A 230,686-nucleotide genomic window follows, 5' to 3' on the forward strand; every position below is an offset into this window, starting at 1 on the left:
TACACCGGCATAACGGGCTTCGAACGCGATCGCCTGGACTCGGTCAAGCTGTACGATTCGGCCGGCGCGATCATGGACAAGTGGCGCCCGGCGCAGATCGCCAAGATCGTGCACTCGCGCAACATCAAGAAGTCGGGTAACGGCAAGGATGCCGAGATCCGCTTCGACGTGGTGGTCGAGATCAAGGATGACGGCGGCGTGAGGAAGGGCACCTGGAACGGCACCATGACCGGCTCCTATGACGGCAGCCCCTTCAAGAGCGGTACGATAACCAATGTGGTCCGGGCGTGGGACAGCGGGCACTTCGGCTTCCCCGAATCCGGCACCATCGAGATCGACCGTCCGGTTCTGCACCTCTTGGCCGAGTTCTTGGGGGACGGCAAAGCCAAGGTGACCATTACCAACAAGGTGACCGGCAAGATCCGCATCCTGTACCTGGATGCGAACTATAAGGAGAGCGCGAACCCTTAAGGGACGGAATGAGTGCATGGGAGCAGCCCGCGGGCTGCTCCGGCCGGGCCCGGAATGGGCCCTTTTTTATTTCCTCCGTTTTGGGATTAATGTCAGTTTAGTCTGATAAAACCGAGGCACGCCAAAAAAACAGCCTTCAAGGCATTCTTTGTTTTCCGTTTGGAAACGCTTCATGCCCCGACATCAAGAACCACCAACCCAAATTCTCCCAGGGAGAATAATATCCAGGTTAAATGGGAGCCGGGAGGGAAATGGGAAAAGTAGGACACGGTAGCGCCATGGGCCTTATTTTATGCCATCGGGAGGAAGCCACTAACATGAAAACCACTTCGAAGCATCGCAGCCTCGCCCTGGGCCTGGGCTTATTGGCCGCATCCCTATTGGCCGTTAAGGGGTTTTCGCAAGATCCCAACTTCTATATCTTCCTGGCCTTCGGCCAATCCAACATGGAAGGATACCCGGGCCAGCAACAGCATCAGGATTCGGTCGGGCTGTCCTCCCGCTTCCAAACCATGCCCGCCGTGGACTGGCCGGATGGAAGCCGTAAAAAGGGGACTTGGACCCCCGCGCTTCCGCCCCTCTGCCGCAACAGCACCGGCCTATGCCCCTGCGATTATTTCGGCCGGACCTTGACGGACAGCCTGCCCGCGAACATCAAGATCGGGATCATCAACGTGGCCGTGGCCGGGTGCGCGATCGAAATGTTCGACCCGGCCAAATACCAAAGCTACGCCTCCGGCCAGGCCTCGTGGCTGCAGGATATCGTCAAGCTCTACGGCGGCAGCCCTTATGCGCGCTTGGTTGAGGTGGCCAAGTTGGCCCAGAAGGACGGGGTGATCAAAGGCATTATCATGCATCAGGGGGAGTCCGGATCTTCGACGGGGAACTGGAACGGCGAGGTCAAGATCGTATACAACAATCTGGTCAAGGATCTCGGCTTGGATTCCAACAAGACGCCTTTCCTGGCCGGGGATTTCACCAATCCCAATGGTCAGAATTCCATTGTCTGGGGCCTCCCCAAGGTCATGAAGCAGGCCTACGCGGTTTCTTCGAAGGGGGACGAGGCGAATAGCACCGGCATCCATTTCAGCGCCGCGGGATATCGCGCCTTAGGGAAGAGCTATGCCGACACCATGCTCATCGCCATGCGCAAGCTGGGCATTGGGCCGACGGGACTCTTCGCAAGCAGATCCCGGTCCGGGGCTTATACCATCCGGAGCTTGGCGAATACCGATGCCGGGACATTGCTGTCGTTCGGCATTCCGGAGCGCGCCTTTATCACGCTTAGCGCCTATACCGTGGGCGGCAGGCAGATTGCGCAATTGGCCCGTGGCGAGTATGCGGCCGGGGAGCACTCCATTTCCTTCGGCGGGGAAGCGATGCCGGCGGGCGCCATCGTACTCAAGTTAAACTCGGGTTCCAATACCACGGCCCGGACGCTCGTCATGTCCACGGCCCCTTAAGAGTCCCTGACATGATGGATGCCGGGCGGCGGCCGGCGCGGGTCCTATTGACTCCGCGCGGCCCAGGGCCGGAGCCCCGAAGACGCCTATCTGTCCTTATTGTTTCGAAAGAATGACCGAACCGTTATTCTGATCATAAGGAATGGGAATCGTCAGCTTGTTTCCCGAGAGGGTTCCGGTTACGGAATCGGGCGTGGGCGGCGGGACGCCTTCCGGAGAGATGCCCGGCGAAGAAAGCAGGCTGCTCGCGTACTTTAAAGAAATCGTATTTCCGGTCAGTTTATACTTCCCTGCCAGGGTATAGGTTCCATACGACAGAGGCAAGGTCCCTGCAAAAGCCGTATCGGCCGTGAAGACCAGGATCATGGTGGAGTCCGGCGCCTTGCCCTTCCAGGTTCCGGCCACGGCGTTGGACGTCCCTGAATCAGTAGAGCTATCGCACCCCAGCAGAATGAAGGCGCCGAGCAAGGAGCCGATCAAAACGGTTTTGAATCTTGCGCTCATGAATACCCCGATGAATTGGATGTGAATGAACCCCTAAGTTAAACAGCCTATGCGGTTTCCGCCTAGAGGGATTTTTTCGCGCGGATACTGAAAACGGGCCAGGGGCTGGATAGTTCCTTCTCCCCGATGGGCCAGCTGAAGTTCACGTGGTTCACCACCTTCTGGGTGGATTTGCTGGCCCCCAGGCGCACGCCGAAGCCCACTGAATAATGAAGTTTGTCCCAATCGAAATCGCGGTAAGCGGGAAAGGTATTGCCGGCGTTGGCGAAGACCGCCAGGGCGGGCACCACGGTGCCGATCTCGAAGGTGGGAAACAGGCGTTGCTCGGCCTCGATGAGGATGCGCGCCTGGCCCGCGTAGTAGAAACTGGGGTAGCCGTTGAGCCCGTTGTCCTCGCCCAGCAGCACTTGCTGCGATTGCTCCGAGGCGAAAAAATGGTTCCAGGTCACCGCCAGGAAGGACGAGGTGAGGTAGACGGGTTTCCATTGCATCTCGCCGAAGGCGGAGGCGTATCCGTCGTCGAAGCCGCTCGGGCCCACGAAGTAGTGCATGGAAGCGCTGGTGTTCATGAAGAAGGAGTCCCACCAGGCATCGTTGAAAACGGCCGTATGGCTCAGGTACCAATCGTCGTTGCGGGCGCCGAGCCAAGATTGGTCCTTGGCCGCCTTGGTGGTCAGGCGCCAGCCCGTTTCCAAGGTCTCGCTCCATTTCAGGTTGTTGAAGTTCTGCACGGTCTTGTAGTCATATTGGTAAACCGAAAGCGAGAGGCCCAGCAGGTAATCATGGCGTTCGTAAGGATAAAGCCCCGAGAGCGGCTCGCGTCCTGGGTGACCACGTGCTTGAATTGCGATTGGACGTGGTAGTCCCCGCCCAAATCCTTTGCCAAAGTATCAGGCAAGGAGGACAGCCGATTGGCGTCGAAGTACACGTATTCCGAAGTCTTATCGGCGGAGAAGGAGGATGAAAACGACCAGCGGCTGGTGCGCGATTCCAGCGGCTTGGACAAGGAGAAGAGGGTGGAGTAGCCGTCGGAAAGCCAGGCCGCATGGCTAGCGAAGCGCAAGCGGGCCGGGGTCAACGCGTTGTTGGCATAGTCCAGCCAACGCGTGTCCCGTATCTGATCATGCCCGACGAAAAAACCGAGCCTTTGCCCGGTCCCGAATAGATTGCTTTCCACCGGGCCCACCCAGTAGATCCATTCGCGTCCCAAGCGGTTGATGCTGAAGCCGGGCACCGTGGTCCATTGATCATAAGTGGTGACGATGATATGCGCGGTGCCGTCCTGCCAGCGCATCACTTCGATGATGGCATCGGCCAGGAATTCCTCTTGGCGCAGGGACTTCTCGGTCTCGAGCAATAGGCCCTTGGTAATCGTGTCCCCTTCCTTGAACAACAAGCGCCGCCTTATGGTTCCGGGCCGGCTTTCGATATGCAGCTTGTTGCCTACGTCATAGACCCATTGCTCGGCGTCGCTATGGGTGGCGCTGCCCTCGAAAGCGTCCTTGATGGACAATTGGATGGACCGCACCTGGGCGCTGAAGGTATCGGGAAGATCCTTCGCGCGGGTGAAGCCCTCGGCGGGCTGGAAGAAGCGATTGCTTTGGGCGGAGGCGGTCGGGGCGAAAAGGGCGAGGAGGGTTAACAACAGAAGGAAGGGCATTGCGCAGGAAGATAAAAAGTTGTGCCTCGGCGCGGCCGCCTATGTCGATCGGATCGGGGGAAGCGGGCCTATAAGCCGGGTTCTGTCTCAAGCGATCGGGCAAGCCCGATCGCTTGGGATGGCCATCCATCTGGGTCGGCGGTTGCCCGCCGCCTCGAGCGACCTACCCGGTGGCCGGCCGGAGCGGACCGCTCCAGGGACGGCGATCTTGCGAAAGCCCTCCTCGGCCACCCTATTTGGTCTTGCACCGGATGGGGTTTGCCCTGCCGTCCCCGTCGCCGGGAACGCGGTGAGCTCTTACCTCGCCATTTCACCCTTACTCGGGAACGGCCTTGCGGCCTTTTCCGAGCGGTATATTTTCTGTGGCACTTTCCGTCGCGTCGCCGCGCCTGGCCGTTAGCCAGCATCCCGTCCTATGGTGCCCGGACTTTCCTCCAGGATCAAACGGCGCGAGCCGAAGATCCCAGCGGCCATCCGGCCCGCTTCCCGATCCGATCAGGAGGGCGGACAAGATAGCAACTAGTTGCCGGGGACCTTCCCGGGGCCGGTCTTGCGACAAGGTTCCGACCGGATCGGTGCTACGTCCGGATCAGAGGTGTTCGGCGCCGAGGGGCGCGGGATTCGGCGCCGACTTCTTGAGGAGGGATTGGTACTGCTTGTCCGCCTTGAGGGCCTTCTCCAACGCCTTGCGCCGCTTTTCCTCGCCCGTCAGGCATTGCTTGGCGCGAGGCTGGGTGGCATAGCGATCATCGCAGGCCTTCTCGGCCGCGAACTTCTTTTCCATCAACGCCTGCACGGAAGGGTCGTTCATGTCGGCCCCATGCAGCTTGGCATCGTTCAGTTCGCGGTCCACGCGGGCGTAGGCCGAATCGGAGCGGCATTCCTTAAGGAACTTCGTCTTCTCCCGATCGCAGGCGCGGATCTCCTTCTTGTCGGAATCCGAAAGGATACGCCGCTGGATCACGCGCTGCAGGGAGTCGAGGCTATTGAGCACGGAAGGATCGACCGGGGTCGCCGTAGGCTGGGCGATGGCCGGAGCGGCGCAGAGAACGGCGCCGAGGGCGGAGAAGGCTAAGGCACACGCTAAGCGAAGGCGCATCGGATCTCCAAGGGAAGTTGACCGCAATATACTCGTCCCCGTATCAAAGCACCTTGGGAAACCGCCGCCGCGCCGCCAAGAAGCAAGCAGCCGACGCAGCCAGCAAAGCGGCCAGGGCCGAGGCCAAGACCAACGTCGAGCCGAAAAAAGCCGGCGAGAAAGCGGCCGCCAGGAAAAACAGTCCCAGCATGGCCAGGCTGGAGAGCTGCGCCGCGCCGCGTACCGACTCGGCGATGAGGGAAAGCAAGGTGGACAAGGCGCAGAGGAACAGGGCCAACGCCGGGGTCAAAACCATGGCCTTGATCAGGAGCGCGCCGAAACCGGGATAGGCGTAGCCTTGGGAAGCCAGCATGGCTCCCAGCGCCCCCTGCCCCAGCCAACCTACCAGCACGGGGAACGGCAAGATGCCGAGGATCTTCCCCCAGAACAACGGGCCGATGCCCACCGGCAGGCACATGAGTATCTCCAAGGTGTTGCGCTCTTTCTCGCCGGCGAAAGTATCGGCGCCGAGGGGAACGGCGGCGCTGGGGGCCAGTACGGCCAACATCAGCAACAGCGATCGGGCCAGCTCCAGGGTTTCCCGGGGCGAGCCTATGCGACCCCAAAGGGTAGCCGCTTGCAGTCCAAGCAAGATGAGAGGCGTAAGCAGGAAAGGCAGCAGGAAGCGCGGCTCCTTGAGGACGAGGCGCCACTCATGCCGGGCCATGCGCAATGCGTCGCCCATCAGGCCGCCCCCGTGAAACGCGCGTACGCATCGGCCAGGGTAGGACGGATCGGTTCCGCCGAGGCCAAGAGGAGACCGCGCTCCACCACCGCGCGCAACAGGGCGGGCATGCGATCGAAAAGGCCCTCGGCTTCCGCTTCCAGGGCCAGGGCATCGCCCGGGACGGTCGTAACGCGGGCGGAGAAGGCGGTCTCCATCCAGGCCCGGTCCGCCGCTTGGGCGGGGGCCGCGAAGCCCAGGCGGACCCGGGCAGGCCCCCCCGCGGCGCCCAGGATGGCCGCGCGTTCGCCGGCCGCCCGTAAAGCTCCCTGCGCCAGGAAACCGAAATGGGTCGCCACCGCTTCCATCTGCTCCAGGCGATGGGTGGCGACCAAGGCGGTGGCTCCGGCCTCCGCGAGGTAACGCCCAAGATACCCCAGCACCTCGCGCTGGGAATCGGGATCGAGATGATCCGTAGGCTCATCCCACAGGAGCAGCTCTGGCCGATGCAACAGGCTGCGCGCCAAGTGCAGCTTCTGGCGATTGCCTTGGGACAGTTTCCCGCAAGGCTTGCCATCGAGGGGAATGCCGAACTCCCGGCAAATCCCGTCGATGCGATCCCCGGCATCGGCCAAGCCGTAGAAGGAAGCGAAGAAGGACAAGTACTCGCGCGCGCTCAGGCGGCCGTACACGCCCGGGTTCTCGATCAACACCCCGAGGCGGGCCAAGCGGGAACGATCGCCCCCGTCCGACGACCCGAGTACGGCTATCGACCCGGAGGTCGGCTTCACCAAGCCGGTGATGCAACGCATCAAAGTGGTCTTCCCCGCCCCGTTCGGCCCGAGCAATACGAACAGGGAGCCCTTGGGAATGTCCAAATCCACGCCCCCCAAAGCCTCCACCGGCCCGGTCTTCCCAGGGAAGGTCACATGCAGGTTACGGCAGGAAACGGCCCCCGCGCCTATGCCGATCGCGGGAGCGGTCGTTCGGGGCTCGATCAGCGAAGTAGGGGTCATCGACCCCAAAGATAGATTTCGCGTGGGGCGCTGGTTTCCGTATGCTGGGTCCGGCGGGCCCGGGGGCGCGTGGGCGGCTCAGAGGAAGCGGGTCGATGCGTGGGGCTTTCCGGCGGCCTGGGAAAGGGGTTCGCCCGCGCATTTGAAGAGCGCGGGCTGGCCTTACTTCGAGTGCGTACCCTTTCCCAGGCCCGCCGTCCGCTTCCATGCGCCGCCCACGCACCCCCGGTCCCGCCGTCTCCGCCGACCGAACCCGCGACCGGCGCTCTTTGGACTGGAACGATTGGGTTGGGCCGGATTGAGAAGTGACGCCCATCGTGGATGCCCACCGTGGACGCCCCTCCCCGCGATCCGCAAAAAAGGAAAGCGATTCCCGTCCCGGGAGAGCGTCCGCGGGGCCCGCCGGAGGCGAAGCGGGCGGGACTGGGCTTGCGGGGCGGCGAGTCAAAGCGGACGACATCCTGGGAAGGAGATCGATCCACTCCTAAGGCAAGCCCGCGCTCTTCAAATGCGCGGGCGTCCGTCCCTTCCCAGGAGGTCGGGGAGCCTCAACTCAACGATCCGCTTTGTCCGAGCCGCACCGCATGCACAGGCACGCCAGACCCACCTCAGGCGGGACTCAAAGCAGCGATCACCCAGAGACGTGCATCGACTCCACCAGCATATCGGGAACCTTCACCGAAGAAAAGGAATCCGAATACTCGCCGGAGAATCCGCGGATGGCCATGAGCAGTTCGAAAAAGTTGGAGTTCAGGGTGATCTTGTCCACGGGCCGGATGCGTTTTCCTTGCTCGTACCAGAAGCCCTGGGCGCCGATGGAAATTTCCCCAGAGATGGCCGAACAACCCGAGCCGCCCTCCAGCTTGGTCACGAACAGGCACTTGGGGTGGGCCGATAGGAGTTCGTCCAGGGACTTGTCCCCTTTGGGCACGATGTAGTTCGAGAATCCCGTACCCGCCTTGCCGGAGTAACCCCGGGAGCCGCTGCCGGTGGGCGCTACGCCCGCCTTCTTGGCCGACTCCAGGTTGTAGAGATAAGTCTGCAGGACGCCGCCCTTGACCACTTCCAAGCGCGAGGTCGCCACGCCTTCGCCGTCGAAAAGATGCGACCCGGGCGCGCCGGGGATATGCGGCTCGCTGAATATGTTCAGCAAAGGAACGGCGATGGCCTGGCCGACCTTTCCCGCCAAACGCGATTGTCCCTTCTGCACCGCCTCGGCGAAGAAGGGGGAACCGAACATCGACATGATGGAGGGCGCCACGCGATTGCTGAACACCACCGGATAGCTTCCGGAAGGAACCGATTCGGCGCCCAAGAGCTCCGTCGCGCGTTCCACCGCCTTGGCGGCCATGAACTTCGGGTCGAAGGCGAAGTCGCGTCCCCCGTTGGAATACACCCCCATCTTCTTATGCTCGCCCTGCTTGGCCACCACGCCGATGCCGGCCGAAACCACGTTGGAGCGCGAATGGTAGTCGATGCCGTTCGAATTGCGCACGATGGACATGCCCGATGAGCGGCTGGCCCCCAGGTAAGGCACGTTGTCGATGCGCGGATCCGCCCCGCGGGCGATGGCCTCCAGCTCCAGCCCCAGGGCCTTGAGCTGATCGAGGGTGACCTCTTCCAGGGCCGGATTGTATTGCTTGAGATCGAGGTCCGGCAGGGGCCGGGGCTGGGGCAGATCGATGTCCACCGGATCGGTGAGCTTGGTATGCGCCAAGGCGTCCTTCACGGTCTGCGCGATGGCCTCATAGGACATCTTCTCGGTGAAGGCGAAGCCGGGACGGTTGTCTTTGAAGATACGGATGCCGATGCCGCGGGAATTGGAGATCTCCGTGCTCTTGACCTTGCCTTCGAAAAGCTCCAGGCCCATGCTGTCCGATTCGCCCGCCACGCAATCGAAATGATCGGCGCCCTGCCGGCGCGCCTCTTCGCACATGCAATCGAGGGCCTCGGCCGGAGCCAGGGATTCGGAACCGGGATTGCCCGCCTTCTGGATCATCTTCCCCCCACCAGGATGTTGTCGACTTTGATGCTCGGCTGGCCCACCATCACCGGGATCGAGCCGGAGGATGCGCCGCACATGCCGGCGGCCAATTCCAGATCGTCGCCCACCATGGAGATGAGCGGTAGGATTTCCGGGCCCTTGCCGATCAAGGTGGCCCCGCGCAGGGGTTCGCCGATACGGCCGTTCTCGATCTTATAGGCTTCTTCCACCGCGAAGTTGAATTCGCCGGTGGCCGGGTTGACCGAGCCGCCGCCCATCTTCTTGGCGTAGATGCCGTTGTCGATGCTGGCGATCATCTGGGCCAGGGTCGAGTTCCCTTTGTCTATATAAGTGTTGCGCATGCGCGAGACGGGGGCGTACTGGTAGGACTCGCGGCGCGAGCTGCCGGTGATGCCCGCCCCCACTTCCTTGCCGCCCACGCGGTCGCTCATGTAAGCCTGCAAGCGCCCGTCCTTGATCAATACGGTCTTCTGCACCGGATTGCCTTCATCATCGATGTTCTGCGATCCCCAGGCGTTGCGCAGGGTGCCGTCGTCGACGGCCGTCACCGCGGGATGGGCGATCAATTCTCCGACCTTGCCCGCGAAGGGCGTGGCCTTGCGCCGCACCGCCTCGGTCTCGAGCAAATGCCCGCAGGCTTCGTGGAAAATCACGCCGCCGAAGCCGTTGCCCATGACGACCGGCATCTTGCCGCCCTTCACGTAGCCGGCGTTCAGCATCAGCACGGCGCGTTCGGCGGCGAGCTTCGAATAATGGGAGATATCCAGGCCTTCGAAGAATTCGAATCCGCGCATGGCCCCGGGGGCTTCGCTTGCGGTGAAGATCTCGCCCCCCGACTCCGCGGTCACGTTCACGGTGAAGCGGCTGCGGGTGCGCGTATCCTCCGCCCACAGGCCCTCGCTATTGCAGATGAGCACTTGGCTCACCACGTCGCCGGCGCGGGCGTTGACCTGGATGATCTTGTCCGAATAGCCGCGCGCGATGTGGTCGGCGAGCTTGACGAGATCGAGCTTCCTGTCCTGCCCGATCTCGCGGGGATCCTTGGTGATCTTATGCTGGTTCTCGAACACCATGCCCACCAGCTTCACCGTCGGCTCGGAAGTGCCGGGATGGATAATGCCGCGGCTGCGGGCGAGGTTGTCGATCAGCCGGACGATATGATCTTCGCTCTCGTTGCTGGTGTGGGCGTAGAGGATCTCGGTGCCGTAAACCAGGCGGATGCCCAGCCCGTAGTCGGTGCCGGCCGAGGCCGATTCCACCTTGCGATCGCGGAAGGAAACGGACGCGTTACGCGTCTCTTCCTCGAAAAGTTCCACGAAGTCCGCCTTGCGGTCGAGGCCGGCCTGGATCAGGCGGGCCGCTTTGTTCTTATCCATGTTTTTTTCGTCCTGGTGGTATCTTCCCATTATAACAATTTGGCCGATCGCGATCCCGGATGCGATGCGTAGGTCCGGTATTCGCAAGACGCCTGGGCCGGGGGGCTGGATATGTCCCCTTTTCCCCTGTTTCGGGCCATGGGCCCCGGCCTCGCTTTCCTATTGACCACCGGTCTTTGCGCGACCATGCGAACGGCATCCGCGCAAGGTGATGGCTGGCGGGATCTAGGGCTTCCCCAGGACGCGCAGGTAATGCGATTGGCGCTTGGTCATGCACGGGCTTCTGGCGCCGCATCGATGAGGGCGAACTACCATAAATCCGGGCCGATTTTCCGCCGGCCGCGATGAAGCAACGGGGGTTATCTTAGGGATAATCTTCGCCCGGGAGATCCCATGCATCCTTCCGCCGGACCCGCCGCTTCGTTGGCGTTGTCCGCTACCTTGCTCTTCGCGTCGCCCGCTTTCACGGCCGATTGGAAGGATGCCGGCCTTCCCGGCGGGGGGTGGGTATCGAACCTCGCCCGCCTCCCGGCCACGTCGCAAAGCCCGGCGGCCCTGATCGCCGGAACCGAACCAGGGGCAATCTATCGGTCCCTTGACGGAGGCGTCCAATGGGAACGCGTGCTTCCCGATGCGGGAGAGCCCATCCGCAGCCTGCTGGTCGATGGGGACATCGTGCTGGCCGCGGCGGGAACGCGAGCCGATATCGGCCTTTGGGATTGCTTCGGGCCCTACGGCTCCTGCCCCAGTCCCTGGGCCAATGGCGGAATGTTCCGTTCCACCGATCGGGGAGGAACCTGGCAACGGGTAAAGGCGGACAGCTTGGATGGCGCGGTCCTGGGCTTGGCCCGGACGAACGCAGCCTGGTATGCCGCCGGAGGTTCCTGGCTTTGGTCGTCGGCGGACAAAGGCGCAACCTGGAAACGCGTGCCCCCGGATACGGGCTGGGTCCCTTATTCCTCGGCCATGTCCGCCTTCGTCTCCGATGGCGTCCGATTGTATGCCGTCGCCAGGCAAGGCCTCTACTCCGCCCAGCTCGATGCCCCGAGAGGCGTGGCTTGGAAACGGGAACCGGGTTTAATCCTGGCATTGGCCGCGGGCCCGGACAGGATCTACCTATCCGCTAAGCCCGACGTGAATCCCGTCCAGGGCGGTTTCAACGCGGACGGCATTTACAGCCGCAGATCTTTCGACCTTACTTGGCGGCTGCTGTCGCCGGATACGGCCGCGGCCCTGGCCGTGGATGGCGATACCGTGCTCGCCGGCTCGGCGGCAGCCATGCGCGTCAGCCGTAATGTGGGCGCCAGTTGGAATCCTTTCGCGATGCCATTGCCCAACCTGGGTCGTACCGGAACTTTGCTGGTCGACGGCGCCTATGCTTTCGCGGGCGGCGGCGATTCCCTAGGCATCCGCAAGGCGGCTTTCGCTTCGGGTGGCTGGACTTACCTGAGCCCGGGACTGCGGGATTATTCCGCGTACGCCCGCTTCGCGGGCGGAGTCCTCTTCTCCAACGACGCTTACGGCGATCTCCTACGCCAAGGCGACCAAAATACCTGGTCTAAATTCCCCTTGGGGATTTCCAATTACATCGAATCCACCCGAAAGCTTCTCATCAGCCAGATGGGCCGCTATGCCCTGATCGGGGCGAACTCGGGGTTCTACTCCCTCGATCCCGCCGGAACTTGGAATCGCCTCGATAACGTGCAAGTGGACGGAATCGCGCGCGGGGAAGGTTGGGTGGCGACCTTCCAGGAAGCCGGTTGGTATTTACGGAGTTGCGTCGCCAATGACTATCTGGTCTGCGCTCCGTCGCATCTGACGGGCTTCCCTTCCAAAGGGCCTTATGCCGGCACCACGCCGCTGCGGCATTTCCGAGGCATGACCGCACGCGGCGACTCCCTGTACCTCGGCATCGATAGCATCCTGTACCGGTCGGGGGATCGGGGCGACTCCTGGCAGGCGGCCGGCAAGCTGCCCGACTGGATCTTTTCGCTAGGTTTCGCGGGAGACCGGCTGTACGGGATGCCTCCCTCGGGCGGTTCGCCGCTCGGGTCGAAGCTGCTCAGCGCGTGGGATGATGCGGCGCGGGCCTGGCAGCCGCAGGACCTGGCCGGCGTACGCGGCGCCTTCCGGGAAGCGGCCTTCCGCGGGCAGGAACTCTACCTCGCCACGGACTCGGGCCTTTTCGCCCGGGCGGCGGGCGGAACGGATTGGGTGGATTTATCCGGCGGGCTTCCGCAAGCGGACCTCCGCTCCGTGGCGGTGCAAGGGGATACGTTGGCCGTGGGGCTGATGCAAGGCGGGCTCTTCACGCGGAAATTGGGGCCCGAGACCACTGGGATGCGGGGCCAGTCGCGCCCCCTGCGCATCGCCCGGCCGAGGGGTATATGGACGCGGGAATACCGCGCCGACGGGCGACTGCGCCCGAGGTAACGCGCCGGTTACTGAGGCTAGCCCTCGCCGGGGAAGATCGAGTCGATGCGATCCGAAACCTGCTGCCCGCGGTCGGGCTCGAGATCGGGCATCATCTCCGCCACGCCGTTCTTGCGGACGTCCAACAGCACCGTCCCCAGCTTGGATTTGGCTTGGGCGGCGATCATCTTCACCAGGCCCAGATTGGTGCGATCGTCGAAGATCAACACCATGATCACGTCCTCGTCCACCAGGGAGATGTGGATGTTCTCCTTTTCGCCTTGATGGAACATGACCGAGAATTCGGTCTCGCCGATGAGCGTGGCGATGGCCTTGGTGGAAGCGAAGCTGCCGGCCGCCAGGGCGGCCAGGCTGGTCACGTTGATGTTCGGGTTGAAGCCGACCTGGGAGATCAGGTTCCCGTCCTTATTGATGAGGAGCACGTATGACGAGGCGGATTCGGTGATGAGATGCGACAGGATCTTGTTGATCCGATCGATGTCTTCCTTGTACACGACGAAGTCGCCCATGCGGCGCCTACTTATCCTTCCGGAATAGGCCGTCGAAGAAGCCTTTCTTTTTCTCGTTGGGATGCGGCAGCTTCTTGGTCTTGAAGGAATCGTCCTTCTGGAGATCCTCGAAGGTGGTCACGATCCCGCTGTTATCCCCGAAGCCCCCGGCGTTACGGGACGATCCCGGCCCGCCTTGATCCGGATTGGGGAAAGGCGTGGAACCCATGGGCGCTTGCCCGGGAGGGGCGAAGGAGGATCCCGGCCCTTCGAATGCCGGACCGCCGAAACCGGCGCCCGGCGGATTGTTTTGTCCGCCGAAGCCGCCCGCCGGCGGAAAGCCCGGTCCCGGCCCGCCGGGAGCCGAAGCATGCCCACCGGGGTTTCCCGGAAAAGGGGTCGCGAAGTTTCCGCCGCGAGGGGCGGATCCGGGGGAAGCGGGAGGCGTGCCGAAGCCGGGCATGGGCTGCATTTGCTTCGGGGGCGCCGCGAAAGGATTGAGTCCGGGCGGAGCGCCCACGCCGGGGAATCCGCCGGTAGGCGCGCCGAAGCCGCCGGCCGCCGGAGGCGCGCCGGAAGGGCCCGCAGGCGGCGCCGCGTTGGGACGTCCTTGGCCGAAGGTTTCGACGAAGGGGGAAACCGGAATTCCGGGCGGGGGTTGGAAACCTGGCGGCTGGAAGCCGGGATTGCCCGTGGATTGGGGCCCGGGAGCTTGCGGGCCGGGCCCTCCCGGTCCGGCCTGTTTGGGAGGATAAGGCGGGAAGCCCCCCGGGCCGCCCGGAAAACCGGCTTTGGGCGCGGCGGGAGGATTACCGGCGAAGGGGTTGGGCGATGCCATGCCGAAGCCGGTATTGGGCGCCTGATTTCCGAAGGGCGAAGTCGGCGGGGCGCCGAAGCCGGGCGCGCCCGGAGCGCCTTGCGGAGCGGGTTTGGGCGCGGCCGGCATGGAGCCGGGAAATCCCGACGAGCCGGGCATACCGGAAGGCGGAGACATGAAAGGATTCCCGCCGGCGGGGGCGGTCGATCCGAATCCGCCGGGAGCCGGCGCGGCCGGGCGAGGGCCGGGCTGGGGAGGAGCGCCGAAGTTTCCCGGAAACTGCTGCGGTCCGGGCGGACGCGGAGGCGTACCCGCGAACGGGTTGGGCGCGCCGGGGGCGCCGAAGCCGGGCGCGCCTTGCGGCGCCGGCGCGGCAGGACGTTGGGGGGCGGAGGGTGCCGCGGGCGATCCGGGGGCGGCGGGCCGTTGCGGCGCGCCGGGGGCGGCCGGGCGGCGGGTCCCCTGGAAGCCGGCGTACTTGGCGTTGAACTTGTCGATGACAGACTTTCCGATCGCCTTCAGGGTGGTGAATACGCCCACTCCGGTCGCGGCTACGGCCTCGTAGAACGGCAGGTTGTGCTTGTTCAAGAGCGCGTTGAGCTGCTGCACCGGATAGACGTTAGGCAGATCGCGTTTATTGAACTGCAACACCAGCGGGATGTTCTCGATGGAATGGCCGTACTCCCGCAGGTTCTCCTGGAGGTTGGCGAAGCTTTCCAGATTCTCCTGGAGCTTGTCCACCTGGGAATCCACCACGAACACCACGCCGTCCACGCCGCGCAACACCAGCTTGCGGGTCGCGTTGTAGTAGACCTGGCCGGGCACGGTGTAGAGCTGGAACTTGGTGGAAAAACCCTTGATGGATCCCAAGTCCAAGGGGAGGAAATCGAAGAAGAGGGTGCGATCGGTTTCGGTCGCGAGCGATACCATTTCGCTCTTATCCTTGTCCGGGATCTTCCTATGGATGATCTGGAGGTTGGTGGTCTTGCCGCTCAAGCCCGGACCGTAGTAGACGATCTTGCAGCTGATCTCCCTCGTCGCGTAATTGATGGATGCCACGGGAACTTCCTTGGTTACTTGATTAAGGGGCTCACTTGGGCGATTTCGACACGGATCAGCCCGGTGTTGGCCTGGCTGTCCGCCAACACGACGAGGTATCCGAGTTCGACCACCTGCACGAAGAACTTCCCTTCGCTGGCCTCGATCATGGTTTGCATAAGCGCCCCCGCATGGGCGTTGGCGACGATCTTGCTGGCCACTTGCTGCACCGACACGATCAGGGCGCTGATGAAGTCCGATGGGACGGGGGTCCTGAAATGGGACACGATCTCGATCCCGTCCGGGCTCACGATGCTGGAGCCCTTGACGCCTTTGATCTGATTTATCCGTTCCAATATAGTCAACATCCCATTCAACCCCGTAGATAGCCGCGCGCATGCAGCAGTTGCGCGACGGCGTGGGCCCCGCGTTCGATCCTGAACTTGAACAACTCATAACTGCCCCGGTTCCCCGAGACGATGAGCAGGAACCGATCCGCCAACTCCAGGTTGAGGATCAGGTGGAAGCGGCCTTGCGTGAAGGTCACCACTTGATCCAATGGACCCAGCCCCAACATCCGGCAGCGCTCCAGGTTTTCCAGGAAGCTGGAAACGAAGTACGGGCCCTCGATGAACAGGCTCTCGTGGGAATCCTGCCCCCACGCCATCACCAGCCCCTCGCGGTTGTACAAGATAACGCCGTGGATGCCGTTGACCAGGCTAAGGTAGCCGAGGCATCCGTCCAGATCGCGCGACTCCACCAACTTGTTGATTTGCATCGCGCCCGATTCGGTCTTGCTCATGGCTGGGCCCCGGAAGCGGCCGTGCCGCCGGTCGCGGGAAGCCCGCCCATGCCCGCCGGCCCGCCATGGGCGGCGGGACCGCCAGGAACGGTCTTCTTGAAAGTGTTCTCGGCGCGCACGATGGAGAGCAGGTTCTGGTTGAGAGGGCCGGTGACATGCGCCATGCCTTCCCCGCCCGCATGGAAGGTAGAGACGGTGAGATGCTGGAAGGAAAAACAGATCTTATGGATCGGTCCCGCTTCGAGAGCGCCGCAAGCGTCCTGCAAGGACCCGGGCAATTCCCGCATCAGCATCGCCATCAGGGGTTCGAGCTCGGGCGACCGGCAAAAGATCTTCGGCCGCTGCTTGCCCCATAGGCCCAAGGCCTGGGTATTCGGATCATTGGCGATGCCCTGGGACAAGCCCATGTCCGCATCCCCGGACGCGCCCGCGCGATGGCCGCGGGAACCATCGCGGCCGAGGGCGACCGCCGGCGCCGGGGCCGAGGGAAGGGAAGCCAGGGCGACTTCGATGAAGCCCGGCCGAACGGCCTTGGCCGGACGGGCCGGAGAAGCCTGGACGGCCGGCGCGACTAGGGTAACCATCGGGGCCGGGGACGCCGGGGCCGGGTCGGCAGGCCCGCTCGCGATCTCCGGCGCGACGGGCTCCTCGGGCGGAAGCCTGGTGGGCGCGAATGATGCGGACAAGGCGGCGGCCGAAGCGGCCTCGACATTCCCGAAGCCGGAGGCCGATCGCGCTTCGGGAACCGGGTCGGGCGATTCCGGGGCGTTCTCTGCGAACTCGCGGTAGATGCTGGTTTCCAGCAGCGACAACGCCACCATATCGTTGGGATGCTGGTTCACGCGCGGGACCAGGCGCTTCTTCACCATCGGGTATTCGCCGGTTTCGATCCCGATTTGCGCCTGGAGATAGAAGACCATGTCCTTGAAGCGGGACGCCTGCTTGGCCTCCAGGCTGTGCAGCACGTGCGCCGCCAACTCGAACCTGCGCCGGCGGATGAGGAGGCACGCGTAGGCCAGGGTGCAAGAGCTCTGGATGAAGCTCTGGCAGATGACGTCCTCGGCGATGACCGCTTCGGCGGACTTGATTTCATGCTGCGGGGCGGCGATCATGGTTTGCGGATCCGTCTCATTTGAGGATGAAGGTGAAGCCGCCCGTGCGGCGATAATAGGGCATGCCCCCGGATCCGTCGAACTCCCGGCCGCCCAGCGCTCCCCGTTCCCGCAGAGGCGCCAAGGTGGCGGGAAGGCTGTCGGCGTGCGCTGCGAAATCGATCAAGAAAGTCTCCACGTTGTCCCGCGCCAGCGAGCGGGTGATCTCGTATTCGTAATCGCCCGAAACCTGCCGTCCGGGACCCGCCGGTCCCGCGGTCCCCGTCATCCAGATGGCGAACAACCGCACGGAGGTCGCGAACACCAGGAAAAGTATGGAGACCCCCAGCACCATGGCCGTCTTGCGATCCTTTTCGGACTGCGGATCGACCTGGAGGGGAGCCTCGCGTTCCTCGCTCGCCGCCTTCACCGGGGCGATGAACCCGCCGTGCCATAAATTTACGATGCATTCCGAAAGCCGGAAAGACCCGAAAGGCACTTGACGCGCGATTTGCGAGACGCTGCGCCGGGAATCCACCAGGCCCAGCACCAGGTAATCCCAGCCTTGTGGATCCCCGTCATAAGGTCGGCCGGTGGGCCGGAACACCAGCTTGGCGTCCGGCAACGCCTCGCGCAGGCGCGGCCATTCGTCGATACGGCGCATGCCCTCCATGCAGGCGAACTCGGTGGAAATGTTGAGAGGGGAGGCCGGCATCCCCTTTTGGCCGGCCGTGAACTCGTAGCGGCCTTCCAACCAGCCGAACAGCTCGCATACCAGGTCCTCGGTGATGATCTGCTGCCACTCCTTACGCTCCTCCTCCAGGAGATGGCCCTTGGAGGCCAAGGTATCCAAGAGGGAGCGATCCATGTCCCGGCCAATGGCCTCCATGTCCGACATATCGCCCTTGGTAACGCGGCCGGTCGAGATGAGGATGTCCTTCACCTTGCTTTCGGGGGCTTCCCCGTTCACCCGCACGCCCGCCAGGTTCCCTTGGACGATGGACAGCTCGGCCTTTTCCTTGCCGCGGGAGAGGAGCAGTTGGCCGGTCTTGCGCTGCTGCAGCAGCAATTGCAGCACGTCCGCCAGGGAGAAGTCCTTCAGTTCGCCCGAGAGGATCATCTAACCGCCCCCTTTTCCAGGGCCGCCCGGGAAGAAACCCGGTCTTCCGCGCTGAGCGGGGCGCGCAACTGCTTCAGGTTGAAAACGGCGTAAAGCAAAAGCAGGGGGGCGATGGGCAGCCATCTTAAGGGGCCCAGGGCGAAAGCCGGATATTCCATCACCGGGTGGTTCGCTCCCCACAGTAACCCGAACAGCATCGAAACGGCCAACGGCCACAGGAAGCGGCCGCCGCCTTTGCCCAGGTACAAGAGCCCGACCCCGGGGAACAGGCTGTTCAAGAGGGAACCGATCCGCACCGCGGAGAGGGCGGCGCGATGGCGCAGGCGCGCCACCAAATCCAGGCGCACGCGATTCTCCTGGACGCCCGAAACGGTTTTGAAGCACTGCTCGCAATGCACGCCTTTGCGGCAGGTACGGCACATGACGCGTCCGCAGATCCGGCATTCGAAAAGGTCCCATCCTTGGGTTTGCGGCGAATACCGGCGGAAGCGGAACCACAAGATGGCGACGGCCAAGACCACCGCCGCCAACAGCCAGGAACCCGGCAACTCCAGGATGCCGGCCTGCACTCGCACGCGCAGGAAATCGAGATCGAGCAGGGAGCGCCAAGCGCCCGTCCAGGCCTGTCCCGCGCGCAGCATGGGATCCATGGTCTTGCGCACGCCGGGGGCGGTCGGGAATTGTTCGTCGTTATCGTTGAGCCATTGCGTCACCAGAACAGGATCGATATCGGCGGCCCGATCCAGGAATTTCTTATGCTCCTCCGAATGGTTGTCGTACAACTCGGCTTGGCTCGAATTGAACCAGGTCTCCACCCGTTCCGGCGCCTCGCGCCGCGCGGTCGCGAAAACGGACGCCGCCTTGGCATATTCGAAAGACGCCATGGAGAGATCGCCCTCGTTCAGCAAGGACAAATCGCCTGCCGGATCGATGCGGGAAGCCTCGCGCGCCCAGTCCGCCGCGCGCAGGTAATTGCCCTGCTTCTTGTATTGTAACGACAGGGCCAGGGCGCGATAGAGGCTATCCTCGCGCGTGCGCAGGCGCAGGGCCGCAGCGCGTTCCACCAGCGCGCCGTCATAGCCGCGCGACCAGGCTTGATGGTAATAGGCCATGCCTTGGCGCGCGTCGAGATGGCTGCACATCGACCCCTCCCAAGCGATCAAGACCGGCAGGAGCGCGATGCCGAGAAGCACGGCGCGCAGCACCGATTTCTCGTCCCCGGAAGAATGTTTCCAGAGCAGCATGACTCCCAGGATCCCGAGCAAGGCGAAACCCAATCCGCCTATCGCCAGGCTAGCCAACATCAGGGCGATGGCAAGATAGCGGATACGCATTTCCGCCGCCTTAGGCAGGCGCTCGGCAAGAGGGTGCGCGATACGCGGGAAATGGCGCGCGAACAAGACCAATAATCCCAGCCCCCCGAAAAGGACCAGCCCGAAGCGCAGGCAACGGGAGAGATTGACCAGGAAGAGCGCCTGCGCATCGTAGTAGCGCAACAAACGGAACGTCTCGCCCAGCGAGGACCATATGTACCCGAGATCCCAAGAAAAGAGGGATTTCTCCCGAACGTACAGGACCAGGTTCTGGAACGGGATCCAGGGGCAAAAGGGATCGAGGCGATGGGCGAACTCCAGGTCCTGCCGGGCGGATTGGAACTTGCTTTCCCCCGTGGCTATCCGGGCTCTCCAGAGTTCGAGCTTGGCGAACTCCGGCAGGCGCAAGTATCCCTTTTCCAGCATGATCCGGTGGGTCTCCACCTGCCAGCCATGGGCGCGCTGGCGCGAGCCCGCCTCGTCCAGGATGCGCGCGGCCTCGTACGCGATGCCGAGATCGCCGCGTGCCGCCGTCGCCGCGGCCGCGAGATCGGCATCGCCGGCGCCGGGACGTTGGCGGTCTTCGGCCATGCCCAGGGCGAGGCCGGTCCAGACCGGGGCGGACGCGCTCGGCGAGCGCAACTGGCCGATCAAGGTCGTTCGATCGGTTTCGCCGGCGGTACCGGCGAAGAGCTTTTGCGCCAAGGGAAAACGTTGCTGGAATTCCCAACGCGATACGACCGCTTCGCGGAGCGACTCCAAGGCGGCGGTTTGCGCGCACGCCGGATTCGCCGCGTACGCGGCCGCCGCTAATGCGATGCAGAAAAACCTAAACACCCATCCGCCCCTTCCCCTCCCCGGGGAGGCCGACCGTTCCCTTAGAGTCCCCGCTCCGATTCCCATGCGCGTCAAAACTGGGCCTTCAGCCCGTATCTCTCGATTTTCCTATAAAGCGTAGATATATCCAACCCCAGGATTTTCGCCGCCGTCGGCTTGTGCCAATGATGCTGGGTCAATACCCAGAAGATGTAGGCGCGTTCGATGTCCCCCAAGGTGGGCTCGATTCCGGCCGATGCCGTCGCGGTTCCGGCCGCGAAGAGTTCCGTTCCGCCATCGGAGGCGGCAGAGGAAGCCGAAAGCGCGGCTGAGGCCGCCGGAGTCTTGGGATCCAGCTCCAGGCTTTCGATGGCCTCGCCCGTGCTGAAGGCGATGGCCCGCTCTACGGCGTTCTCCAATTGCCGGACGTTCCCCGGCCAGGCGCATGAGCGGATCTGCTCCAACGCGCTCGCGGTGAAACGCTTGCGGCCATGCGCTTTGCGCGTCAGGAAATGGTTGGCCAGGATCACCGAATCATCCCCGCGCTCGGCCAGCGAAGGCGTATGCACGCGGAGCACGTTCAGGCGATAATAAAGGTCCTCGCGGAAGCGGCCCTGCGCGACCGCGTCCTCCAGATCGACATTGGTGGCCGCCAGGATTCGCACGTCGATGGGTTCCGGAACGGTGCCGCCGACCTTGGTGATCTCGCGCTCCTGCAGAACGCGTAACAGCTTCACCTGGGTCCGCAAAGGCATTTCCCCGATCTCGTCCAGGAAAACCGTGCCCCCTTCGGCCACCGAGAAAAGGCCTTCCTTGTCGATATGCGCAGAGGTGAAGGAGCCCTTAACGTGCCCGAACAGTTCCGACTCGAGCAGGTTCTCGGAAAGGGCCGAGCAGTTCACCGGCACGAAGGGTTTGAGCGCGCGCTGCGATTTCTGGTGGATCAGCTTGGCCACCATCTCCTTACCGGTGCCGCTCTCGCCCGTGACCAGCACCGTGCTTTCCGAAGAGGCGATGGCTTCGATGCGTTCGCGCAAGGCCCGTATCGGTTCCGATTGTCCGACCAGTTCCACCCCTTGCCGGCGGATGAGATCCTTCAGCCCGCGGTTCTCTTCCTCGAGCACGCGCGGGGCCACCGCCTTTTCCACCACCTTGGACAGGAAGCCCATCTCGAAAGGCTTGGAGATAAAATCGAAGGCCCCCAGCTTCACGGCCTCCACCGCTTTTTCGACGGTGCCGTAAGCGGTCATGACGATCACCGGTAGTCGCGGCCAGCGGGCGACGAGCGCCTTCACCACGTTCAGTCCCGACTCGCCGCCCAGGGAAAGATCGACCATGGCCACGAGGGGTTCGGGGCATTCCAGGCGGGCTTTGGCCGCGGCGGCGTCATGGACGGAAAAAGGCGCATAGCCCTTCTTCTCGAAAAAGACTTCCAATAACCCGCACAACGACTTTTCGTCGTCGACGATAAGGACCGGGGGTTTCACATGGGAATTATCCCACTATTCGCAGGGCGGAGTCGCGGGGTTTGGCCCACGGAAGGCCAAGAAAAAGAAGGGGTTAGGCCCTAGAGAGGCCCTCACGGAGGGGGGCCCTCCTTGAGGAGGGGCCTATTTCTTCGAGGCGACGAGCGCGTGCACCTTGCGCTTGTAATTCGAGGCGGTATTCTTCGTGATACCGGCCTTGTTGCGGCGGGCGGCCTTGTCCAGCATGGAGAAAAAGACGGGAACCTCGGCCATCAGGGCCTCTTTGGTCGCCGCGGCGCGGATTTTCTTCAGGCTGGTACGGATGGCGGACCGCACGGCGCGGTTGGCCAGGCGGGCCTTGTCGGCGGTGATAACCCTCTTAATGGCGGACTTATGATTCGGCAAACGTTCCTCCGGACAATCGACTCGTGGGGGACAAACTTAGCATTTCGGGCTTTTCTTTCCAACTCCAAAGGGGGAAGGGGCTTAAACCTTGGAATCCCAAACGGAATGGGGACTCGGCTGCGGCCGGCCGCATTGTCCGGGGGCTTTAGCCCGGATAAAGAAAGGCGGGGACGTGGAATAGGTCCAAAATCGGCCCAACCAGGGGCCTCCAAAAATGGAACCAGTAGCCGATAATCCCGGGTCCGGGATACAAAGCCTCAAACGCCACAATCAGCAGCAGGGGGAAGATTCCTGCGCGGGATATGGCGGCTTCATATCGATCTGCCCAGTTATCGGACATGAAGGCGGTGACGATCTTGGAGCCGTCGAGGGGGGCGATGGGCAAGAGGTTGAAGATGGCCAGGCTGAAATTGATGCGGATGAAAAGGACCAGCATCGCGTACCAGCCCGAATCCAGCACGCGTTCGGCGAAGAGGGAGTAGAGGGAGCAGAAGAAGAAAGCCAGGATCAGGTTGGACATCGGCCCGGCGAAGGCCACCAGGGGCATGCCCGTGCGGGGATTGCGGATGTTCCTGGCATCGACCGGCACGGGTTTGGCCCAGCCGATAGGCATGGCCCCGAGGATCATGAGGGTTCCCAGGGGATCGAGATGGACCAGGGGATTGAGGCTCAAGCGCCCCATGCGCTTGGCGGTATCGTCGCCCAGGCGAAAGGCCGCCCAGGCATGGCAAGCTTCATGGAAGGTCAGCGAGACGATCAGGACGAAGAAGCGGAGCAGCAGGGCCGGGATGTTCTCGAACACTTGAGCCAAACTAGCAATCGAATTCGTCCGTGAATTGCCGGAACCAGTTCAGGCCGGGGTACAGCGGCGTGAGTTGCGGGATCAATTTCCCCAGCAGGTAGAGCGATCCGCAGGCCACCACGAGGTCGTCCCCGCCGGGACGAGGGGTCCCGGGACGGGGGGCCCCGAGAAAGGGGGCCCGGGGATCCGGGGCCGGAACGCGAGGCGCCAGAGGGCCCGTCGATCGCAGCCAAGCTTCCAAGGCCCCGGGCGCCAAGGGGAAAGCCTCCACCCGCGCGCGTTCGGCCGGGGATAACGCGGCTTCCAATTCGGCGAAAGCGAGGGCCCGCGGAAACTCATCCCCCAGCGGGACGAAAAGGATGCGCTCGGAAAAACCCAGCACGCGCCGGCAGACGGCGGCGTAATCCTTGTCCTTCATGACCGCGAAGAGCGACTGCACGCGGCGGCCCGGGAAGGCGCGCGCGAGGTAAGCCGCCAAGGCATCGATGCCGCCGGGATTATGCGCGCCATCGAGGAGCACCGGAGGCAGGCCAGGAGCCTCCAACCATTGCGTTCGGCCGGGCATGCGGGCCTGGCGCAGGGCCGGGATCCACGTTTCCGGCGGAGGCAGGGCGCGTCCCAGGAACACCTCCATGGCCAGCAGGGAAAGGGCCAGGTTCTCGCGTTGGTGGGATTCGGGCCTCAGGTCCCCAGGTAACTCGTAGGTGGCGTAACGTCCATGGAACCGTATGGCGGCGGGACTTTCCGCGCCGGGAATTTCTTCCCAGGCATGATCCATCAGCCGGATCACCGGGCTGCCGAAGGCGGCCGCGCGCCGTTCCAGCTCCTCCAGCAAGGCGGGCCTATCCTCCCTCACCACCATCGGGATTCCCGGCTTCAGGATCCCGATCTTCTCCTTCCAGATGGCCTCCACCGTATCCCCCAGGATCGAGGTATGGTCCAGGGAGATGGAGGTAATCACGGTGATGGCGGGCATCACCGCATTGGTCGCATCCAACCGCCCGCCCAGGCCCGTCTCCAGCACCACTGCCCCGCAGGCCCGATCGCGGAAGTAATCCAGGGCCAAGGCGGTTACGCATTCGAAGTAAGTGGCCTGCAATTCCAGGATGACGGGCAGGGCCCGGCGCAGCCAGGCGACGATGAAGGCGGCGGGGATGGGTTCGCCGTCCACCTGGATCCGCTCCCGGAAGCTGACGAGGTGTGGCGAGGTGTAGAGGCCCACGCGCCGGTAGCCGGCCGCGCCGGCCAAGGCCGCCAGGTTGGCGCATACGCTTCCCTTGCCGTTGGTGCCCGCCACGTGCAGGAAGGTGAGCCCGCGTTCGGGATTCCCCAGGCGGTCGAGCAGGGCGTGGATGTTCTCCAGGCCCAGCTTCATGGCGAACTGGTTGCGGGCGTAGAAGAAGGCGAGGCAATCCCGGTAGGTTTCGGGAAGCGGAAGGGATGGGGTTGCGGTCATGCGGCCGCCCGGAGCCTCGGAGGTGGATTCAGGAAAGGTGGGAAAGGATCGAGGCCAGGGTGTCCTTCAGTTCCTTGCGCGGCACGATCATGTCGAGCATGCCCTTCTCGAGCAGGAACTCCGCGCGTTGGAAACCGGGCGGCAGGTTCTGGCGGATGGTCTCGCGGATCACGCGCTCGCCCGCGAAGCCGATCATGGCGCCGGGTTCGGCGATGTTGATGTCGCCCAGCATGGCGAAACTGGCGGTGACGCCGCCCGTGGTGGGGTTGGTCATGATGGAGATATAGGACACGCCGGCGGCGTTCAATTGCGCGATCACGGCCGAAGTCTTGACCATCTGCATCAGGGAAAGCGCGCCTTCCTGCATGCGGGCGCCGCCCGAAGCCGAGACCATGATGGCCGGGATTTTCATCTGCAAGCCGCGCTTGAGCACGCGGGCGATCTTTTCGCCTTCCACCGAGCCCATGGATCCGCCGATGAAGCGGAAATCCATCACGCCCAGGCTCACCTTGATCCCTTTGATCTCGCCGACGCCGGCCACCACGCCGGAGTGGGCGCCGGTGTTCTTCTCGGCGTCGTGCAGGCTGTCCTTGTACTTCTTCTTGGCGACGAACTTGAGGGGGTCGGTGGACTTCAGGCCCGGGTCCATCACCTGCCAGGTACCATCGTCGATGAGGAGCTTAACGTAATCGTTGGCGCCGATGCGGAAGTGATAGCCGCAATGCTCGCAGACGTATTTATTGGCCGCCAGCTCCTTCCGGTACAGGATCTCCTTGCATCCTTCGCACTTCACCCATAGGTCCACCGGAGTGTCCCGTTTGATGAAAGTACCGATGCCGGATTTAGCCTTGCGGAACCATTCCATTCGTCTTCTAACCGTCCAGGGGAGCTTCTAAATGAGGGGATTTAAGATAGCCAAAGGGGGGAACGGCGTCTATTTGGCCGTAATTCCGAAGAAAAGGGTATAGGGTATAGGGTATAGGGTATAGGGTATAGGGTACAGGGTTCAGGGTTCAGGGTAAAGGGTTAAGGGTACTCTACTTTAACCAATCGACTCTCTGGCGCTTCGCGCCGGTACCCTTAACCCTGTACCCTGTACCCTAACGGAGTAAAGCCTACAGGCGAGTCCTACGCCATCGCCACCCGCCAATAGATGTAGTCCGCCCAGGATTGGTGGGGGATCTTGAAGCTCAGCTTGTTGACCAGGTTGCGCGGGGCCGCCTTGGTGAGCCGGGGCGCGTAAGGCTGTTGCAGCATGCTCAGCTCGCCTGCCTTCCAGCGCTTGTTCCCCTTGCGATTGTTGCAAGTCATGCAAGCCGCCACCACGTTGTCCCACGAGGTTTCGCCCCCGTGGCTTTGCGGAATCACGTGGTCGAGAGTGAAACTGGTCATGGTTACCTTGACCCCGCAATAAACGCAACGGCCATGATCGCGGGCGTAGATGTTCTTGCGGTTGAAGGGGAGGAAGTTGGTGAAGTTGCGAGGCATCACCTGCATATCCAGGCATTGCACGATGGACGGGATGCGCATGCTGAAGCGGGGGGAGCGCACCACCTTGTCTTCGTATTCCGCCACCACGATGGCGCGGCCCAATGACCAAAGGGTAATCGCCTTCTTCCAGGAGATGATGTCCATCGGAATGCCGGCCTTATTCAGCGCCAACGCTTCAACCATGGGGACTACCTTGGTCCGTTACCATCCCGCGCCCAACGCGCGGTTATCCTTATTTTACTAACATCCCCCCGCCTCGGCAGCAGCAAAATCGGGGTCTCCAGGGCCGCGCAGCCTCCAATCCTCCAACCTCCGGTTACTTTTTAACTACTCATCCCTTCCCAAGGGACCTGGAACCATGCGGCGGAAACCCAACATCGGCAGCCCCAAAATCGAAGCCGCCCTGGCGTTGGGGCTCTTGCTCAGCTTCTTCCTTCCCTGGCTCCGCTCGATGGGCAAGCCCGTGTCGGCCCCGGAGATCCGAGGTCTGCTGGAAGGGCCCCACCGCTTTTTCTCCTCCTTCCATGCGGGCTCGCGCGTTTCCATCGACTATCGCCTTTCGCTACTCCTTTGGACGGTGCCTATCGCCGCCGGTTGCATCCTGATGGCGATCGCGTTGCGGCGGTATCGCGGGTGGATGGCCGTGGTGGCCGGGAGCCTGGCGGCAGCGGCGTTCTTCTTCTTGCAGCATGAAGTGGAAGGGTTCCCGTTCCACCGTTTGGCTTGGGGAGCCTACCTGGCGCTTGGCCTAGGCGCGGCCTTGCTCTTCTCGGCCCTATGGCGGATTCTCATCATCCCCCCGTGAACTTTGGCTAGCGAGTGTGAGCTGGCTCACTCCCCTTATTGTTGCTGGAAGGCGGCGGTACTAGATTTTTTGACTTAACCCTTATGATGGGATCCCGGGCCATGCCGTTTCGCTTTTTCCGTTTTGCAGCCGCGAGTGGGCTTCTTCTGATTCCCGCTGTTCGCGGTACATGGGCGAAACCGGCCCCGAAGACGGAGACGAGAACCCAGGCGGCGGCGCCCGCTCCCTCTGGCCCGCTCCGGGTGGATTCCGCCAAGGTCCATAGCCTTTACCTGGACGGGGAATTCGACACGGCCATCGCCATGTTGGAAGCCAACCTGAAGGAAACCCGCCAGTACCGGCACGACGATAGCGTTTTCATCTTCAAGCATCTGGGCGTGATGTACGCGGCCCAATACGATACGCGCGAGAAGGGGAAGTACTACATGAACCGCCTTCTCTCCGTAGAGCCCACCGCCAAAATCGTGGATATGTACGCCAGCGACATGATCTATATGATTTTCAGGAACATCCAGGATGAGTTCGAGCAGAACCGCTTGTTCATGGGAATGCAGAGCCAGAACCGGCTCAGGAACGATTCGCTGGCCGAAGCGAAACCGAAAAAGGATTCCGTTAAGGAAAACCCGAAGGTGGCCTCCTCGTCTTCGTCGAGCGGAACGAAGTGGATTTGGGGCGGGGCGGCCGTGGCCACCGTGGCGGCGGGCGTGGGCGCCTACTTCATTTTAAGCGAGCAACCCAAGGTCGTGCGCAAGGGATCCGAATTTTGAACGCCTGGGCGAGACTCCTTCGGCGGACCGGAATGATATGGCGGTCACGCCGCTCATTGTGGGCCTTATCGGCGCTTTCTCTGTTCGCATGGAGCTGCCAATTAACCAAGAGCGATAAGGTCGAGAACACGCTTTCCTTCAGCCGGCTCGCGGACAGCCTAAAGAGCTTCGACAAAACCGTGATCGTGCTGAAGCAGCTCGACGGCACTCCCTTGGATACGATTTACCAGGCCAAGGTAATCCAGGACGCGGACGTGAAAGATTTGCTCGCGCCCCATTGGGATGGGAGCCGGATACTGGTGGAAATCACCGGCATAAAAGACGGCAAGGTAGTCTACCAGGTGGAGACCCGATATGATCGGGCCACGGGGATTCGCGATGGGGTCCAGGTTTACGTCACTCCGGACCTCGCCCTTTCGTCTACGGTACATACCCTGAGCCTTCTCATCGGAGACTCCTCGGATTTGCCGACGGTCACGATCCAACCAGCGAACCTCCTGGATAAAACCTTGGAATGGATGGTCGATTCGACCACGCTGGTAAAGCTTGGCCCCACCTACTTGCTGGCCTTACGGGCGGGCAAGGGTGAACTGACGGTCAGGCTGAAAACCCATCCCGATTCCAAACTTTCCTTCCCCTTCACCATTACCGAAGCCGGAACTGTTCCACAATCCATTACTATCGATCCGGAATCGCTGAAGATCGCCGCCAACGGGCCCTCGGCGCTTCTCACGGCCAAGATCTCCCCTTCCGCCGCGTCCTCCGCGGTCACTTGGACATCCGCGGATACCGGCATCGCCTCGGTGGATACGAACGGGCGGGTGCAGGGCAAGCGAGCAGGCGAAACTTCCATTCTGGCGACCTCCGCGGTACGCCTCAACGTGCATGCCTTCGCGCATGTGAAAGTAACGGATGCGGTTCCCGTCACCAGGGTCATTTTCGCCAACCATAACCTGTCTATCGTCGCGGGAAGCGCTGCGGAAAGCCTCTTGGTAACGGTTCAACCTACCGATGCCGATCCGTCCGTCAGTTTCACCGTATCCGACCCGAACAAGGCATCGCTGCAAAACGGGAAAATATCCGGGATCGCGGCCGGCACCTTGACCGTCATCGCGACTTCGGTTTCCAATCCTCTCGCCAAGGACACGCTCCACCTAACCGTTACCCCTCCCAGTCAGCAAGATACCGTGCCTCCGCTCAGGCCTAACGTGCACGTGAATCCCGTCGGCCCGACCAAAGCGCGGCGGCCCGTATGGACCTGGTCCAGCGGCGGCGGCGGCTCCGGTATTTACCAGGTTTTGCTCGACAAGACGTTCTTCGACACCACCACTAGCATTTCCTTGCCGGATACGACCTATACGCCCTCGGCCGATCTCAGCATCGGCGTACACGTGTTATACGTGCGCGAGCGGGATGCGGCGGGAAATTGGTCCCCGCCCGGATCGGCGCAAGTGGAAATCGATACCGCCGGTCCGGCGGCCCCCCTCATACATGGAACTTCGCCGACCGCCGTATTACCGCGCTGGACATGGGGGTCGGGCGGCAACGGCGGCGCGGGCGTATTCCGATCCCGGTTGGCGGATGCGAATTTCCCCGCGGGCGCATCCGAATCGACCGATACGATCTTCACGATCGCCAGCGCCATCGGCGGCACGACCTATACCTTGTACGTGGAAGAGCGCGATGCGGCCGGGAACTGGTCCCCGTCCGCCAATCTTCCCATCAAATACGATTTGAGCAAGCCGGTGGTGGCCATCTCGGTTCCGCAGGCATCGGGAACCTTCATCACCGCGTTCGATACGGTCACCATCGCGGGCAGCGCCAGCGGACCCAATGGCATCGCCAAGATCGATTACACGGTGAACGCGGGCGCGGCGACCTCCCTTACCGTGGGAACGGGCGGAGCCTGGCGCATCGCGTCCTTGCGGGTCGCCAACGCCGCGACCCTGGCCATCAAGGTTACGGCTACCGATAGCCTAGGGAATAAGGGCGAAGCCAATCTCTCCATCCTGCGGGATAGCATTCTGCCCCTTCCTCCCGTCGCCCTGTCCAAGCCGGCTTCCCCGACCAACGTGCCAACGGCATCATGGACATGGGCGCCAGGAAGCGACATCGACGGGAGCGGGCTCAACGGGAAATACCGTTGGAAGTTGGACGCGGGCGCCTGGACGGAAACATCGTCCGCAGCGGCTACGGGCGTGGCGCTTACCGAAGGAACCAGCACCTTTTATGTTCAAGAACAGGACAAGGCGGGCAATTGGTCCGCGTCGGTAACCGGGGATATCATGCTGGACACGAAAGTCCCCGACGCGGTTACCTTCGTCGGAACGGATTCTTCCGTCGTGACCACCCTCACGCCGACCTGGAAGTGGATCCCCTCCGTCGCCAACGGCGGCATCGACGCCTATATCCTGAAATTGGACAACGGAATCGAGTTCGATTGGCCGACCCGGACTTACACCCCGACCACGCCGCTCAGGAACAACGCCATCCATACCTTGATCGTGAAAGAGAAGGATTACGTGCCAGGCGTAATCGGGCCTGGCAAGCCTTTCAGGATACAAGTGGGATTGGACCCGAACAAACCCTGGGGAGGCTTGAAAAATATCGCGGCTAAGACCTCCGGCTGCGGCAATAGTGTGTTTGCTGGAAGCGGGAAATTCACGACCACGAGCGGCGGACAATCGAGAACCTATATCGTGGATGTGCCTGACGGTTATGATTGGCGCCATCCCTACCGGCTATTCTATTGTTCGCATTGGCTCGGCACCAGCGCCGACACGATGGCGGCCCAGAACTACCTCTCCCTCAAGACATTTGCGGACGCCGATACCGAACATGCTTTTTTCATCGCGCCGCAAGCGCTCGGAACGACCTGGACGCAAAGCGATCATGTTCTCTTCGATGATATCCTGGCCCAGGTGAAATCGACCTATTGCATCGATTCCACGCGGATTTTCGCGGTCGGTTTCAGCATCGGAGCCAGCTTCACCTATTCCCTTTCGACCACCCATCAGAACCAGATCCGCGCCGCCGTCGGCATCGCTCCGGCCAATTACAATATCTATCTCCCTTCCCCGCTCCCGCGCGATCCCATCGCATGGATGCAGACGACGGGCGTGAACGACGTCACCGACCCTTGGATCAGCGGCACCAGCACGACCCAAGGCGCGAAATATATCGCCATCCAGCGGGCCCAGGATAACGGTTGCACCGTTCCGGCGACCATCCCGACATGGCAGACAGGCGATCATGTCTGTTATGACTTCAGCGGTTGCAAGCCGGAATATCCCACCAAGGCCTGCACCTTCAACGGCGTTCACACCAACGTCAACATCGATGCGGGCAGCACGGAAAATTGGATTCCCGCCGAGGCCTGGAAGTTTTTCACGCAATTCTAAAGGGCTTGGCAGAGGAGGGGTAGGCCATTCCTTTTAATCATTTAAAATCAAATCGCTGAGGCTGGTGAAGTAGACGACAAGGTAAACCAGAACCGCCCCAAGAATCGCTTTACGGTAAACGGAAGCCGCGTAGCCCGGCGGTAGGCTAATCTCCAGGCTCGGTTCGGCCCGGAAACGGCTTTCCCACTTCCGCATCAGAATGCCATTAATGAGGATTTCCGTCGCGAGGGGCAGGAGGAAATTGAAGGCAAGCCATAAGTTGATCCGGTAATCCGTGGCCGGGCTGGCATCTGCGAGCATTTTCCCGGACCATGTCGCTGCCCCGGAGGCCAATGCGGTTATACACCAATGCTTCCGGAAGGACTTCCAAAGGATTTCAGTGCGGACCAGCCGCCAAAGGAATTCCCGCCGAATCGGTTCCGGCCCGAAAAGCGGTTTCCCGATGCGCTCGAAAAACGACCTGAGCAAAACATCGGGCTCCGCGAATAAGGGCGATATACGCAGCCGTCCTTGCGCGAACTCCAGATCCAACATCCATCGTTTAAACCGCCCAATCCGGAAGTGGATGCCCTTGAGGGAATGGAAGGGATATTCGGTTTCTCGGCCGTTGGAACCCAAGCGTAGCGAATCCGAGTCCAGCCTCAGGTATTTATCCGTCCCGCGGCGCATGAAGAACCAGAGGCTGAAAAGCAGGAAGGCCGCCACCAGGTTGGCCAAGGATAAGGACAGCCAAGCGGCATAAGCGGAATTCCCCTCCATCATCCGGATGCGTTGGACCGCGCCCCAATCCGTTGGGAAAAAGCGAACGAGCGCTAATACGATGAGGAGGTAAGGTAACCTTCGCAAAGCCGTCCGGACCGGATGAACGCCGGTTACGGAGCTTTCCGGAGGCTCCCGATCCACGCTCATGGATCCACCCGGATGGTCTGCGCGAGGACCCATTGGTTTTTCCAATTCAAATCGAAACGCCAATCGCCCGGGGCTTCGCCGGCCTGACCGAATCGATAGGAGAACCACTGGGTATAGTGCTCTCCGCGGATGGAAACCCGGAGATCACCGGTTTCCCTTACCGCGCCCACGCCATCCAGGATGCGGTAGGTATAATCGTAGTTGCGGCCCCGCACATTGGACAACTGCATCCTCAAATAGATCCGTCGCTTGCGCATGGCCTTCAAGGAAAGGCGTTCAGGACGATCGATGGCCTTGCCTTCCAGGATGTTGCGCGTAAAACCGGAGCGCATGGAGAAAAGCGGTTCCCGGGAAAACAAGAGCGTGTCCGTCTTGGCGGCGATCATCCAATCGCGCATTTCCAGGGAATCCTGCCGAGTGGCCTTGCCGGAACGAGCCAGCGTAGCGAAATCCTCCCAAGCGAGGCCATGGGCCGACAAGGCGCGGAACACCGCGATGCGCGTGCGCAAGCCCGGGAGATGGGTGCGGTTCCGGCCTAACGCTTGGTTCAAATACGGAAGGGCCGCTTCGGATTTTCCCAGCCGGAACAAAGCCTCCCCTCTAGCGGCCAACCAGTCCGGATTTTCCTCTCCCTGAGCCGAAGCCTTCGTGAAGTCGGTCTCAGCTTCCGCGAAGCGGCCCTGCGCCATGGCCCGCTTGCCGAGCGCGGCCCATGCTTCCGCGGCCGTACTGTCGCGACGAGCGGCTTCGGCGGCGCCGGCGGCTGAATCCCCTTCCAGATATCCTTGATAAAGCGCGGCCAGTCCCATTCCCTTGTCCACGGCTCGGGCCAAATGACCGCGGGCGCCCTCGATGCGGCCCGCATGGAATTCCGCGAGTCCGCACGCCTCGTCCAGACCGGGCGATTCCAGCCCTCGCGAGGAAAAGCCGCCACAGGCAGCCTCCGCCTCCCCGTCTTCCCCCAACCGATCCAGGATCCGGATTTTTTCGCGAGCCAAGGCCGGGTCCGGCGCGCGCGCCAACAAGTAGTCCAAATCCTCCAAAGCCAAGGAAGACAATCTAGTGGTCCCGAGGATCCCGGCCCTCTGGGATCGGACGCCGGAGGCATTCCCGGAAGCGCCCAGTCGCGTGGTCCAGTTCCGGGTTCGCTCCAGCAATCCGTGCTTTTCACCATAACGGGACTGCTTGCGTTCGGCTTCTTCGCAGATCATCGCCCCCATCGGGTAAGAACCGGCCACGGCAAGCCTATCGCATAGGACCATGGCCTCGTCGAAACGGAATTCCCTCACCAGATAAGCGGCGTAATTGCCGTAGGGCTGAGGAGCATTGGGATCGTGAAGGATCAGCCGATTGTAATTCCTTTCCACCTCGGGCAGATCCCCTTCCCGATCGGCCAACCGCATCGGGATCTCCTCGAACGAGTAGTAGGATTTCTCGGGAAAGATCCCGTTTTCCACCCGCGTCACGGTGGCGCGGCAAGAATCGCTTTCCTCCGCCAGCAATTGCACCAGGGCCTTGGCAGTGAGGTAATGATAGGTTTCGCCGCAGGCTGCCGCCTTCCCCAAATCCGACCGCGCGGCGGGGAAGTCCCCGAGAATCGCGTGATAGCGCGCCTGGCGCGCATGGCCCATGCAGAAATCCGGATGGTTTTTTAAGGCGGCGGCTTGGATTCGGATGGCTTCCAGCAAGGCTCCGTCCGCATAGGAGGACGCCGAAAAGGGGTTGCCGCCGCGATATTCATCTTGGATCAAACGCAGTCCGGCCAATACGGCAAGGCCGGGATCATCCGGCGCATGCGACTCCAGATATCTCTGCTTCCGGATTACCTCATTCAGGTCGCCGAACTTGTATTGGCTATTCGCCGCCTGATAAAACGCTTCCAGGGCCAGCGACCTCGCTTCCGCTACCGTCCATGATCGTCCGATCCAGATCCGCCCCGCCAACGTATCCGCGATAGCGAAGGACCAATGGCGCTGGGCTCCAGGCGCGTCGAAAGGCGAATGGCAAAAAAGCAGGGATCGGGAGCCCGCGTTCGGCATCAGGGCCGACGGCATTCCCAACCGCTCCGCCAGAAAAGACAGACCCCGGATGGAGCCGGTATCCGTCCCGGGTTGCCAGGATTCCAATCGGCGCAAAGGGATCTTATCCAGGGCCGTTTTCAGGATTTCGCCTTTGGCGGAATAAACCAACAAAACGTTTTCGCCGGCTTCCTCATCCACCGATCGCCGGAAAAAATCGAGGTCCGCGAAAAAAGGCATCGAGCGGACCTGAAAAGTTTGACGTTGGGCGGTCCTGTAGGGTTTCAAAGTCCTATTAAGTTCCCACCCTACCAATAATGCAGGTCCCAAAAGGAGAAACGATCCCACCAGGAAAAATGCGGGTCTGGAAATGAACTTTTCGCGTACGTAAGTTCGAGCGCCTTCGGCTTGCATGGGACGCCCGGATCATACCCTTTTATATCACCCGTTGCCGAAGTTTTCCTTCCTCCTCGGACCCTGGATCATCCTTTGGAGCCGGAACACGCGATCGCGGAGCCCATACCCGGGGAACCCCGCAAGGTCTGGAAGACCACGCAATAGCGCTCCGTAAGGCGCAGCAAGGAATCCAGCTTTTCCTGGGTCGCATCCGTGTCCAGCTCGATGCGCAAGCGGATGGCCGTGAATCCCACCGGCGCGTCCTTGGCGACGCCTAAGGTCCCGCGGAAATCGAGATCCCCATCCACGACTACGCTGCCGGAACGGATCTCGACCCCGATGGCGGTGGCCACCGCCTTGAGGGTCACGCCGGCGCAACCGGCCAAGGCTTGCAGCAGCATGTCGCCGGAGCAGGCTTCGCTGCCGTCGCCGCCCGTGGCGGGATGCAGTCCCGCGATCACCGGACCCGTGAAGCCGGCAACGGCGGCGGAAACGCCTTGCCCCAGGGACGCCCGGCCGGACAAGGTCCTCAGGGCCGCCTCCGGATGGGCGCGATATTCATCCTTGAGCGGCGCCTGCCTGGCCCGCAGGCTATCCGCATCCTTGATTTCCATGGTGCCTCCCGCGCATCGTGGCGCGCATGAAAAATACGAATTGCCCGCTACATGCCGATTAGGATCGGGACAAGGCCAAGAGACCCCGCAATTGCGCCCGCCCCCCGCGGAAGGCCGCATAGACCGAGCACAAGCCGCCGATCAGGGCCGAAGCCGCCAGACAGATACCCGGAATGCGCCAATCGGGGATCCAGGGGACTTGCCACACCAGCAAGTCGATGACCCAGGCCGCGGCCAGGCTCAAGGCCCAACCGGTGCTTCCGGCCGCCAGGCAAAAGCCCGCGTATTGGACCAGGGATTGGCGCGCCAAACGCGCGCGCGGCTCGCCCAAGGTGCGTAGAAGCAGAACGGTCTTGCGGCTCTCGGCCACCAGCGCATCCACGATGAGCCAAAGGATGGCCAGGCCGATCAAAAGGGCGAATCCGGATAGGAAGCGCACCAGCCAAGCCAATTTTCCCAGGGTCTGGATGGTACGGCCGATCACGTCCCGTAAATTCAAGATGGTCACGTTGGGGAAGGCGGCGCTCACCGCGTCCTGCAAGCCCTCCGCTTCGCCCGCGGGCAAATCGCCCAAGGTCCCCAACCAGGTCTTAGGCGCCATCTCCAATGCGCCCGGCTGGAAGAGTACGAAGAAATTGGGCTGGAAGGAGGCCCAACGCACCTGCCTCAGGCTGGTCACCTTGCCTTCCACTTCCACGCCTTGCACGTCGAAACGGAGGGTGTCGTCCAAAGCGAGGCCCACCCGCTTCGCGAAATCCTTCTCCAGGCTGATTTCCGGCAATGCGCCCTCGGCCGCAGGCCCCTTCCACCAACTCCCCGCCGAGACCTTCTCCGCATCCGAAGGCTTGTCGCGGTAGGAAAGGTTGAAACCGCGCGTGCGGAATTGCTCGCGGTTGCGCGCCTCTATCGTGGCCGCGCGTTGGCGCTTCCCGCCCGCCTGGGCGCGGAGCCACGGGAGCAATCGCCTCCAGCCTTTGGCCGCCGCGCTATCCCCCTCCTCGCGCTTGAAGGGCTTCCCGTTCAAGGCTTCCAAGCGCGCCCGCACCATCGGCGCCGGTTGTTCCAAAGCCGATCCCCGGGCCTTGAGCAGGGCTTCCACGCCGGGCAATTGCTCTTCCTGGATGTCGAACAGGAAAAGCTGCGGCAGGACGCGTCCCTTCGGCACGCGGATCTCGTTCAGGATGAGGTCCTGCAATTGCGGGATAAGGCAGGAAGTGAAGGCGACGAAGCCGAGGGCGGCGAAGGCCAGCAGCGACTTTTCGCGGCCCCAGCGGATGGATCCGAGCGCGATGCGCAGAGGGTAACCCAGGCGGGACCGTAACGCCCAGAGTACCTTGAAGGCGATCCAGCCCAACGCCGCCAGGAGCAGGAAAGCCGCTCCCATGGACCCCACCGAAATGGCGCTCAGCACCCAGGAACGGCTATCGGCCATGGCCAGGACGAAGAAGAACGCCCCCTGGGCCAGGAACAGCAGCGCCCTCGGCCACAGCCGCAAGGGCGCCCCCTCCAGCGGCTTGATCAAGGTGGCGGGAGGCACCCGGCCGAGGCCGGCGAAGCCGGTGAGGCAGAAAAGCAAAGAGGTGCATATCGCCAAGGCCCACCCCAGCCATAATGTGGAGGCTGGTAAGGAGGAAGGAATCCGCACCGCGTATAGGCGGTAAATGAGTATGGGCAGGCCGATGGCCCAAACCCGCGCCAGCACCAGTCCCAGCGCGGCCGCCAGTGAAGAAAGCAACAGGTTCTGCGCCAGGTACAGCCCGACGATGCGGCGGCGCGAAGCCCCCAAGGTGGCCAAGATCGCCACCGTCTTGCGTTCCCCCACCAGGTGATGGCGGAAGAAAAAAGCCGCCCCCACCGCAGAAAGCAGGAAGCCGGAAAGGCTCAGCATCTTGAGGAAGGCGATCACCATCTGGAAGCTGCGCCCCAAGTCGGACCCCGAATCGGTGTAGGCGGAAACGTCGATCTCGGGATCGGCCAGGGCGGCCTCCAGGCTGTCGCGTAACGCGTCCGCGTCGGCGCGCGCGGGCAAGGAATAGAACCGGTACCGGAAGATGCGGCTGCCCTTCGATTCCAGCCCGGTGGCCGGCATGTCGTCCAGCAGGATGTAAACGCGGCTCCCCATTTCCCAGAACTCGAAATTGCCGCCGGGCCGATCGGTATACGCGTCCTTGATGCGGAAGGTCTTGTTCCCGAGGGCTACGCTGTCCCCGACCTTCAATTTCATGCCCGCAAGCAACTCGGGGGGGACCAGCATGTCCCCGCTCTTCAGGTCGGCTATGCGGCCGGACCATTCGCCGCCGCGCCCATCGCGGTCCGCCCGCGCGAAAGCGAAGGCTCCGATCAAGGGATAGCTGCGTGAGACCGCCTTCACCTGGACCAGGCGGCTCGCGGCGGAAGGCTGGGTAACTGGTGAGTTACCCTGGGGACCGCCCTCCTTCGGCTGGCCCTGCGCGGGCGCGGCCGGCCCGGCCCGGAGCATGGACAGGAAGCCCCAGACTTCCGCCTGCCGCGAATCCGGAGGGATGAGGCGCGCGAGGGCCGCTTCTTCGGCGGCGGAGAAGGGCCGCCGCGCATGGACGCGCAAATCCCCCTCCAGCAACTCCTTCGACTTGTCGTGGATATCGGCCTGGAAGTTGCGCGCCAGCCCGTTCACGACCAGGAATACCGAAAGCCCCAGGGCGTAGATGGCCACGAAGGAAAGCCAGGCGCTCCGCCCATGGCGCAACAGCCTTAAGAAAAGGGGCATGCCTACCTGGGGCCTTTCAGGCGAAGCGGCCCAGATGCAAGGTAAGCACGCGGGAGCATTTGGCCGCCAGCTCGCGGTTGTGCGTCACCACGATGGCCGTGAGGCCGCGCTCGGCGATGAGGGAGAAGATGAGCGACTCCACCTCTTCGGCGGTGGCCTCATCGAGGTTGCCGGTGGGTTCGTCGGCGAAGAGCAAGCGCGGCCCGGAGGCCAGGGCGCGGGCGATGGCCACGCGTTGCTGCTCTCCCCCGGAAAGTTGGTGCGGAAAATGTCCGGCGCGCGCGGTCAGCCCCACTCGTTCCAGCAAGGCGTCGGCGCGGGGGCCCGCATCGCGCTCGCGCAGGATCTCCAGGGGCAGGGCTACGTTCTCGCGGGCCGTAAGCGAGGGCACCAGGTGGTATTCCTGGAAGATGATGCCCATATTGCGCCCGCGCAGGCGGGCCAAGGCATCGGGATTCAGTGACGCGAGATCGGTTCCATCGAAGCGGACTTCGCCTTGATCGGGGGCTTCCAATCCGGCCAACAGGCTGAGTAAGGTGGTTTTGCCGCTGCCCGACTGCCCCAAGACCGCCACGCTCTCGCCCGCGCGGAATTCGGCATCCAGGCCGTGCAGTACGCGCGTGGCGCCGTAATTCTTCGCGAGATTCGCTGCGCTGAGCAAGGTCATGCGAGGAAACTAGAAAATGGGCGATCCCGGCAAATGAAAAGGCCCCGGCGACGTATCGCCGGGGCCCGAAAAGGACGAATCGAGGCTGGAAGCCTACGCCTTAGGCGTGGACGAATTCCCGCGACTTGGCGCCCGAACCGGTGGACTGGTTCGCCTTGTTCTTCCGCACCCAGATGGTGAGGATGGTGAACAGAACGACCAGGATGGCCGGGAACATGACCATGGTTCCCAGGGTCGCCTGTCCGGCTACCAGTTCCAGGTTGTCGCCGGTCAAGCCCTTGGCCGCCGCGGCGGCCTTATCGTTATCGATCCACGAGCCGATGATGGGCTGGAAGATGGAGGAGGAGAACATTCCCACCGCTCCGATCACCGACATTCCCAACGCGCCGCTCTTCGGGATCTTGTCGGCGATGAAGCCGATCATGTTGGGCCAGAAGTAGGCGATGCCCGCAGCGTAGATGACGGCGGCCAGATAAGCCCCGTTGCCGGTCGTCTTGCTCAAAAGGTATACGCCGATGGTTCCCAAGATGGCCGAACCCAGCAGCACGCCCGTCTGATCGAACTTGCCGACCATGTTGCCGCCGAAATAGCGGGCCACCGCCATCAAGCCGGTCACCAGGGCCAGGATCAACATGGGCTGCGCGCCGCTCTTCGACAGGATGAGGCCGACCCATTGCTGGGGACCGAACTCCGAGATGGCGGTCAAGGACATGCAGATGAACATCATGATGAACAGGGGCGACAGCATCGCCTTGAAGTTGTTCACCAAGGAGTTGGCTTCCACCAGTTTCGACTTCGGGAAAGTCTGGCCGAAGAAGAGGATGGCGTAGACGATGGTGGGGGCCATGATGACGGCGATTTGGGTTTGCCAGGAGAAGTGCGCGTCCGTCATGAATTTGGACAAGAGGGAGCCGATGACGATTCCGCCCGGGAACCACATATGGAAGCGGTTCATCTTCTTGCTCATCTCGACGCCTTCGTAGGCGTCGGCGATCATGGGATTACAAGCGGCTTCGGTGCAGCCGTTGCCCAGGCCGATGAGGAAGGTGGAAACGAGCAGGCCGACATAGCTGGCGCTGAAGATGGTCAGCAGGATGCCGATGGAGTGCGAGAAGAAGGCGAACTGCATGATGCGCTTGGGACCGACGGTATGGTAGACCAGGCCGCCGACCAGCATGGAGAGCGGGAAGCCCAGGAACCACATGCTATTGATGAAACCTAACTGGTGGGCATTGAAATTCAGCTCTCTTCCCAGCTGGGCAAGGATTCCAGCACGGATGCTGAAAGAAAATGCCGTGGTAATCAGCGCGAAACAGCTGGCGTAAAAGAGCCTGTTCTTATTATCCATACTTGAATTCCCTCACCTGTTAAGGTTAGACCGCAGGTTTCTAGCGGTACAGACGGGTAAATGTACTGCAAAGAACCCGATCTTTCCACGCAAGTCCTGCCATTTTGTTGCATTGAATGTATTTCCTGGCTCGCATTTGATTTCTTTGGCCTCCCGGAGGCGGGAATTCGCGGGATTTATTCGAAATTCGCGTCCGGCCGGGAAGGCATGTGATGCCTGTAACAAACTCCCCGGACGACCGTTAGGAACGATGTTCCGGTTTCTCCGGGCATTGCTGCCCCGCTTATTCCCCCGCTGGAAGCCGCCGCGCCAGCAGGGGTTTTAAGTATGCGAAGAGGCTATCCGCCAGGATGCGATGGCCTTTTTCGTTCGGATGGATGCCATCGGCCTGGTTGAGGGCGGGCTCGCCCGCCACCCCGGCCAAAAGGAAGGGCATCAGGGGCAACTTATACTTCGCCGCCAGCTCGGGATAGATGCGGGCGAAGTCGGCGGCATACTGGGATCCGTAATTGGGCGGCACCCTGAGACCGGTCAAAGCCAAGTCCCAATGCCGCTCGCGGCAGAAGCGGATCGCATCCTCCAGGTTCTTACGCGTCTCTTCGGGTTTCATGCCGCGTAGGCCGTCGTTGGAGCCCAGGGCCAGCACCACCAGATCGGGTTTGGCCTTGGCGTACCATTGCAGCCGCCGCACCGCGCTGGCGGAAGTGCTTCCGCTGGAGCCGCCGTTGATGACCTGGCAGCAGGCCGGTTTCCATTTCCCGAGTTCGGCATCCAACAAGGCGGGAAAGGCATCTTCCTTTTCCACGCCCAAGCCTTCGGTGAGGCTGTCCCCGAGGATCAGGATTTTAAGCGGCGTTTTGCCGGCTTCGGCCCCGAAGGCCATGGCGATGGCGAAGAGGAAGAGACCGGCGCGAAGGCGCGAAAGCGGGAAGCGGCGCAGGGGAGAAAGCGGGAAACGCCAATTCGGAGGACGGATCACCGGGAGAAATACCACCAGGTGAAGGCGGCCAGGGCCAGGCGATACCAGCCGAAGCCCTTGAGGGTGTGCTTGCCCAGGAAACCGATGAAAAAGCGGACGGCGAACCAAGCCGAGACCAGCGCCACCAGGAAACCGACCGCGAAGAGGGGAGCGTCCGAGGCGTGCAGGAATTCCCGGCTCTTATAGAGATCGAATCCCGTGGCGGCGATCATGACCGGAACCGCGGCCAGGAAGGAATATTCCGCCGTGGTCTTGCGATCGACGCCCATCAGCATCCCGCCGATGATGGTCGATCCGGAGCGGGACATGCCCGGCCATAGCGCGAAGCATTGGAACAGGCCCACCCATAGGGCCTCGCGCATGCCGATATCGTCCAGGCGCGAGACGCGGGCGCGCGGCTTGAAGACTTCGATCAGGATCAGGCCCACCCCGCCGATGGCCAAGCCGATGGCGACCGTAAGAGGGCTGAACAGTTTTTCCTTGATGGCATGGTGGAACAGCTTGCCGCAGACCAGGGCCGGCGCGGTGGTGACCGCCAACAGGAGCAGGCCCCGCATGCCCGCGAAGCGCTGGCTCCGGGAAAGGTCGGAGGGGCTGCGGTCGGCGATGCCGGGGTGGTCGGAAGTCCGATCCGAAGACGGCGAGCCCGCGGGCGCGCGGCCGGGGATGAGGCCCAAGAAGCGATCCCGGTAAAGGAAGGCCACCGCCAGTATGGCCCCGAGCTGGATGAAGACCTCGAAGGCGTCGGCGCGTTCGCCCGTGAAGTGGAGCATGTGGCCGGCGATGATCATGTGCCCGGTGGAGGAGACGGGGATGAATTCGGTCAGGCCTTCCAACAAGCCTATGATGATGGCTAAGGCGTATAGCATGTCCGGCAAATTAATAAATAAAAACCGGCGATCCCCGCGGCGGCCTCAAGCGCGCAAGGCCCGTAACAACTCTTCCAGGCTGCCGCGGCCTTCCGCTCCCCGGGCGCGCCACTTCCAGTATGGGCCCGCGGAGTCGCGCTCCGCCCGCACTTCGATATCCGACGACCCCGCTTCCTTCCCCGCGCCCACGCCCGTGACGGCCGCGATCCCTTCCCGTTCCAAAGCCCGCGAGGTCCAGAAAACCATATCGGGGTCGCCCTCCAAACGCGCCGAGCGCGCCGCTTCCCCGTGGATGCGGAACGCTCCCGTCGCGCGATCGAATGCCACGTCCCCCTGATCGAAGGTCCCGCCTATCGCCCCGGACATCGCCAGGTCTTCGGGTAGGCCGGAGCGCAGGGCGCCTTCCGCGGAAACCAGCCACAGGCGATCGGCCGCCCGCAAAGCGAGATCGAGATCGTGGGTGGAGACCAGCACCGCGCGTCCGCGCATGCGCGCCAACCGGCGCAAGGCCCGCATGGCGCCGACCCGTCGCGGCAGATCCAGGAATGCGGTGGGTTCGTCGAGCAGAAGGGCGGCGGGATCCTGGGCCAGGGCGCGGGCCAGCATGGCCCGTTGCTTCTCGCCGTCCGAAAGCTCGTCGCAGGGCCGCGAGCGTAGATCCCATGCGCCCGCTTCTTCCAACCCCCGGCGGATGGCATCGCGATCTTCCTCCCCGAGTCGGCCGCTCCAGCCCGTATGGGGATAGCGACCCAAGGCGGCCAAGTCCTCCACCGTCAAATGGCCCAACTCCATCCGCTCGGTGAGCACGATCGCCAAACGCCGCGCCCGCGCCGCTGCCGGCAGGGTCGCCGCGTCGCGATCCTCGAGCCAGATCCGGCCGGCCAAGGGCGGCTGCAATCCCGCCAACGTTCGCAGCAAGGTGGATTTGCCCGCCCCATTGGGGCCCAATAGGCATACGAGTTCCCCCGCGCGCAATTCCAAATCGAGGCCGGACAGCACCGGCCGGCCCGGATAGCCTACGGCCAGGGATTCGGTCCGCAAGGGAACGGCGCCGCTCACCGCATCTTGCGAGGGCGATGTCCGCGCGCGCGCAGTCATTCGTCCCTCGCGGCGCGGCGGCGTACGAGTATGGCGATCACCACGGGCGCGCCGACCAGGGCGGTGACGGCGTTCAAAGGGAGCGTCCGGCCTCCCCCGGGCAAACGGCAGGCGAGATCGGAAGCCAGCGACAGGGCGGCCCCGAGCAAGACGCAAGCGGGCAAGAGTACGCGATGATCGGCGGTGCGGAACATGCCCCGGCACAAGTGCGGGACGGCCAGTCCGAGGAACGCGACCGGACCGCAGTAGGCGGTCACCGCGCCGGCCAGCAGCGAGGTGGAAGCGAGCAGCATGGCGCGCAAGCGGCCTGCGTTCACTCCCAGGCTACGCGCGTAAGTCCAGCCCAGTAAAAGCGCGTTCAGGGACTTGGCGGAAAGCGCGGCCATCAGGATCCCCAGGCCCGTCGCGATCGCGAGCGCGGGCAGTTGCGCCCAGGTCACGCCCGCATAGCTGCCGAAGCCCCAGAAGGTGAAGGCGCGTAAGCGCTCCGAATCGCTGAAGGCTTGCAGCACCGCCACCAGACCGCCGGCGATTTGCCCGAACATCAAGCCCAGGATCAACAAGGTGGTATTGCTGCGGATCCGCCGGGATACGGCCAGCACCAGCAGCATGACCGCCGCCGCGCCGGCCACCGCCGATCCGGCCGTGCCCAATTGCGGGCCCAGTCGCGCGAGCGCCGGCAGGCCCGGCAATGCCCCCGCCCCTGCGCCGGCCAGTACCGCCAATGCTACGCCCAAGGTGGCGCCCGCGCTGATCCCCAGCGAATAAGGCCCGGCCAGGGGGTTGCGGAACAAGGTCTGCATCAAGAGCCCGCTCACCGCCAAACCCGATCCCGCCAGCGCCGCGGTAAGGCAACGGGGCATGCGCAATTGCCAGAGGATGTCCCGCCACACCGGATCGCCGACGGCGCCGCCGAATAAGATCGAGACGGTCGCAGGCATAGGTATGCGCACCGAACCGCAAGCCAGGCCCAGGATCAAAAGAGCCGCGAGCAAAAGCGCAAGCGCTCCGAGGCCCGCCCAGACGGGAAGGCGCGCGGCGGCCTGGGCGGCGGAACTTTGCCGCGCGGGCCCGATCGGGATCCCCATCATCCGGCCTTCCCGCCCGGGTCGGCCGGGGTGGACGACTTCTCCCCCGCGCGTTTACCCGCAGGCAGGCGCCGATACCAGCGCATGACATGCCCGGGCAAAAGCTCCGGATGCAAGATGGCGATGAGATCCGCCAGCACCCAATCGGGACGCGCGGTGCCGGTCTCGAAGAAATCCCGCCCTCCGTCCGCGCAGCGGATGCGGTCGTTGTTCCAAACGTTCCCTTCCCGGAAGGCCCGGAACAACGCGTAGCGATCGTCCTGGGCCCGCGCATCCGCCAAATCCTTCCACCCCCAGACGTTCAGCCAGATTTCCGCCCCGCCCGCCTTCGCCAAAACCGCCTCCAGATCCATGTTGAGGCTTCCGCGCGTGGTATCCCCGGCCCAAGGGTAAGCTGCGCCCGCATCGGCCAAGAGGCGAGCCACGTAGGTATGCCCCCCGGGTACCCACCATGCGCCTCCGAAGGGCGCGCCCACCAGCACCACCGGTTTGCGAGCGGCCCCCGCGGCCAGCGCCGCCAAGGCCCGGTACGAGCTGTCGATCTCGTTGAAGATGGAGTCGGCCGCGGCCGCTTTCCCGAAGAAGGCCGCCATGAACTTGATCCATTCGGCGCGGCCCAGCGGGTTTTCCTCCATGTACGATCCCTCGATCGCCGCCGGCAGCCGGGCCTCCGCCAGCTTGGCCAAGCCCCCGTCCGAAGAACCCCCGACGATGTAAGTGAAAAGCAATTCGGGCCGCAATGCCACCAAAGCCTCGAGATCGAGATGCATATCGTCGCCCACGTCCCGGATGCGGCCGTCCGCCAGCCGTTGGCGCACCGCGGGACTGCATATCAACCGCCCCGACCCTACCCCCACTAGGGAATCCAGTACCCCCAGATCTTCCAGCTGCTTGAGATTGGTGGTGGTGAGGGTCACCGCGCGGCGCAAGGGTACGGCCACGATTTGGGTATCCCCCCGAGGGGCGCCGCGGGATGCTTGGTCCCGGGGCACCAGCAAATAGGTAAAGTCCTGGTGCGCGCCTTGCCAGGGATTATGTACCGTGATCCGCGTGGCATCCCCGCTCCGGGACATGGAAAAAACTTCGGCATACCGCAAAGGATGGGAACCCGGGCGGGGTTTCCCGGACTGGAGGGCGGGGCGCCCGGAGCCGGCCTTCGCCTTTTCGCCCGAAGCCGGATGATCGCATCCGGCCAGGCCAAGGATAATGACGGCGGCGAACCGCAATGGCGGCGAAAAGATTCCCATGCATTCTCCGGGAGGCGGGAAATATAGCTCCCCGCCCGCGCCTGCTTCCGGAAACCGAATTTGCTATTATTGGATACAGGCGTCCATCGACTTGGCCGTAGGGTGAATCGCCTAGGATGCTCGCTCGACCCGATCATCCGCACGCACTCTCAGAATTCCGGATTGGAAGCTTTCAGCCGTGACTCCGCAGCCGCCCGACCCTTCATCGGAAACTGGAACCGCCGACTCCGATCCCGGATCCATGTCGCAGCGCCTGGAAGATTTCTGGCGTAGCCGTAAAGCCGAAGGCGAACTCCAGACCACGGAAATCCCCATCTCCATGCTGCTGGCCCTGGATAAGATGGTCCAGCAACAGGCCGGAGCCCCGGCCGCGCCCGCCGAACTACAATCCGCCGCGGACTCCGCCGCATCCGAGCGTAAAAGCGCGTTGACCGTGCGCGATTTGAGCGGGCATCTGAAACGCGTCGCCGCTTACGCCAAACTCCTCGCCCTCAAGGCCGGCCTTTCCGAGCAAGAATCCAATTTCGTCAAGCAGATCGCGCCCATGCACGATATCGGGAAATGGGCCATCCCCGAAGCCATCCTGCAAAAGCCCAGCACCTTGACCCCGGAGGAGTGGGAGATCATGAAGACCCACACCCAGGCGGGTTACGAGATGTTGAAGGATTCCAAGCTGGACGTACTGCAAATGGGCGCCCTGGTGGCGGTCCAGCACCAGGAAAAGTTCGACGGCACGGGTTATCCCAAGGGCCTCAAGGGCGAAGAGATCCACATCTACAGCCGCATCACCACGGTGGCGGACGTGTTCGACGCCTTGGGCAGCCAGCGATCCTACAAGCACGCTTGGGCCGTCGCCGACATCGTGCAGTACTTCGCCGAAGGGCGCGGGACGCATTTCGATCCGACGCTTGTGGACTTGCTGCTGGAGAACCTGGAAGAATTCCTGGCGGTCCGCGAAGGGCTGCCGGTCGCCGGCGCCGAGGCGGCGGGCGCCGAAGCTACGGGCGTGGACGAAAACCCTAGCGGGCGCTAGACCGTTTCCCGCCGGACGTCGCCGCCCAATAATCCTTCCACCATCCCGATCAACGCGTTCAGGCGGAACGGTTTCTGCAGGAACGCGACGCCGGGCATCCCCAGGTTCTTGTGCACCGCCGCGTTATTGCTTCCGGTGTACCCGGACATGAAGATCACCTTGAGGCCGGGGAAATCTTGCCTCAGATTCTCCACTAGCTCGGACCCGCTCATATGCGGCATCACCACGTCGGTGAGCACCAGGTCGATGGGGCGATCCGCATTGCGGATCATCTCGAGGGCCTCCACGCCTTGGGAGGCCTCAAGGACTTCATAGCCCTTGATCTCGAGGAGCTCGCGGATAAGGCCGCGCAGCATATCCTCATCTTCCACCAAAAGGATGGATTTCATCACACGTAAAGATACCATCCGGGGGCGGCCAGGCAAGCGCCGAAAGAAATTCGGCACATTCTACCGGTGATCCGCATCTCAATCTAGGGGGATTCTTTTCAATACCAGGGCGGTATCCGAGGAAGCCTCGCAGCGGAAGCGGATTTCGCCCAGCACCCGTCCCGTCTCCGTTTCCAGCCGGACTTCCCACTTTCCCGGGGCAAGGTTGCGTTTATTGGTATAGCCCCGAAATCCCTCGGCGCGGCCCCCCGCGATGGGGAATCCGATGCGCGAAGCGTCCACCCAGCCCCGGCGGGGATCGTCGAAGCGCCAGCGATGGTACAGGGTGCAATGCAAACCCTTGGGGGCGAACACCGAAGTGAAACAAAAGATCTTCTCTCCGGGCCTTTGCCGCACGAGGGTTTCCGAGGTCCGCCAAAAGGCCCAGGCCGGCGGCGGTTCGATCTCGGCCGAGTAGTCGCCATCGACCCGTTCCAGGTTGCGGCAGATGGACACGTTCTTCTTGACCAGCGGCACCGGCGGGATGGCGTTGGCGAGATAGAGCCCCACGAGACATAAGGCTACGGCATAGGTGGGCCAGAGGCTGCCCTTGGCCTTGGGGGAAAGCCGCTTCGCGACGAAGGTTAAACCTACGCCCGCGGCCGTGCTGATGAAGAACCAGAACGCATTGATGCTGCCCATGACGTGGGGGATGGCGAAATTGAGGAAGAGGATGGCGCAGGTTCCGAACAAGGCCCAGGTGAGCGTGAAGCGATGGTAATGGTCTTCCAGGAATTCGTTGGCGACCAACAGGCCGAGTAGGACCACGGCCAATACGAATCCGGGCAGGTAACTGGAGCTGAGGAAATAGAGGATGAACAGCGCGCTGAATTGGCTTCCGAAGCAGAACTGCAGGAAAAAGACCGGGCCTTCTTCTCGAAGCCAATGGCGGGCCTTGGCGAAGGCGGTGTCGGGCTGGTCGTGGGCCCCTTCGGCATGCGCCATCCCGCCGGGGATTGCCCCTTTGTCGACGTGGGCCTCCGCGGCTTCAGGTCCGCCCAATCGGCCGCGGCGGCCCATGAAGACCAAGAGCCCGGCCGAGACCAGTAAGTAGCCTAACAGCATCCAGAGATCCAGGGCGGTGACCGCGCGGCCCAGGGTGGCGGCGTCCCACAGGAAACCGCCGAAGAACGCGACCGCGGGGAAGGCGGCCTTGGCGCGGAAGAACAGGGCGGCGAAGCGTTTCACGTGTAAGGTCCGGGATCGGTCACGATGGCCTCGGTTATCGGGTCGGTTGCGGAAAATTTATAACTTTCGCGGAACAGCCTTTAACAGGGCGCTAAAGGGGCCGCGCCTGGCCCGCCCCATTCCTTGGACGCATATCCAATGGCCTTGAAACCCTATCATGAAATCGCCGGCGAACCGCCCCGTCCCCAGCTCGTGCTGAAAGGCCGGGACGGCCGGGAATACGGCGTCGTCGAGTATTACGAAACCGACCGCGCCCGGCCGTATACCCACGTGCTGCTGGAATTCTTCCCCTCCGACTCCCCCGAGGGCCCGCGTCCCCGCATCTGGGTCGATCTGGCCGCCTGGAGCGTCGCCATCGGCCACGGGAAGAATCTGCCCGATCCCGATTTCGAGCCCAGCTTGGACGCCTACCTGAAAACCTTCCCCGAAGAGGAGAAGGAGCTGCGCCGGGAACGCGCCCGTAAGGCCATCCGCTTCGATCTGATGCGCCTGGCGGAGCAGGGCTATAGCATCGCCTACCAGGAGATGTTCCCCGGCGAACTGACCCGCGAGGATTTCCCGAGGGTATGGGTGGATAAGACGCAATACGTGGTGGACGATCAGTACCTGATCCGTCCGGGCGATTACCGTAACCAGATGACCTTGGTGTTCGTACCCGAAGGGGCGGACAAAAGCGGCGGCGAGGTCGAGCCGGCCATGTTGGCCAATTGGCTCTTCGGCGAAGGCTATGAGATCCTGGAGTCCCAGCTGGAAGAGATGCGCGCGCGGCGCGTGCTGGATCAGATGACGTCCAATCCCGAATTGGAAAGGATCTACCGGGAGCGCCTGGCCCGGATGCGCCGCGAAGGCGTCCTGCTCGGCATCAAGCCCAAACCCTACGCCGCCCGCGGCTCCGAAGAGACGGAATCCCCATAGTGAGTCGCGTCGATCCCGCCCTGCAGGCCTTTCAGGAGCAGGTGGCCCTGAAGTACCAGCTGTACAACGGGCTGTTCCTGGGGCTGCCCTTCGAGGACCTGGCCGATACCGGCGTGCAATTGCCGCTCTTCGCCAACGAATGCCGGGAAAAATTGCAAGCGGGGAAATCCCCGGCCGAGATCGTCGCCCAGTATTTCAAAGAACGTCCGGGACGGCCCGGCTTCGAGGCCCAAGTAAAGGTCCTCTTCAAGTTCCTGCAATTGGTGGAACGCCAGGTGGTGCTCTTCGACGCCTTGGAGGATGCCGCCTTCCCCGCCGTGAACGACGTTACCGGGCCGGGCAGCCTCGATCATTTCCTGGCCCGCGTCGTCGATCAGGGCAAGCAGGACTTGCTCGGTAAGGAGTTGGACGGCTATAAGGTGCGCATCGTGCTCACGGCCCATCCTACCCAGTTCTATCCCGATTCCATCCTCGGCATCATCACCGACCTGAGCGAGGCCATCGAGGCCGACAAGCTGCCGGTCATCCACGAGCTCTTGCTCCAGATGGGCAAGACCCGATTCCAGAACCGCCAGCGCCCGACGCCCCTGGACGAGGCCAAGAGCCTTATCTGGTATCTGGAACACATCTTCTACCGGACCCTGCCGGCGGTCTCTTCGCGCCTTTTAGGCGCCCTTCCCGAAGGCCGCCAGGATCCGTTCCGGCATGCTCCCGGCGTCGAACTCGGCTTCTGGCCCGGGGGCGATCGCGACGGTAACCCGTACGTTACCTCGGCGACCACCCTCAAGGTGGCCGAAGCCCTCAAGGCGAGCATCCTGGGCCTGTACCTCCGCGATCTGGAGTCCCTGCTCAACCGCCTTACCTTTGACGGCGTGATCCAACCCTTGCAGGCCATCCGCGATCGCGTGGAGGCGACCGCCCCGCGGGCCTTGCCCGGCGAGGCCAAGCCCTACCCCGCCCCGGCCGACCTGCTGGAGGATCTGCGCCCGTTGCGGCGCGCGCTGGCGGAAGAGCATCAGGGCCTTTTCATCGCCCGCCTGGACGAATTCATCCACAAGGTTCAGGCCTTCGGATTCCATTTCGCCGCCTTGGATCTGCGCCAGGACAGCCGCGTGCACGCGACCGCCCTGGAAACCCTCTTCGCGCGCTTGCACTCCCGCGGGCATCTCTCCGCGCCCAAGAGCCAGCGCAAAGGGGCGTGGCCGCGCGCGCATGGGTCCTCCCAGGATTCCGCCTCGGCCTTGCTGGAGGAAATGGGCGGATATCCCGGCCTCTCCGCCGAAGGCAAGCTGGATTTCCTGACGCGCTGCCTGGAGGCCCCGGACCTGAAAGCGGAGTTCCTCCCGGACGAGATCGATCCCCTCGCCGCCGATACCCTGGCTTCCCTGGCCGCCGCGCGCGCCATCCAGGACCTGGGCGGCGAACGGGCCCTGGACCGTTACGTGATCAGCAATGCCAACTCCGCTCTGAACGTGCTGGAAGTCATGGTGCTGGCGCGCCTCTCGGGATGGAACGCCGGCCGCATCGGCCTCGACATCGTCCCCCTCTTCGAGACCATCGAGGATCTGAAGCACGCCGAAGGCATCATGCGGAAGCTGTACGCCCATCCCGCCTACGCCGCGCACCTGGCTTGGCGCGACCGGGCCCAGACCATCATGCTGGGCTTCTCGGACGGGACCAAGGACGGCGGCTACATCACCGCCAACTGGTCCATCCATAAGGCCAAGCGCGATCTCACGCGCGTTTCGCGCGAGGCCGGGATCCGCGCCATCTTCTTCGACGGCCGCGGCGGGCCGCCGGCGCGGGGCGGCGGCAATACGCATAAGTTCTACCGCTCCCTCGGCGCCGATATCGAGCACGGCGAAATCCAGCTCACCATCCAAGGCCAGACCATCAGCTCCAATTTCGGGACTCCCGAAGCGGCACGCTACAATCTGGAGCAGCTCTTCACCGCGGGCTTGGAAGACAAGCTTTTCCCTCCCGATGCCCCCGATCTCGATCCCGAGGACATCCGACTGCTCGATCGCTTGTCCAAGCACAGCCGCGAGGCCTATCTCAAGTTCCGCGAGGATCCGCTCTTCCTCCCCTATCTGGAAGAGATGACTCCGCTTTCCTATTACGGCATGCTCAACATCGCCAGCCGCCCCACGCGCCGCAAGTCCTCGTCCTTACGCTTCGAGGATTTGCGGGCCATCCCCTTCGTGGGCGCCTGGAGCCAGATGAAGCAGAACATCCCCGGCTTCTACGGGGTCGGCATCGGCATCGGCAAGATGACGGCCGGCGGCGGACGGCGCAAGCTGGAGGAACTCTACCGCTCCTCCCTCTTCTTCCGCACCTTGGTCGAGAACGCCATGATGAGCCTGTCGAAGTCGTACTTCCCGCTCACGCGCTACTTGGAGAAGGACCGCAAGTACGGGCGCTTCTGGCGGCGCATCTATAAGGAAGCCACCGACGCGCGCGCGGTCGTGAAGGAGATCACGGGCCAGCAGAAATTGCTGGAGACGAATCCGGCGGTGCGGGAATCCATCCGCCTGCGCGAGCGCATCATCCTCCCCCTGCTGGTGATCCAGCAATACGCCATGGGGATGGTGAAGTCCGTACAGCGGAATCCGGATGCCTACCCCAAAGGGGCCTTGGACGCTTACGCAAAAATGGTGGTCAAAGCCATGGCCGCGAATATCAATGCGGCGCGGAACTCGGCTTAAGGACTCGCGCCGCCCCGCCCGCAATTCGGCTTAGGTAATCGGGCGGCGCCAGCGCGCAATTCCGCTTAAAAACTCGCGCTGCCCCGATTTCAGCCGAATCGGCAATCGAATTCCCAAAATCGGATACCCCGAAATAAAGGGAACAATCCTCCTGCCCTCGGCCGTCCAAAGAAGGGGAATTTGTACCTTTTTCCGGCGTTTCCGTGCCCGTTTCGTCTTGAAGGAGATCCTATGCGCCAACGCGCCCTAGTTTGCCTCGCCGCCTTGATCGGATTCGTCGGCCTCCGCGTTCCGGCGGCCAAAACCCTGCTGGTCCTTCCTCTCAAGATGGACACGGTGAAAATCGCCGATTACGTGGCCATGCGGGAAATGTTCACCGAGAACCTGACCAAGGAATATGACGGATCCGTGAAGGATGCGACGGGGCCGATGGAAGTTTGCGCGGCGCGGGAATGCGCCGCCAAGGCTCTCGCCTCCCAGGGAGGCGACGAGGCGGTATTCGGATCCATCCGCATCCTCGGCAGCAAATATTTCCTCAGCGGCTCCATCTTGGGAGCGGACGGCAAGCTTTACTCCCAGCAAATCCCCATGGCGGGCGTGGAGGACTTCGAGGCCGCATCCAAGCGCATCGCGGCGTCCCTGGCGAAGCGCAAGGACATCGAGCAAGTCGCCGACGTGGATAACGTGACCGAAAGGGAAGAGGCGCCGGAAGCCAATCGCCGCGCCGGCTTCTATAGCATGGGAGGCTCGGTCGGGTTTACCATCCCGGTGGGCGATAGCTACCAGCGTTGGTCGATGAAAACGAACGGGTGCGAATTTTGCGGGACGCAAGATACCACTTATACCCACTTCAAGAGCAAGCAAATCTTCACCCTGGGCTGGAACAACTGGTTCGAATTCAAGAACCACCTGGCCCTCGACCTGGACGTGCTGCTCCATATCCCCATCGCCATGGGCGGCGACGCGAATCTGGATTATCTCTTCGGGAACTCGGATTTCACGCCCTTCGCCGGCGGCGGCCTGGGCTTCCAATACGTTTTCCCCGACGAGGGAATCCATGCGGATGACACTAAGCAGAACCTGGGGCCCGCGGCCAACGTGCAGGCGGGCATGATCCTGTTCCGGACCTACAACATCAACCTGATCCTGCGCAGTTCCTATCATGTCGTGATGAACGATGACATGGACAACGGCCCGACTTTCGAGATCGCGGTGCGAACCAAGATGGGCGGCACTTCAAGCGACAAATACCATCATACGTCCTCGACCACCTACCTGGGAATGGCGATCGGGGCCGCTTACCTGATCGCAATCATCATAGGCGCAGCCAAGTCCTAATTGCCGAAAAGCGGATACAGAAAGGCCCGCGGGATCGATCCCGCGGGCCTTTTGCGTTTCAGGGACGCTTGCTTCCAGGAACGCCTATTCGGCGCAGCGGCCGGCGACTTCGATGGTATTCATCTCGCCGATGATCATCCAACGAACGGTATGGGTGAAGCTCACGCCCAACACCTGCTTGTTTCCGCATTGTTCGGACAGATCGTCCATCAACTTATCCAGGTTATCGGGAGGCACGAGGAGGAAAATGTTGAAGTGGTTCAATGACGCCGTGACTTTCTTCCCCTTGTTGCTGGTGGAATCGGGATAACCCATTTGGTGGACTACGGCGCAACCGGAAAGAACGACGGCCAACGCCAAGGCGGCCAAACGCGGAAAGCTTTTCATGCGGACTCCTATTGTTGTGTTTCGGGCACGGTCCATCCGGCAAGAACCGGACGAGTGGCGGGAAAGTTAATCGAAGCTTAAGGCCCCAACAAGACCAAGCGAGGTGGTCGGGTTAGGCCCGTTCGAAGGCGGGGACAGCTGCGATCGCTTCCCTGGAATCGGAATGCGCCGGCGATCGGAAAATGCGCCTCGCGAATGCGATTGGCGGGATCGGCGGTTGAAAATCCATCCCGGCCGGAACCAAGGCATTTCCGACCGCGCATCGGGTTCGGCCCGGACATCGGGGCTGCGGGCCGGATAAAGTCCAGGAATGCGGCTTCCGGGGACAAGTCCCACCGCGCCGTACCCGTTTCGGGGGCTACTTCTTACGCCCCGGCCAGGGATTGTTAATTTTGCGCCATGCCCCAGTACCAGCGCGTGGAACCCTATCCCTTAGGGGCCGATGCCACCGAGTATCGCCTCCTCAGCCGCGATTTCGTCTCCATAGAGCGCTTCGGCGACCGCGAGATCCTGAAAGTGGACCCGCAGGCCCTTACCCTGCTGGCCCGCGAGGCCCTCACCGACGTCAATTTCCTTTTACGTGCGTCCCATCTGGCCAAGCTGCGCGCCATCCTGGATGATCCCGAAGCCTCGGACAACGATCGCTTCGTGGCCGATACCCTGCTCAAGAACGCCGTGATCGCCGCCCAAGGGAAATTGCCTTCCTGCCAGGATACGGGCACCGCCATCGTGATCGGCGAGAAGGGCGAGCGCGTATGGACCGGCGGCGACGACGAAGCGGCATTGGAAGAAGGCATCTTCCGCACCTACCAGGAACAAAACCTGCGCTATTCCCAGATGGCCCCGGTCTCCATGTTCGATGAGAAAAACACCGGCAATAATCTTCCCGCCCAGATCGATATCCATGCCGCCTCCGGCGGCCCGGGCCATGGGGACGAATACCGCTTCCTCTTCCTGGCCAAGGGCGGCGGCTCGGCCAACAAAACCTATCTCTTCCAAGAGACCAAGTCGCTCCTGAACGAAAAGTCCCTGGAGAAATTCCTGCGCGAAAAGTTGTTCTCCTTGGGCACGGCCGCCTGCCCGCCCTATCATCTGGCCGTGGTCATCGGCGGGACCTCGGCGGAGGCGACCTTAAAGGCGGTCAAGCTGGCCTCGACGGGCTACTACGACTCGCTGCCGATCCAGGGCCAGGGCGACGGCAAGGCCTTCCGCGATCCCGAATGGGAAGAACGCATCGTCCGCATGGCCCGCGAAAGCCGCATCGGAGCCCAGTTCGGGGGAAAGTACTTCGTCCACGACGTGCGCGTGCTGCGCCTGCCGCGCCACGCCGCATCCTGCCCGGTGGGCATCGGGGTCAGCTGCAGCGCGGACCGGAACATCAAGGCCAAGATCACCCGGGACGGGATCTTCCTGGAGCGCTTGGAACGCGATCCCGGCCGGTTCATTCCCGCGGACCGGGCCGGCGCCGGCGCGGGAGTGGGCGTAGAAACGAAGCCGGTCCCCATCGATCTCAACCAGCCGATGGAAGCCATCCGCGCCGAATTGTCCAAGCATCCCATCAAGACGCGCCTGTCCCTGACCGGGCCGCTTATCGTGGCCCGCGACGTCGCGCATGCGCGCATCAAGCAAATGCTGGACGCTGGCAAGCCCATGCCGCAATACCTCAAGGATCACCCCGTCTATTACGCCGGTCCCGCCAAGACCCCGCAGGGCATGGCTTCGGGCAGCTTCGGGCCCACCACGGCCGGCCGCATGGACGGCTACGTGGACGAGTTCATGGCCAAGGGAGGTTCCTTCGTCATGCTGGCCAAAGGCAACCGTTCGCCCGTGGTGCGCGAGGCATGCGCCAAGCATAAGGGCTTCTACCTGGGCTCCATCGGCGGGCCCGCCGCCATCCTGGCGCAGGAAAACATCCTCAAGGTCGAAGTAGTGGATTTCGAAGACTTAGGCATGGAGGCCGTGCGCCGCATCTGGGTGAAGGATTTCCCCGCCTTCACCGTAGTGGACGACAAGGGCAACGATTTCTTTCAGGGCATGGGCGCGAAGGACTGAGCGATGAAGGTCTGCTTCATCCTTTCCTCCATCGGCGGCCCGCGCATGCTGCCGCAGATTTTCGCCGGCGGCATGCGGGACGACGTCGCTTACGTGGTGATCCAGCGGCTGGCCGGGGCCGGCCTCTTGGACGTGCTGGTGGAATGCCTGCGCGAAGATCTCAACCGCAAGACCCTGATCGCGGGCCATACCCTGCAGCTCCAGCCCGGGGCCATCCACTTCCTGCCCAATGAACGCAACTACGCCTTCGAAGGCGATGCCTTGGCGGCCGCCCCCGGCAAAGGCGCCCTGGATCTGGATCTCCTCTTCGCCTCGGCCGCCGCCCAGCCCCATGCCTGCGCGGTCGCCGTGCTTTCGGGCATGCTGGTGCAGGACGAAGGCTTGGCCGGGCTCGCCAAGCTGGCGGCCAAAGGGTCCTCCATCGTGGGCACCTTGGAGAGCCAAACGCCCGTCTTCGACATGATCGAGCGCCTCCGCTCCGCCGGCCTCATGGGCGAGCTTTATCCGCCCAAGCATTTGCTGGAGCATCTCGAATTCGCGACGGCCAAGCCCCGAGCGGAATCGCCCGCCGGGACGCAGAACGGCCCGCGCTTCCTGATCGCCGACGACGACGAGAAGGTGCGTTCCATGCTTTTCGAGATGCTGAAACTCCACGGCATCGCCTCCGATCTGGCGGTGGACGGTTTGGACGCCGTGCGCAAGATCCAGAAGGGCCATTACGATGCGCTGATCCTGGATCTGGCCATGCCGGAGATGGACGGCATCAAGACCTTGGAAGCCCTCAAGACCATCGATCCGGCTTTGCCCATCGTGGTGATGACGGGCAGCGAGGATCCCGCGCGCATCCAGGCGGCGAAGGAGTTCAACGTGTTAGGCGTTCTGCAGAAGCCCTTTTCCTGGGACAAGCTGAAGAAGCTGCTGCCCATGGGCTAAGGCCACCGCAGGCCCACGGCGGCGAGGCGATTCGGCGCAAAGCGGCGTGGGCGACCGGCCGCTTACCGGAGCACGATGTAGATTCCGGCCACCAGGACGATCACGATAACGCCCAAGGTCTTCGCCAAAGGGCTAGGGCGCAGATCGGGCGCGCCTTCCCGCCGCTTCAGCTTCACCGGTTCCTTCAGCGGCTTGACGGCCGTGATGATGCCCATCAGCGCGATCAGGATCAGGAAGGTTATAGCCATGTGGTTGAGGAAGGCGACGTTCGGGAACATCCAGCGCTGGAACAGGTAGATGACGACGCTGCCGATCAAGGCGGTCATCGCCGCCGAAGTGGGCGCGCGCGGGAAGACCAGGCCGAACAAGAAGGCGGCGGTTATGCCCGGCGAGAAGCAGCCCCACAATTCCTGGATGTAGTTGAAGACACCATGGAAGCGGCCCGGCAACGGGGCGAGCAGGCAGGCGACTACGGTGAAGGCGATGGTCGAGATGCGGCCGACCAGGACTTCCCGTCTGTCGTCGGCGGCGCGGTTGATGAACCGCTTGTAGAAATCCAGGGTGAAGATGGTTGACGCAGAATTCAGGATGGCGGCCAACGCGCTCATGATGGCCCCCGATAGCGCCGCCAACAGCATTCCCCGTAAGCCCAAGGGAACGATTTCCCGGATCAAGGTGGGATAGGCCAGATCGGGATTGCTGATCTTGTCCCGGAAGAGCTGGTACGCGATGATGCCCGGCAGCACGATGATGAAGGGGATGAAAATCTTCTGCAGGGCGGCGAAAAGAATGCCCAATTGGCCCTGGGCCAGGGTCTTGGCCGCCAAGGCGCGCTGGGTGATGAACTGGTTGAAGCCCCAGTAATAGATGTTGGGGATCCAGATGCCGAGGAGCAACGCGGTCCAGGGAATGCCGGGATGGTTGGCCGGCAACACCATGTGGAACTTGTCGCGGTTGTTGTGGAAAAATTCCGCCACGCTCCCGACCCGGCCCAATCCGATGCAGGTGACCACCGCCCCGCCGATGAGGAGCGCCGCCCCGTGGAGCAAATCGGAATAGGCCACGGCCTTGAGGCCGCCGAAGGCGGTGTACAGTCCCGCGCATAGCCCCACGATCCATACGCCGTAAGCGAGATCGAGGCCGAACATGGCCTGGAGCGCGATGGCGCCGGCGTAAAGCACGGTCACCATCACGACGCCGCAGTAAGCGACCATCATGTAGAACGCCATCAGGGTGCGCGGGGCCGGGCCATAGCGGTATTCCAGGAACTCGGGCATGGTATAGATGCCCAGGTTCAGGTACAGGGGCAAGAGGAAGAAGGCGATGAACACCAAGGTCACCGCCGCGATGAACTCATAGCTGGCGATGGCCAGGCCCGCCCCTCCGAAGGCCTGTCCCGACATGCCCACGAAATGTTCCGAAGAGATGTTGGAGGAAATCAGCGAGAACCCCACCAGCAGCCACCCCATGCCCCGGCCGCCGAGGAAATAATCCTTCGCCGTTTTCTCCCGGCGGGATTTGTACATGGCGTAGGCGGTCACCAGCACTGAGAAGACTAAGAACCCGGCCCAGTCGATCCAATTAAGTTGCATGCGTTTTTCCTTGCGTGTTGGCGATCAGGCGCCGCGCTTCAGCGACGGTGCGGAAGAGTAGATAGTCTTCGCCCCATCGGCCAGGCGGATAGGCCAGGCCGAAACGGGGCACGAGGAAGGGAAGCGGACCGGATATTCGCGCCGCACGGCGGCGATGGCCGAATCCACGGACCCGTCCCGGATCAGGGCGATGACGCAGCCCCCGAAGCCGGCCCCCGTCAAGCGCGCCCCGATCGTGCCCGGCGTCCGATGGAGGATTTCCACCAGCAGATCCAGTTCGGGGCAGGATACTTCGTAATCATCGCGCAAGCTGCGGTGGGAGGCGGAGAGATTCTTCCCCAAGGCCGCCAGGTCGCCGCGGCGCAGTGCCGCGCAAGCCAGTTCCACGCGCGCATTCTCGCCCACCACGTGCCGGATGCGGCGCAGCAAGACAGGATCCATTCCTTCGGAAGCGGCGGCCAGATCTTCCGGCGATAAGGCGCGCAAGGCATGCTCCCGCCGCAGCTGGGGGAGCCGCGCCTGCAACCATTCCAGGCCCTCTTGGCACTGGGTCCGCCGCAAGTTGTATTCCGAATCGACCAGGCCGCGCTTCTTACCCGAATCGATCACCAGCCAGGTATGGCCGGGTACCGCCGCCGCCACAGCCTCGTATTCGAGGTTGGCGCAATCGATCTTGAGGGCGTGATCGGCGATCCCCAGCGCGGAGATGTACTGATCCATGATGCCGCATTGCATCCCCACGAAACCGTTTTCGGCCCGCTGGCATAGCAAGGCGACGTCCCGTCCCGGAAGCGGATGCTGGAGCAGATCCAGCACGGCGCGGGCGACGGCCACTTCCAAGGCGGCCGAGGAGGATAGCCCGGCGGCCTGGGGCACGTTCCCCGCCACGCAGAATTCGAAGCCGCCCGGCCTGATCCCGATCCGTTCCAGCTCTTGCAGGACGCCGAGGACGTAGCGTAGCCAACGATTGGGATGCCCGGGATTGAACTCGCCGACGGCGAACCGGACCTTCTCCCCGAATTCGGTGGAGTATCCGGTGACGTAATTCCCTGGCGCCGAGCGGATGGAGAAGAGGATTTGCCTATCAATCGCGACAGGCATTACAAGGCCGCCCATGTAATCGGTATGCTCGCCGATAAGGTTGACGCGTCCGGGGGCGGAAGCGATCAGATCCGGCTCTCCGCCGAAGGCATCGCGGAACGATCTCAACATGGATTCCAGGGCCTGGTTCACGAAGCCGTTCCTTGCCGGCGTTCCGCGCCGGCCCGGCGCAATTCCTCCGCCGATTCCTCGGGCAGGGACGGATTGATGATATTGCCTCCCCCGGTCTCGAAACCGGCCAGGTATTTCAGCTTGTCCGCCGACCGCACGGGCGGCGCGAACTGGATATGGAAATGCCAAGGCGTGGGGTCGAGGCCCGCCTTGCAAGGCGCGTTATAGAAGAGGGTGATGTTGGGGATGCGCCGGTTGAACATGTTATCGTAACGGATCAGCACTTCCCGGTACAGTTCCGCCAGCGCGCGCATTTCCCCGTCGTCCAACGATGTCAGGTAAGGCACATGCCGAAGTGGCATGAGATGCACTTCGTATTTGAAACGCGCGAAGGCGGGCACGAAGGCGGCGAAATGGCCGTTACGGGCCACCACCCGGCTCCCGTCGCGCAATTCCTTCCCGAGCACGTCGCAGAATACGCAGCCGCCTTCGCGGGCCCGGAATTCAGCAGCGCTCGCGTACATGGCCGCCGGGATGCGGGGGATGAAGTCGGTGGCGTAGATCTGCCCATGGGGATGAGGATTGGAGACCCCGATCTCCTTGCCCTTGTTCTCGAAGGGCATCACGTATTCCATGCCCGGTACGGAAGCCAATTCCCGGAACTGCCCGGCGAAGGCCCGCAGCACGCCCTCGATCGCGTCCACGTCCATGTCGACCAAGGTAACGTTGTGCCGGGGGTCGAAGCAAACCACGCGGCAGACTCCGCGGGCCTGGGCCTCCAGGCTTAAGGATGCGTAGTCATTGTCGAAAACGAGGGTACCGGTATAACGGGGATTGGCTACTCCCGTGGCCCGGCTCGCGCCCGGGCAGAGATGGCAAGCCGGATCGAAGGCGGGCCCCGTTTCTTCCGCGGCCCGCATAACGGCACCGTTCCAGGGCCGTTCACCGGTGGCCGGGGCCAGGATCACCCATTCCTTGAGGTAAGGGTGCATGCGTTTCAAGGATGCCGGCCGACCCACGCTCATGCTCCTCCGGCCCGGCTCAGTAGCTGGCCGTGACGCGGATGATGCCCCACCATTGGCTGCGATCCTTGAGCAGCTCTTCGTAGGTGAAGCCGTTGTCATCGGGAAGCCGCAAATGGTCATGCGCGATTTGGCTGGAGATGAAAAGTCCGCGCGCCACGGTTTTTTTCAGATAGAAGGACCATTTCCAAGGGCTATAGACGTAATCCGAATGCGTCGCCGGATTTACGTAAGAGGAGGGGCTGAAGTTTTGGCCGCCGGGTACGGGAAGCCCTTCGCGTAGCGAGGTTTGCCAGTCGTTCGGAAACGGGTTTCCGCAATATTCGACTTCAATGCTCGCGACATCCAGGAGATTGAAGGCCGGGAAATTGAAACCCAGCATCCACGGGATCCGTTGTTTAAGGCTGGCGTAATAAAAAGGGTAGTCCTTCAACCCGAGAACCGCGGCTTCGCCGTAGAACTTCATGTCCTGGGACCCGAGCAGGGCAGGCGCTCCAAAGAGCGGCTTGGGATCCAGGGAAAATCGTCCCATCAGGGAAACTCCCTGGAACGTGTAATATCCCGTATCGACCTTCATCTTCGGATAGATTCGGTCTTGGGCGATTCCAGGCTGGGCTTCACCGCTAGGCAATGTTCGCAGGAAACGCCCGCGCCGAGATCGAGAACGCTTCCGAACTTATAATCCGAAACATAGGAGATGGTATAATCCGATTTCGGGTAGTATTTGTATTCCGAAGTAAGCAGCAGATCCTGGTGGAAACCGTGGGAGAACCAGGTTCCCAAGCGAATCCCCAGTAATCGATCTTTGGGCAACTCGAAATTCGTTACCAGGGTTACCGGATACATTTTGCTGCGGAATAGATACTCGCCCAGGTTCCGCTGATCCGGATTATAGTCGTAGAGGAAATACCCGACTTCCATTTCCGTGGGGAATTTCCAATCCTTCCCGAAAGCGTACAACGCCTTCGCCTCATGGATATAGGCGTTGTAGCCCGTTATCCGGGAATTCTCATTGTTCGTCTCGGGAAACGGCCTATTGAAGCTCGCTTCCAACGCCACTCGCGTGGATAGCTTATCGCTCATCGTGTTCTCGACTTATACCCGATATTGACCGTCGAGTCCTGGGGATCCGCATCCTTGGCGAAAACCCAGCCGCAGGTTGCCAACCCGATAAACAAGCCGAATCCGACAGAATTTTTCAAGCGAACTCCTTTCCCGTTCTTAAAGTCATGGAAGCATAGTTGCAAAGTAGGAGCGGATCCCTGACGCAGGGGCTCCGCTAATCATGGCTTGGAACTAGAACCGGATTTCCGATTTGATATCGGAATTGGTTAAACGAAGGACGTGGCTGCCATCCCCTTTGATCGGGGAAGGATATCGCGAAGGGCCGGAACCATCGCGCCGCCACAACACTCTCCCGTTCAAGTCCAGGATTTGCAGGGAATATTTTCCGGGCAACCCGATGTTGAACAACCCCGATGTATAGTCCACTCCGCGCATTTCCGCGCGAGAAGCCTTCGGAGCGAAATCGGAGACATCCGTCGTCGGGGTCAATTTCAGGATGGCCAGGCCATGGCTGGGAACGGAGATCCCGAAGCTTCCGGTTTTGGCGGTCGCGATATCCGCTTTGGCCCACAAATCCCTGACAGTCGCCGACGTCGTCGCCGTCCATGGGCCGACCGTGGTCCATTTATTCAGATCCGCCCAATTCACGGTGATCATAGCGGCGGCACCGGAACGGTTGAGAAGCCCGACGGCGCGGCAATTCCCCATCATCGGCTTCGCCCATATCTCAAGAGAATTGCTCGAAGAAAGACGTTGCGCTTGTACCCCCAAAGAATCCTGGTCGACCGCGATGACCTCCCTATTGATCAGGATATCCCGGATATCGGTCGTCATTTTGGTCACGTCATTTCCCGCGATCAGAGGGGCGCTCAATAGGCACCACATCCCGAAATGGGCCCTGTTTTCATCCTTATTCGAGCCGATGTTGCCTACCTCCAGCATGTCCGGATCATTCCACCCGCCGGGTTCGCCCGCGGCGCCGGGGCCGGCATAGGAGAACAGATTCACTTGTTGATCCAGGATGGACATGATCGAAGCCCAGTTCGGCCCGATATCGGTAGTCGTGCGCCAAATCTGGCCCCCGGAACTCCGCCCGAAGGTCCACGATTTTCCTACTCCCCAATTGCAAATGCTGTACAGGATGGGACGGGCGCTGTTGGGCCCGGCGTACTTCTTGATCGTATCGCCCAGGATTTTATATGCCGCCCCCGGGTTCCCCGTTTGAGTGCCGTTCACGTGGCACCAATCCACTTTTATATAGTCAACGCCCCAGTTCACCCACTGACGTACATCCTGGCTTTCGTATCCGAGCGTAGCCGGCTTTCCTTGGCAGGTTTGATCGCCAAGGGAAGTGTAGGCCCCGAACTTCATCCCTTTGCCATGAATGTAATCCGCCAAGGATTTGAGGCTGCTGCCCGTGAATTTATTGGTAGAGCTGATAAATCCATTGGCGTCGCGAGCACCCTCCCAACAATCATCCACGTTCACGTAGTTATACCCGGCCGCATTCATTCCGTTGGACGTCATGGTATCCGCCACCGCCTTGAGCAGGGTTTCGCTGACGTTGCATGCGAATTCGTTCCAGGTGTTGAAGCCCATCGGGGGAGTTTTAGAAAGCGGTGGATTCACGGTTTGCGCCTGAACCATGGTGATGCATAAGGATGATGCAATAGCGCCAAGAATTCCGGCCCTTATCGTTTTCGCTACCGATGCTCTCATGTTCGCTCCTCTGCGGCCCTTCAATGTAAACGTTTGCATAAAGGGGAATATAATGCCCATCGGCGGTTTTATGTCCGGGTTTTTTCCTTTAGATGTGGGAAAATTCCCTGAATATTGGAAGAAAGCGGATGTTATTGAATTGGAGAGCCAGAATTGGGAGCTCAGGGTTTCAAATCAGCTAGCGATGCCGCCGGGAAATTGGGGTCTGTTTACCGTCGGGCCCCATTGAACCCGCAACTCTCCCTTCCGGGCCAGGATTTTACCTTGCTCAATGGAAAATGCCAGTGTAACTGGGGAATCCTGTGCCGTATCGGGAACTATGTGTTTCCGAAGGACATTGGACATGGAGTCCAAATCCCAATAACCGGTGAGCCTTGTCACAGTTGCCGCCGGGCCGCCCCATTACTTTAATTCCCATTTCGTTCCTGTAGCCCGGCTAGCCGCCGGAAATCGCCCCGAGGGGGCAGGAGACTGTCTTCCATGCGTGCACCCTTCCATTCCTCCTCATTTATTCAACCCCCGCTTGGACGCTTTCGGCCCGCCCTCGCGCTCCTGGGCGCCATTCTGTTTCTTCTCCTCTGGTCCTGCCAATTGGAGTCGGGAACCAAGGTGGAGGATACCGCCAGCTTCGATCAGCTGTTCGATTCGCTTTCCAAATACGATAGCGTCATCATCGTGTTCAACGACACCAACGGCCGCTTCCTGGATACGGTTTATCAGGGCAAGGTCGACAGCCACGCAAAGCTCGTGAACCTGCCCGTTAAAGGATGGGATGGGGGAAAGGCCATCATCCGCATCACCGGGATCACGGGCGGCAAGGTGGTTTATGAAGTGCAGAAGAAATTCGACGGAACGGTGAATCAGGTGGACGGCAATACCTATGTCATCCTGCCGGGAACCGCGCTCTCGGGGAACTTCCAGGATTGGCAAATCACGGTGGGCGACTCGCTCAAACTGCCCGTCATTACGGTGACACCCGAGGCGTTGAGCGACAAGTCCATCCGCTGGATGGCATCCGACACCGCCATCCTGCACTTGGGATCTGATTTCGTGCGGGCGAAGTCCCAAGGCAGCGCCACCCTGACGGCCCGGCTCCGGTCCGATTCCACCAAAGCTTTCGCGATCCTGGTTACGGTCAATTCCAATTTCCGTATGCCGGACAGCCTGTTCCTTTCCCCCAATCCCATGCAACTCACGGCGTCGGGAGCGCCGGGGCAATTCACGATTCGATCGACCCCGGCCACGGCCGATAAATCCGTGGATTGGATATCGGACGATTCCACCATCGCCCGGGTTTCGCTCGACGGCTCGGTGCAAGGGCTGAAGCCGGGAAGCACGCGGATCAGGGCGGCCTCGAAGACCAAATCGGAAGTGACCGCCGGCGCCGACGTCCTGGTCGCCGCTGAAACCCCGGTGAGCAAGGTCGCCTTCCTCAACCAACCAGGCAACCTCTACGTGGGCGGCGTGCCCGAAAGCCTGCTGGTCAAGGTCACTCCCCCAACCGCCAATCAGGAGGTGGAATTTTCCGTGGCCGACTCGGCATTTGCCGCCGTCGCGAATCACAAGATCACTGCGCTTAAGGCCGGAACGACGCAGGTGATCGTCCGATCCTCGCGCTACCCTTCCATATCCGATACCTTGCCGATCACCATCGCGGCCGGAGTCCCGGTCCAGAGCGTTTCCATCATCAACAAGCCGACCGCTCCTTTCTATACCGGCGGATCCGCCTTAACCCTGCGCGCCAGCGCGTCGCCTTCCCAGGCGCCGCAAATCTTCGCATGGCGCTCTTCCGCTCCCGCCCTGGCCTCGATCGACGATTCCGGCAAGGTAACGCCGCTGTCCCCCGGAACCGTCACTCTGTACGCCCTCAGCAAGGTCGATAGCATTAAGCGGGATAGCGTCACCGTCTCGATCAGGCGGGACATTCCCCAACTCGCGGTGGGCCGGGACACCACCCTTTCCATAGGCCAGAGCATCACCTTTACTCCCGTCGCCCCAAAACAGAGCGGAGGCTCCATTGTGGAATTCAAGTGGGACCTGGATGGGGACCAGGTGTGGGATGATTCCGCCTCGGCCTTGAAACCGGTTTCCTTTACCTACAACCAGGCCAAAGATTACGCGGCGCGCTTCTACGTCAAGGATGATCAGGGGAACGATACCACGGTTGTCCGCCATGTGAAAGTGGTCAATGGTTCGGTGGTTCTCATCCAAGCGCCCTTCGACAAAAGCTATGCCAACAAATCGCCCATCAAGGTCACTTGGACCGTGGACGGCAAAGCCCAGGATTCGTTGATCCAGGAAACCCTGAAGGACGGGGCCAATACCGTTACCCGGACCTTCCGGGATTCCTTGAACCGCGTCTTTAGCGCCAGCATCGTGGTCTTTTTCGACACCGTCGCGCCCAACAAGCCTTTAGTGCATGGGACTTCTCTGACGGCCGTCACGCAACCAATCTGGACTTGGGCAACCGGAGGCGGAGGAGGAGCCGGCGCTTTCCGCATCAATGTCGATTCGGAATCGATCTTCAGCGCCGAAATCCGCGATACGAGTTTCACGCCGGTTTCGGCTTTGACTGCCGGCGTGCACACCTTCTACGTTCAAGAGCGGGATGCGGCGGGCAACTGGTCGGCCTCGGGGAAATTCGCGACCACGATCGATTTGACGCCGCCCCTGGCGCCTTCCGTTTCCGCTCCGCCGTCGCCCACCAATAATCCCAGGCCAACTTGGGCCTGGGCCACCCGGGGTGGAGGCAGCGGGAATTGGCGGTATAAGATGGGAGACAGGAACCTTTCATCGGGTGCCACCGAAACGCTGAACGCTTATTACACTCCTTCGTCCGATTTAGCCTCCGGCACCTATACCCTCCATGTCCAGGAACGCGATTCGGTCGGGAACTGGTCCGCTTCCGATAGCGCCTCCGTGGTTGTCGATCTCTCGGCCCCAAATGCACCCAATATCGTTTCGCCATCCACACCCACTCGAGCTACCAAACCTACATGGAATTGGAGCAGCAACGGCGGGGGAGGCAATGGAACCTATCAATATCAACTGGACGTCAATCCCGCCGTAACCACTAGCTCTCTGACGTTCACCCCAAGCACCGCGCTCACCGATGGGACGCACACGCTCAAAGTTCAGGAGAAAAACAACTCGGGAACGTGGTCGCCCGCCGCAACGTCTTCCGTGTTGATCAAATCCGCGCCTCTGGCGCCCACGGTGTCCGTTGCCGCGACCCTGACGAACGCGCCCAACTGGACGTGGACCCCAGTGGCGAACAGCGGAGGAAACGGAACCTATATCTATCAATTGGACGGCGGAGCCGGTTCTACGGTTCAACCCGTGACCCAATACTCCCCTACCCTGAGCGAAGGGTCGCACACCCTCTGCGTTTCCGAACAGGACGCTTTGGGTTCCGGAGCCCAGGGATGCAAATCATTGCAAGTGGATTTGACCCCTCCCGCGCTTACCCTTACTGCGCCTGTAGGAATGGCCAAGGTTTTCTCGAATTCGCCGACTGCGACCGGGACTGTCTCGGATGCGAATGGAATTAAGACTTTATCCTATGTGTTGAATTCCGGGGCAACCCAAAGTTTCGCGTTTACGGGCAGCCCATGGACCCTGAATTCGATTCCGTGGTCTGAGGACCGGAACATCCTTGCCGTAACTGTTACCGACAATGCGAACAATTCAACGACCATCCGTGATACGGTGTATAAAAGGTCCAACGTGATTTTCGTGCGCAAAACCGCTACCGGCGACGGAACATCTTGGGCTAACGCCTATGGGGAGTTGAATGTCCCCTTAAGCAACCCGGCGATAACCGGAAAGGCTATATGGGTTTCCGCAGGGACCTACGCCCCTGCTTCAGCGCAGCTTTCTGGAATGTCGGTGGGCACAAACGATTCCATTTATGGAGGCTTTGCCTCAAACGGCTCCGGGATATCTTTGGCTGAGCGAAACTATAACTTGAATCAAACAATAATACAGGGTCTGGCCTTTGACGGTGCGTTGGTACAATTTTCCGGGGACAACGCCATTTTCAATGGTTTTATTCTCGAGAAAGGCTCTTCTGGAATCGGGAATGGCTCTGGCAGAAACAATAAAATCATTAGCTGTACCTTTAGGAACTTTACCGGGACGGATAACGATCCCTTGGTGATGTACTCGGATGGTTCCGGATTGATCGATAGTTGTCTTTTTACCGGTAACCTGAATACCCATCAAGGCGTCCTGCGCGGCGGCGGCTTCACGGTGGCTCACACGACCATTCAAAACAACACCAGCAATGCTTCGAGCGGGGGAGTTTCCGTAATAGCGGACGTAACGATGCACGATATGACGTTTTCCAATAATAAATCTGATGACGGAACAGGTACCCTTGTGAGCATTCACGTCCTTGCCGCCAATGGAACCTTAACCTATGAAAAATCAACCTGCACTTTTGATGGCCTCGCCGATGGATCGGGTATTATTGACGCGGGTGGGACGATTGTTTCATACTGACTTAGATTCAATTAGGCAGAGATTGAAGTTTCGCGCCCCCTCTTGGGATTCCGGCGCTAATGTGGTTGAGGGGCGGATAAGTCCGGAAGCCGCTCGGGCGTGCTTTCGCGGATGACCAGCCGGCTTTTACAGACTTCCAATTCGGACTTGGCGGGGTTCCCCTCCCGGATGCGCTCCAACAGCATCTTCGCCGCCGCGGCCCCCAACTCATAAGAGGACTGGGCAACGGTGGTCAGCGGAGGGGTAAGTAATGCGGAGATGGGATTGTCGCTAAATCCAGCCACGGCCAGATCGGAGGGAATCTTCACTCCTGCCTGCTTGCAAGCCAGGTACACCCCCAGGGCCACGGGATCGTTCACGGCGAAGACCGCATCGGGCCTCGGGCGCAGGGCCAAGAGCTTGGCGGCCTCCCTGCGTCCATCTTCTTCCTCGAGCCCGCCATGGATCAGATACGCGGGCGGGGCGGCGAGGCCATGCTTTTTCAAGGCGTCGCGATATCCCTTGATGCGGCGCCGGCTGATCAGCAAAGCTTCTGGGCCCGCCAGGTGCGCGATCCTGCGGTAACCGCGTTGGATCAGATGCTCGGTCAACGCGTAGGCGGCCTCGTAATCGTCCCCGACTACCTTGGGAGCCTTCAGCTTCTCGGGGACGCGATCGAAGAACACCACCGGAACGTTCCGCTGCATGAGGTTGGCGAAATGATCGGTGTCCCGGGAATCCTGGGCCAAGGATACGATGATACCGGCCACGCGATTGGACGCCAGGGTCTCGGCATTGCCGACCTCTCGGTCGTGGCTTTCGTTCGACTTGCACACCAGCACGGTATAGCCGGCTTTGAAGGCGACTTCCTCGATGCCGTCCAGGGCTTGGGAGAAGAAGTGGTACTTGATGGCCGGCACGATCACCCCGATGGTCTGGGTGCTTCCCCGCTTCAGGCTCTGGGCCACCGAATCGGGTTGGTAATTCATTTCCCGGGCGGTCTTCCAGACCGATGCCTTGCGCTGGTCGCTGATATTCGGATGATCCCGCAACGCGCGCGAAACCGTGGCGGCGGATATCTGCAGGTGCTGAGCGATGTCCTTGATGGTGGCGGTTTTCTTCATGCCGTATTCCCGCGGAACGATCGCACCCTTGACCGGGCGCGCCCGCCCGCGCGGCCCGCCCTGCCGTAATCGTATTCACCCAAGGGCGCGGTGTCTACGGGAAAAGGGAATCCAACGAAAAAGCCCTCCTCGCGGAGGGCTTGCGTAGCGGGACGAATCCACCAAGCGTTCAACGAGTGGTGGCGAAAGTGCGGGATTTCCGCTTCTGCATACGGATGAAGTTGGCGCGGCGGAAATCGTTGCGATGCTCGAGGCAATAGCGAGGATATACGAACTGCTTCGGGAACACCTTGACGACGTACCGGTTATCGCATCCATCGAGGCAGCAGCAAAACTCGAGGTCCAGCACTTCCGTGTAGTTGTGCTTGAACACCATGTTTTTAACGTCTACGCTTTCGAATTCCTTCTTATGCTTGGCGCGTTGCTTGATGTCCCGGTGCAGTTCGCAGTATTTCGCAATGGGGTGGCCCCAAAATTCCCTGCCGCAGCCCGGTTCCTGGCAAATCTTAAGTTTGATTCGCTTCTTCTTCTTATACTTGGGCAGCTGCATGTCGCGAGTCCTAACTAGCCATTTCGGCTGGTGAAGGGCATACGGTCCCCTTATGAGGGTAAAAGATAATAAAACTGGAAGAATTTTCAACCAGAAATGATAGTTTCTCCCATCATTTTAGTTTTTATAGGCTAAATTCCTTCAAAATCGGCAAAACTTTTTTTCGCCACCCTACCATGGAAGAAACGTTAAATCCCTCAAGAACGCCAATGCAATTCAAATAAAGCTGGGACTGAAGTCGACCGGCGGCCAGCTTCGCTTCCTCTCCGGTGGCCAGAATAAAAAGCCCGGCAGGAATTGGCCGCTTCGCTTGCCGCCGGAACCGGGACGCTCGCCGGGGATCCGGGTTTATAATGGAGCCATGTCCGCCCTTTCGCGTCTTGCCATCGTGGCGGTGACCTGCCTGTCCGCGGGCTGCATTTTCGATTCCGGCTATTCCGTGCAGGATACCTTGGGGCCGGTGGCCAAATCCCAAGTACTGGATACCGTGGTCGGGGGAAACGCGATCCCGGCCCGCCGCGTCGATCTCTATCAGCCGCTGTTGGACCTGACCTTGAAGCCGGGGCAGATCGCATCGCCGGAAACCTTCGCACCCGTCAACGTGAAGGATCACGAGGACAGCGGCCGCGTCGTTCAATACCGGATGACCCGGCAGCGTTTCGGTTCCTGGAGCCCGGAATTGGAGTTCAAGTGGAATTGGTACCAGTTACAGGCCAATTGGATCTTCCCCAAGGAACTCCCGGATACCTCCGGCCTGGCCGGCGGGACCGGTGCGCTGTACGAAAAGCTGCATAGCGAGGATCGCTTCACCCGGTACTTCGACAGCGCGGCCGCGCCGGGAATCTGGAACCTCATCAATAACTCGACCAAGCCGGGAGCCGTTGGGGTTATGGTGAAATCCAACGGCACTGGCGACACCGTACTAGTGAAACTGGTGGTGGCGGGATCCCCCGCCGATCGCGCGGGCATGGCGAAGGGCATGGCCATTCTCGCGGTGGGCGATTCATCGGTAACGGGGGACTCGGCCCTGACACGGTTCGCGCGCTTCAACTCGGGGGATTCGGGCAGCTCGGTGAAGCTCACCTTCCTGGCCCCGGGCGGAACGCCTACCACGCGGGAGCTGGTGCGCGTTCCGGTGGCCTTCCCTACCGTGCTGGTGGATTCGCTCGATGGCGTAGCTTACTTGACCATTACCGGTTTTACGCCCAATACGCTTGATCAGAAATCGACGTGGACGGAACTGCGGGATGCGCTCATCGCCACGCGGCGCTTTCCCGCGACCATCTTGGATCTCCGCGACAACGGAGGCGGGTCCTTGGACGTGGCCATGCTGATGTGCGATGAAATCATTCCGGCAGACAAGGTGATCATCCGCCAGGTGCAGCGCCGCTTCGACGAGATGGCCTTGGCCCCCATCGCGACCGAGATAGCGGAGGTGGCCACCGGCGGGGGCGCGGGGGAGAAGGCCGCCGACGGCAGCGCCCGGAAATACCTGCTGTTGGCCGACAGCGGGACCGCCAGCGCGGCGGAAATCTTCGTGGTGTCGCTGCGCGAGGGCGCAGGGGTGCCGCTCATGGGAATCAAGACCTTCGGCAAGGGAGTGGGCCAGATCGTCAAGAACACGCCAGGCAAAGGATTGTCCTTGATCACCTTCCTGAAATTCACGAGCGCCTCGGGCCTGGATTACCATAAGCATGGCCTGGAGCCGGACTACCCGGACTCCGCGTCCGGGGATTCCCTCCTGCCGCATGCGGTCGCGAAGGCTAAGGAACTGGCCCAGATACATACGGCCGCGAAACGCTCCGCCGCTGAGGGCAGGGCCCTCATGGCTGCCGCTGCCGCGGCGGAGTGGAACCGCAAGCAGGCGCTGAGGCCGGGAGTGAAGGAATTGCTTCTGGAAGACCGGCCATAACGGGCCATCGGATTCCGGACCGTTGATCGCCGGCGAAAACGGGAGCCTTTAAGCCGGGCTTTGCATCTCTTTCAAGATTTCCAGGAACAAGCGGATGCCGATTTCGATGGCATCGTCGTTGAAATCGAAGCGCGGATTGTGAAGCCCGCCCTGCTTATCTCCCAGCCCGAGCCATAGGTAGGCTCCGGGAGCCTTCTCGAGGAGGAACGGGAAGTCCTCGGCGGCCATGCTGGGCCGCGGTTCCAGGACGGCTTCGGCGCCGAAGGCGCGTATGGCGGCGCGTCGGGCCAAGGCGGACATGGCGGCATCGTTGCGGAGCGCGGGGCAGCCCTCCACCCACCGCAGATCGGATTCCAGGCCGAGGCCGCGGCAAAGGTTCGTCGCCAACGTTTCCAAGCCCTCGCGCAGGCGCGTCCTCACGGCAGGGGCATGCGCGCGCACCGTACCGCGCAACAGGCATTCTTCCGGGATCACGTTGTAGGCGCGGCCGGCTTGGATATGGGCGAAGGTCACCACCGCCGTATCCAGAGGATCGATATTACGGCTGACCAGGGATTGGGCCGCGGTCACGAGCTGGGCGGCGGCGAAGACGGGGTCGCGGGTGAGATGGGGCTGCGCTCCGTGGCCGCCCCGACCCGACACCTTGATTTCGAAATTATCCACCGAGGCCATCACCGCGCCGGAATGCACGCCGATGGACCCGAAGGGGAGTTCGGGCCATCCATGCAGGCCGAACACCGCCTCTACCTTGGGATTATCCAGGGCGCCGGCCAGGGCCATCTGCTTGGCGCCGTTGCCCGCCTCTTCGGCGGGTTGGAAAAGGCATAACACGTCGGTGGCGTAGGGCTTCCCGGCGCGGGCCAAGTGTTTGGCGAATCCCAGGAGGATGGCGGTATGGCCGTCGTGGCCGCAGGCATGCATGGCCTTGCCGCCCTTCGCGGCCCAGGGCAGTCCCGAGGTTTCTTCCATGGGAAGGGCGTCCAGATCGGCGCGGAAGGCGACCGCGCGCGAGCGATCGCCCCCGGGCCAGCGGGCCGAAAGGGCGGCGCTGCCGGGGAATTCCCGCAACTCGAATCCGGCCGAGCGCAGATCGGCGGCCACGCGATCGCGGGTGCGGTACTCCTGGCCGGAAAGTTCGGGGTCGGAATGCACGGCGCGGCGGAAGGCCACGCAGTCGCGGATGAGTCCCGGATCGAGCGCGGGCGCGCCCATCACGAACCCGATCGTCTGCCTGGCGCGCCTGAGACCAGGCGCAGCTCGGGCAGGAAATAGTTCATGGGATCGACCTTGGCCCCGCGCACGGTGAGTTCGAAGTGCAAGTGCGCGCCCGTGGCCACGCCGGTCATGCCCATGGTGCCGATGGGCTGACCGCGCGCCACCTTCTGCCCGCGCTTCACGGTAACGTCCTGCAAATGGGCGTAAAAGGTTTCCACCCCGCGGCCGTGTTCGATGCGCAGGCAATTGCCCCAGAGCAGATCCTTCTCGACCGAGGCGACCGTGCCTCCGCCGGCGGCATAGACGGGAGCGCCGGCTTGCTGGGAGAAATCGACACCCGCATGCAGGGCCTTGCGGCCCGTGAAGGGATCGGGGCTGTAGCCGAAGCCGCGGGTGTTGAGGGCCGCGGGGGCGACGGGCAAGGAGGTAGGGAGGCCTTCGACCAGATCGGAGCGCGCCTGGAGAAGGGCCAAGGTGCTGTCCAGGGAAACCGAGATGGCCCGGGCCTTGGCCAGGGCGACGCCGGGATCGGGACGGCCGGCGCTGGCATGCAGGAAGGAGAAGAGGCCGGAGGACTTCTGCTTCGCATCGCTTTCCATGTACTCCACGCCGGAGAGCAGCAGAGCGTTTACTTTCTGTTCTTCCAAGTGGGCCAGTTCCCCGTGCAGGCCGCGCAGATCCTGGTCGAGCTTGCCAACGCGCGCCTCCAAGGCGCGGTTTTCCTCGCCCAGCCGTTTGCGTAAGGCGCGAGTCTGGTCCGGCTCATGCAAGGAACCCGTCACGACCAGCCAGACCCCGAGGGTGGCCAGCGGCACGGCCACGCAGGCGGCGATGATCAGCGAGCGCCGGGAGACCGCGAGGGAACGTACCCGCGAGGTGTCCTTGGGGTAGAAATTGATCCGGAGTTTATCGTCCATCGGATGGGCGCCGGCCCGCCGATCAGCGCGGCCGCTTCTGGAGCTGGCCGAGCCTGGCTTCCAGCTCGGAGATGTTCTTCTTGTACTTCTCGATGTTGCGCTGCATATCGGTCACGCCCGGCCGCATGCCGAAGCGGTCGAGGGTTTCGTCGAGAAGGGCCAGATGGGCCTCCTTCCCGAGCTCGGTGAACTCGCGGATCAGCTTGCGGCGTTCCGCCATCAGATCGAGGTGCAGTTTCCCGGTGCGGGCCGCTTCCTCGATCTTATTGGCCGAGGTCTGCGCCCCGGTCAGGACCGATTTCTTCAATTTTTCCAGGAAACTGTCGGTCATGGTCCGTCCTTCCCGATTGGCCTTGCCCGCCGGACCCGGAGTCCAGGCGTCCAGGAAGGCCCTCAGCCGGATGCTAATATAGTATTCAGGCCGAAGGGAAGGTCAGCGATTCCGGCTTTGGGAAGGCCAGGGTATTTCACGGTTCCTCGGGGAAACCCGGTTCGGCCGCGGCCTGGTTTTCCTCGTTCTCCGCCAACTCGCGTTCGCGTTCCGCGCGCAAGGTTTCGGTGATGATGTGCCGGAAATTGGTGTCCACGAAATCGAAGACGTCGTCCTGGGCAGCCTGCGGATCGTCCATCAGCAGTTCCTGCACGCATAGGGCGGTGGAAATCATGATTTCCTTGACCAACTCTTCATCGTACATCCTCAGATGCTCTTGCACGGGGCCGCCTTCTTTCGGTAGTCACGGGTGACTGCTCGGATGATTATACGAATCGCCCGATCCGGCGCGCAAGACAAGTCAGGCCCGGGTTTTTATCTTGAGCCGGGCCTGCGCGCCGGCGTATAGGGCCCTCGCGTTGCGGATGGCTTGGACTTTTTTCGGATTTTGCGATCGCCCATGCAGGTGATCGCGACCAGAAGCGGATCGATTGATGGCGGATGCAAAGACCGGGGATGGAATGCGGCTTCGGGGCGCCGGCCGCACCTTCGCCAGAGAGGTGGTCGTCCCCATCATCCTGGCGCTGGTGGTCATCCAGTTCGTCATCCAGGCATTCAAGATCCCTTCGGCTTCGATGGAGGACTCCCTCCTCATCGGGGACTTCCTCTTGGGCCTCAAATTCGTTTACGGATCGCCCCTTCCGTATTCCCACCATAAGCTGCCCGGCCTCACCGATCCCAAGCCCGGCGACGTCCTCATCTTCAAGTATCCCGGGGATCCGGAATATCCCGAGGGCGATACCAAGCGGTATAAGTTCCTGGCCAACCTTTTCCTGTTCGGCAACCTCTATTGGGATAACCATCCAGCCCCCGGCGAGAAGAGCCTGGTGTGGTACATGCCCAAGGATTTCATCAAGCGGTGCATAGCGCAAAGCGGGCAGGTCATCACCGTCTCGGGCCCCAAGCTGCTCATCGACGGGAAGGAATCGCCGCTGCCGCGTAGGGGCAAGTTCCGGGACGATCGCGGTTACGATCCACAGCGCGATACCCTGAATTTCCGATTGCCGGTTCCGGGCGAAACCATCGACTTCGATACCTTGACCCTGGAGCACGCGGTGTGGATGCGCTCCCTGGCCTACCAGGAGCATCCGGACGAGGACGTGCAGTTGCAGCTTGACTTGATGAAGGATTCCGTGGTCGATAACGATTACGTGCTGCCTTACCTGAACGGCGATCCCGCCAACCAATCCCATGGCGCGGTCTACGCCCTGCTCAACCTGCCCTTCCAAAGGATGTTCCAGGGCAGCACCATGTACCTGCATTCGGAAAACGTCCCCTTCAAGGTTTTCCAGGACGCGGCCCGTTACGGCTTCATCCGCACCAACGATCTGCCCGCCTTCCGTACTTATGATCCGTCGGATAGCGCGGCGGCGCGGGCCGCGCATTCGGGCCGCCGCGTGGACAGCAATGAGTATTTCCTGGGCTGCTATCTCCAGTTCGTGGGCCAGAACATACGGGGCCAGAGCGACTCCCTGCACCACTACCGCATCCGCCCTTCCTTGATCATCAACGGCCAGCGGTCCAGCAAATATACGGTCATGAAGAAGTGCTTTTTCATGATGGGGGACAACCGCGATCGCTCCTCGGACAGCCGCTATTGGGGCCTTTTGTCCAAGGATTTCGTGAAGGCGAAAGCCTTCATCATCTACTTCTCCTTCGACGACGCGGACGATCGCTTTTCCTTCACCAACCCGTTTTCTTGGTTGCTTATCCCGGGCAAGATCCGGTGGAGCCGGATCGGGAAGCTGATTGACTAGGGTAAGCCTGCGGGCGGCGACGGCCGCCGGCGGACTGCTGCTCGCTGCCTGCGCCCATATGGAGGCCCCTCCCGGAGGCCCCGTCGACACCAAGAAGCCCTTCATCACCGCGGTGCAGCCCGCGCCCGATTCCACCCGCGTGGGCCTGGATCTGGATGCCCGCATCAAGTTCTCGGAATGGGTGGCGCAGGACGTCGAACGCGGTAAGGTCTATCTGGTCCCTCCCCTGGCTAAGCGGATCCGGCCGCGCCTCTCGGGGAATGAATTGCGCGTGACCAGCACCGGCCGCCTGGATACCAACACGACCTACGTACTGGGAGTGCTGGAAACGGTGAAGGATTTGAACGGCCTGCCGCTGGAGTCTCCCTTGCAGCTCGCTTTCTCCACCGGCCCCTCCCTCGACTCCGGCAGCCTGGCCGGCGTAGTCGCCCCCTTCCAGGGCCGGCCCTCGCTCGGCGCATTCGCGGCCTTATACCCGCGCGGCCCGGAGCTGCGCGGACGCTTCCAGCACCTCACCCATCGCAACGATAGCGTGGTGGTACCCGCGCCCCAGCCGGAGCCCCGCAAGGAGAAGCCGGCCTACATCGTGCCCGCGGATACCCTGGGGCATTTCGCATTCACGCACGTGCGGCCCGGCCGCTACGCCTTGCTCGGGTTCCAGGACGTGAACGGCAATCTCACCCCCGAGGTGGGCGGCGAGGCCCTGGCCATCGGCCCTTCCGTGGACATCGCCAAATCCGGCCAGGCCGCGGCGTCCTCCGCCGCGGGATCGGCTTCGGGGGACGCGCAAACGCTGACCCTGGCCCCGTACGACACCGTGCCTTTGCGTTTGACCGCGGCCCGCTGGGTCCAGGAAGGGATGTACCAGGGCAAGTGCCTGGGCACCGTGCGCCTGAAGCTCAGCCGTCCGCCGCATCCCCTGGCGGCCTTGCGCCGCGACGCCTACGACCTGCATAGGGCGGGGCCGGCCGGAAAGCCCGCCGGCGCGTCCTTGCCGATCCTGGACGTATGCCTGAATCCGCTCTCGGGGGAGATCGAAATCGCCACCATGCCCCTCGATCGCGATAGCCAATACGTGGCCTCCTGCGCGGGCCTGCGCGATCCCAACGGTAACCTGGCCGATACCTCGCATAACCGCGCCGCCTTCAAGGCCGACACCGCGGCGCGCGATACGACCAAGGCGGAACCGGTTTTCCTGGGGCCGCGCAAAGTCTCGGGGGAAGTCCCGCGCCTGCCTCCCAACGGGCTCGCGCCCGGAGCCGGCCTTACCGCCTATTATCCGCGCCTGCTGACCGATTCGCTGCAAGCCTGGCTACGCGCGCATCTGCAAGCCAAGCTGGATACCGCGCCGCTGCCCTACGCATTGGAGCGCATCAGCCACCACGAGTTCTCCCTCAAGTTCCCGTCGATCGCGCCCAAGGGGCAGCACCTGGTGCTGGCCCTCAAGTCCGACAGCGGGACCGCGCCGCGCGCGGGGAGCGCGCCGGCGCCCGGAACGTCCGCCCCGGCCGCGCCTGCCGCAACGCCCTGGGCCGGATTCGTTTTGGCCGACGCGGCGAAGATGGGGTCGCTCAAGTTCAAACAAGATCGTTCCGCGTACGGCTCGCGCTTGGTGGTGCGGTCTTTGACTTCCCCCTTCGAAGCTTCCCGGGTCACCCCCGCCGCCGATGAGGTCACCGTCGATAGCTTGCCCGAAGGGTTTTATGCGGTGGATTATTTCCGCGATGCCAACGGCGATGCCGTTTGGGAACCCGGCAACCTCGCGCCATGGACCCTCGGGGAGCCTTACGTGCAATGGGCCGATTCCGTGGAAGTGAAGGCCGGGATAGCCGGCCGCGGCGACGGCAGGCCTCCCGGAACGCGGCGCGCGGCCCCGGCCGATTCCACCAAGGCGGAAGGGTCCATCCCTATCCCCGAGAGGAAGCTGGCCTGGCCTCCGGCTTGGTAGGCCGATTGATTCCGGCGAGGCTTCCCGGTAAATCCAAGTGAGACGAATCACGATCCTTCCCGATTAGGCGGAAATAGCCGGAAAATGTTACCTTTCCCCGGGAGTTATGGACGATTTCGTGCCCATCGCGACCAGCGCGGAACGCCCTTCGCTGGAGCGGCTGGGGAAGTATCTTAGCCACCACGGCATCCTGTGCCGGGTGCGCCCGGACGAGCGGGCGGCCCGCCCCGGCGGGCCTGGCGCGGAGAAGTACCATTTGGTCGTGTCGCCCGGAAACCTGGAACAGGCCCAAAAGGTGCTCAGCGAGGTCGCCTTAAGCGGCGACATGGAAGAGGCCGAGCAAGCCATCGAGATCCAGTTCGACGGTACCGAGCGCATCGAAGTCGCCACCTGGTTGCAAATCCTGCTGGACGAACAAGACCACGAGGGGTCGCCCATCTTCTTCTTCCGGCCGGAGTACGAAGCCATCCTCGATGAACTGCATGCATCGGGAAAAGTGGACATCCCCCTTTACATCCTGAAGGGCCTGGCCAGCTTCATCCCGGACGGACCCAAGCGTGCCGTGATGGGCCCCGGCCTCCAAGGCTTCTTCGGCCTTATCGAAGCGGTGGCCCGGGGCGAAGCATGATCCTCTCTGAAGCCACCGACACCCGCTACGACGTCGTCAAGTTGTTGGGGCAAGGCGCTTCGGCGACGGTGTACCTGGCCCGCCATATCGCCCTGGGCGAACTGCGCGTGCTGAAAATCCTGCATCATGACATGATGCTGGATCCGCGCCGTCGCGAGAAGTTCAAGATGGAAGCGCAGGTCTCCGCCCACCTCAAGCATCCCGCCATCGTCCAGGTTTTCGACGTGACGCAGACCAACTCCAAGCTGCAAATCGAGATGGAGTACATCGACGGGATGAGCCTGCGGCAATTCCTGGAGAAGCGCAAGCATTTCCCTTTGTCCGTGGCCCTGGCCATCACCTATGCCGTGCTGGAAGGCATGGAACATGCGCATAAGGCCCGCCTGACTTTCGGGGAGACGGTGCTCGACGGGGTGATCCATCGGGACCTGAAGCCCGAGAACATCCTCTTGCGCCGCAATGGCCAGCCCGTGATCTGCGATTTCGGCGTGGCCAAGGTCGGCGCGGATCTGATGACGCAGACCCAGCACATCAGCGGAAGCGTGGCCTACATGGCCCCGGAACGGCTGCGCGGCGAATTGAGCACGCGCAGCATCGACGTGTTCGCCCTGGGGGTGATGCTGTTCGAATTGCATAAGGGCTATCGCCCTTTCCCCGGCAACAACAAGGCACAAGTGCTCGAGAACATCCTGAAATGGAACCTCGTCGATCTCGATGCGGCCTGGAAGGGAAGCGACGAGGCGGTGCTGGACGTGGCGAAGAAAGCCATGGCCCGCGAACCGTCCCAACGATACCAGGACGCCGGCCAAATGCTCGCCGCTCTGCGTACCATTTACAAGCTCTACCATGGGGATGCCCCTCCCGCCGCCGTCATCCAGGATTACCTGGCCCGCGGCCATTTCACCACCGCCGAGTTCCGCGCCCTGATGCCCGAGGAAACCCCCTGGCGCTCACGGCTCCTTAAACTGGTTGCGGGCGCCTGCGTGGCCGGCGCCGCCGCATCCGTCTGGCTGTCCTTCCATGGAGGCCCGCTCAAGAACGCCGGCGTCGCCAAGGCCGCGCCGGGTCCCGCATCCTCGGACGCGGACCCTGGGAAACCGAAGGGGACCGGTGAAGCCGGTGGCCCGAGCGTCGCCGCAGCGGTCCCGCCGGCGGGCAGCCCCAATGCTACGGCCACGGCGACGGGCCAGGTTAACACCGCGGTTACCCCGGCTCCGGCGGCGCAATCCCCCGCGGAGGCGGAGAATCAAGTGCGCGCCCTGCCCCCGGAAGCCAGGCAAGGCGGCTATTACTCCTTGGCCAAGGCCTCGCTGCGCGAGGGCGCAGATCCCGGCCGCGCCCTGCTCCTGGTCAACAAGGCCCTCGATTTCTCCTATCACCCCACCATCGCTTTGCTCAAGGTCGAAATCCTGCAGGACCAGGATATGTACAACCTGGCCGGCGGCGAGTTGGATCGCGTGCGGCCTTGGCTCGCGCGCATGACCCGCGACAACCAAGCGCAATACTACTGGCTGCTGGCTCAGCAGAACCTCCGGCGCGGAGGCGTCGTGGGGCCTAAGGCGCGCGCCAGGGCCAAATTCGCCTTGCGCCGTTACCTCTCCCTCAGTCCCAAAGGCGCGGAAGAAAACCTGAAGTCCGCCCGCCAGGAATTGCGCGCGCTCCCTTGATCATTAACGTTAGGACCCGCCCATGAATCCCGTACGGGACTTCGTCGCATTCGATTTGGAGACAACCGGCCTCGAGCGGGATACCGATCGCATCATCGAGATCGGCGCGGTGCGCGTGCGCGAAGGCGCCTTCGAAGCGCGCATGTCCCGCCTGGCCAGGGTCGATAAGCCCCTGACCCCCTTGGTGGAATCCCTCACGGGCATCGCCTACGCGCAGTTGGCGGAAGCCGATCCGCTCCGGGCCGGCCTGGAGGAATTCCTCGCCTTCGCCGGGGATTTGCCCCTGGTCGCCCACAACGCCGACTTCGACGCGGCCTTCCTTTCCCAGGCCCTCGCCAGCGAAGGATTCGCTCCCCTGGCCAATCCCGTATTCGATTCCCTGCTGCTGGCGCGCACGGCTTGGCCGCGCCTGGACAGCCATCGCCTGGAAAACCTGGTCGCCGCCCTGGGCATCCCGCCGCAAACGGCCCACCGCGCCCTGCCCGACGCCGAGCAGGCGGCGCATGTGTGGCTGCGCGCGCAGGAAAAGTTAGCCGGATATGCGCCCGCCATTCGGGCCGCCCTCGCCCACCTCTTGGGACCGGGCCCCGACCATTGGCGCGCCCTTTTCGGGGGGCGGGCCGCAGGCGATGCGGGCGCATCCGAAGATGCGGGCGCATCTGCGGATGCGGGCGGAGTTCCCGGTTTCGATATATCGGGCCTGCTCCCGCGCCTTGCCCCAGGTAACACCGAAGCTACCCCCGGGCCGGGATTGGCGAAGCCGACCGCTTCGGCGGAATCCCTTTTCGCCGGCGAAGCCATGGGAAAGGCTTTTGCCGCGTTAAGCCGGCCCTATCAGGCACGGAGCCGGCAAGCCCGGGTGGCCGCCATGGCCGAACGCGCTTTCCAAGAGGGCCGCGTGCTGGCCCTCGACGCCGACCCGGGATCCGGACGCGCCCTGGCCTGCCTGGCGGCGGCGCTGCGGCATGGCCGGGCCCGCCGCCGTCCCGTGGTCTACGCCGCCGCGGCCCGTAGCCGCATCGAACGGCTGGCCGAGCGGGAGTTCCCGTTGCTGAAGGCGCTTTTCCCCGATGCCCGCATCGAGGTTCTGAAGCCGCCTTCCGCCTACGTGAGCCCGCGCAAACTGGCGGGCATCCTGGCGCATCCCGATACCCGCCTGACCGGGGAAGAGCGCCTGGCCCTGTTGCCCCTCCTGACCTGGCTGGAAGACGCCGGCGACGGGGACGTCGCGGAGAATTCCGGATTCAATTTCGATCGCCGTAAGACGCTTTGGTCCAAGCTTTGTTCCGATTCCTACGCCGCCGAACCCGAAGGCCATGCCTACGCCGCGCGGGAAAAGGCACGACGGGCCCATCTGGTCCTGATTACCCACGAATTGTTCCTGGACGATCTGGCGCTGGACTTCGCCTTGCTTCCCCCTTACGAGGCCATCGTCTTCGATGACGCCCATCGCTTGCCGGAGGCAGGCCAGTTGCGGTTGGGACGCGAAGTGGGCTTCTTCCGGCTGAAGCACATCCTGCAACTCATCGCCCAGGGCAAGCAGGATTCCCGGGGCCTGTTGGCCGAGCTCGAACGCGGGGCCGGCATCCTCGCGCCGGTTCCGGCGTCTACGGAAGAGAGTTCTACGGAAGAAAGTTCTACGCAAGTAGAGCCGAGCGAACCTGCCGATGACTTGCGCTTGCTGCGCCGTCTGGCCTTCGAACCCGAACGGCAATTGCAGAAGTTCTTCAACAAGATCGCCAAGCACGCGCATAAGCGGCGCAAGGACGGGGAGAGCCGCCTACGCTACGCCGACAAGCTGGTGGTAGAGTTCAACACCGGGCCCGAGCCCGTGCTAACGGCTTTGAGGGAATTGGAAGACGTACTCCGTCGCTTGGAGGGCATGCGCGCCGACCTCGCCCCGGACCTGCGCCGGGCGGCCGATCTGCTGCGCGATTTCCGCTCCGACCTGGATCATCTGGCCCATCCTTCCGGCAAGGCCGAGACGCATTGGATCGAGGAATTCCCCAATCCGCATAAGGCCCTTTTGCGCAGCGCCCCATTGTCCTTCGGCCCCGTCCTCACCGAGAAGTTCCTTCCCCAGGTCGAGGCCGCGGTATTCGTATCGCCCGCCTTGGCCATCGGAGACGACTTTTCCTTCTTCTTAGGGCAGACCGGCCTGGACTCGCGACCCGAGCGCCTGAAAACCATCCTGGTGCGCGGCCGCGGCGCGGACGAGCCCCTCGATCCCGTTTTCATCGCGCGTTATAGCCCGGTGCTGTCCAACCCGGGCGCCCTCCAGGCGATGACCGCCTCCCTGGCCCGCGGCCTCAAGGGGCTGCCGCGGCCGACCTTGGCGTTGTTCACCCATATCGGCATGCTGAAGCAGGCCCGGGCCCTGCTGGCCGAGCAATTGGGGCCCATGGGCCGCTTGGTGGTGGCCCAGCACGTGGACGGCGGGCGCGACAACCTGCTGCACTTGTTCCGGCATCGCCCGGATGCCTGCCTGCTGGCGACCGATGCCTTCGTGGAGAGCCTGGAGCCGGGGGATTCCCTACCCTCCCTGGTCGTGGTGACCAAGTTGCCCTTCCCCGTGCCCAGCGAGCCTTTGGTGGCTCCCCATCTGGAACGGCTACAAGAGGAGGGCAAGAACCCGCTCCATGAGTACTTGCTGCCCTGCGCCATCCTGCGCCTCAAGCAAGAGCTGAACCGCCTTCCCCGCGCGCCCGGCTCCCGTCTCGTGATCTGGATTCTCGATCCGCGCTTAGCCACCGAGAAATACGCGCGCTTCTTCCAACGGGGGCTCGGCCGCGAGGCCCGCATCTTCACCCGGGAAGAGGACCTGTTCGCGCGCACGGCGGAAGCCTTGGGCCTCGCCGCGGTAACGACGGTTCCCGGCGAAACGCTTGCGGAACCGGCCGCCGCGAAGCCCGTTACGGCCGCGGAGGCCATTGGGGCCGGTCCTGAAGCCATCGCGACAGCGCCGGAAATCGCAGCCACGGAAACGCTAGCCGGAATCGGGGAGACTCAAGCGGAGGCATGAAGGAGGTTGGCATGGAACCGGGAGGATTGGCGCGCTGGCAGTGGGACGGTTATCCGCTCTATCACCAGGCCCGGACGAACCTCTTGATCCACATCGTCCTCGTCCCCGTCTTCCTGGGCGGAAACATCGCCTTGATCGCCGGTCTCGTGCGGCTGTCCTGGGCCATGGCCCTGGCCGGCTTGGCCGCCATGATTATTTCCTTCGCGGCCCAGGGTTACGGGCATGGACGCGAGGCCAATCCCTCCATCCCTTTTTCAGGCCCCGCCAACGCCTTCGCGCGCATCTTCCTCGAACAATGGGTCACCTTCCCGCGCTTTTTCCTCACCGGCGGCTGGTCGCGCGCCTTGCGGTCCGTGCCTTTACGAATCCGCCAAAAAAACTAGTCTTTCTTTCGGACGGCCGCTCCCGACCCGCCTGCGCGGGAGCGGTTCAAAACCGGGAGAAACCGACTTATGCTGCGCTTCCTGCTTCTCATTTGCATCGCCATTTCCTTCCAAGCCTGCGAGCATGCCACCTCGGTCTGCGGTTGCGTCGTGGTGCCCCCCGCGTTGCAGGCGGACTTCCCCTCCGCCAAGGCCTTGAATGCCCGCTTGGGCCAGGGAGTCAATCTCGGCAACGCCTTGGATGCCTATCCCGCGGAAGGGGCCTGGGGCGTGACCCTCAAGGCGGACTACTTCCGTTGGATCGCGGATTCCGGATTCAAATCCGTGCGCATCCCCGTGCGCTTTTCCGCGCATGCCCTGGTGGATAGCCCATATACCATCGATTCCGTTTTCATGGACCGGGTGGACTGGGCGGTGAAGCAAGCCTTGGACAACCATTTGCTGGCGATCTTGGACATGCACCATTACGATTCCCTCATGGCCCATCCGCAAAGGGAGCTTCCCCGTTTCCTTTCCATGTGGAAGCAAATCTGCAAGCGTTTCCGCGACGCTCCGCCCGAAGTGCTGTTCGAGCTGCTGAACGAACCGCAGGATCAGCTGGACGCGGCGACCTGGAACGGGTTCCTCGCTCAGGCCATCGACACCATCCGCGTCCTGCAACCCGGGCGCACCCTGGTGGTGGGCACCGCCCCCTGGGGCGGATTGGGCGGCCTGTCCGCGCTGCGCCTACCCGCCGACACCAACTTGATCGTCACCATCCATTACTATGATCCGCATACCTTCACCCACCAGGGAGCCGCCTTCGAGGACGGCGCGGACCAATGGCTCGGCACCACCTGGCGCGCCACGCCCGCCCAGCGCGCGGTGATGGACCAGGATCTGGCCACGCTACGCGATTGGTCCGCCGAACAGGATCGGCCCGTTTTCATGGGCGAATTCGGGACCTATTTCCGCGCCGATACCCTCTCCCGGGCGTTGTGGACGGAGTATATGACGCGGAAGATGGATTCCTCCCGCATCAGTTGGGCCCTTTGGAACTTCAGCTCCGATTTCGGGATCATGAACGATACCACCGAGGCCTGGAAAGGCTATCTGATGAAAGCGCTGCTCCACCACGGGAGCAATCCCCTGCTCGATTCCATCCTGGGCGCCTCCACGCCCATCGACGCCGGCGTCTACGTGACCATGGATGACTTCGAGGACAGCCTGGTGAATATGCCGGCTTCGGCCCGCAAGTGGCGGGAGCATCAGGGCATTCCCCTCACCGATTACCATTCGAATTGGTATACCTTCCATTCGGGCAGCTCTACCCTGTTGTCCGGGGATGGAACCCCCATCCACGATTATAAGGAAGTGGATTCCGGCACGCCCCCCAACTTCGATCTCCTGGTGGGCCCGTGGGGCAGCGAAGGCAATGGCGTCCACGTCAAGATGCGGGCCGTCGCGGACTCCCTGTCCCCGAACCCTTGGGCCGGATTCGGGGCGGGCATCCTGGGCGGGTACGATTCCACCTTCGTGGACCTGACCAAGCTGACGGCCATCCAGTTCCGCGCCAAGGGAAAAGGCGATTGGTGCATGGAGGTGATCTCCGACACCGTCAGCTCCGACCCGGACAGCACCGAGCGTTGGGGCCAGATGAGCGCCGCCTTCCGCCCGAAAACGGAATGGGAAACGGTCTTGATTCCCGCTGATATCCTGGCGGCCAAGCCCTATTCCAAGCAGGCTAAGCAACATCTCACCTGGGAGGACGTCCGCAAGAAGATCATCGCCTTGGAATTCATGAACGGGCATTGCTCCGGCGAGCAGACGGATACGACCTCGGAGCTGTACCTGGATGATATCCGCTTAATCGGCGTGACGAACGCGGATCTGGGGATGTAATCGGTTCAGCGCATGCACCCTATTCCCTCCACGCTAAACGACGCCGATTTCCTGGAGGCGGTCGCGGGCTCCCTGGCCCGCATGCCCGGCGTGGAGGCCGTAATGCTCGGCGGCTCCCGAGCCGCCGGCAGGCAGTCGCCCGCATCGGACTGGGACTTCTCCATCTACTACCGCGGTAACTTCGATGTTACTGCGGTGCGCGACTTGGGCTGGCCCGGCGAAGTCTCCGCCCTAGGGGGATGGGGCGGCGGGGTTTTCAACGGAGGCGCCTGGCTCGAGGCGGGCGGACGCCGGGTGGACGTCCATTACCGGGATCTCAATGACGTGGAGCGCCGCATCCGCGAGGCGGAGAAGGGGGAGTTCGCCATCGAACAACTTCTCTTCTATTTGGCGGGTATCCCTACCTATGTCATAGTGGCCGAACTCGCCTTGGGACAAGTCCTCAGCGGCTCGCTTCCCCGGCCCGGTTATCCGGAGGCGCTCAAGCGTACGGCATACCGCATCTGGCAGGACCGCGCCGAAGTGACCCTTCATTACGCCCTGAAAGCCTATGCCGAACGTGGGGATCGCGCCATGGCCTGCGGATCGGTGGCCCGCGCCCTGTTGGAAGCCGGACATGCGCGGCTCGCGCGCGACGGCGTTTGGATCACCAATGAAAAGACCCTTTTAGCCCAAGCGGGATTCGCCAATGCGGATGCCCTGTATGCTGCCCTCGGCCCCGGGCCCGAGGGCCTGGTCGCGCTGATCGAACGGGCCCGGTCCTTGATTTCCGACAACGTCTGAACGGGCGGACCTTCAAGCCTTCAAAGCAAAAGCCCTCAGGAAGTCGCGCAGTTTTCCTTCCGACCCGCCGAACTCCAATTTCTTCGCGGCCCGTAGTGCGCTTGCCGATTCGCCCCGGAAGAAAAGGGCCCGGAAGGCATCGCCCTCTCCCTGGAGCAGGATTTCCGGCAAACGTTGGGAGCCCTCCCTCAATTCCGCGTGGTCGCCTTCCAGATGGTATTGGAATATCCGCCCTTCGCAGCGGATCTCGGCGAGCAAGGGCCTATCCGTTCCGCGATATCTTCGCTTGAGGGCGAACAAGGCCCAAGCCAGCTCTTTCCGATCGGCGGGATCGGGCTGGGCCAGGTAGCGGAAACCCCACTGGCCCAAGGCATGCAGGGCCGGTTCCAATTCGCGGCCGGCGGCGGTGAGGACATAGGCTTCGACGCGCGCGCCGGAGGCGGAGGATTTTTCCACCAGCCCCAGGGCCTCCATCTCCTTCAAGCGCGCGGCCAGCAGGTTGGGGGCCAGCCCGTCCAGGCCGCGCTGCAATTCCGAAAAGCGCTTGGGGCCGAGCATCAGATCGCGCGCTAAAAGCAAGGTCCAGCGTTCCCCTACCACGTCCAGGGCCTTGGCCAGACCGCAGGCTTGCGCGTAGCTGCGCCGCTCCGGGCGCGCGGGACGCCCAGGGCCTTCAGGGCGGGCTTTCCGGGAACGCAGGGAGGGCTTCTGAGCCACAGGAACAATCCTTTATATTTAGATAACTATCTACTATTATATTTTAAAGTACCGAATCCGAAAAGGGGGAAGATATGGAAACTCGCTGGGACCTGCCGACCCTCTGCCTGCTCGCGCTCGCCGCCGCCGTGGCTTCGGCCATCCTCGTGGGGGTGCGACGGGCCGATCGGACGGCCGGGGGACGGCCCCTCTTCCCCGTAGCCGTCGCGGGATTGGCGTTATGGCTCGCCTATGCGGCCCAGCTCTCTTTGCGCGGCAAGCTGCTTCCGCCACCGGGAGGCGGCGCGCCGCCGGTGGCGCTCCTGATGCCGCCCGGCCTATTGCTCGCGATCCTGGCGGTCTTCTCGCCCCTGGGCAAACGCATGACGGCCCTTCCTTATGCAGCGCTCATCGGCTTCCAGGCTTTCCGCTTGCCCCTGGAGTTCCTGCTTTATGCCTTCCATGCCCAAGGCCGCCTGCCGGTCCAGATGACTTTCGCCGGGCGCAATTTCGACGTCCTCACGGGACTCTCGGCCATCGTGGTAGCCTGGCTGGCCGCGCGCGGCCGGGCGGGCCGCAAGGTTTTCCTGGCCTGGAACCTGGCCGGATTGGCGTTGCTCCTCAATATCGGCGCGGTGGCCGTTTTGTCGCTTCCGGCGCCTTGGCGCGCTTTCCCCAATGATCCGCCCAACGAGTTGGTGCTGCATTTTCCCTACGTGTACATTCCCGCCCTATTCGTGATGGCGGCCCTGGCCGGGCATCTGCTCATCTTCCGGAAGCTTACGCGGATTTTATAATTTGCCTTGCATGCCCATCCGCCTTCCTCTCCTGGCTTTCGCCCTGCTGGCGCTGGCGGGATGCTATAGCTTCTCCGGCACCACCCTGCCCTCGCATCTGCGCACGGTGCGCATCGATCCCGTGGCCAACAAGACCCTGGAGTCGTCCCTGGCGGATCAGATCACGCAGGGGCTGGAAGAGGGTTTCCGCTCGCGTAGCAATCTGCGCCGCGTGAACGAGGGCGGGGACGCCGAGCTCATCACCGTGCTGACCGATTACTCGCAGCGGCCGCAGACGACCAGCGGCGCCACGGTGACCAGCTATCGCGTGGACATCCTGGCCAGCGTTCGCTTTATCGATCGGGTGAAGGGGGACACGCTTTACAGCGACGATCGGGTGCCCGGTTTCGGGCTGTACGCCATCGATCGGGGCGAGACGGAAGAGACGGCCAAGAAGCAGGCGGTGGATGGCTTGGTCAAGGTGGTCCTGGACAATTCGGTATCGGGGTGGTGATGAAGTTCGTCAAGATGCACGGTACGGGCAACGATTACGTCTATGTGGACCTATTCGCCGGAAAGATAGCCGATCCGGCCAAGGCGGCGGTGGCAGTATCCCATCGGCGCTTCGGCATCGGCGGGGACGGGCTTATCCTCATCAAGCCGCGCCCGGACGCCGACGGCGAAATGGAGATGTACAACGCCGACGGAAGCATGTCCGAGATGTGCGGCAACGGCCTGCGTTGCGTGGCCAAGTACGTGCACGATCATTATGCCCGCGGCAAGGACGAATTGAAACTGATGACCGGTGCGGGCTGGCGCTTCGCGCGCATCGTCAAGCGGGACGCGGCCGGCGCGGCCGAAGAGGTGCGGTTGGACATGGGCGCGCCCATCTGGGACGGGCCGAAGATCCCGACCACCTTGGCCGGCGAGGTACTGGAGAAGAAGCTGGAAGTGGCCGGGAAATCCTTCACCTTCAGTTCGGTCTCCATGGGCAATCCCCATTGCGTGATCTACGTGGACGACGTGGCCCGCTTTCCGGTAGAGCAGATCGGGCCCTTGATCGAAACCCATCCCCTGTTCCCCCGCAAGGTGAACGTGGAATTCGTGCAGGTGATCTCGAAGGAAGAAGCCATCCAGCGCACCTGGGAGCGGGGCTCCGGCGAGACCTGGGCTTGCGGGACCGGCGCCTCGGCGGTGGCCGCGGTGGGCTATCGCCTGGGCAAGACGGGATCTCGGCTTACCTTACGCCTTACCGGCGGAAACCTCCTCCTGGAGTACGACGGCAAGGGCAGCGTGTTCATGACCGGGAACGCCGTGGAAGTTTTCCAGGGAGAATTCCCGGGCCTATAGCCGCTGCCGCCGCTTCGCCTCGGCGCTCAGATCACCCCGGAGAATCCGAATCCGAAGGTATCCAGGATCTCATAATGCAGAAGGCTATGATCCTCGATGCTAAAGAAGGCAGCGAACAGGAACGAGTCGCTCAGTTTGAACTTCGTCCCTAAAGTCCCCGTGAATACTGCCCCCATCTTCGAATAGTCGGAGCTGCCGGTACCAGAACGCGAATTGATTTCCGGACCGGCGCTCATGTCGAAGAAAGGCAAAGGCCGGAAGACGAGTTCCGTATAATTCGCGAGGATTCCCGCCTTCGCGCTGATGCTGAGCATAGAGCTGGTGGATTCGTAAGAACCACCGCCGATGAGGGAGAAGTCCTTTTCCTCGGTATGGTACCGTTCCCAGCTGAAGACGGGCCCGAAGTTGATGTACTGGCTCAGGTAAACGGCTGCGGACGGCCTCACCAACAGGGCGGTTTGCGAAATGGCATCGCCCCCGCTCATCATGTACGAGCCCTGGCCGGATAACTCGACGGCCCCCATCCTGATTTCGCGGGAGTGCGCCGCGGAAAACGCGATTAATAGCATGGCCGCGAAGGGCGTAATAGAACGCATTGGGTTTCCTTTCGCGCGGCGCTGTTCGATTGCGGGTAAGCCGCGCGGCCAGGAAAAGTAGTCAACGGGTCATTGCTTGACCACGAAAGCCTGGATCTTCTGATCGGATAGCTCCAGGATCTTATCCTCGGCATCCTGCTTGGTCTCGAAGTAGCCCCAGCGCAATTTGTAGTAAGGCGCGTCGAAGACCACGTCTACCGTGCCGCCCAGCATTTTCTCGTACTGGGCCTTCTTCGCCTGGGCCGCGTCCACGTCCGACTCGGCCCCGATCTGGATGCGGAAATTGCCCTTGGTTTTGGCGGGTTCGGGGGCTTTGGCCGCGGCCGTGGCGGCCTGCGGCGCCTGGCTGGCCGGCTTAACGGCGGCGAGGGCTATGGGCTTGGCATCCAACAGCCTGTCCAGTTCCCCGGGTTCCTGGAACTTACGGCCGGACGCGGGGACCGCGGCTTCGGGCGATTGGGCCGACGGGGTTGCCGCGGCCTCTGGCGGGGAAGGTTCTTCGGTGCGCGAGCCGCCGATTCCGGCGCAGGCGGATATCCCGGCGGCCACGCTGGCCATCGCCAGCCAGGAGATACCGCGGTGGAGCTTTCGGCCGGGATCCCTAAAGAATCCCAAGATATGGACGGGCATTGGACCTCCCGGTGACGGCCCTATACGGGACGCAGGCCGGGAAAATAGAAAAGATGGCTTGTTCCATGCCCACGGGCATTGCGCCGCCCCGTAAAATCGGGCGGGGGCCGCCTTTAATCGAGCGCGGCAAGGGGATTGGAAATCAGGCCGTGGAAATCGCCATTTCGAAAATGGGGGACTTGCGCATCCTATCCGTCAAAGGGAGCCTGCGCTTGCAGCATTGGCGGGTGATCGACAAGCATCTCGACGCTTTGCTCGAGCATGGCGCGGATTGGGTGGCCTTGGATCTATCCGGGGCCTCCCTCGGCGACGATGCCGCCCTGGAATCCCTCTCCCATAACGCCCGGAAGTTCCAGGCCCGGCGGGCCCACCTTTTGATCCAATCGGGATCGGCCAGCTTGCGCGAAGCCCTCCGGTCCGCTTTCGCCGGAATCGATCCGAATGACGTCATCTTCGCGGACCGGCCGTCCCTGGAAGCGGGCTTGCGGGGCCGGGTGCCATTGGCCCCGATCGGAAAGCTAAATTAAGTCCAAAGCGTCCTCCCAAAGAGGGGCCCTCCCGAGGAGGAATCATGGACTACGAAATCGCCCTCAACCAGGCTTTGGATCTGCTCGCCGATGGCGAACAGCGGCGCGCCGATCGATTGCTGCAAGGCATCATCGACCACGCCAAATCGCGGCTGACCGGTTCGGAAGAGGATCGCGACCGCCACTATTACTGGGCGCGCGCGCTTACGGCCATGGAAGAGCCCGAACAGGCGCTGCTCCGCTTCGAACGCGCCTTGCAGATCGATCCCGGTCACGAAGCATCCCTATGGGAGTCCGCGTCTATCTTCCTGCACGAACTGGACAAGCCCGAAAGCGCCCGCGTCCTGCTGGCGGAAAAGCTGGTTCCCCTCTCCCCCGACAATACCCTGTATCGTGAGTCGCTGCAATTGGCGGAGTTCACTTTGCGTTTGCGGAAAGATCCCCCGCCGCTTGCCGCGGGCGCAGGGAGCGCAGTCCGCAAGGGCGGTCCGGTCTGGGACGCCACGGTTGCCAAGGAACGGGCCGCCGCCCTCGAGCGCGAAGCCGAAGAACTGCTGCGGGCGGCGGGAATCCAGGAGACCGAGGACGAACTTCCCGGTTAGCGCGCGTCCCGGGTCGCCAAGGCTTCGGCTTCCTTCCAGGCGGTCATGCCTGCGGGCATGTCCGGAGGCGCTTGCCGAACGCCCATCAGCTCCAGCAGGCGGGTAACGGGTACGCTACCCCCGGTGCGGGCCACGAAAACCGCTTTAAGATAGGCATGCAGCGCCATGTCGCCGTTCCGCAGGATGCGCTGTTCCAGGTAAATCCATTTTTCGTCCCAGGTCACGATACGCGTGCGGATCTCGAACCGCTGGAACAGGTTCAGGGGCCGCCGGAAGCGGATTTGGCAGCTCGCCAGCACGGGGTACCATTTCTGGGCCAGGACGTGACGGATGGCGCCGTTGCGCAAGAGCAAATCCAAGCGGCCGAGATCCATCAGGGTGAGGTAGCGGCCGTTGTTCATATGCAGATTCGTATCGAGATCGTTGGGCCAGACGCGGAAGCGTACCACGGATTCGTCGAGGATGCCCCGGCGCGCGGGAAATACGATCCAGAACAGCAGTGTCTTGAGAAGGCGGAAAAGGAGATTCATTCAGCGGTTCCAGGCGCCCGGGAACATTCCCGGCCGGCGCGCGGGCGGACGGGCGCGGGCCAGCAGGAAGATCAGGATCACGCCCACCGTGAACCCGCCGATATGGGCCATGTAGGCCACCCCGCTGGCCTCCCCCGCCGGGGTGCTCACCTGGCTGAAGATTTGCAGCAGGATCCACATCCCCAACACCACGGCCGCCGGCATGCGGGTGATATAGCGCCACATCAGCACCCGCACGGGATTGGTCGGATACTTGATGAGGTATGCGCCCAGGACGCCGGCGATGGCCCCGGAAGCGCCCAGGCAAGGGATGGAGGAGTCCGGTTGGAAGATGATTTGCGCGAATCCCGCCCCCAAGCCGCAGGCCAGATAGAACAACAGGAACTTCCCATGCCCGAGCAGATCCTCGATTTGATCGCCGAAGATCCATAGATAAAGCATGTTGCCGAGGATGTGCATCCAACCCCCATGCATGAACATCGAAGTGAGGAGGGTCAGGTAGATGGGGGAAGGGCCGGGGTATTGGGGGATCGCCACATTGCGGCCGTGGATATCCATGGCCGAGGCCCGCACCAGGTCGACCCCATGGGTGATCTCGTAAGGGATGGTGGCCCAACCGTAGGTGAAGGCCTGGCCCAGGCGCAACTGCGTGAACCACATCAGCCCGTTGGCGGCGATGAGGCCATAGACCACGAAGGGAGTGAGCGTGCGGCCGGAATTATCGTCGCCAATGGGAATGAACATGCTGCCGATTCCTCCGGTGGACCGGGTCCGGTAACCGGGTCGGGGGGAATAAGCCCCCTGACCCGATTCCTTCGAAAAATACTTCGCGGGCGGAGGAATGCCAGGGCTTCGGAGAAAAGTCGGCCCTTAGAGGAAGTTCACCAGGGAGCTTTGCAACGCCTGCGCGCCCATCTTCAGGGAGGCTTCGTAGACGGCTTGTTCCAGGTTGAAATCGGAGACCGCCTTGGCGAAATCCACGTCTTCCACGTCGGATTGGAGCTGGGTGGTGTAGGTCTGGCGATCGGAGTTGCGGGATTGGGTGGATTCGAAGCGTTGTACGCGGGCGCCATTGGAGGACTGGGCGGTCAGGTTGCGCTTGAGGGATTGATCGATGCCGTCGAGGCTACCGCGGATCTTGTCGGGCTTATTGTTCAAGGTGCCGTCCAGCAAGTCGATCATGGCGTCCCAGGCATTGCCGCCGGTCTTGGCGCCGAATGCGTCCGAGGCGGTGGTGTTGATGCGGGCGGTTACGCCTTCTTCGATCTCGCGTTTGGAAACGCCGTCCAGATCCTTTTCGTTGCGGCGCAACCAGCTGTAGCTGGCGGTCAGGTTGCCTCCCGCGAGGGAGGCCGCGGCCGGGGCCGAAAGGATCTTGAGCTGGCCGGTATGGTAGTTGACCTCGAAGTCGGTGCCTTCCTTAAGGCCGGGGATGCCGAAGGTCCCGGGCACGATCAGGTTCGGGAGGGCGCTCTTCGAAGGGGTGTCGTTGGAATCGGTGACATTCTGATCCTTCAAGTCGATCCAGGTCCCGATGGCGGTGTAATCGCTATTGGAGGAATTGGCGGGAGCGCCGGCCTGGATGGTCGATTGGCCGTTGCGCATCTCGTAGGGAGCGACTTGGGTGTTGGTGCCCGAGAAGACGAATTCGCCCTTGAAGGTGGTGTTTGACAAGGCCACCATCTGGTCGAACATGCCCCGCACCTCTTGGCCGATGTAGTAGCGGCTGTCGCCGGAATTGGAATCGTTCGAGGCCTGGATGGCGCGTTCGCGCATGGCCTGGTAGATATTGGTGCCGGTATTCAAGGTCGAATCGATGGTACCAAGGTATCCGAGCCCGTCGTTGATGTTGCGCTGGAAGCTGGAGAATTGATCGAGCTGGGAGCGGAGTTCCATGCTCTGGGCGGCGCTCACGGGATCGTCCGTGGCGTTGTTGATCTTCTTGCCGGTGGCCAGCTGCTCCTGGGTCCCTTCCAGCTTGTTGTAATTCATGAAGAGCCGGTCGAGGATACGGGAGCTGACTTGGCTGAAACTGATTCGGGAAGCCATGGTTTTCCCTCCTTATTGCGCCAACTGCATGAGCACATCCATCATCTGGGAGACGGTGGTGATGTACTTGGCGGAAGCGCGGTAGCTGTTTTCGAACTTGATCATGTTGGTCATCTCTTCGTCCAAGGAGACGCCCGAAATCGTCGCCTGCTCCGAATCCATCTGGGAGATCAGGAAGGTCTTGGTGTCGAGGCGGGACTTGTTCTGGTTTTGCTCGATGCCCAACTTGCCGATGGTGGCTGAGTAGAAGGTGGTCACGCTCTGCGTCGGGGTGCCGTCCGTGTCCGGTACCATGGAATTCTTGAGGCGCAGACCGGCGATGAGGAGCGAGTTCTGGCCGTTGCCGTTTCCCGAGAAGCCGGTGGTGTTGTACTGGAATTGGACGTTGATGGCGTCGCCGGCCACGTAGCGGCCATAGTTCAGGAACTTGATGGTTCCGAGTTCGGAGTCCACGACGTAATCGGCGCCGGCGCCTTCTTGCAATACGGTTCCGTCGGAAAGGGTGACCTTGACGCTTCCCTGCGCGAGATCACGGTAGTTGGGGTTGGTGGTCTTCAGATCGAGTACCGGATTGGCCACGGCGGGGATGCCGCCGACGGGGGCGAAAGCGGCTACGTCCACGATTTTCCCGCCTTCGGCGGCGGCGATGTTCTCGGCGCCGGCGAGGATCGCGTCCGATAAGGTCATGTTGCCGGCGGAGGTTTTCGACGGGTCGAAAAAGGGGACGCCGGTGGACTTGTTGAGGTTGTATCCCAGCTCGTGCTGATCGTTGACCTGCTTCACGATGGAACCCGCCAAGGAGTTCAGCGCGTCCATGTACTTCGAGAGCACCTGGCCCCGGGCATCCATGATGCCCTTCAGCTCGCCGCCGCGGGGGTCGAAACCGCGCTTGGATTCGACGAAGCGCAGACGCAGTTCCGATGCCTTTTCGCCGTTGGCCAGGGTCTTGTCCACGCCATAGGTCTCGATCTGCATGGCTTCGGAAGGGCCTACGATGAGGTTGCCGCCCGAAGTGACGATGAGCCGGCCGTTGGTATCCTCGACGGTCTGCACGTCGATCAGGCTGGAAAGCTTACGCACCAGCAAATCGCGTTGGTCGCGGGCGTCATTGGCTTTCTGGCCCGGGCTGGTCTCCACGCCGGCGATCTTCTGGTTGAGATCGTAAATCTGCCCGGTCAAATCGTTGACCTGCTTGGCCTGCTGATCCAGCGGGTTGTTCATCGACAAGCCGTAATCCTGGATCTGCTTGTACACGCTTTGGAAGGTATCGATCATCACGTCGGCGCTGGACTTGACGGCTTCGCGGGCCGAGAGGTCGCCCGGATTGTTGGCCAGATCCTGCCATGAGGCCCAGAAAGCGTTCATCTTGGACGCCAGGCCGTCATCGCTGGGTTCCTTCAAGATGTTCCCGAGACGGGTATAGGCGGTATCCAATTGCGTGTTGTATCCCTTGTCGCCCAGGGCTTCCCACGTCTGGCGATCCAGGAATTCGTCGCGGATGCGATCGACTTCGGTGACCGCGACGCCCAATCCCTTTTGGCCGTACACGTCGTCCGGGATGGCATCGGCCTGGAGGTTCACCCGCTTGCGCGAGTAGCCTTCCGTATTGGCGTTGGAGATGTTCTGGCCGGTGACGTCTATGGCGGTCTGGGAGGCGTTAAGGCCCCGCATGCCGACGTTGAGGGAGTCCATCAAGCCCATCAGACGCTCCGGTTCACGAGGTTGCGGATCTGCACCCGGGCGTAGTTCACGCCGCCCTTGGCGGTATAAAGGCCCATGCTGTCGGCCTTGCTGCGGCCGGCCACGCTGGTGAGGATCCCGATGGTGGTATGGATGATCTTGCTGCCGTTCTCGATCAAGGCCTGGTTCACGATCAGGGTTTGCCGGAGCGCGGCCATGGCCCCCATCAAGGCATCGCGGCACTCCTTGAGGCGGGCGGCGTTTTGGTGGGAGACCAGGGGATAGATGGCTTCGCACTTCGCGGGCGCGTGGGCAGGGGTGGATGCGTCCCCTGCCTTGCGCGAGCCCAGGATGGCGGAGGTGATCCCGACGCGATCTTCTTCCAGGCCGGCCAGATTATGCAGCAGTTTCTCGATCTCGCCGTTCACCTGGAGGTTATCGGCGAGGTGGCGGTTGATCAGGGCGGTACGTTGGCGTTCGGCCATGCCGCGATAGGCCGCGTACAATCCGAGTTGGGATTTCAGATTGTCGATTAAGCGGACGCAGAGGGCTTCGCGATCGGTTTTCGGCGCGTCCGCGGCGGTCGTCCCCTCGGCGAACAAGTCGGGGAATTCCTCCAATATGGCTTGGCGGGTCATGGTGGCCATGGCTTCCTCAATTCCCTTGCGCGGCGTCCAGCTCGCGCTTGGTCGTCAGGACGGTGTCGACGTAAGTCTTGGTTTCCGCGAAGGGCGGGATGCCGCGGTAGCGATCGACCGCGGTGGGGCCGGCGTTGTAGGCGGCCAGCGCCTTGGACTCGTCGCCGCCATAGCGGTTCAACAGGTCCTTCAGATAACGGGTTCCCGCCAGGACGTTTTCCTTGGCGTTGAAAGGATCGCGCACGCCCATCGCCTGGGCGGTGCTGTCCATCAATTGCATCAAGCCTTTGGCGCCCGCGCCGGACACCGCCAGGGGCTGGTTGGCCGATTCCGCCTTGATGACGCCCTTGATGAGGTTGGCGGGGACGCCATAGGCCTGCGAAGCCTGATCGATGATGGGCCGCAGGGCGGCATCGCTCATGGCCGCGGGGGCCGTGGATTTGCCGTCGCGGGAATGCGCGCCTACCAGCTTAGCCAGCATCGGCGCCATCGGGAAATCGTTCCCGGCGTCCTCTACGTCGCCGTCGAAGCGGGGGATGGCGGTGGGCTGGTTCGCCGCTGGCGCGCTCACGGCGTCGAGCCCTTGGGCGCGGCGCAAAGAGCGGTAAATCTGGGAGGCCAGGCTGTTGGAAATCCCGGTCAGGGCGTTCTTCATCCCCTGCGCCCCGGAAACCAGCGGGTTCTTGGCGTCCAGGCTGGCATATTGGTTGTCGAGCATCTCGGAGAAGATCTCGCGGCCGGGCGAGGCCTTGGTAAGTTCGTTGCCCTCGGCGATGGTGCTCTGGCGCATGGACTTGTACATCTGGGAGAGGAACATGGATTGGAAATCGAGGGCGGCCTTCCAACGCTTCTTGTCCGCCTCGGCGCCTTGGGCCTTCTGGGAAGCCAGTCCCTTGGCGGCCTGTTCCAGCGGAGCCACCTTGGAGAGGCCCAACTGGTTCTTGATCAGGTCGAGGTTGTTGGTGGGTTCTGTGTTCATGGTTCTCTCGTAGCTTGCCGGTTACTGTCCTGCTTTAACTTCCTCTTCAAGTGCATTGGATTGCAAGACCCATGCCAGCGCCCGGAAGGCCCGGATATCCCCCATAAGTGGCGGCCGGCCATGGCGGTTAAGGGAAATTGAGGACGGGGACGGGGAAAAACTTGCCTCGCGGCGGAGCGGGCGGGGGAGGAATCTGCCCTTGGGGCAGCCTATATATATGGCCCGGGCTTAAGGGGCCAGGTCTTCGGCCTTGGCGATGATAGAGCTTTCGTCCAGGCGCCGCAGCGCCTCCAGCAGGATGGCCATGGTGTCCCCGTCGAGATTGCGCTCGCCGGCGGATTGTTGGGGCAGGAAGCGGAAGGATCCGGATTGCCACCGCAGGGCGTCATCGATGGCCAGGGTAGCGGGCAAGTTACCCAGGCTGGCGTGCACCAGGCCGCCTTCCTCGAAACCGAAATGCGCCCGCAACGGCCCTTGTTCCACCAGCAAGGTGCCCGTCATGCGCGCCGTGAGGACGGACTGCAGGAGATCGGCGAACGCGAAGTAGCGCAGATCCCCCGAAAGGCCCGGCGACAGCAATTGGGCCAGCTTCTGGTTGGTGGCGCGGATGCGCTTGGAAAGCATGCGGTAAAGGATGATGCTCATGACCGGGAATTCGGCCAAGGTCTTGTGGAAGTCCTCGCGGGCGATGGCCAGGGTGAGGCAATCTTCCACCGCGTCCACCTGGTTGCTCGTGGAGGCGCCGGTGAGGATGGACATCTCCCCGAAGCAATCCCCCTTGCGCAGCACCGACAGCTCCAGCACCCGGCCGTCCTGGCCGCGGGTGGCGATGCGGACCATCCCTTTCAGGAGGACGTGGAAATGGCTGCTGGTGACGTTCGCCTTGAGGATGACGTCGCCGCTTTTGTATTCCCTGGCCAGGGCGCGCTCCCGGAAGGCCCGAGCCACGGCGATAGGCATCTGATCCAGGAACGGGCGGGCCATCTGGTTCTCGGCCGAGAGGACTTCTTCGAACTGGACGGCGGGCCGCGAGAGCTTGCTCATGCGGCAGTACGACCAACGGCAGGCGCAATTCTTCCAGCCCGCTTCGACCTGCCCTTCTTCGCGCCGCCCTTCCATAGCCACGGGGATGAAGCTCGCGACGGGCATGGAGCAGGATACCGTCTGGTTCCCGTATACGCCGGGCATCTGCACTTGCAGCGAATCGCCCTTGGTATAGAAGGGGCAATTACGCAAGTCCAACGCCTTGAGCGCCCAGGATTGTTCCGCTTCATCCATATCCGAAAGTTACCTATTCCGATTGGGTCCGTGAGGACGGCCACGCTTTCGCCGCAGAGTAACTACCGCCCGGGAATCCTAGCCGCACGGGGCTTGGAGGATTTTGGGGACCGGTCCGGTAATCCTCCAATAGCATAAACTAGCAGGGTACCGGATCTCAAGCGAATCGCGGATGTGTCAAGAATCCCGATGCCTCGGAACGAATTCGCCCGGTTTCGCCCCGGGCGCGGGCCGGGGCTTGATCAAATCCGGGGAGCGCCAATGTAGCGCTATTGGGAGTGCCTTTGGAGCGCCATCGGAACCCCATCCGTGCGCCATTTCAGGTTAATAGAAGCACAATCTGAAGCGCCATTGGCGCTCCCAATAGCGCTCCATTGGCGCGCCATCCATTTTGGGAGCACAGGCCTTCCAGGCTCCTAGGTACAGCAAGGCACCGAGGATAGGGCGGGTCGGCTAAGGTAGTGAGGGGACGGTCAGCCTTTGAAAGCGGGATTCGGGGTCATCATGGCGGCATAGAGGGCCCGAATGGCCTTCTCGTAGTCTTGGTTGCCTACCCCGACGATGATGTTGTATTCCGAGGAACCCTGATCGATGATGCGCACGTTGACGTGGGCGTCGCGCAGGGCGATGAATACCTTGGCCGCCGTGCCGATCTGGTTCGCCATGCCCTCGCCCACCACGGCGATGAGAGCCAAGTCCGGTTCCACCTCCAGGATGTCGGGCTCGAGAACCCGGCGCAGATCCTCGAGGATGCTTTCGGTCTTGTCGCCGATTTCCTCGGCGGCGGCCACCACGCTCATGGAATCGATGCTCGAGGGCATATGCTCGATGCTGACCCCGTGCGTCTCGAAAATGCCGAGCATCCTGCGGGCGAAGCCGACTTCCTTGTTCATCATGCTCTTCTCGAGGCTGAACATGCAGAAGTTCTTCTTGCCCGCCACCCCGGCGATGTCGTAGCGCGTCACTTCGGGCAACTTGGAAACGATGAGCGTACCGGGATCATCGGGGCGGTTGGTATTGCGGATGTTGATGGGGATGCCCGCGTCGCGCACTGGCGCGATGGCCTCGTCGTGGAAAACGCTGGCGCCCATGTAGGAGAGCTCGCGGATCTCGCGGTAGCTCACTTCGTCGAGGGGATGGGGATTATCGACGATGCGGGGATCGGCCATCAGCAAGCCCGAAACGTCGGTCCAGTTTTCATAGAGCTCGGCCATGATGGCGCGCGCCGCGATGGCCCCGGAGATGTCCGAGCCCCCGCGCGAAAAGGTCTTGATGTTCCCCTTCACGTCGACGCCGTAGAAGCCCGGCATCACGTAGAGCTTGGACGGATCGGACATGCGCTTGCCCAGCACTTCGTAAGTCTTCGCGTCGATACGGCCGGCGCGGTCGAAGAATACCGTATCCTTGGGATCCACGAACTCGGCGCCCAGGAAGGCCGCCATCAGGACGCCGCACAGGTATTCCCCGCGCGAGGCCACGAAGTCCCGCGAAGCGCCTTCTTCGATCTCCTTACGGAACGCGGCCAGGGTCTGCTCCATCCCGGCCTTGAGCCCCAATTGCCTTTCGATCTCCAGGTAGCGATCGCGGATCAACGCGAAGGGCGCATCCAAGGGAAGCTTCTTCTGGGCCAGGTCATGGCACAGGTAGAGCAGATCGGTGAGCTTGGCTTCCCCCGAGTGCCGCTTGCCCGGGGCCGATGGCACGACCACCTTGCGCTTGGGGCCGGCTTGGAGGATTTTCTTGATCTTGAGGAATTGATTGTGGTCGGCTACGCTAGAGCCGCCGAATTTCGCGACGATGCGGTTCATGTTGCGGGAAAATTAAAAAAAGAATGAAGTAAAACTTAATCCCGCCCGATAAGCTGTAAGAGGACGCGTCGCGATCATGGAAATCAAGAACAACAAACCGGCCGAAAGCAGCGAACCCCGCCGATTCTCGGCTGGGCGCGCGGTTTCCAAGCCGGGTGCCAACTCCTTCGCCGCCGCGCTCAAGAAAGCATCCGATGCCGCGCCCGCCCCCAAAGCCGCCGCGCCGGCTCTTCCGGACGCTCCACAGCCGCTCGATACCGCCGCCGCGCCTCAATCCCAGGAATCCCAAACGGCTGGGAAGTCCCCGGCCGCGCAATCCGAGGCCCCGCCGGCGGATTCCGATGCCGCCTTCGCCGACCACATGGAGTTGGTGCGCTTTCGGCTCAAGACCGGCTATTACGCCAGCAAAGCCATCAATGACGCATTGACGGACAAGCTGAGCGGCTATTTCGATGAATTGGCTTAAGGCTATCCCCCGAAATACTCGGTGAACCGCCGCAGGAAGCGGTCCAGATCCCCCGCAGGCAAGGCATCGATGCCGGCCGCCAATTTGCGTCCGCCCCCGCCGAACTCGATAGCCAGATCGGAAGCCGCGGGACCGCCCGCCCGCGGCGCCCGCACGGAGACGCGGTAGCACCCATCCGACACGGCATGCAGAACCGCTAGCGCTTGGTCGGGGCGTTCCAGCGCCCGCTCGTTGGCCCAGGTGGCGGCATAGCGCCGCGCGAAGGGCGCATCCGGGACCGCGAAGGCCTTGGCCCGCGGCGCGTCGGCCAGGGGCGAGAGGGATTGCAAGGCATCCTGGTCGGCTTCGAATTGCGAGGCCAGCGGCCCGAAGATAGGCGCGTCCCAGCAGAAGTCGAGGGCGGATGGGTAAGCCTCCATGCGCGCGGCCAAATCGGCGGCGGGAAACAGCTGATCGCCCGGAAGCTCCCCGTAGGCATTGTAATTGAGCAAGCTTCCCGCCCGCCGCAGGAGTTGGGCCTCATGGGCGGAGGCGCCCCCGGCGGACGCGAGGGAGGAGCCGGTGGCCGGCAGATTGTCCCCGAAGGCGGCCATGGCGGCCCAGAGCGGCTGGCGATGGCCACGGACCGCGTTCACGATGGCCGCGGTGCAGGTTTCCGGGGCCTGGTTCACGTGCAATTCCAGGGAAGGATGGGTGGGCGGAAGCCCGGGCTCGTGGTGATCGTACCAGGTAACTTTTACGTTACCCCGATCCAGCAGGCCCGAGAGGGCGGCCAGATTGCGCTTGAGGCTGATGTCCAAGGCATGCACGTGCCCGGTCGCTCCCGATGGGATCCGCTCCAGCAGTTCGATCTCGCGTTTAAGCCCGGTCACGCGCAGCGTGGGCGGGCCGAGTTCGAGGAAAAGGATGTGCTGGGCGCAGAGCCCGTCGGCGTCGCCGTTGAAGACGTAGTAGGCGCCGCCATCAGCCGAGGCCGGGCCTTGATCAATCAAGGCCGTAGCGCTCTTTGAGCACCTGGATATGGTGCCGCTCATGCCCGATCAGGGCCCGTAGCATTTGCGCCGGGGTGATCCGTACGCCTGCCGCCGTGCCCACTCGATCCCAGCCGGCGGGATCGATGCCGGCGATCAGGGCGCGGGCGGCCTGGCCCACGCCCTTCCAGGCGTCCAGCACGGCGCGCCATGAAAGCGAATCGTAACCGGCGGCGGCCGCGTAATCGTTTTCCTCGAAGCTGGGCAGGGGCTGGCGCTCGCCGCGCGAGATGCACACCGTGCGGTAAAGGAAAATCAGGCTCGTATCGGTGATATGCCCCACCACTTCGCGTACCGTCCATTTGCCTTCGGCATAGCGGTAGCCGGCCTTGGACTCGGGCAGGCTGGTCAGGTAGGTATGGCAGATTTCGGAATGGCGGGCGTAAGCCTCGACCGGGTGGGTCGACGGGGCATCGTCGAAGGCCACGTAGTTCTTGTAGAAGCCGGAATCCTTGAATTCGATCATGCCAAAAAGTATAGCTACCGAGGGACGATGGTCACAATCGCGGGATGGGGCCGCGGCTATTTTGCCGTCATGCCTTCCGTAGCCGCGACCCATACTTCCGCCATTCCAGGTTTCGGCGACGGGGCCGAGGCTCCCCTTTGCGCGAACGATTCCCCCTTCGCCGCGGTCCTGAGGCTTTGCGAGGCCGTCGCGAAGCGCTCCTGCCCGGTCCTCTTGCGCGGCGAAAGCGGAACCGGCAAGGAAGTGGTGGCCCGTTTCCTCCATACCCACGGCGAGAGGGCGGGCAGGCCTTTCATCGCCGTCAATTGCGGCGCCCTGCCTCCCGGCTTGATCGAATCGGAGCTGTTCGGGCATAAGAAGGGCGCCTTCACTGGCGCCTCCGCCGACCACCCGGGCCGCTTCCGTCAGGCCGATGGCGGCACCTTGTTCCTGGACGAAATCGGCGATATGCCTTTGGAGGCCCAGGTGCGGCTCTTGAGGGCGTTACAGGAAAAACGGGTTTGCCCCGTGGGCGATACCCGCGAATACCCGGTCGACTTCCGGTTGGTCTGCGCTACCCACCGCGATCTCGCCGCGCTGGCCCGGGAGGGACGCTTCCGCGAAGACCTGCTCTTCCGCCTGGACGTGATGGCCATCGACCTGCCTCCCTTACGCGCGCGCCGCGGCGACATCCCGATCCTGTTGCGGCATTTCCTCGCCTCATTACTACCGCCAGCGGAGGCGGACGCGGCGTGGCGCGCGGTTCCCCCGGAACTGGCCGAGCGGCCCTTCTCGGGTAACGTGCGGGAGCTGCGCAACCTGGCCGAACGCTATTGCGTATACCGCGAACTGGGCCGGGGCTGGGAGGCCGTGCTCGCGGGCGCGCCCGCGGGAGGCCCAGGCAACGTATCGCGGGCGTTACCGTCCGCATCCGGAAACGGGGAAGCATTCCGGCCGCGCGCTTCACGGGTTTCCGATCGCGAAATCATGGAAGCCCTGGGCGCCTGCGGCCATCATCGCGGTCGCGCATCCGGCATGTTGGGGATAACCCGGCGCGCTTTGCAATACCGGCTCGCGAAAATGGCGCTTCCCGGACGCGCTTATCCCTTCCCCTCCTCCGGGTTTGGCTCTATATTATCAGGGCTATATGGGGAACGCGATGGGGGGAGTGCCGTCGAGGGGCGCAGCGGCATCCGCCCGTAAGCCCGCCTCCGCGCTCGGATTTTTGCCGGCCGCCCTGGTTTCCTTAGCTCTCGCCGCCGTCGTGCTGATCGCGGGATCCCATTGGGGAGAATCCGCCTGGTACCAGGCCTTCGCCCGCGTCGCCGGCCCTCCGCCGCCATCCTCGACCGTTCTCATCATCACCGCCGATCCCGGCGCGGATCCCTGGGATGCCGCAGCCCGAGCGCGCTTAGCCGCCACCGCCCTGAGTCGCGGTGCTTCCGTGGTGGCCCTGGGGCCCGCTTCCTCCCCCATCGCCGCGGGCGCGGATGCGATCGCCGGTGCGCCTACGGATGCCCCTGCGGCACCGGCCGGCCGTTGGGTGATCCCGCATACCTTCGCCCGCGTGCGGGCCTGGTCCTTCCCCGAGAATGGGCCGCCGGCTTATCCTCCCATCCTTTCCCGATCCCTCTATCCCGCCCTGGACGGGCCCGAACCGGGATTGTCCCTGGCGATGGGAGAAGGTCTGGATATTCCCGATAGCTTGATCACGGAAGCAAGCGCCGGCCCGTCCGCGCCGACCACCGGCTTCATCCTGCCGGCGGGCGAAGCCGCGGTGTGGGCCGTGCCCGCCTTTATCCGCTTGGAGCGCGGGGTGGCGGCGTCCCTGGGAGTGGAAGCCGCGCGCCGGTACCTGGGCGTCCCGGCCGCGAAGATCGGCTACGTGGAGGGCGTGGGAGCCTTGTTCGACGCGTCCCACGCCTTGCCGATAGATGCCTCGGGGGCCGCGCTTCCCCGGTTCCATGCGCCGGACGGCATCCCGCACCTATCCGCCCAGCGTTTCCTGGAAAGCTCCGGATCCGCATCCGAGGCGAGGGGCAAGCTGGTATTCCTCGATCCCGGCGGAGCATCGCTGCCCACCGCCGCCGGCCTACGCACCCCCACCGAGGTGGAAGCGTCCCTTTCCGCGGGATTGCTGGAAGGCACGCTAATCGCCGCGCCCGCTTGGGGCGCGCCCCTGGCCGCCCTGGCGGGCCTATGCTCCGCGGCCTTGATGGCGGCCGTCCTGATCGCCGGATTCGGCGGCGTCCCCGCCTTCATGATGGGAGCGTTCCTCGCTTGCGTATACCCGATCGTCGCCTTCGCCGCTTTCGCCAAAGCCTCCCTGTGGCTGCCGCCCCAGGCCCCGCCCCTGCTCGTCGCCGCCGCCTATTTCCCGCTCGCCTGGGCGCGCCGCAGCCTCACCGGCAGACGCGCGCACCCGCCCATGATCCATCCCGCGCCCGCCTTCGATCCCGTCCTGATGCCGATGGCGCGGCCCTTGCCTCAACCGGTAACGCCGATGCGCGGCACGCCCCAAGTCGCCATCCCCGCCGTCCGCCCGATACAGGGCAGTGCGCCGGCGGGAAGGATGGCCGCGACGGAATCGCCCTCGCTCATGCCACCTGCCCCCGTGGCCTCCGCGCCAATGCCCCCCGCGTCCGTTGCTCCCGCCCCGCTGGCGCAGGCGCCCCGGAATGCCGAGCCGCCGCGCCCGCGGCCGGTCTTGCGTGAACGACAGGGCGCCCCGGTCGAACGCCTGGCCGAACCGGCGGCCCCGTCGCCTGCCGGCGACGAAATCGAGAGGGACGCCAAAGGCGGCCTGGTGCGCGTGGGCAAGTACAGGATCGTACGCAAGATGGGATTCGGTTCGGCCGGCGACGTATTCGAGGGTTTCGATTCCCAGATGGGCCGCAAGGTGGCCATCAAGACCATCACCCGCTTCGCGTCCTCCCGTTTCGATCGCGCGGGAGAACGCTTCGTGCTGGAAGCCCGGGCCGCGGGCTCGCTGAATCATCCTTGCATCAACACCATCTACGATTTCGGTACCATCCGCGACGTCTCCTACATGGTGCTGGAATTCCTGGACGGCGTGACGCTTTCCCAATGGATGCGGGCCCATCCCCAACCTCCGCATCCCCGCGCCGTAGCCCATTGGATGCGGCAAATCGCTTCCGCCCTCGACTTCGCCCATAGCCACAAGATCATCCATCGCGATCTCAAGCCCGCCAACCTGATGGTGGTGGATAACGGCGCCACCTTGAAGCTGCTCGATTTCGGCATCGCCAAGATGGAAGACATGGGGCTCACCGCCACCGGCATGACGGTCGGCACGCCGTCTTACATGTCGCCCGAGCAGTTGGCGGGGGCGAACGTGGGCCCGGCTTCGGATCAATACGGCTTCGCGGTCGTGCTCTACCAGCTGCTGAGCTACCGCCTGCCTTATATCGGGACCAAGATCCCGGAGTTGTGCAACCGCATCCTCAAGAACGAAATCGTCCCCTTGGACGAGGTTAGCCCGGCCTTGGGCGGCGCGTTCTGGGGAGCCCTGCGCAAAGCCATGGGGAAGACGCCGGAAGAACGCTACCCCGACTGCATGGCGCTATACACCGCCTTGGCCGAAACCATGCCGGCCTGAATCCGCCCGGCCCTGCCGCCCGGCCCTACCGTCGGGCCCGCCGGACCGTTCCCGCGAATTGTTACTTTTCCCCCCGCGGCGGCCCAAAGCCCGGGTTCCCTTCCTCGAACCCCATCTTCCCTCCCGCCGGCGGAAAGGCTTCTACGTGCAGGCCATACCCTACCCGAAGGCGCTCCCGTTTTGCCTGAGCCTATGCATTGCCGCTCTCGCGGACGCGAAACCCGCGCCCGCTCCGGCTTCGCAATCGGCCAGCGCGGCCAATGCGGCCTCCGCGTCCGGCGACAGGGCCGCGGCCGCGGCTCTCAAGCGCGCCGAAGCCGCCTACCAGTCCGGCCAGCTTAAAGAGGCCGATGCGCAACTCAACCGGCTGCTGAAGCAATACCCGAAATCGCCGGCCGCCGAAGAAGCCTACGTCATCTTGACCGACATCGCCTTGCGCCAAGGGAAAGGCGAAGCCGCCTTGGCCCAGGTCGCCCGCTTCCATCGCACGTACGGGACCTCCGCCTACGGGGCCCGCATGGCTTACTACCAGGGCCAAGCGGAACTGCGCGTGGGCAAGAACGCGGAAGCGGCGCGCGCTTTCGCGGCGGCCGCGGTGGCCGCCCCCAATGCCGCCCTCTACGCCAACGCCTCCAAGGGCCTTTGGGCCATCGTGGAAGGCGGAGGGCTGCTCACCGAAGAAGCCGAAGGCGTGCTGGAAGCGGCGGAACGCGATCCGGCCTTGCGCGCGGGCCTGTTGGAGCGCCTGGGCGACCAGTACCTGCGCGAGGGCCGCTACACCGCCGCCCGCTCCGCCTTCCAGGATTGGCTGGATCGTTATGGCAAAGGGGACGGGGCGGGTCGCGTGAAGGAAAAGCTGCGCCAGGCGGCGGAAGCGCCCGTGCAGAACCGCACCATCCTCTTGATGGCCCCCATGACGGGCGAGTTCTCCGACATCGGCAAGGCCATGAAGGAAGGCGCGCAGCTCGCCGTCGACGACAACAACGCCAAAGGCGCGGGCCGCATCGAGGTCCGCATCCTGGACGATCAAGGCAATCTCATCACCGGCATCCACCGTTTGCGGAAGGTCATGCGCGACGAGCCCATCGACGCCGTGCTGGGCCCGGCCATGAGCGACGTCAGCGCCGGCGTCGCCATCGACCTTTCCGCCCGCAAGAGCCCGGTCCCCATGGTCACCCCCACCGCCACCACCCATGGCATCGCGGCCTTGGGGGACGGCATCTTCCAGCTCAACGTCACCACGGGAACCCTGGGGCAACGCATCGCGCTCTATGCCTCCGGCTGCCTGAAGCTGAAGGACTTCGCCATCGTGGCTCCCGAGAGCGAGTACGGCTACCAATTGGCCGACGCCTTCCAGAAGACCGTGGAGCGCAAGGGGGGCAGCGTGGTCTCCGTGCAGTATTTCCAGCCGGGAGCGCAGGATCTGGCCCCGCAGTTCGAGGAGATCCGCAAGGTGGCGGGCAAGATGTACATCGAGAAGCTGAAGGCGGACGGCGTACCCGCTTCTGAGCTCGATTACAAGGCCCAGCAGAAAATCATGAGCGATTCCGTGCTGCCCCTGGACGGCGTATTCCTGGCGGCCACCAACGGCGAAGAGGCTTATACCCTCGCCTCGCAGGCGGCCTTCAACAAGATCCGCGCGCAATTCCTGGGCTCGTCGGGCTGGAACGATCGGGCCATGCTGCGGCGCAGCAGCACCGTCGCCGTGCAAGGCGCGTACTTCAGCGTGGACTTCCAGGAGAATTCCAAGACCGACGTTTACCTCGCGTTCTCGCGGGCCTACAACGCCAAATGGAAGCGCAACCCGGACAAGGTGGCCGCCCTGGCTTACGACGCGGCCCGCTTCCTCCTGCAAGGCTTGTCGACCGCGCCTTCCCAGGACCAGATCATCCCCAGCCTGAAGGCCATCAAGAGCTTCAACGGGGTGCTGGGGCGCATCGTCTTCGACGAGAAGTACGGGGCGAATACCAACGCCGCCATCTATCGGGTGGAGAAAAAGGGCTTCAAGGAAGCGGAGACCTGCCCCGAGGCGGAATGACACTGGCCCTGGGGCGGAATGGCGCCTGCCCCCGGGCGGCCTAACCCTGCCGCTTCTCGCTTTCAGGTAACGGGCGCGTTACCTCGGCGGTTTCCTTCTGGGCCGCGGGGCCCTTGAAGAGGCGCCGGAAGAAGGCCACCACAGCCAACAGACCGATCACGATGAATTTCTTGGCCGCCAACAGCCCGATCAGAAGCAATTTGAAGAAACCGACCTTGGCCAGCACGCCGCCGGCGACCAGGGCCGCGATGCCGTAGGTGGCCACCTTGTCGATCTTGGGATCGAACTCGCTGTAGCGGTTCCCGGGATCGAACTCCACGGCCGCCAGCACCGGCGGCATACCCGCCTTCACCGTCGCCAGCTCCCGCATGGTCGCCACCGCGGTCAGGATCAGGACCCCGCGGCGGCCCAGGATGCGGATATCGTAATTGAGGGAGTTGTGGTCGCTTCCCTCCGCGCGCAGCTCCTTGGCCCAATGCAGCTTATGCGCGGCCTTATCGTAATACGGCTTCTCGGCCCATCCCAGCAGGTGCATGGCCGAGTATCCCTGCTTGACGCGCTCCTTGTTATTCTCCTCGGTGGATTTCTTCATGGTCTTGAGCAGATCTTCGTAATCGATCTTCTCCGCATCATCGTCCTTCACGTAGCCTTCCGCTTCGGACTGGATGATGACCGCCCATGAGCCTTCGCCTAAGGGCTCCTGGCCCGGAGCCCATATCATCCCCAGGGTATGGATGTCGGGCGGATTGCCCCAGAACGAGGTCAGCACCGTTTGCGACTGCTTGGCATCGAGGTAGCGATACCCTTCCGGAAGCTTGAGGGTGGCCAGGCCCCCATCGAGCTTGATCTCGCCGGTTCGGTAGCTTAGGCGTTTGTCCATCTCGATTAGGGCCGCCATGGCGCTGTCCGGGGCCGAGCCTTGGCCCCCTTGGGAAAAGGAACTATCGGCGAGACCGGGAATGGACGGGGCGGGCGACAGCTTGGGGGATGCCGAAGCAGGTAGGCTGGCTAAGGCTAAAGCGAAGGCGGACGCGAGAACGAAGGGCGCGCGAAATCCTTGCATGGAACCTCCGGGTTGCGGGTCGCCAGAATGTAGACATTCCTTATATCTTGTCGCCCCATGTTCCCAGGCGGAAAAACGACCCCCGGCCCCGGAGAAGTCTTCGAGACGACCATCGAAAAGCTGGTGCCCGGGGGCGATGGCTTGGCCCGCCTGGACGGAAGGGTGGTTTTCATCCCCTTCACCCTGCCCGGTGAGAAGGTCCGCGCCCGCGTAACCGAAGCGAAAAAGGATTTCCTCCGCGCGATTGCCCTGGAGATCCTCGAACCCTCGCCCGATCGCGCGCCGCCGCCCTGCCCCGTGTTCGGCCGTTGCGGCGGCTGCGATTGGCAACATATCGCGCCGCCCGCCCAACTCCGCCAGAAGCTGGCCCTCGCCGAAGACGCCTTGCGCCGGGTGGGCGGACTCGCGTTCCCCGGGCTTACCATCGAAGGCGGGGAACCTTGGCGTTACCGTAACCGCGTGCAAATCCATCGCGACGCCTCCGGCACGGCCGGCTTCCTGGCGCGCGCCAGCCATGACTTGGTGCCCATCCGCGATTGCCCCATCTCCCGGCCGGCCTTCGGGCCCCTCTTCGCGCCCGCCCCCGCGCCGGGAACGGGCGCCCGCCCGTTGGAGACGGGCGCCCGCTTCCCGGCTTCCCGACCCTTCGCCGGTACGCGCCGCTTCTCAGCCTGGAGCCATCCCCTGCCCGATGGCGACTTCCTCATCAGCGCCGATCCCGCCGCCGCGGGACTGTGCCCGACGGGCGAAGCCGCGGAAATCGCCGCACCCCTTTTGGGCAAGACCTTGCGCTTCGATTTGCGCTGCTTCTTCCAAAGCAACCTGGAGATGACGGCGCGCCTGGTCCCTTACGCGCTGGAAGGGCTCTCCGGCCGCCTGGCGCTGGATCTGTATTGCGGCGTGGGCCTGTTCGGGACTTTCCTGGCGGACCGGTTCGAGCAGGTGCTGGCCGTGGAGGAGAATCCGGCCGCCCTGGAGTACGCGCGACGTAACATCGGAGTTACCCATGGTTTCCTGCGCGGCCGCGTGGAGGAACTGCTCCAGGCCGAACGCGGGCCTTTAGCCGAAGCGGAACCGGATACCATCGTGGTCGATCCCCCGCGCACCGGGCTCGATCGGGCCGTGGCCGGATTCCTGATCGCCAAACGGCCGGCGCGGCTGGTATACGTCTCTTGCGACCCGGTGACCTTGGCGCGCGACTTGAAATCGCTTCTGGCCGCGGGTTTCGCCTTGGAGGATTTGCGCCTGTTCGATTTCTACCCGCAGACCGCGCACGTGGAAGCGGTCGCGAAGCTGGCTTGGCGCGGGATTTTTTAGCTTTTCCCCGTCTTCACCGGAGGCTACGCATGCTCCTGACCGTCCTTTTCTGGGTCCTTCTCGCGCTTATCCTGGTCGTGCTGGGAGCGGGCTTGGCGATGTTCCTGAAGGGACGCGCGGGGGATCGCCAATCCCAGGAGGATTCCTCCCCGATCTACGCCAGCGGCGTGTATTCCCTCATCCGCCGCTCGCCCCGCAAGGAACTCCAGGAACGCGAACCTCCCTTGGAGGAAGTGCAGGCCGTGCTGGCCTCGGCGGCGGGGAAAACCGCCAACGGATCGGCGGAGCAGTACCTGGACGAGTGGCGGCGGGTGGCCAATATTAGTATAAGTAACATCGAAAAAGGCGATAGGGAAGGAATCCAGACTTACAAGTACCAGGTCCCGGCCAAGTGCCAGAGTTCGTGCGCGATGTTCGGAGGCGACGCGTACGTCACCCGCGAGCAGATCCACAATCACGTGGCGCTCATCCCGCCGTTCCATCTGGGATGCGGGGTGCAATTGGCGACGAAGGAGGCCTGGAACGCGGCCAACGAGAATGCCGCCTGGACTCCGATCCTTCCCGTGAACGGTAAGTACCAGACGCCGGATTGGAGAAGCGTTGTCAAGTTATAGAGTCCCCCGCTCCCGCCTAGCCTATGGATTGCTCGCTTCCCTCCTTCTCCTGCCCGCGGCCGGGGCGAAGGCCCAGGGCGGATCGGCCGTCATCACCCTGGTGATGCCCGTGGGCGCGCGCCAGTTGGGAATGGGCGAAACCGGCGTGGCCATGGCCGACGACGTATTCGCGACCTTCTGGAATCCGGCCGGCATGGCCTTCGGCCCCCTCTCCAACGAATGGGAACTGGTTTATCCGAAGACCGATATGCGCGAATTCACGGTGCTGGCCACCAAGCCGCGTTCGGGATTCCTGCTTCACTCGACCGTATGGGCCGGGGCCAAGAAAAGCCTTTCGCTCTACAACGGCAAGGTGTGGCGCGTCGACCATGAGTACGTCATGGAGCAGGGCGATCAAATCGAGAAAATCGTGCGCCGCTACGCGGGCACGGGCGACAACCTGGACAGCCTGGTCAAGCGCGTAAAGGCCTATAACGGGCTCAAGTCCGCCAAGGACGAAGAAGATCTGATCAGCCTTAAGCTGCCTTACAACCTGCTCTTTCCCGACGAACCCGTAACGGCTTTGGCGCTGGACAATACCGATCGCCTGTGGGTGGGAACGACCGGCGGGCTGTACCGCTTCGACGGGTCGGGCTGGAAATCCTTCGATAAGGAGCCGGGCTTCACCTACCTGGGGAACGACTCTTCCCTGGTGAAGGGCGCCGACGCCAACTCGCCCGAAGTCGCCGCCGCGCTCGCCGCCTTGGACACCGCCCGTTTCCGTAAGCTGGCCGATTCCCTGGCCACCACCCGCAAGCCCGTCGCCGTCACGGACACCGCCAAGGCGAAGCTCGACACGGCTAAGATCAAGGTCTCGACCGCCGATAGCCTCAAGACCCGGCGCGTCGACGATTCCGTGGCCCGGGCTTCCATCGCCCGCAACGTCTATGACTCCCTATACCGCGAAGCCAAACAGGAAATCCTCGACGAAGCCGCCGCCCGCGCCGATTCGCTCGCTTCCAAGGCCAAGGCGGAGGCTTCCGCCAAGGGCGACTCCGCCTCGCCGTTCCGCAAGCTGGGAGTGACCTCCCTGACGGTGAAGGGCGCCAGCGTGTGGATCGGCACCACCGACGGCCTCTATGAGTACAAGAAGACCGCCGTTACCCGCCGCGGCCAGAACCTGCTGCCGAGCCAGTACATCACCGGCATCGCCGCCAACGAGAATTTGGACGAGATCTACGTCTCCCTCAAGGACGCCGGCATCGCCCGCTACATTCCCGCCAAATCGGCGGGCGCGGCCGCCAAATGGAAGCTCTTCAACGTGGCCGACGGCCTGGTGGATTCCTCCGCGCATCAGATCCTGCTGGACAAGGACGGGCACGTATGGGCCGCCCATGCCCACGGCATCAGCCACTACACCGCCTTGCGGGTATGGGAGAAAATCCACTTCAAGAAGCAGGAGCTGCGTTCCATCGCCCTCGACGAGGACGGCCATATCTGGATCGCCACCAACGAAGGCGCGTGGAAATACACGCCCAAGCACACGAACGCCCAAGGCCGTCTGGAGGAGAAGAAGGAGGCCAACGGGGCCGCTCCCAAGCAGGATCTCCGCGCCGACTGGGTGCATTTCCATACCGGCAACGGCCTCACCGACAAGGACGTCTACGACGTGAAGGCGCAGGGCCCGGACGTCTGGTTCGTTACCGGAGCGGGCATCGAGCGGTATAACAGCGCCAAGTCCCAGGTGGGCTTCTTTTACGAAAGCCTGCTGCCGGTGCTGAACTTGCCGGATCTGTACCATGCCTTCATGGCCGCCACCTTCCCGGTGGAAGAATGGGGCACCGTAGGCGGCTTCATCAACTACGTCTCCTTCGGGAAGAATACCCAGACCAACGCGGACGCCACCGAAGGCCGCACCTTCGACTCTTATGAGCTCGTGGGGGCCCTGAGCTACGGCACCAAGCTGTCGAAAAACCTGGGGCTGGGCCTCAACGCGAAGTTCATCTATTCCGCGCTGGCGCAGGGGGTGACCTCCTCGGGCGAACGCACCGACGGCATCGCCATCAGTTACGCCGTGGACGCGGGCCTATTGTGGAAGAACATCCTGGTGAAAGGCCTTTCCGCGGCCCTGGTGCTGCAGAATATGGGCCCCGCGGTGTTCTACGTGGACCAGGCCCAGGCCGATCCCATCCCCTTTACCTGGAAGGTGGGCCTCGCCTACGAACTGCTGCATCTGCCCAATCACCGCATCACCGTCGCCGCCGACGCCAACCGCGAGGCGGTCTACCGCGAGGGCAACGACGCCTCGCCCGTCTACATCGGGGCCTGGAAGGATCTCGTATACCCTTACCAGGACAAGGATCATTCGGCCACCTCGGTCTTCCGCGAGAACATCCGCCAGACGGTATACAATACCGGCGTCGAATACGTGATCGCCAACGTGGTGGCCCTGCGCAGCGGCTACCTGTACGATTTCCGCGGGCAGCGTTACGAGTTGGACATGGGCGCGGGCTTCATGATCTCGGACATCCTGCAGGTGGATGGGACCTTCATCAAGTCCTTCGATAACGGCATCCGCAACAACCAGAAGCGCTTCAGCATGCTGCTGCGCTTCTGAGCCCCTCCCTTTACCGCATTCTCCAACGCATCGGCGGCCGGAACCCCGGACGCCGCTTCAAGCCCGCATCAGCCGCGAAAACGTAATCGTGAAATCGGTCCGGATACGGTTCGGGAAATCCGAAGGGGGAGCTTCGGAGCAACGCACCCCGCGCAGGTGGCGCCAATGCGCCCCCAGCCCGGGCTTTACCGATGCGACGTCGAAATCCGAACTGTCGAAATCCATGTCGACGCAGGCCCGAATGATCAAATCGTCGCCCTCTTTCGTGAAGCATTCATTGGTCTGCCGGAATCCGCCCACGGTCGAATCGCAGGATCGCCGCGGTTGCAGGTTGATGAAGCCGCTGTCCGGGCGGCCCAACTTGCCGGACACCACCGTGTCCCTTTGCTTATCGAAGTAGATATACCGGTACCGGGCGGTGAAACTCTCCCCGGCTAGTTGAAAGGTCATCGAGGGCCAAAGGGTATCATCGATGTCGATCCGGTAGTTGGCGATGAGATCGGCGGGCGAGGCGAAGGAATCGACGGCAACGTTGTTACGGTAAACCACGCTCCATCCCGTGATCATGGGATCGGCGTAAGCGGCGTCGTCGGGCCCCAGATCCGGACCGAGGCCGCAACCTGCCGCCAATAGGGCCATGGGTAGAATTCGCTTAAGCATGGGAATCATCCCCGAACCTCAATTCTCCATCAGTTTATTCCAGGCCGCCTTCCCCTCGCCGAACGTCCCATGGCCGATACGCGCGTTGAAATCCGCGTCGCTGCGGATCCCCTGGTTGGGCACGATATCCTGCAGCCACAGTTCGGCCAATTTCTCGAGTAGATCCACCTGCTCCTGCTTCACCGCGTCGATATCCATCTTCGTCAAGGCTTCGAATTCGTCGATGGACAGGGGCGGATTCTCCTTGCGCCAGCCCGGAAGCGACCAGCCTCCCGTGGCCTTATCGAGAACGGGACGGACGACGGGGCTTAGGCGCACGATGCATCCGTTCGCGATGACCTGATCTTCCCGGGTCGGCAAGGGTTGCCCTAAGGCCACGTGGGCGGTGAAGGAAGCGGAATCGGGAGGATCGTCGATAATGCTTTGCGCCAATTCGATCAGGTCGTTGATAAGGCCGGTGGTCTCCTGGTGTCGGATCAATTCCGGGTATTGGGGAAGGCGATGATCCCCCAGCGGCAACGATACCTGGCCGGTCCCCAGGCTGAGCGCCTGGATGGACTGCGGGCCGCCCTGGTACCAATCGGGATTCGACAGCACCTCGGTCACGGCAGCCAATAGGGGATTGTTGTAACCGCCGATGGCGCCGTCCCAGAACCGGCGGTTCGCGTACGAAGGGCTGGCCGGAAGGACCGCGGGCGTATCGAAGTAATTGACGGGCGCGTTGCTGGAAGCATGCACGGCTTCGGCCAGGAGCGGAGGCTTGCATGTGTCGAAGTTGGCCGCCAGGCTCTTGATGTCGGAGCGGAAGAAGACCGCCTTTTTACGATCGTAGTCGAACGCGGTGATCATGAGCCGAAGCTTGTTCTCGCCGCTCCCGGGCCAGGCTTGCGCGGAGACTTGGTCCAAGGACGTCCCGCCGAATCCGGCGAAGACCTTGCGGAGGCCGCTGTACTTGCGGCCGGCGGAATAGCGCGGGCCCATGCGCAAGGCGGTCTCCAATGCCTTGTCCACGAAATGATCCAGCCAGCCGACCTCGTAGAAGATGCTTTGCCGCGTCCCCTCATCCTTGAAGAGGCCGATGATTTGCGCCGGGGTCATGTTCTCGATCAGGCCGCCCAGCACGATGGCCCCGCCCGAAGTGGCGGCCGCGAAATCGAAATTGGAGAGGATGTCCCGGCCGGGGATGTCGCCGAAAAGCTTCTGCAAGGCCTTGGCCTGGATCATCGCCCAGCTTCCGCCACCGTCTAAGGAAAGGATCCGGAATTTTTTCCCTATGGGCATGCTCGCCTCCTTGGTCGCTTGACCGGAAGGAATCTAATCCCAAGCCTCATTCATCTGCAATGGGTGATTCCGGAACGAAACGACCGGCCGTGGTATCGCCGTGGCCGGCGAGGGCGGATTAACGCGCTCCCGCCAGCCGTCGGGCACGTAATAGACGGGTCCGCAGGGCCGCCGGGTTTCGCGGATGACCCAGAGCAGGGAATCGCCGGCAGCCGAATCCTTGCGGAACCGGTAGGTAAGCGCCGCTTCCCCGTTCTTGCGGAAGATCATCCCGTAACCATAACCCGTATCGATCTTATCCGAGTTGATGATGATCCAGGCGGTGTCGAGGTCGAGCGCCCCATTCCGGAACGGCGCCACGAAACCGACGCGGCTGGAGCCGTCCGGGGGAATCAACCCGTTCAAGGGGACGTTCTCCAGGGCCGAACGACGTACTTCGGCGAGATCGCGGTAACGCGAATGGTACAGGACGTAAAGCGCGGAGGGGAATTCCAAGGAATCCGCCTCCGAAGGCACGCGCGGATCGAGGCTGAACTCCAGGATGCCTTGATAGCCTTCCGCGTCGGCGAGGCGGTTGTAAACCTCTTCCCCGACCCGCACCTTGCCCGAGCTGTCCGCCCACATGAAGACCTGGAACCATCGGCCGGGCTGCTCGACGCCGTTCACGGATTCGAACTGGGTGAATTCGGTACAGGTCGAGACGAAAGAATCGGGCTCCAGGTAGTTCGCCCCCGGGATCGGGATCGGCGCGCCCCCGGTATCCAAGAAGCATGCGGACAGGAGTCCCGCCGCCGCGGCGAGCGGGAGCCGCAGACCCATCAAACCCGCAACTCCTCCTGATCCAGATCTTTCCAGTCGGCATGCTTCGCCAGAACCGGCTCCACCTCTTGCGCCAGGAATTCCCGGGTGATTTCCGGCGAACGGCCCACGTACTTGGCGGCGTCCAGAACCTCGCCCAAGACGTTCGCGTCCATCCCGAATTGCGGATCCTTCGCTATGCGTTCCATCAGATCGTTGTCCAGGCCCTCTTGCTTCACGCGTTTGGCCGCCGCCAGGGAGTGCTTGCGGATGGCCTCGTGCAGCTCTTGGCGATCGCCGCCCCGCTTCACCCCGGCCATCATGATGTTCTCCGTAGCCATGAAGGGGAGCTCGGCCATGACGTGGCGTTCGATCATTTTCGGATAGACCACCAGGCCCTGGCATACGTTCTCGGCCAGGATGAGCATGGCGTCCATCGCCAGGAAGGCCTGGGGCACCGCCAAACGCTTGTTGGCGGAATCGTCCAAGGTGCGTTCGAACCATTGCGTCGAAGCCGTGAACTCCGCGCTGGGCAGCATGGCCTGCACGAAGCGGGACAACGATCCGATGCGCTCGGCGCGCATGGGATTGCGCTTGTAGGCCATGGCGCTGGATCCGATCTGATCGGCCTCGAAGGGTTCTTCGATTTCCTTCAGGTGCTGCAACAGGCGCAGGTCGGTGGAGAACTTGGCCAGGCTCTGGGCCAGGCTGGAGAGCACGGCGAGCACGCGGCTGTCGAGCTTGCGCGTGTATGTCTGGCCGGAAACGGCGAGGCTGCGGGCGAAACCCGCTTTCTTGGTCACCGCGGCGTCGAGCGCCTTGACCTTGGCATGATCGCCGTCGAAGAGCTCCAGGAAGCTGGCCTGGGTGCCGGTGGTGCCCTTCACGCCCAGGAAGGGGAGGTTCGCTTCCACGAAAACGAGTTCCTCCAGATCGAGCAGGAGATCCTGGATCCACAGGGTGGCGCGCTTGCCCACCGTGGTCAACTGGGCGGGCTGGAAATGGGTGAAGGCCAAGGTAGGCATGCCTTGGTATTGGCGGGCGAAACCGGCGAGGGCGGAGACCACGCGTAAGGTTCGGCGGCGCACCAGGTCCAGGCCGGCGCGCATCTGGATCAAATCGGTGTTATCGGTGACGTAGGCGGAAGTGGCGCCCAGATGGATGATGCCCGCGGCCGTCTTCGCCTGCAGCCCGAAAGCATGCACGTGGGCCATGACGTCGTGGCGTACGGCCTTCTCCCGCTTTTCCGCCTCGGCGAAATTGATGTCCGTCTCGAAGGCCTTGAGTTCGGCGATCTGGGCTTCGCTGATGGGCAAACCCAACTCCCGTTCCGCCTCGGCCAGCCATATCCACAGCCGCCTCCAGGTCTGATGCTTGAATTGGGGCGAGAACAGGAAACCCATGCGCGCGGAGGCGTAGCGTTTGCTGAGGGGATTTTCGTACTGGCGGCTGTCGGTCATGGGGGCCAAAGGTAGCTCCGGGGCGGGGGTCGATCAAACGGGGTGGCTCGAAGTGTTTAATTTTCCCGCTCATGACGGTCCCTCCCGCGTCCCGGCTTTTCTTCACTTATGGAACCCTGATGCTCACCACCGGAATCGCCGCCGTGGACGATGCGATGCGCAAAGCGGGGACCTCCCTCGGGCGCGGCCACGTGCATGGGCATCTTTATGATCTGGGGGATTACCCGGGCGCGGTGACGGCGACGCCGGGCGATGGCGCCGGCGAGGATGGGCCGAAGGTGTGGGGGCATCTGCTCCGCCTGGACGATCCGGATGCGTTGTTTTCCGTTCTCGATCCGTACGAAGGGTTCGATGCCGGGAATCGGGCCGCTTCCGAATTCGTGCGGGATCGGGCGACCGTGGTTTTGACCGCGACAGGAGCATATTATGACGCGCAGATCTACTGGTACAACTTCACCGTGGCCGGGCGCGCGCTTATCGGGTCGGGGGATTATCTGGCGCATTGGGCCGCGAAGGGCAGGCCGCGCCAGGCGCGCATCCCCTAGCGGTTACGGGAGATCGCTTCGGCTTCGTCGCATGGACATGGGGATCGGAAAAGCATTGTTCATCTCCCTCGCCTCCCTACTGGCCGGATGCGGATACCACCGGGATCCTTGCGCCTCTAAGGGGTTATTCGATGAAGGCCCTTGCTACACCCAGAGCGAGCAGGGATATCGCGACATCGTGTGGATCGATTCGGCAGGCGCCCGCCACGCGATCGATCCCGCCGGCTACGTCAGCGAACTATCCGGATACCAATCCGATGGGTCCCATTCGGAAAGCCGGTTTGGCTTCTTTCTCGATCCCGCCGTCCGATCCGATGGTTGCAGGCTGGCGATTACCTACCACGATTCCGGGTCGTGGGCCACCGGGAAGGATACCGTCCGCGCGGGCGGCGTGCGGCTCCAGGGGTATCGCCCCGACGGCTATCCGCCTTGGAAGCCCGACGATGCCTGCGGTCGGATCGAGTTCCCGGATGGCATGGAGTGGATGGTCAAAACCAACAGCGAATCCTTTGCCGACGTCGAAGGCTCCGGGCACGGCCAGGACGAAACCTACAGAATGGGTATCCGCTGGGGACGCGAGCGCATGGAGGCGACCTATCATACCCGTTACTGGACGGTATTGACCCCCTAGACGCGCGAAAGCCCGGGGGCGCTCAGGACCCCCGGGCCCCGCGGCCTCCGCGGCCCCTGCCGCATCGCCGCTTGGCGTAACCGGAATGTTACCTTGGTTATGGCATTCCGGGCCTTACTTGGCCGTCTTTTTGGCGGAGGCAGAAGCCTGGGCGCCTTTCACGAGGCGGGCGATGTCGGCCTTGAACTGGGTTTCATCCACGCGCATCCCGTTCAAAAGGGTGCTCATCTCGCGGGTGAAGGCGGCCATGCCGATGGCTTCGGACAATTCCTCTTCGGTCGCGCCGTTGAGCTTGGCGAACTCGGTATGCGCGATGATGCAGTACTTGCACGGGATTTGCGCGGCCACCGCCAAGCCCACCAACTCCTTGTCCTTGCCCTTGAGATCGGTTCCGGGATTGAGCTGCACGTCCTTGAACAGGCGCCAGGCGCCGGCGCGGCCTTGATCCGGGAACTTGCGCAGGAACTCGGGAGCCAGCCCCAAGGTACGGCTGATGTCCTGGAGGGCGCTGGCGCCATCGGTCACCGCTACGGCCTTCCCGCTTTGTCCCGACGATCCTTTCTTCGCGTTGGCCACGATCTTGGCGATCTCGGAGCGGAACTTGCCCTCGTCCATCTGGTTCCCGTTCAAGACCGTGCTCCAATGCCGGGTGATGGCCGCCATGGAGACCGCTTCGCCCAGCTCGGCGTCGCAGGCCCCGTTGAGCTTGGCGAATTCGCTATGGGCCTCGATGCAATAGCGGCAGGGGATTTGCGCCGCCACTCCCAAGCCGATCAACTCCTTCTCTTTGCCCGAAAGGGCGGTCTTGGGGTTCATCTGCAATCCTTTCATCTCCTCCCATACGCCGGGCAGGGCTTCGGCGGGGAAGGCCTCGAAGAATTGGGGCACGAAACCCAGGGTCTTCTGGATATCGGCGGTCGTGGCGGAATAGGGCGAATCCGGGGCATCTTTCGATGCGGGGGCCTCGGCGCCGCGGGCGATGCCGGCGAAGGCGCCCAGGGCCATGGCGGTCGAAGCAGCGACGGCCAAGAGGGTCGCGCGCAGGGTTTTGTTCTGGGGGATTATTTGCTTGAGCATGGGAAGTCTCCTCGTTTTCCGTTCCGTCCCCCGGTGCCGGACCGCGAAGCGCGGCGCGTCCAGGTGACAAAGGGAAAATTACGGGACCCCCGTGTGAAGCCCCGTGTGAGGGCATGTGTGAGAGGGAAAAGACCGGAAATCAGGCGGAAGGAGCGGTTGCGAGGCCCAAGCCATCGGCCAATTCCCCGGCCAATCGGCGCACGCGCAAGGGGAGCACGCGGGTCGCGGCGAGGGCGGGCTCGAGTTCGCGCCAGCATTGTTCGGCCTCGGGCTTGCGCCCTTGGGACAAGGCGGAAAGGCCGAGCAGGCAACGGGCCCATACCGGTTCGGTTGCACGGAGCAGGGGTTCGCAACGGGCGATGGCTTCGGCGCAACGTTCGGCGATAAGGCCATGCTCGCCGGCGCGACATTCGCGTTCGGCTCGCATCAACTGCATATACGCGGGCATGACCTTGACGTTGTCGGCGCGTAGCAGGGCCAGGGTGGCATCGAAGAGCGCCTCAGCGCCGGTATCCCCCATTTGTAGGCGGGCCAGCGCTTCCAGGGCCTGGCCGAAATGCCGGTCCGCGGAATGCCGCACTACATCGTCCAATGCGTGAATCTCACGGACATGGGCCAACGCTTCCAAGGGATTTCCCTCCTCGAGTTCGAGCCTGGCAAGGTCACAGAGTATCTGGAACTCGAATTGAGGAAGCTCTTTTTCCCGCATCAGGATGCGGGCCAAGCGCAAGTGGGCGCGCGCCTCGTCCAGCCGCCCATCGCGGTGCGCGAGCCAACCGAGCCCCGTGCGCGTATCCGCTTCCTCCAGTTTGTGCTGGCGGCAAATGGACTCGGAGTGCGATAACAAGGCCCGCGCTTTGGGAATCTCTTGATCGGTGGCCAAAAGGCAAAGCGCCATGCCTGACAAGCTGAAGGCGCGGGCCAGGGGATCTTCGATTTGCGCGGCCCCCTCCTCAATATCCAGAACCACCAATCCGCGCAAGACGCTGGGATCCGGCCCGGTGAATTGGATTACCGAAAGCGCATATATGGCGGCCAAGCGCGTTTCCTCCTGACCCGCGGCCTTGGCCCTGGCTGCCAAACGCGCCAAGCGAAATTCGATTCCCGCGGGATAATCCGGCTGGTTATGGCCGGCACGGTTGGCGAGGAGGCAAAATTCGCGGCATAGGGCCCAATGACCGCCTATACGCTCGAGATGATCAATCCCGCGCTCAATGAAGTCCACCATGGACGGGAATGCCCGAAGGCGGAAGCAATGGGTCCCGGCCTCAAAGCAGGCCTCGGCCGCCAGGGTCCAGCGTTCGCCGGCCTCGGCGTGCGCGGCGACTTCTTCCCAGCCGCGCCTCAAGGCGGGATGCGATCGTAACGTCTCGGCTACGTGGGCGCGCATGCGCGCCCGGCGCGGGGCCGACAGGGTCTCCTGCGCCCGCAGCCGGATCAGGTCGTGGCCGAAGAGGTATTCCATGCCGGCCTCCCCTTCCATCACCCGCATCAGGCCCTGTCCTTCCAGGCGCTCCAAGGCGGCCAACAGGGTATGCACCGGCATTTCCAAAAGCGATTCCAGCAAGGCGGGCGGAGCGCCGCGGCCCAGGAGCGAGGCCCATTGCAGCACCAGGCGGCCGTCCTCGCCGGCCAGGCGGATGCGTTCGTCCAGCATGGCTTCGAGGCTGGCCCGCGGCCCCGCGCCCGTGTCCATGGCCAGAGCGAGCGAAGCCAGGGGATGCCCCGCGCTGCGCGCGAAGACCTCGCCGGGATCGCGATCGGAGCCGGCGGACTTGAGCAGGGAGGCGGTGCCCGCGGCGTCCAAAGGGCCCACCGGCCAGGTCTCGCAAAGGTTTTCCCGCTGCGCCAGGCGCAGGAACGGTTCGATGGGAGGATGGGCCGGGGCGGCGACGTTGCGCATGCCCGCCAAGGCCAGGCGGAACGGGCATTCGGCGTCGCGCAGGAGGTATTGCAGCAAGGCCACGGAGGCGCCGTCCAGCCAATGCACGTCGTCGAGGACCAGGGCCAAGGGCGCTTCGGCGGCCAGGGCCGCGAGCCAGGCGCGCATGGCTTCGAAGAGGGCGGACTGATCGGAATGGCCTTTATCCGGGCTCCCGGAAGGCCTGACCAGGGGGCATTCGGCCGATCCCGCCGGCAGGCCGCGCGCGGCATCGATCCAAGGGCCCAGGGCCCGATCGCTTTCGGCCTCGAAGGCGCGGCCTTGCAGAACGCGCCAGCCCCGCGCCGCCAAGGCATCGCCCATCTCTTCCAGCAGACGCGTCTTGCCGATTCCCGGCTCGCCTACCAGCAAGCGCAGGCGCCGGTCCGGCGTCGCGGCCAGCAGCGCGGCGAAGCGCGCGAGCTCGGAGGCGCGGCCGGCGATGGGCGGGCGCACGGTAACCGGGACGTTAACAGGGCGGATGATGGTCGCCCCGGGCGCGGGGGCGGGCTGCGATCCGGGCGCGGCGGGTCCGGAATTCCCCAACGGGCCGATGGCGACGCGCGCCTTCTCCAAGGCGGGGCCGGGAACGGATCCGTTCCGGCGCAGCATCTGCGCGCAACGTTCGTAATGGGCCAGCGCCTCGCGCTTGCGGCCCAGGGCGATGAGGGATTCCACGATGGCGATATGGGGGCGCTCGTCCAAGGGATCTTGTTGCACCCACACGTGGGCCAGGCGCAGCCTGGCTTCGGGAAGGCCGGCATGGCGGCGCAAGGCCTCCGCGAAAACGGCGGCCCGCGCCTGGGTCAAGGACTTCTCCTCCCCCAAGCGCCAGCTTTCGAAGCGGATGGCATCGTTCAGATCGAGATCGGCCAGGAAGGGGCCGGTAAGCTGGGCCACCGCGCTTTCCAAGACGGCGGTTTCGGCCTGGTCGGGGGCGCGGGCCAGGTCCCGCAAGCGCCGCGCATCCACCTCCCAACCGCCGGGCTCCACCCATAAGGCGTCGTCCTCGGCGATCAGGCGCGCCGCGCCTCCGGAGTCGAGCACGGTCTTGAGGCGCGACAGGCACCAGCGCAAGGCCCCGCGCGGATCGGGCGAGTTCTCCCAGAGCAACTCGCAAAGGCGGGCCCGCTGCAAGGGCCTTTCCGCCGTGGCCAGGCAAGCCAACAGTGCCCGGGCTTGTCGCGAAGCCGGCAGCCCCAGGGGATCGTCCCCCAGCCAGGCGCGGAGACCTCCGAAAGTCTGGATGCGCAATTGGGGTTGGATGATATTTTCTCCTGGACCGGCACGTTGCCGCGGAGGAAAACTAATATCCCGCGGGCCGCGAAAGGGCGGTGGGATTTCCGCCCCCGAAAAAGCATCTTAAAGCTATGACCCCGATGTACTTGCCTTTCGCTTTGATCCTCGCCTTCGCCGGCACTGCCGCCGCGCAGACCTGCCATGCCCCCGAATCCCGGCAATTCGCCGACCAAGGCGGCCCCCACGTCGCGGAATGCACCGAACTATCGTACGCTCAGTATCCGCCCACTTCAGGCCGCCATTTCGACGGCATCTGGGCCAACCCCGGCACCTATCGCTTCGTCGTCAATACCGGATACTGGTTGCACTCCGCCGAGCACGGCTCGGTCATTTTCCTGATCAATTGCCGCCTCGATCCCGATTGCGGGGTCGACTACGGCCGCCTTCAGGCCATCGCGGACGCCTTCCCGAACGACACCGTCTGCGCCGGCACCAAGTACAAGCATCGCATCGTCATAAGCGCCGATACCCTGATCACGACGCGATACGCGGCGGTGGCTTGGGATTGGAGCCTGGAATCGGACTGTTTCGATTCGACCGCCTTCGCGGGATTCCTGAAGGCCCATTACGCGCAAGCGCCGGAAGACATCTGCGGCTTCGGTACGGATTTCACCGGCACCGGATGGTGCAATGGCCCTTTGGCATTGAAAGCCCCGCGGACGCCCGCCCGCAAGGCGGCCCGGACCTGGCATGCATCCTTCTGGCCGGGTCTTCCCGAGAACGTCCGTCCCGACGGCAAAAACCTTAAGCCTTAAGCCCCTCCGGAATCCCCGAACATGCCGGTCGTCTATCTCGAACCGAACCAGGAAGAAACCCTCAACCGGCATGATTTCTGGCGCGGCTGCTATGCCACCATGTTGGCCGAACTCAAGCAGGAGGAAATCTTCGAATTCTTCGCGGCCCTTCCCATGGTGAAGGGGGGCCGCAAAATCGAAGGCGTCGAGTTCTTCAATCTGCTTTGGAACGAAAAAGGGCTCATCCCGATGGACTGGAACTACGGTTCCATCCATCCCATGGAAAAGTTCCTCATCGACCACGGCTACGACGCCATCGCCTTCTTCCGCAAAATGCTTCACCGCAACAACCGGGCGACCTATATGCCCGGCAAGATCCTGCTTTCCTGGTTCTATCCCGTGATGGACAAATTCTTCGATCGGTTCGATCCGCGCGAGACCGTCCTGCACATGGTCACGATCTATACGGAGAATTACGTCGAGGGCACTATCCACCGCCGCATCAAGAAGGTCGTGGACGGCGAATGGATGTACTCCTACATGATGTTCATCGGGCACAAGTCCTTCAAGAAGTTCTACGTATTCAACTTCGACTTCATCGTGGGCGAGCAGATCCGGGCCTTCCCGAAAATGATGGACCTACCGGAGTTCGAGGATCTCTCGTTCCTGGCCGATTGCCAGCGCATCGAAGACGTACTTTGGTCGGGGGATTTCTCGCGAGACCAGGATGGCCTGCGCCGGAACGGCGAACTGCTCGCGGTCCCCGATCGATACCACGCATTCCTGGACCGGGGCGGGTTCGAGTACCGCAAGCTGAACGTCCCTGATTGGCCCGTCCTGATCGCCTTGCGGGACGTCGATTGCCCGGTCCGCAAGCGCCGCGTCATCTACAAGGGATGCGCGTACGAGGCCCCAGCCTATATAACCGTCATCAAGCACCGGAAAAACACGCCCGAAGAACGCAAGCTACTCAAGCATATGCTGCGCGACACCGTGGAGGAAGACGAGCTTTTCCCTCCCGAAGTGGTCCGCAGGCACGAGCAATTGATCCGAAGCCTCGAGAAAAAGGCGGTCTTCGCTTATCATCCCGAAGATGAAAGCATCGCCGTGAACGGGGAATACCTCACCAAGGGGATCCCCGCGAAAATTCTCAGGAGCATCCTCGTCTCCCATGCCCGCGAGGGCCGTACGGTTTTCGAATACCGCGACTTCAAGCGGGACTTCGAGATCAACCTCGGGCAGAAGAATTCGAACTTCGAGATCCGGTTCTACCGCCTGATGGATAAGCTGGAGGAGAAAGATTGCGGCGTGCGAATCGAGAAGGGCGAGCGGGGACGCTTTTCCCTGGTCACCTCCGGTTGCAAGGTGATCCTGGAAGAAGCGGGCATCAAGGCCCCGTAAAGGACGGCGGCCTAATCGACGGTAGAATGAAATAACCAGTTCGAGTACGGGCGGGACATTTATTACGATTATCAGCATCCAGGAATAGCGGCGAGCGTCGTTTATTCGCGCAGCGGGAGGCAAATGGCGCCGGGAAAATGCGATACGCCCTTGAGGGGGTGGTTGTCTTCGCTGGTAATCGGGACCCTGGGGATCTCTTCGATGAGCGGCGCTTATGCGTTGACGATCGAAAGCCAGGACATGGGCTACATACCAGGGCATACCTACAACTATACCGAAGGACCCTTCCAGTCGACCGGGCTCGATCTTTCCGAAGGAACCGGAAAACGATGGGATTTCGCTACGTTCACGGGGAGTTGGTATTACAATTACACCAAAATTTATAGCGTAAGTAACGTCGCCAAATTCCCTTCGGCGACTATCGCGATCGATTACGCGGGCATGACCTTAGCCGCCTTCTCGGGAACCCAATATTACCGGGAACAGAATGGCGATTTGCAATACCTTGGCGAAATAGCGGGCACCTCCACGAACGTGTATAGCCCGTTCATTTCCATGGGGCTGCCTCATTCGGTCGGGAAGACATGGAGCAGCAGTTATACCTACAATGGGACTGCGCAGTCGCAGGACGGGAAGGTAATCGCGGATGGGACGATTACCACGAAATTAGGTAGTTTCCCGGCCATTCTCGTCAAGTACCAAACCGGATCCACCCCCACGTACAACTTCGAAACGAAGGAATATGGACGCATCGCGTATTTCGCCCTCAACAACCTGATGGTGCTGACATCCGGTACGAAAAATACGGGCATAAGGATCCGCCCGAGGGCTGGCGCTTCGGAACGGAATTTCTTTTCCTGCTCTGGAGAGCCAGGGGCCATATCCATCAGGTCGGAACTGGCCGGTCAAGTCCGGATGTATTCGGCGGACGGCGGTCTCGTCCGCTTTGCGGAGATCAATGCCGGCATACCTTGGCAAACGCATACCGCATCGGGCGCGTATGTTATCGATTTCGCTTCTCCCCAATACAGCATCTCCCGGAGCGTAACGGTCGGGAAATAGCGCGGGAGTGCCGGTCTAGACCTTCACCTTCCCCGGGATGGAACCCAAGGCCAGCGGCTCCAGCGCGGCGACCAGATCCTCCGAAGTTACCGTAGCGCCGAAGATACCCCCCTGCATGCCGATCATGCTGATGGCCGCCTCATGGTTGCGCTTGTCCGTGGCGGCCGTCCCGTCGGTGATCATACAGCATTCGAAGCCTCGATCGTTGGCCTCGCGCATGGTGGTATGCACGCAGACGTCTGTGGTGATCCCGCAGAGGATCAGATGGGTGACTCCCTTGGTCCTCAGGATATGCTCCAGATCGGTGGCGTAGAAGCTGCCCTTGCCGGGTTTGTCCACCATCACTTCGCCGGCGGCCGGCTTCAGCTCCGGGATGATTTCCCAGCCCGGTTCGCCGCGCACCAGGATGCGGCCCTGCGGCCCCGGTTCGCCGATGCCCGGGCAGACCCGACGGCTGCGCCAGCTCTTGTTGGCCGGAAGATCGACCAGCTCGGGCCGATGGCCTTCGCGCGTATGGATGATCATCATTCCCGGGACCCGGCGCGCGGCCGCCAGGACGCGCTGGATGGGCCCGATGGCCGCGCGCGTCAGCCCGATATCGTAGCCCATGGAATCGACATAGCCCCCCGGGCCGCAGAAGTCGACCTGCATGTCGATCACGATCAAGGCCGACCGGCGCGGCTCTACTTCGCCGTCGAAGGGCCAGGGGTATGGCTCGGCGATCACCTTGAATCCTTTCATCGAACTTCCTCCTCCGCCCGCCGCGATGAAACGCGGAGCATTTAAATGAAATGCACCGGCGCCCGCCAATGGATCAGCGCCAGGCAGCCCTCTTCGCTCCACACGCGATGGGTGGTGCCGGTGGGATTGTGCACGTAGGTTCCCGCGCCGTACGATCCCGAATCATCCTCCTGGGTGCCGGCCAGGATGTAGATGTGCTCATCGCCCATGTGGATGTGGGTGGGGATTCCCTTGCCGGGCAGGTAACGCAGCAGGGCCGATTTATAATTGCCGGGCGGGCCTTCGAACAGGGACAGGACGCGCACGCCCGGCCTCAGGAGTTCCCATTCGGGCGAGTCGACGGCGGCATTGATGGCCGTGGGCAGGCGATCGGCCGGGAAGGATACGCTTTTGGCCCCCGCTGGCGCGCCCTCGGATGCCGGGGGCGGGCCGGGCCGCCACCCGCCCAGAAAACGGATGGGCCCGAGTCGATGCGAGAGTACCAAGGCGCCGCGCTCGCTCCACATCTCATGCCGCGTGCCTTGCGGCCGCATCAGGTAAGAGCCCACGGGGAATTCGCCCGCTTCGTCATGCACGGAGCCTTCCAGCACGTATGCATGCTCGTCGCCGGTGTGGAGATGACGGGGCACGCGCGCCCCGGAAGCGTAGCGAACCAGGCTGATGCGGTATCCGTCGTCCGCACCGTACAACTCGCGCACCTTGATGCCCGGCCTGGGAGACATCCAGGTCGCCGGATCCCAGATGTGGGCCGCGTTCAGGTGGATACGGGCCTTGCCCCGAACGGGGCCCGGTTTCGCCAAGGTTCCGATATCGCTTCCCATCTTCCCTCCCCGCTTAGCTTTACTTAACCGTCCCGACCACGCCCTTCACGAGGAAATCCATGCTCTCCAAGCTCGCCATGGCCAGCATGCCCCCCTTGGGCGCGGCTTCGGCCCCGTCCTGCTTCACGATGGGCCCGGTCCATAATTGCGCGGCGCCCGCCTTGAATTCCTTCTCCTTGGCCAAAACCATTTCCTTCACCTTCGGCGGGACCGACGGACCGAAGGCGGTGAGTTCCGCATCGCCGGCCTTGAGGTCGCCGCGGATATGCTCGGGCTTCCAGGTGCCGTCCCCGACGGACTTGATGATGCGACCCATCATGGGCCCCCAGTTCCAGGCCGCGCCCACCAGCCAACCCTTGGGCGCGAACTTCGACGCGTCCGCATGGTAGCCGACGACCATGACCCCGCGCTTCTCGGCGGCTTGCGTGTAGGTGATCGGGCTATCCACGTGGCCGGTCAGCACGTCGGCGCCCGCGTCCACCAGGGAGTTGGCGGCCTCCGCCTCCTTGCCCGGATCGGACCAGGTGCCGGTCCAGATCACGGTGGTGGTCGCCAGGGGATCCACGGCCTGGGCCCCGCGCGTGAAGGCGTTGATGTTGCGCAGCACCTGCGGGATGGGATGGGCTGCCAGGAAGCCGAGCTTATGGGTCTTGGTCATCCCGCCCGCGGTCATGCCCGCCAGGTACATGGCGTCATCAATCCCCGCGAAGAAGGTACCCAGATTGGGCGCGGTCTTGAATCCGCCCGCATGCTCGAAGATGACCTTGGGGTATTTCTTGGCGACGTTAAGCGCGGGGTCGAGGTATCCGTAGCTGGTCGGGAAAATGATGGTGCATCCGCTCTTGATCATGCGTTCCATCACGCGCTCGACTTCGGCGTTCTCCGGCACGTTCTCGAAGCTCATCGTCTTCACGCCGGGCACGTTCTTCTCCACCCACATGCGGCCCTGGTCCATGGCGTAGTTGTAGCCGTAATCGCTCTTGGGCCCCACGTAGATGTAGCCGACCTTGACCTCGGCGGCGCCCGCGGCGGCGGTCCCCAGGGCGGCGGCGAGGAGGGTGGAGCGCTTCAAGAGGCTGAGGGCGGCTCGGATGGCCATGTCGGATCCTTTCGTACTCGGTTGTCGTTGGCGGTTATCGTGATTGGCTGAAGACGGCGCTTAGCCCTAAGGGCATGCCGCCTTCCTTGTTGGCGGAGCGGCTGCTGAGGACCAGCACCGCCAGCGAAGCGAGGTAGGGCAAGGTGTGCAAGAGATGCGAGGAGATGGGGACGCCGGAGGTTTGCATGCGTAGCGTCAACGCCTCCGCGCCGCCGAAGAGCAGGGCCGCCGGCACCGCCAGAAAAGGGTTCCAGCGCGCTACGATCACCAGCCCCACCGCTACCAGGCCGCGGCCCGCGGTCATCCCTTCCACCCAGTTGCGCGTATAGTCCACGGAAAGCGCCGCGCCGCCGAAGCCGGAAAAGGCGCCGCCCGCCAGGATCCCCGAGACCTGCACGAGGGAAGTCTTGAGCCCCAGCGTGCGGGCCGAAACCAGGGATTCGCCCACCGCGCGCCAGGCCAGTCCGGTCTTGGTACGGTACAGCCACCAACCCGCCAAGGGCGAGGCCACTAATGCCAAGACCACCGTGGGCGTGAGCTGGGAGGCCAAGGGTCCGAGCACGGGAACCCCGGAGAGGAAGCCCAAGGGCAGCGGAGCGAAGCCGTTGATCTTCTGGCCCACCATAGGGACCCCATAGAAGGCGCTAAGGCCGAAGCCCAGCATCCACACCGCCAACCCGCTCGCGAAGGGATTGGCCTTCAGCCCCACCGTGAGGCCGGCATGCACCGTGGACAGCAACATGCCCGCCGCCACTCCCGCCGCCAGGCCCAACCATGGATTGCCTGTCGCCAGGGTAGCGGCGAAGCCGGACAAGGCGCCTACCAGCATTTGGCCTTCGACCCCCAGGTTCACGATGGCGACCCGTTGAGTAATGATTTCGCCGAGCAAAACCCATAGCAAAGGCGTGGAACTGCGCAGAGCGGAAACCAGGAAGTTCCCCGCGGCCGCATCGAAGCCGGACATCATGCCTTGCCTTTCCGCAGGCGCCCGGCCGCCAGCACGCAGGCGAACAACAATCCCTGCAATACCAGGGACGCCGAAGAAGGCAGCCCCGCGATCATCTGCAAGCTATCCGCGCTGGCCAACAGGCCCCCGAGCAAAAGCGAAAGCGGTAGGATGCGCAGGAAATCCTGGCCCGCCATCCAGGCCGCCAGGAAGCCCGTGAAACCCATGCCGTTGGAGATGCCCGATTGCAAACGGCCCTGGATGGCCGAGGTCTCGCAGATCCCGGCGATGCCGCCCAGCATTCCTCCCAGGCAAACCACCAGGATCGCCTGCCGCCCGAAGCTTAGGCCGATGCCTTCGGCCACCTTACGGTTACTGCGCAAGAGGCGCAGGGACATGCCCCAACGGGTGCGGGCCGTAAGCAAATGCAAAAGGAGAGCCGCCGCTACGCCGATCACGATTCCGATATGGGCCCGGGTCCCGAAGAAACCGGAAAGCTTGGCGGCCTTGGGAAAAGACACCGTGGCCGGCCAGCCGAGATTATTCGGATCCTTCCATGGCCCGTACACCAGGAAATCCACCAACAGGGAAGCCACGTAATTGAGCAGCAGGGTGGTGATGGTTTCGTTCACCTTCAGCCGCGCCTTGAGGAAAGCGGGGATCAAGCCCCAAAAGGCTCCGCCCAGTCCGGCGGCCAGGAACATGCCCGGCATCAAGGCCCAAGCCGGCGCGCCCGGGAAGGCCAGCACGACTCCCGTGCCCGCCATCGCTCCCATGTAGAACTGGCCTTCGCCTCCCACCGTGATTAGCCCGAGGCGGGCGGGCAAGGAAGCGGCCATCGCGCAGAGGAGGATGGGCGACACCTTGACCAGGGTTTCGGACAGGGAGTAGCCGTCGCCGAAGGCGCCTTGGATCATGGCCGCGAAGGTGGCCAAGGGCGGCTGCCCCACCATCAGGAAGAAAATCGATCCGAGGACGAAGAATCCCAGGGCCGCGGCGGCCACCGAGAAGCCCGCCGACGCGCGCCATCGATCGAAGGGCGTAGGCAACGGGGCGGGCGGCGGGCGCTTTACGGAGATCCAGGGCGCCGGCGCGGAAACGGCGCGGGAGCCCCGTGGGAAAGGCCCGGAGGCCCCGGGGATCGGGCCTCCGGAAGGAGCCGCGCCGGAAGGAACCGGAACGGGCGCGGCGGCGGCTCCCGTGGGGAAGGTCGGGATGATCATGCGGCCGCCCGCGCGGTTTCGGCGGCGGCCCGGGCGCGCGCCAGGGTCCAATCCCCTTCGCCTCCGTGCCCGGCCATCAGGAGGCCCACGCGCTCGCGATCGGCCGCCGCCACGGGCAAGACCCCGGCGATGCGCCCGCGGGAGAGGACCGCGATGCGATGGGCGTAAGCGAGCAGATCATCCAAGTCCTCCGATATCCAGATCACGCACGCGCCTTCGGCCGCGTGGCGGAAGAGCGCCTCATATACGGCTTTCGCGGCGGACAAGTCCAATCCCATGGTGGGATAGCAGGCGACGATGAAGGCGGGCTTGCCCGAGAGCTCGCGGGCGATAACCAGCTTTTGGATATTGCCGCCGGAGAGGTCGCCGGCGGAGCGGGAAGGATCGGTCGGACGCACATCGAAACGCCGGATCAGATCCGAGGCCGAGGTCCGCAGGGCCTTCCAATCGGGAAAGAAAGGCAGCTTGCGCAATTGCTTCAGAGCCAAATTGACCGAGAGGTCCAGATCGCCGGCGATGCCGTTGACCGCGGGCTGTTCGGGTATATAGGCGACCCGCTCATCGTCCGGCTCGAAGCCGCTCTCGCGCGTCATGGGCTCCCCGTCCAGCAACACTTCGCCGGAATCCGGCGCATGCCTCCCGGCCAAGGTCTCGGCCAACAGGTATTGGCCGTTACCGGCTACGCCCGCGATGCCGACGATCTCGCCGGGGATCAGCTTGAGATCGATGTCCTGGATGCGGGACGATCCTTCGCGGGCGGAAAGGCCCTTGATCCACAGCCACGGGGCCGCGGGCTTAGGGGCTGGCACCGGGCTGGCTTCGCGGAATCCGCCCTGCCCCATCATGAGGGAGACCAGATCGTTGACCGAAGCCCCCGCGGCGGAAACGTTGTCGACCAGGCGGCCATGGCGCATGACCGCCACGCGATCGGCGCAAGCCTCCACGTCTTCGAACTTGTGGGTGATGAAAACGACCGCATGCCCGGCCGTAGCGAGGAGGCGCACCTGTTCCCATAGACGACGGGTTTCGGTTGGGGTGAGGACCGAAGTGGGTTCGTCCAGGATCACGAGGCGCGCCTCCAGATTGAGGACCTTGACCAGCTCCACCAACTGGCGTTCGCCCACGGCCAGATCGCGCACGCGGCGTTCGGGGTCGAGGTCGGGAGCCATGGCGGCCAGGCGCTCCAGCATCCCGTCCCAGGCGCGCGAGCCCCGGCGCAGGAACCACGGGGCCTTGGGCCAGGCCAGCATCAGGTTCTCGCGCACCGAGAGCGCCGGGATAAGGCTGAACTGCTGGAAGACCATGCCGATGCCCGCCGCCATGGCTTCCTTCGGCGAGCCGAAAGCAACCGGAAGCCCATCGATGGCGATGCCGCCCGCATCGGCCTTGTAGAAGCCGTACAGGATTTTCATCAAGGTGCTTTTGCCCGCGCCGTTCTCCCCCAGCAAGGCCAGCACCTGGCCCCCCAGGATGTCGAGGTCCACCGCTTCGTTGGCCAGCACCGGGCCGAAACGCTTGGTGATGCCGCGCAGCGCGATATCCATCTCAGAACACCCACTTCACCATGGCTTGGGGGACGAACTCGCTCACGTTCTTGATCCCGAATTCATGCCACCGGATGTCGACCTCGGTGCCGGCGAAGAGGTTGCCCTCTTTCTTCCATAGGCTGCCCACGTCGAGCAGGAAGCGCGGCTGGGTGATGAGGTACATGTCGGCGCGGCCCGCATCTACGCCCGCCTTCCCTTCGGGGCCCACGAAGTCGAGGAACCCTTCGGCCAGGAAGCCGACCGGCCCGATGTGGAAAGGCGCCCCCCAATACGGGCTGATCTGATAGGTGGCGCCGTCGTGGTAGGGCGTATCATGCACCCAGAAATTGATCGCGAAGTAGGCGAAGCCCGGCATCTTGATGTCGAAGCCGAGGCCGTAATTGTATTCCCGCTGGTAATCGCCGCTGAAGGGCCCGGCCCCGTATCCCAGCTCCCCGGTCACCAGCACATCGCTCACGGGTCCGAACTCCATTTTGGCGTTGGAGATTTTCCCGAGGCTGAAGCGGGGATCCCATTGGCCGTACAAAAGCTCCGGAGTCGCATTCCGTCCGTTGGGATGGGTAATGTCGAGGAAGAAGAAATTGTCGCCGTAAGCGAAGCCGCTCGCATGCTCCAAGGTGATGACGCCGCGGGCCTCGTCGCCCAACTTGGGATCCCAATTCCAACCGTACAGGTATTCCACGTTGGTGCTGCTCCAGGCGGCAGCGTGCGCGGCCGAAGGCAAGCAGGCGGGCAGGGCGAGGGCGGCGAGGGCAAGCAGGGAAGGACGAGTGGGCATGTTGGGAAACTCCTTGTTTGCATTTCCGCAATACGCGAGTTCCATGCCATGGCGCGAAATGGCGCGCAGTACGCGGATTGTCAGGACGGAAGCCGGGGAAATGGCCCGGGATGCCGCGCAATCCGGCAACACAATCCGACAAAAACGCGACGATGCCCGCTTTTGTCAGGGAAGGGGAATCTTTCCCGGAGGAAAATCCGCCGGGACGGAAGCCATACGCCACCCAAGGTAACCGGTAGGGTACGGTAGCGTGCAAGTTGCGATCCCGGATCCTCTATCGGGCCGGATCGGGATCCCGCCCGGGCTCGACGCGGGCGAACCTCCGGCCGTCCCTAACCAAACCCCGACAAATGCCGGCAATGTCAGCAAGTGTCAACCGCTAATCCCTCCGTTTCGCCGGTTTCCAGGTCCTCACCCTCCCGATCGTTATGGAGTGGGAATTGCTGTAAGGGATTATCCGGAATCGGAATCCGCGGGGCGAAGCGCGCAAAGGCGCGGACCTGCCGGTTCGGCCGAAGCCGGAGGAGGCATATGCGACTAAACGGATACGACCCCGGAGCCTTCTACGACGAGATGTTCTCGGCCCCCGGCCGGGCCCGTCCCTCGTCCGACATGCTGGTGCGCACCTTGGAATCCATGCCGGACGGGGAACTGGCCCGCCGCCAGACGGCGGCCGAAAAGGCTTTCCTGGATCTGGGCATCACCTTCAACGTGTATAACAGCCAATCCGGGTTGGAACGAATCTTTCCCTTCGACGTCCTGCCGCGCATCCTCGACGGCGGCGAATGGGCCTTCATCGAAAAAGGCTTGCGCCAACGCATCCATGCCCTCAACCTTTTTCTCGACGACATCTACCACGATCAGCGCATCGTCAAGGACGGGGTGGTGCCGCTCGATCTCATCCGTTCGGCCAAGGGCTACCGCAAGGAATGCCAGGGCCTCAATCCCCCCTGGGGCATCTGGTGCCATATCACCGGCACCGATCTGGTGAAGGACGGCGACGGCAAGCTCTACGTCCTGGAAGACAATATCCGCTGCCCTTCCGGCGTATCCTACGTCATCGGCAATCGGCAGGTGATGAAGCGGACCTTCCCGCAAATCTTCGCTTCCATCAATCCGCGGCCGGTGGAGGATTATCCCAGCCGCCTCCTGGATATGCTCCAGTTCGTGGCCCCGCGCGGGGAGGAATCGCCCTGCGTGGCCATCCTGACTCCCGGCGTTTACAACTCTGCCTACTTCGAGCATTCCTTCCTGGCCCAGCAGATGGGCGTCGAGTTGGTGACCGGGGCCGACCTGGCGGTGCGCGACGGATTGCTGTGGATGCGCACCACCCGCGGCTATAAGCGCGTGGACGTTCTCTACCGCCGCATCGACGACGATTTCCTCGACCCGAAGGCGTTCCGCCCGGACTCCCTGCTGGGCGTGCCCGGCCTGATGGAAGTCTACCGGAACGGCAAGCTGGGCCTCGCCAACGCTCCCGGCACCGGCGTCGCCGATGACAAGGTCATCTACGCCTACGTCCCGAAAATCATCCGTTACTACTTGGGCGAGGAGATCCTCCTCCCCAACGTGGAAACCTACATGTGCTGGGTGCCGGAGGAAATGAAATACGTATTGGAGCACATGCATGAATTGGTGATCAAGACCGCCAACGATTCGGGCGGGTACGGCGTCTTGATCGGGCCGCATTCTTCCAAGGCGGTGCTGTCAGATTGGGCCGCGCGCATCGTGGAGAATCCGCGCAACTTCATCGCGCAACGAACCTTGTCCCTCTCGCGTTCGCCCGTCATGGTGGGCGACTCATGCGAGGGCCGCCATGTGGACCTCCGTCCCTTCGTGCTTTACGGCCGCGACATCTACGTCATGCCCGGCGGCCTCACGCGCGTGGCCCTCAAGAAGGGATCGCTGGTGGTGAACAGTTCCCAGGGCGGCGGAAGCAAGGATACCTGGGTGCTGCCCATTTCCCAAGGCGCATCGATGTCGCAATCGATGGCCCAATCGAACGGCGTCTCGATGTCGCAAACGATGGGCATCCCCACGCCCGACCTGCGCTCCAAGGAGAAGGCCGCATGCTGAGCCGCGTCGCCGATTCGGTCTACTGGATGGCCCGTTACATCGAGAGGGCCGAGAACGTGGCCCGTTACGTGGACGTGAGCCTGCAAGCGTCCCTCGATAACCCGCATACCCCCAGCGAGCAATGGCTCCCGCTGGTGGCCGCCGCCGGCGATCATACCCTGTTCCAGGAGAAGTACGGCAACCTGGGGAAAGGCGCGGGCGAAGCGGTGATGCGCTTCCTGGCCTTCGACCTCGAGTATCCCAACTCCATCGTCTCCTGCATCGCCAAGGCGCGGGAGAACGCCCGCCAGGTGCGCGGTTCCCTGCCCCTGGAAGCCTGGGAGCATTTGAACAAGTTCTACCATTACCTGTCCTCCAGCGAAGCCCGTCGCCGCGCCGCCGAGTCGCTCCACGATTTCTTCAGCGAGATCCGCACCGCCAGCTATCTCTTCGAGGGCATCCTCGAATCCACCATGTCGCGCGGCGAAGAATGGCATTTCCTCAAGCTGGGCCGCTGCCTGGAGCGGGCCGATCAGACCTCGCGCATCCTGGACGTAAAATACTTCATCCTGCTGCCCACCCCCGCGGACGTGGGATCGGTGGTGGACGATTTGCTCTGGGCCGCACTCTTGCATTCGGTCAGCGGCTACGAGATGTTCCGCCGCCGCCATGGACGCATCCTGCCCGGCAAGGTGGTCGACTTCCTGCTGCTCGACCGGGATTTCCCGCGCGCGGTGCTGCATTGCCTGGAACGCGCGGAGGAATGCCTGCTCGCGGTATCGGGAACGCCCATGGGGAGCTACCGGAACCAGGCGGAGAAGCAGATCAGCCGACTTCGCGCCAAGTTGGCATATACCCACGTGGACGAGGTGATCGCCAAGGGCCTGCACGAATTCCTGGACGAACTGCAGACCGGGCTGAACGCGGCGGGCGAAACCATCTTCGGGACCTTTTTCGCCCTGGATACGCCGGCCCGCCAGCCGGCCCAGGCGCAAGCGTAACCAGAGGCCTCCTCACCGGCCCCGCCTCCGGACGGTTGGGGTCGCCTCTGAAATGCCGCCGGTCAAACCGGAACGCGCCTGCCGGGCACTAACCGATTAGCTTTTTCCAGCGAAACGGGACGGAGATAGAATGAACGGGAATCATACACGCACGCGCCTGGGATTCGAAGCGGGAGCCTCGGTGGCCCCGGACCAGAGCCAAGTCCTGCCGGTGATCCGGCTTAAGATGATGGCCACCGGGCTGGAGGTCCCCGCCAACGGGCATGGACCGGACTTCATGGCCCACACGGCCGACCTGATCCGCAAGATCCAGGAGAAGTTCCGGGCCTTCCCGCAGCCTCTCTGCCCGCTGGACGCGCGCCTGCAAGGTTTCCTGAACCGCTTCTTCGCGGACATCGAACCGCCGGGCGATCTGTCCCTGCCCCTGCGGGCCCTGCACATGGACTTCCACGGCCTCGCGCGCACCCTCTCGCTGCCCGCCGAAGGCGATCATTTCGAATCCGAATTCGTGAAAAGCTATCGCACCGCCCAGGGCGTACTGCACAATCCCGCCACCGACAAACGCACCACCAAAGGCACCTTCCACGTCTGTGAAGGCGGGCTGCCCATCCCGGCCGACAAGAAGGCGGTCCCCAAGGCCGCCTTCGCCGGCCTGTTGCACGCCGCCCTCAATCCGCCGGACGATCTGCTCGAGCTGCCCTTCACCTCCGGGCTCAAGCGCTCCGCCCGGGTCTTCACCTCGCTCTTCATCCGCCCCCTGGTGAGCCCGGAAGTGCCGGGCCTCAAGCCCTATCGCGACATGGAGATCCGTTTCTTCGCGCCCGGGAGCCTGGTCTCCAACCTCGATTTCGTGGAATCCATCTTCGGCAACGCCGGCGATCCTTACCTGCCCGAGAACGACGCGGGCCTTGACGCCGAGCATTTCTGCGGCGTCACCGGTTGCGTGATCCTGGCCCCGCATCTGCCCCGCCTGCGCAAGAAGGACCTGGGGCTCCCCCACGTCTCCGAAGCGACGCCGAAACAGAAGAAGGACGGGATGTGCTGGAGCGATCCCGAGGAGCGCTACAACGAAGGCAAAGCCTTCAAGGCCACCATCACCTCGGGCGAAGGCGTCATCTTCACCCTCATCGCGGACAATTACTTCGGCTATTGCAAGAAGGAGGTGAAGACCCAGATGGGCTTCGCCTGCAACCTGACGGGCGTCAGCGAAGAGGAGCACGCGGGCGGGGCCCTCATCTTCCCCAGCTACAGCCTGGGGGACTTCACCCTGCACAACGCCGCCTTCATCCGCCAGAAAGGCTATTCCTTCAAGGGCGTCAAGAAACTGATGGGCGACTGCATGGCCGAACAGCCGGACGGCTACGGCATCGACAACCGCTTCCCCAAGGTGATCTACCTGCCCGAGGACGCGGAGATTTCCTTGCTCGATCAGACCGTCACCTGGAAGAAGGACGGCAAGCCCAAGAACTTGCGCCTCTTGCCCGATCATTCCTACCTGTACCCGAGCGGATACAAGGTGCGCATGGAAAAGCATCCGGATGCGCCCAGCTGGCGCCTGATCGGGACGGTGGCCGAGGGCTTGCTATGCCATAAACCCTGTACGGTCTCGGGCGGGGGCAAGAGCGAGATCTCCAAGTCCATCGCCGAGTCCATCCTGTACCGCGCTTTCTACATCAACGATTTCGAAAAGGATTTCGCGGCCGCGGAAAAGATCCTCTACCGCGATTATGCCGATCGCTTCAAGGTCGATCCCAAACGCAAGCTGGACCCGAAGCGGCCCGTCCTCGCGCCCACCCGATCCCTAGGGTCGGTGGTCCGCCTATTGACGCCGTCGCCGGAATACACCGACGCCTACAACCGCTGGTTGCGCGGCATTCCCCCGCAGGTGCGTTCCCTCGTCTTCGCCATCAAGCGTTTCTACCGCCAGGAATGGGGAGAGGACATCCGCAGCCATTTTTCCGTGGACATGGTGGACGGCCGCCCCGGGCATGAACTCGCCTATGAGCATCGCCGCCTGGTGTCCAGCTATCTGAAGGTGGGGATCGACGAGAACGGGAATTGGCGCGTGTTCCGCCTGCGTACCGATTTCGTCCCCGCCTACAAGCTCCAGGCCGAGGACGATATCACGGTTTCGGCCGTCCTGTCCGCCGACCTCGCCCCTTCCCTTGCGTCGACCCCGGGCGAATCCGAGGCCGAGGCCCTTCTGAAAGGCGCCGCCGCCGAAGCCGGACTGGAGGAAGGCGCCGCGCCGCCCGTCTCGCGCAAGTACGTCCAGAACTGCGAGTACCGCCTTTTCCAGCGGCCCGACGACGCGGTGGTGCCCGGCCTGGACCGCCAGGCGGAGCGCGACTTCGCCGAGTGCAACAACTTCTTCTCCAACTACGAACCCCTGCCCGTCGCCGAGGCCAAGCGGATGATGGAAGACGCCATTACCATGGGCAGCTTTACGCCGGCCGGCCGCAAGGTGATCGAGGCAGCGGCCCAACGCGAAACCGGCTATTTCGTTTCCACCTCGCGCCCGCGCATCACCGACGGGAAGCCCAACGCCAATGTGCGCTACCTCCAAAACCGTCCCGACCTGGTGGACTCCTTCTCGGTGTTCGTGGCCCAGATGGGCCAGCGCCTGAAGCGGAAGCTCCCCGCCGACGCCCCCGTGGCCTCGCCCGTGGAGGCCGTGCTCATCGGCCGGCGCAACAATCCGCCCGACCGGGCCGCCGGCATCAAGCCCTTGGCCGTCTACAATCCCCTGCATTTCCAAGAGCTGCCCGAGGCCTTCATGGACTTCGTGGCCAGCCCCACCGGCAAGTCGCCGTCGACCACCGGCGCGGGCTCCGAAGGCGCCCTCACCAAGGGCCCCTTCAACGCCCTCTGGCCCACCGCCGATCTCAACGCCGCCCTGGTCTCCTTCATCCTTACGGGACTCCAAGTCTTCTCCACCCCCGCCGGCCATATCGGATCGAAGTATCGCGTCGATCACGATTTGAGCTTGCTCATCCCCGAGCTCTGGTGCCGCATGAGCCCGCACGAGCGCGACGCGCAGCGCCTAATCGCCTCCGGGCGCCTCTCCCGCGTGGAAGACATCAAACGGCGCGGCAAGGTGATTCCCGCCGGACGCCTGGGTTGGCGCATCAACGGCCGTTTCGTGCACGCCTTCCTGGGCCGGATCTTCTCCGACCCGCTGGCGGTCTTCCCCGCCGACATGCTCGAGCCCGAGAAGCAGGACGCACGGGATTTCGCCGACGGCGTGGAGAACATCGTCGAGGCCCAACGCGCGGCCGCGCAGTATTACTTCGAAGACGACAGCGTGGAGAGCGCTTGCCCGCCGCTCAAGGGCCTCTTGCACATGATGGCCAAGGGCTCCTGGGAAGGCCTCACCCTGGCCAGCCCGGAATTCCGCCGCATGTTTACGCCTGAGTCCATGCTGAAATCGCCCTGGTACCGCGCCCGCCTAGCGCGCCAGCAAGAGAAGGATCAGGCCCTCTGGGCCCGCCATCGCGATTACCTCAAGGCCTTCCTGGCCGGCGAGGGCAATCGGCCCGCGGCTACGCGATTGGGACTCTCCCGCCGCCTGGCGCTGGCGGAAAAGAACCTCAAGTCCGCCGCGCGCCCCGCTTACCTGGCGGGTTTGCAGGGGACCTTGGGTATCGATCCCGCTTTGTGATCGCGGCCCGATTTATCCCTTAGCCCGGGCCAGCCGTCATGCATCGCGGATCTAGGGTGTAACAATCTCCGGCCGCCGCCGACCGAGTTGTTAACTTATCCCACCATTCCGCAAGGAGACCGCATGACCGCACTGGCGCAACTCATCAACCGCATCCGTTCCCTGCTCGGCGCCTTCGCCTGGCTTCCCCCGTTGGCGGCGCGCATCATCGTAGGCTGGGTCTTCGTGGAATCGGGCTGGGGCAAGCTCCATCATATCGACAAGGTCATCGGCTTCTTCACCAGCTTGGGGCTCCCCGCCCCGTCCTTCCAGGCCCACCTGGTCGCGACCACCGAATTCGCCGGCGGCCTGGCCTTACTGCTCGGCCTCTTCACCCGGCTCGCTTCCATCCCCCTCATGGTCATCATGTTCGTCGCCATCGCCACCGCCAAGAAGGACGATCTCCACGGCTTCTCGGATCTGATCGGCTTCCCGGAATTCCTCTACATGGCCCTGCTCTTCTGGCTCCTGATCGCCGGACCGGGCAAGGTGGCGTTGGATGCCTGGGTGGCTTCCCGCCTCAAGAAGCTGGACTGATCTTTCCCGGATGAACCTTCCCCGCGGTTCCCGCGGCGGCGTCTGGTTCGCCGTCGCCGCCTATACCCTGTGGGGCCTGCTCCCATTGTACTGGCGGGCCATGCATGCCTTGCCCTTGGGCGAGGTGCTTTCCCATCGGGTGCTGTGGTCGGCGGCCACCACCCTGCTCCTTCTGGCCGCCTTGCGCCGCCTACCCGATTTATTCGCACTCGCCAAGGATGGGCGTAAACTCCTGACCCTCCTCCTGAGCGCCCTCCTCATCGGCGCCAACTGGTCCATTTATATCTTCGCGGTGTACCGCGGCGAACTGGTCCAGGCCAGCCTCGGTTATTACATCAACCCGCTCATGAGCGTGGCCATGGGCGTGTTCTTGTTGCGCGAGCGGTTGACGCGACTACAAATCCTGGCGGTGGGATTGGCCGCGGCGGGAGTCTTAAGCCTGGGTTTGCGGCAGTCGGGCCCGCCTTGCGTGGCTTTGGGCCTGGCCCTCAGTTTCGCTTGCTACGGTTTCGTGAAGAAACGCCTGCCCGTCGATTCCATGTTGGGCCTGAGCGCGGAGACGCTCTGGCTTACGCCCTTGGCGGCAGGCTATCTGGCCTGGCATGCGCGAACCGGATCGACGCCCGCCTTCGGCGCCGATCTTGGGACTACCGCGCTTCTGGTGGGCGCGGGGGCCATCACCCTGGCGCCGCTCTTCTTCTTCAACGCGGCGGCGCGGCGCTTGCCCCTGTCCACCTTGGGTTTCTACCAGTACTTGAGCCCCACCATCCAATTGGCGATGGCGGTGCTGGCCTTCGGCGAGCCTTTCACGCGCATGCATGGGATCGCGTTCGGGCTGATCTGGGCGGCGTTGGCGTTATACGTGTGGGACGCGATCGCGAGGAGCCGGGTCCGGGCCGAGCGGTGAATCCGGCGATCCGACTACTTTTCTTGGTCCCTTCCAAGGTTCCTTTGGAATAGCCTGATCGGTCCGAAATGCTGGTGGACGGGGTGTTGCCGATGGCGCCCCAGGGCATCGAACCCGAATTCCGGGAATCGCGGCGTGGGCCTGATTTTTGCGCCCACAGGCCGTAGGCCGACCTCGAATCCAGGCGCCAATTTCGCGGCCGCGAGCAAGGTGGTATCCTGTCCGTTTTGGATCCACAGGTTTCCACCGATCAAAGCGCCGCCGTCCCGGGTCGGAAGCAGGAAGGAAACCGTTGGGGCGGAAGTGATGGAGTAGAACGGCCCTTCTTTGTTTACCTCTCCCGTCAATGAGACCATCAGCGTGTCACCTAGATCAATCAGCGGAATGGCTCTCCATTGGGTTTGGTCGGAAACCAGGAGGACGGGATAACCGTATCCCCCCGGGAATAAGACATTCGGTTTTCCTCCCAATGAGAACCAGAGATCCTGCATATTCCCGACCCCGATGAATGACGGCGCCTTATAGGCGAAACACCGCGGTTCCGATGTTACGAAATGCGTGTCCGCGAAAACGGTGGGTGTCCGGATCCATCCTCCCGTAAACTCGCCGCTCGCGGTCACGTCCAATAATCCTTGCGATTGCTCCCCGTTCAATTTCAACCGGAACCCGTCACCCGTCGCCGTGATTCCGTCTACAAGCGCCTTGCCGTGCCTATCGTCGGCTATCCCAAGCGGTTCAGTGAGCTGGGTCCGCATGCCCAAGAACTTGCCATCCTTGCTGACGGCCATGACAGCCACGCCTCCCCTTGTGAACCCATTCACGACAGAGTAGGTAGTGCCCGCGATCAAGAGGTTTCCCGATGGGGACTCCGCCGTCGCATACCAGTCCGTTTCGTAAAGCGAGTGCAACTCCGGATAATTCCCGGGCAGGATTTCCGTAGCCCAAACCCGCTTCCCGCGGCTGTCAAGCTTGAACAGTTCCAGAGTGTCCCCGTAATCTGTCGGAGAGTAAAATAGGCGGTCGCGGCGGCCTACGACGATGGAGTTTCCCCCGGACAGCGCGTAGATTCCGCAGCGCGACAGGCGTCCGGGATCAAACGTCCAATTGGAATCCCCGGAGAATCCAATCCTTCCCGCGACCCAATTGATCGAGTCGCCGGCGCTCTTGACGGATTTCGTATAAAGGAAGTCCCCATTGGCCGTGCGATCCCAATTGTCTAAATTGCCCCGACCGGATGACAGCGACGCCGTCACCCGCCCTTGCATGTCATACCGGGAGGCGAGCATTTCCAGTTCATCCTGTCCTGTCGGATTCTGGGCGTAATCAATCCATAAATTCACCAAGCCGTCGGGGGTTTCCCACAACCCCTCGGGGACGAACGGGTAACTCACGGCGAGGGCGCTGGAAGCTTTCCACAGATAGCGACCCGCGGAATCCAATCGGACCAAGTATTGCGAGGATTTATCATTCCCCGCCACGACGAATCCTCCGTCGTTCAGTTCCAGCGCGCTCGAGAAAACCAACTGTCCGGATACCTGCTGGCGGAGACCGGGAACCGGGGCGCGCCAGGCGAGCCCGCCGTTCATAGGCAGGCTCATGCCAATGCATGCCGCGATAACGCCGACGACTATTCCCAGGAACCGCATGTGGAACCCCTTATCCCATGGACCCGTTCGGGCGCCGGAATCGCATCGCGTAAATCAACCGAAACGCTATGTTAACCAATATACGCCGGTTCCGCTCCCCGCGGATCACGGCGCGGCCATTATCCCACGGCATTCGGATGAATCGCCGTTCAGGTACCAGGATTTCCATTCCCCGCCATTCTCTTCGCCATGATCATGGCCACCTGGGCGGAGTTCCAGTCCCCGGCCTCGGTCAGCTTCCCGATGATCTTCCGCTGGATCTCCAGGCTCTTGTTCTGGCTTACCTTCCACTTCCCTTCGAGAGTTTCGATCTCCATTTTCACGCCCACGATCTGCTTTTCCAAATGCCCTCTCGCCTCTTCGCTCAGGCCGGCCTGGAACGACCGGATATCGCCTTCATGCCTTCGGATCATCAAATCGATGATGGAATGGAGCTCCTTTTCATCGACTACGGATAATCGGCCGGAAGCATGGACGGTAACGTAATTCCAGGTAGGAACCGTATTTTCCGTAGCATACCATTTCGAAGAGATATACGCGTGCGGGCCGTGGAAGATGGCGGTGGTTTTCCCATTCAGGTTCCGCCAATGATCATTCGCCCTCGCGAAATGCCCGACCAGGAAACGTTTTCCGTCGGTCTCGGCGTAATACATGGGGATATGGGACACCTTCGGCTCGTTCTCCGAAGCGGTCACCACCGTCGCGAATGGATTCCGGTCGATGAACTCTAACAGGACAACGGGATCGGATTCCGTAAAGGCGCTTGGGTTGTACATGGACCCAAAAGTAATACCCTCAGCGCGCCCGCGCCTTCGAAGGATGCGCGCAGGTATCCGCCCCGGCATCCCATACGCCCCCGCGGGCCCGGCAATTCTGCTCGTTGGTATGCCGGTACACCCATTTGCTCATGAGCCATGCGAAAAGCAAAACCACCACCCAGCCGGCCAGCTTGCGCAAGGCGCTCGCGCCACGAGCGCCCGGGCTCGCCCCACGAGTCCCCGGGTTCGCGCCGCGAACTTCCGGATTCACGCCAGGAACTCCTTCACTTCGGGATCCAGAAGCAGGTCCCGGCCCGACAGGGGTCGCCGCAGGGTGATGCCGTCCAAGGTGCGGCAGCGGCTCAGTGCCACGTAGGATTGCCCATGGGCGAAGGCGCCCGAGCCCAGATCGATCACCACGCGATCGAAGGTTTTGCCCTGGCTCTTATGGATGGTCATGGCCCACGCCAGCTTCAGGGGGAATTGGGTGAAGCGGCCCACGGGCTTGGGCACCGGCCGCCCGGTGGCGGGATCGGGCGCGTAACGCACGCTTTCCCAGGTCGCCCGTTCCACGCGCATAGCGCCCAGCGGCCCCGCCATGGGATCCTGGTTGCCGCCGCGGCCGCCCAGGCTCGGCACGTCCACCCAGATGGCGTCGGCTTCCATGCCGGCCACGCTGCCTAAGGTTCCGTTCACCCACCAGCCTTGGGCGTGGTTCTTGAGCATCATGACCTGCGCCCCGACCTTGAGGGCCAAGGGCTCGTCGGTGGGAAACGACTTGGGATCGAAGGCGCCTTGCACCTGCGCATTGTAAAGGGCCAGATGGGTCGGTAGGCCGTCCAGCATGCGATGATTCACGCGATCGGCGGCGGCATTGGTGGAAGTGAGGGTGATGACGGGCAGGGCGTCGCCGTCGTCGGGGCCGGTATCGTCGAAAGCGTCGAGCCTCATGGACACGGGCTTTTCCGGGGCGACGGTCCGCGCGTTCAGTCGTTCCAGGTCCTCCTCTTCGGCTTCGCCGGTGCGGATGGCGTTCAAGAGGGCCAGGAAGGTCTGCTCCTTTTGGCGGTAGACCTTGCGCAGGTCCACGCGATCGAAGGGTAACCGGGAGAATACCCTGGCCTTGAAGAACCACGGGCTTTCGTACAGGGAATGGAAGGCCTCGCCCTCGTGCGGCGAAACCACCGGCGGCAACTGATGGAGGTCGCCGAAGAAGATCATCTGCACGCCGCCGAAAGGCGCATGCCCCTCGGGCCCATGGTTCCGCAGGAAGAGATCGATGGCGTCGATGATGTCGGCGCGCACCATCGAGATCTCGTCGATGATGACGGTGGTGAGCTTGGCGTAGATCTTGCCGCCGCCCAGGCGCGCCACGGCTTCGGGGAAAAGCACGTGGGGCGGGAAGCGGAAGAAGGAGTGGATGGTCTGCCCGCCTACGTGGACGGCGGCCACCCCCGTGGGCGCGAGCACCACGGCCTTTGACAGGACGGTGCGCTTAAGATGCTGCAACAAGGTGGATTTGCCGGTGCCCGCCTTACCGGTGACGAACAGGCATTTGCATCCGGACTCGATCCATTCCTTGGCTTCCTGGAAACCATCGTTCCATTCGATGTCATCGCCGGGGTTCATGGTCGTGGATGCGGGCTGCGGATAGGGTGAGACGCGGTCGTTTCCGCGGAAAGGCCCGCGCGAGGGGGCGCGGTCCGGATAAGGATGCGGGGTTCAGCCGGCGAGGGCATGCGGCGCCGGAGCGGCCGCCTTCCCGAGGGCCTCCGCCTTGGAGCCGATGCTCCCTGGCTTGCGGCGCGCGCGGGTTTTCGCGGCGGCTTCGCCGATGGACCCGGATGCCCCATGGGGTGCGGCCTCCTCTTGGATGAGATCGAGATCGAGCAAAGGTTCGGGCGAGACGATATGATCCCAGGTCTCCGAAATGAAGGCGCGGATCTCCTGGGCCAACCCATCGGTAGCCTGCATGTTAACCTCGCTGGCATAAGTCAGATCGCGCGCCTTGGCGTAGTAATACAGGTAGTCGCCGTCGTCCCTGCGTTCCAGGAACATGCTTTCCACCACCATGCCCTCGCGGCGTAGGGCTGCGAGCGAAAGGTCCCTGCGTTCGCCGAGGCTGCGGATGAAGTCGATTACGGCGGAGGTTTTGCCGGGGCGGATGCGGATCTTGAGGAGTTGCGTCTGGTACATGTGGGCTCTTGAGAATATAGGAAACATGCGGGTCGGAACGGATCCCGGCGCTGTCCGGTCCCGCGTCCCCCGGCCTCATTATGACGCGTATCCGCGGCCCGAAGCAAGCGCCGTACGCCGCCGCTTTTCGGGAGGCGCCGTCCCTTGGGAAGCGCCTATCCCGTCGGAAGGGTTAACGAATAGTCTTACGAAGCACCCAGGTGGTCATGCATCGGAGGTTCTGCACGTTGACCGAGCGCAGGGGTTCGGCCATCTCCGCCCCCAGGCGGCCGGCGGCCAAGAGGAGCTTGGCTTCGCTGGCCAGGAACCACTCCCCCCCGGTCGGCATGCGGTAGCGTCCCGATTCCAAACGCTCCAGACGGTTCTCGAGGCCGATGCTGGAAGACAGGCGCATGAACAGCAGGCCTCCCGGTGCGGTCGCGCGCCAAAGCCCGTCCAGCATGCGCTGGAAGTGCTCCTCGTCCCGGGCGAAGTGGAGGACGGCGCTGCAAACGACCAAGGCGAAGGCGCCCGCCGGCACCGTCATGTCCTCAATTTTCTCAACCCGAAAACGATCCGCCGGCAAGCCCGGAGCCATGGCGGCGGCCATCTCCCGCACGTGGTCGAGGGCATCGGCATCCTCGTCCACCGCGTAGACGTCGCAGCCGGAACGGAAGAAGTAGGGAAGATTGCGGCCGGTCCCGCAGCCCGCGTCCAGCATGGAGAGGGGAAGCTTCACCTTGCCCTTGAGGAGCAGATCGAACAGGTACACGTCGATGTCGCCGAACCAGGCCCGCAGATCGAGGGGGCCGGAGCCGGCGGGGCTTTCGGGCGGGGTCTGGGATGCGGGCATGGCGATTCTCCGGTCCTTCGGCAAACGTAGCAAGAGAGCGGCGGCACTTCGTGACGGGCGCCATCCCCCATGGCTGTCCCGCTGGCCCGAAATTGCTTCCCGCGCCGGGTGCCATCCCCCATGGCCGTCCCGCCCGGGCCGAAATTGCTTCCCGCCCCGGTCGGTGCTATTTTCTCCCGCATGGGCCCAATCCGCAAGCTCGCCGCCAGTGCGAACCTATTTATGGGACCGTTTCTTACCCGGGCCCCCATCCCTTCCCCGTGAGCCCGTTCCTCCCCAACGCGGCCTTCCGCCATCCCCGCGGTTGGTTGATGGGCATGCACTGGGACGATCTCCTCTTCGCCCATTGGCCCGTCGCGCCCGAGCTTCTCCGCCGCCTTGTCCCCGCCGGCCTGGACCTCGATCTTTTCGATGGCCGGGCTTGGATCAGCGTGGTGCCCTTCCGCATGTCCCACGTGCGGCCGCGCTACTTACCGGGCTTGCCGGGCCTCACGGCGTTCTGCGAACTGAACGTGCGTACCTACGTGGTGCGGAAAGCCATTCCCGGAGTCTGGTTTTTCAGCCTGGAAGCCTCCAATCCGGTGGCGGTGCGCGCCGCCAGGCGCTTCTTCCATCTGCCTTATTTCGATGCCGAGATGCGGTCGGAACGGCAAGGGAACCGCATCGAGTACGCCAGCCGGCGCACCCATCCCGGCGCGGCTCCGGCGGAGTTCGTAGGCGAGTATGGGCCTACAGGCCCCGCCTACCGCGCGGCCGCGGGTTCCTTGGAGGATTGGCTCACCGCGCGCTATTGCCTGTACGCCGCCGATGATGAAGGCGGCCTGTACCGGGTCAACGTGCACCATAAACCCTGGCGCTTACAGCCCGCCGCCGCCGAGATCCGCGTGAACACCATGACTTTGCCGATCGGGATTAAACTGGAAGGCGTCCCGCTCTTGCAATTCGCCGCGAAGACGGAAGTGGCGGGGTGGATGCCGGAACGGCTGTTATGAGAGGGCGTATGCAAAAGAACGGAAAAGCAGGCGCGAGGGTCTTAGCCCCGCGCCTTCGGGCGCGCTAGCCCGCTCAGTGGTGATGGCCGCCGGGACCGTGCACGTGGCCGTGGCCCAGCTCGTCCTCGGTCGCGTCGCGCACGCCCACGATGGTGACGTCGAAGTTCAGGTCCATGCCCGCCAGGGGATGGTTCCCGTCCACCACCACGTTATCGTTCTCGATGCCCACCACGGTGATGACGCGGACGCCGTCGTCGCCTTCGGCCTCCAGTTCCATGCCCACGCGCAGATCCTTGATCTCCGAGAAATTGTCCTTAGGGATGATTTGCATCAGCTCCTCGTCGCGGTCGCCGTAGGCGTCCTTGGCGGGAATCTGCGCCTTCAAGGCGTCGCCGGCGGACTTGCCTTCGAGGACGCTTTCCAGACCGGGAATCAATTGGCCCTGACCATGGATGAATTGCAAGGGGCGGCCCTTGGACGACTTGTCGAGGACTTCGCCCTTGGCGTTGGTGAGTGTGTAGTCGATGGAAACGACCTTGTTTTTGGCGATCTGCATGCTGGGCCTTGGTTAGCGTGGCTTCCGGCCCCAGGGCCGGAAAAAGCAAAGTAATATTTTCGACGGGGCTAATAGAGGAGGACGGGAGCCACCGGCCCCCCGTTCTCGCTGTAGTAATAGACCCCCGGCTTCGCCGACCCGCCCTTGCCGTCCTTCAAATCCCAAGACCAAAGCGTGGAATCGGGGGTGAAGCTCAAAGAACGCACCGACGAACCGGATTCGCTGAAGATGCGGATGTCGGAGGCGTGGGAGAGTCGCGAAAAGTATAGGCGGGCGGCAGACCCGTCCCGCAGGGGATTCGGATAGGCGATAAGGCGGGAGGAAACGACGCTTTGCAGGACGAGGATTTGCGCGCTCCAGGATTGCGTCGTGGACCCGTTGGCCAGCAGGAGCAAATTGACGCGGCCGGGCGCATCCGCGAAGTCCAATTTGGCGGTAGTGCCTGATAGCGGGCCGCCCAAACTGGAATCGGGACCGGAAAAGGCCAGGACCGGGACCAATCCCGTATCCTGGACCAGGACCGATTTCCCGCTGCCGGAGGCGCCGCTGATCTGCCAAGCGTTGATGGTCATGGGGAGTTGGGCGGGGGTTTGAAATGGATCCGGCGAACTTACGTTCAGGGCCCGGGTTTGGAGCGACGGCCATCTGGGCATGTCGGGGGAAAAGGGCTGAAAAGGGGGCCGCACCGGTTGGCCGCTGAAGGCCAACTGCGCGGCGAAATCGGCGTACAACTGGCGCAAGGATTTTCCCTTCGCCGCGCCGACGCGGGAGAGCGCGTCCCGGATATCGTTTCCGTTTTCGGCCAGTCGCTCCCAGACGGCGACATCGAAGCCCTCGCCGAGCACCTGATTGAGGAATACGTGGAAGATGCCGTTCCCGTACCAACTCAAGCGGAGCGGGTAATTGAACATGCCCACGCCGGGAAGGTCCTGGAAAAAGGCGGGCAGGTATTGCAGGTAGTCGTTGACCTCGGGCGCGTTGCGCTCTTCCATGCCCACGGCCGAGGTCTCGTACCAAACGTGCAAGTTGCCCAGCTCGGGGGTATAGGCGAATTGCACGGAATGGTAGAACTCGTGGAAGCAGGTCACCTGCAATCCGGCTTGCCAATCGATCCCGTAATTATGGATCAAGCTTCCCCGGTACTGGCTCATGATGGTGTCCCCGTCGGGGATGCCGCTCGCCGGGTCGATACGGGAATTATACAGGAGGTCGTTGTCCACCAACATGCTGCCTTCGGTGGAAGGATAGGTCAGGGCATAGTAGGGTTCGCCATGGTCCTCCGGTACGACCGTGCCTATGTCAGCGATGTCCACCGAATATTTCCCCTCGTTCCCGGGGGAAGCTTGGTAGTAAAAGGACAAGCCAACCGAATGGGGCGCGCGCATCCCGAGCGTATCGATGTAATAGCCGCGCGCATGTTCCAAGAAGGCGGCTATTGTCACGGAGTATTGCGGGTGGGGTGCGCCGAGGGAATCCAATTTGGAATCGATGAACGCGGCATCGTTCGGGCCCGTGCCATGCCCGGGCGCGATGCGGGACAAGGAATCGATCATGCCCAGCAGGACGGAATCGCCGTCCACGGTTTTAATCCGGCTTAGGCCCGCCAAGGTGTAACTAATCCGGAAATGGGCGGTTTCCAAGGTCCGATAGGCTTCGATCGCGGCCCCGCGTTTGGCGGACCGAAGCGGCATCAGGCTTTTCGCGCCGTGGGTCCGGAACAATTCGGCCGTGCCGCAGTGGATCTGCTGGGCGCCCGCGGGGAGAGCCAGCCCGATGGCGAGGATCAACGCCCGCATATCCGCTTCCCCTCGCCGGTTCCGATTCGCCGATCTTTCACGATGGATGTCCTCCCGCATTCCAAATATATAACCCGGATGGGAAGGAGAGGAAGTCCGGGGCGGAGCCCGTAGTCCGCGCGGGAGCCGACGCCGGACCTCCTCGAGATTAAAGGACGCCCCGCAGTCCGCGGAGCGAGGGTCCGTTCACTCCGAGAATGCTCACTCGGAAAAAGTAAAAGGCACAGTAACATGGTCGTTACCGGGGGCCCTCACGGGATCGAAACGCCAGGATCGCACCAGCCGCCCGACCTCGGCATCGAAATCCGCGGCTCCGGTGGTGGAAGAAACCACCGCCAACTCTACAACGTCCCCGCCGGGCGCGATGGAAAAGCTCAAGGAGAGCTTGCCCGCCAGGCCGGGGTACCGCTTGAGGAAGGAGTTGTAGGCGTGCCTGAGGCCGGGGCCATGGGAGCGGATGACCGCTAGGATGGCGGCGGAAGAACGGGCGTTGTTCTCCTGGGCGTACTCGATTGATGAAACACGCGCCGTGGAAGACAGGGCGGTCGGGGCCCTGGTCCCGCTATGCGGGAGTTCGGGGAGGACGCCCGGTCCGCAATCGGCTCCCGCGCAACCGGTTCCCTCTTCCGTGTACTCAATATTGAATTCATGGCTTTCCGCCCCGCGTCGGCCGGAGATGCGGGATTCCGAGGTATGCTTCAGGACCGGAAGTTCGGTGAGCTTGTCCACGTCCATATGCTTGAAGGCATGGGAAAGGATTTCCGAGGCATTGATGTCGAGCCGGTTGGTGCGGGAAGTGATGAGGCTTTGGCCCAGCCAGCCCGGCTTCTTCGCAACGTGAGCGGTCTTCGGCTTCGGCGATTTATTTCCCGTCTGGCCTGGCGTCACGTGATTCTTGACGAGGCGCTGATCCTTGATACTGCCGTGGTAGTCCTTCGGGGGCACCGCCGTGTAGTGGCCCGGATGGGGATCAACGGGGGGATCGACCAGCGGAGGCGGAAGCATGATTTGCACCGTGAGGGCCCAGGCCGCGAAGGCGGACCCGAGCATGGACCCCGCGCCCGTACAGCTCAACAATCGTCGATCATCCTCGACGCGGAGTTTTTCTTCCAATGGACCGGGGGAATTCTGTTCGCGAAAAGACAATACCTTCGAACCGGACATGCGGAGTCCTCCTAGGGGGAAAAGGGATCCAACTTCGACCGATGGCGAATTGCGGAGACGGCGACGGGCGGAGCGTGAGGGACCAGTAACCGGGGCGTTTCCCCCTGGAACCGATACGATTCGTTCCGCTGAATCCTAATATACCACGCCCGCGGGCGCCGCGCGCTGCCTTTCGGACCGTTACTATTCCCGATCTCCGTCGGCCCCCGGCATTGTCCGCGCCGGGCCTGCGGGGTACAATGGCCCAGGCCGCCCTGACCGCGGCCCTGGGGTTTCGGCCGCTTCCACGGCGGCCAAGTCACGGGAGGCGAATCCATGGGAATTTCCGGGAAACCGAAGCGTTCGATGCGGGTAGAGCGACTGCTTTTTATGGTGCTTGGGGCCTGCGGCGCCGCCGCCGCCCTGGATTCGGCCGATCTCTCCGGAATCGCCTTTTTCCCCACCGACAATCCCTGGCATTTCGACGTGTCCAAAATGCCCCTGGATCCGAACTCCGCCAAGCTGGTGGCTTCCGTAGGGTCCGGCACGGCTTTGCATCCCGATTTCGGAACCGACCTGGGCGGCGTTCCCTGGGGCATCCCCTATGTGCTGGTGGACAAGACCCAGGCCAAGATCCCCGTCAACTACACCGACTACGGGGACGAGAGCGATCCGGGCCCCTACCCCATTCCTCTCAATGCCTTCGTGGAAGGCGGGGACCCGAACAAGGGCGATCGCCACGTGCTGGCGGTGGATAAGGATGCCAAGATCCTCTACGAGCTCTACGTGGCAATCCCGCGCGCCGATCATTGGGACGCGGCCTGCGGCGCGAAATTCGATCTGACTTCGAATACCCTGCGCACCGATGGCTGGACCTCCGCCGACGCCGCCGGCCTTCCCATCCTGCCGGGCCTGGTCCGTTACGACGAGATCAAACGCGGCGTCATCGACCACGCCATCCGCATGACCGTGGACGTTTCGCGCAAGTCCTATCTCTGGCCGGCGCGCCACCAGGCGGGATCCACCACCAGCCTGGATGCGCCGCCTATGGGCCAGCGCTACCGCCTCAAAGCGACATTCGACATTTCCGGATTCCCTCCGGCGGCCCAGACCGTGCTCACCGCCCTGAAAAAATACGGAGCCATCGTTGCCGATAACGGGGGCAACTGGTTCCTCTCGGGCGCGCCCGACTCGCGCTATCCCGATTCCGAGATCGATGCGCTGAAGCGCGTGAAGGGAAGCGACTTCGAGGCGGTGCAAAGCGTGGACGACAAAGGCAACCCTATCTACCCGGCGGGATCGGGCATCGTAACCTGGCTGCGGCCCGGCCGCGCCGCGAACACGGGTCCGTTCTACTCCCTGTCGGGGCGGCGGTTGCCGCCGGACCGGATCGCCGCGGATATTCCGCTATTCATTTTCCAAGCGCCCGCCGACGGGGCGCCTTGAAAGCCTAGACCGCCAATATTGGTATTAACCTGGGAAAGGCTATCCGTTGCCTTCCCACTCGGCCAGGAAGCGTTCCAGAAAGGCTTCCATGAAGCGATGCCTTCCCTCGGCGATGGCCCGGGCGGCCTCGGAGTTGAGGCGGCCCTTGAGGGTAAGCAGCTTCTCGTGGAAATGGTTCACGCTGGTGGACTTGCCGGCGCGGTAGCTGCCGTGATCCAGATCGCGCCGGGGCGGAAGGTCGGGATCATGCATGGGCTGGCCCTTGGACCCGCCGTAGGCGAAAGCCCGGGCGATGCCGAGGGCGCCGATGGCGTCCAAACGATCCGCGTCCTGGACGGCCATCAACTCGGGCGATTTGGGCCGCGCGTCCCCATCGAGCTCCTTCCCGAAGGAAACTCGTTCGACCACGTCCTCCACCCGGGCCCGGCGTTCCGCGGATAGGCTAAGACCCTCCAGGAAGCCCGCCAGCTCGCGCCGCCCCGCTAGCGGATCGGGGTTCAGCTTGGGGTCGGCAACGTCGTGCAGCCAGGCGGCCATTTCCGTTACGAAGGGATCGGCGCCGAGGGGTTCGGCCAGGCGCAGGGCCAAGGCGCGCACCCGCCGCAAATGGTGGAAATCGTGCCCTCCGGAATCATGGGCGCAGCGGGCGCGGACGAAGGCCTCGGCCCGGGAAAGGGATTCGGCTTCGGTTAGGGATTTCGGGGGATTAGCGGGGGGCAAAGGGTCGTTATCGGGATGCATGCGGAGAATCTAATTCCACGGCGAATTTGGTATAATAAGACGACCCCTGCGGGGGTTCCAATCGACATCGGGGAACAGGCTATGGGCTACAGCGGCGGCAAAGGCAATTACGAAGAACGGGACCGGCTTTTCCAGAAAAGCTTCGACGGGAAGCAGGTGAATCGCCAAGAGGTCAAGAAGAACCTGGACGCCCTCTTCGGCGGTTCCACTAAGGCGGAAAAAGAGAAGGTGGATCGGTGCGCCAACGGCCATAGTTGGGTGCGCGATTTCAACCGGAAGATGATTTGCGCCTACTGCCGCGCGCCTAAGCCCGAGTAATCCCCCTCCGCCGCCGGACCCCCGCCAAGCCGGGCCCCGCGCGCCTATTTCCCGAGCACGCCCGTGGCCGCGGCTTCATTGAGCACGGCGTCCGTCTCCAAGCATTCTCCGCAACGATCCTTTTCCAAATCTACCGTGATCCTCACGACGGGACGGCGCTCGGTGCGGCTCACCGTGCGGGAACGCGTCCGCTTTCCGGCCCAGGGCTGGCCGGGATAATTGTTCTCGCGGACGGCGTCGGTCTCGCGCACCGTCTCCCGATCTTCATTGGCCTTGGTCTTGCCCTCTTCCAGGCGGAAATACGGGAAGCTGCCGCCCTTCGCGATCTCGGCCGCGCGCACCAAGGCGTATTTCTTGGCGGCCAGCTCGTCCTGATCCGAGGTACCATGGAAGGAGATCTGCCAGCGATTGGGGGCCACCGAGACTTCGGAATAGCCTTCCCCGCTGGAAAGGGGATGATAGGGATTGGAAGGGGCGCAAGCGGCGAGAAGGGCGAAGGAAAGGAAGGGGAGGGCGCGATTTCTCATGGACCCAAATTACTCATCGGGCCCGCGGAACCAAAGCCGGTCGGGAGGCTTCTTGGTAACGCGGTCCACCCGGGCCCGGATAGGCCCGCATTCATGGGATCGCTTCTAAAGCGGCGCGAATTGGATCTCGACGCCTTTCTCGGCCGCCAGATCCAGCGCGATGGGTTTGATGCGGCGGCGGAAACGATCCATCACCAAGAGCACCTTCGGCTTCTCCTGGTCCTTGAGGTTGGCCTGGGTCACAACCCCCAGATAGCCCATGAGGAAAGGCTTGGGGGACTTGGACACCACCACGCGGGTGCCGGTGGGGAAAACGGGGATCAAGGTGATGAGGGCGTTGACGACATGGGTATTGAGCCCTTTACCCGCCTCCCCGATCAGCATCTTCATGGCCTCCAAGGGGGGCAGGGGCGCCACCGTGTTGGGATGGGGCGAAATGGCGGTGATGTAAGCGTCGGCCACGGCCGCGATCTGCGCGTAGCGATGGATGTGCCCGCCCGCGTGGCTCAGGGTCTTCTGCGGCGTGACGTCATCTCCCTTGAGCTTTCGCGGGTAGCCGCGCCCGTCCAAACGCTCATGATGCTGGTAGGCCACATGCGCGGTGTTGATATTGATGCCTTCGTTGGCCCGCAGGATGGCGAAACCCACGGCGGGATGTTCCTCCAGGATATGCATCTCCTGCAAGGTCAGGGGTGTTTTCTTCTCCAGCAAGGCCTGGGGCACGATGATCATCCCCAGGTCCATCAGGAAACAGCCGAGGGCCAGTTCCTGGATGTCGGCTACGGCATACTTCAGCCGCCCCGCGATCAGGGTGGCGGTGATGGTGACGTCGAGGGCGTGCTGATGCAGGTAGCCGTCGGTGGTGCGCATGGAGGCCAGGTTGATCATCAACGGCTCGGAACCCAGGACCGATCGGATGATCTGGTCGACGATGGATTTCATCTTATCGGTCGCGATGATGTTCTTGAACCGGCCGGGATCGGAAGTGAACTTGGAGAGGTTTTCGAGGGTGGAATCCTGGGTCTCGCCCACCTTCTCCAGGATGCTCAGGTTGTCCTTCCACGCCTGCTGGGCCTGGAGGGCGAGCTGATCATTGACGTTGCCGGCGGGCAAGGAATCTTCATTCCCGACGCGAACCCACAAGGATCGCATGCCCTGCCGCTTGCAACGGGCGATGATGGCCTCGTCCAGCACGTATCCGGCGGCCAGCATGACGCCGGAAGATCCGCCCAGGACGGAGCGGGCGACCACCATTCCTGGCGTGATTTCGTTTATGCCGAATTCGATCATCGACAACCCCGGCCCCGGCGACGGCGCGAAAACCGTAACCGAAGCTCCCGATCGATTCTAGGGCCTGACGCTGGGAACGGTCAATGCGGGCTTGGAGACTTTGGGCTTCCTTGTGGCGTTCTGGGGAATGCCAGCGTGACTTCGGTGCCTTCTCCCTCCCGGCTGGCGATGGCGATGCTGCCGCCATGGGCTTCCATGATGCGTTTGCACAAGCTCAAACCCAGGCCGTAGCCACCGGTTTCCCGGGAACGCGAGCGATCCACGCGGTAGAAAGGCTCGAAGATTTTCGGCAGTTCCGATTCCGGGATGCCCACTCCGCGATCCTCGATTCTCACCTTGACTTCGTCCGCATCCGCATCGATGCGGACTTGGACCGGTTGCGCGCCTTCCGGGGAGTATTTCATGGCGTTGTCGATGACGTTGGCCAATACCTTGCGGACGCGCGCCCGGTCCGCGCGAATCACCGGTCCTTGGCCGCCCGGTCCTTGGCCGCCCCTCACCCCGATCAGCTTGGCCCCCGGAGAACGCCCCTCCGCATCGGCTACGATCTCGGCCGCCAGCGCGGGCAAATCGACGTCCTCGAGGTCGAGCTTCCCGTTGTCGCTGTCCAGCCGCGCCGTCTCAAGGATCTCGGAGATCATCGCTTCCATCTCACGCAAATCGTCCCGGATGCTTTCCTTAGCCATGCCGTCGGGACCCATTTCCAGCGCCAGCCGGATTCGGGTGATGGGGGTCCGCAGCTCATGGCTCACGTCCAGCAGCAATTGGTCGCGCAAGCGGATGCGCTCCTTGAGGCCGGAGGACATGGCGTTGAAGGAATGCGCCAGTTCGCCCAGTTCGTCGTGTCCCCATTCGGGGATTTGATGCCCGAGCTCGCCGCGGCGGATGCGCTCGACCGCGTTTGTCAGGGTCTTGAGCGGGGAGAGCATACGGCGGATGACCATGAACGCGACAGCGAGGCAGAATGATACGAGGCCGATAAGCAAGGCCAGCGATCCGCCCCGGCCCTGGGAAAAAGGGCCGAACTCGGCAGCGAAGGTGATGTCGCCCATGCCGCCCGGCGTTACGCCGCCCGGCGCCTGGCCCGTGACGGTACCGCCCGCCGGCACTTGGATGAAGAAGCTGTGATGGGCCCAGCCCATGCGGACGCCGGGCTCGCCCTCCAGCCCGCGGACGTTCTTGCCCTCTCCCGAATCCGTCGGAATGGCCGGGCCCGGGGCGCTTTCCCAAACCCCCTGCGGACCTGAAAAACGGATGCGCAGGGCATAGCGGTTGGCCAGCGCTCGCGCCTTGGCGGTGTCCGGCGGCGAACCGATCTCGGCCGCGAGGGAACGGGCATAGTGGGCGATGTTGCGTTCCAAAGGGATATGCGTTTGCCGGAAGAAAGACAGGCGCCAGAATCCGCCCACGGAAATATTCACGCACACGCCCGCCGCCACCAGCACCAGCAGGAGCTTCAGCAAGAGGGAGCGATGGGAATGCCGGCGATAGACTTCCCCGGGCAGGCAGCGGCGCGAATGCCAGCTAGGGCGCATCGTTCTCCCCGCCGGCATCTTCATCGCCGATGTACATGTAGCCCGCGCCGCGCACCGTCTTCAGATAGCGGGGCCGCTTGGGATCGTCCCCGAGCTTCTGGCGCAAGCGGCTGATCAGCACGTCGATGGAACGGTTGTACGGCTCCCATTCCATGCCCTTGGTGCGATCGAGGATTGAATCCCGATCCATTACCTTGCCCGGGCTGCGCGCGAACAAGGCGAGCACTTCGAATTCCATGGCCGTGAGGTCGGCCGCGCGGCCCGCCACGGTGGCCTCGCGCCGGCGGAAGTCGAGATCCAGGGTCCCATGGTGGATCCGGTCGGGCCCCTTCTCCCCGCCCCCGCCGCGTCGCAGCACCGATTGGATGCGCGCCACCAGCTCGCGCGGCTCGAAAGGCTTGGGCAAGTAATCGTCGGCGCCCAACTCCAGGCCCAGGACCCGATCGGCCACCTCGCCGCGCGCGGTGAGCATGATGATGGGCACCGAGAAATCCCGTCGGATTTCCCGGCACATTTCGAATCCATCCTTATCGGGCAGCATCACGTCCAGGATGATGATATCGGGAATCTCGCGCCGCAGGAAACGGATGGCCTCGTCCGGATGGAAGGCGTTGACGCCTTTCAATCCGAACTTGGCCAGGTAATCGGCGAGCAATTTCCCCAACTTGCGGTCATCGTCGACGATGAGTACGGTTTTCATGATGCGTCCTATATGACCAAAGCGCCCCTACGCGCAAAGGTAGGGACAACGGGCCTCAGTGACAACGGCGATCCAGCTTCTCGAGCTTGGCGGCCAGCTTCTCGCGCTGCGCCGGGGTCAGGATGGCATGGAACTCCGCGAACTCGCCCACCACGAAGCCCCGCAGCTCCTTCATCTTGGCCTCGCGTTCGTCCAGGGCCTGGTTGATCTTGCCGGTATCGACCGAGCTGGCGCGGATCTGGCCGATAAGCAGATCCTTGAGGCCGGCGTGCAGGGCCCGGAAATCGCCCTGCCGCGCCAACAGGGCGGATTTGATGGTATCGAGCTTGGCCTTCTGGGCGGCGTCCAAGCCCAGCTCGGAGGCCACCTTCTTGGCGATCCAATCGGCCCTTTGTTGGGGATTGCTGCGCCATCCGCAGCGGCGATGGCAGCCGCCCAGCAGGCAGGCCGCGCCGACCAGGGCGACGACGGGAACGGCGAAACGGAAAATGCGACGTAAAAGCATGGGTCTCCTCCAGGTTACCGGCTACTTGCCGGGGACGGTTTCCGGGTTCTCCGCGGAGCGGAGGCGAGGCGCTAAGCCGAGCCTCCATTCCGCCGGGATCCCTTTTGGTCCTGGGTAGAAGATACGGGGCGCAGGTAAGCCCCCCTTGTCGCGGCTGTAACGGATTGTAACGGATTCCGATGGGCAGGGCCGGCGGGCCGGCGCGCCCGTTGAAGGCCTCGGGGGCAAAAGGTTTTTTAGAAGGAAGCAGCAGTTATGGAGGTAAGCCATGCCCGAACGTAAAACCCCGCCCGCCTCGGGCGACCGTAAATCCAAAAAGGTCCGCTATGCCGTGGTCGGCCTCGGATACTTCGCCCAAGAGGCCATTTTGCCCGCCTTCGCCAACGCGAAGAAGAATAGCGAACTGGCCGCCCTCGTATCGGACGATCCCGAGAAGCTCAAGAAGCTGGGCCGCAAGTACGGCGCGCAATCGGGATTCGGTTACGACCGCTACGACGAATTGCTCGCCAGCGGCGAGATCGACGCCGTGTACATCGCGCTTCCGAACGATCTGCATAAGGATTTCGCCGTACGCTCCGCCAAGCAGGGCATCCATGTCCTCTGCGAAAAACCCCTCGCGTTGTCCGATCGAGATTGCGAGGAGATGATCCGCGCCGCCAACGAGCATCACGTGCGGTTGATGACCGCCTACCGGTTGCACTTCGAGCCCGCCAACCTGAAGGCCATCGAGGCCATCAAGTCCGGGGCCATCGGGGAGCCGCGCTTCTTCAACAGCTCTTTCTCCATGCAGGTGAAGGACGATAATATCCGCGTGAAGACCGAGCGCGGGGGCGGCCCTACCTGGGACCTGGGCGTCTACTGCGTGAACGCGGCCCGCTACCTTTTCCAGGACGAGCCCATCGAGGTGGTCGCGCGCATGGCCAGCAAGAAGGACGACCCGCGCTTCCATGAAGTGGAGGAAATCAGTTCCGCCATCCTCACCTTCCCGGGGGACCGCCAGGCCACCTTCACCTGCGGCTATAATGGCGCCGACTTATCCTGGTATAGCGTGACGGGAACCGAAGGCTACGTCTGCCTGGACAACGCATACGATTACGCGATGCCGACGACCCTGGAAATATCCAAGCAAGGCAAATCGAAATCCAAGGAGTTCGGGAAACGGGATCAGGTGGCCCCGGAGATCCTCTACTTCTCGGACTGCATCCTTAGCGGGAAGGAGCCCGAGCCCTCGGGCTTGGAAGGCTTGGCCGACGTGCGCGTGATCCGGGCCATCCACGAGTCGGCGCGCACGGGCAAGCCGGTGGCCTTGGAACATTTCGAAAAGCGCTCGCGGCCCGCCGGGGACATGGCCGCCAGCAAGCCTCCGGCCGAGCAAGAGGACTTGTTCCATGCCGAGGCGCCTACGCGAGGATAGGACCGACGCGCCATTGGAGCTCTATACGAAGCGCCAATGGCGCGCAATCCCACGCGGCCCGATGGCGTACCATCGCAGGTCCGGTCTTCGACCCCGGCCCGATTACTAACTTTGGCATGCCATGGCCGAGCCGATCCTCACCTACGCAATCATCGCCCTGAACGTGGCGATTTCATTTTGGGGGTTTTCCTCCTTGCGGGCCGGCAGCTTTCGCCGTTTCGTTTTCGCGCCCCATGAAGTGAGACGGGGCCATAACCTGCTCGGCATGCTGCTCTCGCATTTCTCCCATGCGGACGCGTGGCATCTTTTCTTCAACATGCTCACCCTCTACGTATTCGGCCGCGTGACGGAAGCGGGCCTGGGGACGAACATGTTGATCATTTACGTCGCGGCGGGTTTGGCGGGCAATCTGCTCATCCTGCTCTTGCGCGGAAGCGACCCGGGATACCGCGTCCTGGGGGCCAGCGATTCCGTCACCGCCATCCTCTTCGCCGCCATCGTACTGCGCCCGGAGATGTCCATCCAATTCCTGGTGATCCCCATCCCCATTCCCGCGCCGATATTCGCGGTGATTTACATCGCCTACACCAGCTTCCTGCTCGACAAGGGCATCGGAAACGTTTCCCACGAAGGCCATCTGGCCGGGGCGTTGACGGGGCTGATCCTCGGAGGGTGGCTGGCTCCCGATCATTTCGCGCCGCTACTCGAGCGCGTCCACCGACTGATCCATTGAGCGCTCCGCCATCCGCCTGGGGCCGCGCCTTCGCCGCGGCTCACGCCAATATGATCCCCGGACTGGTACTGCAAGCCTTCGCTATCGCGCTGGTCGCCGCCTATTACTGGCACGCCCCCACGCGGTCGGCCTTGGATGGCTTGGCGGCGGTGAAATCCCGCTTCGGGTACGCCTATAGCATGCTTTCCACCGCCCTCTTCGGGGGCGCGATCCCTTTCCTATACATGCGCTTGAACTCAGGTACCCGCAAAGTTACCCCCGGCTCGCACGGCCCGTTCTACCTGGCCTTCTGGGCTTATAAGGGATTCGAGGTGGACTTGTTCTACCGCATCCAGGGTTGGCTTTTCGGGAACCTTCCCACGCCCCGGACGATCGCCGAAAAGGTCGTGGTGGACCAATTCGTCTACTGCGTACTGATCTCCATGCCCTTCACGGTCATCGCCTTCTTTTGGAAAGACACCGGCTTCGATTGGAAAAGGCTGCGCGCCCTTAACCTTCCCGGCTTCCTGAAAGCGACCCTGCCGGTGGCGCTGCTCGGGACTTGGATCGTCTGGATCCCGGCGGTAACGGTCATCTATTGCCTTCCGCCCGCCTTGCAGATCCCGTTGTTCAATATCGTGCTCTGCTTCTACGCCCTCATGATCGCGGCGCTGAATGCCCGCAACGCGGTCGTCGGCTCCGCCGTCACCCCGGTTCCCTGATCGCCCCGCCCGGCCCTCAAGTCCGCTCGAAGAGGAACGCGTTCCCCTGCTTTCCCACACGGCGGATCAACCCCATGCGGTCCAGGCAATACGTCATGCGCGCGATGCGGAAAGGGGGCTGCTTCAGCTCCCGGGCAATCTCCTTGTTGGTCGACGGCCCGGTCCATGCGTGCGGCAGCACCTTGAGGAAATCCTCCGGCTGCCGGAATACATGGATTCCGCTTACGTCCAAGAGCAGGTGATCGCGAATGCTCGTCCCTTTGCGGCGCCAACTCCCTCGCCCGTCTTCGCAACGGAGTTCTTCTTCCTTCACCAGCACCACCTCGATTGAGAAGCGCGGGTTGAGGAAGAAATGCGGGAAGCTGACCAACTCGTCGAATAAATCGTAGACCGTGCCGCGCTTAGGCGACTTGCGCCGCGCCACGACGGTGACGCCATCGGCGGAGAGTCGCGTTATCCATTTCTCGGCCGCGACGGGATGCACCACCCGCACCGGACGGCATTCGAGCAAGGCGGCCACCTTCCGTTTCATGCCCCCGAAATTCCCCGTCTGGATTTCGATGACTTCGTCCCCGCGGCGGATGTCCACCCAATATTCCCCGACCTTCTCCTCGACGCAATCGCCAGGCTCGGCATACAAGCGCTTGAGCCGGGCGTGCAGGGACCGCTCTCGTAGGGTGCCTATGCCGGTGGGGGTCATGTCATCCAATTATACCAATAGGTAGATGTGGATGGGTTTCCGGAGGCGGGGGCGCCCCTCAGACGAAGCTAGACTTCCTTCCGGGTCGCTGCGAACCGTGCCCCGATGTCGTCCGCGATTTTGGGTTCGGTCATTTACGCCCGGCGCGCATCGCCGAGCCCCGCCGATTGCGCCTGATCCGCGCGGACTATCGACGAGATCCGATCTTTCCGCGGCGGCACGGTTCGCCTCCCTTCGATTCGGGGCGCCCCCGCCTCCGGAACCCCAACGACCCCACCCGTTGGGTAACCGGCCGCAACCCTCGCGTGGACGAAAGATCCTTCGGGGCGAAGGAGAAGCCGCGATGCGGTCTTTAAGGCCCGCGGAAAAGCGCGGCCAAGGAATTCCCGAGAGGGATTCGTCCATCGGGCCGCCGGCAATCGACGCAAATCCCATCCCGCCGCGTGGCCGAGGCAGCGCCCGCCGGGGACGGGGTCGGGGCGCGCGCGGATGGTGAGTTATGAGCGTCGATTCCTGGGAAGGGAATCGACCCAACCAAAGGGAAGCCCGCGCTCTTCAAATGCGCGGGCGCCGCCCTTCCCAGGGATCGGAAAGACCCGAAGCACCGAAAGCGAATAGTTCGAGCCAGCCGCGCGCGCACCGACACCGGCACCGGAGAGACCTACCTCGGCACCCGCGCCATTGGTACAATGAGATGGAAAAGGTTAATTACCAGGGAGGCCTCATGGACGAACTCACAACCCTGCTGGATTTACTTTGGCGCGATTATAGCGCGATCAATCCGCAAGCGGAACGCATCCATGCCCTCCTCGAAGCCCGCGGAGAGACCCTACTCAACGACCACGTCGCCTTCCGCACCTTCGCCCATCCCGGACTCGGCATCGAAGTCTTGGCCGCCCCTTTCGTACGCCTGGGGTACGCGCCCGCGGGCGATTACCTGTTCCCCGAAAAGAAACTCACCGCCCGCCATTACCAGCATCCCGACGCGCGCCATCCCAAGGTCTTCATCAGCCAGATCCACATGGACCAGCTGAGCGGCGGCGCGCGATCCATGCTGCTCGGCCTCATCAACCGCATTCCCCCGGGGTTCACCGCCAAGCCGGGCTGGCTCGCGGCCGGGCGCCCATGGGTCATCGATCATTCCACCTACGAAGCCTTGGCGCGCGAAAGCGAATACGCCGCCTGGTTGTCCGCTTTCGGATTCCGGGCCAACCATTTCACGGTTTCCGCCAATGCCCTGCGGACCTTCCCGGGCCTGAAAGAATTAAACCTCTTCCTCAAAGCCAACGGATTCCGGCTGAACGCGGCCGGGGGCGAAATCAAGGGCTCGCCCGGAATCTACCTGGAGCAATCCTCGACCCTGGCCAATGAAGCCAGCGTCGATTTCGCCGGGGGACCGCGCGTGGTGCCGGGCTGCTACTACGAATTCGCGCGGCGCTACCCCATGCCGAACGGTAAGCTGTTCCAGGGTTTCAACGAGAAGTCGGCGGATAAGATCTTCGAGTCCACCGATCGCGGGACGCGCTAGCCCGCGAGGAACTTCGGAAGCCCGAGGATCCCGTAGATCCCGTCCGTGGTAATCCGGCTCTCTTCCAGCAATTCCGGATCGGCCAAGTCGGCGGGCAGCAGTCGATCGCGATAGCGCAATTCGATCCAAGCCCGCAAGCGGCCATAGGATTCCTCGGAAAACTTCACCCCCGCAGGCACGGCGGCCCATTCCTCCGAAGTCAATACCGCCCGCAAACGCAGGCACGCCGGGCCGCCCCCGTTGCGCATGCTCTGCCGCAGATCGGCGAACTCCACCCCGATGCCCTCGCGTTCGGCCAGGGCGGCAAGGTATTTACGCGTACGCAGCTCCTCCTCGCACTCCACGGCGGCCAAGAGCCGCATGGCGCCGCTCGGCAAGGTCAGCAACTGGCTATTGAACAGGTAGGTGGCCACAGCGGTAGACAGCGGGACTTCCCGCGCGGAAACCTCGATGATCCGCATGCCATCCCCGGCCAGGGCCCGGTACTTGCGGCGCAAATCGCGCAGGACCGCGATGCGATCGCGGAAGGCCGCTTCATGGCAGAACAGCGTTCCTTCGTTGCCGACCGCGATTACGTCGTTATGGAAAACGCCGGCGTCGATGGCCGCGGGATTTTGCGCCGCGAAGACGACCCGCGCCGGCGCCAGTCCATGCAGGCGCGCGACGGCTTCCGAAGCCTCGCTCGATTGCCGGGCGGGAAAGCGTTTAGGCCCCGCGGCGGCGGGGCCGCCGGCCCCGGCCAAGGCATCCCGGCCGTAGACGAAAAGATGGATCCCGCGTTTCCCATGGGCGGGGGCCAGCCGGGTATGATTGGCCGCGCCTTCGTCGCCGAACTGGTTTCCCGAGGGCAGAGGCTCATGGTGCGCGAAGCGCGGTCCCGGGAACAAAGCGCGCAGCAAAGCCGCCGTACGGGGCGCTTCCAAGCTTCGATGGACCTGCCCGGAGAGATTCGCCGGGGTAACATGGGCGCGTTTGTCCCCGGAGTCGATGGAAGGGCAGAAAGTGGCCGCATTGGCGGTCCACATGGAAGAGGCGCTATAGCATGCCGCCAGTAGCACCGGATCGGCCTTGCCCGCCTTCGCCAGGATTTCGGCATCGGAGCCGGCGAAGCCGATGCGCCGCAGCCAATCGATCTCGGGCCGCGGGAGGGGCGGGACGACCGCCTGGGCGATGCCGAGCGCGGACACGCGACGCATCTTCTCCAAGCCCTGCAACGCGGCGGCCTTGGGATTGGCGGGCTTGCGGCCGTTGGCCTGCGAAGCCACGTTGCCGTGGGACAGCCCGGCGTAATTATGCGTCGGCCCTACCAGCCCGTCGAAGTTGGCTTCCATAGACAGAGTATACGCCCTTTCGCCGATCCAGGCTGATCCGAAGTACATTTTTAGCGGCTGTTTGGCGCACCCGCTTTCGCGCCGATCGGCATCCGGAAATCTTTTTACGACGGGGTTACATGCGCCGCTCGCTGCTTGCCTTACCGATGGTTTTGCTCTTCTCCGCTTGCTTCGAAACCGCCTCGGTGGCGCCCGTCCCATTCGACACGCAACGGTCGTCATTCGATTTCCCCGCGGGCCAGACCCGGCTTATGCTCCGCTCGTTCACCGTCGAAAACCCGGACGGCAAAAAAACGACCAACCATGAACTCGGTTGGTTCCGGATCGAAAAGGACACCCTATTCGGAAATATGCCCGCCAAGGTCGTGGACTCCCGCTATTGGAATCCCTATACCGACACGGTCTTCCGCCGCAGCCAAAGGGATCTGTACGTTTTCGAGGATTCCCAGGTTTCCGTTTATACCTTCAAGACGCGCGACTGGAACGACTACATCGGCGGCTTCTCGGTCGGCCTTTTCAAAACCGCCGATGCGGACACCTTTATCTTCTCCGATCGCCAAGTCAGGCTAAAATACCCTCTTATCGAAAACCGTCCCTGGTCGGTGCGTCCAATCATCACCGACCCGTTACAACCTGGCGAAGACCTTCCCAAGGAATTCCTGGGCCTCGACACCCTGGAATTCCAGGGCCGGAACTTCGTTTGCGGGAGAATGGTCTTGCACGGGTTCGGGGGGACGCCCATCCTGACCTGGATTTCCAAGCTCGGGCTACTGAAAGCGGAAATCGACGGGTCGTATATCGTGACGGATTCCTTGGACGATTCCCTCGGGACGGGGCATAGCTACGAATCCTACTCCCTACTCGATCTGGGGATCGACTCGACGGCCGTCCCCGGCTATTTCGGGCGGTACGGGAACGGGCCTTATCCGCACGGACCGGACGGTCTTTAGGGATCGATTCCCGGCGGGAGTTTGCCGGGCAATGCCGCCTTGTCCGCCTCCATCGATGCTACGGGATAGGCGCAGTAATCCGCAGCATAATAGGCGCTCGGCCGATGGTTGCCGCTGTCGCCCACACCGCCGAAAGGCAGCTTGCCGCTAGCCCCCGTGGTGGGACGATTCCAATTCACCACCCCCGCGCGAATGCCGTCGAGAAAGGCGTCCCAGCGCTCCCGCCCATCGCTGATCAATCCCGCGGCCAATCCGTACCGCGTCCGGTTCGCTTCTTCCAGCGCCGAGGCGAACGAATCCACGCGCACGATTTGCAGCAAAGGCCCGAAGAACTCTTCGTCCGGTCGTTCCCGGGCCCCGGTAACATCCACGATACCCGGGGTCAGCAGGGCCGAGCCTGCGCTCGCGCCGCTCCCGTCCACGCCGCTCCCGCTCCCCCCGCCTCGATTCCCGCCGTCTATGCCCGCACCCGCGTGGAGCGCCAAGCGCCGCATGGGGGCCAGGATTTTCCCGCCGTCCTTCTCGAGCCTGGCCTGGGCCGCCAGCATCCGGTCCGCTGCGGCCGCGGAAATCACCGGTCCCAGGAACGGCTCAGGATTCCCGTCGGCATACCCGACGCGCAGGCGCGGCAACAATTCCCGCAAGGCGTCCAGATAACGCCGGCCCGCTTCCCCTTCCGGCACGATCAGGCGACGCGCGCAGGTGCAACGCTGGCCGGCCGTGATGAACGCCGATTGCGCGGCGATCAAGGCCGCCGCTCCGGCATCGTCGCAATCCCAGATCAAAAGCGGATTGTTGCCGCCCAACTCCAAGGCCAGGATGCGGCCGGGATGTTCGGCGGCTTGTTTCGAGAGGGCCACGCCGCCCGCGACGCTTCCCGTGAAGAAAAGCCCGTCCAGGCCCGGGTGCCCCGCCAGGGAAACGCCGGTGTTACGTCCCCCCTGCACCATGCCCAGCACGCCCGCCGGCAGCCCCGCCTCGATCCAGATGGAGGTGGTCGCCTCGCCCACTCCTGGGGTCATTTCGCTGGGCTTGTAGACCACGGTGTTCCCGGCCAACAGGGCCGGCACGATATGGCTGTGGGGCAGATGCCCCGGCAGATTGAAGGGCCCCAATACGCCCACCACTCCATGGGGGCGGAAGCGCTTCACGGCCGTGAATCCCGCTTGGGCCGAGGCCGTCTCCGCGCAGCGATCCCGGTACGCCTCGATGGAATTCCCCACCTTGGCGATCATGGTTTCCACTTCTTGGCGGGCCTCCCAGCGGGGCTTACCGGTTTCCAAGGTAATGGCGGCCGACAAGTCGGCCAAAGAAGCCTGTAATTGGGACGCGAACGCTTGCAACACCCCGATGCGTCCGTCCAGGCCTAAGGCGTGCCAGCCGGACAGGGCCGCCCGCGCCGCGGCCACGGCCGCATCCACTTGGGCGGCGTCCGCTTCGCGGCCCGTCCAGACCGCCGCGCCGGTCGCGGGCGATACCGATCGGAACTCCGGCCCTCTTCCCTCGCTCCATTCCCCACCGATGAAATTGCCTTGGCTCATGACGACTTCCCCGCCCGTAGCGGCGCGATGCGCACGGCATCGCCTTTCCGGAGATCCAGAGCTTGGGCGGTGGCGCGGGTGATTTCGATGCCCTTACCGGGCGCCAAATTCAAGGGGGCCGCGGTGGCGCGGAAGCCCTGGGTATAGGTATTGGAAATGATATACAAATCGGAGTCGATTTCCTTCGGGCTGATCTTGTGGACCGCGGAGACCTGGCTTTCGCGCACGGTGCGGATCTCATCGGTGGCGCAACTCACGATGGGTCCGCTCTCGAAGATGTCCACCATGCCCGTGAAGGCGAAGCCTTCGCTTTCCAGAAGCTTGATGGCGGGCACCGTCTCGGAATGCACCCGGCCGATCACGTCCTGGGCGGCCCGCGGCAGGAGCGGGATGTAGATCGGGTGCTTGGGCATCAGGTCGGCGATGAATTGCTTGTCCTTCATCACCAGCGCGTCGGCCTTGGGGAAATCGATCTCGAAGAAATGCCGGCCTAGGGCGTCCCAGAACACCGAGCCGCCCTTTTCGTCGATCACCCCGCGCATCTCGGCCAGCACCACCGGATCGAAAAACTCGCGATGATCGGCGATGAACATGAAACGGGACAACGACAGCAGCCGCCCGTTGGATCCCCGGCGGGCCTCGGGGGCGAGGAATAGGCTGCCGATCTCGGACGGGCCGTTATGCTCTTCCACCAGGTGCAAGGCGCGGACCTCCTTGCGCACCTTCAGCATCTTCGATTCGATGACGCCCGCGACGATGCGGTAGGCGTAAAAGGGCTCGAAGCCGCCGACCTTGGACACGATGCCCGCGGTGCCCAGCACCTTCTTCTTTTCCTGATCCTCCATCACGAAAAGGTAGGTCTCGCCGCCCGGTTTTTCCGCCATGCGCGCGAAGCCGCGTTGCGATTCCTGGATGCGTTTCCTCAGAAGATGGCGATCATGCGGTAAAGTCGTTAGGCCGAAGCTGGTCTGCGCCGACAGCTCCATCAAGGCGTCCAGATCGCCGGTGACCACGGGACGGATGATTACCATGTCAGGCGCCGCCTTGGGCCGCGGTCTCGACGAGCACGCGTTCGATGATCGGAAATGCCCTATCGATATCCGCCTCCGCGATGCCGCCCACCGGCAACAGGAAGCGGGCCTTGGCCGGCGTCCCGCCCGCGATGAAACCGATCACGCCGGCTTCGAACAGGCTTTTCAGGTACCGCGCCACGCGTTCGGGATCGCCGCCCAACGGAGTGAAAGCGATCATCCCGCCCATGCCGAAAGGTCCCGCGGCCAGATCCGGCCGCCGCCGCGCCAGGTCCCGCAGCTTATCCGTGAAATGGCGGCTCAAGCGCATGATCTTCCCGTCGTTCCCGAGCAGGCCCTGGCCCTCGATGAAATCGAGGATCGCCAAGGCCGAACGGATGGCGATGGTGGGCGCCGTGAAAGTCTGGCTGATCAGGCCGGGTTTGGGCTTGAACTCGGCGCGGATCAAGGTGGCGCAGGCTTGCGTCAGCTTGCCCAAGGTGACGATATCGGCGTACTGGTCCAGGCCGAAATGCTGGAAGGCGAACAGTTCCGAAGTGCGCCCGAAGGTCTGGATCTCGTCGAAATGGACCGCGATACCGGCGGCCTTCAGGGAGGGGATCAGGGCCCGGAAGAAATCCGCCGACCCCGGAACGTAGCCGCCGCCTTCGCCTTGGATCAATTCGAAGATCATGGCCGAATGGCGTCCGGGGTAACGCGCGAGATGCTCCTGCAAGGCCGCCACCGCCGCCGCCGTGCTCTCGGCCGGACGCGATTCGTCGTAAAAGGGCACATAGTCCACCGCCAGGGTCTGGGGCAGCCCTTGCCGGTAGGCCGGCTTATCCGTCACCTGGGAAAGAGCCAAGGTGCGGCCCGCGAAGCCATGGGCGAAGGCGAGGACCCGGTCGGACCCGGGGTTTTTCTGGAAGGCGATCTTAAGCGCGTTCTCGTTGGCCATGGCGCCGCTGCTGGTGATGAAGGCATGGGCCAGTTGGGCGCCTTTCCGGTTACCGCCTTCCAACAGGCGGCGAGCCAGCGCTTCGCTTTCCACGTTCTGCTGCAGGTTGCCCTGCATCACCGTGTTCCCCAAGGCCGCGTCCACGCCCACCGCCAGCAGGGCGGGATGGTTATGGCCCAGGTAATGCACGCCGATGCCCGTGATGAAATCGTATTTCACGCTCCCGTCAGCCAGTTCCACCAAAGCCCCGTTCCCAAGGCCGCTACCCAGGTAGGGATAGTACAACGCCCCTCCCCGCTCCGTCCCGAAGCGCGCCAAGGCGTCGAGGTAGCCCTGGCGCAATTCCGGATCGGGCGGGCGCACGCCGGTGATGCCGGCCTGCGCATCGCGCAAGGCCTCGGCCAAAAGGCGTTTCGCCTCGGTGACCCGCGCATCCGCGGCCAATGCCGCCGCCGCCAACTTGCCCATCAGCTACCGTTCCTTTCCCGACCGCGACCCGCGGAAGGTATTCACTTCCAAGTCCATTCCCCGGAGCCCAGCTTCATCAAGAGCAGCGCGGTCAAGCGCGCGCGCTCCGCAAGGCTATTCAAGTCCAACCACTCTTGCGGGCTGTGGATATCGCCGCCGCGCGCGCCCAGGGTGTCCACGTTGGGCAACCCGGCCGCCGCCAATTTGTTCCCGTCCGAAACGCCCCCGCTCGGCTGCCATTGCAAATTCATCCCCAGCTCGCGGCCGCAACCGGCCACCGCCTCCAGCAAGGCCAGCCCGCGGGGTTCCAGGGGCTTGGGCGGCGAAGTGAAGTTGCCGTGGAAGGAAAGCGCATAACCATCGCGCCGCGAGAATTCCTCCGCCTGCGCGCGTAGGAACTCTTCCACGACCCTCTGATCATCGCCGTCGCGCACGCGCAGGTTGAAGCGGGCGATGGCCAGATCCGGCACCCGATTCAAGGCACCCCCGCCTTCGATCTTGCCCACGTTCACGGTGAGGCCCCCGTAACGACGTCCCAAATGATCCAAGGCCACGATGAACTCCGCCAAGGCATGCACCGCGTTGCGGCCCAGGTGCGGATCGCGCCCGGCATGCGAGGCCCGTCCCCGCATCACCGCGGCGAAATTCCCCGATCCCTTGCGCGCCCCCACCAGGTTGCCGTCGCTGAGGCACGGCTCATAGAGAAGGCCGAAATGATTGCGCGCGGCCGCTTCCTTAAGAAGCGATAGGGATCCCGGCGAACCGATCTCCTCATCCGGGTTAAGCAGTACTTCCCAGCCTACGCGTTCCGCCCACGGGCTCGCTTCGAAAGCCTCCAGCGCATGCAGCAGGATGGCGATGCCGCCTTTGGCATCGCAGGCCCCGGAGGCCCGTAACACGTCGCCCTCCGCCCGCGCCGACGCCGAGACCGTCACGCCTTCCCCGTACACCACATCGTAATGGATCCCGAGGAACACGCGTGTCGGCGCATCGGGCCGCTTGCGGAACCGCAAGGCCTTGCCCAGAGGGAGCAGGGCCTTCTCGCCCCGGGCATCGATTGCGGTCTGAGGCTCCAAGCCGAGTTCCTCGCAAACGCCCCCCAAGCCCGCGAAGGCTTCCTTCAATTCGGCGGCCATGCGGGCGAGGCCCGCGATATCGTAGCTGCCCGAGGGGACATCGACCCAGTCGAGCACGCGCTCGCGCATGGCGGAGGCACGATCGGAAAGGGCGTCCAGATAAGGATCATAGGGGTGCATGATGGGTTCCGCCGGCGGAGGCCGCGGCCCAGCGAAACGAGCGCGGGGCTTCCTGGGATCTATAATTCCAAAAAGACCCAAGAAAGTCAAGAACGCGAAGCGAGGATGGAATGCCATTCCCATCGAATCGGAAGCGGAGCATCGGCAAGGGCGGATATGGGAAGAGCCCGGCTTTTGGCCGGGCCTCCCGTACGGGTTTTGATTTTATCGGGGAGGTACCGCATGATTATACCCGCCCCGGCGCAGGCCCCTGACCTGCTCACAAAACCAGTCTAGGGAGTGGCGGGCGAAGGCGTCCAGAGGTTTTTACTTCGGCCTTTCGAACCGCATCCGGCGTCGGCCGGACGGGGTCAAGCCGGGAGCACGGCGATTTCCGCCGACGTGCCTGAAAGGGCCGCGAAGCGTGGGGCCGCGGAGCGCGGGGCCGCGGAGCGCGGGGCCGCGAGCTTCGGAGACGCGAGTCGCGCCGTAACGGATTCAACCGCTTCGTCATCGCTGCACGGGAATAGCTGCAAGGCCAAGGCGTACACGCCCGTGCCGCCGGCGCTTGCCCCCTGGTCGATCGCTGCATCAGAGTTAGCCGATTCAGCGACCAACTCGCGAACTTCCGAACGCAAGGCCTCCAGCTTTTCGCGCAGCCGCTCCCGGCCCCGCGCCGACAACGAGAAGGACCAAACATGGTATTCGCCCGGTCCGGGATGCGGCCGCTCCAACTCGTCCAAGGCGAGGCGTAAGTTGGAGCGCGCATGCATGCGCCCGACCTCTTCCGTAAGCCGCGGGCGCCAAGCCAAGTGGCGTTCCGTCACCGCATAACCATTGGCCAGCCTTTTAATCAGCTTCAGATCCAGCAGCACCTGGATGGCTTCTTCCGCCTGGGCGGGCTCGATGCGGGGGCGGATAGCGCGGGCGATGCGGGCGGGATTGGCTTGAATGGGATTCAGCCCGATCCAATGCCAGACGACGGGATACCACCAGCGGTCGTAGAAGCGATACTCGGAATCGGCCAACGATCGAGCGCGTGAACCATGGAAACGCCCCAACCGGGATTGGTAATGGGCGCGCTCGTCGGCCGTTTTCCCCTGGTTCGCCTGCACCATCATCTCGAAATATTCCTGCTCCGCCGGCTTCAGGCCCAGGGCCTTCCCGAAGCGCAGTCGCAAACCCTGGCTCAGGTTTTTCCGTCCCTTAAGAACCGCCGAAATGAAGCTGGAGCTTGCGAGCTTGAGATGGGGGTTTCGTGAGAATACCCGCAACGAGAATTCAGGTTCGCGGGACTTACGGTACTCGAAATGGGCCAAGAGAAAGGCCCGGTAATCCTTGAACTCGAAAATGCGCGGAACCTCAGGGCGAATGGATCCCAAGCTTGTTCATCCTTCCTTATCAGATCCCGATACCACTAGTGCGCACCAAAAGTGCGCGCTTTCCAATCTAATCGGCAACCCGGGCTTGCGGGCAAAAATTATGATCAAAGCGGAGTCCCGATCGACCTCGCCAAGAGGATCGATTTTGTATTCGTCGCCATTCTGGATCATTAAAGGGAGATGCGGTTGCGCCTAAAAAGCGCATAAAACCCCTCCGCGCCCTCCCCGGGTTGCGGCAGGCGAGTAAGGCAGTCAAGTCCGGGCCGCCCCTCGGCATCTCCCCCATCTACCCTCTAATAATAAGGGCCTTCCGCGAGGCCAGGCTACTTCCGAGTCCCTATTTTTTACTGCCTGCATGAATTCCGGGAAGCGGGATTTTAGGGCGTTGCCTCCCGGAAACGGAAATTTGCCTTCCTTGGAAAAAGGCCCACCCTCCCACCCGGTCCGAGGATAGATTTGCCATGCCTTTGGGGGGTATCTAAGGGGATTTGGAAGTCCCTTTGCGTGTCTTGGCTTGGGGATCCAGGTCGTGCGCAAAAGCCGCCTTATTTTTGAAGCTATGGGGGGTATATGTTCGTTCGTTCTATCACCAGGTTGGCATTGATCGCGTCCGCAGTATTGGCCGGGGCCGGAACCGCGCGCGCGCAGGGATGCACCATGCCGGCGGAAACCGATTTCAAGGTGGTCTCCGTCATACCCAGCCGTACCATGTCCAATCCCGATGCCATGTGCGTTCTGCCGTCCGGGGAAATGTTCTTCATCGAACAATGGTCGGGCAAAGTCTGGCATTACTCGGGCGGAACCACCCAGATGATCGGAACCGTTCCCACCAATGCCGGCGCCATGGTGGAAGACGGCATGCTGGGAATCGTGGCCGATCTCAACTTCACTACCACCCACTGGCTCTATATCTATCATACTCCCGCGCAGTTGGGCTCGACCCAGGTCGATCGCTACGTCTTCACCAACAACCAGTTGAGCAATCCCAAGATGATCATCTCGCTGCCGCGTATGAAGATAGGCCAAGGGCTCGACCAGCGGCATGCGGGCGGGGGCATGTCCTGGAACGCGAGGACGGGCGATTTGTTCATGGCAATCGGGGACGATACCTATCCGGGCGACGACATCACCAAGTTCGGCGGCCGCGATCCGACCCGGGAGTACCTGACCTGCCTGAAGAGCTCGGGCAATACCAATGATCTGCGCGGCAAGGTCCTGCGCATCCACCCTATCCCGTTCCCGGATACCCAAACGCCGACCCCCGGAGTGGGCACAACCTACACCATCCCCAAAGGGAACCTATTCCCGGAAGGCACCGCCAAGACCCGGCCCGAGATCTACACCATGGGCACCCGCAACGCCTACCGCGTGAAGGTGGATTCGCTGACCGGATGGGCGTACATCGGGGAAGTGGGCGCGGACGCGGATGCGTACGATGCGGTCAAGGGACCGGCCGGCCACGACCATCTGTATATCGCCAGGGGCCCGGCGAATTGGGGCTGGCCCTTCGTCAACGGCAACGTAGAGCCCTACCCGGTCCGGAGCTACGAGACCGACTACATCGGCGCTGGGATGAAGGTCGGCGACAAGTTCGATCCGGCCCATCTGAAGAACCTGTCCAAGTTCAATACCGGCCTCACCGATTTACCCGCCGTCTCCCCTCCCGCCCTTTACTACTGCACGGGCAATACCCAGAAGGGCCTTTCCTCCAAGCTGGGCGGGGGCTCGGAAACTGCGATGGCCGGTCCCGTCTACTATTACGATCCGAACCTCACCTCGGCGGTAAAGATGCCCCCGTATTTCCATGGCAAGGAGATCTTCGGCGATTATTCCCGGCATTACGTCTGGCTCGTCACCCCGGATAGCACGGGAACCGTGACCGCCCTCGAGCGCATCAAAGCCAGCAGCCCCGACATGACGGACATCCATATCGGCCCCGACGGAACCATCTACCTGCTGGACTACGACAACGGCGGCCTGAACAGCATCCAATACACGGGAACGCAGAAGGATTACACAGCCTGCTCCTGGATCAAGCAAGGTTGCACCGATCCCAAGTTCGCCGAATACGATAAGACGGCGAATATGATGAAGCCCAACTCTTGCCTTACTGCCGCCGCCATTACTGCCCCCGAGGCCCGTTCCTCCGCGCCCATGCTTTCCCCCGTCGCTTTCGGCGCGCGGCGCTTCGTGCTGCCGGCCGGAACCACCGGCGCGGCCGCGTACAACGTGCACGGAGTCCGCGTGGCGGCGGTCCGTGGCCAGGCCGGGCAAGCCGTGGAATTGCCTTCGCGCACGGCCGATGGCGTGCTGTTCGTGAAGTTCACGCGGGATTGATACGGTTCTTGGTTCAGTCGATTGGATTCGACGCGGTCGGCTCATCGAGGAAGAGGTGAAAATGCTCAAGGGCAGTCTTTTTGGAATCGGAGTTCTCGTTTGCCTGGCCGTCCCGCATTCCGCGGGCGCCCAAGGCTTCACCCATGCGGATTCAGGCTGGGTCAAGCTTTTCAACGGAACCGATTTCACCGGGATCTATTCGCGCTCCTACAACGCGCCCGTATCGCAGACGGTGGATGCGAGTTCTTATAGCATTCTCTACCCGGGCACCGATTCCGCCGCCATCTACGTGCTCCCTACCGCCAAGGGCGGGAATATCGGCACGAATAAAACCAGCTTTTCGCATTACCGCGCGCGCGTGGATCAGCGTTTCGACGCCCTCGGGGCGAATAATAACGGGGGCCTCACCTACCATACGGATGAATCCGTCATCCGCATGCAGGGCAGTAGTTTGGCCACCGGCAATTGGCCCAGGTCGATCGAATTCCAGATGCAACAACATGAACCGGGCGCGGCTTACTCCATCCAGCAATGCACCTTCAACACCAAGGTGAACGGAGGCAATTACGCGCAGACGGGGGGAACCGCGGTAACCGTTTGCGAGACCGGCTGCAACGCCCGCAATTACGGCCCCAGCCCCACCATTCCGGAGGCCTTCAACAACGCTCCTCGCTGGCTCCGATTCGAATTGGTGGCCCGGGGAGCGGACACCGCTTGGCACTTCATCAATGACACCTTGGTTTTCAAATTGTGGAACATCCGCATTTACAACGACAAACTGAACAAGACGCCGGATGGCCCGTACGACCACGGCGGGTTGGGGCTGCAATCCGAAGGCTCGGCCATTAAATACCGCCACTTTGAAATAATGGAATTCCCGGCCGGAACGCCCATGAACGCCAATTATCTCCACCGCATTTTCATCGATCATCCCGATTCCGGGGAAACCCTGGCTCCCGGACAGCCCTTTCAAATCAAGTGGAGAACGATCGGCGCGAGCGATATCGCGAACGTGAACATCGAATACAGCACCGGATCCGGCGGATGGCAATCCATCGCGGCCGCCGCCCCGAATAACGGCAGCTATAGCTGGACCGCCCCCACTACGCCCACCGCGAATCTGCGCGTGCGCATCAGCGGTCCGGCCTGGGCTTGGGCCGATTCGAGCCGGGCCGCGAACTCGATTGGCCCGGTGGGAATCCATTCTCCCGGCCTTTCCCGCGCGATCGCATTCACCGTGGATGGCGAAGGAGCCCTTTTCACGGATTTGCAGTTGTTCTCCCAACTGGAGATTTGCGACGTGTTCGGCCGCTTGATCCGGCGTTTCCCGGTGGAAGAGAACAAGGATCTCCATTGGGATCTCTCCGACTCGCAAGGCCGCCATGTGCTTCCCGGCCTTTATTTCATACGCGCGAAGGGCGCCGCCGGCGCGCGCATGTCGAAAATCCTGGTGAAGTAAGAGAATCCATCGCCCGGCGATTGCCGGGCCCCCTCAACACATTCGCACTCAGACCCGGGATCTTCCGCGTTTTCGCCGTTTTTGGGAATTAAATATCCTTAATGGGCCGGTTTCGGACGGAATTAGGATAAAAGCGTATAATAGCAGGATACGAGGTTCATCATGAGAGTATCCCGGGAAAAGAAACAGGAAAACGCCGAACGCTTCATCGACGCCTTCGTGGCGGAGGTGCGGAAGCGCGGTTATGACGCCGTAAGCTTGCGGGACGTAGCGCGGGCCGCAGGGATGAGCGACGGGGCCATCTACAAGCATTTCCCCACCAAGGAAAAAATCCTGCTCACGTACTATGCCGTGCGGATGGACCGCCTTAAGGATCATGGGGCGAGCCTGGCAACGCGGCCGGACTACACCTTCGTCGAGCGCATGCATGCGCTGCTGGAATTCCAAATCGGCCAATACGAGGGAGAGAAGGATTTCCTGGCCAAGACCTTCCGTCCCACCTTCATCTCCGCCAGCCTGATGTGGGGCGAGGTGGCGGCCATGCGCAAGACTTACGTGGAAACCGTACGCGGCCTGCTGGCGCAAGCGGAGGCGAAAGGGGAGATCCCCGCCCTCGCGCTGCCTTACGTGGTGGAGGAAATGGTCTGGTGCCATTACGTGGCGGTGATGCTGTATTGGCAGCGGGACGCTTCGGATCGGCACGACGATACGACCCAATTCATCGACCGCACCCTGAAGGTTTTTTCCGCGGTGGTGGGCGGCCCCCTATTGCCCATGGCCCAGGACCTGGTGGGCTTTCTGATCAACCGGCACTTGATGCCGCTGCTGATGGAGTTGGGCGGCGTGAAACCCGGGGCCACGTGGTCGAGCCAGCCTTTCCCGGGTCCCGACGCTGCGGGAAAAACTTCCGGCGGGGCCGGCGGGACGCGCGCGAAGACGGCGGCAACAGCCGTGAAAGCGGCCGGAACGAGGGCGGGCAAAGACTCCAAGCGAAGGCCGGCGAAGCCGGGTAATAAAGGCAAGCGCTGATGGCCGATAAACGCCGGGCGATGCCGCTTTCCAAATTGGCCCGGGCGGGGGTGGCCGGCCGCCTTGCCGTATCATCGGCGTTACGGTCCCTCGATCCCCGCAAGCGCAGCCAGGAGGAGGAATGGACGGCGCGCGGCCAAGCCTTCTTCGCCGCCTGCGCCCGCCTGAAGGGGCTTCCGCTGAAACTCGCGCAGATGCTAAGCCAGGAGGAGGAACTGCTGCCGGAGGAATTCCGGCGCGAACTCTCCAAATCCTGTTACCAGTCCCCTCCCATGAACCGCGCCCTGGTGCGCCGCGCCATCGAGGCCAACCTGGGGGCCGGTCCCGAATCCCTGTTCCGCGAATTCGCGGAGACCCCTTTCGCGGCCGCCAGCCTGGGGCAGGTGCATCGGGCCGTCGCCAAGGACGGGCGCGCGCTCGCGCTCAAGCTGCAATATCCCGGCATCGCCCGCACCGTGCGCAACGATTTGGCCGTGGTCGCCGGCTTCGCATCCGCCCTGCCTTGGCTCAAGGAAGTGGAGTCGGCCTGGACCGAGGTGGCCGAGCGCATGGTGGAGGAACTCTCCTACCTCGAAGAAGCGCGCTGGACCGCCTGGTTCCGCGAACACATGGGTATCCCCGGAGTTACCGTGCCGCGCGTGTATCCCGAATTCGGATCGGATACCGTGCTGTGCACCGAATTCATGGAAGGGGAGCACCTGGCCGAATGGCTGGCGCGCGATCCTTCCCGGGCCGATCGCGATGCGCTGGCGGCGCTGTTGTGGAAGGTCTTCCTGCGCTCGGTGTACGAATTGGGCGCCCTCAACGCCGATCCCAATCCCGGGAATTTCCTCATCCGTCCCCGCGCCGACGCTCCCGGGCCGGAACTTGTCCTTTTGGATTTCGGTTGCGTAAAAACCGTGCCGGAAGGTTTTACCGACAAGCTGCGCGGGATGTTCGCGCGTATCTCCCGGGGCGCCCCGCCCGCAGGGCATTCCCTGGTGGAAGAGTACGCCCGCCTCGGCACCTTGCGGATCACGGATCGCCGCCAGGACTTCACCGATCTCGAGGCGCGCCTGCGATCGATGGGGGAATGGGTCATGCGCCCGTATCGGGGAACTAGCGGACGCGGGGGCCCCTTCGACTTCGGCGCAGCCGGGGATTATTTCAAGGCCTGCCGCACGGAAGCCTGGGAGCTGTTCCGCAGCGTGAAGGGCGTGCAGTTTTCGCCGGATTTCGTTTTCCTCGACCGGGCCCGTTACGGGCTCTACCGCATTTTCCAGCGCCTGGGCGCCCGCCTCGATATGGCCAATGCCCTGGAAGGCATGCCCTGAACCGGAGCGAACCCGGATCGTAAACACCATCGGCTTTGGTGCATTCCATCCCGGCGGGAAGGAATTATGTTTTCCAGCCGCGCTCCACCCCGACCGGCGCCCTGGCGCCGAATATGCGAAAGGCCCTATGGAACCCGATTCCGTACCTGATTCCGTACCCGATCCCATCCAAAAGCACGACACCGACCTCGCCGCCCATCTCGCTCCCGGAAACATGCAATTCGCGCAAGTCGCGGGTTTGGTTTCCTGCCTGGCGATGGCGGTGCTTTGGGGCTTGATCACCTACGCGGGTAATCTCGTGATCGGCTATTTCGCGATCGCGGTCGGCCTCGCCGTCGGCGCTTCCGTACGTTTCGTCGGGAAAGGCAGCGGCACGGCCTATGCCGTAACGGCCGGAGCGTACGCCCTTTTGGGCTGCATGCTGGGCAACCTCATGTGCATCGCCTTCGCCATCGCGCATCAATCGGGCTACTCCCTCGCGAAAATCCTCTTCGTCGTGGACTATGGCCAGCTCTTCGGCATCTACCTCAATGATTTCGACGTGCACGACATCATCTTCTACGCCATCGCATTCTCCTCGGCCTTCAAAATCGCGCTCAACCCGATGTCCAAGGATGAGCTCGACTATGTCCTGGAAGCCAAGGGGATAACCGTGCAACCGCGCAAATCGCGCCGCCGCTAAGGTTCAGAGCTGAGGGCCCAGAGCGGAGGGTCCCGGCAAGGTAGGTCCGGTCCCTCGGCTCCGATCCTCCCGAAGCCCGGTCTGTCGCTTTTTTTTATGTTAGCCCCTTAATGCCCCAAGCCATGGGGCCGTAAGGGCCGAAGTCCCCGGCCCGCCAGGATAGGCCCTATGTTCACCCATCTCGACGCATCCGATCGGCCCGCCATGGTGGACGTCTCCGGCAAGGCCCCCACGCGGCGCGAGGCCACGGCCCGGGCCCTGGTCCTGTTGCCCCCGGAGGTTTCCATCCATTTCCGCGACGGCGAAATCCAGAGCAAGAAAGGGCCGGTCTTCCAAACCGCCATCCTGGCCGGGACCATGGCCTGCAAGAAAACCGCCGACCTGATCCCCCTCTGCCATCCGCTCCCCTTGGACAGCATCCAAATCCGGATCGCGATGGGAGAAGGAGACGCCGCGGCGATCGAATGCCGCGTATCCTGCCATGGCCGCACGGGGGTGGAAATGGAAGCCTTGACCGGCGCCAGCGTGGCGGCGCTCACCCTGTACGACATGTGCAAGGCGTTCTCCCATGCCATCGTGATCTCCGAGGTGCGGTTGCTGGAAAAGACGGGCGGCAAGTCCGATTTCCGCGCCATCCTTCCCGGCATGGCCATGGAGGGACGGGCCCAGGATGCGCTCGCCGCGGAAGGACACTCCCACGAGGGACGCGTATCGGCCGGTCGCGATCCCGCCGATTGAGGACGGACATGAGCGTTCCCGATCGCCACGCCCATCGCGGCTCCAAGACCCCTGCCCGTCCGCCGCTGCCCCCCGAGATTCCCGTCTATGGCCCTTCACCGGCCGCGGTCCGCGCGGTGGTCGAAGGACTGCTGCGCGCCTTTCCATCCGACCTGCGCATCGGGCTGATGCAAGGATTCGGGTACGGGGCCGGTCTATACGGGGCCGCCGGGTCGGGCGCGAGCTCCGGAATCAATCCGATGCATCCGCAATCCTCTTCCCCATCCCCTTCGCGGAGCGTCCGCGTGGATGCCCCGGACTGGGACGCGCGCGAACGGCGGGCCGCGCTCGCGGCTTGCGATCTGATCCTGTCCGAAGGGCGCCCTTCCGCCGAACGCCCGGGCCTGCTGGTCCTGGATGACGCCGCCCAGGGTAACATAGACGTTACCGGAGGCCCGGTCCCGTCGCTATTGGCTTGCGTGGGGGCCGCCCGGCCCGCCGGGCTCCCCCCGGAAATCCCGGTGATCCCCGCCGATCGCCCGGAGGCCTTGGCCGCTTTGGTGCTGGAACGCTTGCGCGCCCAAGCCGCCCCCCTCTACGGACTGGTGCTGGGGGGCGGCCGCAGCGAACGCATGGGTACTGACAAGGCCGCCCTGGCTTATCACGGAAAGCCCCAAATCCGGCATAGCCTGGAACTGCTGGAGCCGCTCTGCGCGCGCGCCTTCGTATCCTGCCGCGCCGAACAGGCCGCCGATCCCGTCTTCGCCGGCCTTCCGCAAATCCACGACGCCTTCCTCGGCATGGGGCCGATGGGCGGGATCCTTTCGGCCCTGCGGGCCCATCCGGGCGCGGCCTTCCTGGTGATCGCTTGCGACTTGCCATTCCTGGATGCGGCCACCCTGGAGTCGCTGGCGCGCGGCCGGGAGCCCTTACGCGCTGCGACCGCCTTCGCGGGCCCGCAGGACGGTTTGCCCGAGCCCTTGTGCGCCATTTACGAACCGAGGGCCTATGCGCGCGCTTTGCAGCTGTTGGGGCAAGGGGTGGATTGCCCCCGCAAGTTCATCCTCAACTCTTCCGCCGCTATATTGACGGCGCCCGACATGCGCGCCCTGCGCAACGTGAACGATCCCGGCGATTACCGCGAGGCGCTGGCGTCCATCTAAGTCGCGCGAGGCTATCGCCTGCGCGACAGTTCCAGGTACGCCTTCCATTTATCCGGGGCATAGAAAATAGCACTGCCTTCTTCCGTCCCCGTCGCCAACCAACGGACCTCGTCGAGGCAGAGAAGACGAATCGTATATCCCCCGCCCGCCAGGGATGCGGGACTCAACCCGGCTTTCATGGCTGGAATGGTATGGAACAAGAAGACGGTATCGCCCCGCACCTCCGAATGGAACTTCACTTCGGGGACATCACCCATCGGCGCCGAAACCAGTTCCCGGCGCGCTTCCCCCCGTGTTTCCACGATGGCAAGGAAGGTTTTGCCCTCCGCGTCGGCCCGCATTTCCTTGACCAAAAGCCCGGTAGCGTCCGGCAGCAACGCGATGCGCTCCGAGTAGATGACCTTCATCGCCTCCTTGCATCCGTTCGGAAGCAGGAAAAGCCCCAGCCAAAGCAGGGACGCAGCCGCTTCCCGGTGCCATTTCATGTTTCCTCCGGATGCGGCTGGATGATGTTTGACCGCGAAGCTAAGCCTAGAAATCGCGCCCCGGGTCCTCCAGGCCCGTCAGGGTGGAACCCGTCCGCCGCCTGTCCTATAATAGCGGCATGCTCCGGGCCGCCCTATTCCTGTTCTGCTTGCTCTGGGCTTTCGCCCCCGCGCGCGCGGGCGTGCTGGGGGACGACGTCAACGAGGACGAGGCCCACGATTATAACGGCCTGCCCCGTTGGCGGCTGGGCCTCGAGACGGGTTATAGCCAGTGGATCTACAATCCCGACTCCCTCTACCCCTCCTATGAGCGGTACATCAACACCCTGGAGACAGGTTGGGACTTCTCCGCGCAGGCGGCCTGGTTCCCGTGGCCGAAGGGCGGCATCGGCGCCGAGTGGATCTGGTTCCTGTCCAAGACGCAGCGCAACGGGGTGCGCGTGGATTCCGCCGGGACGACCTTGGATCTGAACGACCGCGTCTCGGAAGTCTACTACGGCCCGGTCTTCCTGAGCCGGGTGCGCTTCGGCCGCTTCGGCATGCTGGTGGGGGCCTTCGGGGCCGGCTACCTCGATTTCCATTACGATTGGACCGCGAACGGAAAGCCGTACCGGGTGGCGGCGCATACCATCGCCGTGGTGCCCGAGATAGGCTGGGAATATTCCTGCTATCGCCTGGTCAGCGTAGGCATCAATGCGCGCGCGGTGTTGGCCGATCTGAAGGACTACACCTTCAACGGGAAGAAAGTGTCCTTGAAGCAGCCCGACGATCCGCATTACTGGAACGTAATCGGGATGACGCGCTTCGAGCTGAATGCGGGGATCCGCTTCGGGCTGGATTGACTTACATGTCCTGCCAGAAACGGAAATGCTTCGTCTCGATGTCGTGCAGCGACGGCATGGGGAAGAACTTGTGCTTCTTCTGGCCGGCGAACATGAACCCGTGGCGGATCATCTTGAAGCTGATCTGATCCAATGGGCAGAATAGCGCCAGGCCCTTCGAGCGCTTCTCCGGCTTGATCTTCATCTGCAAGATGGCGTCGCGAAGCTTGGAAGGATGGAGGAAAGGGAAGGGCGCCTGCATGAAAGGGTTCTTCTCGAAGTTGGCGAGGAATTCGTCCACGTTCAACTCTATCTGGCTGTAGAAGAGCTGCGGGCATCCCTTGGAGGTGCCGGGCAAGGTGATGTACTTGCCGAACTCCACCATGTCGTACGGGCTCAAGACCAGCATGGAGAGCGGGGCGATTTCCGCGAAGGTGCGCAGGAACCCCGACTGATGGACCTTATCGTACTCCGCCGGCTTCAGCTCCAGCAAATGGGCTTCGGCGGTCGAGAGGTAGATGCTCTTGATCATGTCGAAATCCATATGCTCCATCACGCGATAGGAGCAGATGAACTTGGTATGCTTCGGGCTGCCGTCCTCGTGGGGCACGAGCGCCTTGAGGCCCCCGTCGATGTCGAAATAGGGATTGCGGAAATTGATGTCGATGTCGGCGAAGACCAGCTTGCCCGAGTAATGCCGGATCGATCCGATCAGGTAATGGCGCGCGAAGGCTTCGGGCGCGAGCTGGGAGGCCACCAGGGCCTGGTTGGGATAGAGGATCTGGTATAGACGGTTTTCGTAATGCATCAGAGCCCCCAGAACAGTTTCAGCATCGGGGCGATGACCACCGACATCACGCCCATCAGCTTGATTAGGATGTTCAAAGAAGGTCCGGCGGTGTCCTTGAAGGGATCGCCCACCGTATCCCCCACCACCGCGGCCTTATGGGCGTCCGAGCCCTTGCCCCCGCCGACCCCGCTTTCGATGGTCTTCTTGGCGTTGTCCCAGGCGCCGCCGGTGTTGCTCATGAATATAGCCAAGGCCACCCCCGACGCGGTCACCCCGGTCAGGAATCCCATCAACATGTTCACCCCGCCCAGGAAGCCCACCGCCACGGGCGACAAGATGGCCAGTATGCCCGGCAGGATCATCTCCTTGAGGGCGGCCGTCGTGGAGATGTCCACGCAGCGGGAGTAATCGGGCTCGGCGGTGCCTAGCATAAGGCCGGGGATGGTGCGGAATTGGCGGCGCACTTCTTCGACCATGGCGAAGGCGGCGCGTCCCACCGCCATCATGCACATGGACGAGAAGAGGTAGGGAACCATTCCGCCTAGCAAGAGTCCCACCAGTACCTTGGGATCGGTGATTTCGATGACGTCGACGCCGACCTCGGCCTTGAAGGCGGAGAAGAGGATGACCGAGGTGAGGGCGGCCGATCCGATGGCGAAGCCTTTGCCGATGGCGGCGGTGGTATTGCCCACCGCGTCCAGCTTATCGGTGGTGGCGCGCACGCTGGGAGGCAATTCGGACATCTCGGCCAGGCCGCCCGCGTTGTCGGCCACGGGACCGAAGGCGTCCACCGCCAATTGGATCCCCAAGGTGAGTTGCAGGCCCACGGTGGCGATGGCCACGCCGAACAGGCCGGCCAGGTTGTAGGAGAGCAGCACGGCGGCGCCCATGGTGACGACCGGGAGCGCCGTGGAGATCATCCCCACGCCCATGCCGGTGATGAGGGTGGTGGCCGCGCCAGTCTCGCAGGCTTTCACGATGGCGTTAACGGGCGCCTTATTGGTCCCGGTGAAGTATTCGGTTATGTAGCCAATGATGTTGCCGGCGGCCACGCCTACCACGGTGCACCAGAAAAGTTGGCCAGCCGTGGAGCCGTCGTTGAAGGAATGCCCGTTGAGAGCGCCGTAGAAGATGGGGTAGCTGAAGAGCGCGGCCAAGACGGAGGCGACGAGCGAGCCCCGGTTCAATGCCGCTTGGGGCGATCCGCCCTCCTTCACGCGAACGCACTGGATGCCGATGGCGGAGGCCACCGCGCCGGCCGCCGCCAAAACCAGGGGTAATAAGGCCAGGCGGATCTTGATGATGTCATCGGCCTGGGCGGCCAGCCCCAGGATCATGCAGCCCAGCACCGAGGCCACGAAGGATTCGTAAAGATCGGCGCCCATGCCCGCCACGTCGCCTACGTTGTCGCCCACGTTGTCGGCGATGGTCGCCGGATTACGGGGATCGTCCTCGGGGATGCCCGCCTCTACCTTGCCCACCAGATCGGCGCCGACGTCGGCGGCTTTGGTGTAGATGCCCCCGCCCACCCGGGCGAAAAGGGCGATACAGGAAGCCCCCAGGGCGAAGCCGGAAAGGATGGGGAGGATCTCATGATCGAAATTGCCCGGGTCGCGCCCGAAGATGTGGATGGTCGCGAAAATGATGCTGGTGATGCCGCAGAGGGCGAGGCCGACTACGCTCATGCCCATCACCGAACCGCCGGCGAAGGAAACCTTGAGGGCGTGGTTGAGGCTCACGCTGGCCGCCTCGGTGGTGCGCATGTTGGCCTGGGTCGCGATCTTCATGCCGAAGAATCCCGCCACCGCCGAACAGGTGGCCCCGATGGCGAAGGTGACGGCTTCCCAACGCAGTACGCCCTTATTGCCGAGCAGTAAGAGGGCCGCGGCCGTAATCACGACCGGCACCAAAACCTTATACTCGCGGAACAGGAACGCCATGGCGCCCTTCGCCACATAACCGCCGATCTTTTTCAGCTTGGGGTTCTCGACCGGAATGTTGAGGATCCATTTGGACTTGTAGAATGCGAAAAGAAGCGCGAAGATGCCGCCCATCATCCCCAGGGCCAGGGGCAATTCTATATCGAGATCCATTGGTCCTTTCCGGTGAACAACCTGGTTTCCGGTTTAATATAACCCGTGACGTTTCGTTATTTGCGAATTTTATTGATTTTAGATTTTTTCCCGCCCGCCAAACAAGAACGAATCGCACCGATATTCGGGGAAAATGACTTTTTTATGCTTGACCTGGGGGTTATACTTTGGGACCGATGCGCCTTGGCTTCACTTCATCCCTTATGCTCATAACCGTTGTCCTGACGGCAACGTCGCAGGCAGAGCCTTCTGCTTTCCCGCGCCTCTCCTCGCAAACTTCCGATGCTCCCACGGGCCCGCATCCGGGCCTGCCTTTCGAAGTCTCGCCCACGGTGGGCTTCATGGGAGGGAGCGCGTTGCTGGGCGTCCGCGCCGGCATGGGCAGCCCGGTCTCCTTGGAGCTTTCCGCCGAGCAGGTCATCGGTCGCGCGGCCACCTTGTATCCCCTGACCTTCAACCTGGCTTACGATTTGAACCTCGACTCCCGCGCCATCCCGTACGGCATCGTGGGCGGGGGCCTTTTCCTGACCGTCCCCCTCAATACGGTTGGCGACGAAACCGTCTCTTCGGTAGGCATCGAATTCGGAGGCGGCCTGAAATACTTCATCACCAATTCCATCGGCATCCGCTTCGAGACCAAGCAATTGTTCACCCGCGTCCGGAACAAGGCGGATGATCGCCAGGAATTGCTCATCTTCCAATCGACAAGCCTGGGGGTGGTGTTTGCCTTCGGTTAGACTCCTACGGGCGCTTCCGCCCGCCCTGCTCGGGCTGATGCTCTGCGCCTCCGTCGCGGAAGCGGCTCCGCGCCGCGCCTCGCCCAAGACATCCGTGGCCAAGCCGGAGACGGTCTACGTCGCCGCCCCGACTCCGCCGCCCGAGCGGGAGATGCGTACGCCGGAGCCCGCGCGCGAGCCCGCGTCCCGCCGTACGGAAGCCGCTTTCAGCAGCCCTTTACGGGATTACGCGCAGGCCGTGGGAGGCTATGCGGGGTTCTATGTCGCCGATGTCCTGGGCACCAATCCTTTCGGGATGGGCTTCCTGGAATACTACCCTGTCGGGATGCCCTTCTTTTTCCAATTCGACTGCGGCGCGGGCACGGTGCAATCGGGCTTTTCCAAGGACGTGGTCGGGGGCGATCTCTTCACCCATAACTTCCTGCTCTCCCTGGACGCCTTGGGGGGCTATAGCCTCTCCGGCCAGACCAGCGGGTCGGGGCGCGGGGGCGGCCTGTTCCCGTTCTTCCTGGCCGGGATCACGGCCTTCTGGCAAGGCGGGCTGCCCATCCTGCAGAAATCCGTCCCCAATATCGGCGGCGTGATCGGGTTCGGAAACCGCATGCGCATCCCTTTCTTCGCCGCGGGCCGGGATTGGGCCTTGAATTACGTGGTGCGCGACAACATCTACTCCCAGAAGATCCGGACGACGCCGTCCCTCACGCAGAATTTCGCCCTTTTGATCGGGGTACAACGATACTGGTAACGGCGCCGCGCGTGGGCGCGGCGCGGACTTCGCCGCCGGAGCGCGGAGGGCGGGGCAACGGGGAATACAAAGGAGGGTGCCATGCATCGAAGCAAGCCTAACGTGCGGACGATGTGGACGGGAGCCTGCGCTGCCTTGGCGGCGGCCTGCCTGTCTTCGTGCCTGGAGCCGGCGGACCAGATCCTGGAGCGGTACGGGGAAGGCCGCATCGTGTTCGTCAAGGATCCCTCGGTAGGGAGCAACGCGAACCGGGACATCGCCATGGCGGCCAACCCGGACGAGTTCCATCCCGGCACCGATCTCATGCTGCTGTCCCCCATCTCGCCGACGGGCAAGCTCACCAACCTCACCGCGCAATGGACGCGGGCGGCGGAGAATCCCGCCGACTGGGGCGCCGCGCAGGATCCGGAAGCCTCCTTCGACGGCCAGCGCATCCTGTTTTCCATGCGGGTTGCGCGCACCTCCACCAACCGCAACGAACATTGGGGCCTTTACGAAATCAACGCGGACGGGACCAACCTGGTGCGGCTCACCCTGCCCGATACCGGGGACGATTTCGATCCCGCCTACATCGACAGCACCCACATCGTCTTCGCTTCCACGCGCAAGCAGATCGTGGACGAATACGAACGGCGCGTGTCGCCCCAGCTCTTTACCGGCGTGAAAGGGGCGGACGGCCGCCTGGATAGCGTCAGGCAAATCACCTTCAACCAAAGCCATGATCAGAATCCGTTCGTGCAATCGAGCGGGAAGATCATCTTCACCCGCTGGGACCACTTGGGCGATCCCAATAAGATGCCGCTCTTTTCCGTCAATCCCGACGGCTCCGGCCAATTCGTGCTCTACGGCGCCGATGAGACCTTCGGCCCCGGTAACACAAGCGGCAGCCGCACCTTCATGGAAGCGCGGGAGCTGCGGGACGGCGGCTTGGTGGCTTCGCTCATGGAGCGGACCTCGGAATTCGAAGGCGGGGCCATTTGCATCATCGATCTGTCCAAGTTCACCTCGCCGCCCCAGGTCATCACCGGACCCGGCACCCCGTACAACGACAACCAGAAGTCTTCCATCTTCAAGACGCCCTATCCGATCATGGACGGCGGGACGGAACGGATCCTGGTGGCGCAATCGGCGCACGAAACGGGCGGCAAGGACGACATCGTCAACTACGATCTGTTCATCATGGATAAGGACGGCTCGAACCTCAAGCTCGTCTATGCCGATCCCAACTCCAACGACTATGATCCCGTGGTCCTGGCCCCGCGCAGCCTTGCATGGAACCCGTACCATATGGATAACAACGTGGCCCAGAGCCTCAAGGCGAAGGCGGGCACCGGCTTCTTCTTCGACGCCAACGTCTACAGCCGCCAAGACGACGGGCAGCTTAAAGGGACCGATCTCGACGGCAAGGTGAAATACCTGCGCGTGCTGGCGGCCATCCCCACTCCCGCGCATTGCGGCGATTGCGGCCAGAGCATGGGCCATACTTCCTTCGAACGCCAACGCGTGCTCGGCTATGCCGACGTGCAATCCGACGGATCCTTTGCCATCGAGGTGCCTTCCAGCACGCCCATGCACGTCCAGACCCTGGACGAAGACGGCCTGATGCTCGTCAACCAATTGCAATGGATCGACGTCATGCCGGGCGAGCGGCGCATGTGCACCGGCTGCCATGGCGTACGCGAAAAGGATCAGGACATCAAGCATTTCACCATCGCGAACGACACCGTGTACTTCCATCGCTCCGAAACCGACTCCGTGGGCTTCCTGGCCAACTTCTTCAGCGCCCAGAAGGTCACCGCGCATCCCGCGGCCCGCACCGATACCGTCGACTTCCAGCCGGCCAAGGGTGATACGGGCGCGTCCAAGAACATGACCGTGCAAGGCATCTTCGATTCCAAATGCGTCTCGTGCCACGGCGCGGCCAACGCCGGGACCCAAGGCGGCGGCCTGGTGCTGGAATTCGATCCCGCCGATACCGCGCGGACCAATCACGGCAGCACCAACGTCTATGAGACGCTCACCACCGGCGCGCATTACCAGACCGCCGCCGCTTCCGGCGACCGCAACGCGAAGATGGATTACGCGACGGACAACGGGGCGCGCCAAAGCCCGCTGGCCTGGGTCCTCTTCAACCGGCAGCTGACGAACAAGACCCAGAACCTGTTCCGCACGCCCAGTTACGACCATACCGTCCTGTGGGAAAAGGACGCCGCCGGCCATATCGACATTTTCTCCAAGGGCAATACCGATTTGCGCACCCTGGTGGAATGGATGGATATGGGCGTACAATTCATGAATACCGTGGGCCACCGGTAGGCCCTTCCAGGAGAAGCATGTCCGTCCTTCGCGTTTCCGTTTACAATTTCCTCTTCGCGGCTGCGACCCTGAGCGCCGCGTTCGCCGGGCCCAAGCCCGGCGCGCCCGCCCCCGGGTTCGAGCTTCCGCACCTCCTCGACGCGGGCGAGGCCGGCCTCAAGGATTATTCCGGCAGCGTGGTGGTGCTCGACTTCTGGGCCTCATGGTGCGCGCCCTGCGCCAAGACCCTGCCCCGCCTTTCCCGGATGGGCGCCGGCCACCCCGGGCTGGCGGTTTTGGCCCTATCCATCGACGAGGACAAGGGCAAGGCCCTGGACTTCCTGGGCCGCAAGGAAAAAGCCAACCCCAGCCTTACCTACCTGCACGATCGCAACCGCGCGGTCGCCGAGGCCTACGATCTGGACGGCATGCCGTCCCTGGTCATCGTCGATCGCAAGGGCCTGATCCGCTACCGCCACGATGGCTATACGGAATCCGATTTCAAGGTGATCGAGGCCGAGATCGCCGCCGTGATGGGAGGAACATGAAAGCCGCTCCCCATGCCGCCGCTGCGGCGGCCGCCGCCTCTTCCGCGGCCACCGTTTTTTTGTCGGCCGCCGCCTGGACGACCGCCGCCCTGCTTACCCTCGCCTTGGGCGGATGCGCCAACGTGAAGCCGTACGAGCGCGAGAAGTTGGCCGATCCGATCATGAATCTGCAGGATGTCCTGAGCAAGCAAAGCATAGAGCAGAAATTGTTCTCCACCCGCGAGGCCGGAGTCGGGGGAGGCAGCGGAGTCGGGGGCGGATGCGGTTGCGCGAAGTAGGCGCCGCGGCGGCGCTTTGCATCGGCCTGTCGGCGGCGATCGCCCGCGCCGATCGGATCGAGTACGATGCTTACCCTTTTTCGGACACCAAGCACAACAAGGTGGCGACCACGGCTTTCTCGCTGGTGAAGACCGTGGTCGAAAAAACCCGGATCATGCTGGATATCGAGCTGGACCAGACCACCATCCCGCCCTTGGAGACCGATGGGACTACGGGGGCCTCGCGGCCGGCCCGGCAGAGCAAATCATCCTTCCTCAAGAATCGCGGACAGCTCATCGCCGGTTTGCAACGCGACCTCTTCGGGAATACCGAGATCTCGGCCAACTACTACTTCAGCCAGGAAGTCGATTACCGTTCCCAAGCCGTGATCGGGGGACTGAGCCAGAGCTTTGCGGAAAAGAATTTCACGGTCGAACTGACGGGCCAATACCAGTTGGATTCCGTGGGGGAAATCCTCGGCACCGGTTCCCTGCTGAACCGCCTCAAGGAGGTCAGTAAAGGATCGCTGCGGATCACCCAGTTGCTCTCCCCGGTTTCCTTCGTCCGCATGGGCGTCGATGGCCAGCGGGACGAAGGGTTCCTGAGCGATCCCTACCGGAAATCCGTACAGGGAAAAGACACCGTGCCGGAAAGGGTTCCCGACATGCGCTACCGAGGCGCGGGTTGGATCGAATACGATCGCTACCTCACCACCCTGGCCGCTTCGTGGTCGGCCGAGTACCGCTATGCCTTCGACGATTGGAACCTGGCCTCCCACATGCTTTGGCTCAAGTTCAACAAGTACGTCACCCCCGACTGGATCCTGACTACGCAATACCGGTACTACATCCAATCCGGGATCGATTTCGGGGACTATGCGGCCGGGAATCCCGGGCTCTATTTCGCACCCGATGATCCCAAGCTGAAGGACGGGGAATACCACTTCCTGGGCCTGGGCGTCACCTGCTACCTGCGGGCCTTCTGCCGCAACCATCCCAGCTGGGATTTCCTGCGCCATACCTCGGCGGCGCTCAAATACTCGCGCTACTTCAACGACGCCGCCGCCGAAAACGCGTTCGCCGGCAACCTCCTGGAAAGCAGCCTGGCCTTCGAATTCTAGGGGATCCGTAACCTTCGGGTCGCCCGTAACTTTCCCGTTACGGGTCTCGCGTCACTTCCGCAGGGCCGCCTTGCGCAGGCGCTTCAAGTGGCCGATATGTTCGCCTTCATGGGCGATCAGGAACGGCAAGGTTTCCCCGGCGGTCGACATGGTCACGTTCATCAGCTTGTACGGCTTCGCCAAGGGCCGGTCCAATCGATCGGCCACCGCCGCCGGCAAGGCCGCCAAATGCCGACGGGCCTGCGCCAACAGGGTATCCCAATCCGGCGCCAGGGAATCGTAATCCCGGTCGGGACGGGTCCCCAAGCCGAAATAATCCCGGTAGCCGGGAAATGGCGTCGGTACCCCGCACCAGGTGTACAGGGTCTCCCCCTGGGTGTAGAGGAGATGGCCTAATTGCCAATGGAGATGATTGGAAAAGCCGACCGGAAGGGTCAGGGCGACGTCTTCGGATAATCCCTCCAGGAATTTGAGGGCGAAGCGCCTTAAATCGCTGAAATCCTTCAATAAAACGGCATATTCCAAGCCCATCTTGTTCCTCTCGCCTCTTTCAACATCTATCCACCAAGGTGAGGGCGAAACTCGGCGCCAGCCTGTGGATAAATTGTGGAAATGCCGCTTTCCCGCGGGAAACCGCGGTTATTCTTCCCCATCCGTCCAATTTTGGGTGCGTCCCTGTTTCTTCCGCGACTGATGGCTTTTGGCCTTACGGGAAGCCCGCTTCGCCCCCTTGGGCACGCGCGTGGTCTTACGGGGCTTGGGCCGCGCATTCAAGGCCGCCACCTTCTCGCGTAGCTTCCGCAGGCAGATCAGCTTGTTCTGGAACTGGCTGCGCTCTTCCTGGCAGGTCACCACGATCCCGCTCGGCAGATGGCGCAGGCGCACCGCGCTTTCGGTCTTGTTGACGTGCTGCCCGCCCTTGCCGCTCGATCGAAAGGTCTCGACTTCGCATTCGTCCAGGAGGTCCTCATCAGTCTCGGGCAGGATGATGCGCGGAGGCGGAGGAGGAGGCGCGGGAGGGGGCTGTGGCAGCGGGTCCATGGAGGTACAAGATAATTCCGCGCGGATACTTCCGCCCGCGCCGGGGCGGTCCCAAAAAGCGACCGGACCCCGTGATCTAGCGGATCGGAGGGATTAAATTAAGGCGCCGCGGCGGGCCCCGCGGAGCATAACGGCCTAACACCTAGGACCGCATCTAGGTATTTTGACATCTCCGGTGGTACAATGGGACATATAGAACCGAACACCTCGAGCCTGGGCTTCGTGGAAGCCCTCTACGCCGATTACTTGCGCGATCCCGCCTCGGTTCCCGAGGATTGGCGCGCCTACTTCCAAGGACTCCCCGCCGAAACTTCCGGGGCCGCTTTCCGCGCCCGGCCCCAGCTCGGGCCCAGCCTCAACGCCCCCGGGCTTTTCGCGACCGGGGCCGCCGCGGCGCAGCTCAACGGGAAGAACGGCAGCAACGGCCATGGGCCGATCCCCGGTACGGAGGGCAATCCCGCCAGCATCGCCGCCCTTCAGGATCGGGCCGACCAGATGGTGCGCGCCTATCGCGTGCGCGGCCATCTCTTCGCCCGCATCGATCCGCTCGGCCTGCCGCCCAAAGGCAATGTGTCGGATCTGGAGCCCGGTTATTTCGGTCTGGCCGAAAGCGATTTGGACCGTACGGTATCCGGCATCACCATCCAGGGCCCGAACAGCCTCACGCTGCGTCAGGTACTGGAGCGCATGCACAATACCTATTGCCGCTCGGTGGGCGTGCAATACATGCACATCGACAGCCCGGAGGTGCGCGCCTGGCTGGCCGCGCGCATGGAAGGCACCGAGAACCGCATCAACCTCACCCGCGAGCAGCAGCTCGGCATCCTCACCCGCCTCACCGACGCCGTCCTCTTCGAAGAGTTCATCCAGAAGAAGTACCTGGGGGCCAAGAGCTTTTCCCTGGAGGGCTCGGAGAGCCTGATTCCCCTTTTGGATCTCGCCATCGAAAAGGCCGGCGAACAGGGCATCAGCGAAATCGTGCTCGGCATGGCCCACCGCGGCCGCCTCAACGTCCTCTCCAACATCATGGGCAAGAACCCGCGCGACATCTTCGCCGAATTCGAGGACGCCGATCCGCTCTTCCAGCTCGGGCGCGGGGACGTGAAGTATCATCTGGGTTACTCTTCGGATTGGGCCACCGCCCACGGGCACAAGATCCACCTTTCGCTTTGCTTCAATCCCAGCCATCTGGAGTTCGTGAATCCGGTGGCCCTGGGACGGCTGCGCGCCAAGCAGGATCGCGCCGGCGACGAGGCCCGGGAGAAGGGCCTGGCGCTCCTCATCCACGGCGATGCCGCCTTCGCGGGCGAGGGCATCATCCAGGAAATCCTGAACATGAGCGAGCTGAAGGGATATCGCGTAGGCGGCACCCTCCACATCATCCTCAACAACCAGATCGGCTTCACCACGTCCCCCCACGAAGGCCGTTCCACCACCTACGCCACCGACGTGGCCAAGATGCTGCAGATACCCATCTTCCACGTCAACGGGGAGGATCCCGAGGCGGTGGCCGCCGTAGTGAACCTGGCCCTGGACTTCCGCCTGAAATTCCGGCGCGACGTGGTCATCGACATGTACGGCTACCGGCGCCGCGGGCATAACGAGGGCGACGAACCGGCCTTCACGCAACCCCTGTTGTACCACACCATCGAGCGCCGCAAGAGCGTGCGCGAAGGCTACCTGGACCATCTGCTGAAGCTGGGCGGCGTGACCCGCGAAGAGGCCGATCGCATTGCCGCGAAGCGCACGGAACAGTTGGAAGAGGAATTGACGGTGGCCCGCCGCAAGGAATACACGCGCACCGGCGAAGGACCCAGCCGCGTTTGGAAGGGCTATCTGGGCGGCCCGGAAAGCGGGCAGAAGGATGCGGACACCGCGGTGCCCGCGGAGCGCCTGACCGCGCTGATGGATAAGCTGACCCAATTGCCGCGGGGCTTCCATGCTCATCCCAAGGTGGAGAAGATCCTGGAACTGCGCCGGGCGGCCGGGCGCGGCGAACGTCCCTTGGATTGGGCCAGCGCCGAGGCGCTCGCCCTCGCCAGCCTCGCGACCGAGGGCTATCGGGTGCGCTTGTCCGGGCAGGACGTCCAGCGCGGCACCTTCAGCCAGCGCCATGCGGTCTTGCACGATATCCTGGACGGCGGCGCGTACATGCCCCTGGGCCGCCTGGCCGGGGATCAAGGCCCCGTCGAAATCTACAACAGCCCCCTGACCGAGAACGGGGTTTTGGGCTTCGAGTACGGCTACAGCCTGGACATGCCCAAGGCCCTGACGTTATGGGAGGCGCAGTTCGGCGACTTCGTGAACGTGGCCCAACCCATCATCGATCAATTCATCGCCAGCGCCGAAGAGAAATGGCGCCGGCTGTCGGGCCTGGTCATGCTGCTGCCCCACGGCTTCGAAGGCATGGGGCCGGAGCATTCCAGCGCCCGCCTGGAGCGCTTCCTGGCCATGGCCGCCGAGGACAACATCCAGGTGATGAACCTGACCACTCCGGCCCAATATTTCCACGCCCTGCGCCGCCAGATGCTGCGCCCTTGGCGCAAGCCCCTGATCATCATGACCCCCAAGAGCCTGTTGCGGCTGCCCGCGGCGGTTTCCCCCTTGGAAGACCTTTTCAAGGGCGGTTTCCAACGCGTCATCGGGGACACGACGGTACGGGCTGACAAAACCAAGAGCGTGCTCATCTGCACCGGCAAGATCTATTACGAGCTCGCCGAGGAGCGCGCCAAGGCCAAGCGCGAGGACGTGGCCATCCTGCGGCTGGAGCAACTCTATCCGTTGTCTACGCAAACCCTGGCCTCGGCCCTGTCCCCCTTTGCCGAAGGCACGCCGGTGACCTGGGTCCAGGAAGAGCCGGAGAACATGGGGGCTTGGCGTTACCTGCGCGTGCGCTTCGGCGAACGCTTGCTGGGCCGCCATCCTTTCTGCGGCGTCCACCGCCCCGCTTCGTCGACGCCGGCGACGGGATCGGCGAGCAGCCACAAGCTGGAACAGAAGCAGCTGATCGCGAAGGCGTTCGGGGAGGCGACGGGGGACGTGCAGGCGAAGGCGTTGAAGAATACGCAGGTGGAAGGCTAGGCCGTCATCCCCGGACTAGGGTAACCTGCGTACTACCCCTCCGCCCGATATCGGATCACCGAGCGGTCAGATGAAGTAAACCGAGAGGTGGATGTAAAACAAAGATCCGTCCGAATAGCCTCTCGGATGGGTGGTCGATTTCGTAGCCGTTCCCGCAGTGGATGTTTTGCTTTCATTATCCGAATCGCCGAAATTATAGCGGAAGACGTTGGTACCGACCCCCAATTTGTATTTCTCGGCGAAAACCTTGGTTAGCAGAAAGTTCAATTTAAAAGCGTGGGTTACCGGTTTGCTCTCGCTGAAGAGCGTGGAGCCCGCGGGCGAAGCGAAATAGGAGGTCGTCTTAGAATCACCGATGGAAAATTGGTAGGCGGGGGCGATTTCGACGTTCAATAGATTGGCGTTGAGGATCAACATCGGGGAAATTTCCACCGAAGCCGACATGAAATCGCTTTCGGAGGTTTTCATCGAATCGTTCTTGGTTTCGCTATGGGAATTCGAATAACTGTATCCGTTCTTGATGCCGAAAATCCCGGCCGAATAGATGATTCCGTAATTAGTCATAGTCGAGGGTCCTTCGGCATAAATACCGAAGCCTTGGGCCAAAACGGAAACGGCGCTCAGGGCCAAAAAGATCGCGATCTTCCTCACAAGTCCTCCAATTTTTAATCTAGCGCGGCCCGGAAAAGGTATATCGAATCCTTTTTTCCGCCAATCCGCGGTGAAACTCCGAATTGAAATGGAGATTCGCCTAAGTTCGCCTAAGTTTTCCGCTAGCCAGGAATAATCCGCCATGCGCAGCAACATTCGATTCTCCGACCTTTTGGAAATGGGTTGCTTTGCGATCGCGGTCGCGGTCGCGGTTACCGGTTGCGCCGTCGGTTCCGTACGGGAAGCGCGGGTCGGCGGATTAGGAAGATATCCGGAAGCGCGCGCCATAGTCGTCCAGCGCGATTCTGCCCGGCCCTCCTTACTGGATTCGGCGGCGATCGAAGGTGCCGAAAAAGCATTGGGAAGGGATAGCGCCGTTGAGTCGGGAAAAAACGCCCCTCCGCATCTGACCTTACGGCTTGCAGTCACCGCGGCCGAAGCCGTCCAGAAGCCCTCTGCGCCGATGGGAGAAGCCCTCTCCTCGGCCCGCTCCTTCCTGGGCATGGCGGGCAGAGGCTCCGGCGGAGCAAGTTCAGGCCGGCTGGAATTGGAAGGGCGCCTGCAAGCGCCCGATGGCAGGGAGGTCGGGTACGTGCGTTGGGAACGCGAAGGCGCTCCGGAAGCAATGGCGGTTACGGGAGGAGAAACCATCGCCCGCAAGATGGCCGATCTGGCCGAGGAACACAAATCCGAATACGCGGCGCGACGGGCCTCGGATGAACGCTTCATATTGACGCCCTCGTCGCAAACCCTCGCGCCCGGGGAGTTCGTCGTCAGCGATGACGAAGTCTTGATGGCGCGATTGGCCGTGGGGCTTTCCAGGCGATTGCAATTGGACTTCTGGACGGGGGGATTTCCGGTGCCCGCCGCGGCCGGCGGAACGATCGGGGACGGGCATGCCATCATCAGCGGCGGCGCGGCGGGGCTCGTCGTGCTGGGATTCTTCGATTTCGGATTGAAGTTCCGCCTTCTCAATGAAACCGCGCGTATCCCCGGGTTCTCTATCGCCTACGATATGCTGGACGTTTTCGGATTGGGCGCCGGAGGCGTCGGGGCCGTTATGGTCGGCGGAGGCGCGGGCGGAGGAGGGATCGGGGTGGTGGCGGGCTCCAATGCCCAGTTCAACTTGGTGACGCTGACCGCCGGCAAGCATTTCGGACCGGTGCAGGTGAGCGGCGGAACATACTTGCTGGACAACCACCATTTCTTGCCCCAGTCGGCGGGATTCCAAAGCGGCTGCGCGGCCGCGGTAGCCTCCTCATCCGGCGCGGACGGCGGAGCTATCGATTGCGGCTCGGGAAGCGTCCGGCTTCCCCGCTTGCCCCTACAGGTATTACCCTACCTTTCCGGGGAATGGGTATTCGGTCCGCACGTATCCCTCATTACCGAAGGCCTATTGAAGGATGACTTGGCAAGCTCGCTGTTCACCACCGGAGCGCGGTGCCTGTTGGGATGGGAGCATTCCCTTGGGCCTTTAGCCCTCGATCGGATCCGGCTTCGCTTGGACCTGGCGGCCTTGTGGCGCTATCGGGAAGCCCAGGGGGGCGCCCATCCCAAAGGAGCGGCTTTGCTTCCGCTCCCTTGGATGGGCCTCGCTCTCTACGTTTTTTGATCGAACGCAGCGCGCATCGGATTCGACCTACCAATTGGGAGGCACGGAGTCCGACCGGGTCGAATCGACATGGACCGGATTGTTACCCGTTCCCGCCGGGATTCCTCCCATGGGGGCCGTCGCCGTGCCTGGAGCGCGGGTTGCCGAATCCGTGGGAGCCGGGGATGCCGCCGCGGATCCCGACGGCTGGGCGGAAGGAGCGCTACTCACCACGGGTTCATTGTACTCGCGCAAGGCGTCCTTGTTCAGCACTTGCAGCTCGGTGCGGCGATTGAGCTTGCGGCCCTCGGCCGTGCGGTTATCCGCTTTCGGCATCGACTCCCCGTAGCCGCGCGCGGTCAAGCGCGCATCCAGCGAAGGCTCCTTGCCCACCATATAGTTGCGTACCGCCATGGCCCGCGCCTGGGAAAGGTTCATGTTATAAGCGTCGCTGCCCACGTTATCGGTGTGGCCCGCCACTTCGATGCGCAGCTTCGGGTATTTGATCAGCATCTTGGAAAGCATATCCAGGTAGGGTTTGGAATTGATGGAGATGTCGGATTTGGCGGTCTCGAAGTAGACCCCGCCCATCACCAGGTTGCCGGTGGAGAGCAACTGATTCTCCAAATCGCTGCGCCTGGCGCGTTCCTGGGCCAGTCTGCGCTGGGCATCGGCCAGGGCCAGGGAATCCTGCCGGGCTTTCGCGGCCAAGGACATGGAGTCCTGGCGCGCCTTTTCGCTCAACTGATCGTTTTGCACCGTGATGTTGTTGATTTGGGTATGGGCGTTGGCGGCCGCGATGGAATCCTCATGCGCTTTCTGCGCTGCGGCCACCGCCTCGGCCTGCAAGCGCTGGCGCTCCTGGGTGGCGCGGATGGCTTCCCATTTCTCCTGCCGGCGCCTTTCCGCCCAGGTATCGAAACTAAACGCGATACCGCCGAACAAACGGTAAGGTTCCAAGGAGCGCAAGGCGACCGCGGTAGCGGGACCGGTGCGCTCGCGCGAAAGCGAGACGTCGCCGCCCAAGGTCAGGTTCATGTTGTACATGCTGCGGAACTGGATGGAAGGCGTAAGCCAAAGCGGATCGGTACGGAAATTGACGTCGCTCAAGGCCGTACGCGAATGCAACTCCAAGCCCAGCGCCGCCATGGGCACGTTCATCTGCAAGCCGGTGCTCAAGAGCAGCAATGGATCGACCCCCGATTGCATCGAGGTGGCCACGCCCTCGTTGAAGTGCATCTTCAAGGACGTGGCTTCGCTACCCGAAACCAGGGTTTGCATCAGCATGCCACGGAAGTCCAGGCCCGTCCGGGTCTCGAAGTAGTTGTAACCCTGGGCGTAGTTGCTATCGATGGGGTTATTGGAAAGGCCGTTGATCACCGCCAATTGCGCGCCCATGCGGATGGGCGCCGTGGGCGTGAAGGGAAGGGTCCCTTGGATTCCGCCTTGAAGCGTCCCCAGGCCGGAACCTTGCGGCCCATGGTAATTCTGGGTGCCCCAGGCGGTCAGGCTCCCGAAGATGTCCCATTGCCGGCTGATGCCGTAGGCGATCGATCCGATGCCGGTGAATATATCGGCGTTGGCGTTGGGCGCTCCCGCGTAGGATCGTTGTTGGCGATACCAGGGCCCGTTCAAACCCAGCACCAAACGGCCTTCGCCCAAGGCTTCCGCCGAAGACGTCTGCGGCAAGCCGCGGGTGGCCTGCATGGTGTTGGTGGGTTGGATCATCTCCACCGTCGTGGTGTCTTCGATATGCTCGATGACGGGCGGATCGATTTGAGCGTTCAGGGCGGATTGCGCTGACGCCGGAACGGACGCCAGCGCGGCCCACGCCGCGAATATCGGGATCGAAGTCAGGTTGAGCGCCGACATAATAGCCTCCTCGCGCCCCATCGACCCTGAAAATTGGTCGCCTAAGGATGGCGCACCGTTAAACAGAAAAACGACTATTCGGATGACAGGCGCAAATCGCGTAAGCCGGCATGAACGCGATCAAACAGCTCCCCGGAACCGCTCCCCGGGGCCAAACCGCCCCGAAAATCTTATTTTTGCGGGGATCACGGACAGGAGCATTCATGGCAATCGAACTCGTCGTGCCCAAAGTGGGCGAATCCATCACCGAGGTCCAGATCGTGAAATGGCTCAAGGCCGAGGGCGATGCCGTGGATCGGGATGCCAACCTCGCCGTGATCGAAACCGATAAGGCCACGGTGGAACTGCCGTCCCCGGTGGCCGGGGTGCTCGGGAAAATCCTCAAAGGCGATGGCGCCACCGCCAAGGTCGGGGAGGTGATCGGCTATATGGAGGAAGGGGCCGGTAAGGCTTCGACCCCCGCCTCGAAAGGCGAAACCCGACCGGAGGCCAAGTCCGGATCGGCCCTGTCCTTCGGACCTGAGACCGGCAAGGTCGCCATCATCAAGAAGGAAGAGCGGGCCCCCGCTCCGTCTTCCGCGCCGGCCGCCAACCCCGCCCCGCAGGCCTCGGTCAATCGCCCCATCGAACCGGCCGCCCGCGCGGGCGAACCGATCGTCATGCCCGCGGCCGCCCGGGCCTTGGCCGAAAGCGGCCTCAAAGCCCAGGACGTCCCCGCCAGCGGTCCCGGCGGACGTTTACTGAAGGAAGACGTGATGCGCCAAGCGGAAGCGCTCGCCGCCCCTCGCCCCGCCCCTTCGGCGCAAGCCGCGTCCCCCGCGGGGAACCGGGACGAAGAAGCCGTGCCCATGAGCATGCTGCGCCGGCGGGTGGCCGAGCGTTTGGTGCAAGCCCAGCAGACGGCGGCCCTGCTTACCACTTTCAACGAAGTCGACATGACCGAGATGCTTGAGCTACGCAAGCGCCACCAGGACGCTTTCACCAAGAAATATGGTACCAAGCTGGGCATCATGTCCTTCTTCGTGAAGGCTTCCATCGAGGCCCTTAAGCTGGTTCCCCAGATCAACGCGGAGATCCGCGGGAACGAGATCATCTACAAGCGCTACTACGACGTTGGCGTGGCCGTAGGCGGCGGCAAGGGCCTTGTCGTACCCATCCTCCGCAACGCCGAACGCATGTCCTTCGCCGAAGTGGAACTGGCCATCGCCGATTTCGGCAAGCGCGCCCAGGCCAACGCCCTCAAGCTCGAGGAGCTGCAGGGCGGGACCTTTACCATCAGCAACGGCGGCGTGTACGGATCCCTGCTGTCCACGCCCATCGTGAACCCGCCCCAGAGCGGGGTGTTGGGCATGCATGCGACCCAGGATCGGCCGGTGGCCCGCAACGGCCAAGTGGTCATCCGGCCCATGATGTACGTGGCCCTGACCTACGATCACCGCATCGTGGACGGGAAGGAAGCGGTGACCTTCCTGAAGCGGATCAAGGATACCTTGGAGGATCCGGCCCGCATCCTGCTCGAAATCTGACGGGGGGCGGGAAACCGCCTACTTCTCGTAGAAGACGTGCACGCCTTCCCACTTCTCGATCTTCTCCCAACTCCCGGTACGATCGTTAATCCACGCATCGCAATGGGCGATGTAGTAGGGGACGATGTTGTCCATCAGGCTGTCGGGGATCAGGCGATGGGGCGGGACTTTCTCGAGCATGGCGCGGAATAGGCGCGACGCGTCCTGGAACCCTTTTTGGAAATAGATGCTCAGGGCCTTCTCGAACAGGTCCCGGGTTTCGTCCTTGAACCGGCGCACCTCGGGCGGCTGATGCCCGTAGATCTCGTAAAGTTTGACATGCCGCGTCGAGCCCTTCACTTGCACCAGATCGATCCAACGATAATGATCGGAGCCCGGCGGCAAGTCACGGATGACGTCCTCGGTGACAAGTACCTCGAGGTTGTACATCTTGGTTTTGGCTTCCAGGCGCGCGGCGATATTGACCGGCTCGCCGATGACGGTGCGATCGAGCTTCTCGAAAGAGCCGAAATTGGCCTGCATGACCTCGCCCTTGGCGATGCCGATCCCGTTGCGGATCAGGGGCGCGCCGGCCTGGAACTTCCCCTCGTTGAACCTTTGCAACTCGAGCCGCATCCCGGTGGCCGCCCGCACGGCGGAGGCGCCGTCCGGGAACACGCCCATCACGCAGTCCCCCATGATTTTGTCCACCTCGCCCCCGTTCTTGACGATGGGATGGGTCATCATGGTGAAGTACTGGTTCAGGAAACCCTGCCTTTCGTACGGAGTCAGGACTTCGGTGAGGCGGGTGAAATCGCGGATGTCGCAGAACATGATCGCGAGGTCGCAGATGACGGGCGGGGCCTTGGAGGGATCCTTTCCGGCATGGATCTCGTCGACCAGGGAGGGACGGACGTAGACGCGGATGAGTTCTTCGCGCTGCTTCAAATCCTCGTAGGCCTTCTGGGTTTCCGCGGCGCGGACGAGATCGCTTTCGGCCTTGGCGAGGGCGAGGCGGGCGGTCATGATCTTCTCGTGCGAGATCTCCATGCCCGTCTTGATGCCCGTGGTGACGAGGCCGAGGAAATACGCCACCAGCTGGCCCTGTAGGCTTTGCTTCACGAGATGCGGCGAACCCGCGTTCCCAAGGTAAAATCCGGCCGTAGCCGCCATGGCCGCGACGGGATAGCCCCATCCGAAAACGTAAGGCTTGGATAACAGGCCGTGCAGGAGCCCCGCGAAAACGATGGAAGAAAACCAATAGACGTTACAGCCGTTCATCAGGAACATGTAAGTGAAAAAGGCAGGCAAGGTCAGCGCGGCGCAGAGTTCGAAATAAACCTTATGGACGGCCGTAAAGGGCTTGTCCTTGGGAAGCAGGATAAAAGAAGCATAAATGACGCCTGCCATCAGGCGCGAGGGACCGTATTCCCAATAATGGAACGCGTACCGGAGCACGAAGAAAAACAGGGCATGGCCGAGCACGCCCATTCCTGCCAGCGAGGGTATGGATTTCTGGATGAACTGGTAGTCGCCGTTCAGGAAACGCTTAATTCTCGGCATAGCACACCATGGAAACTCTGGAAATGGTACGGGATGGCATTAGGCTTAAGGGTGAAAAAGTTCATCGCGGAGCAGGGTTGAAACACCCTTAAGGTAGCGGGTCTGGCCGGCGCAAGTTAAATTCCGTGAACATCCAACCAGGAGGTCCCATGGCCGGCAAGGTGAAACCCGTTCCCGATGGCTACCATACCATTACCCCTTACTTGAGCGTACGGGGAGCCGAAAAAGCCATTGAATTCTATCGGAAGGCTTTCGGCGCAGAGGAGATTTTCCGTATTCCCATGCCCGAAGGTAAAGTCGGGCATGCCGAGCTGCAGATCGGATCGTCGCGCTTCATGCTCGCGGACGAGTTCCCGGACATGCCGGATAACGTTATCGCGAGTCCCGCCTCCCTGGAAGGGTCGAGCATGGGCCTGAATCTTTACGTGCCGGACGTGGATGCCGCGTTCGCGCAGGCCCTCGCCGCCGGCGCCACGGAGCGCCGCCCGGTGAAAGACCAATTCTACGGGGATCGGAGCGGTACCTTGCAGGATCCCTATGGCCACATCTGGACCGTTTCGACGCGCATAGAAGAACTCACCCGCGAAGAGATGATGGAGCGCATGGCTTCCTTGCCTCAAGCCTAAGGGACGAACGGGGCGGCGCCGGATAATCCCATCCCCCGCAGGGTCCCACCCTTGCCCCGCCCGCCCGAAAATGAAATATCTTTCGGTCATGGAAGATACCGCTTTCGACGTCATCATCATCGGCGCGGGCCCCGGCGGATACGTGGCCGCCATCCGGGCGTCGCAACTGGGCTTCAAGACCGCCTGCGTGGAGAAGGAAGACCTGCTCGGAGGCACCTGCCTACGCATCGGTTGCATCCCCTCCAAGGCCTTGCTGGAAGCCAGCGAGAAGTTCCGCGAGGCCAAGGATTCCCTGGGCCGCTTCGGCGTGAAGGTGGGCCCGGTCTCCCTCGATCTGCCGGCCATGCTCCAGCATAAGGACAACGTGGTCAAGGCCAACACCAAAGGCATCGAAGGGCTGTTCAAGAAGGGCAAGATTACCCGCGTGCTCGGGCACGGCAGGCTCTCCGGGCCGGGAACGGTTTCCGTGGATGCGGGCGCGGGGAAAAGCGCGATGACGCTGACGGCGAAACATATCATCCTCGCCACCGGCAGCAAGGTGGCCATGCTTCCGGACGTGAAGCCGGACGGTAAGGCTATCGGCACCTCCACCGAAGCCCTGGCCTACGACAAGGTTCCCAAGCATCTGGTCGTGATCGGCGCCGGAGCCATCGGGCTGGAGCTCGGCTCGGTTTGGGCGCGCTTGGGGGCCAAAGTCACCGTGCTGGAATACCTGAACCGCATCCTTCCGGGCATGGACATGGAAACGGCGACGCAAGCGCAGTTGGCCCTGGCCAAGCAGGGACTCGATTTCAAATTGGGTACGCGCGTGAAGTCCGCCAAGACCATGGTGGACGCGGAGGGCGAGGGCGCGGTGGTGGAATGCGAAGGCCTCGATCCCATCCGGTGCGACAAGGTGCTGGTGGCCGTGGGCCGCGTGCCCAACACCGAGAACCTGGGGCTGGAGACCGTAGGCATCCAGGTGGACGGCCGCGGCCGCATCCCCGTCGACGAGAAGTTCGCCACCTCCGCCCCGGGCATCTACGCCATCGGGGACGTGATCCCGGGCGTCATGCTGGCCCACAAGGCCGAAGAGGAAGGCATCGCCTGCGCCGAGAACCTGGCCGGCAAGCATGGGCACGTGAACTACAACGCCATCCCCAACGTGGTCTATACCCATCCCGAAGTGGCTTCGGTGGGCAAGACCGAGGAAGAACTCAAGGCGGAGGGACATGCCTATAAGAAGGGCTCCTTCCCGTTCCTGGCCAACGGGCGCGCCCGCGCTTTGGCGCAGACCGAAGGCAAGGTGAAGGTTTTGGCGGACGCGACGACCGACCGCATCCTGGGCGTCCACATCGTGGGGGCGCGGGCGGGAGACCTCATCGCCGAGGCGGTGGTGGCGATGGAATTCGGCGCGAGCAGCGAGGACCTGGCGCGTAGCTCCCATGCGCATCCCACCCTGGCGGAGGCCTTGAAGGAGGCGGCGCTCGGGGTGGACGGGCGGTCGATCCACATTTAAGGCCCCCGGGCCTACCGCTACTTTACCACCACCCATGCGACATCGCGGCGAATCCGACCCGTCTCCCCCGCCGCTGCGGCGTTTACCACCAGGAATATGGGTGCTCGGATTCGGCTCCCTTTTCATGGACACCTCCTCGGAGCTCGTCCATAGCCTGCTGCCGCTGTACATGTCCGCCACCCTCGGCGCCAGCATGGCCCAGATCGGCCTGGTGGAAGGCATCGCCGAGGCGACCGCCCAGATCACCAAGATCTTTTCCGGCGCCCTCAGCGATTTCCTCCGTCGCCGCAAGTTCCTGGTCGTGCTCGGCTATGGGCTGGGGGCCTTCTCCAAACCCGTCTTCCCCTTGGCCAACTCCATGGCATGGGTCATGGCCGCCCGTTTCACGGACCGGGTCGGCAAGGGAATCCGCGGCGCGCCCCGGGACGCCTTGGTGGCCGATCTGGTGCCGCCCGAACAACGCGGGGCGGCCTATGGGCTGCGCCAGGCCTTGGATTCCATCGGCGCCTTCCTCGGTCCCTTGTTGGCCGTGGCCTGCATGGCCTGGTTCTCCGGGGACCTGAAGGCCACCCTGTGGATCGCCTTCATCCCCGCGCTGATCGCGGTCTCCCTGTTGGCCGTAGGAATCAAGGAGCCGGACCGGGCGGTGCCGGATTCGGACCGGTCGGCCCGGGGAGTGGGCCGGGCGCGGTCGGCTTCGAGGGACGGAACCGGGTCAGCCTTGTCGGCCGGCTTCGCCGCCTTCCGGCACCTGGGCCTCCGCTTTTGGATGGTCGCGCTCCTCGGCGCGGTCTTCTCCCTGGCCCGCTTCAGCGAAGCCTTCCTGGTGCTGCGGGCCCAAAGCGTCGGCCTAGCCATGGGCCGCGTCCCCATCGTCATGATCCTGATGAACGTCGTGTATGCCGCCGCCGCTTACCCGGCCGGCGCGGCTTCGGATAAGATGAGCAAGAGAAGCTTGCTGATCCTCGGTCTGATCGTTTTGATCGCCGCCGACCTGATCCTCGCGAAAGCGGCCTCCCCCCTGCAGGTTTTCCTGGGAGCGTTGCTATGGGGCTTGCATATGGCCTTGACCCAAGGGCTTTTCTCGAAACTGGTCGCCGACGCCTGTCCCGCGGAATTGCGGGGATCCGCCTTCGGCGCGTTCAACCTGATCGGCGGGCTGGCCTTGTTGGCGGCCAGCGTATTGGCAGGGGCCTTATGGGAGCATTTCGGGGCCGAGGCGACTTTTCTGGCGGGAGGCGCATTTGCCGCGGTAGCGGCCCTAGGCTTGCTTGCCTATAGGCCGAAGGGCTCCGGCACGGGGGTTTCGCCAAAGTCATAAGGCCCTCGACATGAGGGCCGCGTGGGATGAAGCGCCGGGAGGCCGGTAAGCGACCGGCCTCCTAAGCATGCTGGGATTTCAGTCGCACATGTTCGCCAAAACCAGGGCTTGAACGATCGCATGCATCTGCGCGTCCGACGGGGCCTGCATCCCGGTCCCGAAGGCCGCCTTCACTTCCGCATCGACCTGGGCCGCGAACTCGACCTGGGCCTTCGCGGCGGCATCCGCATCGGCGGCGGCGGCCAGCTTGGCCAGCAAGGCGGCGCGGGCGCCTCCCTCGGCCCGGATGGACGAATCGGCCTTCTCTACGTTCGAAGCCTGTAACGCCACTGCCGACTTGAGGCAAGCGGTCATGGCAGCGTGGTAATTCGTGTAGGCCGAAGCGATGGCTTGCGTATTCAGCGCGGCTGCGATGGAAACCTGCAGCGCCGCGCCGGCCTGGGCCAAGGCGCTCAGAGCCGCATCCGAGGCGCCGGCGGCCTTGGCCGAACCTTCGGCGGCGGCCCGCAGGGAAACGCAAGCGGCCGCGTGCGCCGTCTTCACCAGGCGGAATTCGGTTCCCAAGGAAAGCCCGACGGTGAAACGCTCCAAGGCCTGGGCATAGACTTCCAGGGAGCGGGCCTTGGCCGCGGCGGAATCCTGCGCCTCGGCCCCCACCGTAACCAGCAAGCTACCCTTGGCGTTGGCGGCGGCGTCCATCCCCGCAAGGACATGGGCGATGGCGGAATCGTTCCCGGATACTTCGGCGGCCACGCCGCTGTCCACTTCGGCCTTCACCTCTTCCTGGGTCACCACCGAAGCCTTGCCTTCATCGGCCGCCATCCGGATGATGCGCGATTCGACCGTAGCCTCGACCCCGGCTTGCCCCTGCGAACCGGTCGTGTCCGAGCCGGCATGCGATACCGGAGCCAATCCCGGGATCTCGATTTGCATAGCCGAGCAGGACGAGCGGAAAGCGAGGAAGGCCGAATCGATGGAGGTTTCCGACCCCGCGGACTTGAGCGAGGCTACCAGGGCCGCGCCGGCGGCCGCCGCGCCGTTCACTTGGACCGCGTTCCCGCCCTTCGCCTGCAGGCCCGCATCCACCGCGATTTCGATCTCGGAGGCATGCTCCAGGGCGATCTTCCGCAGCCAGAGCGCTTTCGCGTCGGCATCCACCGAGGCTTGCGCGCCCGTCTTGACCATGGCCTGGTAGCAGGATTCGCGGGCCACGGTCGCCGCTTCCAGGGTCAGGCCCGCGTCGATCCAAGCCTGATGCTCTGCCTGCTTAAAGCCGGCCTCCAGATTGGCGCGGGCTGCGGCGGAGAGATCGGCCGAAGCGTTCAGATCCGATTCCAGCTTGGCCTCCGCTTCCAGGCGCGCCTCTTCGGCATTATCGATTTGCGCTTGGCTGGCCTTGGCGGCCCCCGTCATCAAGGCCTCGCCGCGGACCTTGGCTTCGGTCCGGATCTGGGCCGCTAGGAAGGCCTCGAAATCCGCCTTGGCTTCGGGTTTGGCTTCGGCTTGTGCGGCCACGTCGGCATCGATCAAGACGGCGACGTCCACGAAGGAAGCGGTACCGCCGGCTTGGCCGGCGCGGGCCTGGGTCAGCACATCGGCTTCCAGGGACGATTCCATGTCGAGCGGGCGGCAGGCGACGGTCTTGCCATTTTCCGCTTTGGCGCTCACCACGGCCTTCCATTCCTGGCCCGCTTGCTTGGCCCGCACGATGAGTTCCCGGGATCCGTCGGCGACGGCCCGGACGGAGAAATGGCCCTGGGCATCCGTCTTCACCTCGGCGGTGGAAACGGTCCGCAGGGATCCGTCGGCGTTCACGCGGGCCACGGTGACGACGGCGCCCTCTACGCCCGTCGAGCCTGCGCCGGAAGCGGAGAGCTTATGCATGGCGCCGTCGCCTTGCACGCGGCCGTTCACGAGCACGGTGCCTTCGGAGGATCCATCGTCGATGGGATTCTCATCGCGGAGGCATCCCGAGAAAAACAGGCTGCCGGCGGCGGCGGCGGCGGCGAGGAGTTTGGGGGTGAGGGTCTTGGTCTTCATGGCATTCTCCTGGTGCGGGTTCCGGGTCGGGACGGGCTCTCCGTCTTGCGCCCTCGTTCATGCTTAAGGATAACGGGATTACGGCCCGAAGAGAACAAGACGAATTGGAACTTATTACACTATGCTCGCTTTTATTTGCTTTTTCTCGCCAATAATGGCCTTATTCTAGACACGATGAGAGAGTAATCGACCTTATTCTTATTACGGTTTATGCCAGATTGGAACGAATCCAGAGCCGAAAATCGTATTACGCCGAAGCGGAGTATTACTCGGAGAGGATTAAGGTAAGGGACGATTACCGGGCCGTGGCGGGACGGCCCTGGCGATCGAAGGAGATGGCAAGAACGCTTCCGGAGACATCCTTCACCGATCCGTGCATTCCCGCCGCATCGGCCGCGCCCGAGAAGACGGTTACCGCGCCATCCCGATAGAGAAGGCTGGCCTCCACCTCGCCTGCGGCGGGCCAGCGCCCATCGGCCACGGGCGCATCCGGCCGCAAGGAGAAGGAGAAGGCCTCATAGGCTTGATCGCGGTAATGCTCGGTCGTTTGCAAACGTACCAGGCTATCCGCGGCGAAATCCCCCGGCTTCGCCCCCAGGCGTACGGTGAAGGTCCGCGTGGCGAGGGAAGCGCTATTCGCCTGGGGAAACGTGCGGGTTACCATCCAGGCGGCCTCGTCCCCGGCGCGGAAGGCGGAGTCGGGCCCGGGGCCCCGGCCCTCCAGCACCAGGATGGAACCGTCCGCGCGGAGCTCGCTGCGGCGATAGCGGACCGCGTAATTGCGGGTGGAGTCCCGCGAATAGACAACCAGCCTTTCCGCGATCGCGACCGAAGCCCCCGTATCGCCGGGGTTACGGTCGGTCTCGATCACGTCGACCAGGTTGGTGTCCTTGGAGAAATCGATCACCGCCGAATCCCCGTCCGCGTCTAACAGGCGTACCGTCCGCAGGGTGTCGGTCCCCGAGGTCACTACCATCAGGCTGGCCAACAAGCGATTGTCCCCTCGCCGGTTGAAATCCAGATCCGGGCCGGCCGCGATGCGTTGGCTGAGGCGCGCGACTTTGCCGTCCGCCGCCTTGGCGGCAAGATCGAGATCGGCCAGGTTGGCGGCCCCCGGCTGCGGCGTCAGGAAGCCGTCGCCATCGGCATCGCGGAACGTGTATGTTTTCCAAAGACCCGTGTCGGCATAGCTAACCCTCCCCGAAACGAACAATACACCCGCGGGCGATCCGGGATGGGCCGCATCGACGGGGACGAATCTCGTGGTGTCCATTGTCCGGACGTTATCCTTCACTTGGCCGTGCACCGCTTCCACCGCGCCCTGGGCGGAGTCCACGATATGGATGGTCACGGTATCGAACGGGTTTCCGAAAGGCAAGGAGTCGATGGGAAAGGAACCACCATAATAATTGGTTTCTCTGGATGCGGAGCGCTTGGCCATGGGCGCATTCTCCGCGGAGCCCGCGCTACGCTTGGGTTGCGGCAGGCCCGCGCCGGCCGTATCCGGCGTCGAATCGGGAACGGATGCGGTGTCGTACATGCCGGGCGCGGTGCGCGGCGCGGACTTGAATCCGTTCCAATCCGCCGAATCGTCGCGGGCGGCGGCCGCGTGCTTGCCGAGGGGTTCCACGTCGTTGGGGATATCGTCGCCGCCGGCCACGCGGGTATTCTTCTCGGCGAAGCAGCCGCACAAGAATAGGAACGCGAACAGGGCCGATAAGGCGCGCAGTGGTGAGGGGGAGATTGGTTTCATGGCTTAATCCTCGACTTGGGCACGTAGGCCAGGCTCAGTTGCATGATCCGCTGGGGGGCGCGGTCCGCCTCCACCTTGCGGAACACGTCCGCGCGGAATTTCTCCACCATCTCGTTGATCTCACGGGCCAGCGCATCGCTGATGTTGAGGATCATGGTGGAAACGTGGCGCCTTTCCTTGGGCAGGCGATGCAGGGCCTCCTTGGCCTGGGCCAGCCATTCGCCGTTCAGCTGCCGGCCCAATCCCGGCATCAGCCCCCCGGGCTCCACCACCGATGAGGTGGTCTGATAGCGGCCGTCGGGGCCTTGCTCCACCAAGCCCCATTCGCAAAGATCGCGCACCAGTTTCTTCACCAAGGCGACCGGCACGGGCGGATCCAGGAAGGCGGCTAGGGCATCGTAGTCCCCGCGGAAGTCGAGCACCTCGATGGCGCCGCGCACCAGCAGATAGCGGAAATCCTGGTAATACTTGCTGAGTGCGGGATTGAGCCGGGTAAAGCGGCTGCGGTTGCGGCGCGTCGTGATCTGCTTATAGAAGAGATCCTTCTTCTCCGGCGTCTTGGCCTGCCCGAAGGCGGCCAGCAGCTTTAGGAATTCGATTTCATGGGGCTTGAGTTGGAACGCCTTTCCCATTCTCTCGGCGGCGTTGCCGCTTAAGGGTTTGAATCCCTTGATGACGTCGTTCAGGTAGCCGGGATTGGCGAAGCCGGCTTCGCGGGCGAATTTCCGGTAGGAATACTTCGGATCATCCACCCGCCTCTGGTGGTAGCGGTCCTTTAGGAAGAGCCGGAAATCATCGTATTGGTAGATATCCATAAAGCCGCCCGTCCCTGTGAATATACCTCCGGAAGGAATCTTTCAACTAAATGCGGGTAGAGTATTTATTACGGTTTAAAGGTCAATAATCAGAAATTATGGCATAAAATAAGAATGAATGGAATTGTTATTTTCGCAAACCGCAACCAATTGTATTACACCAGGATACCTTCTTCGTACCATTTAGGAAGACTGCCATCGGGGTCGACAAGGGAGGAAATTGAGGATAGGTTCTATTCCCATGTCCCTCGTTTACCGCCTCGTCATCACCGACATCGACGGAACCCTGCTCGCCGACGACGGCAGCCTGCCCCCGGACAACCGCGCGGCCTTGGCCCATTGCCGCGCCCGCGGCGTGCGCACCTGCCTGGCCACGGGTCGCCGTTGGACCACCTGCCGCCGCCTGCTCGAACGCCTCGATCTGTCCGGGCTCATCGATTACTGCATCCTGAACAACGGGATGATGGTGAAGGAGGTGGCCGGCGATCGCACCCTGTTCCGGCGCGACTTCCCATTGGATCTGCTGCTGCGGACCGCGGAACGGCTCAACGCCGCCGGGCTCGACCCCATCGTCCTGGGGCACAATCACGACGGGGCCACCACGGACGTATTCCATCGCCGGGACTGCCTCCTCAACGGGGACTTCGTCGCCAAGAACGCCGGCCATGAGCGCCACGTCGACGAGTGGCGGGAGTTGCAAGGCGAACACCTGGTGGAGCTGGTCCTGATCGGAACGCGCGCCGAACTGGAAGCCGCCGCCGGCCATCTCGCAGGCCTCGACGTGGAAACGGCCATCTTGCGGAACACTTACTATCTCGAATACATGTTGGAGATCACGCCAAAGGGCGTTTCGAAATTGCTGGGCGCCGATGAATTGTTGGGCCATCTGGGGCTTTCCCGCCATCAGGCCCTGGCCGTCGGCGATTCGCACAATGATTTGGCCTTGCTCGCAGGCATCCCCTTGTCCATCGCGGTGGCCAATGCCGATCCGCACGTGCTTGCCATCGCCCACGAGGTTACGGCCAGCAATGCGGAAGCCGGCTTCGCCCAGGCCATCCGGAGGCATATCCCGGATTTCCGCCTTTGAAGGGAAACCGGCGGGATTAGGCTGCGGCCGACGGCGTAAGCGTGGCCAGGGAACGGGCCCATACCGCTTGCCACGAACAAAGCATGAAGAGCACGATGCCGAATCCGGCCAGCGCTGGCATCAGTCCGAAGCGATCGGATAGGAATCCCAAACCCACGCTCGGCAATCCGAAGCCCAGATAGGCGAGGACGAAATACCCGGACACCGACCGGGCGCGATGGGCGCCGCCGCGGAGCGAAAGCTCGGCGAGACCGCCCAAATAGGTGAATCCGTAGCAGGCCGCGCCCGCCAACGCGGCGCCCGCAAGCACGAAAGCCATGCCGCCCGTCCAGGCCCCGTAGAGCAGGGATCCGTATCCGACCGGCAGGAGCGCCGCCCCTAAGAGGAGCGCCTTGCGGGGATGCATCCGACGCGCCCAGGGTTGCACGGCCGCACCCGTTCCGTTCACCAGGAACAAGGCATGCCCGGCCCAGGCGGACAAACCATGCCGGGCCAACTGCGCCGGCATCAGGGAGATGACCACGCCGGTCACCGCCCAAGCCAAGGTGATGGTCAGGCCGATGGGAACGCTCCCCTTCGGGAAATGGGGAAGCCGGAGCCAGCCGGCGCCTTGGATCCCCGGAGGCCGCGCGGAAGGCCGATCGGGCCGCATCGCCGACAGCATGGCGATGCAGAGGGCTGCCGCGGCGACGTGGATGGGGTAACTTGCGGGTTTCGGGGTGGCTCCGAAGAGCAGTAAGGTTCCCGTGAAGAGAGCGCCGCCCCCGAACCCCAGGGAGGTGGCAATGGCCACGTAGACGGCGGAGCGGCGAACGGCATCCGGTCCCGGCAAAGCTTCCGCCAGGTATGCCGTCCCGGCGCCCATGCTCAATCCCACCCCCAGGCCCTGCAGGACGCGCGCCACGAAAAGCAAATGCATGCCGGGCCGCCAGAGCATGAGGCCTGTCGCGCATAACGCGGCCGAAAGCCCCGCGAGGAGGACCGGTTTACGGCCCAGACGGTCGGAAATGCCGCCGAGGAAGAGCAGGCTGGGAAGGAGCCCGGCGATATAGGTCGCGAACATGAGCGTGGTCATGCCGTTGCCGAAGCCCGCGCGCGCCGCATAGGCAGGGTACAAGGGCATCTCGAGGTTCACCGCGCCCGTCACCAGGAAAAGCGCGCATCCTGCCGCGGCCGAGTCGAATGCGCGATAGGGCGGGCCAGGCCGCATTCAGCTGGCCGCCATCTGCCGCAAGGCCTTGATCCGTTCCGGACCGCCGGCCGCGAACACGCCATCGCAACCCTCCGAAGCCAGGGCCATAAAGGCCGCTTCGTCGGCGGGCGCGGAAAGATGATCCCCATGCAGCAAAAGCAGGGGGCCGCTTCCGTCCTTGCCGCGCGTCGCCTCGGGATAGGCGGCCCACGTCGCGCGCGCCGCGGATAAAGGCTTGGGAGTATAGTCGGAAGCGAGCCCCAGGTGCACGATCAGCGCGTCGCAGCCGGCCCCGGCGCAAGCGGCGGCGTCCTCCGGGGCGCAGGCGAACCCCACGGTGAAGAAGCCGGCCGCATGGGCCGCGCGCAGAAAGGCGATTTCCGACGCCACGCCCAATCCGGCCGACTCCAATTCGGCGCGGAAGAAACCGTCCACCAGCCCTAAGGTCGGGAAGTTGGCGATCCCTTCCAGCCCGGCCGCCCGCCAGTCCGCGAAGGCGGGGCCAGGCAGCAGAAAAGGATCGGAACCGCAGGCGCCCATGGCCACCGGGCAGGGCGCGCACAACTCCGGAAGGCGCGGGAGGCCCAGGGCGGCAGCCTCGTTGGCATTGCCCAAAGGCGCCAGAGCGGCCAACATCCCCGTATCCCCGCCGGTTTCGGGGACGAAGCCGGGATGATAAAGGATCAGGTCGGGGGACAAGGCCAGGCACGCCGAAGCCTCGGCGGCCGAGGCGCAAGCGGCGGCGAGTAGGAGTCCGCCCCCGCGCCGTTTATCCCGCCAATATCCCACGCGGGGCGATATACGTACCATACGTGTTACCTCAGGGGAATCCGCCCGGCCCCAGCACCTCTTCCAGCGAGGCCAGGGCGGCGCGGGCGAAACCCGGATCGTTGATGTGGAAGGGGACCCGCCGCACGCTGCGGAGGGCCGTCGGCCGGATTTCCTTTTCCAAGGTCCGGAACAAGGCCTCGTCGGCTTCGGGGTCCCGGAACGGCTGCCCGGGGGCGTCCAGGGCCGAGATGCCGCCTTCCGGCAAAAGGATCACGCAAGGGCCCGACCCCAGGTTCAGGCGCGCCGCCATATGTCTCGCGAAAGCCACGTTCTCTTCGGCGTTGGTGCGCATGAGCGTAACCAAAGGCGTATGCGCATATAGCTTGCGATGCCGGAAGCGGGCGGGAACGCTGGCGCGCGGGCCGAAATTGGCCATGTCCAAGGCGCCCACGCTCACCACCGCGGGAACGTCATGCGCAGCGATGGCATCGAAGCGGCCGGGAGCGGCGGGGAAGATCCCGCCCAAGAGTTCATCGGCGACTTCGGTGGTGGTGAGATCCATCAAGGCCCGGAAGGCGCCCTGCGCCGCCAATTCCTCGAGGGCGGCCCCGCCGGTGCCCACCGCATGGAAGGCCACGCCCTCCCAACCTTTGGCTTCCAAGGCGGTCCGGATCTGATCGACGCAAGCCGTGGTGACGCCGAACATGGTTAGCCCCACCGCGGGAGCCACCGGAACGGCCACCGCGGCCCCGCGGGCGAGTCCGGCGGCGGCGAAGGCGGCGTTCCGCAAGGCCGGCCGGGTGAGGAAATTCAGGCCCGCGATGTCCGCCACCGGGAAGAGCATGCACAGATCGGATGTGTCCACGTAGGCGCGGATATCGCCGCTGGCCAAGGTCGAGACCATCACCTTGGGAACGCCGCGCGGCAAGGCGCGCAGGGCCGGGGCGATGAGAGCGGTGCCTTCGCTGCCGCCCAGGCCTACCGCGCCCTGCAACCTTCCTGCGGACCACTCCGCGGCCAGGTAGTGCGAAAGCGCCTCGCCCATGGCGCGCATGACCGGTTCGCGATCGCGCTCGGAGAAGACCGGCACGCACCCCTCGGGATGATGCCGGGCCACCTGCTCCCGGCTCACGTCGGGGACGATGCGGGGCGGGCCCTTCAGGCTTACGTCCACCAGTACGGCTTCGGCGCCCGCTTCCTCGAGCGCCCGTCCCAGGTAAGCCAATTCCAGACCCTTGCTGTCGAGGGTGGCGATGGCATAAACGCGCGGCGCGTTCACCCCGCCTCCAGCCAGGCGTAGAAGGTCTTACGCGTCACCCCCAAGGCCGCGGCGGCCCGGCTCTTGTTGCCGGCATGGGCGGTCAGGGCGCGGCGCGCGGCTTCGCGCCGGTCCTTGGGCCCTTCTCCCTGGGGAGCGGCCCCGAAAAGGGCGGCAGGCGCCATCGGCGCCGGTCCGGCAATGGGAAAAGATCCCTTATTACCGGCGGGTTCCGCTTCGAAATCCTTACCCTCCAGAAGAATGCCGTCTTCCAGCAAGGCGGCTTGGGTGAGGACGTGGTGGAGTTCGCGCACGTTCCCGGGCCAGGCGTGCCTGCGGAGGCGGGCCAGGAAGCGTGGGGTAACTCCGGAGATACGTCGGCCGAGCAGGGTTTGCAGCCGCGCGAGCGCGTCCTCGATCAGGAGAGGCAAATCCTCCAGGCGATCGCGCAGGGGGGGCACCCGCACCGTCACGTTATTGAGGCGATGGTACAGATCGGCCCGGAAGCGCCCCTGTTCCACCAACCGACCCAGGGGCTGGTTGGACGCGGCCACCACGCGCACGTCCACGGGAATCGGCCGCTCGCCGCCCACGCGCGCGATTTCGCGCTGTTGCAGGGCGCGCAGCAAGGCCACTTGTCCGTGAGGCGAAAGGTCGGCGACCTCGTCTAGGAAAAGCGTCCCATGCTGCGCCAGTTCGAACTTGCCCAGGCGACGGCGATCGGCGCCGGTGAAGGATCCTTTTTCATGACCGAACAGCTCGCTCTCCAGGAGCTTGTCAGGTATGGCGCCGCAATTGACGGTGACGAAGGGATGGGTGGCGCGCCGATTATGCTGATGCAACTGGATAGCCACCAGCTCCTTGCCCGCGCCCGATTCCCCCTCGATATAGGCGCTGACGTCGAAAGGGGCCACCCGTTGGATGATTTGGAACAGCTTCTGCATGGCGGGGCTGCGCCCCAGGATGGGACCCAGGCCCGGGAGCGAGCGCTTGCCCTCGGGGAAACCGGCGGAAGCCCCCCGCGACTGGCTGATGACGCCCTTGAAGCGCCGCACCGTGGCATCGAGGATTCCCCCTACCGGGAGCCGCTCGAAAACCGATCCGCCGGCGAAACCGTCGAGCGGGCAGTACCGCAGCAATTCTTCGAGGTCATCGGGCTCGGTGACCGCGCCGCCGAAAACCAGGCAGCGGGGACGGCGCCCTCCCTTGCGGGCCGCGTCGAGCATGGCGTTTAGGGCGGCCTGGTTCAGTTGCAGCATGTCCCGCGTGGCATGCACGTCCTCGAACTGCCGGGTAAGCCCTAAATGCAGGATCAAGGTGCTGATGCCGGCCTCGGCGAATACACGCGCTTCTTCCGGATTGAAGACGAAGCCGAAGGCGGCGAAGCCTTCGGATTGGGCCGCCCGCAAGAGCGCTATCTCGGCGGCCACTCCCCGGCCGGCTTTTTCCCAGGCGGCGCGGAGGCACCCATCCAGAAAACCCGCGGCCGGCCAATTGCAAATGCCATACACGCCCAAAGCGCGATAGGCCTCCCACAAGGCGGCCGGCGGATACTCCGCATCGCCGGGAGCGGCGGCGGCCACCACCGGGATATGGTTGGCCGCGGCGGGAAGGATGTGCTCCCGCAGGAGTTTCAAAGTCTGGGAATTGGAATTCCCGAAGGGCAGAAATGAAGGCAAAGATCCATGGCCTAGATTGCGATACACCCCCGCGTTCAAGGCCAGGAGGAAATCCGCCCCGGCTTCGATCGCGCTGCGCGCGACCTGCCCGGAACCGGCCGCCACCGCCAGAATAGGCTTCCCGGAGCCCTGTGTATATTCCGTATCCATGTTTGGATACTAGAATAAAACCGACCTGTCTTTTTCGCATGGCAAACTTCGAATGGCGGAGGCATGGGGAAAGGGAAGAAACGGGAGAAGCGGGAGCCGCGAATCGACACGGGCCGGTTCGTCAAGGGTGGGGCTTAAGCGAACCAGTTTATGGCCCGTGCCGATTTTCTCGGTCGCGGCGGATCTAGTTGGATCAAGGATCGGCACGGGCTCAGTTCGTCGAGGGTGGGGCTCAAGCGAACTTGTTACTAACCCGTGCCGATTTACCCTTGCATCTAGGGTCGGCCCTTTAGACCGACGTTCGCGAAAAAATTATTGCAAGGGACGTGCCATGACCGCGGGGAACAAGAAGACCGGAATTCATCCTGAAAGGGGCCTTCCAGGCCGCACGAAATTTCTTTTGTTTACCGCGGCACTGTTTACTCTATAAACAGTTTCGCATCAGCGGTTCCCTTCCGCGGAAGGATCACGACGGACGGAATCGGGAACGCGGCCATTGCCTTTGATCGCGGGTCCGGGCGCGTGGTTCCCGCCCAACAACTCGCGCACTTTTTCGAGCAAGGAAGCCGGCGGGAACGGCTTGTTCATGAAGGCGGTCTCCCCGTCCAGAACGCCATGATGCAAAATAGCGTCATCGGTGTAACCCGATATGAAGAGCACGCGCATGGAGGTCCGCTTGCGGCACAATCGCTCGGCCAGTTCGCGGCCGCCCATCCCCGGCATCACCACGTCGGTGATCAGCAGATGGATTTCCCCCGCATAACCCTCGGAGGCCGCCAGCGCCTCGTGGCCGTTGCCGGCTTCGATGACCGTGTACCCTTGCGCTCCCAGCAATTGCCTGAGGAAAACCCGCACCGAGGCTTCATCCTCGGCCACGAGCAAGGTTTCCTTGCACTTCTCCCGCGATGGATGCAGGGCATGCGGGCCGTCCGGTTCTTCCTTCGCATCCCCCGTCGCCACGGGGAACAGGACATCAAAGGTCGAGCCGCGCCCCGGCGAGGATTGCACCCCGATATGGGCGCCCGTCTGCTGCACGATGCCGTAGACGGTGGAAAGGCCCATGCCCGTTCCCTTGCCCACCGCTTTGGTCGTAAAGAAGGGTTCGAAGATGCGCGCTTTCACCTCATCGGACATGCCCACGCCCGAGTCGCGTACGCTCAGGACCACGTAGTGCCCCGCGGGGACGTTGCCCAGGTTGGGATCGCGGCGGCCGTCGCGGCGCTCATGCCGGGTCGAGATTTCCAGGCGCCCGCCCATGGGCATGGCGTCGCGCGCGTTCAGGGCCAGGTTCAGGATCACCTGCTCCACCTGGCTGGGATCGGCCTTGATGCTGGGGAGCTGCGGCTCCAGGCGGCAGACATGCTCGATGTCTTCCTGCAGCAGGCGCTTCAGCATGCCCGACATGCCCTCCACGATGCGGTTCACGTCCACCAGGCGGAAGGCCATGATCTGCTGGCGGCTGTAAGCCAGCAACTGGTTGGTGAGCGCCGCCGCGCGCTGGCCCGAGCGGAGGATTTCGGACAGCCCCAGATGCAAGGCGTTCCTATCGTGCAGTTGGCCCATCAGGAGTTCGCTATAGCCGTTGATGGCCGTGAGCATGTTGTTGAAATCGTGGGCGATGCCCCCGGCCAGCTTGCCGATGGCCTCCATCTTCTGGGCCTGCACCAGGGTTTCCTTGCCCAGGCGCAAGTCCTCTTCCACCTGCTTGCGATCGCTGATGTCCATGGCCGCGCCGATGAGCCGCACGGGTCGGCTTTCGCGATCCCGGAAAACCTTGGCGCGGGTGTACATCCAGCGGATGCCGCCCTCGGGCCGCAGCACCCGGAATTCCATTTCGCAATCGTTGCCGGTCTCCACCGCCCAGGCCACCGTATCCCGGAAGGCCCGGCTGTCTTCGGGATGGATGCGGGCCATGAAGGATTCCAGGCGCGAACCCAAGGTCCCGTCCAAAAGCCCCAGGAATTCGTGCAGACGCGGCGAAGCCAGGAACCGATCGGAGCGGATTCCCCATTCCCAGGCCCCGATCTTGCCCGAGTCCAACGCCAAGCGCAAGCGTTCTTCATTCTCGCCGAGGGTGAACAAGGTGCCGCGCAACTGGTACTGCCTCTGGCGCGCGCGCTGGGCCATCTTCAGGATGGAGAGCAAGGTCATCTGGCGGAAGGGCCGCTCCAGGAAGGTGACGTTGCCCGAGGGCGCGAAGGCGTTCAAGGTGTTGAGGCGGGCTTCGTTGAGCTCGCCGCTGCCGGTCAGGATCACGATGGGGATATCGGACCAGGGGGGTTGGCGCGCGATGGTTTCCTGGAGGCGGGGAAGCTCGGTTACGCTCAGGCCTTCTTCGGCCAGGAGCAGCACGCCCACGCCTTCCGCCATTTCCCCGAGCACCTCTTCCAAGGTGCGGCACGCTTGCGCCGGGAATCCGGCGCCGCGGAGCACGGAGCAGGCGATTTCGGAATCGCGTCCGATCGGAGCCAGCACCAGAATGCGATCATCCCGCACGGCCATTTTAGCGTGAGCCCCCCACGGCCGCCGAAAGAATGGATTCGGCGCCGCCGATGTAGTCGGGCACGCCTTTCAGCACGCCCCGGAATTCCTTGAGCGGCTCCCCCACCACCAGGCGCCCATCGCGGACGGCCAGTTCGCGGATGGCGTTCTCATGGAAGCCGCTGCGCTTCTTGATGACGGAGATGGCCTTCTTCAGGAGACCGCCGAACTCGAAATACCGGAGCAGGACGACGGTATCGGCAAGGTAGGTGAGATCGGCCGGGGTGCTCATATCCCCCAGGATGCCGTGCTGGGCCATGACCAGGATGGAGGCCACTCCGCGCTGGCTCAGGTAGGCCAAAAGCTCGTGCAGTTGCAAGAGCAGGAATTTTTCCTCGGGCATGGCGTTCATGTAGCCGTTCAGGCTGTCCACGATAACCATCCGGAATCCCTCTTTATCCGACATATCGCAAATGGAATGGGCCATTTCCCCGGGCGAGATTTCCGCCGCGTCCACGTGCCGCAGGACGATGTTCCCGGAGCGGATATGCTCCTGCATGCGCAATCCCAGATCCTCGGCGCGCTGCACGTAGGTATGCAGGTTCTCGTCGAAAAGCAGGATGATTACGCGCTCCCCGCGCTCGGCGGCGCTTACGGCGTAATGGGAGGCGATGCTGGACTTGCCCGCGCCCGCCGGCCCGATGAGGAGGGAACCCGTGCCCCGTTGGATGCCGCCGCCCAGCAAATCGTCCAACTCGGGAATCCCGCTGGGGATGGGGCTGATGGATGTCGGCGCGGCGGGCCTGATAGATACCTTGAGACGCGGGAAAACCGCCAGGCCGCCGGTCACGATGGAGTAATCATGGCTGCCGCTTTCGTATTTCATCCCGCGCATTTTGACGATGGAAAGCTGCCGCCGCTCGGCGCCGAATTCGGATACCATGCGCTTCATGGCGATCACCCCATGGGCGATGCTTTGCACCAATTGCTCCGGCTCTCCCGGGCCCCGATCCTCCAGGAAGATCACGGTGGCGCCTTTGCGGGCGAAGTAATGCTTGAAGGCCAGCATCTGGCGGCGGTAATGCAAGGCATCATGGGCCAAGAGGCGGAACTCCGAAAGCGAATCGATTACGATCCGATCCGGAGCCGATCGATCGATGCGCTCTTGCACTTGGCGCACGGTTTGCATCAATTCCACCTCGGAGGGATGGAACAGGGTATTGGGGGACTCCACCATGCTTTCCTGATCGGCCGCGGTCAATTCCAAAAGCTCGATCCCGTCCAGGTTCCAGCCGTGGGAGTCGGCCACCGCCTCCAGTTCGTTCTTGGTTTCCGAAAGCGTGATATACAGCCCCTTCTCCCCCGCCAACGCCCCTTCCAGCAGAAACTGCAAAGCCAAGGTGGTTTTCCCGACGCCGGGATCCCCCTGCACCATATAGAGGCGATGCCGGGGAAATCCCCCGTGGAGGACATTATCCAGGCCGGTGATTCCGGTTTTGCAGAGTTCGGTCTCTAGAACGGGCATGCGGACTCCATCCAATCCCCGGGCGCCAAATCCGGTTGGAAAGGCCATTCGCCTTCCCATTAGTGTGTTTTCCGAAAATAAATTTCTGCCGAAAAGGGAAAAGAACAATCTAACGGGGGAAACCGCTGAAACCCCGTTAAATAGGGGATTTATCCGGACTTTCGAGGCCGGTTAGCCGGGCCGGATCCGGCCAATATCCTCGGCCGGCTCCAGGCGCAATACCTGGGCCGACGCCACCGACAAAAGGCAGGCGGCCAGGAAGTACCAGAAGCCGGATTCCAACTGCGCCGAGACGCCCGCCGCCGATCCCGCCGCCAGATAAGCCAGGAAGATCCCCATCACGAAAACGTCCGCCATGGACCATTTGCCGATGAGGCTGACGAAGCGGTGCGCGAGGCGCCGCCCGGGAGCGCGGCGGAAAGCCAGGACATAGAGCAGGGCCAAGGCTTTCGCGCAAGGCACGATCACGCTGAACAAAAGGATCAGACCCGCCACCAGCAGGTTACCCGTATCGTAAAGGTTACGGACGGTCCCGAGGATGCTGCGGGTCTGGTGGTAGATGGCCACCTTGCCCAGGAACGGCAGGGCCGGCGAGATATCCAAGGTGAGGGCGGGCCGCGACAATCCCGGCGCCAGGCAGGCGAAGGAAGCCAGGATGAGAAGCAAGGCCAGGGCGTTCCGGAGGTTCGGCATCGCCCCAAATTAATTAATTTGGCCGCAGCGCCCGGCGGGCGCCGAGAGGGATCCATGCAAACATCCAAGGACTTGGTCACCTGCTCCGTGTGCGGACGCCAGCTGCCTCGGCGCACCTGCACGCCCGCCTCGGCTTTGAGGCCGAGTTTGGCGGAGCGCGTCCGCCAGGACCATCCCGGCTTGGCTTCGGAGAGCTACGTCTGCTTCCAGGATCTCTCCCGCATGCGCGCCGCCTGGGTGAACGAAATGCTGATGACCCAGAAGGGCGAGCTTTCGCGGATGGAAGACCAGGTCATGCAAAGCATCCGCCAGGAGGAGATCCTGGCGCGGAAGCTGATGCGGGAGGAGGAACAGAAAAAAGGGACGTTCGGGCAGCGCGCGGCGGATCGCCTGGCGCGCTTCGGCGGCAGTTGGGGCTTCCTCATCATGTTCGCTTGCATCCTGGCGACCTGGATAACCCTGAACGCGGTGCGAGGCGGGCGGGCCTTCGATCCCTACCCCTTCATCCTCCTCAACCTGATCCTATCCTGCCTGGCCGCGGTGCAGGCCCCCATCATCATGATGAGCCAGAACCGCCTGGAGAAGCGGGATCGCAAACGGTCCGAAAGCGATTACCAGGTGAACCTGAAGGCCGAACTGGAAATCCGCAGCCTGCACGAGAAGATCGATCATCTACTTGATCACCAGTGGCACTACCTGATGGAGATCCAGCAGATCCAATTGGAGCTGATGGAGGAAATCGCCAACCGGGGGAAAGGGTGAGGAAAGATTGGTTTGGTCGGGGGTAAGTAAGGGTAAAGGGTACAGGGTAAAGGGTGTAGAATTGGACCCGTTCTTCCTTTACCCTTTACCCTTTACCCTTTACCCCTTCTTCAGGCCAACCGCGCGTCGAGGTTGATCGTCACGGCGGCCAGGGCCGTCGCGATGGGGCATCCCTTCTTCGTCCCTTCGGCGATCTGCAGGAACTTGGCCTGATCGATGCCAGGCACCTCGGCCTGGGTCTTCAGATCGATCTTGGTGATGCGGAAACCCGCCTCCACCTTCTCGATCCAAACGTCCGCTTCGCTTTGCACGCGCTTAGGCGAGAAGCCGGCGCGGCCCAGATCCGCCGATAGGGCCATGGAGAAGCAACCCGCCAAGGCCCCGCCGATCAATTCTTCGGGATTGCTGCCGTTGCCGTTCTCGAAACGGGAAGCGAAGGAAAAGGGCTGCTCGAACCGCCCTCCGATGGACATCTGTCCGCTTCCGCTCTTCAGGTCTCCGAGCCAGGTGGCTTTGGCTTTACGTGCCGGCATGGGCTACTCCTTGGGGAAAGGTTGGATTCGTGCGAAACTAGCTTTCTCAGGGCAGGGACGAAAGCCGATAACTCAGCCCCAGGGACAGTCCGTATTCCCGGTCTATCCCCAATCCGGCCGGTTTGACCTCTTGACCGCCGATTTGCCCGGCGAAGGAAAAGGCCCACGGCCCCGAAGCGCGGTCCAGGCGTATCATCCCCAGGGTCGTCGCCCCGCTCCAGTTATAATCGCCCAAGCCCGCCCAGGCCCGGTAATCCCCCAGCTTCATCCCGATTCCGGCATTGCGGCCTCCGCCCCCCGACAGGTAGGGATTGGAACCCGCGGCCTCGGCGGTGAGATAGATGGAACGGGTGACCCCCAGGCGCAGGCCCAGGACGGGGGCGATGGCCTTCTTCTCGGCGTCCTCGACCCCCAAGTTGAAAAGCGCATAGGAAAGCCCGAGGTTAACGCCCACGCGTTCCCAATCGAATCCCACATAGGCTCCGCCCTCGAAGGCCCGCGGGGAGCGGGTATCCCCCAAGGTGTTATCAGTCTTGGCGCTGTCCATCACCACGGTAAGATCCTGGACGATGAAATCGGCGTGGGTGCCGAGGGTGGTCAGGCCGGGCATCAAGCGCCGTAGGACGGAAGCGTCAGGATCCCGCGCGCCCGTTTCCATCGTATGCCGCAAAGCGACTTGGCCTTCCCAGTATTCCGAATCGAAATCGCGATGGCACCCGGAAAGATGGTAAGTGCCGCGACCGGCGGAGGCGCGCACGTAAGTACCGGAGGTATCGGGGATGTCGAAGCCCACCACGAAGGGAAGGGCGATCGTCAGCGGCAAGAGATAGGCGCGGCGTAACCGCATGGAACCTCCGGACGGGAGTTTAACGGATTCCCAATTGGCGCATTTCGAGGATGGAGGAGACGGAAACGTCCATGTCGCGCAACAGCCCGTTGTTGATCCCGTAGATCCAGCCGTGAACGGTCAGCTCCTGGCCGGCGCTCCACGCTTCCTGGACGATAGTGGTATTGCACACGTTGTAGACCTGGCTCACCACGTTGATCTCGCACAAGCGGTCGATGCGCTTGACCGGGTCCTGGATGGCTTCCAATTCCTTCTCGTAGTGGTAGTAAGTGTCCCGCACGTTGCGCAGCCAATTGTCGATCATCCCGTGGGGCCGGTCTTCCAAGGCCGCCGCCACGCCGCCGCAGCCGTAGTGGCCGCAGACGATGATATGCGCCACCTTGAGCACCGAGACGGCGTATTGCATCACGGAAAGGCAGTTCATATCGGTATGCACGACCAGGTTGGATACGTTCCGGTGGACGAAGAGTTCGCCGGGCAGGAGCCCGACGATTTCGTTGGCGGGCACGCGGCTGTCCGAACAGCCGATCCACAGGTACTTGGGCGATTGCTGCTTGGAAAGTTTCTCGAAGAAGTGGGCGTCCCGGGTCAAAATCTCTTTGGCCCATTGCCGGTTGTTGTCGAAGAGGCTCTGCAAAATGTCCATACGATTAACGGTAATAAAATCCCGCCTGGAAATTATATCCGTCCCCTTCCAGCCTACTCCACGCCCAGGACCGCGACCAGGAAGGCCCAACGATCCGCGGTTTCCTCGATCACCTTGGACATGGGCTTCCCGCCCCCGTGCCCCGCCTTGGTCTCGATGCGGATCAAGGCCGGGCCCGCCGCCGGGACCCCGGCCACGGCGGCCTGCAGGGCGGCGGCGAACTTGAAGCTATGCGAAGGGACCACGCGATCATCGTGATCGCCGGTCGTCAGGAGCACGGCGGGATAGGCCGTACCCGGCTTGAGGTTGTGCAAAGGCGAATACGCCATCAGGATCGGGAACGCGCCCGCATCGTCCGGGCTTCCGTAATCGGAGGCCCAGGCCCAGCCGATGGTGAACTTATGGTAGCGCAGCATGTCGAGCACGCCCACCGCCGGCAATACCGCGCCGAACAGGTCGGGCCGCTGGACCATGCAGGCCGCCACCAGCAGGCCCCCGTTACTGCCGCCGCCGATGGCCAGGCGCTTGGGCGAAGTGTAACCCTCGCGGATGAGCCATTCCGCCGCCCCGATGAAATCGTCGAAGCCGTTCTGCTTCCGTTCCAGGATCCCGGCCGCATGCCATTCTTCCCCGTACTCCCCGCCGCCCCGGACGCAGGCTACGGCCAGCACGCCGCCCATCTCCAGCCATGGCAGGCTCCCGGCCGAGAAGGAGGGCGTGAGGCTGATGTTGAAGCCGCCGTAACCGTACAGGTATACCGGCAGGTTCCCGTCCTTCGCCAGGCCCTTCTTATGCACCAGGAAAATCGGTATCCGGGTGCCGTCCTTGGAAGGATAGAAGGCTTGCGAGGTTTCGAAGGCGGAAGCATCGAAGTCGAGCGTCGGCGCGCGGAACACCGAGCTGACATGGGTGCGGAAATCGAGGCGGTAGATGGTGGTCGGGAAGGTGAAACCCGTGAACGCGAAAAAGGTTTCCATATGGCCGCGTTCCCCGGTGAATCCGCTCACCGTGCCCAGCCCGGGCAGGGCGATCTCGCCCAAGGGCTCGCCCGCGAAAGAGAAGGTGCGCGCCACCGCGTGGGCGTCGCGGAGATAAGAGGCCACCAGCCGCTCGCCCACCGCATGCGCGCCTTCCAGGGTTTCGGGGGATTGGGGGACTATCTCCACCCAGGCGCCCGTATCGCCGTCCAAATCGACGGCCACCACGCGGCCGCGCGGCGCATCGAGATCGGTCAGGAACCATAAGCGCCGCCCGATATCGGCGGCCAAGGAATATTTCGCCCGGAAGTCGGGGATCAGCTCGCGCACGGGGGAGGCCGGATCGGTGAGGTCCTTCCAAAATACCAGGTTCTTGGGATCGGTGCCTTTCCAGACGGAAAGGATCAAGGTGCGGCCGTCTTCGCTCACTTCAGGGGAAAATCCCCAGTCGGGCTGGTCGGGACGGTGATAGATGAGATCGTCCTTCTCCTGGGGATCGCCCAAGCGATGGAAGTACAACTTTTGGAAGCGGTTGATGTCCTCCAGGCTCTCGTCGGAGCGGGCGCGCCCATCGGAGCGGGCGCTTCTGTCGAATCGGGCGCTTCTGTCGAAGCGGCCGTAAAAAAAACCGGATCCATCCTTGGCCCAGGCCACCGATGAGAACTTGATCCGTTCCAAAACGTCGGGCAGATCGATCCCGTCTTCCACGCCGCGTACGCGCCAGGTCTCCCAATCCGAACCCGAGGCCGAGGTCCCGTAGGCAAGCAGTTCCCCATCATCCGAAAGCCCCATGGTGGCCAGCGCGACGGTGCCATCGGCGGAAAAAGCGTTGGGATCGATTAGTACGCGCGGTTCCGCGTCCAAGCCGCGCTGGACATAGAGGACGCTTTGGTTCTGGAGCCCGTCGTTCTTGAAGAAGAAATAGCGGTTCCCCTTGCGCCAGGGGGTCCCGTAGCGTTCGTAATTCCATAACGCGGTGAGCCGTTGTTGGATGCGGTCGCGGGCGGGAATGGCGCGGAGGAATCCGAAGGTGAGCCGGTTCTGGGCTTCCACCCAGGCGCCGGTTTCGGGGGAATCGAGATCTTCCAACCAACGATAGGGATCGGCGATTTCGACTCCATGGAGCACGTCGCGCTGATCGGATTTACGGGTAGTGGGATAGGCAAGGGATTCCGGCATCCGGAAAATATAACCCGATAAAGGGTCGCGCATTTACCCGATGCGAATAGGCATTCCCGATCGTAAACTCCGGATATGCCCCTAAGCGTCTATCTGCTTGCCCTCATCCTGGGTTCCCGCGAGGAGTACCAGGCTTACGAGGAGTGCCGAAGCGCGCGGCAAGCCACTACGGTCTGGAGCATCGGCGCGCCGGGAGCCAAGCTTCGCGCCCGGGAGAGCCTCGAATCCCCTACCGTGGAACTTCTGCAAACGGGCGAAGACATCATCTTGATCGATCGCTTCGACGGGTCCGGGACCTACCAAGTTCGGACCGCCCGAGGTCTCCATGGGTATGTCCGGATAGACGACGTCATCAAGGTGGTCTACCCGCCGCGGGATACGGCTTCCGAGGGATGCCCCTTGCCCAGCGTTCTCCGTTTGGTCCATCCTCTTCTCCATTACATCGCGGGTCCCATTAAGATCGATCCGGGTCCGACTCCGGAAGAACTGAAGACCCTGGAATTGGAGGAGGCGCCGCCCTCGAAAGCCCGGGACTCCGGAACCGGCCGCAAACGATAAATCTCCGAGTTGCTAATTTCCCGTCCGATGAATCGCAAAAACGGAATGTTCTACCTGGGCCTGTTCCTGTTGATCGGATTCGTCTTCACGGGCATGTATCTCCGATACCACGTCAAGCCGGCCTTGGGAGATGACATCGCCCATCGCATGATGGCCCGCGCCAATCATCTCTATTTGCTTTTCATATCCCTCTTGATCATGACCGCGTCCCAAATCGACGTTACCAGCCGCGCCGCCTGGATTCGCCGTACCACGGCCACAGGCAAGCTTCTGCTTTGCGCCTCAGGACTGCTGCTGGCGCTCGCCGTATTCACGGATCATTCGGGCGGGACCCGGGATCGCGTCACGACGTTCTATGGATGCATTGCCGCCTTAGCCGGAGGGTTGGCCCTGGCGGCCGGCGTATTCGGGCGCCGCGATTCCGGAGCCATTTAATCGGAGGACCCGGGCCGAGGGCGCCCGGGCGAGAAGTGGTCAGGGACCACTTCTAGGGCGGATCGGGGTCCGGTCCGATCCGCCTAAATGGTTTTCCGATCTCCGTTGGCGGTTCTTATCAGTAGCTCTTGTACGGCAGGAATTTCCCGCTCATGACGATGCGTACGCGATCGCCCTTGGGATCGGGCTCCCGCGCGATGTCCATGCTGAAATCGATCGCGCTCATGATGCCGTCCCCGAACTCTTCGTGGATCAGCGCCTTCAAGGTCGTCCCATAGACGCTTACCAACTCGTAAAAGCGGTAGATGAGCGGATCGGTGGGGACCGCGGTGGGGAGCGATCCCTTGTATGGCACCGTTTGCAGCGCGGCCACGGCCTCCGGGGGGAGTTCGAAAAGCCTTCCCAAGGCCTCGGCCTGCTCAAGCGAGAAGGTCATCTGCCCCAGTAGGCCCGCGGTCGTCCACTCCTTGCTCTTGCCTACGGCCTGCGCCGCCTGGGCCCAGGCGATCCTCTTTCGCGCCTTGGCGGCCAGAACGAGCGCGGTGGCTTCGTGACGATCCATGGTAACCTCCCCGTTAACGGTCGGCGGCTTAGGCCGCCGCCTTTCAGAAGTTGAAGGTGGGCATGAAATACAGGAACACGCCGTTTTCGCTCGGGCCGCCCTTCGCGAGGGTCGCCTTCGGAACGCCGGGGAAGGCCTGGGAGGCCGCCCCGAGCAGGTAGGCATCATCGCCGGGGATGAAGACTCCGGCGCCGAATACGATGTTGGACTTGGGATACCACGCGACGTGCGCTTCCAGATCGATTTCCGATCCGTAGGGATTGTCGATAGCGGACGGCGCGGCTTGGGGCGCGAAGAAATGGTAGGCGGGTTTCAAGGTCAAGCGCGAATTGCCGGTGGGCCCGGGCAGGAAGCCGAACTCGCCGTCGACGCGGTAATCCACCACGCCATAGCGGGGATTCGCCCCGAAGTAATCCATCCAGCCGTAAAGGTTGTGGGCGAAATAGTAATTGGCCCGGTAGGTGTGGTATTGGTCATCCGTCGGATCGTCGTCGCCGCTCATGACGTCCACTCCCAGGCTCGCCTTCTGGCTGCCCATGACGATCCCCAGGCGGGTTCCCAACTGGAACGCGGCGCTGGTCTTGTCGAGATTCCTGTTGGTCTTCAGCTCTCCGGCTTGCCAGATGAACTCCTCTTCGAATGCGACGATGCCGAATTTGCCGGCGACGCGCTCGCCGTAGTATTCCAAATCGTAATTGGCCGTCGTGTCCCCGTTGTGTATGGTCGTAAGGCGATTCTGATCGTAGAAGCTATAAGCTTCCGCGACCAGGTCCGGGGTGATCTGGTGGCTGTAGTATAGGCCCCCGAGCGCATCATGATCCTTGGTGACGGTGGCATTGGTGTCGCGCACCAGGAAAGCCATGCCGGTCAGGTTGCCGGGATCGAGGTTCAAGTTGAAGGACCAACCGTCGAACTGGCGGGAAGTAGGGCTCCATTCCAAGGTGCTCAGGAAGCGGCCGGAGCCGAGGGACATCTTCTGGCGGCCCAGGGCCGTCTTGAAAGGGCCTTGCTCCACGGCCACATAGCCTTGGGTCAGATCAACGCCGGCGCGGTTTCCCACCGTGGCCGAAGAAGGATTGTTGGCCGCATTGGGCTCCGATCCATAGTAGCGCACGTCCTGGACCTCGACCTTGATTTCGACCGACGGCGAGGGCACCGCCACGAAACCCAGGCGCGTACGCAACTGGCTGTTGAGGAGCGACTTCTTCGTCGAGGTATCGGCCATCGCTTTCACATCGTATTCGGTGCGGGTGCGGACTTGGCCGTAGAAGGGAGGCTGGGGCGTAGCATAGGGCGATTCCGGCGGCGCCGCCGCCAGGACCGGCAGCGCGCTCAGGGCGAGCAGCGCGGTCAGGGAAAACAGGGTGATTGGGGGGTTCGGGGCTCTCATACTTCTCCTTAGAGTTTCAGGTTCAGACAGTCTTCTCCCTAGGCGGACCTGGAGGTACGCGAGCGGGCATGATGGTTTCCAAGGGCCGCCGGGAATTGTCCCGCCGGCCCGGTCGGGCCGATCTTCGGATTCGCGTGGCCGGACGGACCGGCCAGGTTTAAAGGCTCGTCACGCGCCCATGCTCGGACCACGTCCGCGGGACCGGTTCCCGCGCAGCCGACCCACCGGCTCTACGCCGCCGTCGCATGGCCGGATCCGGCGGAACCGGCCGATGGGTCTTAAGCTGCGGCAGCATGGCCGGTTCCGATCAAGTACTGCAACAGTTCCTTCCGGATCGCCAGGTAATGGGAATCTTCCAAGAGCGCTTCGCGCGTGCGCGGGCGCGGGATGGGTACGTCCACCACCTTCGCGATGGTGGCCGCTGGCCCGTTGGACATCAGTACGATGCGATCCGAGAGGAACACCGCTTCGTCCACGTCATGCGTGATCATGATGACGGTTTTCCGGTTCTTCTCCCAGATGGCGGTCAATTCGTCTTGCATGCTGCCGCGGGTGAGGGCGTCCAGCGCGCCGAAAGGCTCGTCCAAGAGCAGCACCTTGGGATCGGCCGCGAAGGCGCGCGCGATGCCCACGCGCTGCTTCATCCCGCCCGATAGCTGCGGGGGTTTCTTATGGATGTGCGCGCCCAGATGCACCATCTCGACGTAGCGCTTGGCCTCGGCCAGGCGGAAGTCCTTGGGCTTATCGGGATAGACCGAATCCACGGCCACCAGGACGTTCTCCAGCACGCTTAGCCAAGGCAGGAGAGAATGGCTTTGGAAGACCACGGCCCGGTCCAGCCCGGGCGCGGTCACCTCTTTGCCGTTCACGGCCACGGTTCCGGTGGTGGGCAGGTAAAGCCCCGCCACCAGGTTCAGCAAGGTCGACTTGCCGCAACCCGAATGCCCGATGATGCTCACGAACTCGCCCTTGCCGATGCGCAGGTCCACGCCGGCCAAGGCATGATAGCGCTTCTTGCCCGAGCCGAACAATTTGTGCACGCCGGAGATGTCCACGAATTTCGCCTCGTTCTCGGCGATTTTATCCGCCACGGGATCGCTCATTTCAGTCTCCTATGCTTCCGAAGAGGAGGGCGATACGGGCCATGATGCGATCGAGCACCAAGCCCACCATCCCCACGTAGAATACCGACACGATAATGTCGCTCATGCGCGACGAGTTCCAGGAATCCCAGATGAAGAAGCCGATGCCGACGCCGCCCGTGAGCATCTCGGCCGCCACGATAGCCAGCCAGGCCATGCCGATGGCGATGCGCAGGCCGGTGAAGATGTACGGCGCGGCCGACGGCAACATGACCTTGAAGAAGTAGCGCGAGCCCTTCAGCTGGTAGACGCGGGCCACGTTCTCGTAATCGGCGGGAATGCGCATGATGCCCACCGAGGTATTGATGATGATGGGCCAGATGGCGGTGATGAAGATGACGAACACCGCCGACGGGTTCGCCTGGTTGAAGGTGGCCAGGGAAATGGGCAGCCAGGCCAGCGGCGGGATGGTACGCAGCACCTGGAAGATGGGATCGAAGGCCTTGAAAGCCATCGCAGATTTGCCGATCACGATTCCCAGGAAGACCCCCACCACGGCGGCCAGGCTGTAGCCCAGCCCCACGCGCTCCAGGGAAGAAAGCAGATGCCAACCGAGGCCCTTATCGTTGGGCCCGTTGTCGAACCAGGGATGGGCGATCAGCTTCCACGATTCCGTCACGGTTTTGATAGGCCCCGGCAGGGTCACGCCTGTGCGCGAGGAATAGATCTCCCAGAACAGGCCGATGAAGAAGATCGCGATCACCGGCATGATGAAGGTGCGCGCGCGCTCGCGGATGCGTTCCGCGCGTTCGCCGTCCTCGCCGGGGGGCGGAAGCTTGGCCGCCGGACGTGTCGTCTGCGCGGCCATCCTGCTCTCCATTTTCCCCAGCCCCGGCCCCATGGGCTTGGGCCGTTCCGTCCCCGACTTTTGCCCGTTCGTCAGGGATTTCTCCTGCGACGGGAACTTGGGTTGCGTATCCATGATCATTTCTTCGCGCCCTTCTTGCCGTCGATGTTCTTGATCTTCAGCTTGGCCAGGTAGCCTTCCGGATCGTTGGGGTCGAAAGTCACGCCGTCGAAGAAGGTCTCCACACCGCGCGAATCGCTCTCGGGGATCATCGCTTCCTGCCCGATCGCTTTGGCGCATTCCTTCCACAGGTCGGCGCGGTTCACTTCGCCGATCACCTTGTCGTAGTCCACGCCGTTGGGGAGGAAGCCCCAGCGCCGGGTCTCGGCCAGGAACCACTTATCATGGCTCTTGTAGGGGAAGGAGGCATGGTCGCGCCAGAACTTCATGAACTCGCCTTCCTT

General features: G+C 63.1%; 199 protein-coding genes, 1 other RNA gene and 1 pseudogene (1 of these 201 cut by a window edge). 76 read left to right on the forward strand and 125 right to left on the reverse strand.

All coding sequences use genetic code 11. The features are described 5' to 3' along the window. Positions 1-471, forward strand: a 471-nt coding sequence (locus tag JF616_04100) for a hypothetical protein (protein MBW8886922.1), incomplete at its 5' end; no start/stop codon positions are given. Between the two features lie 317 nt (positions 472-788). Then, positions 789-1,934, forward strand: coding sequence for a sialate O-acetylesterase (locus JF616_04105; protein MBW8886923.1), 1,146 nt, complete (start codon positions 789-791; stop codon positions 1,932-1,934). A 96-nt stretch (positions 1,935-2,030) separates the two neighbouring features. Here JF616_04105 and JF616_04110 read toward each other — a convergent pair whose 3' ends face one another. The 9 genes from JF616_04110 to JF616_04150 all read right to left on the reverse strand — a co-directional run bounded on the left by JF616_04110 (position 2,031) and on the right by JF616_04150 (position 10,297). Continuing rightward, positions 2,031-2,438, reverse strand: coding sequence for a hypothetical protein (locus JF616_04110; GenBank protein ID MBW8886924.1), 408 nt, complete (start codon positions 2,436-2,438; stop codon positions 2,031-2,033). A 62-nt stretch (positions 2,439-2,500) separates the two neighbouring features. Then, complete coding sequence (locus JF616_04115) at positions 2,501-3,169, reverse strand: hypothetical protein (GenBank protein ID MBW8886925.1); 669 nt, start codon at positions 3,167-3,169, stop codon at positions 2,501-2,503. Continuing rightward, positions 3,148-4,098, reverse strand: a complete 951-nt coding sequence (locus tag JF616_04120; protein MBW8886926.1) for a hypothetical protein — start codon at positions 4,096-4,098, stop codon at positions 3,148-3,150. The genes JF616_04115 and JF616_04120 overlap by 22 nt, the downstream gene beginning before the upstream one ends. Before the next feature lie 55 nt (positions 4,099-4,153). Next, positions 4,154-4,584, reverse strand: an RNA gene (gene rnpB, locus JF616_04125) — RNase P RNA component class A. 103 nt (positions 4,585-4,687) lie between these two features. After that, complete coding sequence (locus JF616_04130; GenBank protein MBW8886927.1) at positions 4,688-5,197, reverse strand: hypothetical protein; 510 nt, start codon at positions 5,195-5,197, stop codon at positions 4,688-4,690. Positions 5,198-5,240: 43 nt separating this feature from the next. Continuing rightward, positions 5,241-5,921: an ABC transporter permease subunit gene (locus tag JF616_04135; protein ID MBW8886928.1), complete on the reverse strand. Its 681-nt coding sequence runs from the start codon at positions 5,919-5,921 to the stop codon at positions 5,241-5,243. Next, on the reverse strand, positions 5,921-6,916 hold the full coding sequence (locus tag JF616_04140) for an ABC transporter ATP-binding protein (GenBank protein ID MBW8886929.1): 996 nt from the start codon (positions 6,914-6,916) through the stop codon (positions 5,921-5,923). Before JF616_04140 ends, JF616_04135 begins: the two co-directional genes overlap by 1 nt. 631 nt (positions 6,917-7,547) lie before the next feature. After that, positions 7,548-8,852, reverse strand: a complete 1,305-nt coding sequence (locus JF616_04145; protein ID MBW8886930.1) for a TldD/PmbA family protein — start codon at positions 8,850-8,852, stop codon at positions 7,548-7,550. A 59-nt stretch (positions 8,853-8,911) separates the two neighbouring features. Next, positions 8,912-10,297, reverse strand: coding sequence for a TldD/PmbA family protein (locus JF616_04150; GenBank protein MBW8886931.1), 1,386 nt, complete (start codon positions 10,295-10,297; stop codon positions 8,912-8,914). A gap of 393 nt (positions 10,298-10,690) precedes the next feature. On the opposite strand from JF616_04150, the gene JF616_04155 reads away from it, so the two are divergent. Continuing rightward, positions 10,691-12,730: a hypothetical protein gene (locus JF616_04155; GenBank protein ID MBW8886932.1), complete on the forward strand. Its 2,040-nt coding sequence runs from the start codon at positions 10,691-10,693 to the stop codon at positions 12,728-12,730. Positions 12,731-12,747: 17 nt separating this feature from the next. Here the strand turns inward: JF616_04155 and JF616_04160 are convergent, their stop codons facing one another. The 13 genes from JF616_04160 to JF616_04220 form a co-directional block, all read right to left on the reverse strand. Beyond that, positions 12,748-13,239, reverse strand: a complete 492-nt coding sequence (locus JF616_04160) for a roadblock/LC7 domain-containing protein (protein ID MBW8886933.1) — start codon at positions 13,237-13,239, stop codon at positions 12,748-12,750. A 7-nt stretch (positions 13,240-13,246) separates the two neighbouring features. Next, positions 13,247-15,094 (reverse strand): hypothetical protein, encoded by a 1,848-nt coding sequence (locus JF616_04165; protein ID MBW8886934.1) that lies wholly within the window; start codon positions 15,092-15,094, stop codon positions 13,247-13,249. Positions 15,095-15,108: 14 nt separating this feature from the next. Further along, positions 15,109-15,429, reverse strand: coding sequence for a roadblock/LC7 domain-containing protein (locus JF616_04170; GenBank protein MBW8886935.1), 321 nt, complete (start codon positions 15,427-15,429; stop codon positions 15,109-15,111). Positions 15,430-15,446: 17 nt separating this feature from the next. Then, positions 15,447-15,875 carry a hypothetical protein gene (locus JF616_04175; protein ID MBW8886936.1) on the reverse strand — a complete coding sequence of 143 codons (429 nt, stop codon included), beginning with the start codon at positions 15,873-15,875 and terminating at the stop codon, positions 15,447-15,449. Beyond that, positions 15,872-16,987 (reverse strand): hypothetical protein, encoded by a 1,116-nt coding sequence (locus tag JF616_04180; GenBank protein ID MBW8886937.1) that lies wholly within the window; start codon positions 16,985-16,987, stop codon positions 15,872-15,874. Before JF616_04180 ends, JF616_04175 begins: the two co-directional genes overlap by 4 nt. Before the next feature lie 16 nt (positions 16,988-17,003). Next, entirely contained in the window at positions 17,004-18,086 is a 1,083-nt protein-coding gene (locus JF616_04185; GenBank protein MBW8886938.1) for a DUF4388 domain-containing protein, read from the reverse strand. Further along, entirely contained in the window at positions 18,083-20,236 is a 2,154-nt protein-coding gene (locus JF616_04190) for a hypothetical protein (GenBank protein MBW8886939.1), read from the reverse strand. The genes JF616_04185 and JF616_04190 overlap by 4 nt, the downstream gene beginning before the upstream one ends. 71 nt (positions 20,237-20,307) lie before the next feature. Beyond that, complete coding sequence (locus JF616_04195; protein ID MBW8886940.1) at positions 20,308-21,702, reverse strand: sigma-54-dependent Fis family transcriptional regulator; 1,395 nt, start codon at positions 21,700-21,702, stop codon at positions 20,308-20,310. Positions 21,703-21,825: 123 nt separating this feature from the next. Next, complete coding sequence (locus tag JF616_04200) at positions 21,826-22,086, reverse strand: 30S ribosomal protein S20 (GenBank protein ID MBW8886941.1); 261 nt, start codon at positions 22,084-22,086, stop codon at positions 21,826-21,828. A gap of 145 nt (positions 22,087-22,231) precedes the next feature. Continuing rightward, positions 22,232-22,888, reverse strand: coding sequence for a site-2 protease family protein (locus JF616_04205; GenBank protein ID MBW8886942.1), 657 nt, complete (start codon positions 22,886-22,888; stop codon positions 22,232-22,234). A 10-nt stretch (positions 22,889-22,898) separates the two neighbouring features. Further along, a complete protein-coding gene (locus tag JF616_04210) occupies positions 22,899-24,344 on the reverse strand; it encodes a bifunctional folylpolyglutamate synthase/dihydrofolate synthase (protein ID MBW8886943.1) in 1,446 nt (481 codons plus the stop codon). A gap of 28 nt (positions 24,345-24,372) precedes the next feature. Then, complete coding sequence (locus JF616_04215) at positions 24,373-25,209, reverse strand: acetyl-CoA carboxylase carboxyltransferase subunit beta (GenBank protein MBW8886944.1); 837 nt, start codon at positions 25,207-25,209, stop codon at positions 24,373-24,375. A 263-nt stretch (positions 25,210-25,472) separates the two neighbouring features. Continuing rightward, on the reverse strand, positions 25,473-26,018 hold the full coding sequence (locus JF616_04220) for an HNH endonuclease (protein MBW8886945.1): 546 nt from the start codon (positions 26,016-26,018) through the stop codon (positions 25,473-25,475). Between the two features lie 175 nt (positions 26,019-26,193). Here JF616_04220 and JF616_04225 point away from each other — a divergent pair, with 175 nt between their 5' ends. The 3 genes from JF616_04225 (at position 26,194) to JF616_04235 (ending at position 30,808) form a co-directional block, all read left to right on the forward strand. Further along, the gene (locus JF616_04225; protein ID MBW8886946.1) at positions 26,194-26,640 is read left to right on the forward strand and encodes a hypothetical protein; all 447 of its coding nucleotides are present in this window, start codon (positions 26,194-26,196) and stop codon (positions 26,638-26,640) included. 242 nt (positions 26,641-26,882) lie between these two features. Next, a complete protein-coding gene (locus tag JF616_04230; protein MBW8886947.1) occupies positions 26,883-27,407 on the forward strand; it encodes a hypothetical protein in 525 nt (174 codons plus the stop codon). Between the two features lie 32 nt (positions 27,408-27,439). Beyond that, positions 27,440-30,808 (forward strand): Ig-like domain-containing protein, encoded by a 3,369-nt coding sequence (locus JF616_04235; protein ID MBW8886948.1) that lies wholly within the window; start codon positions 27,440-27,442, stop codon positions 30,806-30,808. Positions 30,809-30,841: 33 nt separating this feature from the next. Here JF616_04235 and JF616_04240 read toward each other — a convergent pair whose 3' ends face one another. From JF616_04240 to JF616_04290, 11 genes are all read right to left on the reverse strand, one after another. Continuing rightward, on the reverse strand, positions 30,842-31,654 hold the full coding sequence (locus tag JF616_04240) for a hypothetical protein (protein ID MBW8886949.1): 813 nt from the start codon (positions 31,652-31,654) through the stop codon (positions 30,842-30,844). Positions 31,655-31,713: 59 nt separating this feature from the next. Continuing rightward, positions 31,714-33,975 carry a hypothetical protein gene (locus JF616_04245; protein MBW8886950.1) on the reverse strand — a complete coding sequence of 754 codons (2,262 nt, stop codon included), beginning with the start codon at positions 33,973-33,975 and terminating at the stop codon, positions 31,714-31,716. A gap of 242 nt (positions 33,976-34,217) precedes the next feature. Beyond that, entirely contained in the window at positions 34,218-34,745 is a 528-nt protein-coding gene (locus JF616_04250) for an OsmC family protein (GenBank protein MBW8886951.1), read from the reverse strand. A gap of 58 nt (positions 34,746-34,803) precedes the next feature. Continuing rightward, positions 34,804-37,491 carry a hypothetical protein gene (locus JF616_04255; protein MBW8886952.1) on the reverse strand — a complete coding sequence of 896 codons (2,688 nt, stop codon included), beginning with the start codon at positions 37,489-37,491 and terminating at the stop codon, positions 34,804-34,806. Between the two features lie 16 nt (positions 37,492-37,507). After that, a complete protein-coding gene (locus JF616_04260) occupies positions 37,508-38,158 on the reverse strand; it encodes an ABC transporter ATP-binding protein (GenBank protein MBW8886953.1) in 651 nt (216 codons plus the stop codon). Between the two features lie 100 nt (positions 38,159-38,258). Next, complete coding sequence (locus tag JF616_04265) at positions 38,259-39,506, reverse strand: MFS transporter (GenBank protein MBW8886954.1); 1,248 nt, start codon at positions 39,504-39,506, stop codon at positions 38,259-38,261. A gap of 283 nt (positions 39,507-39,789) precedes the next feature. Beyond that, a complete protein-coding gene (locus JF616_04270) occupies positions 39,790-40,389 on the reverse strand; it encodes an arylesterase (GenBank protein MBW8886955.1) in 600 nt (199 codons plus the stop codon). Positions 40,390-40,481: 92 nt separating this feature from the next. Beyond that, the gene (locus tag JF616_04275; GenBank protein MBW8886956.1) at positions 40,482-41,363 is read right to left on the reverse strand and encodes an undecaprenyl-diphosphate phosphatase; all 882 of its coding nucleotides are present in this window, start codon (positions 41,361-41,363) and stop codon (positions 40,482-40,484) included. A 36-nt stretch (positions 41,364-41,399) separates the two neighbouring features. After that, positions 41,400-42,452 carry an ABC transporter ATP-binding protein gene (locus JF616_04280; protein ID MBW8886957.1) on the reverse strand — a complete coding sequence of 351 codons (1,053 nt, stop codon included), beginning with the start codon at positions 42,450-42,452 and terminating at the stop codon, positions 41,400-41,402. Further along, complete coding sequence (locus tag JF616_04285; GenBank protein ID MBW8886958.1) at positions 42,449-43,540, reverse strand: iron ABC transporter permease; 1,092 nt, start codon at positions 43,538-43,540, stop codon at positions 42,449-42,451. Before JF616_04285 ends, JF616_04280 begins: the two co-directional genes overlap by 4 nt. Next, complete coding sequence (locus tag JF616_04290) at positions 43,540-44,787, reverse strand: ABC transporter substrate-binding protein (GenBank protein MBW8886959.1); 1,248 nt, start codon at positions 44,785-44,787, stop codon at positions 43,540-43,542. The genes JF616_04285 and JF616_04290 overlap by 1 nt, the downstream gene beginning before the upstream one ends. 241 nt (positions 44,788-45,028) lie before the next feature. Between JF616_04290 and JF616_04295 the strand changes: the two genes are divergently transcribed. Next, the gene (locus JF616_04295; GenBank protein ID MBW8886960.1) at positions 45,029-45,820 is read left to right on the forward strand and encodes an HD domain-containing protein; all 792 of its coding nucleotides are present in this window, start codon (positions 45,029-45,031) and stop codon (positions 45,818-45,820) included. Here the strand turns inward: JF616_04295 and JF616_04300 are convergent. Next, positions 45,817-46,212, reverse strand: a complete 396-nt coding sequence (locus JF616_04300) for a response regulator (protein MBW8886961.1) — start codon at positions 46,210-46,212, stop codon at positions 45,817-45,819. The genes JF616_04295 and JF616_04300 overlap by 4 nt on opposite strands. Before the next feature lie 75 nt (positions 46,213-46,287). Continuing rightward, entirely contained in the window at positions 46,288-47,436 is a 1,149-nt protein-coding gene (locus JF616_04305) for a DUF2914 domain-containing protein (GenBank protein MBW8886962.1), read from the reverse strand. Positions 47,437-47,574: 138 nt separating this feature from the next. Here JF616_04305 and JF616_04310 point away from each other — a divergent pair, with 138 nt between their 5' ends. The 3 genes from JF616_04310 (at position 47,575) to JF616_04320 (ending at position 52,394) form a co-directional block, all read left to right on the forward strand. Then, entirely contained in the window at positions 47,575-48,351 is a 777-nt protein-coding gene (locus JF616_04310; protein MBW8886963.1) for a hypothetical protein, read from the forward strand. Beyond that, positions 48,351-51,056 (forward strand): phosphoenolpyruvate carboxylase, encoded by a 2,706-nt coding sequence (locus JF616_04315; GenBank protein MBW8886964.1) that lies wholly within the window; start codon positions 48,351-48,353, stop codon positions 51,054-51,056. The genes JF616_04310 and JF616_04315 overlap by 1 nt, the downstream gene beginning before the upstream one ends. A 231-nt stretch (positions 51,057-51,287) precedes the next feature. Then, a complete protein-coding gene (locus tag JF616_04320; GenBank protein ID MBW8886965.1) occupies positions 51,288-52,394 on the forward strand; it encodes a hypothetical protein in 1,107 nt (368 codons plus the stop codon). An 84-nt stretch (positions 52,395-52,478) separates the two neighbouring features. Here the strand turns inward: JF616_04320 and JF616_04325 are convergent, their stop codons facing one another. Further along, positions 52,479-52,781, reverse strand: a complete 303-nt coding sequence (locus JF616_04325; protein ID MBW8886966.1) for a hypothetical protein — start codon at positions 52,779-52,781, stop codon at positions 52,479-52,481. Positions 52,782-53,180: 399 nt separating this feature from the next. On the opposite strand from JF616_04325, the gene JF616_04330 reads away from it, so the two are divergent. Further along, positions 53,181-54,833, forward strand: coding sequence for a fumarate hydratase (locus tag JF616_04330; GenBank protein MBW8886967.1), 1,653 nt, complete (start codon positions 53,181-53,183; stop codon positions 54,831-54,833). Positions 54,834-54,836: 3 nt separating this feature from the next. After that, positions 54,837-55,766, forward strand: a complete 930-nt coding sequence (locus JF616_04335) for a response regulator (GenBank protein MBW8886968.1) — start codon at positions 54,837-54,839, stop codon at positions 55,764-55,766. 62 nt (positions 55,767-55,828) lie between these two features. On the opposite strand, the gene JF616_04340 is transcribed toward JF616_04335, so the two are convergent. From JF616_04340 to JF616_04365, 6 genes are all read right to left on the reverse strand, one after another. After that, positions 55,829-57,358 carry a solute:sodium symporter family transporter gene (locus tag JF616_04340; GenBank protein ID MBW8886969.1) on the reverse strand — a complete coding sequence of 510 codons (1,530 nt, stop codon included), beginning with the start codon at positions 57,356-57,358 and terminating at the stop codon, positions 55,829-55,831. Between the two features lie 24 nt (positions 57,359-57,382). Further along, positions 57,383-58,591 carry a galactokinase gene (gene galK / locus JF616_04345; GenBank protein ID MBW8886970.1) on the reverse strand — a complete coding sequence of 403 codons (1,209 nt, stop codon included), beginning with the start codon at positions 58,589-58,591 and terminating at the stop codon, positions 57,383-57,385. Further along, positions 58,588-59,595 (reverse strand): galactose-1-phosphate uridylyltransferase, encoded by a 1,008-nt coding sequence (gene galT / locus JF616_04350; GenBank protein MBW8886971.1) that lies wholly within the window; start codon positions 59,593-59,595, stop codon positions 58,588-58,590. Before galT ends, galK begins: the two co-directional genes overlap by 4 nt. A gap of 16 nt (positions 59,596-59,611) precedes the next feature. Further along, positions 59,612-60,124: a hypothetical protein gene (locus tag JF616_04355; protein MBW8886972.1), complete on the reverse strand. Its 513-nt coding sequence runs from the start codon at positions 60,122-60,124 to the stop codon at positions 59,612-59,614. A 41-nt stretch (positions 60,125-60,165) separates the two neighbouring features. Next, positions 60,166-60,675, reverse strand: a complete 510-nt coding sequence (locus JF616_04360) for a hypothetical protein (GenBank protein ID MBW8886973.1) — start codon at positions 60,673-60,675, stop codon at positions 60,166-60,168. 213 nt (positions 60,676-60,888) lie between these two features. Then, the gene (locus JF616_04365) at positions 60,889-62,256 is read right to left on the reverse strand and encodes a glycoside hydrolase family 27 protein (GenBank protein ID MBW8886974.1); all 1,368 of its coding nucleotides are present in this window, start codon (positions 62,254-62,256) and stop codon (positions 60,889-60,891) included. A 600-nt stretch (positions 62,257-62,856) separates the two neighbouring features. Here JF616_04365 and JF616_04370 point away from each other — a divergent pair. Continuing rightward, positions 62,857-66,879 (forward strand): Ig-like domain-containing protein, encoded by a 4,023-nt coding sequence (locus JF616_04370; GenBank protein ID MBW8886975.1) that lies wholly within the window; start codon positions 62,857-62,859, stop codon positions 66,877-66,879. Positions 66,880-66,935: 56 nt separating this feature from the next. On the opposite strand, the gene JF616_04375 is transcribed toward JF616_04370, so the two are convergent. Both JF616_04375 and JF616_04380 read right to left on the reverse strand, forming a co-directional pair. Further along, entirely contained in the window at positions 66,936-67,982 is a 1,047-nt protein-coding gene (locus tag JF616_04375; protein MBW8886976.1) for a LacI family DNA-binding transcriptional regulator, read from the reverse strand. A gap of 169 nt (positions 67,983-68,151) precedes the next feature. After that, on the reverse strand, positions 68,152-68,532 hold the full coding sequence (locus JF616_04380) for a hypothetical protein (GenBank protein ID MBW8886977.1): 381 nt from the start codon (positions 68,530-68,532) through the stop codon (positions 68,152-68,154). Between the two features lie 361 nt (positions 68,533-68,893). Here JF616_04380 and JF616_04385 point away from each other — a divergent pair, with 361 nt between their 5' ends. Then, positions 68,894-70,444: a PDZ domain-containing protein gene (locus JF616_04385; protein ID MBW8886978.1), complete on the forward strand. Its 1,551-nt coding sequence runs from the start codon at positions 68,894-68,896 to the stop codon at positions 70,442-70,444. A 48-nt stretch (positions 70,445-70,492) separates the two neighbouring features. Here JF616_04385 and JF616_04390 read toward each other — a convergent pair whose 3' ends face one another. The 4 genes from JF616_04390 to JF616_04405 form a co-directional block, all read right to left on the reverse strand. Further along, the gene (locus JF616_04390) at positions 70,493-71,656 is read right to left on the reverse strand and encodes an amidohydrolase (GenBank protein MBW8886979.1); all 1,164 of its coding nucleotides are present in this window, start codon (positions 71,654-71,656) and stop codon (positions 70,493-70,495) included. Further along, entirely contained in the window at positions 71,656-72,576 is a 921-nt protein-coding gene (locus JF616_04395; GenBank protein ID MBW8886980.1) for a M23 family metallopeptidase, read from the reverse strand. The genes JF616_04390 and JF616_04395 overlap by 1 nt, the downstream gene beginning before the upstream one ends. Before the next feature lie 22 nt (positions 72,577-72,598). Further along, on the reverse strand, positions 72,599-72,907 hold the full coding sequence (locus JF616_04400; protein MBW8886981.1) for a hypothetical protein: 309 nt from the start codon (positions 72,905-72,907) through the stop codon (positions 72,599-72,601). Between the two features lie 136 nt (positions 72,908-73,043). After that, complete coding sequence (locus JF616_04405) at positions 73,044-73,289, reverse strand: hypothetical protein (GenBank protein MBW8886982.1); 246 nt, start codon at positions 73,287-73,289, stop codon at positions 73,044-73,046. Between the two features lie 211 nt (positions 73,290-73,500). Between JF616_04405 and lepB the strand changes: the two genes are divergently transcribed. The 8 genes from lepB (at position 73,501) to JF616_04445 (ending at position 85,135) form a co-directional block, all read left to right on the forward strand. Continuing rightward, a complete protein-coding gene (lepB, locus tag JF616_04410) occupies positions 73,501-74,823 on the forward strand; it encodes a signal peptidase I (protein ID MBW8886983.1) in 1,323 nt (440 codons plus the stop codon). Beyond that, complete coding sequence (locus JF616_04415) at positions 74,816-76,771, forward strand: Ig-like domain-containing protein (GenBank protein ID MBW8886984.1); 1,956 nt, start codon at positions 74,816-74,818, stop codon at positions 76,769-76,771. Before lepB ends, JF616_04415 begins: the two co-directional genes overlap by 8 nt. 106 nt (positions 76,772-76,877) lie before the next feature. Beyond that, positions 76,878-77,399 (forward strand): hypothetical protein, encoded by a 522-nt coding sequence (locus JF616_04420; protein ID MBW8886985.1) that lies wholly within the window; start codon positions 76,878-76,880, stop codon positions 77,397-77,399. Then, positions 77,396-79,066, forward strand: coding sequence for a protein kinase (locus JF616_04425; GenBank protein MBW8886986.1), 1,671 nt, complete (start codon positions 77,396-77,398; stop codon positions 79,064-79,066). The genes JF616_04420 and JF616_04425 overlap by 4 nt, the downstream gene beginning before the upstream one ends. A gap of 22 nt (positions 79,067-79,088) precedes the next feature. Then, positions 79,089-82,088: a 3'-5' exoribonuclease gene (locus JF616_04430; GenBank protein MBW8886987.1), complete on the forward strand. Its 3,000-nt coding sequence runs from the start codon at positions 79,089-79,091 to the stop codon at positions 82,086-82,088. Further along, complete coding sequence (locus JF616_04435) at positions 82,085-82,471, forward strand: terminase (protein MBW8886988.1); 387 nt, start codon at positions 82,085-82,087, stop codon at positions 82,469-82,471. Before JF616_04430 ends, JF616_04435 begins: the two co-directional genes overlap by 4 nt. Positions 82,472-82,540: 69 nt before the next feature. Then, positions 82,541-84,352 (forward strand): glycoside hydrolase family 5 protein, encoded by a 1,812-nt coding sequence (locus JF616_04440; GenBank protein ID MBW8886989.1) that lies wholly within the window; start codon positions 82,541-82,543, stop codon positions 84,350-84,352. 12 nt (positions 84,353-84,364) lie between these two features. Beyond that, complete coding sequence (locus tag JF616_04445) at positions 84,365-85,135, forward strand: nucleotidyltransferase domain-containing protein (GenBank protein MBW8886990.1); 771 nt, start codon at positions 84,365-84,367, stop codon at positions 85,133-85,135. A gap of 12 nt (positions 85,136-85,147) precedes the next feature. On the opposite strand, the gene JF616_04450 is transcribed toward JF616_04445, so the two are convergent. Then, positions 85,148-85,852, reverse strand: coding sequence for a helix-turn-helix transcriptional regulator (locus JF616_04450; GenBank protein ID MBW8886991.1), 705 nt, complete (start codon positions 85,850-85,852; stop codon positions 85,148-85,150). 74 nt (positions 85,853-85,926) lie between these two features. Between JF616_04450 and JF616_04455 the strand changes: the two genes are divergently transcribed. The 3 genes from JF616_04455 to JF616_04465 are packed head-to-tail and all read left to right on the forward strand — an operon-like array spanning position 85,927 to position 87,957. Further along, on the forward strand, positions 85,927-86,628 hold the full coding sequence (locus JF616_04455) for a hypothetical protein (GenBank protein MBW8886992.1): 702 nt from the start codon (positions 85,927-85,929) through the stop codon (positions 86,626-86,628). Positions 86,629-86,638: 10 nt separating this feature from the next. Beyond that, positions 86,639-87,121 (forward strand): LptE family protein, encoded by a 483-nt coding sequence (locus tag JF616_04460; GenBank protein ID MBW8886993.1) that lies wholly within the window; start codon positions 86,639-86,641, stop codon positions 87,119-87,121. Beyond that, the gene (locus tag JF616_04465) at positions 87,121-87,957 is read left to right on the forward strand and encodes a diaminopimelate epimerase (GenBank protein ID MBW8886994.1); all 837 of its coding nucleotides are present in this window, start codon (positions 87,121-87,123) and stop codon (positions 87,955-87,957) included. Before JF616_04460 ends, JF616_04465 begins: the two co-directional genes overlap by 1 nt. Before the next feature lie 26 nt (positions 87,958-87,983). Here the strand turns inward: JF616_04465 and JF616_04470 are convergent, their stop codons facing one another. Continuing rightward, complete coding sequence (locus tag JF616_04470; protein ID MBW8886995.1) at positions 87,984-88,553, reverse strand: hypothetical protein; 570 nt, start codon at positions 88,551-88,553, stop codon at positions 87,984-87,986. Between the two features lie 69 nt (positions 88,554-88,622). After that, a complete protein-coding gene (locus JF616_04475; GenBank protein MBW8886996.1) occupies positions 88,623-89,183 on the reverse strand; it encodes an SPOR domain-containing protein in 561 nt (186 codons plus the stop codon). Between the two features lie 149 nt (positions 89,184-89,332). Between JF616_04475 and JF616_04480 the strand changes: the two genes are divergently transcribed. Then, entirely contained in the window at positions 89,333-89,710 is a 378-nt protein-coding gene (locus tag JF616_04480; protein MBW8886997.1) for a hypothetical protein, read from the forward strand. Positions 89,711-89,754: 44 nt separating this feature from the next. Continuing rightward, positions 89,755-90,312, forward strand: a complete 558-nt coding sequence (locus tag JF616_04485; GenBank protein ID MBW8886998.1) for a hypothetical protein — start codon at positions 89,755-89,757, stop codon at positions 90,310-90,312. Here JF616_04485 and JF616_04490 read toward each other — a convergent pair. The 8 genes from JF616_04490 to JF616_04525 form a co-directional block, all read right to left on the reverse strand. Beyond that, a complete protein-coding gene (locus JF616_04490) occupies positions 90,309-90,842 on the reverse strand; it encodes a thioesterase family protein (GenBank protein ID MBW8886999.1) in 534 nt (177 codons plus the stop codon). The genes JF616_04485 and JF616_04490 overlap by 4 nt on opposite strands. After that, positions 90,843-91,586: a rhomboid family intramembrane serine protease gene (locus JF616_04495; GenBank protein ID MBW8887000.1), complete on the reverse strand. Its 744-nt coding sequence runs from the start codon at positions 91,584-91,586 to the stop codon at positions 90,843-90,845. It lies immediately after the preceding gene. A gap of 126 nt (positions 91,587-91,712) precedes the next feature. Next, complete coding sequence (gene flgL, locus JF616_04500; protein MBW8887001.1) at positions 91,713-92,891, reverse strand: flagellar hook-associated protein FlgL; 1,179 nt, start codon at positions 92,889-92,891, stop codon at positions 91,713-91,715. Positions 92,892-92,903: 12 nt separating this feature from the next. Continuing rightward, positions 92,904-94,592: a flagellar hook-associated protein FlgK gene (flgK, locus tag JF616_04505; protein ID MBW8887002.1), complete on the reverse strand. Its 1,689-nt coding sequence runs from the start codon at positions 94,590-94,592 to the stop codon at positions 92,904-92,906. Continuing rightward, on the reverse strand, positions 94,592-95,218 hold the full coding sequence (locus JF616_04510; protein ID MBW8887003.1) for a flagellar protein FlgN: 627 nt from the start codon (positions 95,216-95,218) through the stop codon (positions 94,592-94,594). Before JF616_04510 ends, flgK begins: the two co-directional genes overlap by 1 nt. Positions 95,219-95,225: 7 nt before the next feature. After that, the gene (locus JF616_04515) at positions 95,226-95,927 is read right to left on the reverse strand and encodes a lytic transglycosylase domain-containing protein (protein MBW8887004.1); all 702 of its coding nucleotides are present in this window, start codon (positions 95,925-95,927) and stop codon (positions 95,226-95,228) included. A 489-nt stretch (positions 95,928-96,416) separates the two neighbouring features. Further along, positions 96,417-97,466 carry a cyclic nucleotide-binding domain-containing protein gene (locus JF616_04520; GenBank protein ID MBW8887005.1) on the reverse strand — a complete coding sequence of 350 codons (1,050 nt, stop codon included), beginning with the start codon at positions 97,464-97,466 and terminating at the stop codon, positions 96,417-96,419. Positions 97,467-97,939: 473 nt separating this feature from the next. Next, a complete protein-coding gene (locus JF616_04525; GenBank protein ID MBW8887006.1) occupies positions 97,940-99,274 on the reverse strand; it encodes an aspartate kinase in 1,335 nt (444 codons plus the stop codon). A gap of 76 nt (positions 99,275-99,350) precedes the next feature. Here JF616_04525 and JF616_04530 point away from each other — a divergent pair, with 76 nt between their 5' ends. Further along, positions 99,351-99,740 (forward strand): hypothetical protein, encoded by a 390-nt coding sequence (locus JF616_04530; protein ID MBW8887007.1) that lies wholly within the window; start codon positions 99,351-99,353, stop codon positions 99,738-99,740. Between the two features lie 2 nt (positions 99,741-99,742). On the opposite strand, the gene JF616_04535 is transcribed toward JF616_04530, so the two are convergent. Next, positions 99,743-100,732: a DHH family phosphoesterase gene (locus JF616_04535; protein MBW8887008.1), complete on the reverse strand. Its 990-nt coding sequence runs from the start codon at positions 100,730-100,732 to the stop codon at positions 99,743-99,745. Beyond that, complete coding sequence (locus JF616_04540) at positions 100,725-101,237, reverse strand: DinB family protein (protein MBW8887009.1); 513 nt, start codon at positions 101,235-101,237, stop codon at positions 100,725-100,727. The genes JF616_04535 and JF616_04540 overlap by 8 nt, the downstream gene beginning before the upstream one ends. Positions 101,238-101,306: 69 nt before the next feature. Here JF616_04540 and JF616_04545 point away from each other — a divergent pair, with 69 nt between their 5' ends. From JF616_04545 to JF616_04555, 3 genes are all read left to right on the forward strand, one after another. Further along, entirely contained in the window at positions 101,307-102,419 is a 1,113-nt protein-coding gene (locus JF616_04545) for a sigma-54-dependent Fis family transcriptional regulator (GenBank protein ID MBW8887010.1), read from the forward strand. A gap of 22 nt (positions 102,420-102,441) precedes the next feature. Next, positions 102,442-104,835: a protein kinase gene (locus JF616_04550; protein ID MBW8887011.1), complete on the forward strand. Its 2,394-nt coding sequence runs from the start codon at positions 102,442-102,444 to the stop codon at positions 104,833-104,835. A 145-nt stretch (positions 104,836-104,980) separates the two neighbouring features. Continuing rightward, a complete protein-coding gene (locus JF616_04555; protein MBW8887012.1) occupies positions 104,981-106,873 on the forward strand; it encodes a penicillin-binding protein activator in 1,893 nt (630 codons plus the stop codon). A 40-nt stretch (positions 106,874-106,913) separates the two neighbouring features. On the opposite strand, the gene JF616_04560 is transcribed toward JF616_04555, so the two are convergent. Further along, complete coding sequence (locus JF616_04560) at positions 106,914-107,936, reverse strand: DUF2167 domain-containing protein (GenBank protein MBW8887013.1); 1,023 nt, start codon at positions 107,934-107,936, stop codon at positions 106,914-106,916. Between the two features lie 57 nt (positions 107,937-107,993). Between JF616_04560 and JF616_04565 the strand changes: the two genes are divergently transcribed. The 3 genes from JF616_04565 to JF616_04575 are packed head-to-tail and all read left to right on the forward strand — an operon-like array spanning position 107,994 to position 112,463. After that, the gene (locus tag JF616_04565) at positions 107,994-109,253 is read left to right on the forward strand and encodes a class I SAM-dependent RNA methyltransferase (protein MBW8887014.1); all 1,260 of its coding nucleotides are present in this window, start codon (positions 107,994-107,996) and stop codon (positions 109,251-109,253) included. A 29-nt stretch (positions 109,254-109,282) separates the two neighbouring features. Continuing rightward, on the forward strand, positions 109,283-109,867 hold the full coding sequence (locus JF616_04570) for a hypothetical protein (protein MBW8887015.1): 585 nt from the start codon (positions 109,283-109,285) through the stop codon (positions 109,865-109,867). Next, positions 109,854-112,463: a PorV/PorQ family protein gene (locus tag JF616_04575; GenBank protein MBW8887016.1), complete on the forward strand. Its 2,610-nt coding sequence runs from the start codon at positions 109,854-109,856 to the stop codon at positions 112,461-112,463. The genes JF616_04570 and JF616_04575 overlap by 14 nt, the downstream gene beginning before the upstream one ends. A gap of 57 nt (positions 112,464-112,520) precedes the next feature. On the opposite strand, the gene JF616_04580 is transcribed toward JF616_04575, so the two are convergent. Genes JF616_04580 through JF616_04595 form a run of 4 tightly spaced genes read right to left on the reverse strand, consistent with a single transcriptional unit; the run spans position 112,521 to position 116,662 of the window. After that, the gene (locus JF616_04580) at positions 112,521-113,123 is read right to left on the reverse strand and encodes a hypothetical protein (GenBank protein MBW8887017.1); all 603 of its coding nucleotides are present in this window, start codon (positions 113,121-113,123) and stop codon (positions 112,521-112,523) included. 18 nt (positions 113,124-113,141) lie between these two features. Then, positions 113,142-114,404: a patatin-like phospholipase family protein gene (locus tag JF616_04585; GenBank protein ID MBW8887018.1), complete on the reverse strand. Its 1,263-nt coding sequence runs from the start codon at positions 114,402-114,404 to the stop codon at positions 113,142-113,144. A gap of 33 nt (positions 114,405-114,437) precedes the next feature. Then, on the reverse strand, positions 114,438-115,223 hold the full coding sequence (locus JF616_04590; GenBank protein ID MBW8887019.1) for a hypothetical protein: 786 nt from the start codon (positions 115,221-115,223) through the stop codon (positions 114,438-114,440). Continuing rightward, a complete protein-coding gene (locus tag JF616_04595; protein MBW8887020.1) occupies positions 115,223-116,662 on the reverse strand; it encodes an adenylosuccinate lyase in 1,440 nt (479 codons plus the stop codon). Before JF616_04595 ends, JF616_04590 begins: the two co-directional genes overlap by 1 nt. A 71-nt stretch (positions 116,663-116,733) precedes the next feature. On the opposite strand from JF616_04595, the gene JF616_04600 reads away from it, so the two are divergent. Further along, entirely contained in the window at positions 116,734-117,207 is a 474-nt protein-coding gene (locus JF616_04600; GenBank protein ID MBW8887021.1) for a gamma-glutamylcyclotransferase, read from the forward strand. A gap of 55 nt (positions 117,208-117,262) precedes the next feature. Beyond that, complete coding sequence (locus JF616_04605; protein ID MBW8887022.1) at positions 117,263-117,838, forward strand: hypothetical protein; 576 nt, start codon at positions 117,263-117,265, stop codon at positions 117,836-117,838. A gap of 114 nt (positions 117,839-117,952) precedes the next feature. Here the strand turns inward: JF616_04605 and JF616_04610 are convergent, their stop codons facing one another. The 3 genes and pseudogenes from JF616_04610 to JF616_04620 form a co-directional block, all read right to left on the reverse strand. Next, a complete protein-coding gene (locus JF616_04610) occupies positions 117,953-118,453 on the reverse strand; it encodes a carboxymuconolactone decarboxylase family protein (GenBank protein MBW8887023.1) in 501 nt (166 codons plus the stop codon). After that, a pseudogene (locus tag JF616_04615) lies at positions 118,448-118,843 on the reverse strand (carboxymuconolactone decarboxylase family protein). Before JF616_04615 ends, JF616_04610 begins: the two are co-directional and overlap by 6 nt. 211 nt (positions 118,844-119,054) lie before the next feature. Then, entirely contained in the window at positions 119,055-122,090 is a 3,036-nt protein-coding gene (locus JF616_04620) for an AAA family ATPase (protein ID MBW8887024.1), read from the reverse strand. Between the two features lie 116 nt (positions 122,091-122,206). Here JF616_04620 and JF616_04625 point away from each other — a divergent pair, with 116 nt between their 5' ends. From JF616_04625 to JF616_04635, 3 genes are all read left to right on the forward strand, one after another. Further along, entirely contained in the window at positions 122,207-122,890 is a 684-nt protein-coding gene (locus JF616_04625; GenBank protein ID MBW8887025.1) for a DUF3105 domain-containing protein, read from the forward strand. Between the two features lie 21 nt (positions 122,891-122,911). Beyond that, positions 122,912-124,270 (forward strand): hypothetical protein, encoded by a 1,359-nt coding sequence (locus JF616_04630; protein ID MBW8887026.1) that lies wholly within the window; start codon positions 122,912-122,914, stop codon positions 124,268-124,270. A 201-nt stretch (positions 124,271-124,471) separates the two neighbouring features. After that, on the forward strand, positions 124,472-125,332 hold the full coding sequence (locus JF616_04635; GenBank protein ID MBW8887027.1) for a hypothetical protein: 861 nt from the start codon (positions 124,472-124,474) through the stop codon (positions 125,330-125,332). A 15-nt stretch (positions 125,333-125,347) separates the two neighbouring features. Here JF616_04635 and JF616_04640 read toward each other — a convergent pair whose 3' ends face one another. From JF616_04640 to JF616_04670, 7 genes are read right to left on the reverse strand one after another with little or no spacing between them, the layout of a single operon-like run. After that, positions 125,348-126,073: a cysteine hydrolase gene (locus JF616_04640; protein MBW8887028.1), complete on the reverse strand. Its 726-nt coding sequence runs from the start codon at positions 126,071-126,073 to the stop codon at positions 125,348-125,350. Positions 126,074-126,114: 41 nt separating this feature from the next. Beyond that, the gene (locus JF616_04645; protein ID MBW8887029.1) at positions 126,115-126,894 is read right to left on the reverse strand and encodes a cupin domain-containing protein; all 780 of its coding nucleotides are present in this window, start codon (positions 126,892-126,894) and stop codon (positions 126,115-126,117) included. A gap of 19 nt (positions 126,895-126,913) precedes the next feature. Continuing rightward, positions 126,914-127,993: a BMP family ABC transporter substrate-binding protein gene (locus tag JF616_04650; protein ID MBW8887030.1), complete on the reverse strand. Its 1,080-nt coding sequence runs from the start codon at positions 127,991-127,993 to the stop codon at positions 126,914-126,916. A 34-nt stretch (positions 127,994-128,027) separates the two neighbouring features. After that, positions 128,028-128,960 (reverse strand): ABC transporter permease, encoded by a 933-nt coding sequence (locus tag JF616_04655; GenBank protein MBW8887031.1) that lies wholly within the window; start codon positions 128,958-128,960, stop codon positions 128,028-128,030. Next, positions 128,957-130,162, reverse strand: coding sequence for an ABC transporter permease (locus JF616_04660; GenBank protein MBW8887032.1), 1,206 nt, complete (start codon positions 130,160-130,162; stop codon positions 128,957-128,959). The genes JF616_04655 and JF616_04660 overlap by 4 nt, the downstream gene beginning before the upstream one ends. Continuing rightward, positions 130,159-131,706 (reverse strand): ATP-binding cassette domain-containing protein, encoded by a 1,548-nt coding sequence (locus JF616_04665; GenBank protein MBW8887033.1) that lies wholly within the window; start codon positions 131,704-131,706, stop codon positions 130,159-130,161. Before JF616_04665 ends, JF616_04660 begins: the two co-directional genes overlap by 4 nt. 1 nt (position 131,707) lies before the next feature. Continuing rightward, entirely contained in the window at positions 131,708-132,487 is a 780-nt protein-coding gene (locus JF616_04670) for a DUF5020 domain-containing protein (GenBank protein ID MBW8887034.1), read from the reverse strand. 531 nt (positions 132,488-133,018) lie between these two features. Between JF616_04670 and JF616_04675 the strand changes: the two genes are divergently transcribed. The 5 genes from JF616_04675 (at position 133,019) to rarD (ending at position 140,687) form a co-directional block, all read left to right on the forward strand. Continuing rightward, positions 133,019-134,563 (forward strand): circularly permuted type 2 ATP-grasp protein, encoded by a 1,545-nt coding sequence (locus tag JF616_04675; protein ID MBW8887035.1) that lies wholly within the window; start codon positions 133,019-133,021, stop codon positions 134,561-134,563. Next, positions 134,557-135,543: an alpha-E domain-containing protein gene (locus JF616_04680; protein ID MBW8887036.1), complete on the forward strand. Its 987-nt coding sequence runs from the start codon at positions 134,557-134,559 to the stop codon at positions 135,541-135,543. The genes JF616_04675 and JF616_04680 overlap by 7 nt, the downstream gene beginning before the upstream one ends. Positions 135,544-135,673: 130 nt before the next feature. After that, positions 135,674-139,204, forward strand: coding sequence for a hypothetical protein (locus JF616_04685; protein MBW8887037.1), 3,531 nt, complete (start codon positions 135,674-135,676; stop codon positions 139,202-139,204). A 123-nt stretch (positions 139,205-139,327) separates the two neighbouring features. Next, complete coding sequence (locus JF616_04690; GenBank protein MBW8887038.1) at positions 139,328-139,780, forward strand: DoxX family protein; 453 nt, start codon at positions 139,328-139,330, stop codon at positions 139,778-139,780. A gap of 10 nt (positions 139,781-139,790) precedes the next feature. Continuing rightward, positions 139,791-140,687 (forward strand): EamA family transporter RarD, encoded by an 897-nt coding sequence (gene rarD, locus JF616_04695; protein MBW8887039.1) that lies wholly within the window; start codon positions 139,791-139,793, stop codon positions 140,685-140,687. 14 nt (positions 140,688-140,701) lie between these two features. Here the strand turns inward: rarD and JF616_04700 are convergent, their stop codons facing one another. The 6 genes from JF616_04700 to JF616_04725 form a co-directional block, all read right to left on the reverse strand. After that, complete coding sequence (locus JF616_04700; GenBank protein ID MBW8887040.1) at positions 140,702-142,333, reverse strand: hypothetical protein; 1,632 nt, start codon at positions 142,331-142,333, stop codon at positions 140,702-140,704. Between the two features lie 149 nt (positions 142,334-142,482). Then, positions 142,483-143,109: an FMN-binding negative transcriptional regulator gene (locus JF616_04705; GenBank protein MBW8887041.1), complete on the reverse strand. Its 627-nt coding sequence runs from the start codon at positions 143,107-143,109 to the stop codon at positions 142,483-142,485. A gap of 19 nt (positions 143,110-143,128) precedes the next feature. Next, the gene (locus JF616_04710; protein ID MBW8887042.1) at positions 143,129-143,362 is read right to left on the reverse strand and encodes a hypothetical protein; all 234 of its coding nucleotides are present in this window, start codon (positions 143,360-143,362) and stop codon (positions 143,129-143,131) included. Then, positions 143,359-144,720: an AAA family ATPase gene (locus tag JF616_04715; protein MBW8887043.1), complete on the reverse strand. Its 1,362-nt coding sequence runs from the start codon at positions 144,718-144,720 to the stop codon at positions 143,359-143,361. Before JF616_04715 ends, JF616_04710 begins: the two co-directional genes overlap by 4 nt. A 93-nt stretch (positions 144,721-144,813) precedes the next feature. Then, positions 144,814-145,287: a hypothetical protein gene (locus tag JF616_04720; protein ID MBW8887044.1), complete on the reverse strand. Its 474-nt coding sequence runs from the start codon at positions 145,285-145,287 to the stop codon at positions 144,814-144,816. A 172-nt stretch (positions 145,288-145,459) separates the two neighbouring features. Continuing rightward, positions 145,460-146,119 (reverse strand): class I SAM-dependent methyltransferase, encoded by a 660-nt coding sequence (locus JF616_04725; protein ID MBW8887045.1) that lies wholly within the window; start codon positions 146,117-146,119, stop codon positions 145,460-145,462. A gap of 311 nt (positions 146,120-146,430) precedes the next feature. On the opposite strand from JF616_04725, the gene JF616_04730 reads away from it, so the two are divergent. Then, a complete protein-coding gene (locus JF616_04730; GenBank protein ID MBW8887046.1) occupies positions 146,431-147,111 on the forward strand; it encodes a DUF2071 domain-containing protein in 681 nt (226 codons plus the stop codon). 73 nt (positions 147,112-147,184) lie between these two features. Here the strand turns inward: JF616_04730 and JF616_04735 are convergent, their stop codons facing one another. The 3 genes from JF616_04735 to JF616_04745 all read right to left on the reverse strand — a co-directional run bounded on the left by JF616_04735 (position 147,185) and on the right by JF616_04745 (position 150,627). Next, positions 147,185-147,667 (reverse strand): peptidylprolyl isomerase, encoded by a 483-nt coding sequence (locus JF616_04735; protein ID MBW8887047.1) that lies wholly within the window; start codon positions 147,665-147,667, stop codon positions 147,185-147,187. Between the two features lie 68 nt (positions 147,668-147,735). Continuing rightward, the gene (locus JF616_04740) at positions 147,736-149,463 is read right to left on the reverse strand and encodes a hypothetical protein (protein MBW8887048.1); all 1,728 of its coding nucleotides are present in this window, start codon (positions 149,461-149,463) and stop codon (positions 147,736-147,738) included. 201 nt (positions 149,464-149,664) lie between these two features. After that, a complete protein-coding gene (locus tag JF616_04745) occupies positions 149,665-150,627 on the reverse strand; it encodes a TonB family protein (protein MBW8887049.1) in 963 nt (320 codons plus the stop codon). A 345-nt stretch (positions 150,628-150,972) separates the two neighbouring features. Here JF616_04745 and JF616_04750 point away from each other — a divergent pair, with 345 nt between their 5' ends. Next, positions 150,973-152,052 (forward strand): hypothetical protein, encoded by a 1,080-nt coding sequence (locus tag JF616_04750; protein MBW8887050.1) that lies wholly within the window; start codon positions 150,973-150,975, stop codon positions 152,050-152,052. Between the two features lie 39 nt (positions 152,053-152,091). Here the strand turns inward: JF616_04750 and JF616_04755 are convergent, their stop codons facing one another. Beyond that, complete coding sequence (locus JF616_04755) at positions 152,092-152,793, reverse strand: HD domain-containing protein (GenBank protein ID MBW8887051.1); 702 nt, start codon at positions 152,791-152,793, stop codon at positions 152,092-152,094. A gap of 81 nt (positions 152,794-152,874) precedes the next feature. Here JF616_04755 and JF616_04760 point away from each other — a divergent pair, with 81 nt between their 5' ends. Continuing rightward, positions 152,875-153,111 (forward strand): hypothetical protein, encoded by a 237-nt coding sequence (locus tag JF616_04760; GenBank protein MBW8887052.1) that lies wholly within the window; start codon positions 152,875-152,877, stop codon positions 153,109-153,111. A gap of 44 nt (positions 153,112-153,155) precedes the next feature. On the opposite strand, the gene JF616_04765 is transcribed toward JF616_04760, so the two are convergent. The 5 genes from JF616_04765 to JF616_04785 all read right to left on the reverse strand — a co-directional run bounded on the left by JF616_04765 (position 153,156) and on the right by JF616_04785 (position 157,668). After that, entirely contained in the window at positions 153,156-153,638 is a 483-nt protein-coding gene (locus JF616_04765; GenBank protein MBW8887053.1) for a hypothetical protein, read from the reverse strand. 105 nt (positions 153,639-153,743) lie between these two features. Beyond that, entirely contained in the window at positions 153,744-154,928 is a 1,185-nt protein-coding gene (locus JF616_04770; protein MBW8887054.1) for an HD domain-containing protein, read from the reverse strand. An 80-nt stretch (positions 154,929-155,008) separates the two neighbouring features. Continuing rightward, positions 155,009-156,463 (reverse strand): HAMP domain-containing histidine kinase, encoded by a 1,455-nt coding sequence (locus JF616_04775; protein ID MBW8887055.1) that lies wholly within the window; start codon positions 156,461-156,463, stop codon positions 155,009-155,011. Beyond that, positions 156,453-157,163, reverse strand: a complete 711-nt coding sequence (locus tag JF616_04780; protein MBW8887056.1) for a response regulator transcription factor — start codon at positions 157,161-157,163, stop codon at positions 156,453-156,455. Before JF616_04780 ends, JF616_04775 begins: the two co-directional genes overlap by 11 nt. A 55-nt stretch (positions 157,164-157,218) precedes the next feature. Then, positions 157,219-157,668 carry a periplasmic heavy metal sensor gene (locus JF616_04785; GenBank protein MBW8887057.1) on the reverse strand — a complete coding sequence of 150 codons (450 nt, stop codon included), beginning with the start codon at positions 157,666-157,668 and terminating at the stop codon, positions 157,219-157,221. Positions 157,669-157,936: 268 nt separating this feature from the next. Between JF616_04785 and JF616_04790 the strand changes: the two genes are divergently transcribed. The 3 genes from JF616_04790 to JF616_04800 all read left to right on the forward strand — a co-directional run bounded on the left by JF616_04790 (position 157,937) and on the right by JF616_04800 (position 160,516). Continuing rightward, positions 157,937-159,082 carry a Gfo/Idh/MocA family oxidoreductase gene (locus tag JF616_04790; protein MBW8887058.1) on the forward strand — a complete coding sequence of 382 codons (1,146 nt, stop codon included), beginning with the start codon at positions 157,937-157,939 and terminating at the stop codon, positions 159,080-159,082. A gap of 121 nt (positions 159,083-159,203) precedes the next feature. Next, positions 159,204-159,815 (forward strand): rhomboid family intramembrane serine protease, encoded by a 612-nt coding sequence (locus JF616_04795; GenBank protein MBW8887059.1) that lies wholly within the window; start codon positions 159,204-159,206, stop codon positions 159,813-159,815. Between the two features lie 50 nt (positions 159,816-159,865). Continuing rightward, a complete protein-coding gene (locus JF616_04800; protein MBW8887060.1) occupies positions 159,866-160,516 on the forward strand; it encodes a hypothetical protein in 651 nt (216 codons plus the stop codon). A gap of 16 nt (positions 160,517-160,532) precedes the next feature. On the opposite strand, the gene JF616_04805 is transcribed toward JF616_04800, so the two are convergent. After that, positions 160,533-161,216 carry a hypothetical protein gene (locus tag JF616_04805; protein ID MBW8887061.1) on the reverse strand — a complete coding sequence of 228 codons (684 nt, stop codon included), beginning with the start codon at positions 161,214-161,216 and terminating at the stop codon, positions 160,533-160,535. 724 nt (positions 161,217-161,940) lie between these two features. Between JF616_04805 and JF616_04810 the strand changes: the two genes are divergently transcribed. Next, a complete protein-coding gene (locus JF616_04810; protein MBW8887062.1) occupies positions 161,941-162,744 on the forward strand; it encodes a DUF1338 domain-containing protein in 804 nt (267 codons plus the stop codon). Here JF616_04810 and astB read toward each other — a convergent pair. Further along, positions 162,741-164,123: an N-succinylarginine dihydrolase gene (gene astB, locus JF616_04815; GenBank protein MBW8887063.1), complete on the reverse strand. Its 1,383-nt coding sequence runs from the start codon at positions 164,121-164,123 to the stop codon at positions 162,741-162,743. The two genes, JF616_04810 and astB, sit on opposite strands and share 4 nt — an antisense overlap. Positions 164,124-164,194: 71 nt before the next feature. Between astB and JF616_04820 the strand changes: the two genes are divergently transcribed. Continuing rightward, a complete protein-coding gene (locus JF616_04820; protein ID MBW8887064.1) occupies positions 164,195-165,025 on the forward strand; it encodes a hypothetical protein in 831 nt (276 codons plus the stop codon). Here JF616_04820 and JF616_04825 read toward each other — a convergent pair. The 5 genes from JF616_04825 to JF616_04845 all read right to left on the reverse strand — a co-directional run bounded on the left by JF616_04825 (position 165,022) and on the right by JF616_04845 (position 171,619). Further along, positions 165,022-166,566 (reverse strand): aldehyde dehydrogenase family protein, encoded by a 1,545-nt coding sequence (locus tag JF616_04825; protein ID MBW8887065.1) that lies wholly within the window; start codon positions 166,564-166,566, stop codon positions 165,022-165,024. The genes JF616_04820 and JF616_04825 overlap by 4 nt on opposite strands. Beyond that, positions 166,563-167,597 carry an arginine N-succinyltransferase gene (locus JF616_04830; protein ID MBW8887066.1) on the reverse strand — a complete coding sequence of 345 codons (1,035 nt, stop codon included), beginning with the start codon at positions 167,595-167,597 and terminating at the stop codon, positions 166,563-166,565. The genes JF616_04825 and JF616_04830 overlap by 4 nt, the downstream gene beginning before the upstream one ends. A gap of 1 nt (position 167,598) precedes the next feature. After that, positions 167,599-169,002: an aminotransferase class III-fold pyridoxal phosphate-dependent enzyme gene (locus JF616_04835; GenBank protein ID MBW8887067.1), complete on the reverse strand. Its 1,404-nt coding sequence runs from the start codon at positions 169,000-169,002 to the stop codon at positions 167,599-167,601. Between the two features lie 41 nt (positions 169,003-169,043). Continuing rightward, entirely contained in the window at positions 169,044-170,258 is a 1,215-nt protein-coding gene (locus JF616_04840; GenBank protein ID MBW8887068.1) for a hydrolase, read from the reverse strand. A 350-nt stretch (positions 170,259-170,608) separates the two neighbouring features. Then, entirely contained in the window at positions 170,609-171,619 is a 1,011-nt protein-coding gene (locus JF616_04845; protein MBW8887069.1) for a TIGR02147 family protein, read from the reverse strand. A 570-nt stretch (positions 171,620-172,189) separates the two neighbouring features. Here JF616_04845 and JF616_04850 point away from each other — a divergent pair. From JF616_04850 to JF616_04880, 7 genes are all read left to right on the forward strand, one after another. Then, the gene (locus JF616_04850; GenBank protein ID MBW8887070.1) at positions 172,190-173,956 is read left to right on the forward strand and encodes a PQQ-dependent sugar dehydrogenase; all 1,767 of its coding nucleotides are present in this window, start codon (positions 172,190-172,192) and stop codon (positions 173,954-173,956) included. 61 nt (positions 173,957-174,017) lie between these two features. Continuing rightward, positions 174,018-175,415 carry a DUF1080 domain-containing protein gene (locus tag JF616_04855; protein ID MBW8887071.1) on the forward strand — a complete coding sequence of 466 codons (1,398 nt, stop codon included), beginning with the start codon at positions 174,018-174,020 and terminating at the stop codon, positions 175,413-175,415. Between the two features lie 162 nt (positions 175,416-175,577). After that, a complete protein-coding gene (locus JF616_04860; GenBank protein MBW8887072.1) occupies positions 175,578-176,444 on the forward strand; it encodes a TetR/AcrR family transcriptional regulator in 867 nt (288 codons plus the stop codon). Then, complete coding sequence (locus tag JF616_04865; GenBank protein MBW8887073.1) at positions 176,444-177,757, forward strand: AarF/ABC1/UbiB kinase family protein; 1,314 nt, start codon at positions 176,444-176,446, stop codon at positions 177,755-177,757. Before JF616_04860 ends, JF616_04865 begins: the two co-directional genes overlap by 1 nt. A gap of 127 nt (positions 177,758-177,884) precedes the next feature. Beyond that, entirely contained in the window at positions 177,885-178,439 is a 555-nt protein-coding gene (locus JF616_04870; protein MBW8887074.1) for a hypothetical protein, read from the forward strand. Between the two features lie 168 nt (positions 178,440-178,607). Beyond that, positions 178,608-179,177: a cyclic pyranopterin monophosphate synthase MoaC gene (gene moaC / locus JF616_04875; protein ID MBW8887075.1), complete on the forward strand. Its 570-nt coding sequence runs from the start codon at positions 178,608-178,610 to the stop codon at positions 179,175-179,177. Positions 179,178-179,416: 239 nt separating this feature from the next. Continuing rightward, positions 179,417-180,319 (forward strand): NTP transferase domain-containing protein, encoded by a 903-nt coding sequence (locus JF616_04880; GenBank protein ID MBW8887076.1) that lies wholly within the window; start codon positions 179,417-179,419, stop codon positions 180,317-180,319. Positions 180,320-180,330: 11 nt separating this feature from the next. Here JF616_04880 and JF616_04885 read toward each other — a convergent pair whose 3' ends face one another. Next, positions 180,331-180,804 (reverse strand): hypothetical protein, encoded by a 474-nt coding sequence (locus tag JF616_04885; protein MBW8887077.1) that lies wholly within the window; start codon positions 180,802-180,804, stop codon positions 180,331-180,333. 83 nt (positions 180,805-180,887) lie between these two features. Here JF616_04885 and JF616_04890 point away from each other — a divergent pair, with 83 nt between their 5' ends. Next, entirely contained in the window at positions 180,888-181,646 is a 759-nt protein-coding gene (locus tag JF616_04890; GenBank protein MBW8887078.1) for a hypothetical protein, read from the forward strand. Position 181,647: 1 nt separating this feature from the next. On the opposite strand, the gene JF616_04895 is transcribed toward JF616_04890, so the two are convergent. Both JF616_04895 and JF616_04900 read right to left on the reverse strand, forming a co-directional pair. Further along, positions 181,648-182,433, reverse strand: a complete 786-nt coding sequence (locus tag JF616_04895; GenBank protein ID MBW8887079.1) for a hypothetical protein — start codon at positions 182,431-182,433, stop codon at positions 181,648-181,650. Next, entirely contained in the window at positions 182,433-184,508 is a 2,076-nt protein-coding gene (locus JF616_04900; GenBank protein ID MBW8887080.1) for a sodium-translocating pyrophosphatase, read from the reverse strand. Before JF616_04900 ends, JF616_04895 begins: the two co-directional genes overlap by 1 nt. Before the next feature lie 203 nt (positions 184,509-184,711). Here JF616_04900 and JF616_04905 point away from each other — a divergent pair, with 203 nt between their 5' ends. The 6 genes from JF616_04905 to JF616_04930 all read left to right on the forward strand — a co-directional run bounded on the left by JF616_04905 (position 184,712) and on the right by JF616_04930 (position 190,211). Beyond that, a complete protein-coding gene (locus JF616_04905) occupies positions 184,712-185,245 on the forward strand; it encodes a hypothetical protein (protein MBW8887081.1) in 534 nt (177 codons plus the stop codon). Beyond that, positions 185,232-185,990, forward strand: coding sequence for a hypothetical protein (locus JF616_04910; protein ID MBW8887082.1), 759 nt, complete (start codon positions 185,232-185,234; stop codon positions 185,988-185,990). Before JF616_04905 ends, JF616_04910 begins: the two co-directional genes overlap by 14 nt. 81 nt (positions 185,991-186,071) lie before the next feature. Then, the gene (locus JF616_04915; protein MBW8887083.1) at positions 186,072-188,306 is read left to right on the forward strand and encodes a hypothetical protein; all 2,235 of its coding nucleotides are present in this window, start codon (positions 186,072-186,074) and stop codon (positions 188,304-188,306) included. Between the two features lie 17 nt (positions 188,307-188,323). Beyond that, on the forward strand, positions 188,324-188,833 hold the full coding sequence (locus JF616_04920; GenBank protein ID MBW8887084.1) for a TlpA family protein disulfide reductase: 510 nt from the start codon (positions 188,324-188,326) through the stop codon (positions 188,831-188,833). After that, positions 188,830-189,111 (forward strand): DUF4266 domain-containing protein, encoded by a 282-nt coding sequence (locus JF616_04925; protein MBW8887085.1) that lies wholly within the window; start codon positions 188,830-188,832, stop codon positions 189,109-189,111. Before JF616_04920 ends, JF616_04925 begins: the two co-directional genes overlap by 4 nt. Further along, a complete protein-coding gene (locus tag JF616_04930; GenBank protein ID MBW8887086.1) occupies positions 189,093-190,211 on the forward strand; it encodes a DUF3570 domain-containing protein in 1,119 nt (372 codons plus the stop codon). The genes JF616_04925 and JF616_04930 overlap by 19 nt, the downstream gene beginning before the upstream one ends. A 51-nt stretch (positions 190,212-190,262) precedes the next feature. On the opposite strand, the gene JF616_04935 is transcribed toward JF616_04930, so the two are convergent. Further along, positions 190,263-190,742 (reverse strand): DinB family protein, encoded by a 480-nt coding sequence (locus JF616_04935; GenBank protein MBW8887087.1) that lies wholly within the window; start codon positions 190,740-190,742, stop codon positions 190,263-190,265. A 108-nt stretch (positions 190,743-190,850) separates the two neighbouring features. After that, on the reverse strand, positions 190,851-191,252 hold the full coding sequence (locus JF616_04940) for a peptide chain release factor-like protein (GenBank protein MBW8887088.1): 402 nt from the start codon (positions 191,250-191,252) through the stop codon (positions 190,851-190,853). 183 nt (positions 191,253-191,435) lie between these two features. Here JF616_04940 and JF616_04945 point away from each other — a divergent pair, with 183 nt between their 5' ends. Continuing rightward, entirely contained in the window at positions 191,436-194,333 is a 2,898-nt protein-coding gene (locus JF616_04945; protein MBW8887089.1) for a 2-oxoglutarate dehydrogenase E1 component, read from the forward strand. Between the two features lie 66 nt (positions 194,334-194,399). On the opposite strand, the gene JF616_04950 is transcribed toward JF616_04945, so the two are convergent. Beyond that, positions 194,400-195,488 carry a hypothetical protein gene (locus tag JF616_04950; protein ID MBW8887090.1) on the reverse strand — a complete coding sequence of 363 codons (1,089 nt, stop codon included), beginning with the start codon at positions 195,486-195,488 and terminating at the stop codon, positions 194,400-194,402. Between JF616_04950 and JF616_04955 the strand changes: the two genes are divergently transcribed. After that, positions 195,448-196,596 (forward strand): hypothetical protein, encoded by a 1,149-nt coding sequence (locus JF616_04955; GenBank protein MBW8887091.1) that lies wholly within the window; start codon positions 195,448-195,450, stop codon positions 196,594-196,596. The genes JF616_04950 and JF616_04955 overlap by 41 nt on opposite strands. A 27-nt stretch (positions 196,597-196,623) precedes the next feature. On the opposite strand, the gene JF616_04960 is transcribed toward JF616_04955, so the two are convergent. Further along, the gene (locus JF616_04960; protein ID MBW8887092.1) at positions 196,624-198,447 is read right to left on the reverse strand and encodes an OmpA family protein; all 1,824 of its coding nucleotides are present in this window, start codon (positions 198,445-198,447) and stop codon (positions 196,624-196,626) included. Positions 198,448-198,650: 203 nt separating this feature from the next. Between JF616_04960 and odhB the strand changes: the two genes are divergently transcribed. Continuing rightward, positions 198,651-199,973 (forward strand): 2-oxoglutarate dehydrogenase complex dihydrolipoyllysine-residue succinyltransferase, encoded by a 1,323-nt coding sequence (gene odhB / locus JF616_04965; protein MBW8887093.1) that lies wholly within the window; start codon positions 198,651-198,653, stop codon positions 199,971-199,973. A gap of 18 nt (positions 199,974-199,991) precedes the next feature. Here odhB and JF616_04970 read toward each other — a convergent pair whose 3' ends face one another. Further along, entirely contained in the window at positions 199,992-201,515 is a 1,524-nt protein-coding gene (locus JF616_04970; protein ID MBW8887094.1) for a hypothetical protein, read from the reverse strand. Positions 201,516-201,664: 149 nt separating this feature from the next. On the opposite strand from JF616_04970, the gene JF616_04975 reads away from it, so the two are divergent. The 3 genes from JF616_04975 to JF616_04985 all read left to right on the forward strand — a co-directional run bounded on the left by JF616_04975 (position 201,665) and on the right by JF616_04985 (position 204,960). Further along, positions 201,665-202,141, forward strand: coding sequence for a VOC family protein (locus tag JF616_04975; GenBank protein MBW8887095.1), 477 nt, complete (start codon positions 201,665-201,667; stop codon positions 202,139-202,141). An 88-nt stretch (positions 202,142-202,229) separates the two neighbouring features. Further along, positions 202,230-203,639 carry a dihydrolipoyl dehydrogenase gene (lpdA, locus tag JF616_04980; GenBank protein MBW8887096.1) on the forward strand — a complete coding sequence of 470 codons (1,410 nt, stop codon included), beginning with the start codon at positions 202,230-202,232 and terminating at the stop codon, positions 203,637-203,639. A gap of 34 nt (positions 203,640-203,673) precedes the next feature. Further along, positions 203,674-204,960 (forward strand): MFS transporter, encoded by a 1,287-nt coding sequence (locus JF616_04985; protein ID MBW8887097.1) that lies wholly within the window; start codon positions 203,674-203,676, stop codon positions 204,958-204,960. Between the two features lie 78 nt (positions 204,961-205,038). Here JF616_04985 and JF616_04990 read toward each other — a convergent pair whose 3' ends face one another. From JF616_04990 to JF616_05000, 3 genes are all read right to left on the reverse strand, one after another. Beyond that, entirely contained in the window at positions 205,039-207,000 is a 1,962-nt protein-coding gene (locus JF616_04990) for a carboxypeptidase regulatory-like domain-containing protein (GenBank protein ID MBW8887098.1), read from the reverse strand. Positions 207,001-207,295: 295 nt separating this feature from the next. Then, positions 207,296-208,753 carry a hypothetical protein gene (locus JF616_04995; GenBank protein MBW8887099.1) on the reverse strand — a complete coding sequence of 486 codons (1,458 nt, stop codon included), beginning with the start codon at positions 208,751-208,753 and terminating at the stop codon, positions 207,296-207,298. Continuing rightward, entirely contained in the window at positions 208,750-209,568 is an 819-nt protein-coding gene (locus JF616_05000; protein ID MBW8887100.1) for a TIGR02147 family protein, read from the reverse strand. The genes JF616_04995 and JF616_05000 overlap by 4 nt, the downstream gene beginning before the upstream one ends. Positions 209,569-209,809: 241 nt before the next feature. On the opposite strand from JF616_05000, the gene JF616_05005 reads away from it, so the two are divergent. Further along, positions 209,810-210,655, forward strand: coding sequence for an HAD family phosphatase (locus JF616_05005; GenBank protein MBW8887101.1), 846 nt, complete (start codon positions 209,810-209,812; stop codon positions 210,653-210,655). A gap of 16 nt (positions 210,656-210,671) precedes the next feature. Here JF616_05005 and JF616_05010 read toward each other — a convergent pair whose 3' ends face one another. From JF616_05010 to JF616_05040, 7 genes are all read right to left on the reverse strand, one after another. Continuing rightward, positions 210,672-211,865 carry an MFS transporter gene (locus JF616_05010; GenBank protein MBW8887102.1) on the reverse strand — a complete coding sequence of 398 codons (1,194 nt, stop codon included), beginning with the start codon at positions 211,863-211,865 and terminating at the stop codon, positions 210,672-210,674. Further along, complete coding sequence (locus tag JF616_05015; GenBank protein ID MBW8887103.1) at positions 211,866-212,657, reverse strand: phosphoenolpyruvate hydrolase family protein; 792 nt, start codon at positions 212,655-212,657, stop codon at positions 211,866-211,868. Positions 212,658-212,667: 10 nt separating this feature from the next. After that, the gene (locus JF616_05020; GenBank protein MBW8887104.1) at positions 212,668-213,897 is read right to left on the reverse strand and encodes a Tm-1-like ATP-binding domain-containing protein; all 1,230 of its coding nucleotides are present in this window, start codon (positions 213,895-213,897) and stop codon (positions 212,668-212,670) included. Then, positions 213,894-215,705, reverse strand: coding sequence for a sigma 54-interacting transcriptional regulator (locus JF616_05025; protein MBW8887105.1), 1,812 nt, complete (start codon positions 215,703-215,705; stop codon positions 213,894-213,896). Before JF616_05025 ends, JF616_05020 begins: the two co-directional genes overlap by 4 nt. Positions 215,706-216,146: 441 nt before the next feature. Then, positions 216,147-218,207 carry a response regulator gene (locus JF616_05030; protein ID MBW8887106.1) on the reverse strand — a complete coding sequence of 687 codons (2,061 nt, stop codon included), beginning with the start codon at positions 218,205-218,207 and terminating at the stop codon, positions 216,147-216,149. A 1-nt stretch (position 218,208) separates the two neighbouring features. Continuing rightward, entirely contained in the window at positions 218,209-219,711 is a 1,503-nt protein-coding gene (locus JF616_05035) for an AAA family ATPase (protein MBW8887107.1), read from the reverse strand. A 171-nt stretch (positions 219,712-219,882) separates the two neighbouring features. Then, positions 219,883-220,404: a paraquat-inducible protein A gene (locus tag JF616_05040; protein MBW8887108.1), complete on the reverse strand. Its 522-nt coding sequence runs from the start codon at positions 220,402-220,404 to the stop codon at positions 219,883-219,885. A 54-nt stretch (positions 220,405-220,458) separates the two neighbouring features. Here JF616_05040 and JF616_05045 point away from each other — a divergent pair, with 54 nt between their 5' ends. Then, complete coding sequence (locus JF616_05045; protein MBW8887109.1) at positions 220,459-221,166, forward strand: DUF1003 domain-containing protein; 708 nt, start codon at positions 220,459-220,461, stop codon at positions 221,164-221,166. A 110-nt stretch (positions 221,167-221,276) separates the two neighbouring features. Here the strand turns inward: JF616_05045 and JF616_05050 are convergent, their stop codons facing one another. From JF616_05050 to JF616_05065, 4 genes are read right to left on the reverse strand one after another with little or no spacing between them, the layout of a single operon-like run. After that, positions 221,277-221,699: an OsmC family protein gene (locus JF616_05050; protein MBW8887110.1), complete on the reverse strand. Its 423-nt coding sequence runs from the start codon at positions 221,697-221,699 to the stop codon at positions 221,277-221,279. A 46-nt stretch (positions 221,700-221,745) separates the two neighbouring features. Beyond that, complete coding sequence (locus tag JF616_05055) at positions 221,746-222,546, reverse strand: hypothetical protein (GenBank protein MBW8887111.1); 801 nt, start codon at positions 222,544-222,546, stop codon at positions 221,746-221,748. Positions 222,547-222,565: 19 nt separating this feature from the next. Further along, positions 222,566-223,192 (reverse strand): carbonate dehydratase, encoded by a 627-nt coding sequence (can, locus tag JF616_05060; GenBank protein ID MBW8887112.1) that lies wholly within the window; start codon positions 223,190-223,192, stop codon positions 222,566-222,568. Between the two features lie 53 nt (positions 223,193-223,245). Continuing rightward, entirely contained in the window at positions 223,246-225,348 is a 2,103-nt protein-coding gene (locus JF616_05065; protein ID MBW8887113.1) for a S9 family peptidase, read from the reverse strand. A 75-nt stretch (positions 225,349-225,423) separates the two neighbouring features. Between JF616_05065 and JF616_05070 the strand changes: the two genes are divergently transcribed. After that, positions 225,424-225,906: an SH3 domain-containing protein gene (locus JF616_05070; protein MBW8887114.1), complete on the forward strand. Its 483-nt coding sequence runs from the start codon at positions 225,424-225,426 to the stop codon at positions 225,904-225,906. Positions 225,907-225,933: 27 nt separating this feature from the next. Further along, the gene (locus JF616_05075; GenBank protein MBW8887115.1) at positions 225,934-226,341 is read left to right on the forward strand and encodes a hypothetical protein; all 408 of its coding nucleotides are present in this window, start codon (positions 225,934-225,936) and stop codon (positions 226,339-226,341) included. Between the two features lie 118 nt (positions 226,342-226,459). Here the strand turns inward: JF616_05075 and cynS are convergent, their stop codons facing one another. The 5 genes from cynS to JF616_05100 form a co-directional block, all read right to left on the reverse strand. Continuing rightward, positions 226,460-226,903 (reverse strand): cyanase, encoded by a 444-nt coding sequence (gene cynS / locus JF616_05080; GenBank protein ID MBW8887116.1) that lies wholly within the window; start codon positions 226,901-226,903, stop codon positions 226,460-226,462. Positions 226,904-226,946: 43 nt separating this feature from the next. Further along, a complete protein-coding gene (locus JF616_05085; protein MBW8887117.1) occupies positions 226,947-228,293 on the reverse strand; it encodes an alginate export family protein in 1,347 nt (448 codons plus the stop codon). Positions 228,294-228,571: 278 nt separating this feature from the next. Beyond that, positions 228,572-229,396: an ABC transporter ATP-binding protein gene (locus tag JF616_05090; protein MBW8887118.1), complete on the reverse strand. Its 825-nt coding sequence runs from the start codon at positions 229,394-229,396 to the stop codon at positions 228,572-228,574. Position 229,397: 1 nt separating this feature from the next. Continuing rightward, positions 229,398-230,357 (reverse strand): nitrate ABC transporter permease, encoded by a 960-nt coding sequence (gene ntrB, locus JF616_05095; GenBank protein ID MBW8887119.1) that lies wholly within the window; start codon positions 230,355-230,357, stop codon positions 229,398-229,400. Positions 230,358-230,359: 2 nt separating this feature from the next. Beyond that, positions 230,360-230,686: the end of an ABC transporter substrate-binding protein gene (locus JF616_05100; protein ID MBW8887120.1), read on the reverse strand. It continues 948 nt past the right edge of the window; the window shows 327 of its 1,275 coding nt (coding positions 949-1,275); the start codon falls outside the window, past its right edge; the stop codon is at positions 230,360-230,362.

Source organism: Fibrobacterota bacterium (genome assembly GCA_019509785.1).
In the GTDB taxonomy this organism is placed as follows: domain Bacteria; phylum Fibrobacterota; class Fibrobacteria; order UBA11236; family UBA11236; genus Chersky-265.

Excerpts from the sequence above, each read along its gene's own strand:
- JF616_04335 (MBW8886968.1), top strand. The coding sequence starts at position 54,837 with ATGAAGGTCTGCTTCATCCTTTCCTCCATCGGCGGCCCGCGCATGCTG.
- JF616_04835 (MBW8887067.1), bottom strand. The coding sequence starts at position 169,002 with ATGGGCAAGTTGGCGGCGGCGGCATTGGCCGCGGATGCGCGGGTCACC.
- JF616_04885 (MBW8887077.1), bottom strand. The coding sequence starts at position 180,804 with ATGAAATGGCACCGGGAAGCGGCTGCGTCCCTGCTTTGGCTGGGGCTT.
- JF616_04475 (MBW8886996.1), bottom strand. The coding sequence starts at position 89,183 with ATGCCCGTCCATATCTTGGGATTCTTTAGGGATCCCGGCCGAAAGCTC.
- JF616_04365 (MBW8886974.1), bottom strand. The coding sequence starts at position 62,256 with ATGGGCTTCAACACCTGGAACGAATTCGCATGCAACGTCAGCGAAACC.
- JF616_05005 (MBW8887101.1), top strand. The coding sequence starts at position 209,810 with ATGTCCCTCGTTTACCGCCTCGTCATCACCGACATCGACGGAACCCTG.
- JF616_04540 (MBW8887009.1), bottom strand. The coding sequence starts at position 101,237 with ATGATCGAATTCAAGGATTCCGGCTTCTACAAGAACTACGTGGCCTTC.
- odhB (MBW8887093.1), top strand. The coding sequence starts at position 198,651 with ATGGCAATCGAACTCGTCGTGCCCAAAGTGGGCGAATCCATCACCGAG.
- JF616_04850 (MBW8887070.1), top strand. The coding sequence starts at position 172,190 with ATGTTCGTTCGTTCTATCACCAGGTTGGCATTGATCGCGTCCGCAGTA.
- cynS (MBW8887116.1), bottom strand. The coding sequence starts at position 226,903 with ATGGATCGTCACGAAGCCACCGCGCTCGTTCTGGCCGCCAAGGCGCGA.
- JF616_04530 (MBW8887007.1), top strand. The coding sequence starts at position 99,351 with ATGGAAATCAAGAACAACAAACCGGCCGAAAGCAGCGAACCCCGCCGA.
- JF616_04160 (MBW8886933.1), bottom strand. The coding sequence starts at position 13,239 with ATGGGCGACTTCGTCGTGTACAAGGAAGACATCGATCGGATCAACAAG.
- JF616_04755 (MBW8887051.1), bottom strand. The coding sequence starts at position 152,793 with ATGCATCCCGATAACGACCCTTTGCCCCCCGCTAATCCCCCGAAATCC.
- JF616_04385 (MBW8886978.1), top strand. The coding sequence starts at position 68,894 with ATGTCCGCCCTTTCGCGTCTTGCCATCGTGGCGGTGACCTGCCTGTCC.
- JF616_05030 (MBW8887106.1), bottom strand. The coding sequence starts at position 218,207 with ATGGCCGTGCGGGATGATCGCATTCTGGTGCTGGCTCCGATCGGACGC.
- JF616_04560 (MBW8887013.1), bottom strand. The coding sequence starts at position 107,936 with ATGCAAGGATTTCGCGCGCCCTTCGTTCTCGCGTCCGCCTTCGCTTTA.
- JF616_04935 (MBW8887087.1), bottom strand. The coding sequence starts at position 190,742 with ATGGGCTTGGAATATGCCGTTTTATTGAAGGATTTCAGCGATTTAAGG.
- JF616_04110 (MBW8886924.1), bottom strand. The coding sequence starts at position 2,438 with ATGAGCGCAAGATTCAAAACCGTTTTGATCGGCTCCTTGCTCGGCGCC.
- JF616_04765 (MBW8887053.1), bottom strand. The coding sequence starts at position 153,638 with ATGAGAAATCGCGCCCTCCCCTTCCTTTCCTTCGCCCTTCTCGCCGCT.
- JF616_04250 (MBW8886951.1), bottom strand. The coding sequence starts at position 34,745 with ATGGAAATCAAGGATGCGGATAGCCTGCGGGCCAGGCAGGCGCCGCTC.
- JF616_04700 (MBW8887040.1), bottom strand. The coding sequence starts at position 142,333 with ATGCGGTTCCTGGGAATAGTCGTCGGCGTTATCGCGGCATGCATTGGC.
- JF616_04870 (MBW8887074.1), top strand. The coding sequence starts at position 177,885 with ATGGAACCCGATTCCGTACCTGATTCCGTACCCGATCCCATCCAAAAG.
- JF616_04155 (MBW8886932.1), top strand. The coding sequence starts at position 10,691 with ATGCATCCTTCCGCCGGACCCGCCGCTTCGTTGGCGTTGTCCGCTACC.
- JF616_04330 (MBW8886967.1), top strand. The coding sequence starts at position 53,181 with ATGCCCCAGTACCAGCGCGTGGAACCCTATCCCTTAGGGGCCGATGCC.
- JF616_04600 (MBW8887021.1), top strand. The coding sequence starts at position 116,734 with ATGACGGTCCCTCCCGCGTCCCGGCTTTTCTTCACTTATGGAACCCTG.
- JF616_04525 (MBW8887006.1), bottom strand. The coding sequence starts at position 99,274 with ATGAACCGCATCGTCGCGAAATTCGGCGGCTCTAGCGTAGCCGACCAC.
- JF616_04515 (MBW8887004.1), bottom strand. The coding sequence starts at position 95,927 with ATGCTCGACAACCAATATGCCAGCCTGGACGCCAAGAACCCGCTGGTT.
- JF616_04735 (MBW8887047.1), bottom strand. The coding sequence starts at position 147,667 with ATGCAGATCGCCAAAAACAAGGTCGTTTCCATCGACTACACACTCACC.
- JF616_04375 (MBW8886976.1), bottom strand. The coding sequence starts at position 67,982 with ATGAAGAAAACCGCCACCATCAAGGACATCGCTCAGCACCTGCAGATA.
- JF616_04360 (MBW8886973.1), bottom strand. The coding sequence starts at position 60,675 with ATGAGCGATAAGCTATCCACGCGAGTGGCGTTGGAAGCGAGCTTCAAT.
- JF616_04975 (MBW8887095.1), top strand. The coding sequence starts at position 201,665 with ATGGCCGGCAAGGTGAAACCCGTTCCCGATGGCTACCATACCATTACC.
- JF616_04510 (MBW8887003.1), bottom strand. The coding sequence starts at position 95,218 with ATGGCCACCATGACCCGCCAAGCCATATTGGAGGAATTCCCCGACTTG.
- JF616_04650 (MBW8887030.1), bottom strand. The coding sequence starts at position 127,993 with ATGGCCATCCGAGCCGCCCTCAGCCTCTTGAAGCGCTCCACCCTCCTC.
- JF616_04260 (MBW8886953.1), bottom strand. The coding sequence starts at position 38,158 with ATGACCTTGCTCAGCGCAGCGAATCTCGCGAAGAATTACGGCGCCACG.
- JF616_04435 (MBW8886988.1), top strand. The coding sequence starts at position 82,085 with ATGAAGGAGGTTGGCATGGAACCGGGAGGATTGGCGCGCTGGCAGTGG.
- JF616_04865 (MBW8887073.1), top strand. The coding sequence starts at position 176,444 with ATGGCCGATAAACGCCGGGCGATGCCGCTTTCCAAATTGGCCCGGGCG.
- JF616_04215 (MBW8886944.1), bottom strand. The coding sequence starts at position 25,209 with ATGGAATGGTTCCGCAAGGCTAAATCCGGCATCGGTACTTTCATCAAA.
- JF616_04485 (MBW8886998.1), top strand. The coding sequence starts at position 89,755 with ATGGACTACGAAATCGCCCTCAACCAGGCTTTGGATCTGCTCGCCGAT.
- JF616_04210 (MBW8886943.1), bottom strand. The coding sequence starts at position 24,344 with ATGACCGCAACCCCATCCCTTCCGCTTCCCGAAACCTACCGGGATTGC.
- JF616_04720 (MBW8887044.1), bottom strand. The coding sequence starts at position 145,287 with ATGTACCAGACGCAACTCCTCAAGATCCGCATCCGCCCCGGCAAAACC.
- JF616_04770 (MBW8887054.1), bottom strand. The coding sequence starts at position 154,928 with ATGATCGAATTCGGCATAAACGAAATCACGCCAGGAATGGTGGTCGCC.
- JF616_04220 (MBW8886945.1), bottom strand. The coding sequence starts at position 26,018 with ATGGTTGAAGCGTTGGCGCTGAATAAGGCCGGCATTCCGATGGACATC.
- JF616_04565 (MBW8887014.1), top strand. The coding sequence starts at position 107,994 with ATGTTCCCAGGCGGAAAAACGACCCCCGGCCCCGGAGAAGTCTTCGAG.
- JF616_04140 (MBW8886929.1), bottom strand. The coding sequence starts at position 6,916 with ATGACCCCTACTTCGCTGATCGAGCCCCGAACGACCGCTCCCGCGATC.
- JF616_04255 (MBW8886952.1), bottom strand. The coding sequence starts at position 37,491 with ATGCCCCTTTTCTTAAGGCTGTTGCGCCATGGGCGGAGCGCCTGGCTT.
- JF616_04340 (MBW8886969.1), bottom strand. The coding sequence starts at position 57,358 with ATGCAACTTAATTGGATCGACTGGGCCGGGTTCTTAGTCTTCTCAGTG.
- JF616_04810 (MBW8887062.1), top strand. The coding sequence starts at position 161,941 with ATGGACGAACTCACAACCCTGCTGGATTTACTTTGGCGCGATTATAGC.
- JF616_05015 (MBW8887103.1), bottom strand. The coding sequence starts at position 212,657 with ATGGTACGTATATCGCCCCGCGTGGGATATTGGCGGGATAAACGGCGC.
- JF616_04705 (MBW8887041.1), bottom strand. The coding sequence starts at position 143,109 with ATGTACAACCCAAGCGCCTTTACGGAATCCGATCCCGTTGTCCTGTTA.
- ntrB (MBW8887119.1), bottom strand. The coding sequence starts at position 230,357 with ATGGATACGCAACCCAAGTTCCCGTCGCAGGAGAAATCCCTGACGAAC.
- JF616_05075 (MBW8887115.1), top strand. The coding sequence starts at position 225,934 with ATGAATCGCAAAAACGGAATGTTCTACCTGGGCCTGTTCCTGTTGATC.
- JF616_04670 (MBW8887034.1), bottom strand. The coding sequence starts at position 132,487 with ATGCCCACTCGTCCTTCCCTGCTTGCCCTCGCCGCCCTCGCCCTGCCC.
- JF616_04690 (MBW8887038.1), top strand. The coding sequence starts at position 139,328 with ATGACCGCACTGGCGCAACTCATCAACCGCATCCGTTCCCTGCTCGGC.
- JF616_04635 (MBW8887027.1), top strand. The coding sequence starts at position 124,472 with ATGAGCGGCGCTTATGCGTTGACGATCGAAAGCCAGGACATGGGCTAC.
- JF616_04945 (MBW8887089.1), top strand. The coding sequence starts at position 191,436 with ATGGGACATATAGAACCGAACACCTCGAGCCTGGGCTTCGTGGAAGCC.
- JF616_04930 (MBW8887086.1), top strand. The coding sequence starts at position 189,093 with ATGCGGTTGCGCGAAGTAGGCGCCGCGGCGGCGCTTTGCATCGGCCTG.
- JF616_04820 (MBW8887064.1), top strand. The coding sequence starts at position 164,195 with ATGCGCCGCTCGCTGCTTGCCTTACCGATGGTTTTGCTCTTCTCCGCT.
- lpdA (MBW8887096.1), top strand. The coding sequence starts at position 202,230 with ATGGAAGATACCGCTTTCGACGTCATCATCATCGGCGCGGGCCCCGGC.
- JF616_04310 (MBW8886963.1), top strand. The coding sequence starts at position 47,575 with ATGGCCTTGAAACCCTATCATGAAATCGCCGGCGAACCGCCCCGTCCC.
- JF616_04610 (MBW8887023.1), bottom strand. The coding sequence starts at position 118,453 with ATGGACGAGGGCAAGTTCCGCTCCGAGATCGCCAAGATCGTGGCCAAC.
- JF616_04960 (MBW8887092.1), bottom strand. The coding sequence starts at position 198,447 with ATGTCGGCGCTCAACCTGACTTCGATCCCGATATTCGCGGCGTGGGCC.
- JF616_05085 (MBW8887117.1), bottom strand. The coding sequence starts at position 228,293 with ATGAGAGCCCCGAACCCCCCAATCACCCTGTTTTCCCTGACCGCGCTG.
- JF616_04185 (MBW8886938.1), bottom strand. The coding sequence starts at position 18,086 with ATGATCCTCTCGGGCGAACTGAAGGACTTCTCCCTGGCGGACGTGCTG.
- can (MBW8887112.1), bottom strand. The coding sequence starts at position 223,192 with ATGGACATTTTGCAGAGCCTCTTCGACAACAACCGGCAATGGGCCAAA.
- JF616_04895 (MBW8887079.1), bottom strand. The coding sequence starts at position 182,433 with ATGCATTACGAAAACCGTCTATACCAGATCCTCTATCCCAACCAGGCC.
- JF616_04645 (MBW8887029.1), bottom strand. The coding sequence starts at position 126,894 with ATGGGAAGCGATATCGGAACCTTGGCGAAACCGGGCCCCGTTCGGGGC.
- JF616_04920 (MBW8887084.1), top strand. The coding sequence starts at position 188,324 with ATGTCCGTCCTTCGCGTTTCCGTTTACAATTTCCTCTTCGCGGCTGCG.
- JF616_04380 (MBW8886977.1), bottom strand. The coding sequence starts at position 68,532 with ATGCAGCTGCCCAAGTATAAGAAGAAGAAGCGAATCAAACTTAAGATT.
- JF616_04135 (MBW8886928.1), bottom strand. The coding sequence starts at position 5,921 with ATGGGCGACGCATTGCGCATGGCCCGGCATGAGTGGCGCCTCGTCCTC.
- rarD (MBW8887039.1), top strand. The coding sequence starts at position 139,791 with ATGAACCTTCCCCGCGGTTCCCGCGGCGGCGTCTGGTTCGCCGTCGCC.
- JF616_04265 (MBW8886954.1), bottom strand. The coding sequence starts at position 39,506 with ATGGATAATAAGAACAGGCTCTTTTACGCCAGCTGTTTCGCGCTGATT.
- JF616_04430 (MBW8886987.1), top strand. The coding sequence starts at position 79,089 with ATGAATCCCGTACGGGACTTCGTCGCATTCGATTTGGAGACAACCGGC.
- JF616_04915 (MBW8887083.1), top strand. The coding sequence starts at position 186,072 with ATGCATCGAAGCAAGCCTAACGTGCGGACGATGTGGACGGGAGCCTGC.
- JF616_04400 (MBW8886981.1), bottom strand. The coding sequence starts at position 72,907 with ATGACCGACAGTTTCCTGGAAAAATTGAAGAAATCGGTCCTGACCGGG.
- JF616_04725 (MBW8887045.1), bottom strand. The coding sequence starts at position 146,119 with ATGCCCGCATCCCAGACCCCGCCCGAAAGCCCCGCCGGCTCCGGCCCC.
- JF616_04985 (MBW8887097.1), top strand. The coding sequence starts at position 203,674 with ATGCGACATCGCGGCGAATCCGACCCGTCTCCCCCGCCGCTGCGGCGT.
- JF616_05045 (MBW8887109.1), top strand. The coding sequence starts at position 220,459 with ATGCAAACATCCAAGGACTTGGTCACCTGCTCCGTGTGCGGACGCCAG.
- JF616_04775 (MBW8887055.1), bottom strand. The coding sequence starts at position 156,463 with ATGCGCCCTAGCTGGCATTCGCGCCGCTGCCTGCCCGGGGAAGTCTAT.
- JF616_05070 (MBW8887114.1), top strand. The coding sequence starts at position 225,424 with ATGCCCCTAAGCGTCTATCTGCTTGCCCTCATCCTGGGTTCCCGCGAG.
- JF616_04715 (MBW8887043.1), bottom strand. The coding sequence starts at position 144,720 with ATGAACCCCGGCGATGACATCGAATGGAACGATGGTTTCCAGGAAGCC.
- JF616_05010 (MBW8887102.1), bottom strand. The coding sequence starts at position 211,865 with ATGCGGCCTGGCCCGCCCTATCGCGCATTCGACTCGGCCGCGGCAGGA.
- JF616_04285 (MBW8886958.1), bottom strand. The coding sequence starts at position 43,540 with ATGGGGATCCCGATCGGGCCCGCGCGGCAAAGTTCCGCCGCCCAGGCC.
- JF616_05025 (MBW8887105.1), bottom strand. The coding sequence starts at position 215,705 with ATGGATACGGAATATACACAGGGCTCCGGGAAGCCTATTCTGGCGGTG.
- JF616_04860 (MBW8887072.1), top strand. The coding sequence starts at position 175,578 with ATGAGAGTATCCCGGGAAAAGAAACAGGAAAACGCCGAACGCTTCATC.
- JF616_04585 (MBW8887018.1), bottom strand. The coding sequence starts at position 114,404 with ATGCCCATAGGGAAAAAATTCCGGATCCTTTCCTTAGACGGTGGCGGA.
- JF616_04665 (MBW8887033.1), bottom strand. The coding sequence starts at position 131,706 with ATGGATATCGCGCTGCGCGGCATCACCAAGCGTTTCGGCCCGGTGCTG.
- lepB (MBW8886983.1), top strand. The coding sequence starts at position 73,501 with ATGGCGGATGCAAAGACCGGGGATGGAATGCGGCTTCGGGGCGCCGGC.
- JF616_04520 (MBW8887005.1), bottom strand. The coding sequence starts at position 97,466 with ATGGATGAAGCGGAACAATCCTGGGCGCTCAAGGCGTTGGACTTGCGT.
- JF616_05090 (MBW8887118.1), bottom strand. The coding sequence starts at position 229,396 with ATGAGCGATCCCGTGGCGGATAAAATCGCCGAGAACGAGGCGAAATTC.
- JF616_04465 (MBW8886994.1), top strand. The coding sequence starts at position 87,121 with ATGAAGTTCGTCAAGATGCACGGTACGGGCAACGATTACGTCTATGTG.
- JF616_04950 (MBW8887090.1), bottom strand. The coding sequence starts at position 195,488 with ATGCCCAGGAAGGAGCGGGCCGAGGAGAGGGCTTCTCCCATCGGCGCA.
- JF616_04545 (MBW8887010.1), top strand. The coding sequence starts at position 101,307 with ATGCCTTCCGTAGCCGCGACCCATACTTCCGCCATTCCAGGTTTCGGC.
- JF616_04790 (MBW8887058.1), top strand. The coding sequence starts at position 157,937 with ATGCCCGAACGTAAAACCCCGCCCGCCTCGGGCGACCGTAAATCCAAA.
- JF616_04750 (MBW8887050.1), top strand. The coding sequence starts at position 150,973 with ATGCGGGTAGAGCGACTGCTTTTTATGGTGCTTGGGGCCTGCGGCGCC.
- JF616_04800 (MBW8887060.1), top strand. The coding sequence starts at position 159,866 with ATGATCCCCGGACTGGTACTGCAAGCCTTCGCTATCGCGCTGGTCGCC.
- astB (MBW8887063.1), bottom strand. The coding sequence starts at position 164,123 with ATGTACTTCGGATCAGCCTGGATCGGCGAAAGGGCGTATACTCTGTCT.
- JF616_04730 (MBW8887046.1), top strand. The coding sequence starts at position 146,431 with ATGGGCATGCACTGGGACGATCTCCTCTTCGCCCATTGGCCCGTCGCG.
- JF616_04795 (MBW8887059.1), top strand. The coding sequence starts at position 159,204 with ATGGCCGAGCCGATCCTCACCTACGCAATCATCGCCCTGAACGTGGCG.
- JF616_04105 (MBW8886923.1), top strand. The coding sequence starts at position 789 with ATGAAAACCACTTCGAAGCATCGCAGCCTCGCCCTGGGCCTGGGCTTA.
- JF616_04425 (MBW8886986.1), top strand. The coding sequence starts at position 77,396 with ATGATCCTCTCTGAAGCCACCGACACCCGCTACGACGTCGTCAAGTTG.
- JF616_04955 (MBW8887091.1), top strand. The coding sequence starts at position 195,448 with ATGGGAGAAGCCCTCTCCTCGGCCCGCTCCTTCCTGGGCATGGCGGGC.
- JF616_04225 (MBW8886946.1), top strand. The coding sequence starts at position 26,194 with ATGCGGCGGAAACCCAACATCGGCAGCCCCAAAATCGAAGCCGCCCTG.
- JF616_04390 (MBW8886979.1), bottom strand. The coding sequence starts at position 71,656 with ATGGGCGCGCCCGCGCTCGATCCGGGACTCATCCGCGACTGCGTGGCC.
- JF616_04355 (MBW8886972.1), bottom strand. The coding sequence starts at position 60,124 with ATGGGACGATTTTCCCTGGATCCCAAGCCGCTCTTTGGAGCGCCTGCC.
- JF616_04570 (MBW8887015.1), top strand. The coding sequence starts at position 109,283 with ATGCTCCTGACCGTCCTTTTCTGGGTCCTTCTCGCGCTTATCCTGGTC.
- JF616_04825 (MBW8887065.1), bottom strand. The coding sequence starts at position 166,566 with ATGAGCCAAGGCAATTTCATCGGTGGGGAATGGAGCGAGGGAAGAGGG.
- JF616_04470 (MBW8886995.1), bottom strand. The coding sequence starts at position 88,553 with ATGCGTTCTATTACGCCCTTCGCGGCCATGCTATTAATCGCGTTTTCC.
- JF616_04590 (MBW8887019.1), bottom strand. The coding sequence starts at position 115,223 with ATGGGTCTGCGGCTCCCGCTCGCCGCGGCGGCGGGACTCCTGTCCGCA.
- moaC (MBW8887075.1), top strand. The coding sequence starts at position 178,608 with ATGTTCACCCATCTCGACGCATCCGATCGGCCCGCCATGGTGGACGTC.
- JF616_04395 (MBW8886980.1), bottom strand. The coding sequence starts at position 72,576 with ATGGACGATAAACTCCGGATCAATTTCTACCCCAAGGACACCTCGCGG.
- JF616_04420 (MBW8886985.1), top strand. The coding sequence starts at position 76,878 with ATGGACGATTTCGTGCCCATCGCGACCAGCGCGGAACGCCCTTCGCTG.
- JF616_04150 (MBW8886931.1), bottom strand. The coding sequence starts at position 10,297 with ATGGATAAGAACAAAGCGGCCCGCCTGATCCAGGCCGGCCTCGACCGC.
- JF616_04995 (MBW8887099.1), bottom strand. The coding sequence starts at position 208,753 with ATGAAACCAATCTCCCCCTCACCACTGCGCGCCTTATCGGCCCTGTTC.
- JF616_04675 (MBW8887035.1), top strand. The coding sequence starts at position 133,019 with ATGCGACTAAACGGATACGACCCCGGAGCCTTCTACGACGAGATGTTC.
- JF616_04460 (MBW8886993.1), top strand. The coding sequence starts at position 86,639 with ATGCCCATCCGCCTTCCTCTCCTGGCTTTCGCCCTGCTGGCGCTGGCG.
- JF616_04785 (MBW8887057.1), bottom strand. The coding sequence starts at position 157,668 with ATGCTTTTACGTCGCATTTTCCGTTTCGCCGTTCCCGTCGTCGCCCTG.
- JF616_04175 (MBW8886936.1), bottom strand. The coding sequence starts at position 15,875 with ATGAGCAAGACCGAATCGGGCGCGATGCAAATCAACAAGTTGGTGGAG.
- JF616_04925 (MBW8887085.1), top strand. The coding sequence starts at position 188,830 with ATGAAAGCCGCTCCCCATGCCGCCGCTGCGGCGGCCGCCGCCTCTTCC.
- JF616_04325 (MBW8886966.1), bottom strand. The coding sequence starts at position 52,781 with ATGAAAAGCTTTCCGCGTTTGGCCGCCTTGGCGTTGGCCGTCGTTCTT.
- JF616_04970 (MBW8887094.1), bottom strand. The coding sequence starts at position 201,515 with ATGCCGAGAATTAAGCGTTTCCTGAACGGCGACTACCAGTTCATCCAG.
- JF616_04805 (MBW8887061.1), bottom strand. The coding sequence starts at position 161,216 with ATGACCCCCACCGGCATAGGCACCCTACGAGAGCGGTCCCTGCACGCC.
- JF616_04270 (MBW8886955.1), bottom strand. The coding sequence starts at position 40,389 with ATGGCCTTCGGGGCCGAAGCCGGCAAAACGCCGCTTAAAATCCTGATC.
- JF616_04660 (MBW8887032.1), bottom strand. The coding sequence starts at position 130,162 with ATGATCATCCCGACCTTCCCCACGGGAGCCGCCGCCGCGCCCGTTCCG.
- JF616_04245 (MBW8886950.1), bottom strand. The coding sequence starts at position 33,975 with ATGCCTTTTTTCGCGGACCTCGATTTTTTCCGGCGATCGGTGGATGAG.
- JF616_04455 (MBW8886992.1), top strand. The coding sequence starts at position 85,927 with ATGGAAACTCGCTGGGACCTGCCGACCCTCTGCCTGCTCGCGCTCGCC.
- JF616_04840 (MBW8887068.1), bottom strand. The coding sequence starts at position 170,258 with ATGCACCCCTATGATCCTTATCTGGACGCCCTTTCCGATCGTGCCTCC.
- JF616_04595 (MBW8887020.1), bottom strand. The coding sequence starts at position 116,662 with ATGACCGACAGCCGCCAGTACGAAAATCCCCTCAGCAAACGCTACGCC.
- JF616_04235 (MBW8886948.1), top strand. The coding sequence starts at position 27,440 with ATGATATGGCGGTCACGCCGCTCATTGTGGGCCTTATCGGCGCTTTCT.
- JF616_05040 (MBW8887108.1), bottom strand. The coding sequence starts at position 220,404 with ATGCCGAACCTCCGGAACGCCCTGGCCTTGCTTCTCATCCTGGCTTCC.
- JF616_04740 (MBW8887048.1), bottom strand. The coding sequence starts at position 149,463 with ATGCGGGCGTTGATCCTCGCCATCGGGCTGGCTCTCCCCGCGGGCGCC.
- JF616_04180 (MBW8886937.1), bottom strand. The coding sequence starts at position 16,987 with ATGATCGCCGCCCCGCAGCATGAAATCAAGTCCGCCGAAGCGGTCATC.
- JF616_04630 (MBW8887026.1), top strand. The coding sequence starts at position 122,912 with ATGCCGGTCGTCTATCTCGAACCGAACCAGGAAGAAACCCTCAACCGG.
- JF616_04830 (MBW8887066.1), bottom strand. The coding sequence starts at position 167,597 with ATGGTAATCATCCGTCCCGTGGTCACCGGCGATCTGGACGCCTTGATG.
- JF616_04880 (MBW8887076.1), top strand. The coding sequence starts at position 179,417 with ATGCATCCGCAATCCTCTTCCCCATCCCCTTCGCGGAGCGTCCGCGTG.
- flgK (MBW8887002.1), bottom strand. The coding sequence starts at position 94,592 with ATGGGCTTGATGGACTCCCTCAACGTCGGCATGCGGGGCCTTAACGCC.
- JF616_04295 (MBW8886960.1), top strand. The coding sequence starts at position 45,029 with ATGTCGCAGCGCCTGGAAGATTTCTGGCGTAGCCGTAAAGCCGAAGGC.
- JF616_04855 (MBW8887071.1), top strand. The coding sequence starts at position 174,018 with ATGCTCAAGGGCAGTCTTTTTGGAATCGGAGTTCTCGTTTGCCTGGCC.
- JF616_04580 (MBW8887017.1), bottom strand. The coding sequence starts at position 113,123 with ATGCTTAAGCGAATTCTACCCATGGCCCTATTGGCGGCAGGTTGCGGC.
- JF616_05000 (MBW8887100.1), bottom strand. The coding sequence starts at position 209,568 with ATGGATATCTACCAATACGATGATTTCCGGCTCTTCCTAAAGGACCGC.
- JF616_05050 (MBW8887110.1), bottom strand. The coding sequence starts at position 221,699 with ATGCCGGCACGTAAAGCCAAAGCCACCTGGCTCGGAGACCTGAAGAGC.
- JF616_04685 (MBW8887037.1), top strand. The coding sequence starts at position 135,674 with ATGAACGGGAATCATACACGCACGCGCCTGGGATTCGAAGCGGGAGCC.
- JF616_04490 (MBW8886999.1), bottom strand. The coding sequence starts at position 90,842 with ATGAATCTCCTTTTCCGCCTTCTCAAGACACTGCTGTTCTGGATCGTA.
- JF616_04760 (MBW8887052.1), top strand. The coding sequence starts at position 152,875 with ATGGGCTACAGCGGCGGCAAAGGCAATTACGAAGAACGGGACCGGCTT.
- JF616_04495 (MBW8887000.1), bottom strand. The coding sequence starts at position 91,586 with ATGTTCATTCCCATTGGCGACGATAATTCCGGCCGCACGCTCACTCCC.
- JF616_04900 (MBW8887080.1), bottom strand. The coding sequence starts at position 184,508 with ATGGATCTCGATATAGAATTGCCCCTGGCCCTGGGGATGATGGGCGGC.
- JF616_04625 (MBW8887025.1), top strand. The coding sequence starts at position 122,207 with ATGACCCCGATGTACTTGCCTTTCGCTTTGATCCTCGCCTTCGCCGGC.
- JF616_04120 (MBW8886926.1), bottom strand. The coding sequence starts at position 4,098 with ATGCCCTTCCTTCTGTTGTTAACCCTCCTCGCCCTTTTCGCCCCGACC.
- JF616_04905 (MBW8887081.1), top strand. The coding sequence starts at position 184,712 with ATGCTCATAACCGTTGTCCTGACGGCAACGTCGCAGGCAGAGCCTTCT.
- JF616_05055 (MBW8887111.1), bottom strand. The coding sequence starts at position 222,546 with ATGCGGTTACGCCGCGCCTATCTCTTGCCGCTGACGATCGCCCTTCCC.
- flgL (MBW8887001.1), bottom strand. The coding sequence starts at position 92,891 with ATGGCTTCCCGAATCAGTTTCAGCCAAGTCAGCTCCCGTATCCTCGAC.
- JF616_05035 (MBW8887107.1), bottom strand. The coding sequence starts at position 219,711 with ATGCCCGTTCTAGAGACCGAACTCTGCAAAACCGGAATCACCGGCCTG.
- JF616_04280 (MBW8886957.1), bottom strand. The coding sequence starts at position 42,452 with ATGACTGCGCGCGCGCGGACATCGCCCTCGCAAGATGCGGTGAGCGGC.
- JF616_05065 (MBW8887113.1), bottom strand. The coding sequence starts at position 225,348 with ATGCCGGAATCCCTTGCCTATCCCACTACCCGTAAATCCGATCAGCGC.
- JF616_04440 (MBW8886989.1), top strand. The coding sequence starts at position 82,541 with ATGCTGCGCTTCCTGCTTCTCATTTGCATCGCCATTTCCTTCCAAGCC.
- JF616_04130 (MBW8886927.1), bottom strand. The coding sequence starts at position 5,197 with ATGCGCCTTCGCTTAGCGTGTGCCTTAGCCTTCTCCGCCCTCGGCGCC.
- galT (MBW8886971.1), bottom strand. The coding sequence starts at position 59,595 with ATGAGCGTGGGTCGGCCGGCATCCTTGAAACGCATGCACCCTTACCTC.
- JF616_04780 (MBW8887056.1), bottom strand. The coding sequence starts at position 157,163 with ATGAAAACCGTACTCATCGTCGACGATGACCGCAAGTTGGGGAAATTG.
- JF616_04680 (MBW8887036.1), top strand. The coding sequence starts at position 134,557 with ATGCTGAGCCGCGTCGCCGATTCGGTCTACTGGATGGCCCGTTACATC.
- JF616_04145 (MBW8886930.1), bottom strand. The coding sequence starts at position 8,852 with ATGTGCGAAGAGGCGCGCCGGCAGGGCGCCGATCATTTCGATTGCGTG.
- JF616_04320 (MBW8886965.1), top strand. The coding sequence starts at position 51,288 with ATGCGCCAACGCGCCCTAGTTTGCCTCGCCGCCTTGATCGGATTCGTC.
- JF616_04445 (MBW8886990.1), top strand. The coding sequence starts at position 84,365 with ATGCACCCTATTCCCTCCACGCTAAACGACGCCGATTTCCTGGAGGCG.
- JF616_04655 (MBW8887031.1), bottom strand. The coding sequence starts at position 128,960 with ATGATGTCCGGCTTCGATGCGGCCGCGGGGAACTTCCTGGTTTCCGCT.
- JF616_04990 (MBW8887098.1), bottom strand. The coding sequence starts at position 207,000 with ATGAAGACCAAGACCCTCACCCCCAAACTCCTCGCCGCCGCCGCCGCC.
- JF616_04370 (MBW8886975.1), top strand. The coding sequence starts at position 62,857 with ATGCGTGCACCCTTCCATTCCTCCTCATTTATTCAACCCCCGCTTGGA.
- JF616_04940 (MBW8887088.1), bottom strand. The coding sequence starts at position 191,252 with ATGGACCCGCTGCCACAGCCCCCTCCCGCGCCTCCTCCTCCGCCTCCG.
- JF616_04640 (MBW8887028.1), bottom strand. The coding sequence starts at position 126,073 with ATGAAAGGATTCAAGGTGATCGCCGAGCCATACCCCTGGCCCTTCGAC.
- JF616_04290 (MBW8886959.1), bottom strand. The coding sequence starts at position 44,787 with ATGGGAATCTTTTCGCCGCCATTGCGGTTCGCCGCCGTCATTATCCTT.
- JF616_04745 (MBW8887049.1), bottom strand. The coding sequence starts at position 150,627 with ATGTCCGGTTCGAAGGTATTGTCTTTTCGCGAACAGAATTCCCCCGGT.